General features: G+C 59.7%; 209 protein-coding genes and 3 pseudogenes (2 of these 212 cut by a window edge). 113 read left to right on the forward strand and 99 right to left on the reverse strand.

Features of this window, described 5'->3' with window-relative positions; genetic code table 11:
- Positions 1-765, reverse strand: partial view of a DEAD/DEAH box helicase gene (locus P5706_RS03565; RefSeq protein ID WP_285678564.1) — the beginning only. 3,483 nt of this gene lie to the left of the window's left edge; the window shows 765 of its 4,248 coding nt (coding positions 1-765); the start codon lies at positions 763-765; its stop codon lies beyond the left edge, outside the window.
- A 167-nt stretch (positions 766-932) separates the two neighbouring features.
- Here P5706_RS03565 and P5706_RS03570 point away from each other — a divergent pair, with 167 nt between their 5' ends.
- Entirely contained in the window at positions 933-1,817 is an 885-nt protein-coding gene (locus tag P5706_RS03570) for a sugar nucleotide-binding protein (RefSeq protein ID WP_017135982.1), read from the forward strand.
- A 157-nt stretch (positions 1,818-1,974) separates the two neighbouring features.
- Here P5706_RS03570 and P5706_RS03575 read toward each other — a convergent pair whose 3' ends face one another.
- The 5 genes from P5706_RS03575 to P5706_RS03595 form a co-directional block, all read right to left on the reverse strand.
- Positions 1,975-2,673: an OmpW/AlkL family protein gene (locus tag P5706_RS03575; RefSeq protein ID WP_017135983.1), complete on the reverse strand. Its 699-nt coding sequence runs from the start codon at positions 2,671-2,673 to the stop codon at positions 1,975-1,977.
- Between the two features lie 95 nt (positions 2,674-2,768).
- Complete coding sequence (locus tag P5706_RS03580) at positions 2,769-3,290, reverse strand: DUF3299 domain-containing protein (protein WP_056861907.1); 522 nt, start codon at positions 3,288-3,290, stop codon at positions 2,769-2,771.
- A gap of 11 nt (positions 3,291-3,301) precedes the next feature.
- Complete coding sequence (locus P5706_RS03585; RefSeq protein ID WP_285678565.1) at positions 3,302-4,567, reverse strand: ABC transporter permease; 1,266 nt, start codon at positions 4,565-4,567, stop codon at positions 3,302-3,304.
- A gap of 1 nt (position 4,568) precedes the next feature.
- Positions 4,569-5,279, reverse strand: coding sequence for an ABC transporter ATP-binding protein (locus P5706_RS03590; protein ID WP_200432058.1), 711 nt, complete (start codon positions 5,277-5,279; stop codon positions 4,569-4,571).
- A 208-nt stretch (positions 5,280-5,487) separates the two neighbouring features.
- Positions 5,488-6,099 carry a DUF2796 domain-containing protein gene (locus tag P5706_RS03595; RefSeq protein WP_285678566.1) on the reverse strand — a complete coding sequence of 204 codons (612 nt, stop codon included), beginning with the start codon at positions 6,097-6,099 and terminating at the stop codon, positions 5,488-5,490.
- A gap of 131 nt (positions 6,100-6,230) precedes the next feature.
- Between P5706_RS03595 and P5706_RS03600 the strand changes: the two genes are divergently transcribed.
- Positions 6,231-6,572: a hypothetical protein gene (locus P5706_RS03600; protein WP_285678567.1), complete on the forward strand. Its 342-nt coding sequence runs from the start codon at positions 6,231-6,233 to the stop codon at positions 6,570-6,572.
- Here P5706_RS03600 and trxA read toward each other — a convergent pair.
- From trxA to P5706_RS03620, 4 genes are all read right to left on the reverse strand, one after another.
- Complete coding sequence (gene trxA / locus P5706_RS03605) at positions 6,569-7,441, reverse strand: thioredoxin (protein ID WP_285678568.1); 873 nt, start codon at positions 7,439-7,441, stop codon at positions 6,569-6,571. The two genes, P5706_RS03600 and trxA, sit on opposite strands and share 4 nt — an antisense overlap.
- 73 nt (positions 7,442-7,514) lie before the next feature.
- Positions 7,515-8,516, reverse strand: a complete 1,002-nt coding sequence (locus P5706_RS03610; protein WP_285678570.1) for an Abi family protein — start codon at positions 8,514-8,516, stop codon at positions 7,515-7,517.
- Between the two features lie 263 nt (positions 8,517-8,779).
- Positions 8,780-9,433, reverse strand: coding sequence for a class I SAM-dependent methyltransferase (locus P5706_RS03615; RefSeq protein ID WP_200432063.1), 654 nt, complete (start codon positions 9,431-9,433; stop codon positions 8,780-8,782).
- Positions 9,430-9,885, reverse strand: a complete 456-nt coding sequence (locus tag P5706_RS03620; protein ID WP_285678571.1) for a YbaY family lipoprotein — start codon at positions 9,883-9,885, stop codon at positions 9,430-9,432. Before P5706_RS03620 ends, P5706_RS03615 begins: the two co-directional genes overlap by 4 nt.
- Positions 9,886-10,025: 140 nt before the next feature.
- On the opposite strand from P5706_RS03620, the gene nrdR reads away from it, so the two are divergent.
- The 12 genes from nrdR to P5706_RS03680 all read left to right on the forward strand — a co-directional run bounded on the left by nrdR (position 10,026) and on the right by P5706_RS03680 (position 18,743).
- Complete coding sequence (gene nrdR, locus P5706_RS03625) at positions 10,026-10,496, forward strand: transcriptional regulator NrdR (protein WP_015886108.1); 471 nt, start codon at positions 10,026-10,028, stop codon at positions 10,494-10,496.
- Positions 10,493-11,629, forward strand: coding sequence for a bifunctional diaminohydroxyphosphoribosylaminopyrimidine deaminase/5-amino-6-(5-phosphoribosylamino)uracil reductase RibD (gene ribD / locus P5706_RS03630; RefSeq protein ID WP_285678572.1), 1,137 nt, complete (start codon positions 10,493-10,495; stop codon positions 11,627-11,629). The genes nrdR and ribD overlap by 4 nt, the downstream gene beginning before the upstream one ends.
- Positions 11,630-11,676: 47 nt before the next feature.
- Positions 11,677-12,351 (forward strand): riboflavin synthase, encoded by a 675-nt coding sequence (locus P5706_RS03635; protein WP_285678573.1) that lies wholly within the window; start codon positions 11,677-11,679, stop codon positions 12,349-12,351.
- Between the two features lie 15 nt (positions 12,352-12,366).
- Entirely contained in the window at positions 12,367-13,458 is a 1,092-nt protein-coding gene (gene ribBA, locus P5706_RS03640) for a bifunctional 3,4-dihydroxy-2-butanone-4-phosphate synthase/GTP cyclohydrolase II (protein WP_200432067.1), read from the forward strand.
- A gap of 88 nt (positions 13,459-13,546) precedes the next feature.
- Positions 13,547-14,023 carry a 6,7-dimethyl-8-ribityllumazine synthase gene (ribH, locus tag P5706_RS03645; RefSeq protein ID WP_108574240.1) on the forward strand — a complete coding sequence of 159 codons (477 nt, stop codon included), beginning with the start codon at positions 13,547-13,549 and terminating at the stop codon, positions 14,021-14,023.
- On the forward strand, positions 14,020-14,520 hold the full coding sequence (nusB, locus tag P5706_RS03650) for a transcription antitermination factor NusB (RefSeq protein ID WP_053258233.1): 501 nt from the start codon (positions 14,020-14,022) through the stop codon (positions 14,518-14,520). Before ribH ends, nusB begins: the two co-directional genes overlap by 4 nt.
- Positions 14,521-14,536: 16 nt before the next feature.
- Positions 14,537-15,502 carry a thiamine-phosphate kinase gene (thiL, locus tag P5706_RS03655; protein ID WP_285678575.1) on the forward strand — a complete coding sequence of 322 codons (966 nt, stop codon included), beginning with the start codon at positions 14,537-14,539 and terminating at the stop codon, positions 15,500-15,502.
- A 55-nt stretch (positions 15,503-15,557) separates the two neighbouring features.
- Positions 15,558-16,283, forward strand: a complete 726-nt coding sequence (locus tag P5706_RS03660; RefSeq protein WP_200432069.1) for a substrate-binding periplasmic protein — start codon at positions 15,558-15,560, stop codon at positions 16,281-16,283.
- Between the two features lie 129 nt (positions 16,284-16,412).
- Complete coding sequence (gene ribA, locus P5706_RS03665) at positions 16,413-17,030, forward strand: GTP cyclohydrolase II (protein ID WP_017135999.1); 618 nt, start codon at positions 16,413-16,415, stop codon at positions 17,028-17,030.
- A complete protein-coding gene (locus P5706_RS03670; protein WP_285678576.1) occupies positions 17,027-17,446 on the forward strand; it encodes an MFS transporter in 420 nt (139 codons plus the stop codon). The genes ribA and P5706_RS03670 overlap by 4 nt, the downstream gene beginning before the upstream one ends.
- A complete protein-coding gene (locus P5706_RS03675; protein WP_285678577.1) occupies positions 17,443-18,243 on the forward strand; it encodes a cobalamin-binding protein in 801 nt (266 codons plus the stop codon). Before P5706_RS03670 ends, P5706_RS03675 begins: the two co-directional genes overlap by 4 nt.
- Before the next feature lie 128 nt (positions 18,244-18,371).
- On the forward strand, positions 18,372-18,743 hold the full coding sequence (locus tag P5706_RS03680; protein WP_200432072.1) for a hypothetical protein: 372 nt from the start codon (positions 18,372-18,374) through the stop codon (positions 18,741-18,743).
- Between the two features lie 22 nt (positions 18,744-18,765).
- Here P5706_RS03680 and P5706_RS03685 read toward each other — a convergent pair whose 3' ends face one another.
- The 7 genes from P5706_RS03685 to P5706_RS03715 all read right to left on the reverse strand — a co-directional run bounded on the left by P5706_RS03685 (position 18,766) and on the right by P5706_RS03715 (position 26,241).
- Positions 18,766-20,661 carry a TonB-dependent receptor domain-containing protein gene (locus tag P5706_RS03685; protein WP_285678578.1) on the reverse strand — a complete coding sequence of 632 codons (1,896 nt, stop codon included), beginning with the start codon at positions 20,659-20,661 and terminating at the stop codon, positions 18,766-18,768.
- A gap of 136 nt (positions 20,662-20,797) precedes the next feature.
- The gene (gene dxs / locus P5706_RS03690; RefSeq protein ID WP_200432074.1) at positions 20,798-22,696 is read right to left on the reverse strand and encodes a 1-deoxy-D-xylulose-5-phosphate synthase; all 1,899 of its coding nucleotides are present in this window, start codon (positions 22,694-22,696) and stop codon (positions 20,798-20,800) included.
- A gap of 110 nt (positions 22,697-22,806) precedes the next feature.
- Positions 22,807-23,694, reverse strand: a complete 888-nt coding sequence (gene ispA / locus P5706_RS03695) for a (2E,6E)-farnesyl diphosphate synthase (protein ID WP_285678579.1) — start codon at positions 23,692-23,694, stop codon at positions 22,807-22,809.
- Positions 23,691-23,933, reverse strand: a complete 243-nt coding sequence (locus tag P5706_RS03700; protein ID WP_003176346.1) for an exodeoxyribonuclease VII small subunit — start codon at positions 23,931-23,933, stop codon at positions 23,691-23,693. The genes ispA and P5706_RS03700 overlap by 4 nt, the downstream gene beginning before the upstream one ends.
- Before the next feature lie 76 nt (positions 23,934-24,009).
- On the reverse strand, positions 24,010-25,149 hold the full coding sequence (locus P5706_RS03705; RefSeq protein ID WP_285678580.1) for a Fic family protein: 1,140 nt from the start codon (positions 25,147-25,149) through the stop codon (positions 24,010-24,012).
- 137 nt (positions 25,150-25,286) lie between these two features.
- Entirely contained in the window at positions 25,287-25,658 is a 372-nt protein-coding gene (locus P5706_RS03710; protein ID WP_200432077.1) for a MerR family transcriptional regulator, read from the reverse strand.
- Entirely contained in the window at positions 25,597-26,241 is a 645-nt protein-coding gene (locus tag P5706_RS03715) for an NAD(P)H-dependent oxidoreductase (protein ID WP_200432078.1), read from the reverse strand. The genes P5706_RS03710 and P5706_RS03715 overlap by 62 nt, the downstream gene beginning before the upstream one ends.
- Before the next feature lie 207 nt (positions 26,242-26,448).
- On the opposite strand from P5706_RS03715, the gene P5706_RS03720 reads away from it, so the two are divergent.
- On the forward strand, positions 26,449-27,480 hold the full coding sequence (locus P5706_RS03720) for a PDDEXK nuclease domain-containing protein (protein WP_285678581.1): 1,032 nt from the start codon (positions 26,449-26,451) through the stop codon (positions 27,478-27,480).
- Positions 27,481-27,539: 59 nt separating this feature from the next.
- Here P5706_RS03720 and P5706_RS03725 read toward each other — a convergent pair whose 3' ends face one another.
- On the reverse strand, positions 27,540-30,710 hold the full coding sequence (locus P5706_RS03725; protein WP_285678582.1) for a type III effector HrpK domain-containing protein: 3,171 nt from the start codon (positions 30,708-30,710) through the stop codon (positions 27,540-27,542).
- Positions 30,711-31,328: 618 nt separating this feature from the next.
- On the opposite strand from P5706_RS03725, the gene P5706_RS03730 reads away from it, so the two are divergent.
- From P5706_RS03730 to P5706_RS03760, 7 genes are all read left to right on the forward strand, one after another.
- Positions 31,329-31,910, forward strand: coding sequence for a YjfI family protein (locus tag P5706_RS03730; protein ID WP_032865490.1), 582 nt, complete (start codon positions 31,329-31,331; stop codon positions 31,908-31,910).
- Between the two features lie 17 nt (positions 31,911-31,927).
- A complete protein-coding gene (locus tag P5706_RS03735) occupies positions 31,928-32,626 on the forward strand; it encodes a PspA/IM30 family protein (protein ID WP_200432081.1) in 699 nt (232 codons plus the stop codon).
- Positions 32,627-32,798: 172 nt separating this feature from the next.
- Complete coding sequence (locus tag P5706_RS03740) at positions 32,799-33,359, forward strand: rhomboid family intramembrane serine protease (RefSeq protein ID WP_285678583.1); 561 nt, start codon at positions 32,799-32,801, stop codon at positions 33,357-33,359.
- A 172-nt stretch (positions 33,360-33,531) separates the two neighbouring features.
- Complete coding sequence (locus tag P5706_RS03745) at positions 33,532-34,194, forward strand: DUF2491 family protein (protein ID WP_200432083.1); 663 nt, start codon at positions 33,532-33,534, stop codon at positions 34,192-34,194.
- Between the two features lie 15 nt (positions 34,195-34,209).
- Positions 34,210-34,638 carry a DUF350 domain-containing protein gene (locus tag P5706_RS03750; protein ID WP_056861936.1) on the forward strand — a complete coding sequence of 143 codons (429 nt, stop codon included), beginning with the start codon at positions 34,210-34,212 and terminating at the stop codon, positions 34,636-34,638.
- A gap of 18 nt (positions 34,639-34,656) precedes the next feature.
- Positions 34,657-35,370 (forward strand): DUF1190 domain-containing protein, encoded by a 714-nt coding sequence (locus P5706_RS03755; RefSeq protein ID WP_200432084.1) that lies wholly within the window; start codon positions 34,657-34,659, stop codon positions 35,368-35,370.
- Positions 35,371-35,382: 12 nt separating this feature from the next.
- On the forward strand, positions 35,383-36,540 hold the full coding sequence (locus P5706_RS03760; RefSeq protein ID WP_285678584.1) for a glutathionylspermidine synthase family protein: 1,158 nt from the start codon (positions 35,383-35,385) through the stop codon (positions 36,538-36,540).
- Between the two features lie 140 nt (positions 36,541-36,680).
- On the opposite strand, the gene ycaC is transcribed toward P5706_RS03760, so the two are convergent.
- From ycaC to P5706_RS03810, 10 genes are all read right to left on the reverse strand, one after another.
- Positions 36,681-37,313, reverse strand: coding sequence for an isochorismate family cysteine hydrolase YcaC (gene ycaC, locus P5706_RS03765; RefSeq protein WP_285678586.1), 633 nt, complete (start codon positions 37,311-37,313; stop codon positions 36,681-36,683).
- Positions 37,314-37,436: 123 nt separating this feature from the next.
- On the reverse strand, positions 37,437-37,817 hold the full coding sequence (locus tag P5706_RS03770; protein ID WP_285678588.1) for a Zn-ribbon domain-containing OB-fold protein: 381 nt from the start codon (positions 37,815-37,817) through the stop codon (positions 37,437-37,439).
- Position 37,818: 1 nt separating this feature from the next.
- Positions 37,819-38,997 (reverse strand): thiolase family protein, encoded by a 1,179-nt coding sequence (locus P5706_RS03775; RefSeq protein ID WP_285678589.1) that lies wholly within the window; start codon positions 38,995-38,997, stop codon positions 37,819-37,821.
- Complete coding sequence (locus P5706_RS03780) at positions 38,994-40,991, reverse strand: acetoacetate--CoA ligase (protein ID WP_285678590.1); 1,998 nt, start codon at positions 40,989-40,991, stop codon at positions 38,994-38,996. The genes P5706_RS03775 and P5706_RS03780 overlap by 4 nt, the downstream gene beginning before the upstream one ends.
- A 119-nt stretch (positions 40,992-41,110) precedes the next feature.
- Positions 41,111-41,839: a TetR family transcriptional regulator gene (locus tag P5706_RS03785; protein ID WP_170038048.1), complete on the reverse strand. Its 729-nt coding sequence runs from the start codon at positions 41,837-41,839 to the stop codon at positions 41,111-41,113.
- A gap of 74 nt (positions 41,840-41,913) precedes the next feature.
- Entirely contained in the window at positions 41,914-43,209 is a 1,296-nt protein-coding gene (locus P5706_RS03790) for an aspartate aminotransferase family protein (RefSeq protein WP_285678591.1), read from the reverse strand.
- The gene (locus tag P5706_RS03795) at positions 43,193-44,590 is read right to left on the reverse strand and encodes an amino acid permease (RefSeq protein ID WP_285678592.1); all 1,398 of its coding nucleotides are present in this window, start codon (positions 44,588-44,590) and stop codon (positions 43,193-43,195) included. The genes P5706_RS03790 and P5706_RS03795 overlap by 17 nt, the downstream gene beginning before the upstream one ends.
- Before the next feature lie 413 nt (positions 44,591-45,003).
- Complete coding sequence (gene darG, locus P5706_RS03800) at positions 45,004-46,092, reverse strand: type II toxin-antitoxin system antitoxin DNA ADP-ribosyl glycohydrolase DarG (RefSeq protein ID WP_200432092.1); 1,089 nt, start codon at positions 46,090-46,092, stop codon at positions 45,004-45,006.
- The gene (gene darT / locus P5706_RS03805; RefSeq protein ID WP_200432093.1) at positions 46,089-46,733 is read right to left on the reverse strand and encodes a type II toxin-antitoxin system toxin DNA ADP-ribosyl transferase DarT; all 645 of its coding nucleotides are present in this window, start codon (positions 46,731-46,733) and stop codon (positions 46,089-46,091) included. The genes darG and darT overlap by 4 nt, the downstream gene beginning before the upstream one ends.
- The gene (locus P5706_RS03810; protein ID WP_285678593.1) at positions 46,730-47,302 is read right to left on the reverse strand and encodes a DarT ssDNA thymidine ADP-ribosyltransferase family protein; all 573 of its coding nucleotides are present in this window, start codon (positions 47,300-47,302) and stop codon (positions 46,730-46,732) included. The genes darT and P5706_RS03810 overlap by 4 nt, the downstream gene beginning before the upstream one ends.
- Positions 47,303-47,835: 533 nt before the next feature.
- Between P5706_RS03810 and P5706_RS03815 the strand changes: the two genes are divergently transcribed.
- A complete protein-coding gene (locus P5706_RS03815) occupies positions 47,836-48,072 on the forward strand; it encodes a DUF6124 family protein (protein WP_017136023.1) in 237 nt (78 codons plus the stop codon).
- 283 nt (positions 48,073-48,355) lie between these two features.
- On the opposite strand, the gene P5706_RS03820 is transcribed toward P5706_RS03815, so the two are convergent.
- The 9 genes from P5706_RS03820 to exaC all read right to left on the reverse strand — a co-directional run bounded on the left by P5706_RS03820 (position 48,356) and on the right by exaC (position 57,767).
- The gene (locus P5706_RS03820; protein WP_200432095.1) at positions 48,356-49,126 is read right to left on the reverse strand and encodes a LexA family transcriptional regulator; all 771 of its coding nucleotides are present in this window, start codon (positions 49,124-49,126) and stop codon (positions 48,356-48,358) included.
- A gap of 214 nt (positions 49,127-49,340) precedes the next feature.
- Entirely contained in the window at positions 49,341-49,868 is a 528-nt protein-coding gene (ppa, locus tag P5706_RS03825; protein ID WP_003176323.1) for an inorganic diphosphatase, read from the reverse strand.
- A gap of 93 nt (positions 49,869-49,961) precedes the next feature.
- The gene (locus P5706_RS03830) at positions 49,962-50,792 is read right to left on the reverse strand and encodes a M90 family metallopeptidase (RefSeq protein ID WP_285678594.1); all 831 of its coding nucleotides are present in this window, start codon (positions 50,790-50,792) and stop codon (positions 49,962-49,964) included.
- A 6-nt stretch (positions 50,793-50,798) separates the two neighbouring features.
- Positions 50,799-51,452, reverse strand: coding sequence for a DedA family protein (locus tag P5706_RS03835; protein WP_056861943.1), 654 nt, complete (start codon positions 51,450-51,452; stop codon positions 50,799-50,801).
- 313 nt (positions 51,453-51,765) lie between these two features.
- Positions 51,766-52,224: a GNAT family N-acetyltransferase gene (locus P5706_RS03840; protein WP_138813679.1), complete on the reverse strand. Its 459-nt coding sequence runs from the start codon at positions 52,222-52,224 to the stop codon at positions 51,766-51,768.
- 92 nt (positions 52,225-52,316) lie between these two features.
- Complete coding sequence (gene eutC / locus P5706_RS03845; protein WP_285678595.1) at positions 52,317-53,150, reverse strand: ethanolamine ammonia-lyase subunit EutC; 834 nt, start codon at positions 53,148-53,150, stop codon at positions 52,317-52,319.
- On the reverse strand, positions 53,147-54,541 hold the full coding sequence (locus P5706_RS03850) for an ethanolamine ammonia-lyase subunit EutB (RefSeq protein ID WP_285678596.1): 1,395 nt from the start codon (positions 54,539-54,541) through the stop codon (positions 53,147-53,149). Before P5706_RS03850 ends, eutC begins: the two co-directional genes overlap by 4 nt.
- 64 nt (positions 54,542-54,605) lie before the next feature.
- Complete coding sequence (gene eat / locus P5706_RS03855; RefSeq protein WP_058420204.1) at positions 54,606-56,039, reverse strand: ethanolamine permease; 1,434 nt, start codon at positions 56,037-56,039, stop codon at positions 54,606-54,608.
- A 207-nt stretch (positions 56,040-56,246) separates the two neighbouring features.
- Positions 56,247-57,767, reverse strand: a complete 1,521-nt coding sequence (gene exaC, locus P5706_RS03860) for an acetaldehyde dehydrogenase ExaC (protein WP_056861948.1) — start codon at positions 57,765-57,767, stop codon at positions 56,247-56,249.
- A gap of 271 nt (positions 57,768-58,038) precedes the next feature.
- On the opposite strand from exaC, the gene P5706_RS03865 reads away from it, so the two are divergent.
- From P5706_RS03865 to P5706_RS03890, 6 genes are all read left to right on the forward strand, one after another.
- The gene (locus P5706_RS03865; RefSeq protein WP_285678597.1) at positions 58,039-59,946 is read left to right on the forward strand and encodes a sigma-54-dependent Fis family transcriptional regulator; all 1,908 of its coding nucleotides are present in this window, start codon (positions 58,039-58,041) and stop codon (positions 59,944-59,946) included.
- 192 nt (positions 59,947-60,138) lie between these two features.
- Entirely contained in the window at positions 60,139-61,455 is a 1,317-nt protein-coding gene (locus P5706_RS03870; RefSeq protein ID WP_285678598.1) for a hypothetical protein, read from the forward strand.
- 157 nt (positions 61,456-61,612) lie between these two features.
- Complete coding sequence (locus P5706_RS03875; protein WP_285678599.1) at positions 61,613-65,395, forward strand: hypothetical protein; 3,783 nt, start codon at positions 61,613-61,615, stop codon at positions 65,393-65,395.
- Between the two features lie 114 nt (positions 65,396-65,509).
- Positions 65,510-66,859 (forward strand): UDP-N-acetylmuramate:L-alanyl-gamma-D-glutamyl-meso-diaminopimelate ligase, encoded by a 1,350-nt coding sequence (gene mpl, locus P5706_RS03880; RefSeq protein ID WP_285678600.1) that lies wholly within the window; start codon positions 65,510-65,512, stop codon positions 66,857-66,859.
- Entirely contained in the window at positions 66,856-67,485 is a 630-nt protein-coding gene (gene ubiX, locus P5706_RS03885) for a flavin prenyltransferase UbiX (RefSeq protein ID WP_200432104.1), read from the forward strand. The genes mpl and ubiX overlap by 4 nt, the downstream gene beginning before the upstream one ends.
- Positions 67,478-67,762 carry a YceK/YidQ family lipoprotein gene (locus P5706_RS03890; RefSeq protein ID WP_200432105.1) on the forward strand — a complete coding sequence of 95 codons (285 nt, stop codon included), beginning with the start codon at positions 67,478-67,480 and terminating at the stop codon, positions 67,760-67,762. The genes ubiX and P5706_RS03890 overlap by 8 nt, the downstream gene beginning before the upstream one ends.
- A gap of 114 nt (positions 67,763-67,876) precedes the next feature.
- On the opposite strand, the gene P5706_RS03895 is transcribed toward P5706_RS03890, so the two are convergent.
- From P5706_RS03895 to P5706_RS03905, 3 genes are all read right to left on the reverse strand, one after another.
- Positions 67,877-68,518 (reverse strand): oxidoreductase, encoded by a 642-nt coding sequence (locus P5706_RS03895; protein ID WP_017136040.1) that lies wholly within the window; start codon positions 68,516-68,518, stop codon positions 67,877-67,879.
- A 29-nt stretch (positions 68,519-68,547) separates the two neighbouring features.
- Positions 68,548-70,266, reverse strand: a complete 1,719-nt coding sequence (locus P5706_RS03900; RefSeq protein ID WP_200432106.1) for a C13 family peptidase — start codon at positions 70,264-70,266, stop codon at positions 68,548-68,550.
- 105 nt (positions 70,267-70,371) lie between these two features.
- On the reverse strand, positions 70,372-70,827 hold the full coding sequence (locus tag P5706_RS03905) for a MaoC family dehydratase (protein ID WP_071485430.1): 456 nt from the start codon (positions 70,825-70,827) through the stop codon (positions 70,372-70,374).
- 164 nt (positions 70,828-70,991) lie between these two features.
- On the opposite strand from P5706_RS03905, the gene P5706_RS03910 reads away from it, so the two are divergent.
- From P5706_RS03910 to P5706_RS03920, 3 genes are read left to right on the forward strand one after another with little or no spacing between them, the layout of a single operon-like run.
- Entirely contained in the window at positions 70,992-71,345 is a 354-nt protein-coding gene (locus P5706_RS03910) for a CidA/LrgA family protein (protein WP_200432107.1), read from the forward strand.
- Positions 71,342-72,058, forward strand: coding sequence for an LrgB family protein (locus P5706_RS03915; protein WP_285678601.1), 717 nt, complete (start codon positions 71,342-71,344; stop codon positions 72,056-72,058). Before P5706_RS03910 ends, P5706_RS03915 begins: the two co-directional genes overlap by 4 nt.
- 21 nt (positions 72,059-72,079) lie before the next feature.
- Entirely contained in the window at positions 72,080-72,673 is a 594-nt protein-coding gene (locus P5706_RS03920) for an LON peptidase substrate-binding domain-containing protein (RefSeq protein WP_017136044.1), read from the forward strand.
- Here P5706_RS03920 and P5706_RS03925 read toward each other — a convergent pair.
- Complete coding sequence (locus tag P5706_RS03925) at positions 72,667-73,983, reverse strand: bifunctional DedA family/phosphatase PAP2 family protein (protein WP_285678602.1); 1,317 nt, start codon at positions 73,981-73,983, stop codon at positions 72,667-72,669. The genes P5706_RS03920 and P5706_RS03925 overlap by 7 nt on opposite strands.
- Before the next feature lie 155 nt (positions 73,984-74,138).
- The gene (locus tag P5706_RS03930; RefSeq protein WP_200432110.1) at positions 74,139-74,822 is read right to left on the reverse strand and encodes a DNA-3-methyladenine glycosylase; all 684 of its coding nucleotides are present in this window, start codon (positions 74,820-74,822) and stop codon (positions 74,139-74,141) included.
- Between the two features lie 174 nt (positions 74,823-74,996).
- Between P5706_RS03930 and P5706_RS03935 the strand changes: the two genes are divergently transcribed.
- The 13 genes from P5706_RS03935 to P5706_RS03995 all read left to right on the forward strand — a co-directional run bounded on the left by P5706_RS03935 (position 74,997) and on the right by P5706_RS03995 (position 87,450).
- A complete protein-coding gene (locus P5706_RS03935) occupies positions 74,997-76,262 on the forward strand; it encodes a glutamate-5-semialdehyde dehydrogenase (RefSeq protein WP_200432111.1) in 1,266 nt (421 codons plus the stop codon).
- Complete coding sequence (gene nadD, locus P5706_RS03940; RefSeq protein ID WP_017136048.1) at positions 76,262-76,906, forward strand: nicotinate-nucleotide adenylyltransferase; 645 nt, start codon at positions 76,262-76,264, stop codon at positions 76,904-76,906. Before P5706_RS03935 ends, nadD begins: the two co-directional genes overlap by 1 nt.
- A gap of 69 nt (positions 76,907-76,975) precedes the next feature.
- The gene (gene rsfS / locus P5706_RS03945) at positions 76,976-77,470 is read left to right on the forward strand and encodes a ribosome silencing factor (RefSeq protein ID WP_003215432.1); all 495 of its coding nucleotides are present in this window, start codon (positions 76,976-76,978) and stop codon (positions 77,468-77,470) included.
- Between the two features lie 9 nt (positions 77,471-77,479).
- Complete coding sequence (rlmH, locus tag P5706_RS03950; protein WP_003176297.1) at positions 77,480-77,947, forward strand: 23S rRNA (pseudouridine(1915)-N(3))-methyltransferase RlmH; 468 nt, start codon at positions 77,480-77,482, stop codon at positions 77,945-77,947.
- Positions 77,948-77,962: 15 nt separating this feature from the next.
- Positions 77,963-79,861, forward strand: coding sequence for a penicillin-binding protein 2 (mrdA, locus tag P5706_RS03955; RefSeq protein ID WP_200432112.1), 1,899 nt, complete (start codon positions 77,963-77,965; stop codon positions 79,859-79,861).
- Between the two features lie 31 nt (positions 79,862-79,892).
- Entirely contained in the window at positions 79,893-80,996 is a 1,104-nt protein-coding gene (rodA, locus tag P5706_RS03960) for a rod shape-determining protein RodA (RefSeq protein WP_200432117.1), read from the forward strand.
- A gap of 17 nt (positions 80,997-81,013) precedes the next feature.
- Positions 81,014-82,024 carry a lytic murein transglycosylase B gene (mltB, locus tag P5706_RS03965; protein WP_138813693.1) on the forward strand — a complete coding sequence of 337 codons (1,011 nt, stop codon included), beginning with the start codon at positions 81,014-81,016 and terminating at the stop codon, positions 82,022-82,024.
- On the forward strand, positions 82,024-83,025 hold the full coding sequence (locus P5706_RS03970) for a septal ring lytic transglycosylase RlpA family protein (RefSeq protein ID WP_200432114.1): 1,002 nt from the start codon (positions 82,024-82,026) through the stop codon (positions 83,023-83,025). Before mltB ends, P5706_RS03970 begins: the two co-directional genes overlap by 1 nt.
- 172 nt (positions 83,026-83,197) lie before the next feature.
- Positions 83,198-84,355: a D-alanyl-D-alanine carboxypeptidase family protein gene (locus tag P5706_RS03975; protein WP_200432115.1), complete on the forward strand. Its 1,158-nt coding sequence runs from the start codon at positions 83,198-83,200 to the stop codon at positions 84,353-84,355.
- Positions 84,356-84,440: 85 nt separating this feature from the next.
- A complete protein-coding gene (locus P5706_RS03980; RefSeq protein ID WP_017136054.1) occupies positions 84,441-84,722 on the forward strand; it encodes a DUF493 domain-containing protein in 282 nt (93 codons plus the stop codon).
- Positions 84,722-85,369: a lipoyl(octanoyl) transferase LipB gene (gene lipB, locus P5706_RS03985; protein WP_056861968.1), complete on the forward strand. Its 648-nt coding sequence runs from the start codon at positions 84,722-84,724 to the stop codon at positions 85,367-85,369. Before P5706_RS03980 ends, lipB begins: the two co-directional genes overlap by 1 nt.
- 26 nt (positions 85,370-85,395) lie before the next feature.
- A complete protein-coding gene (lipA, locus tag P5706_RS03990) occupies positions 85,396-86,397 on the forward strand; it encodes a lipoyl synthase (protein WP_057444888.1) in 1,002 nt (333 codons plus the stop codon).
- A gap of 120 nt (positions 86,398-86,517) precedes the next feature.
- Positions 86,518-87,450, forward strand: a complete 933-nt coding sequence (locus P5706_RS03995; RefSeq protein ID WP_200432116.1) for a S66 peptidase family protein — start codon at positions 86,518-86,520, stop codon at positions 87,448-87,450.
- 95 nt (positions 87,451-87,545) lie between these two features.
- Here P5706_RS03995 and P5706_RS04000 read toward each other — a convergent pair whose 3' ends face one another.
- From P5706_RS04000 to leuS, 5 genes are all read right to left on the reverse strand, one after another.
- A complete protein-coding gene (locus P5706_RS04000; protein WP_285678604.1) occupies positions 87,546-88,871 on the reverse strand; it encodes a lytic murein transglycosylase in 1,326 nt (441 codons plus the stop codon).
- Positions 88,872-88,932: 61 nt separating this feature from the next.
- A complete protein-coding gene (arfA, locus tag P5706_RS04005) occupies positions 88,933-89,097 on the reverse strand; it encodes an alternative ribosome rescue factor ArfA (RefSeq protein ID WP_003176285.1) in 165 nt (54 codons plus the stop codon).
- A gap of 216 nt (positions 89,098-89,313) precedes the next feature.
- A complete protein-coding gene (holA, locus tag P5706_RS04010) occupies positions 89,314-90,351 on the reverse strand; it encodes a DNA polymerase III subunit delta (RefSeq protein WP_017136058.1) in 1,038 nt (345 codons plus the stop codon).
- Positions 90,352-90,390: 39 nt separating this feature from the next.
- Positions 90,391-90,996, reverse strand: a complete 606-nt coding sequence (locus P5706_RS04015) for an LPS-assembly lipoprotein LptE (protein WP_285678605.1) — start codon at positions 90,994-90,996, stop codon at positions 90,391-90,393.
- An 88-nt stretch (positions 90,997-91,084) separates the two neighbouring features.
- A complete protein-coding gene (gene leuS, locus P5706_RS04020) occupies positions 91,085-93,691 on the reverse strand; it encodes a leucine--tRNA ligase (protein ID WP_285678606.1) in 2,607 nt (868 codons plus the stop codon).
- Positions 93,692-93,953: 262 nt separating this feature from the next.
- Here leuS and P5706_RS04025 point away from each other — a divergent pair, with 262 nt between their 5' ends.
- On the forward strand, positions 93,954-94,265 hold the full coding sequence (locus tag P5706_RS04025; protein ID WP_200431415.1) for a hypothetical protein: 312 nt from the start codon (positions 93,954-93,956) through the stop codon (positions 94,263-94,265).
- Positions 94,266-94,369: 104 nt separating this feature from the next.
- Positions 94,370-95,131 carry a YdcF family protein gene (locus P5706_RS04030; RefSeq protein WP_285678607.1) on the forward strand — a complete coding sequence of 254 codons (762 nt, stop codon included), beginning with the start codon at positions 94,370-94,372 and terminating at the stop codon, positions 95,129-95,131.
- Positions 95,132-95,259: 128 nt separating this feature from the next.
- On the opposite strand, the gene lnt is transcribed toward P5706_RS04030, so the two are convergent.
- From lnt to miaB, 5 genes are all read right to left on the reverse strand, one after another.
- Entirely contained in the window at positions 95,260-96,783 is a 1,524-nt protein-coding gene (gene lnt / locus P5706_RS04035; protein WP_200431417.1) for an apolipoprotein N-acyltransferase, read from the reverse strand.
- Positions 96,784-96,791: 8 nt separating this feature from the next.
- Positions 96,792-97,631: a CorC family transporter gene (locus P5706_RS04040; RefSeq protein ID WP_015373027.1), complete on the reverse strand. Its 840-nt coding sequence runs from the start codon at positions 97,629-97,631 to the stop codon at positions 96,792-96,794.
- A 27-nt stretch (positions 97,632-97,658) separates the two neighbouring features.
- The gene (gene ybeY / locus P5706_RS04045; protein ID WP_285678608.1) at positions 97,659-98,132 is read right to left on the reverse strand and encodes an rRNA maturation RNase YbeY; all 474 of its coding nucleotides are present in this window, start codon (positions 98,130-98,132) and stop codon (positions 97,659-97,661) included.
- Positions 98,125-99,129 (reverse strand): PhoH family protein, encoded by a 1,005-nt coding sequence (locus tag P5706_RS04050; protein ID WP_285678609.1) that lies wholly within the window; start codon positions 99,127-99,129, stop codon positions 98,125-98,127. Before P5706_RS04050 ends, ybeY begins: the two co-directional genes overlap by 8 nt.
- Positions 99,130-99,358: 229 nt before the next feature.
- The gene (gene miaB, locus P5706_RS04055; RefSeq protein ID WP_200431420.1) at positions 99,359-100,687 is read right to left on the reverse strand and encodes a tRNA (N6-isopentenyl adenosine(37)-C2)-methylthiotransferase MiaB; all 1,329 of its coding nucleotides are present in this window, start codon (positions 100,685-100,687) and stop codon (positions 99,359-99,361) included.
- Positions 100,688-100,818: 131 nt separating this feature from the next.
- Between miaB and P5706_RS04060 the strand changes: the two genes are divergently transcribed.
- The 7 genes from P5706_RS04060 (at position 100,819) to P5706_RS04090 (ending at position 107,633) form a co-directional block, all read left to right on the forward strand.
- Entirely contained in the window at positions 100,819-101,145 is a 327-nt protein-coding gene (locus P5706_RS04060) for a DUF1820 family protein (RefSeq protein WP_003194436.1), read from the forward strand.
- 105 nt (positions 101,146-101,250) lie between these two features.
- Positions 101,251-102,105 carry a MurR/RpiR family transcriptional regulator gene (locus P5706_RS04065; RefSeq protein WP_200431421.1) on the forward strand — a complete coding sequence of 285 codons (855 nt, stop codon included), beginning with the start codon at positions 101,251-101,253 and terminating at the stop codon, positions 102,103-102,105.
- A 74-nt stretch (positions 102,106-102,179) separates the two neighbouring features.
- Positions 102,180-104,237: an oxidoreductase gene (locus P5706_RS04070; protein ID WP_285678610.1), complete on the forward strand. Its 2,058-nt coding sequence runs from the start codon at positions 102,180-102,182 to the stop codon at positions 104,235-104,237.
- Between the two features lie 36 nt (positions 104,238-104,273).
- Complete coding sequence (locus P5706_RS04075; protein WP_200431423.1) at positions 104,274-105,056, forward strand: transporter substrate-binding domain-containing protein; 783 nt, start codon at positions 104,274-104,276, stop codon at positions 105,054-105,056.
- 31 nt (positions 105,057-105,087) lie between these two features.
- On the forward strand, positions 105,088-105,804 hold the full coding sequence (locus tag P5706_RS04080) for an ABC transporter permease (protein WP_285678611.1): 717 nt from the start codon (positions 105,088-105,090) through the stop codon (positions 105,802-105,804).
- Entirely contained in the window at positions 105,801-106,511 is a 711-nt protein-coding gene (locus tag P5706_RS04085) for an ABC transporter permease (RefSeq protein ID WP_285678612.1), read from the forward strand. Before P5706_RS04080 ends, P5706_RS04085 begins: the two co-directional genes overlap by 4 nt.
- A 9-nt stretch (positions 106,512-106,520) precedes the next feature.
- The gene (locus P5706_RS04090; RefSeq protein ID WP_285678613.1) at positions 106,521-107,633 is read left to right on the forward strand and encodes a succinylglutamate desuccinylase/aspartoacylase family protein; all 1,113 of its coding nucleotides are present in this window, start codon (positions 106,521-106,523) and stop codon (positions 107,631-107,633) included.
- On the opposite strand, the gene P5706_RS04095 is transcribed toward P5706_RS04090, so the two are convergent.
- From P5706_RS04095 to P5706_RS04110, 4 genes are all read right to left on the reverse strand, one after another.
- On the reverse strand, positions 107,615-108,199 hold the full coding sequence (locus P5706_RS04095; protein WP_200431427.1) for a tetratricopeptide repeat protein: 585 nt from the start codon (positions 108,197-108,199) through the stop codon (positions 107,615-107,617). The genes P5706_RS04090 and P5706_RS04095 overlap by 19 nt on opposite strands.
- 238 nt (positions 108,200-108,437) lie before the next feature.
- Positions 108,438-109,721 (reverse strand): glutamate-1-semialdehyde 2,1-aminomutase, encoded by a 1,284-nt coding sequence (gene hemL / locus P5706_RS04100; RefSeq protein WP_219269396.1) that lies wholly within the window; start codon positions 109,719-109,721, stop codon positions 108,438-108,440.
- A gap of 17 nt (positions 109,722-109,738) precedes the next feature.
- A complete protein-coding gene (thiE, locus tag P5706_RS04105; protein WP_285678614.1) occupies positions 109,739-110,362 on the reverse strand; it encodes a thiamine phosphate synthase in 624 nt (207 codons plus the stop codon).
- Positions 110,363-110,382: 20 nt separating this feature from the next.
- Entirely contained in the window at positions 110,383-111,180 is a 798-nt protein-coding gene (locus P5706_RS04110) for a hydroxymethylpyrimidine/phosphomethylpyrimidine kinase (protein ID WP_056861986.1), read from the reverse strand.
- Positions 111,181-111,456: 276 nt separating this feature from the next.
- On the opposite strand from P5706_RS04110, the gene P5706_RS04115 reads away from it, so the two are divergent.
- From P5706_RS04115 to P5706_RS04130, 4 genes are all read left to right on the forward strand, one after another.
- Positions 111,457-113,835 (forward strand): hybrid sensor histidine kinase/response regulator, encoded by a 2,379-nt coding sequence (locus tag P5706_RS04115; RefSeq protein WP_285678615.1) that lies wholly within the window; start codon positions 111,457-111,459, stop codon positions 113,833-113,835.
- Positions 113,836-113,925: 90 nt separating this feature from the next.
- Positions 113,926-115,578, forward strand: a complete 1,653-nt coding sequence (locus P5706_RS04120; RefSeq protein WP_285678616.1) for an acyl-CoA dehydrogenase family protein — start codon at positions 113,926-113,928, stop codon at positions 115,576-115,578.
- Between the two features lie 186 nt (positions 115,579-115,764).
- Complete coding sequence (amn, locus tag P5706_RS04125) at positions 115,765-117,237, forward strand: AMP nucleosidase (protein ID WP_162232034.1); 1,473 nt, start codon at positions 115,765-115,767, stop codon at positions 117,235-117,237.
- 71 nt (positions 117,238-117,308) lie between these two features.
- The gene (locus P5706_RS04130; RefSeq protein ID WP_244657784.1) at positions 117,309-117,944 is read left to right on the forward strand and encodes a pseudouridine synthase; all 636 of its coding nucleotides are present in this window, start codon (positions 117,309-117,311) and stop codon (positions 117,942-117,944) included.
- On the opposite strand, the gene P5706_RS04135 is transcribed toward P5706_RS04130, so the two are convergent.
- Positions 117,939-118,148, reverse strand: a complete 210-nt coding sequence (locus tag P5706_RS04135) for a DUF2788 domain-containing protein (RefSeq protein ID WP_025999909.1) — start codon at positions 118,146-118,148, stop codon at positions 117,939-117,941. The two genes, P5706_RS04130 and P5706_RS04135, sit on opposite strands and share 6 nt — an antisense overlap.
- Positions 118,149-118,350: 202 nt before the next feature.
- Positions 118,351-118,830, reverse strand: coding sequence for an Lrp/AsnC family transcriptional regulator (locus P5706_RS04140; protein WP_003194418.1), 480 nt, complete (start codon positions 118,828-118,830; stop codon positions 118,351-118,353).
- A gap of 443 nt (positions 118,831-119,273) precedes the next feature.
- Here P5706_RS04140 and P5706_RS04145 point away from each other — a divergent pair, with 443 nt between their 5' ends.
- On the forward strand, positions 119,274-120,332 hold the full coding sequence (locus P5706_RS04145; protein WP_285678617.1) for a DUF6515 family protein: 1,059 nt from the start codon (positions 119,274-119,276) through the stop codon (positions 120,330-120,332).
- Here the strand turns inward: P5706_RS04145 and P5706_RS04150 are convergent.
- Both P5706_RS04150 and pmcY read right to left on the reverse strand, forming a co-directional pair.
- On the reverse strand, positions 120,329-121,222 hold the full coding sequence (locus tag P5706_RS04150; protein ID WP_200431433.1) for a cation diffusion facilitator family transporter: 894 nt from the start codon (positions 121,220-121,222) through the stop codon (positions 120,329-120,331). The genes P5706_RS04145 and P5706_RS04150 overlap by 4 nt on opposite strands.
- A gap of 15 nt (positions 121,223-121,237) precedes the next feature.
- A complete protein-coding gene (gene pmcY, locus P5706_RS04155; protein ID WP_138813719.1) occupies positions 121,238-121,657 on the reverse strand; it encodes a periplasmic Zn2+ metallochaperone PmcY in 420 nt (139 codons plus the stop codon).
- 220 nt (positions 121,658-121,877) lie between these two features.
- On the opposite strand from pmcY, the gene hrpB reads away from it, so the two are divergent.
- Positions 121,878-124,385 (forward strand): ATP-dependent helicase HrpB, encoded by a 2,508-nt coding sequence (hrpB, locus tag P5706_RS04160; RefSeq protein WP_285678618.1) that lies wholly within the window; start codon positions 121,878-121,880, stop codon positions 124,383-124,385.
- Between the two features lie 139 nt (positions 124,386-124,524).
- Here hrpB and P5706_RS04165 read toward each other — a convergent pair whose 3' ends face one another.
- Positions 124,525-125,613: an endonuclease/exonuclease/phosphatase family protein gene (locus P5706_RS04165; RefSeq protein ID WP_285678619.1), complete on the reverse strand. Its 1,089-nt coding sequence runs from the start codon at positions 125,611-125,613 to the stop codon at positions 124,525-124,527.
- Between the two features lie 41 nt (positions 125,614-125,654).
- Positions 125,655-126,314: a YciC family protein gene (locus tag P5706_RS04170; RefSeq protein WP_138813722.1), complete on the reverse strand. Its 660-nt coding sequence runs from the start codon at positions 126,312-126,314 to the stop codon at positions 125,655-125,657.
- Positions 126,315-126,494: 180 nt separating this feature from the next.
- Here P5706_RS04170 and P5706_RS04175 point away from each other — a divergent pair, with 180 nt between their 5' ends.
- From P5706_RS04175 to P5706_RS04185, 3 genes are all read left to right on the forward strand, one after another.
- Positions 126,495-127,268: a DUF2076 domain-containing protein gene (locus P5706_RS04175; protein ID WP_285678620.1), complete on the forward strand. Its 774-nt coding sequence runs from the start codon at positions 126,495-126,497 to the stop codon at positions 127,266-127,268.
- A 118-nt stretch (positions 127,269-127,386) separates the two neighbouring features.
- Complete coding sequence (locus P5706_RS04180) at positions 127,387-127,863, forward strand: LabA-like NYN domain-containing protein (protein ID WP_017139349.1); 477 nt, start codon at positions 127,387-127,389, stop codon at positions 127,861-127,863.
- A gap of 42 nt (positions 127,864-127,905) precedes the next feature.
- Positions 127,906-128,517 (forward strand): 3'-5' exonuclease, encoded by a 612-nt coding sequence (locus P5706_RS04185; protein ID WP_200431437.1) that lies wholly within the window; start codon positions 127,906-127,908, stop codon positions 128,515-128,517.
- 122 nt (positions 128,518-128,639) lie between these two features.
- On the opposite strand, the gene P5706_RS04190 is transcribed toward P5706_RS04185, so the two are convergent.
- On the reverse strand, positions 128,640-128,948 hold the full coding sequence (locus P5706_RS04190) for a DUF3077 domain-containing protein (RefSeq protein WP_285678621.1): 309 nt from the start codon (positions 128,946-128,948) through the stop codon (positions 128,640-128,642).
- A gap of 334 nt (positions 128,949-129,282) precedes the next feature.
- Here P5706_RS04190 and P5706_RS04195 point away from each other — a divergent pair, with 334 nt between their 5' ends.
- Positions 129,283-129,531, forward strand: a complete 249-nt coding sequence (locus tag P5706_RS04195; RefSeq protein ID WP_285678622.1) for an acyl carrier protein — start codon at positions 129,283-129,285, stop codon at positions 129,529-129,531.
- Between the two features lie 130 nt (positions 129,532-129,661).
- On the opposite strand, the gene P5706_RS04200 is transcribed toward P5706_RS04195, so the two are convergent.
- On the reverse strand, positions 129,662-130,360 hold the full coding sequence (locus P5706_RS04200) for a cyclase family protein (protein WP_285678623.1): 699 nt from the start codon (positions 130,358-130,360) through the stop codon (positions 129,662-129,664).
- Positions 130,350-130,805: an Lrp/AsnC family transcriptional regulator gene (locus tag P5706_RS04205; RefSeq protein ID WP_200431439.1), complete on the reverse strand. Its 456-nt coding sequence runs from the start codon at positions 130,803-130,805 to the stop codon at positions 130,350-130,352. The genes P5706_RS04200 and P5706_RS04205 overlap by 11 nt, the downstream gene beginning before the upstream one ends.
- A gap of 160 nt (positions 130,806-130,965) precedes the next feature.
- Here P5706_RS04205 and yedA point away from each other — a divergent pair, with 160 nt between their 5' ends.
- The 3 genes from yedA to P5706_RS04220 all read left to right on the forward strand — a co-directional run bounded on the left by yedA (position 130,966) and on the right by P5706_RS04220 (position 133,972).
- The gene (yedA, locus tag P5706_RS04210; protein ID WP_285678624.1) at positions 130,966-131,862 is read left to right on the forward strand and encodes a drug/metabolite exporter YedA; all 897 of its coding nucleotides are present in this window, start codon (positions 130,966-130,968) and stop codon (positions 131,860-131,862) included.
- Between the two features lie 48 nt (positions 131,863-131,910).
- A complete protein-coding gene (rhlE1, locus tag P5706_RS04215) occupies positions 131,911-133,248 on the forward strand; it encodes an RNA helicase RhlE1 (protein WP_200431441.1) in 1,338 nt (445 codons plus the stop codon).
- A 238-nt stretch (positions 133,249-133,486) separates the two neighbouring features.
- On the forward strand, positions 133,487-133,972 hold the full coding sequence (locus tag P5706_RS04220) for a hypothetical protein (RefSeq protein ID WP_200431442.1): 486 nt from the start codon (positions 133,487-133,489) through the stop codon (positions 133,970-133,972).
- 513 nt (positions 133,973-134,485) lie between these two features.
- Here the strand turns inward: P5706_RS04220 and P5706_RS04225 are convergent.
- On the reverse strand, positions 134,486-135,736 hold the full coding sequence (locus tag P5706_RS04225; RefSeq protein WP_200431443.1) for a TIGR03862 family flavoprotein: 1,251 nt from the start codon (positions 135,734-135,736) through the stop codon (positions 134,486-134,488).
- A gap of 171 nt (positions 135,737-135,907) precedes the next feature.
- Positions 135,908-136,828, reverse strand: a complete 921-nt coding sequence (locus P5706_RS04230; RefSeq protein WP_200431444.1) for a histone deacetylase family protein — start codon at positions 136,826-136,828, stop codon at positions 135,908-135,910.
- A 76-nt stretch (positions 136,829-136,904) separates the two neighbouring features.
- On the opposite strand from P5706_RS04230, the gene P5706_RS04235 reads away from it, so the two are divergent.
- Genes P5706_RS04235 through P5706_RS04245 form a run of 3 tightly spaced genes read left to right on the forward strand, consistent with a single transcriptional unit; the run spans position 136,905 to position 138,966 of the window.
- Positions 136,905-137,474, forward strand: a complete 570-nt coding sequence (locus P5706_RS04235) for a GNAT family N-acetyltransferase (RefSeq protein WP_285678625.1) — start codon at positions 136,905-136,907, stop codon at positions 137,472-137,474.
- Positions 137,475-137,512: 38 nt separating this feature from the next.
- Complete coding sequence (gene tesB, locus P5706_RS04240; RefSeq protein ID WP_017139338.1) at positions 137,513-138,382, forward strand: acyl-CoA thioesterase II; 870 nt, start codon at positions 137,513-137,515, stop codon at positions 138,380-138,382.
- On the forward strand, positions 138,379-138,966 hold the full coding sequence (locus P5706_RS04245) for an HAD family hydrolase (protein ID WP_200431446.1): 588 nt from the start codon (positions 138,379-138,381) through the stop codon (positions 138,964-138,966). Before tesB ends, P5706_RS04245 begins: the two co-directional genes overlap by 4 nt.
- 271 nt (positions 138,967-139,237) lie before the next feature.
- Here the strand turns inward: P5706_RS04245 and P5706_RS04250 are convergent, their stop codons facing one another.
- The 3 genes from P5706_RS04250 to P5706_RS04260 form a co-directional block, all read right to left on the reverse strand.
- Entirely contained in the window at positions 139,238-140,224 is a 987-nt protein-coding gene (locus P5706_RS04250; RefSeq protein WP_285678626.1) for an alpha/beta hydrolase family protein, read from the reverse strand.
- Entirely contained in the window at positions 140,225-141,112 is an 888-nt protein-coding gene (ypfJ, locus tag P5706_RS04255) for a KPN_02809 family neutral zinc metallopeptidase (protein WP_200431448.1), read from the reverse strand.
- Positions 141,113-141,284: 172 nt separating this feature from the next.
- Complete coding sequence (locus P5706_RS04260; RefSeq protein WP_200431449.1) at positions 141,285-141,701, reverse strand: membrane lipoprotein lipid attachment site-containing protein; 417 nt, start codon at positions 141,699-141,701, stop codon at positions 141,285-141,287.
- A 185-nt stretch (positions 141,702-141,886) separates the two neighbouring features.
- Here P5706_RS04260 and P5706_RS04265 point away from each other — a divergent pair, with 185 nt between their 5' ends.
- Complete coding sequence (locus tag P5706_RS04265; RefSeq protein WP_285678628.1) at positions 141,887-142,765, forward strand: DMT family transporter; 879 nt, start codon at positions 141,887-141,889, stop codon at positions 142,763-142,765.
- A 1-nt stretch (position 142,766) separates the two neighbouring features.
- Here P5706_RS04265 and P5706_RS04270 read toward each other — a convergent pair whose 3' ends face one another.
- A complete protein-coding gene (locus tag P5706_RS04270; RefSeq protein ID WP_200431451.1) occupies positions 142,767-144,101 on the reverse strand; it encodes an MFS transporter in 1,335 nt (444 codons plus the stop codon).
- 210 nt (positions 144,102-144,311) lie between these two features.
- Here P5706_RS04270 and quiC point away from each other — a divergent pair, with 210 nt between their 5' ends.
- Positions 144,312-146,213 (forward strand): 3-dehydroshikimate dehydratase QuiC, encoded by a 1,902-nt coding sequence (gene quiC, locus P5706_RS04275; protein WP_285678629.1) that lies wholly within the window; start codon positions 144,312-144,314, stop codon positions 146,211-146,213.
- Positions 146,214-146,293: 80 nt separating this feature from the next.
- Entirely contained in the window at positions 146,294-146,959 is a 666-nt protein-coding gene (locus P5706_RS04280; RefSeq protein WP_200431453.1) for a TetR/AcrR family transcriptional regulator, read from the forward strand.
- Between the two features lie 181 nt (positions 146,960-147,140).
- Here the strand turns inward: P5706_RS04280 and P5706_RS04285 are convergent, their stop codons facing one another.
- Together P5706_RS04285 and aroQ are read right to left on the reverse strand one after the other, a co-directional pair.
- On the reverse strand, positions 147,141-147,989 hold the full coding sequence (locus P5706_RS04285; protein ID WP_200431454.1) for a shikimate dehydrogenase: 849 nt from the start codon (positions 147,987-147,989) through the stop codon (positions 147,141-147,143).
- Between the two features lie 5 nt (positions 147,990-147,994).
- The gene (gene aroQ, locus P5706_RS04290; protein ID WP_200431455.1) at positions 147,995-148,435 is read right to left on the reverse strand and encodes a type II 3-dehydroquinate dehydratase; all 441 of its coding nucleotides are present in this window, start codon (positions 148,433-148,435) and stop codon (positions 147,995-147,997) included.
- Between the two features lie 207 nt (positions 148,436-148,642).
- On the opposite strand from aroQ, the gene P5706_RS04295 reads away from it, so the two are divergent.
- The 9 genes from P5706_RS04295 to P5706_RS04335 all read left to right on the forward strand — a co-directional run bounded on the left by P5706_RS04295 (position 148,643) and on the right by P5706_RS04335 (position 159,429).
- Positions 148,643-149,164 (forward strand): RNA polymerase sigma factor, encoded by a 522-nt coding sequence (locus P5706_RS04295; protein WP_138813742.1) that lies wholly within the window; start codon positions 148,643-148,645, stop codon positions 149,162-149,164.
- Positions 149,165-149,227: 63 nt separating this feature from the next.
- The gene (locus tag P5706_RS04300) at positions 149,228-150,226 is read left to right on the forward strand and encodes a FecR family protein (RefSeq protein WP_285678630.1); all 999 of its coding nucleotides are present in this window, start codon (positions 149,228-149,230) and stop codon (positions 150,224-150,226) included.
- A 175-nt stretch (positions 150,227-150,401) separates the two neighbouring features.
- On the forward strand, positions 150,402-153,152 hold the full coding sequence (locus tag P5706_RS04305) for a TonB-dependent receptor (protein ID WP_285678631.1): 2,751 nt from the start codon (positions 150,402-150,404) through the stop codon (positions 153,150-153,152).
- Positions 153,153-153,255: 103 nt separating this feature from the next.
- Positions 153,256-153,873 (forward strand): heme acquisition protein HasA, encoded by a 618-nt coding sequence (locus P5706_RS04310; RefSeq protein ID WP_200431459.1) that lies wholly within the window; start codon positions 153,256-153,258, stop codon positions 153,871-153,873.
- Positions 153,874-154,044: 171 nt separating this feature from the next.
- The gene (locus P5706_RS04315; RefSeq protein ID WP_200431460.1) at positions 154,045-155,781 is read left to right on the forward strand and encodes a type I secretion system permease/ATPase; all 1,737 of its coding nucleotides are present in this window, start codon (positions 154,045-154,047) and stop codon (positions 155,779-155,781) included.
- Positions 155,778-157,088 carry an HlyD family type I secretion periplasmic adaptor subunit gene (locus tag P5706_RS04320; protein WP_285678632.1) on the forward strand — a complete coding sequence of 437 codons (1,311 nt, stop codon included), beginning with the start codon at positions 155,778-155,780 and terminating at the stop codon, positions 157,086-157,088. Before P5706_RS04315 ends, P5706_RS04320 begins: the two co-directional genes overlap by 4 nt.
- Positions 157,085-158,401, forward strand: coding sequence for a TolC family outer membrane protein (locus P5706_RS04325; protein ID WP_200431462.1), 1,317 nt, complete (start codon positions 157,085-157,087; stop codon positions 158,399-158,401). The genes P5706_RS04320 and P5706_RS04325 overlap by 4 nt, the downstream gene beginning before the upstream one ends.
- Before the next feature lie 135 nt (positions 158,402-158,536).
- Entirely contained in the window at positions 158,537-158,965 is a 429-nt protein-coding gene (locus tag P5706_RS04330; RefSeq protein ID WP_285678633.1) for a DUF4160 domain-containing protein, read from the forward strand.
- A complete protein-coding gene (locus tag P5706_RS04335; RefSeq protein ID WP_200431464.1) occupies positions 158,962-159,429 on the forward strand; it encodes a DUF2442 domain-containing protein in 468 nt (155 codons plus the stop codon). The genes P5706_RS04330 and P5706_RS04335 overlap by 4 nt, the downstream gene beginning before the upstream one ends.
- Positions 159,430-159,467: 38 nt before the next feature.
- Here P5706_RS04335 and trmA read toward each other — a convergent pair whose 3' ends face one another.
- On the reverse strand, positions 159,468-160,547 hold the full coding sequence (gene trmA / locus P5706_RS04340) for a tRNA (uridine(54)-C5)-methyltransferase TrmA (protein WP_285678634.1): 1,080 nt from the start codon (positions 160,545-160,547) through the stop codon (positions 159,468-159,470).
- A complete protein-coding gene (locus tag P5706_RS04345) occupies positions 160,544-161,839 on the reverse strand; it encodes an NCS2 family permease (RefSeq protein WP_065911126.1) in 1,296 nt (431 codons plus the stop codon). The genes trmA and P5706_RS04345 overlap by 4 nt, the downstream gene beginning before the upstream one ends.
- A 209-nt stretch (positions 161,840-162,048) precedes the next feature.
- On the opposite strand from P5706_RS04345, the gene P5706_RS04350 reads away from it, so the two are divergent.
- From P5706_RS04350 to P5706_RS04375, 6 genes and pseudogenes are all read left to right on the forward strand, one after another.
- Entirely contained in the window at positions 162,049-162,492 is a 444-nt protein-coding gene (locus tag P5706_RS04350; RefSeq protein ID WP_200431466.1) for a DUF4879 domain-containing protein, read from the forward strand.
- A 96-nt stretch (positions 162,493-162,588) separates the two neighbouring features.
- Positions 162,589-163,098 (forward strand): (2Fe-2S)-binding protein, encoded by a 510-nt coding sequence (locus P5706_RS04355; protein ID WP_200431467.1) that lies wholly within the window; start codon positions 162,589-162,591, stop codon positions 163,096-163,098.
- Positions 163,095-164,084, forward strand: a complete 990-nt coding sequence (locus tag P5706_RS04360; protein ID WP_200431468.1) for an FAD binding domain-containing protein — start codon at positions 163,095-163,097, stop codon at positions 164,082-164,084. Before P5706_RS04355 ends, P5706_RS04360 begins: the two co-directional genes overlap by 4 nt.
- Positions 164,081-166,264, forward strand: a complete 2,184-nt coding sequence (locus P5706_RS04365; protein WP_285678636.1) for a xanthine dehydrogenase family protein molybdopterin-binding subunit — start codon at positions 164,081-164,083, stop codon at positions 166,262-166,264. The genes P5706_RS04360 and P5706_RS04365 overlap by 4 nt, the downstream gene beginning before the upstream one ends.
- Before the next feature lie 176 nt (positions 166,265-166,440).
- Positions 166,441-166,557, forward strand: a pseudogene (locus tag P5706_RS04370) (hypothetical protein); the annotation flags it as partial.
- Positions 166,558-166,733: 176 nt separating this feature from the next.
- Positions 166,734-166,850: pseudogene (locus P5706_RS04375) on the forward strand (hypothetical protein); the annotation flags it as partial.
- A 431-nt stretch (positions 166,851-167,281) separates the two neighbouring features.
- Here P5706_RS04375 and P5706_RS04385 read toward each other — a convergent pair.
- Positions 167,282-168,520: an MFS transporter gene (locus tag P5706_RS04385; RefSeq protein ID WP_285678637.1), complete on the reverse strand. Its 1,239-nt coding sequence runs from the start codon at positions 168,518-168,520 to the stop codon at positions 167,282-167,284.
- 317 nt (positions 168,521-168,837) lie between these two features.
- Here P5706_RS04385 and P5706_RS04390 point away from each other — a divergent pair, with 317 nt between their 5' ends.
- From P5706_RS04390 to P5706_RS04400, 3 genes are read left to right on the forward strand one after another with little or no spacing between them, the layout of a single operon-like run.
- The gene (locus P5706_RS04390) at positions 168,838-170,277 is read left to right on the forward strand and encodes a cytochrome ubiquinol oxidase subunit I (protein WP_017139317.1); all 1,440 of its coding nucleotides are present in this window, start codon (positions 168,838-168,840) and stop codon (positions 170,275-170,277) included.
- Between the two features lies 1 nt (position 170,278).
- Positions 170,279-171,286, forward strand: a complete 1,008-nt coding sequence (cydB, locus tag P5706_RS04395; protein ID WP_200431471.1) for a cytochrome d ubiquinol oxidase subunit II — start codon at positions 170,279-170,281, stop codon at positions 171,284-171,286.
- A gap of 12 nt (positions 171,287-171,298) precedes the next feature.
- Positions 171,299-171,466 (forward strand): DUF2474 domain-containing protein, encoded by a 168-nt coding sequence (locus P5706_RS04400; RefSeq protein WP_285678638.1) that lies wholly within the window; start codon positions 171,299-171,301, stop codon positions 171,464-171,466.
- 55 nt (positions 171,467-171,521) lie between these two features.
- Here the strand turns inward: P5706_RS04400 and P5706_RS04405 are convergent, their stop codons facing one another.
- Together P5706_RS04405 and P5706_RS04410 are read right to left on the reverse strand one after the other, a co-directional pair.
- Positions 171,522-172,646, reverse strand: coding sequence for a methyltransferase (locus P5706_RS04405; RefSeq protein ID WP_200431472.1), 1,125 nt, complete (start codon positions 172,644-172,646; stop codon positions 171,522-171,524).
- A gap of 167 nt (positions 172,647-172,813) precedes the next feature.
- Positions 172,814-173,524: a helix-turn-helix transcriptional regulator gene (locus tag P5706_RS04410; RefSeq protein WP_285678639.1), complete on the reverse strand. Its 711-nt coding sequence runs from the start codon at positions 173,522-173,524 to the stop codon at positions 172,814-172,816.
- Positions 173,525-173,952: 428 nt separating this feature from the next.
- On the opposite strand from P5706_RS04410, the gene P5706_RS04415 reads away from it, so the two are divergent.
- Entirely contained in the window at positions 173,953-174,729 is a 777-nt protein-coding gene (locus P5706_RS04415; protein ID WP_285678640.1) for a ferredoxin--NADP reductase, read from the forward strand.
- A 45-nt stretch (positions 174,730-174,774) separates the two neighbouring features.
- Here P5706_RS04415 and mscL read toward each other — a convergent pair whose 3' ends face one another.
- On the reverse strand, positions 174,775-175,191 hold the full coding sequence (gene mscL, locus P5706_RS04420) for a large-conductance mechanosensitive channel protein MscL (RefSeq protein WP_017737414.1): 417 nt from the start codon (positions 175,189-175,191) through the stop codon (positions 174,775-174,777).
- A gap of 287 nt (positions 175,192-175,478) precedes the next feature.
- Between mscL and P5706_RS04425 the strand changes: the two genes are divergently transcribed.
- The 3 genes from P5706_RS04425 to radA are packed head-to-tail and all read left to right on the forward strand — an operon-like array spanning position 175,479 to position 179,020.
- A complete protein-coding gene (locus P5706_RS04425; RefSeq protein ID WP_200431475.1) occupies positions 175,479-177,020 on the forward strand; it encodes a catalase in 1,542 nt (513 codons plus the stop codon).
- Between the two features lie 57 nt (positions 177,021-177,077).
- A complete protein-coding gene (locus tag P5706_RS04430; protein WP_285678641.1) occupies positions 177,078-177,617 on the forward strand; it encodes an ankyrin repeat domain-containing protein in 540 nt (179 codons plus the stop codon).
- Positions 177,618-177,652: 35 nt separating this feature from the next.
- Positions 177,653-179,020: a DNA repair protein RadA gene (gene radA / locus P5706_RS04435; protein ID WP_056858224.1), complete on the forward strand. Its 1,368-nt coding sequence runs from the start codon at positions 177,653-177,655 to the stop codon at positions 179,018-179,020.
- A gap of 36 nt (positions 179,021-179,056) precedes the next feature.
- On the opposite strand, the gene P5706_RS04440 is transcribed toward radA, so the two are convergent.
- Complete coding sequence (locus tag P5706_RS04440) at positions 179,057-179,425, reverse strand: PilZ domain-containing protein (RefSeq protein ID WP_200431477.1); 369 nt, start codon at positions 179,423-179,425, stop codon at positions 179,057-179,059.
- A 174-nt stretch (positions 179,426-179,599) separates the two neighbouring features.
- Between P5706_RS04440 and P5706_RS04445 the strand changes: the two genes are divergently transcribed.
- From P5706_RS04445 to yjiA, 3 genes are all read left to right on the forward strand, one after another.
- Positions 179,600-181,666 carry a carbon starvation CstA family protein gene (locus P5706_RS04445; protein WP_056858228.1) on the forward strand — a complete coding sequence of 689 codons (2,067 nt, stop codon included), beginning with the start codon at positions 179,600-179,602 and terminating at the stop codon, positions 181,664-181,666.
- 15 nt (positions 181,667-181,681) lie between these two features.
- Positions 181,682-181,879: a YbdD/YjiX family protein gene (locus P5706_RS04450; protein ID WP_003176208.1), complete on the forward strand. Its 198-nt coding sequence runs from the start codon at positions 181,682-181,684 to the stop codon at positions 181,877-181,879.
- A gap of 72 nt (positions 181,880-181,951) precedes the next feature.
- On the forward strand, positions 181,952-182,959 hold the full coding sequence (gene yjiA, locus P5706_RS04455) for a GTPase (protein ID WP_200431479.1): 1,008 nt from the start codon (positions 181,952-181,954) through the stop codon (positions 182,957-182,959).
- 185 nt (positions 182,960-183,144) lie between these two features.
- Here yjiA and glyA read toward each other — a convergent pair whose 3' ends face one another.
- Positions 183,145-184,398 (reverse strand): serine hydroxymethyltransferase, encoded by a 1,254-nt coding sequence (gene glyA / locus P5706_RS04460; RefSeq protein WP_200431480.1) that lies wholly within the window; start codon positions 184,396-184,398, stop codon positions 183,145-183,147.
- Positions 184,399-184,628: 230 nt separating this feature from the next.
- Positions 184,629-188,480, reverse strand: a complete 3,852-nt coding sequence (locus P5706_RS04465) for a sensor domain-containing protein (RefSeq protein WP_285678642.1) — start codon at positions 188,478-188,480, stop codon at positions 184,629-184,631.
- Positions 188,481-188,764: 284 nt separating this feature from the next.
- Between P5706_RS04465 and ettA the strand changes: the two genes are divergently transcribed.
- Together ettA and gdhA are read left to right on the forward strand one after the other, a co-directional pair.
- On the forward strand, positions 188,765-190,429 hold the full coding sequence (gene ettA / locus P5706_RS04470; protein WP_285678643.1) for an energy-dependent translational throttle protein EttA: 1,665 nt from the start codon (positions 188,765-188,767) through the stop codon (positions 190,427-190,429).
- A gap of 349 nt (positions 190,430-190,778) precedes the next feature.
- Entirely contained in the window at positions 190,779-192,116 is a 1,338-nt protein-coding gene (gdhA, locus tag P5706_RS04475; protein ID WP_200431483.1) for an NADP-specific glutamate dehydrogenase, read from the forward strand.
- On the opposite strand, the gene P5706_RS04480 is transcribed toward gdhA, so the two are convergent.
- Together P5706_RS04480 and P5706_RS04485 are read right to left on the reverse strand one after the other, a co-directional pair.
- Positions 192,113-192,601 carry a GreA/GreB family elongation factor gene (locus P5706_RS04480; RefSeq protein ID WP_285678644.1) on the reverse strand — a complete coding sequence of 163 codons (489 nt, stop codon included), beginning with the start codon at positions 192,599-192,601 and terminating at the stop codon, positions 192,113-192,115. The two genes, gdhA and P5706_RS04480, sit on opposite strands and share 4 nt — an antisense overlap.
- A gap of 107 nt (positions 192,602-192,708) precedes the next feature.
- Entirely contained in the window at positions 192,709-193,062 is a 354-nt protein-coding gene (locus P5706_RS04485) for a hypothetical protein (protein WP_200431485.1), read from the reverse strand.
- 428 nt (positions 193,063-193,490) lie between these two features.
- Between P5706_RS04485 and P5706_RS04490 the strand changes: the two genes are divergently transcribed.
- Positions 193,491-193,781, forward strand: a complete 291-nt coding sequence (locus tag P5706_RS04490; protein WP_056858235.1) for a DUF3077 domain-containing protein — start codon at positions 193,491-193,493, stop codon at positions 193,779-193,781.
- Positions 193,782-193,986: 205 nt separating this feature from the next.
- Here the strand turns inward: P5706_RS04490 and P5706_RS04495 are convergent, their stop codons facing one another.
- From P5706_RS04495 to P5706_RS04510, 4 genes are all read right to left on the reverse strand, one after another.
- Positions 193,987-195,072, reverse strand: coding sequence for a type I restriction endonuclease (locus P5706_RS04495; protein ID WP_285678645.1), 1,086 nt, complete (start codon positions 195,070-195,072; stop codon positions 193,987-193,989).
- Between the two features lie 177 nt (positions 195,073-195,249).
- Positions 195,250-195,576, reverse strand: a complete 327-nt coding sequence (locus P5706_RS04500; RefSeq protein ID WP_285678646.1) for a chorismate mutase — start codon at positions 195,574-195,576, stop codon at positions 195,250-195,252.
- 204 nt (positions 195,577-195,780) lie between these two features.
- Positions 195,781-197,634, reverse strand: a complete 1,854-nt coding sequence (locus P5706_RS04505; protein WP_200431487.1) for an Lnb N-terminal periplasmic domain-containing protein — start codon at positions 197,632-197,634, stop codon at positions 195,781-195,783.
- Positions 197,635-197,762: 128 nt separating this feature from the next.
- Positions 197,763-198,251, reverse strand: a complete 489-nt coding sequence (locus P5706_RS04510) for a DUF3015 domain-containing protein (RefSeq protein ID WP_017139294.1) — start codon at positions 198,249-198,251, stop codon at positions 197,763-197,765.
- Positions 198,252-198,531: 280 nt separating this feature from the next.
- On the opposite strand from P5706_RS04510, the gene P5706_RS04515 reads away from it, so the two are divergent.
- Complete coding sequence (locus tag P5706_RS04515; RefSeq protein ID WP_200431488.1) at positions 198,532-200,970, forward strand: Lon protease family protein; 2,439 nt, start codon at positions 198,532-198,534, stop codon at positions 200,968-200,970.
- A 302-nt stretch (positions 200,971-201,272) separates the two neighbouring features.
- Positions 201,273-201,590: a PA4575 family protein gene (locus P5706_RS04520; RefSeq protein ID WP_285678648.1), complete on the forward strand. Its 318-nt coding sequence runs from the start codon at positions 201,273-201,275 to the stop codon at positions 201,588-201,590.
- A gap of 151 nt (positions 201,591-201,741) precedes the next feature.
- On the opposite strand, the gene P5706_RS04525 is transcribed toward P5706_RS04520, so the two are convergent.
- Positions 201,742-203,565: a hypothetical protein gene (locus tag P5706_RS04525; RefSeq protein ID WP_285678649.1), complete on the reverse strand. Its 1,824-nt coding sequence runs from the start codon at positions 203,563-203,565 to the stop codon at positions 201,742-201,744.
- A gap of 161 nt (positions 203,566-203,726) precedes the next feature.
- On the opposite strand from P5706_RS04525, the gene P5706_RS04530 reads away from it, so the two are divergent.
- The gene (locus tag P5706_RS04530; protein ID WP_064454204.1) at positions 203,727-204,215 is read left to right on the forward strand and encodes a TIGR00645 family protein; all 489 of its coding nucleotides are present in this window, start codon (positions 203,727-203,729) and stop codon (positions 204,213-204,215) included.
- A gap of 15 nt (positions 204,216-204,230) precedes the next feature.
- Here the strand turns inward: P5706_RS04530 and P5706_RS04535 are convergent, their stop codons facing one another.
- Both P5706_RS04535 and P5706_RS04540 read right to left on the reverse strand, forming a co-directional pair.
- Complete coding sequence (locus P5706_RS04535) at positions 204,231-205,667, reverse strand: ArnT family glycosyltransferase (RefSeq protein WP_200431491.1); 1,437 nt, start codon at positions 205,665-205,667, stop codon at positions 204,231-204,233.
- Between the two features lie 127 nt (positions 205,668-205,794).
- Positions 205,795-206,820: a hypothetical protein gene (locus P5706_RS04540; protein ID WP_285678650.1), complete on the reverse strand. Its 1,026-nt coding sequence runs from the start codon at positions 206,818-206,820 to the stop codon at positions 205,795-205,797.
- Between the two features lie 230 nt (positions 206,821-207,050).
- Here P5706_RS04540 and P5706_RS04545 point away from each other — a divergent pair, with 230 nt between their 5' ends.
- Positions 207,051-208,220, forward strand: a complete 1,170-nt coding sequence (locus tag P5706_RS04545; protein WP_285678651.1) for an MFS transporter — start codon at positions 207,051-207,053, stop codon at positions 208,218-208,220.
- 170 nt (positions 208,221-208,390) lie between these two features.
- Here P5706_RS04545 and P5706_RS04550 read toward each other — a convergent pair whose 3' ends face one another.
- The 4 genes from P5706_RS04550 to P5706_RS04565 form a co-directional block, all read right to left on the reverse strand.
- A complete protein-coding gene (locus P5706_RS04550; protein WP_285678652.1) occupies positions 208,391-208,651 on the reverse strand; it encodes a DUF6124 family protein in 261 nt (86 codons plus the stop codon).
- Between the two features lie 772 nt (positions 208,652-209,423).
- A complete protein-coding gene (locus P5706_RS04555; RefSeq protein WP_150658704.1) occupies positions 209,424-211,697 on the reverse strand; it encodes a DUF262 domain-containing protein in 2,274 nt (757 codons plus the stop codon).
- The gene (locus P5706_RS04560; RefSeq protein ID WP_150658705.1) at positions 211,694-213,496 is read right to left on the reverse strand and encodes a DUF262 domain-containing protein; all 1,803 of its coding nucleotides are present in this window, start codon (positions 213,494-213,496) and stop codon (positions 211,694-211,696) included. Before P5706_RS04560 ends, P5706_RS04555 begins: the two co-directional genes overlap by 4 nt.
- A 341-nt stretch (positions 213,497-213,837) precedes the next feature.
- Positions 213,838-214,929: a helix-turn-helix transcriptional regulator gene (locus P5706_RS04565; RefSeq protein WP_177078880.1), complete on the reverse strand. Its 1,092-nt coding sequence runs from the start codon at positions 214,927-214,929 to the stop codon at positions 213,838-213,840.
- A gap of 238 nt (positions 214,930-215,167) precedes the next feature.
- Between P5706_RS04565 and P5706_RS04570 the strand changes: the two genes are divergently transcribed.
- Positions 215,168-215,296, forward strand: a complete 129-nt coding sequence (locus P5706_RS04570; RefSeq protein ID WP_256352328.1) for a hypothetical protein — start codon at positions 215,168-215,170, stop codon at positions 215,294-215,296.
- A 42-nt stretch (positions 215,297-215,338) separates the two neighbouring features.
- Positions 215,339-216,088 carry an SIR2 family NAD-dependent protein deacylase gene (locus P5706_RS04575; protein ID WP_150658707.1) on the forward strand — a complete coding sequence of 250 codons (750 nt, stop codon included), beginning with the start codon at positions 215,339-215,341 and terminating at the stop codon, positions 216,086-216,088.
- Positions 216,089-216,102: 14 nt separating this feature from the next.
- Here the strand turns inward: P5706_RS04575 and P5706_RS04580 are convergent, their stop codons facing one another.
- Together P5706_RS04580 and P5706_RS04585 are read right to left on the reverse strand one after the other, a co-directional pair.
- A complete protein-coding gene (locus P5706_RS04580; protein WP_150658708.1) occupies positions 216,103-216,372 on the reverse strand; it encodes a hypothetical protein in 270 nt (89 codons plus the stop codon).
- Positions 216,373-216,412: 40 nt separating this feature from the next.
- Positions 216,413-218,506 (reverse strand): AAA family ATPase, encoded by a 2,094-nt coding sequence (locus tag P5706_RS04585; RefSeq protein ID WP_169917054.1) that lies wholly within the window; start codon positions 218,504-218,506, stop codon positions 216,413-216,415.
- A 495-nt stretch (positions 218,507-219,001) separates the two neighbouring features.
- Between P5706_RS04585 and P5706_RS04590 the strand changes: the two genes are divergently transcribed.
- The 4 genes from P5706_RS04590 to P5706_RS04605 all read left to right on the forward strand — a co-directional run bounded on the left by P5706_RS04590 (position 219,002) and on the right by P5706_RS04605 (position 225,221).
- Positions 219,002-220,465, forward strand: a complete 1,464-nt coding sequence (locus P5706_RS04590) for a DUF726 domain-containing protein (protein ID WP_169917055.1) — start codon at positions 219,002-219,004, stop codon at positions 220,463-220,465.
- A gap of 67 nt (positions 220,466-220,532) precedes the next feature.
- The gene (locus P5706_RS04595) at positions 220,533-222,734 is read left to right on the forward strand and encodes a hypothetical protein (protein WP_150658711.1); all 2,202 of its coding nucleotides are present in this window, start codon (positions 220,533-220,535) and stop codon (positions 222,732-222,734) included.
- Positions 222,734-224,437, forward strand: a complete 1,704-nt coding sequence (locus P5706_RS04600; protein ID WP_150640974.1) for a LeoA/HP0731 family dynamin-like GTPase — start codon at positions 222,734-222,736, stop codon at positions 224,435-224,437. The genes P5706_RS04595 and P5706_RS04600 overlap by 1 nt, the downstream gene beginning before the upstream one ends.
- A gap of 112 nt (positions 224,438-224,549) precedes the next feature.
- Entirely contained in the window at positions 224,550-225,221 is a 672-nt protein-coding gene (locus tag P5706_RS04605) for an ankyrin repeat domain-containing protein (RefSeq protein ID WP_150658712.1), read from the forward strand.
- 74 nt (positions 225,222-225,295) lie between these two features.
- Here P5706_RS04605 and P5706_RS04610 read toward each other — a convergent pair whose 3' ends face one another.
- A complete protein-coding gene (locus P5706_RS04610; RefSeq protein ID WP_087693416.1) occupies positions 225,296-226,168 on the reverse strand; it encodes a WYL domain-containing protein in 873 nt (290 codons plus the stop codon).
- A 423-nt stretch (positions 226,169-226,591) separates the two neighbouring features.
- Between P5706_RS04610 and P5706_RS04615 the strand changes: the two genes are divergently transcribed.
- Together P5706_RS04615 and P5706_RS04620 are read left to right on the forward strand one after the other, a co-directional pair.
- Positions 226,592-226,846 carry a hypothetical protein gene (locus tag P5706_RS04615; protein ID WP_087693415.1) on the forward strand — a complete coding sequence of 85 codons (255 nt, stop codon included), beginning with the start codon at positions 226,592-226,594 and terminating at the stop codon, positions 226,844-226,846.
- An 11-nt stretch (positions 226,847-226,857) separates the two neighbouring features.
- Positions 226,858-227,910 (forward strand): ADP-ribosylglycohydrolase family protein, encoded by a 1,053-nt coding sequence (locus P5706_RS04620; RefSeq protein WP_169917068.1) that lies wholly within the window; start codon positions 226,858-226,860, stop codon positions 227,908-227,910.
- 230 nt (positions 227,911-228,140) lie between these two features.
- Here the strand turns inward: P5706_RS04620 and P5706_RS04625 are convergent.
- Positions 228,141-228,173 (reverse strand): annotated as a pseudogene (locus P5706_RS04625) (IS3 family transposase); its annotated part runs 141 nt beyond the window's last position; the annotation flags it as partial.

Consider the following 228,173-nt stretch of genomic DNA (forward strand, 5'->3'; position numbering starts at 1 on the left):
CGAGAGCGGCACCGGGGGTACTTCGATATCCAGGTCGCGGGGGCGCGCGTGGCCGATATCGACGATGGCGCACTCACGCCCGCTGCCGACCAAAAAGCGTGACACCGCTTCGATAGGCTTTTGCGTGGCCGACAGGCCGACGCGGGTCAACGGCTCGCTGCATAACCCTTGCAGGCGCTCCAGGCTCAGAGCCAGGTGGCTGCCGCGCTTGCCGGCGGCGATGGCGTGGATTTCGTCGACGATCACCGTGCGCGTACTGGCCAGCATCTGCCGACCGGAGTCCGAGCCCAGCAGCACGTAGAGGGATTCCGGCGTGGTGACGAGGATATGCGGCGGCCGTTTGCGCATCAGTGCGCGGTCTTTTTGCGGCGTGTCGCCGGTGCGCACGGCGGTGCGGATAGTCAGCGGTGGCAAACCCAGCGCCTGCAATTGCGCGGTGATGCCGGCCAGCGGGTTTTGCAGGTTGATCTGGATGTCGTTGGACAGCGCCTTGAGCGGCGACACGTACACCACCAGCGTCTCGTCCGGCAGTTGCCCGCCATTGGCCAAGCCTTGATGCACCAGGTCATCGAGCACCGCCAGGAACGCGGTCAGGGTCTTACCGGAGCCTGTGGGCGCGGCGATCAAGGTTGAGCGGCGTTGGCGGATCAGCGGCCACGCCTGCGCCTGAGCGCCGGTCACCGAGGGGAAGGTGTTGCCAAACCAGGCGCTGACGGCGGGGTGGAAGCCGTCCAATACCGTGTCGGTTGATTCGGGAAGGTTCATCTATTGATTGATACTGCCCATGCCAACAAGTTGCAATCAGGTACTTTGTCCGTGACGGTTGCGCTACAAACCCGCAAAATGCAACGATTCTGGCAACAACCTACGGCAAGGCGCACACGCCTGCCGATAATAACCATCGTTCCAAACAGACCGGGCCTGCTCAATCTATGCGAATGCGCCTTATGTTACTGGGCGGCGGGAATGCCCTCGGGCAGGCGCTGATTCGCCTCGGTGCAGAGGAAGACATCGGTTTCCTCGCACCTAAACCGCCCCAAGACGGCTGGGATGCCGCGAGCCTCACCCAATTGCTCGACGACACCCGTCCCGATGCGCTGATCAACCTCGCCTACTATTTCGACTGGTTCCAGGCCGAAGCAGTCAGCGAAACACGCCTGGCCGCACAGGAGTTCGCCATCGAACGCCTGGCCGAACTGTGCCAGCACCACAACATCACCTTGCTGCAACCGTCCAGCTACCGCGTGTTCGATGGCTCCCGCGCCACCGCCTACAGCGAAAAAGACGAGCCGGTGCCCTTGGGCCTGCGCGGCCAGGCGTTATGGCGGATCGAGCAGAGCGTGCGCGCCACTTGCCCGCAACATGTGCTGCTGCGCTTTGGCTGGCTGCTGGATGACAGTGTCGATGGTACCCTCGGGCGCTTCCTGGCGCGTGCCGAGAAGCCGGATGAATTGCTGATGGCCGATGACCGGCGCGGCAACCCGACGCCGGTGGACGACGCGGCGCGGGTGATCATCTCCGTGCTCAAGCAACTGGATTGTGCGGCGCCGCTGTGGGGCACCTATCACTACGCTGGCCACGAAGCGACCACGCCGTTGGCGCTGGGCCAGGCGATCCTTACCGAAGCGCGCAATTTCCATCCGCTGGCGATCGAGTCGCCCACTGCCCAGGCCCACGCGGCCCGGCCGGATGCGGCGGACGAGCCGCAGCACGCGGTGCTGGCCTGCAAGAAAATCCTCCACACCTTCGGCATCAAGCCACGGGCGTGGCGGGCGGGGTTACCGGCGTTGCTGGATCGGTTCTACCGACATAGCTGAAGGCAACACAAAAAAATGTGGGAGCTGGGGTTGTGTGGGAGCTGGCTTGCCTGCGATAGCATCACCCCGGTATCACTGATACACCGAGGTGACTGCATCGCGGGCAAGCCCGACTCCCACACAAACCCAGCTCCCACATTGGGTTACGCAGTGTTGTTTAGAACTTGTAACCAATACCCACCATGTAAACCATCGGGTCAACATCCACATTGACCTTGGCACGTGTGCCTTGGCCCAGCGCATTGTTATCCACAGTCGCCTTGGTGCTGATGTCGATATAACGCGCCTGGGCGTTGATCATCCACTTGTCGTTGATCATGTAGTCGGCGCCGATCTGCGCGGCCCAGCCCCAGGAGTTTTCAGCCTTGAAGTTGCTGAAGCCGGCTTGTTCGGCGCGGCTGCCGACGTGCTCGTCGTAGATCCAGGTGTAATTGATACCGGCGCCTACATACGGCTGGAACGCGGACTTGTTGTCCAGCGGGTAGTACACGACGCTCAAGGTCGGCGGCAGGTGCTTGAGCGTACCGAGCTTGCCGTTGGCGGCGCCCAGGGCGGTGTTCTTGATCTTCACGTCATGCTCGAACGGCGTGGCGGCCAGCAGTTCGATACCGATGTGGTTGGTGATCATGTAGGCGAAGTTGAGGCCCAGTTGGGTGTCGCTGCTCATGGTCGCCTTGCCGCCCAGGTTGGTGCCGGCCAACGGCCCCTGGTCAACCTTCACGTGGCCGCTGTCTGCTTTCGGGTTCACGGTGATTGCACCGGCGCGAATCAGAATGTCACCCGCTTCGTGAGCGTGTGCGACAGGGGCGGCGAGGGCGAGCGCGAAGAGGGACGCGCCGAGCAGAGACTTGTTCATGGGAGCTCCAAAAGGACGTTTAAAAGTTGTACGTCCAATGGTAAAGATCGTTCCGTCCGATCTTTTGACTCAGCTCAATGAAAGCTCGATCAGCGTTACTCCTGCAGTTCGTAGACGTAAATCTTCTCGGCATCCATCTGGTAACCGGCGTCGGCCAGCTCACTGGAAGACGGCTTGACCTGCATCGCACCTTCGATCCAATACGGCTGATACAGCTCATCCAGCTTCACGCCGACTTCGCTTTTTACATGCACGATCTGGTTCGACGGCGGCGGCGGTACGTGGATGCACGCGCCGAAATATGGCACCAGCAAAAACTCGGTGGTGCGGCCTTCTTCGCTGACTTCCAGCGGCACGATATAGCCCGGCAAACGGATGTGCTTGCCGTTAAGGCTCTGCACCACCGGCGCGTTGGGCAGTTCCTGTTTGGCCGCAGGCGCGGCCTCGACCGAGAGCGCATCGGCCATGTTCGACAGGTCGTGCAGCGGTTTCATATTAGGGATTTCCGGCGGCGCGTCCGGTGGGATCATTTCCTGCCACGACAGGTCCTTGGGCTGCTCGTCGGCCCAGGCGGGCACCACCACCAGCAGCAACAGCGCAAACAGGGCACGGCGCATCGACAGCTTCCTCATAAACGTATGGACAGGCCATCGGCCAAAGATTGCCGATAGGCGCGCCACGCGGGCACGCTGCCCATCAACAGCGCTGCGGCGAGGATACCGGCGAGCAAGGTCCATTCATATTCACTCGGCCACGACATCGGCAGGTCCAGGCCGTAGTTGGCCTGCAAATACCCACGTGACGCTGCGATGCACAGGTACAGCAGGCCCACGCCCGCCACTACGCCAGACAACGCCAGCGCGAAGGCTTCGAAGATCAGCAGTGTCGCAATGTGCCACGGCCGTGCGCCCACCGAGCGCAGAATCGCCATCTCGCGGCGGCGTTCATTGAGGCTGGTGAGAATCGCCGTGAGCATGCCGATCAAGCCCGTCAGCACCACGAACAGCGAGATCACGAACAGCGCTTTTTCGGCGGTACCCATCATGCTCCACAGCTCTTGCAGCGCCACGCCGGGCAATATTGCCAGCATCGGCTCGCCACGAAACTCATTGATCTCGCGTTGCAACGCGAAGGTGGAAATCTTGTTGTTCAGGCCGAGCATAAACGCAGTGATCGCTTGCGGCGTCAGGTCCATATTGCGCGCCTGGTCGGCACTGATACGGCCTTTGCCCTGGGCCGGCACGCCGTTGTGCCAATCGATATGGATGGCCTCCATGCCGCCGAGGCTGATGTGCAGCGTGCGGTCCACCGGCGTGCCGGTGCGCTTGAGAATACCGACCACGGTAAACGGTTTGTCATCGTGCTTGACCAGGCTGACCACTGCTACACCGTGGGCCAGCACCAGCTTGTCGCCGAGCTTGTAGTGCAGCGCATCCGCCACTTCGGCGCCGAGCACCACTTCAAACGGGTCAGTGGCGAAAGCGCGGCCGCTGGCCAGTTCGAGGTTCTGCTTGCGGCCGTATTGGTAATGCTCGAAGTAGGACGCGTTGGTGCCCATCACGCGATAGCCACGGTGCGAGTCGCCGAGGGAAATCGGGATCGCCCATTTCACCTGCGGGCTGGCGGCGAAGTGCTCGAAGCTGTCCCAACGGATGTTATTGGTGGCGTTGCCGATGCGGAATACCGAGTACAGCAGCAAGTTGACCGAGCCGGAACGGGCGCCGACGATCAGGTCAGTGCCGCTGATGGTGCTGGCGAAACTGTTGCGCGCTTCCACACGCACGCGTTCCACGGCGAGCAACAGACACACCGAAAGCGCGATGGCGAAGGCGGTGAGGATCGCGGTAAAGCGGCGGTTAGCCAGGCTGGCCATGGCTAGACGGAACAAATACATCTCAAACCTCTGCGGGCGTGGCGGCGCGATTGAGTTCGGCCAGCGACAGGTGGCGGTCGAACAGCGGCGCGAGGCTCTGGTCATGGCTGACAAACAACAGGCTGGCGCCGGCTTCGCGGCATTCGGCAAACAACAGCCGTATAAACGCTTCGCGGGCGTCGTAGTCCAGGGCCGAGGTGGGTTCGTCGGCAATCACCAGTTCCGGTTGGCCGATCAGCGCGCGGGCGGCGGCCACGCGCTGTTGCTGGCCGATGGACAGCGAGTCGGCACGGCGCTCCAGCAGGTCTTGGTCCTTCAAGCCCAAATGCGCCAGCAACGTTGCGGCGGCCTGGTCGACACTGCCGTGACGCTGAGTCGCCCGTTGCGCACGCAGCTTGGAAAAGTGACACGGCAGCTCGACGTTCTCGCGCACGGAGAGAAACGGCAGCAGGTTGAATTGCTGAAAGATATAACCCGTGTGATCAACGCGGAAGCGGTCGCGGGCACCGGCCGAGAGTTCGGTCAGCTCCTGGCCGAGCAGGCGAATGCTGCCACGGCTGGGTTTCTGCACGCCGCCCAACAGCCCGAGCAAGGTGGTTTTGCCACTGCCGCTCGGGCCTTTGAGAAACAAGGTTTCCCCCGCTTCCAGGCGGAACGCGGGGATGTCCAGCAACTGCGGGTGGCCGGGCCAGTTAAAGCCCAGGTCAGACAGTTCGATCAGTGCTTGGGTCATAGGGAATCAGTGGTCTGGTTTGATTTGGATGATGGCACCAATGTCATGTGGGAGCTGGCTTTTGTGGCGAGGGAGCTTGCTCCCGCTGGGCTGCGTAGCAGCCCCAGAAAAAAGCAGGGACCGCCTCTCACTGGAGCGCCAGCCCGGTCCAGCGGGAGCAAGCTCCCTCGCCACAGCAAGCCAGTTCCCACATTGATCGTGTTTCAAATCAGAATTTAAGAGTGGCGGTCGTGGCCGTCGCTTCAACACCTTGCTGGCCGCTTGGGCCGATCAGTTGTACCTGAATCTTCTGGGTGGCAGGGAAGGTCTTGAACACTTGGGTCAGGTCGAGGTTGCTCAGAGCCGTCGGCGTGGCGCAGGTGAACTGGTAGTGGGCGTGGATTTCGCTGTGGTCGTGATGATGTTCGTGGGCGGCAGCGCCTTTGCCGTCGGTGGCGTGGTCGTCATCGTCTTCATCATGGTCGGCTTCAGGCTTATCGCCAAACAACGGGCTGTTGAGTTCCTGGGTGCTGATCACACAACCGGCAGATTTGGGCAGGTTGAACAGCGCCAGTGGGTTTTCCAGCTGCTTGCGCGCGGCGGCGACCTTGGCTTTGTCGGCAGGCGTGGTGGCCTTGTGTTCAAAGCCCACAAGGTTCATGGCCGGGCTGTCGAACTCCAACTCAAGCGCCTGGCCGTCGAGTACCGCATTGAGGCGGCCGACACCATGCTCGTGCGCACCGAGGCTGGCGTGTTCATGCTCATGATCGTGTTCATCGGCGGCGTGGGCGACGGCCAGGGGCAGCAGGGCAAACGGCAAGGCGAGCAGCAGACGGCGCATGAGAAGGCTCCATAAGATGAAAGTTTTGTTATGTGATCTTATAACAATATTGCCGCCAGTTTGAACGCCCGCTTGGCGTTGCGCAAGTCGCGTGGGAGCATGCATGTCGGAAAACTGCGGGAGTAAGAGCGATGTTGCGAATTCGTGGAACCGTCGGTGACTTGCCGGTGGATTTGACCCTGGAACTCGATGACGGCGATTGGGCGCGCCTGGGCGAGCACTTGCAGGCAACACCGGCGCCGAGTGCGCCCGCTGTTGCGCCGGTCAAACACAACGATGATTTATGGCAGCACGCCCAGGACCTGTTGCGCAAGGCCGGGCAACTCAATGGGCTTGAGTTGCTTGATCAGCTTGAAGGCTTGGCCGGTGATTCGGCCTCAGGCAAACGCCTGCTGGTAAGGCTGCGCCACAGTGCCAGTGTGAAAGTGGCCAGCGGCGGGGATACGCCGCTGTACAGCTGGATCGGCGATTAATACAGCGCGGCGAACAACTTGCGACGGTACACCGTGACCAGCGGGTGGTCATTGCCGAGCAGTTCGAACACTTGCAGCAAGGTCTTGTGCGGCAGGCCTTCGCTGTAGCTGCGGTTGCGAATAAACAGCTTGAGCAGGCCTTCCAGCGCGGCGTCGTATTGCTGGCGCGCCAGTTGCTGAATCGCCAGCTGATAGGCGGCTTCATCGTCCTGCGGGTCTTGCGCCAGGCGGCTTTTCAAGTCGGCGGCATCCGGCAGGTCGGCAGCCTGGCGCAGGAAGGTGATTTGCGCCTTGGCGCCGGCGAGGGCGGCTTTGTGGTCGTCGCTTTTTACCGCGTCGAGCACGCTTTGGGCTTCGCCCAGTTCGCCGCGTTCGGCCAGGCAGCGTGCGTACAAAATCAGCGCGGCGGCGTTAGTGTTATCTTCACCCAGCAGCACCACCAGCACCGCTTCGGCATCGCTGATACGGCCCTCGGTAAACAACGCCTGGGCCTGTTCCAACGGGTCAGCCGCTTTGGGTGGCGGCATCTTCACGTGCGGCTCCAGCATCGCTCGCACGGCCGACTCCGGCTGCGCCCCGGCAAACCCATCCACCGGTTGGCCGTCCTTGAACAGCACCACCGTGGGCAGGCTTTGAATGCCAAAACGCGCGACGATGTCCTGCTCGGCCTCGCAATCGACCTTGGCCAGCAGCAACTCGCCCTGATAACTCTCGGCGATTTTCGCCAGCATCGGCATCAATGCCTTGCACGGCGCGCACCACTCGGCCCAGAAATCCACCAGCACGGGTTTTTCGAATGAGTTCTGAATCACTGCCTGGTCGAACGTAGCAGTGGTGGCGTCGAAGATGTACGGCGTGGGCTCACTCATGGGGCGTCTCGAATAAAGCGGGAATGGGGCAACTATAAGGGCTGGCGAGGTTGACCGGAAGCTGCACGGGGAGTCAGGCGTGAGGCGTGTGCCAAAAAGGGTCCTGATGCCAGTCGTGAGGAAAACCCATCGCCTTTAAGCTGACGTCCGGAAATTCGCTGATCAGTTGATACAAATGTTGGCCCCAACGAGTGTGCGGGCTTACTTGACGCATCAGATGATTCAGAATGCAGAGTACCGAAAACATGCGGCTATGTTGCCCGGGTTGAAACAGATGTTCCGGCCACAAAAAATTGGCTTTCTTCGGTAACTCGGGACGAATTCCCAATTCCCGGTTCCACATTCTTGAATGATGGGCGCAAATGTTTCGGATGGTCGTCAGGGTGTGCAGCCACGACTGCATGAGGGGGGCCGGCAGCATCAGGCGTCTGGCAATGGCCTTCTTATCAGCATCCTTGGCCAGCCCTTTGTAAAGGTGGGAGAGGTCACCCAGTGTCAATTCCTCCAGCATCGCCCAGCCCGGCATCAGGGATGGATGGGCGTAGGTCACTGGATAATGACGGGCATAGCTTTCTTTCGCCCTTTGGCGTTTAAGAAGATCCTTTCTGTTGTTGCTGGCTTGGGATCTATCGATACGCTCGCATTCGCGTTGGTAGTCACGTGCCGCCGTGGTTTGCTTGTTGGACAGCGCTGTCAGCAGTCGTTGATGATCAAATGCCGAGTGAAATATCTGTGGATTGATATACCAATGGCTGCCATGGGTTGGCCCCATGTGGTTGCTGATGACTGAGCGTGATGCAATTTCGACTCGCTCGAGGGCATCCATGGTGAGTAAGCGCAGCCTCCGGTCGAAGTCGTAGAGCCGCGTCAGTTGGCCCAACTGGCTACCTTCACGAAAGTGATGATCACGGTCTTCCGGTCGTTGGAAAGGTCGCATGTAGGGGCTGAGCCGAAAAAAGCTCACTGATTGCAAGAAGCGTTCTGCACGGGCCTCATTGTGAATAATCAGTCCACGTAGCTTGAGCAGTTCCAACTGTGCAGGAACGTCGATGGCAGGTTTGCTGAACGCCCTCATGCTCAAAAAATACCGGGCATAAAAAACCCGCACAATTTGTGCTTGGTTGCTGACGCAACCAGAGGCATGGCGGGTGTATTGCGACGAAGGTTAGGCAGATACCTGGCTATTTGCAAGGCCTCAGCCCGCCAGCCGATAAGCAAAACTGTGTGCAAAGGCATATGGGTTGATTGTCCACGGCGTGTGTGAAGGGACAATATTCTCCATGGCCTTTCGCGCTCTGTCTTAGTCGATCTATTGCTGAAAATTTGTAACGCTGAGCCTTAACGCCGCGAGTGGTACAGGCTCACCTTGCGAAACTCCCAAGGCTCGGCCAGGTCCGGCAGCGTCAGCGCATCGAGGATGTCCAGGCGCTGATAAGCCGGGTGCTGGAAGTCGCGTACCCGTGAGTCGGCCACCAGCGCTTCGCGGCCGCGCGTCAGGAACTGGTCGAGCAGCGGCAGGTTGGCGCGGTCGTAGAGTACGTCGGCCACCAGGATCAGGTCGAAGCGGTCGGCCTCGGCAAAAAAGTCGGCTGAGTAACCCAGCGCCACACCATTGAGTTCGGCATTTGCCCGGCAAGCGGCCAGGGCCAGCGGGTCAAGATCGCAGGCCACCACTTCCAGGGCACCGGCTTTAACCGCAGCAATCGCGGCCACGCCGGAACCGGCGCCAAAATCCAGCACGCGTTTGCCCGCCACCCACTCGGGATTCGCCGCCAGGTATCGCGCCAGTGCCAATCCGCTGGCCCAGCAAAAACTCCAGTACGGCGGTTCATGCAGGATGCGCCGGGTCTCTTCCTGGCTGAAGGCACGGTCCATGTTGCCTGCGTCCAGCAGCCACAACGACAACTCAGTGCCCGGCAGCGGGCAGGGCACCAGTTGCGCGTCGCCGATCAGTTCGCTCAGGGCGCGTTGCAGGCCCAGCGGTGGCGTCATGGTGCCGGGACGAGTTGCAGCGGGCCGGTGGTCTGAGTGATCGCCTGGGTGATACGCACCGCAGGCAGGTGCAGGATCAACTGGCCGGACTGGCTGGCGCGACCGCGCAGTTCAACCCGTGCACCAGTTGGGAAAGCCTCTGGGTTAAAACGCAGGCGGAAGGCCAGTGGCTTGCCGTTGCCGGTGAGTACGCTGCTGGCGAGCAATTGTTGCGGGCGGTTACGCTCATCGATCACCAACAGGGCCAGTTCGACTTCAGCGTTGGCTGGCACGCCATTCAGGCTGCCGTTGATTTCCCGCTGGTAAGCCGGCAAAGGGCCCAAGTCTTCAATGCCGGGGACTTTTTTCTCTTGGGCAGGCGTGGGTTGAGGCGTCGATGGTTTTGGGGCTTCGCTGCTACAGGCGACCAGGAAACTGAACAGGGCGAGTAAAACAAGTGGTCGTAACTGCATGTACGGCTCCAGAAAGGGCAAAATCCGTGGCTTAAAAAATATGAAACATAATAGTCAGCCTATATACCGTAAAGGCTATGGCTTGTCTTGCCACGGGGATGCGCTACCATGGCCCTCCCATTTTTTGTTGCCTGCCAACCATGCACTGTCCCTTCTGCGGTGCCAACGACACCAAGGTCATTGACTCGCGTCTGGTCGCCGAGGGCGATCAAGTACGCCGCCGGCGCGAATGCCTGGCCTCTGGCTGCGGTGAACGTTTCACCACCTTCGAAACCGCCGAACTGGTGTTGCCACGTCTGATCAAATCCGACGGCAGCCGCCAGCCTTTCGACGAAGAAAAACTGCGCGCCGGTATGCAGCGCGCCCTGGAAAAACGCCCGGTGAGTGTCGAGCGGCTGGAGGCGGCGCTGGTGCATATCAAGCACAAGCTGCGCGCCACCGGCGAGCGCGAGGTCAAGAGCCTGGTGGTTGGAGAACTGGTGATGGGCGAGCTGCAAAAGCTCGACGAAGTCGCCTATATCCGTTTCGCCTCGGTGTATCGACGCTTTCAGGACCTCAATGAGTTCCGCGAAGAAATCGACCGCCTGGCCCGTGAGCCTGCCAAAGAATGAACCCTCCGTCTGCCGAACAAGCCGTCCTCGACGCCCATTACATGGCCCGCGCCCTCGAACTGGCGCGCAAAGGCCTGTACACCACCCATCCCAACCCACGGGTGGGCTGCGTGATTGTGCGGGATGGGCAGATTGTCGGCGAAGGCTGGCATGAACGCACCGGCGAGCCCCATGCCGAGCCGAACGCCCTGCGTGCCGCCGGTGACAAGGCCCGTGGCGCCACGGTGTACGTGACTCTCGAACCTTGCAGCCACCATGGGCGCACGCCGCCCTGCGCCGATGCGCTGGTGATCGCCGGTGTGGCACGCGTGGTGGCCGGGATGCAGGACCCGAACCCGGAGGTCGCCGGGCGCGGCCTGCAGCGCTTGGCTCAAGCCGGCATCGAAACCCACAGCGGCGTGCTGGAACACCAAGCGCGCGCGCTGAACCCCGGCTTCCTCAAGCGTATGGAACACGGCCTGCCATTTGTGCGGGTCAAGCTGGCCATGAGCCTAGACGGCCGTACCGCGATGGCTAGCGGCGAAAGCCAATGGATCACCGGGCCGGCTGCCCGCGCCGCCGTGCAGCGCCTGCGCGCCGAGGCCAGTGTGGTGCTGACCGGCGCCGACACGGTGCTGGCCGACGGTGCGCGCCTGACCGTGCGCGCCGCCGAGTTGGGCCTGGACGCAGAAACCACCGCACTGGCCATGTTGCGCCCGCCATTGCGCGTGCTGATCGACGGTCGCCTGCGGGTGCCGCTCAACGCACCGTTCTTCAAGGCTGGCCCGGCGCTGGTCATCACTTGCGTCACCCCGGAAAACCAGTTCCCTCGTGGCCCGGAATGCCTGGTGGTGCCGGGCGTTGAAGGGCAGGTCGACCTGCGTTCGGCGCTGGTGGCGCTGGCTGCCCGTGGTGTTAACGAGGTGTTGGTAGAGGCCGGCCCAAGCCTGGCGGGCGCGTTTGCCCAGCAAGGCCTGGTCGACGAGTACGTGATTTTCGTCGCCGGTAAGTTCTTGGGCTCCGCCGCCCGGCCTTTGCTGGACTGGCCGCTTGAGAAACTGGCCGATGCCCCCCAACTCAAGATCACTGAAATGCGCGCTGTAGGCGACGACTGGCGAGTCACTGCCATCCCGCTACCACCAGCGAGCGTATAATTCTGACCGGGCGCTCAAGCGCCCGCACCGTTTTCCAGGAGAAGGCCATGTTCACCGGCATTATCGAATCCATCGGCAGCATCCGCGCCATGACCCCCAAAGGCGGCGACGTGCGCCTGCTGGTTGAAACCGGCAAGCTCGATCTTGGCGACGTCAAGCTGGGCGACAGCATCGCCGTCAGCGGCGTGTGCCTGACCGTCATCGAGTTGCCGGGTAACGGCTTTGCCGCCGACGTCAGCCGGGAAACCCTGGACTGCACCGCGATGAACGATCTTGCGGCCGGCAGCCCGGTAAACCTGGAGAAAGCCCTGACCCCGACCACCCGTTTGGGCGGCCACCTGGTCAGCGGCCACGTCGACGGCGTCGGCGAAGTGGTTGCCCGCAGCGAAAACGCGCGCGCCGTGGAATTTCGTATCCGTGCGCCGAAAGAGCTGGCCAAGTACATCGCCCACAAAGGCTCGATCACCGTCGACGGCACCAGCCTGACCGTGAACGCCGTGAATGGCGCCGAATTCGAACTGACCATCATCCCGCACACCCTGAGCGAAACCATCATGGCGTCGTACCAGCCAGGTCGCCGGGTGAACCTGGAAGTCGACTTGCTTGCCCGTTACCTGGAGCGCCTGCTTATGGGCGATAAGGCAGCTGAGCCTGACTCTTTACAAGGGCGCGGGAACATCACTGAAAGCTTTCTGGCCGCTAACGGCTACCTGAAATCCTGACCAAGGGGGTGCCGCGTGGCGCTCAATAGCATCGAAGAACTGGTTGAAGACATCCGCCAAGGCAAGATGGTCATCCTGATGGATGACGAAGATCGCGAGAATGAAGGCGACATCATCATGGCCGCTGAGGCGTGCAAGCCCGAGCACATCAACTTTATGGCCAAGCACGCCCGTGGGCTGATCTGCATGCCCATGAGCCGCGAGCGCTGCGAGCTGCTCAAGCTGCCGTTGATGGCGCCGCGCAATGGCTCGGGTTTCGGCACCAAGTTCACCGTATCGATTGAAGCGACCACCGGCGTCACCACCGGTATTTCCGCCGCCGACCGCGCGCGCACGGTGCAAGCCGCTGCGGCCAAAGACGCCAAGGCCGAAGACATCGTCAGCCCGGGCCACATTTTCCCGCTGATGGCCCAGCCGGGCGGCACCCTCGCGCGTGCCGGCCACACCGAGGCCGCCTGCGACCTGGCGCGCATGGCCGGTTTCGAACCGAGCGGGGTGATCTGCGAAGTGATGAACGACGACGGCACCATGGCCCGTCGCGCCGAACTCGAGGCGTTTGCCGCTGAGCACGGCATCAAGATCGGTACCATTGCCGACCTGATTCACTACCGCATGATCCACGAACGTACCGTTCAGCGGATTGCCGAGCAGCCGCTGGACAGCGAACTGGGCCAGTTCAACCTGGTGACCTACCGTGATTCAGTCGAAGGCGACGTGCACATGGCCCTCACCTTGGGGAATATTTGCGCCGAAGAGCCGACCCTGGTGCGCGTGCACAACATGGACCCGCTGCGCGACCTGCTGATGGTCAAGCAGCCGGGCCGCTGGAGCCTGCGCGCCGCCATGGCCGCGGTTTCCGAGGCTGGCAGCGGTGTGGTGCTGTTGCTCGGCAACCCGGTGGATGGCGACGTATTGCTCGCGCATATTCGTGAAACTGCCGAGCACACCCAGGTCAAGACACCGACCACCTACAGCATCGTCGGTGCCGGTTCGCAGATCCTGCGTGACCTCGGTGTGCGCAAAATGCGCCTGATGAGCGCACCGATGAAATTTAATGCGATATCCGGATTCGATCTGGAAGTTGTAGAATACGTGCCCTCCGAATAAAGGCCGGCGTTTTCTGCCCCTTGTTCGCGGTTAAATCATCACTGAGGGACGCACTTTTCGCGTCCCGGCTCTTTAAGAGATTTGTCGAATGACCCTGAAGACCATCGAAGGTACCTTCATCGCCCCCAAAGGCCGCTATGCCCTGGTGGTTGGCCGCTTCAACAGCTTCGTGGTTGAAAGCCTGGTAAGCGGTGCCGTGGATGCCCTGGTTCGCCACGGTGTGAGCGAGAGCGACATCACTATCATCCGCGCCCCTGGCGCCTTCGAAATTCCACTGGTTGCGCAGAAAGTTGCACAGCAGGGTGAATACGCGGCGATCATCGCCCTGGGCGCGGTCATTCGTGGCGGTACTCCGCACTTCGAATACGTGGCTGGCGAATGCACCAAGGGCTTGGCCCAGGTGTCCATGGAGTTCGGCGTGCCAGTCGCTTTCGGCGTACTGACCGTAGATTCCATCGAGCAAGCCATCGAACGTTCCGGCACCAAGGCCGGTAACAAGGGCACAGAAGCTGCCTTGTCCGCACTGGAAATGGTCAGCCTGCTGTCGCAGTTGGAGGCCAAGTGATTTCCGACGAGAGCGATCAGTTCAACCCTCAGGATCCGCGTCCAGCCGATGCCGGCAAGCCATCCAAAAGCGAAAAGCGTCGTAAAGCGCGTCAACTCGCGACCCAGGCGCTGTACCAGCGTCTGCTGGCGGGCGCTTCGCTGAACGAAATCGAAGCGCAGTTTCGCGTCGATAACGACTTTACGTTCGCCGACCAGAGCTACTTCCACGACATCCTGCACGGTGTGCATGCCAACCTGACCGAGATCGACACGGCTCTGGCGCCATGCCTGGACCTGACCATCGAAGAACTCGACCCGGTTGAACTGTGCGTGATGCGCCTGTCCACCTGGGAGCTGCTCAAGCGCGTCGACGTGCCGTACCGCGTGGTGATCAACGAAGGTATCGAACTGGCGAAAGTCTACGGTTCGACCGACGGCCACAAGTTCGTCAACGGCGTGCTCGACAAGCTGGCCCCGCGCCTGCGTGAAGCCGAAGTGAAGGAACACAAGCGCTAAGTCGCTTGAGTGCCGAATGGGTGAGTTCGAGCTGATCCGCAACTACTTCGCCGCCGCGCCCTGTGCGCAGGGCGGCGAAGGCATTGCGCTGGGGATCGGCGACGACTGCGCCTTGCTCGCGCTCCCCGCCGGGGAGCAACTGGCAATTTCCACCGATACGTTGGTGGCCGGCGTGCACTTCGCTGAGCCCTGTGACCCGTTCCTGCTCGGCCAGCGCTCGTTGGCCGTGGCAGTCAGCGACTTGGCCGCCATGGGCGCCCATCCTCTGGCCTTCACCCTTGCACTCACTACGCCAACCGTCGATGCCGATTGGCTGCAACGCTATGCCCAGGGTTTGAACGCCATGGCGCAGAGCTGCGGCGTGGGCCTGGTGGGCGGCGACACCACACGTGGGCCGTTGAGCCTGACCCTGACCGTGTTTGGCCGTGTGCCGGCCGGGCAGGCGTTGGTTCGCAGCGGCGCGCAGCCGGGTGACTTACTGTGTGTGGGCGGGGAGTTGGGTAACGCTGCCGGTGCTTTGCCGCTGGTATTGGGGCAACGCACGGCGGACGCGGCTATCGCTGATCCGCTGCTCGCCCATTACTGGTCACCGCAACCGCAGTTGGCGCTGGGCCTCGCGCTTCGGGGTAAGGCCACGTCTGCGATGGATATCTCCGACGGCCTGCTGGCCGATTGTGGGCATATCGCCAAGGCATCGGCTGTCAGTCTGGTCATTGAGCGTGAGACGCTGCCGTTATCCCAGGCGTTGCTGGCGTTTGTTGGCGATGACGAGGCTCGCGTGGCGGCATTGAGCGGGGGCGACGACTATGTGTTGGTGTTCACCTTGCCACCGGCCGAGCGGGCGCCGTTGGTGGCGGGCGGCTGGCCGATCCACGTGATCGGTCGGGTTGCGGCGGGGCAGGGTGTGACGCTGCTGGACGCCGCCGGGCAAGACATCACGCCGGCCGTGCGCGGCTATCAGCATTTTCGCGACACGCCGTAAGCGACAGACCTGCGCTACCCTCTATACGGTTCCCCCAGTGCAGGAGGTTGTCACCATGGGTGTGCGCCGTTGGCTGCTGATAGTGTTGTGCGCCTTGGCATTCCAGGTTCTTGCGGATGAAGCCTCGGTGCCTGGCAAGATCATGCTGGCCAGTGAGCAATGGAACGACTACACCAACAAAGACGGCACGGGCCTGGCCTGGGATGTGTTACGTCAGATCTTCGAGCCGGTGGGCATTACCGTGCAAACCCGCAGCGTGCCGTATACCCGTTCGGTCGGCCTGGCCCAGCGTGGCGAGGTGGATGGCTGGGTCGGTTCCTATCGCGATGAGGCCACTGGCGTTCTGTACCCGCACTGGAATTTCGATTCCGACCACATCTACGCCCTCGGGATGGCAGCCACACCTGCGCCGAGCATCGCCACGCTGGGCAATTACCGCCTGGCCTGGGTGCGTGGTTACAAGTACGAGGAGTATTTGCCGAATGTGCGCCGCTTCAACCAGATCGAACGTCGGAGTGGCATCCTGCCAATGCTGCAACACGGCCGCGCCGACTTCTATATTGATGCCCTCACTGAAGCCAAATACGTGCTCAGCCAGTCGGATGACCCGGCGCAATTCAAGCTCACTCATATAGCCGAACTGCCGCTCTACATCGGCTTTGCCGACACCGACAGGGGCCGGGCGCTGATGGGCGTGTACGACCAACGCATGGCTGTACTGGTAAAGAGCGGCGAGCTGAAGCCGATTTTCGCGCACTGGAAGCAGCCATACCCGTTCTGACCTGCATAGAACCAGGACGAAGGCCAATCGAACCTATTGATCTTTATCAGCGATAATTCAGCTTAAGCGTCTGTAGGAACCTGCTGTTACAATGACGCCCTCTGTGAAATCTGAAATCAGGAGCACACGGTGCCCGTCGTTTTCGTCGCCGCTTCCAAGCTGCCTACCCCCTTTGCCACGTTCACCATGAACGGCTTTCTCGAAGAAGCCACCGGCCGCGAGCACGTTGTGCTTAGCCTGGGGGACATCGCCGACGGCGCGCCAGTGCTGGGCCGCGTGCATTCCGAGTGCCTGACCGGCGACGCTTTGTTCAGCCAGCGCTGTGACTGCGGTTCGCAACTGGAAGCAGCCATGCGCGCCATTGCCCGTGAAGGCCGTGGCGTGTTGCTGTACTTGCGTCAGGAAGGCCGTGGCATTGGCCTGATGAACAAGATCCGCGCCTACGAGCTGCAAGACGGCGGCGCTGATACGGTCGAAGCCAACGAACGCCTGGGCTTCGCCGCCGACCAGCGTGACTACGCGATCTGCCTGCCGATGCTGGAGCATTTGGGCGTCAAATCCCTGCGTTTGATGACTAACAACCCGCGCAAGGTCAAAGCCTTGACCGAGATGGGCATTACCGTGGCCGAGCGCGTGCCGCTGCACACCGGGCAAAACCCGCACAACAAACTCTACCTGGCGACCAAAGCCAGCAAGCTCGACCACATGATGGGCAACGAGCATCAGGGCGAGGTCGACCGCGCGTGACCCGTGGCCAGGTAAAACGGCGACTGTCCTTCAACTGGTGGCAGTACCTGGCCCTGGCATTGTTCCCGCTGTTCGTGCTTAACCTGGTGTTTGGGCAAGCCCAATCCCTGCTTCCCGTGTTGGCCATGCCGTTCTTTATTGCCGGCGTGGCCTCGATGTTTCTGAGCCTGCGTTATTTTCATGGCTATAAACACGCACTGATCGCCACTTCCAAAGCGCTCGATACGCCCGAAGAACCGGCTGCCTGGATCACCCTTGCGGCCCGTCGCCGCACGGCGTTGCTGGTGGCTGCACTACCGGCCTGGATCGGCGCGTTGGCGGTGTTCGTCGGCCTCGAAGCGGTGCCGCTGTTTCTGCTGGCGCTGTCGACACTGGTGCTGTTTTACCTCTACCGCATCCCGCGCCAACTGGGATGAGGCGCTATTGGCTGTCGCTTCTGGTGCTGGCATTCAGTGCCCAGGCGATTGCGGTTGAACGCGTCGTCAGCCTGGCGCCATCCCTGTCTGAAATCGTGGTCGAACTGGGCGCCGCCGACTTACTGGTGGGCGTGCTCGACGGTGGCGAACGCCCGGCGGCATTGGCGCAGGTGCCATCGGTTGGGCAGTACGGCCAGCTCAATATGGAGCGCCTGCTCAGCCTCAAGCCCGACCTTATTCTGCTCTGGCCCGGCAGTGTCGGCCCGGCCCAGCGCGAACAGTTGCAACGCCTGAATATCCCGGTCTATGTGGCCGAACCCCATAGCCTTGAACAGCTGACGGTTCAGGTCCAAGCCATCGCCGAGCAGTTGGGCCGTGCGGATGCTGGCCGGCAACTGGCCGCGCAGCTACGTCAACGCCTGGCCAAGCTGCGCCAACGTTATCGGCGCGCCGAACCGTTGCGCGTGTTTTACCAGGTGTGGAACCAGCCGCTGTACACCGTGGGCGGTGGGCAGATCATCAGTGATGCCTTGGAGGTATGCGGCGCCCGCAACGTGTTTGCCGATCTTAAGCTGCCCGCACCGCAGGTCAGCGTCGAGTCGGTGTTGCAGCGCAATCCCCAACTGATCCTGGCGGGTGATCAGGCGCAACTCGACGAGTGGAAGGCCTGGCCTCAGATGGCAGCGGTGGCTGAAGGTCGTTTGCAGGTCGTGCCCGACAAGGGGCTGGAGCGGCCCAGCGGGCAGATGGTCGAGGCCATCGCGAAGCTCTGTCAGGCAATGGCTGCCCGGCACTGAGAATCGCTGTGGTTTTGTCTGCTGCGGTGCGATTAGTCTGTCAAAATCATCGGATTTTGCCTGGCGATCTGCCCGCCTGTGAGTGCTAGTTTCGCGGCTCTCACATTCGAGCTGATCAAGGACACATCATGCGTTATCTATTGGCGATGGCCGGCGCGGCTTTCGCATTGGCGCTTATAAGCGGGTGCGATATTTCCCAAAGAATTTCCGAACTTCGGACATTTGGCAATCATCCTGTGGTGGACAGGGTCACCTCGGTGGAGGTGGACAGCACCCGGCAAGACCTCCTCAATATCCAGAAGCCTACGAAAATCACCTCGATCCGTGGCGGCACCTCCCAATGCTTTGATTACGCGTTGGAGCGCGATGGTAAAAGAGCCGATTATTTCGTCTCGTTCACCTCTCAAGGTTGGGCAAATGCCTGGGGCTACTCAACGTGCAGCAAGGAGGTGGCAGCAGGCAGCCTGACGTCTAACGAGCGAATCAAGAGGCAATACTGATCATTGATAGTGCGCGCTGGCGTTACAGTTCCGGTGTCCAGGTCACTCCAAACAACAGCGCCCGGCCTTCTTCCCGGTAGCCGTATTGCTGGCCTTGATACTGATACAACGCCCGGCTGTAGTCTTTGTTCAGCAGGTTATCGACCTTCATGTTCAGCGAGACTTCACGGTTCACCGCCCAACTGGCGCGTAGCCCCAGCAAAGCGTAACCGCCCAACCGTTGCTGATTGTTCGGGTCATCGTAGCTGCTGCTCACCGCTTGCCAACTGGCGCCGACGCCAAACTGATCGAATTGGCGATCCAGATCCAGGCTCACCGTGCGTCTGGCGCGGCGGGCCAATGTGTGGCCGGTGTCGCGGTCGCGTGGGTCAATCATCGCCAGCCCAAGGCTGCCCTGCCAACCGAACAGTTCTTGTTTGAGCGCGGCTTCAAAACCATTGATGCGGGCCGAACTGACGTTTTGCGGGCCGTCGCTGCCGAACACGATGGCGTCCTGGATATCGGTGCGGTACAGCGAGGCTTCCAGGCGGCTGGTCTCGCTAAGCTGGCTGCGCCATTGCAGTTCATAGCTTTTGGAGGTTTCGGGCTTCAGGTTCGGGTTGGCGTTTTTAAAGCCGTATTCGTCCGGGTAGTAAAGGTCGTTGAACGTCGGTGCGCGGAAGCCTTCGCTGTAACTGAACAACAGATCGTTATCCGGGTTCACTGGCAGGGTCAGGGTGCCGCTCCAGCTGTTGTGACCGCCGAATTGTTGGTTCTGGTCGCGGCGCAGGCCCAACTCGGTGGAAAAATACTGCGCTTCAAAGCGGTGCTGGATAAATGCGGCACGGTTCCAGCGGCTGTCTTCGGCGAGCACGGTGCTGCTGTTGACTCGGTCTTCGTACCAGTCGCCACCCAGGATCAGGCTGTTCTGATCATTGAGGGTCAAATCGTTCTGCCAGGTCAGCGAGTCGCGGTAGGTGTTGAACACGCTGCGGTCGTCGCTGAGTTTATCCAGGGTTTTTTCGCGGTTTTCACTGTGACCCAGCTCCAGGCGAGACTTCCACACATCGTTGATGCGCGCGTCGACATAACTGCTGACGCTGCTGACGGTGAAGTCTGTATAGGGTTGTTGCTGGAAGCTCTGGTAGGTGAGCGAATCATAGCGGCCAAAAGGGTTGTCGAATTCGCTTTTGCCACGGTTATCCAACAGGTTCACGCCAGCGTCGATGTCATCGGTGAAGGCATGGCTCAGGCTCAAACTGATGGCTTGGTTGCGATAAGCATCGTGGTCGCCATCGCTCGGGTACGACGTGTGCGTGCGGTTGATCCCTGCCGTGTCATCCAGGCTGGCGCCGAGGCTGAAGCGGGTTTGCTGGTCGCCGCCGGACAGTCCCAGGCTGCGTTCCCACGTCTGATTGCTGCCAAAGCCCACGTGCAGGCGAGGTTGCAGGCCAGAGTCGGTGTTGCGTCGGGTGAAGATCTGAATCACCCCGCCAACCGCATCGCTGCCGTAGATCGCCGAGCGCGAGCCGCGCAGCACTTCTACGCGTTCGATCTGGTCGATGTTGAGGTATTGCAGGTTGCTGGTGCCGGTGGTGGAACTGCTGATGCGCTGGCCATCCACCAGCACCAGGCTCTGGGCGGTAGAGGTGCCACGCACATACACGTTGGTCACGCTGCCACGGCCGCCGCTCTGTGCCACTTGCACGCCAGGTACACGGCTGAGCAAGTCGCTCACGCTGGTGGGTTGCAAACGGTCGATGTCATCGCGGGTGAACACGCTGTTGGCGGCGCTGCTGTCGTTACGCGCCTGCACCTGGCGGTTGGCGCTGATCACCACGTTGGGGAGTTTGAGGGCGTCGTCGCGCTCGAAGCTGTCGGCCAGCACGTCAGTGGCGGGCAGCAGCAGCAGGGGCAGGGCAAAGCGAAAGCGATTCATGGGCTGTCCATAGCATTGAGCAGCAATACAAAACCAATGTGGGAGCTGGCTTGCCTGCGATAGCACCACCTCGGTTTTTCAGTAAGACCGAGGTGGTGCTATCGCAGGCAAGCCAGCTCCCACATGTTATTGGCGTTTACAGGTTGAGCAGCGCCATGCGCGTGCGCACCGAAGCCTCGATCCCGGCCTCGTCCAAGCCACATTCGGCCAGCATCTGCGCCGGTTTGGCGTGTTCCACATACACATCCGGCAAGCCCAGGTGCAGTACCGACTTGAGGATGTTCTCTCGCGCCAGGAACTCACTGACTGCCGCACCGGCACCACCCATGATGGCGTTTTCTTCGACGGTCACCAGCAGTTCATGGCTGGCGGCGATTTCACGCACCAGGGCCTCATCCAGCGGTTTGACGAAGCGCATGTCGACTACGGTAGCGTCGATTTTCTCAGCGACCTTCAGGGCCTCGGCCAACTGCACGCCAAACACCATAAACGCGGTTTTGCTGCCCTGGCGACGTACGATGCCTTTGCCAATCTCGATCGGCTCCAGGTCTTTCTCGATCAGCGCATTCGGGCCGTTGCCGCGCGGGTAGCGCACGGCAGCCGGGCCGTTATACAGGTGGCCGGTGCTGAGCATCTTGCGCAGCTCGTTTTCGTCGCTCGGGGTCATCACCAGCATGCCGGGGATGCAGCGCAGGTAGGACAAATCGAAGCTGCCGGCGTGAGTCGGGCCGTCTTCGCCGACCAAACCTGCGCGGTCGATGGCGAACAACACGTCGAGGTTCTGCACCGCCACATCGTGAACAAGTTGGTCATAGCCGCGTTGCAGGAAGGTGGAGTAGATCGCCACCACCGGCTTGGCGCCTTCACAGGCCATGCCGGCGGCGAAGGTCACTGCGTGTTGCTCGGCAATTGCCACATCGAAGTAGCGCAGCGGGAAACGCTCGCTGAACGCCACCAGGTCGGAGCCTTCCTTCATCGCCGGGGTGATGCCCACCAGGCGCGGGTCAGCGGCGGCCATGTCGCACAGCCATTCGCCAAACACGCCGGAATACTTCGGCCCGCTGGCTTTTTTTGGCGCAGCGGCGGGCGCATCCACAGGTTCGAGCTTGGTGATGGCGTGGTAACCAATCGGGTCGACTTCCGCCGGAGCGAAGCCTTTGCCTTTTTTGGTGACGATATGCAGGAACTGCGGGCCTTTGAGGTCACGCATGTTGCGCAGCGTGGCGATCAGGGTCGGCAGGTCATGGCCGTCGATCGGGCCGATGTAATTCCAGCCCAGCTCTTCGAACAGGGTGCCGGGCACCAGCATGCCCTTGGCATATTCTTCGGTACGCCGGGCAATTTCCCACGCGCCGGGCAGGCGCGAGAGCACCTTCTTGCTGCCTTCGCGCATGCTGGCGTAGGTGCGGCTCGAAAGAATTTTTGCCAGGTAATTGGACAGGCCACCCACATTGCGCGAAATCGACATGTCGTTGTCGTTGAGGATCACCAACATGTTGGCGTCCACTTCCGGCGCGTGGTTCAGTGCTTCAAAGGCCATGCCGGCGGTCAGCGCGCCATCACCAATCACCGCAATCGCCTTGCGATCGCTGCCTTGCAGGCGGGCGGCAATCGCCATGCCCAGCGCGGCACTGATGGAGGTGCTGGAGTGGCCGACGCCAAAGGTGTCGTACTCGCTCTCGGAGCGGCGCGGGAAGGCGGCCAGGCCGTCCTTCTGGCGCAGGCTGCCCATGCGCTCGCGGCGGCCCGTGAGGATTTTATGCGGATACGCCTGATGGCCCACGTCCCACACCAGCCGATCGTCCGGGGTGTCGAACACGTAGTGCAAGGCGATGGTCAGCTCGATGACGCCCAGCCCGGCACCGAAATGCCCACCGGTCTGGCCGACCGTGTAGAGCAATTCCAGGCGCAACTCATCGGCCAGGGTTTCCAGCTCGGCTTCACCCAGTCGACGCAGGCCGACCGGCGTGACAGCACGGTCGAGCAGGGGCGTGGACGGGCGCTTGCGGGGAATCTCTTGAAACGTCGTGGGCATCAGGCGAATCGTTATAGGTATAGAAGAGGCGGCAGTTTACCTCAAGCGGTGCAAACTGCCCACGCAGGGCGCCGAACTTGGCCGATATGCGGCGCGAAAGGCCGCGGTTATCAGTGGCGGCGTTCGACGATATACCGCGCCAGGTCGCGCAGTGGCTCGGCCGCCGCGTCGAAAGGTCGCAGGGCGTCCAGGGCCTGGTCGCGCAGTTCCAGGGCGTAAGCCTTGGCGGCTTCAAGACCCAGCAACGCCGGATAAGTCGGTTTGTCTCGGGCGATATCCGCGCCTTGGCGTTTGCCCAGGGTGGCAGTGTCACTTTCCACGTCGAGAATGTCGTCCTGCACCTGAAACGCCAGGCCGATGGCCCGGGAGTAAGTCTGCAGGGCCGCCAATTGCGCAGCTTCGGCGCGGCCACTGGCCAGGGCGCCCAAGTGTACGGCGGCTTCGATCAGCGCGCCGGTCTTGTGACGGTGCATATGTTCGAGGGCTTTCTGGTCCAGCTTGAGGCTGACCGAGCCCATGTCGATCGCCTGCCCGCCGACCATACCGGCCGGGCCCGCGGCCAAGGCCAGGGCCGTAACCATGCGCAGGCTGATCTCGGCATTCACGCTGTTCAGGCGCGGGTCCAGCAAGGCGCTGAACGCCAGGCTCTGCAAGCCGTCACCGGCGAGGATCGCGTAGGCTTCGTCAAAGGCTTTGTGGGTGGTGGGCTGGCCGCGACGCAGATCGTCATCGTCCATGGCCGGCAGATCGTCATGCACCAGCGAATAGGCATGAATCAGCTCAACCGCACACGCTGCGCCATTGGCCTGCTCGGCCGGCGCGCCCAGCGCTTCACAGGCCGCATACGCCAGCAACGGGCGCACACGCTTGCCGCCATTCATCACGCTGTAGCGCATGGCTTCATACAAGCGCTGCATTTGCGGGCTTGGCGCCACGAACAAGGGTTCGAGCGCCGCGTTGACCCGGGCTTGGCTGCTGGCCTGATACGCATCGATCATTCGGGCTGTTCCGCATCGAAGGGTTCTTCGGCCAACTCCCCGTCGCGCTCCAGCAACACCTGCACCTTCTGCTCTGCCTGCGCCAACGCGCTCTGGCAGTCGCGAGTCAGGCCGATGCCTTGCTCAAACGCCGTCAACGAGTCTTCCAGCGACAACTCGCCGTTCTCCAGACGCTCAACCAGAGTTTGCAGGTCGGCGAGGGATTGTTCGAAATCGAGTGCAACTTTTTTGCGGGCCATGGCGGCTAATCCGGTAGACGGTAAACCGGCGCGACACTAGCAGACATGGGGATTCTGGGCAAATGAGCGGGGTGGTTCAGTTGCCCGTTTCAGGGATTTGATAGCGCGTACTGCGGCCTGCGCCGGGCAATCGTACCAGGCAGCCTTTTTCCAGCAGATAAGCCAGATGCCGCGTCGCCGTTGCCTTGGACACCTTCGCTACGGCCTGGTATTGCGCGGCACTAATGCCCTTTTCAAAACCTTTGTCACCACCGTCGAGCAAGCGGTTGAGTACCTTGACCTGTTCAACGGAAAAAGATAGGTCATGGTGCTGTTGCCAGAACCGTGTCTTGTCCAGTACCCGATCAATCCGCGCCATGGCTTGCTGCAGGCTGCGCAGCAGGGTTTTGAGGAACCATTGCAACCAGTCGGTGATGTCCAGCGTGGCTTTTTGGCTGGTCTCTAACGCGTGGTAGTACCCAGCGCGGTCCTCAAGAATGCTGGCCGACAGGGCATAAAAGCGAATGGCCTGGTGCTCGCCCTGGGCCAGCGCCAAGTCAGTAATTGCTCGGGTCAGGCGGCCATTACCGTCATCGAATGGGTGCAGCGTCACGAACCAGAAGTGCGCAACGCCTGCGCGTACCAGTGGGTCCAGTTCAGGCTGATCGCGGCTGGACTCAAACCATTCGAGGAAATCATCCACTGCCTGCTCCAGGCCCTGGCGTGGTGGGGCTTCGAAGTGCACGGTCGGCCGATCAAGTCGCCCTGACACCACCTGCATGGGCTCATCGCCCCTCAACCCCCCGATATTGAGCATGCGTGCAGTGATGCCGGCATCCGGCTCAGGGAAAAGCCATTGATGCCAATTCAATAAGCGAGCGAGGGTGAACGGCTGGGCGAATTGCGCGGTAGCATCCATCATCAATTCGGCAAGCCCTTCGCTGCGGCGGCTGACTTGGCCATCCGCCTTGGCCTCCAGGCCCAAGCGTCGTGCCAATGAGGAGCGCACAGAGCCAACATTCAGGTGCTCGCCCTCGATGGCCGAGGACGTCAGGATATTTTGCAGCAGTGCATCCAGTTCATTCTGCGCGCTCGTCGCTTGGCTGACGGAGCCGAGCATGCCTAGCAACTTGCCTTGGGCCTGCCCGCACTCACGCAAAAGGGCCGCAAGGTGCCCAGGCTGCCAGTGGAAGTGTGGCCAGTCGGCGTGTTGCCAGATCCAGTTCGGTTGGTCCATGGACGTGTGCCTGGGTGTGTGAGCCGAATAAGAAGGTTATTCGGCTCATGGGGTGAGCCGATTGTGCATTTTATTCGGCTCTTCGTCCACTTGCTCTGACTACCCATGGCCGGTTGGCGACGAGCTTGGTCGGCTGTTCATCGCAATGCTCTGCCTTGCAGGGTTTCGGTGCATTGAGTCATTGCCTCCAGTTCAAGCAACCCCGCTTGCATCTTTTGCAGCTCCGCGATTTGCGCAGTGAGTTCGTGCTGTTTGATGGCGATGGCCTGGGTCGCGCGCTCCCAAAGCCGAGCATCGTCTTGGCTGCCGTGCAAAATCCCCTGCAACTCCTTGAGCTTGAACCCCAGCTGTTGCGCGCATTTGATCAGCGTCAGCAACTCGACATTCTGCGCCGAGTAAACCCGATAACGTCCCGCGCGCTGTGGCGCTGGCAACAGGCCAATCGCTTCATAATGACGAATCGCCTTGATGGTCGTGCCCGACAACTGCGCGGCTTTGCCGATGTACATGAAAACTCCTTTTTTCCAATAGTGCGCCGACCTGTTTCAGCCACTTGTCGCGCTGCGTTGCGGTTGATCCCAGTACAGGTCCGAACATCAGCGTCTTGGTCGGCTTGATGCCGCAAAAATCCAGGGTAGTGCTGCGCAACTGATGAATGCCCGGCATGCGATAGACCCAGCGGTAATACCACGCTGGCGTGTCCAGGGTCACCAATAAATGGGCGGTGCGGCCCTGCAGCAGCTTATCCGGGAATGCCTTGCCCTTGCGGTATTTGAAGGCAAAACCGGGTAGGAAAATACGGTCGATAAAGCCTTTCATCAATGCCGGGATGCCGCCCCACCAGATCGGGAAAACCCACGCCAGATGAGTCGCCCAGAGAATATCGGCTTGGGCGCTGAGCAAATCGGGTTCCAAGGCTTGGGGCTGGGTGTAGCCGTTATGCAGGACCGGGTCGAAAGCCAGTTCGCCTAGCCGTAGGACGCGGACCTCGTGGCCGGCGATTGTAGCCGCGTGGATGTAGGTATCAGCGACGGCTGAGCAGAAACTGGTGCTGGAGGGGTGGCCGAGAATGAGCAGGATGCGCTGAATCATGGTGCCGAAACCTGAAAGTGGGCCTTTCAGGGTAGGGTGTGCTGTATAGGGGAGAGTCAAGGCACGGCCCAGCAATGCGTCGATTTGCAAAGGCCAGCAGGACGTTTCTGTGATCTGTGCAAGGCCCTTCCTGAAGCGCTCACGGCCCCTTGTGACGGTAAAAACCACTGACTAGCCTGTGCCTCTCCAGTCAAGAGTGAAACGGGCATGAGCGAAACCTCCATCGGCTTGATCACGCCTCCTGTGGGCTACAGCGACTGGTTGAGCGACCTTAAACTGCGCATCCATACGGCCCAGCAGCGAGCAGCGCTGGCGGTGAACCGCGAACTGGTGCTGCTTTACTGGCAGATCGGCCACGATATTCTGACCCGCCAGGCCGCGCAGGGTTGGGGCAGCAAGGTGGTTGATCGCCTTGCCCAAGATTTGCGCGCGGCCTTCCCCAAGATGAAGGGCTTTTCGCCGCGCAACCTCAAATATATGCGCGCGTTTGCCGAGGCGTGGCCGGACGCAGAGTTTGTGCAAGGGGTGCTTGCACAATTGCCTTGGTATCACCAACTGGCCCTTCTGGACAAACTGCCCGGCCCCGAAACGCGCCGTTGGTATGTCGCCCAGGCAATTGAACACAACTGGTCACGTAACACCCTCGTGATGCAAATCGAGCATCGCCTGCTGGAGCGCAGTGGCAAGGCCGTGAGCAATTTTGAAGACCATTTGCCCAAGCCCCAATCCGACCTGGCGCGCGAATCGCTCAAGGATCCTTATCGCTTCGATTTCCTCAGCCTGGCTTTGGATGCGCAGGAGCGCGATATAGAAAACGCGTTAATCAAGCACGTCACCGACTTCCTGCTTGAGCTGGGCGCCGGCTTCGCCTTTGTCGGGCAGCAGGTGTTGCTGGATGTTGGCGGTGATGAGTTTTTCGTCGACCTGTTGTTCTATCACCTGAAGCTGCGCTGCTACGTAGTCATCGAACTCAAGACAGGCAAATTCAAGCCTGAACACCTCGGCAAGTTGAGTTTTTACCTGTCGGCAGTGGATGCCCAGCTTAAACACCCGCAGGACGGGCCCACCATTGGCCTATTGTTGTGCAAGAGCAAAAATGAAGTGGTGGCTGAATACGCATTGCGCGACAACAACCGGCCGATCGGCGTGGCGGAGTATCAGTTGGTGGAGTCTTTACCGGCAGAGCTACAAACCAGTTTGCCAAGCATTGAGCAGATTGAGCGGGAGCTGGCGGGTTAGGTGCGTTTAACCGTTACAGCCTGCCGTTCAGGCAGGCTGCAAACGTTGAACGGATAAAATCAGGCCCTTTCCTGCTTGCCCGCATCCATGTCCGTGCTGCCCCAAGGCCGCCAGTCATCGGTATGCCGTTCACTGCCATGGGGTCCGCTGGTGCTGGTGCCGCCGGCCAGGAATTTTTCCCACAAGTTCTTGCTGTCGGGGTCGCTGTCCTTGTGCAGGTAGGGCGCCAGCCGCGTCAGGGAGCTGCCTTTTTTATCTTCGGTTTCCTTGAAGTGTTTCCATTCGTCCGACTGGTACTCGAACATCGATTTGTCGTCTGGCGTGTCGCGACCGCCGTACATATAGCTGGCATAACGCGCGTATTCGAGCTTGTCGCCCCAGTCGTCCTTGGTCACGCCGGCAGCGGCGAGGTCTTTGAAGAACTTGCCTTGGGAGTCGGTGAGCTTTTGCATTTTGGCATGCTCGACCGCCTCGGCGATCAAGGTGCCTGCCACCCCGAAGATCACACCGGCCACGGCGAAAACCGGGCCCGCAATACGGGCGCCGATGGCGAGCCCGCGTACCACGGTGGCGGCAACATCACCGGCCAATTTGCCGGCCAGGTGCGCGCCTTTTGGGGCGAACATCGCGATGGTATTGGCAATGGCCATACCGGTACCGGATGCACCCCCGCCCAGGGTGAAGGCCGCGTCGGTTTTTTCCAGTGCAGTCTTGGCGTTTTTGAGTTTGCGTGCGCCGGAAACGATATCCATCACGCCGCCGGTCAAATCCAGGCCGGCGCCGCCCATAAAGCGCAGGAATGAGCGCCCGGAGGCGATCGCAATCTCGGATTTTGACGCCGGGCTACCTTTGCCGGGAATGTCCTTGACGCCCATGTGTTCGCCAAGGGATTTGGCCGCGTTGTCGTACTCCTTGACCTCATCGGCCGACAGGTTGCCCACGTCGAGTTTCTTCAGGGTCTCGGAAGACTCCTTAACCTGGGTGCTGATGGAGGCAGCCAGTGCGTCGGATTTTTCGGTGGATTTCTTGCCCCAGATATCCGGCAGGTTCTCGTCGATCAGCCCCAGCCATTCAGTGGCTTTGATTTTTGCCGGGCCTTTGCCGTCTTTATCCACGTCAGGTTCATAGGGTTTAGTGCCTCCCAGGGTTTCCACAATGTTCGAACCGAACTTGAGGAAGTCGTTGGTAAAGCTCAAACCGGCGACCAAGTCTTTGGCGGCGGCAATTTTCTGGTCGTCGGTCATGTTGCCGCCGCCATTGGCGAGCTGCAGGGCGCCGCTGACCAGGTTCATGGTGCCCGCCATGGCACTCAGCCCGCCGGTGGAACTGGCGGTGTGCAACACCGTCTTCAGGGAGCCGGCGGCCGCCTCGCGATTGGCGCCCAAGCCCTTCAATTGGGTGTCGACCACCTTGTCGATGGCTTTCGGGTCGCCGCTGGCGGCAGCGAGACGTATCGCCGCAGCGATCTGTTTGTTTTCGGCCGGCGTCAGCCCTTTGATATGGCCGTCGAGGATGTCGATCTCATCCTTCATCTTTTTGTACATGTCGTAAGCTTTGTCGCCCTTGTCCAGGCCACCGAGGGCGGCGTTGATACCGCCCTTGATCATCGTGAACGAGGCTTTCAACCCACTTTCGGCATTTTCCGGTGAAACCTTGTCGGGGTTCTCCATGTAGGTGTTGAGCTGGTGCGTCATCATGTTCTGGTCGAAAGTCTGACGACGTGCGGTGTAGCTGTCCGGCTCAAGGATGCGCAGCGATTCGAAATAACGGTCCACATCGAGTTCGGCCGTTTCCGACTTTTTCGGATCGCCGGAGTCATTCATGGCGATTACATACTCTTCAAAGTTCAAGTTGGCATCACGCGTGCCGTCTTTGAAGAGTGCCGGGAACACTTGCTCGCGAACTTCATTCAAGCGATCTTCCGACAAACTGCCGACACTTTTCTTAAGTTCTGAATCGTAACGGTCTTTAATGCCTTCTTTGCCCATGAGTGTGGAGATTTCTTTGGCGAGTTTGTCCTCGTCGACCATCTCCTTGACGTCCTTGCCGTTCAACTTAGTCGGAGTCTTATCCGTTTCGCGGTAAGTGCCGCTGCCCAGGTTGATACTCTCGGCGTAGCCGTACAGGTCATAGCCACTGTCGAGTGCGGCCTGGGCGTCCATCAGCTTGACGATCTTGGCTTCATCCGAGTCCTCGGTCAGCTTGCCGCTCTTGATGTCATCGCGGATGCCCTGCACAAAGTTCTCGGCCGTCTGGCCGCCCACGGTTTTGTCGTTGGGCAGCTCCATGTCCATCAGCCCTTCGGCGCCGAAGGTGGGGATGTTGTATTTGTCGCGCAGGGCCTGCACGTCCTGTGGCTCATCGGGTGGCGCGGCCTTGTCGGTGTGCGTCGCGTCCTTGACGTGCATCAGGTCGCCCTTGAGGCTTGAGTAGCCGTACTTGCCGAAATCCTGCAAGCGGCCGGCCTCGGTGCCGTGCCGGGCTTCTTTGTCTTTGGTGAAGCCATCAATGCTGTCGTTGTCTTTGTTACGCGCGTCATAACCGGTCAGCAACTTGCCGTTTTCATCGATGCTCACTACATGTTCCAACACCTGGGTGGCGCGGTACGCGGCGTCGGCGTCGTTCTCGAAATCGCCCACTTGCTTCTTGAGGTTGTCCTTCACATCGCTCTGGTTGCCGAGGTTTTTCAGCAGGGGCGTGGCGTCGATAATCTCCTTCGCCGAACGCGTGTCACCGTCGGGGCGTTTCTGTTTGTCGCCCAGGTCCGACTTGACCACTTCGCCGCGCAGGCTCGAATACCCATACTTGCCAAAGTCCTGCAAACGGCCCGCCTCGGTGCCATGCCGGGCTTCGCCGTCCTTGGTGAAACCGTCGATGCTGTGGTTGCCGACCTCCTTGCCATCGGTGAGCTTGCCGTCTTCGTCGATGTATTCCACGTGCTCCAGCACCTTGGACGCGCGATAGGCGGCATCTGCGTCTTTCTCAAAATCACCGACCTGCTTTTTAAGGTTGTCCTTCACCCCGCTTTGATTGCCCAGTTGGGCGAGCAGGGGCGTGTCATCGATGATTTGCTGGGCCGAGCGGGTGTCACCGTCGGGGCGCTTCTGGCCTTTGCCCAACTCGTCTTTGGGCGCGGCGGCGGCTTTTTTTACGGACTTTTCCCAGGCAGCGACAGAGCTTTTGTTAGTGACCGCGGCGTCCTTTGGGGTCGTTTCTACTTTGGCTACCATGGTTATTCTCCTGATGTAAGTGTGGCCCCGCCGACTATTAAAGCGCGCAGGGGCGTACAACTTCCTGGTTAACTACCCGAGGCTGTTTATTTGATAACAAGAGGGCGGACTTAGTTGGGTGGCCGCTGTGCATGAATGCTGTGAACTGTAACGTTACGCAGCAATGTCACAGAACTTAGCACGGAGTTTTGGCTGATTCGCAACGCCTTCACAACAATTCACAAGGCCAAGGTAATTTCGGAACATTTATGCAGTAAGGCCAGCGCCTGAAAAAAAGCCCGATGTGCGCGGTACGCTTGCGCTAGAGCATGGTGAGCGATGTATGGGCGCGCCAACAACGGCCATTTAACCGTTCATCAGATTTGAAAAAGGAGCCTTAGCCTGAGCATGGGCGCTCCTGGGCCTTGCGGGAAAAGTGATACAAAAAATCTCACGCGTGAGCTATTGAGCCTGGCGAAAATAGCGCGTAGATTTTCTCACGCGTGAGATTTTCACAACGAGGCCAGTACCATGAAAAGCAGCTCTCCATCGAGCCCGTCCGCAGAGCCCGATACCGATTCGGCAAGCCGTAAGGGAGAGCGCTTGAAGCCGCCGGTTAAAAAGCCATCGAGCTTTTACATGAAGCAGATGCGCGCGGGGCTGGCGGCCGCCGGTTATGTGAAACACGAGACTTGGGTGCTTCCCGAAAACCGAAGCCTGCTCAAGCAAATGGAGAAACAGCTTCGCCAACCGATTCTGGCTGGCTCATTTATGTCGGAGAATTTCATGAGCGCAGGTACCAACTGGAACATCGACCGCCTTTTCAGCGCGCTTCAGGCCCTGGACGAAGTGGTCGCCAAAGACATTACGCTTTCTCTGGTTCAAGGCTCCGAGTCCAGCATCAAGCTGGAAATGAACGACTTCGGTGGCTTGCCGATTTACATCGCGGTGGTGGGCGAGCAGATCATCGTCGATACCGTGCTGGTCGACGTCGAGTCGATCAACGATGTAACGGCCTTCAATGACGCCGTGCTGCGCAGTCGGGAAATGTTCCCGTTGTCGTCTATCGGCATCGAATCCATGCCGAACGGCCAGGTTGTTTACAACATGTTTGGTGCGCTGAGTTCCGACTCCAGCCTGACCAACATCGTGACCGAGGTGAAAACCCTGGTCGATAACGTGCAGCGCGCCAGCGAAGCCTTCGAACGTTTCTTCAATTAAGTATTCGGGAGTATCCAATGAGTCAGTCCATCTGGAGCAAATTGTTCACCGCGTTGCGTGGCGGTGCCAGCGAAGTCGGCGAATCGATCGTCGACCAACAGGCCCTGCGCATCCTTGATCAAGAAATTCGCGACGCCGACACCGCACTGGCCAACGCCAAGCGTGAGCTGGTGAGCATCATGGCCAAGCACAAGCTGGCGGCGGATCGCGTGGGCGAGTACGACGCCAAGATCAAAGACCTTGAGTCCAAAGCGATGGCCGCTATCCAGGCCAACCGTGAAGACCTGGCCCTGGAAGTGGCCGAAGCCATTTCGACCCTGACCAACGAGCGCGACGCCGAGCAAAAGCAGACCGCCGAGTTCGGTGGCTACGCCGACAGCATGCGCAAGGACATCACCAAGGCCGAAAGCCGGATCAAAAGCCTGCGCCAGCAAGTGGACATGGCCAAGGCCCGCGAAAGCGTGCAAAAGGCCCAGGTCAGCGCGTCCGTCGCCAGCGGCGGCGCCAACGGCAAGCTGGAAACCGCCGTTGGCACACTCAACCGCCTGCAGGCCAAACAGCAGCAACGTGCCGCTGAACTGCAAGCCCAGGACGAACTGGCCGAGGCATCGACCGGTACCGACCTGGAACGCAAACTGCGCGAAGCCGGCATCACGCCGGACACTGGCAGCGCTAATGCGATTCTGGAGCGTCTGAAGCAAAAGTCGGCCGAGTAGCGCTTGCACTGCCGGACCCGTGGCGAGGGAGCTTGCTCCCGCTGGACTGCGTAGCAGTCCCATTTTTAGGGCCGCTGCGCAGCCCAGCGGGAGCAAGCTCCCTCGCCACAGTGACTGTATTCTTTCTTAACGGGCGGGCATTGATCGGTGCCCTTTTTACCTCGAGGTCAGGATGGACGCCCTGAAGGGTTTCAAGACAATCGCAGGCCTGGCCGTGTTCATGGTCGCGCTGCAACTGCTCAATGTCGCGACGGGCTACAGCCTCATGGCATTCGGGCTGATCCCGAGGACCGTGCAGGGCCTGTTGGGCATCCTCACCTCACCGTTTCTGCACGCCTCCTTTGCCCACCTAAGCGCAAACCTGATCGCCTTTGTAGTGCTGGGCACCCTGGTCATGGCCGAAGGGCTCAACCGGTTCGTCAGCGTGAGCGCGATCATTATCCTGCTGGGCGGTTCGCTGGTCTGGTTGTTCGGGTTTAGCGGCGTACACGTGGGTGCCAGCGGCTGGGTCTTTGGGCTATGGGCCTACCTGTTGTCACGCGCCTGGTTCCACAGGAGCTGGAGCAACCTGTTAATCGCCGGTGTCGTCGCGGTGTTTTATGGCGGGTTGATCATGGGGTTTGTGCCGCGTCAGGGTATTTCCTTCGAGGGGCACCTGTTTGGTGCGCTCGCCGGATTTATTGCTGCCAAGGTACTTCTCTCTGCACCGCGCAGCAGGTTTAATGCCGGGTGAACGCACTTGCGCCTACAGACGCTGAGGCGATGGCGTCAGGAATCAAGTACCCAGGGAGTCAGGGGCGACATGTCGAATTTTTTTGTGTGGCGCTCGGGCGTCATCTCCGGCTCTTATTGTTTCTCATCTATTCCCTTCTCTATCGCCTCCACCCACCTCAAGGAACTCTCCAATGGGATGGTTTAAACAGTTGATGGGGCTTGAGGCCCCACAAGCGAATGCCGAGTCGACATTGCCTCTGCCGACCACCGGCCCGCTAGGCCTGGCACCCGGCAAAGGCGTGATGTTCGACTCAAGCCTGAAATTGCTGCTCGATGAAAAAACCTCGGTGGTGATCCCTGGCTCCCAGGAAATCTGGGCCAACGGCACCGTTGATCTCGGGCAGTCGACCTGGCTGTCACGCTACTACATGAACGACGAAGATTACTGGCTGCAGGTGCATACCACTGGCGACATCGCCGGGCAAGTCGAGTCGGTGATCCTGTTCAACTACTTAAGCTACGTCACCATCAGCAGCGAGGCGGAACTGCGCCGCTTGGCAGGCCCACAAAGCTTGATCGGGCTGCCGACTTACACCCACAACGGCGTCGAGTACGCCCGTGTGTGGGGTGGCGAAGCGGGCCAGACCGAACTGGTGGCGATGAGCGAGCGCGTGGTAAACCCGGAAGACGCCTACAACGTCGAGCACCGTTCGATGCTGTACGCCCGCGACACCGGGCTGACCGATCGCCGCGAGTTCCTGCTGTTTTCCGTCGAAGAAGATGCCGAGGGTGGCATCAGCCTGAGCACGTCGCTGGGCATTTCGCTGTACACAACCGACCTGACTGCGCTCTAAAAAAGGAAGCCGTCCATGCTAGAAGCTCTCTCCATCTCCCTGAACAAAGCCGCTGTGCTCGGCTTTGTCATCTACATCCTGGGGGCTGCGGTGCTGTTCGCGCTGTTCCAGTTCATCTACACCCGGATCACCCCGCACAAGGAGTTCGAACTGATCCGCGCCGGCAACGTTTCGGCGGCGGTGGCCCTGGGCGGCGCGATCATTGGCTTCGCCATTCCGGCCAGCAACGTGATTGCCTACTCCATCAGCCTGCTGGATTTTGTGGTCTGGTCGGTGATCGCCGCCGTCGTCCAACTGCTGGCATTTCTGCTGACCAGCCTGGTGCTCAAAGGCACGTCCGAGCGCATCAAGAATGGCGAAGTTGCGGCCGGCATCTACGTGGCCGCCGTGGCTATCAGCGTCGGCATGCTGAACGCCGCGTGCATGACGCCCACCCAGTACTGATTGCGCACGGAGCTCTCGATGAAACGAAGCAAGTACGTCCAGCTGTCGCTGGCAGCGTCGGTCGCCATGGCGATATCCGGCTGTGGGCCGACCGAAAAAACCTACGATTTGCAGAAAAAGTACAACTTCCAGTCGGTCCAGCAATGCGCCGATGAAAAGCTGCCGGTCGACGTCTGCTCGGACGCCTACATGACCGCCATGGCCGAGCACCGCCGCATCGCGCCGGTGTACGACAGCCAGACCGATTGCGATGCCGACTTTGTCGCCGACTGGTGCCAGCAAGACTCCACCGGCAAGTTCATCCCAAGGCTCGGCGGTTTCGAACTGACCGCCGAAGGCCGGGTGACCCAATCCCAGGTCGACGCGGCCAATGCCCAAGTCGCCGGCGCGCAAGCCAACAGCGGTGGCTCAGGCTTCTCCACCAGCAGCCTGCTCACCGGCCTGTTGATCGGCAACATGCTCAGCAGCAATCGCAACAGCTACCGCTCCGAGCCGGTGTACCGCTACCGCGATGATCGCGGCAATTACGGCAACTCAACGCTCAACCAGCGTGTCTCCAACGGGGCGACCTTTGGCCGCTCCAACCAGGCCCGATACGGCAGCAGCAATTACTCCAACACGCTGCGCTCCTCCAGCAAGCCGGTGAACGTCGCGTCGTCCACCTCCCGTGGCGGTTTTGGCAGCAAAGCCAGCGCCCGCAGCGGCTGGGGCGGCGGCGGGTCGAGCAGTTAAGGAAGCCAGGCCATGAAGAAGATCCACTGCGCAGAACGTCATGACTGGAAACAGACCGCCGAAAGCCTCGGCTTCCTGTTCCACACCATCGACGGCGAACCCTACTGGGACGAAAGCGCGTACTACCAGTTCACGCTCGAACAAATCGAGCGCGACCTCGAAGACCCGACCACCGAGATCCATGACATGTGCATGGACCTCGTGGCGCGCGTGGTGCAAAACGAGGAATTGCTGGAACGCTTGAGCATTCCCGCGCCGTTCTTCGACATGATCCGCACCTCATGGCTCGAAGGCCACCCGCACCTGTATGGGCGCATGGACTTCTCCTACAACGGCAGCGGGCCAGCCAAACTGCTCGAACTTAACTACGACACACCCACCAGCCTCTACGAAGCGGCGGCGTTTCAATGGGGCTGGCTCGAGCAATGCATCGAGCGCGGCCTGCTACCCAAGCACGCCGACCAGTTCAACAGCATCGACACCAAGCTGCATCAAGCCTTCGCGCAACTGCAACTGAACCAGCCGTTCTACTTCGCCTCGATGAAAGACTCCATCGAAGACAAAGGCACCACCGACTACCTGCGCCTGGTCGCCGAAAAAGTCGGTATCGAATCCCGCCACATCGATATCGAAGACATCGGCCTCACCAGCGACGGCCGCTTCGTCGACCTTGAGGATCGCTGGATTCCCCACCTGTTCAAACTGCACGCCTGGGAATTCATCTTCCACGAACCCTTCGGCGCCGCGATTGCCCAGAGCGATACGCAGTTTTTCGAGCCCGCGTGGAAAGCCATCCTCTCCAACAAAGGCATCCTGCCGCTTCTGTGGGAGTTCAATAAAGGCCACCCGAACCTGCTCGCCTCCCACCTGGACACCGACCCCGGCAAAGCCGTGCCAAAGGGCTGGGTACGCAAGCCGTTCTTCTCCCGCGAAGGCGCCAACATCGAACTGCAAACCGCCGACGGCCTGATCGTAAAAGAAGACGGCCCCTACACGGACGCGCCGTTTATCCTTCAAGAATTTGCGCCGCTGCCGAGGTTTGGCGACAGCTACACACTGATCGGCTCCTGGGTCATCGCTGACCAAGCCGCAGGCATCGGCGTGCGCGAAGACAACAGCCTGATCACCAAGGACTCAAGCCGGTTTCTACCGCATCTGATTCTCGACTGAGCCACCCCAATTGCAACGCAGCAAAGCCCAAATGTGGGAGCGAGCTTGCCCGCGATGACGGTATGTCAGCCACCGAATGTAGTGACTGATTCACCGCCATCGCGGGCAAGCCCGCTCCCACAGGTTAAAGCCTATCAATCTCAACCCTGACGCGCCGCCAGCACCGAATAGCTGTTCATCAAGTTCCGATAGTTAGGAATCCGCTGCGACAACAAATTCCCCAGCCCCTCAATATCGTTGCGCCAGTCACCCTGCAACTCACACGCCACCGAAAACCAATTCATCATCTGCGCCCCCGCTTGCACCATCCGGCTCCACGCGGCCTGCTGCACCGTCGTATTAAACGTGCCCGACGCATCCGTCACCACAAACACCTCAAACCCCTCCGCCAGCGCCGACAACGTCGGGAATGTCACACACACATCCGTCACCACACCGGCAATGACAATCTGCTTACGCCCAGTCGCCTTGACCGCCTTGACGAAATCCTTGTTGTCCCACGCATTGATCTGACCAGGGCGAGCGATGTACGGCGCCTGCGGGAACATCTCCTTCAATTCCGGCACCAACGGGCCGTTGGGGCCTTGCTCGAAGCTGGTGGTCAGAATGGTCGGCAAGTTGAAGAACTTGGCGACGTCCGCCAGGGCCAGCACGTTGTTTTTGAACTCATTGGGGGAGAAGTCCTGCACCAGCGAGATCAGGCCGGTTTGGTGGTCGATCAGCAGAACAATGGCGTCGTCTTTGTTCAATCGGCTGAGGGTTGGAGCGCTCATGGTTGAAGTCCTTTTTTGTTTAGGTTGGTTTGGCGTTGCGTTCAACATGGGCACAGATTAGTAGGTGGGTTCTAAGTGATAAATCGGCTGGTACGTGTCTTACCGTCAACTCAAAAAGGACAATCAGGCTGATGGAACAAACACGGGGACTTTTTGGCCGCTCGGCGTGGGCGCAAACGCCACCTTGAGCCGTTGCCCGATGCACAAGCGGTGCGCAGCCTCACACTGGATGACCGACAACATCGTTGGCCCTTCGTCGAGCGTTACGTAGGCAATGCAATGCACGTCGTCTGCGCGCCCGCTATAGCTGAAGCTGTACAAGGTGGCGCCACCGCTGGCGACGATCCAATCGGTTGCGGTGCTGCCGGTGAACGGGCTGTGATCGCGGGGGTAGTAGTAGGCCTTGCCGGTGTCCAGGCAGCGGCGTAGCAACAGTTGGTCTTGATTGGCGGCGGCCCAGAACGGCGCACTTTCCGCGGTGATGTGCGGTGAGGTCAGCGGCATATCAGAGGCGCTCCAGTATGAGTGTGGCGCTGCCGTGGCGTGAACCCAGCAGGCCACCGGTGCCGTGGGCCAGAGCGAGTGCGCAATGGGGCCGTTGAACGGCCGGGTGTGCTTCGCCGCGCAACTGGCGCACAGCCTCGATCAGCCTGGCCATGCCGCCGCGATGGCCGGGGTGGTTATTGCACAGGCCGCCGCCGTCAGTGTTTACCGCCAAAGGGCCGACACCGCTGATCAACTTGCCGTCGGCGACAAAGGCGCCGCCTTGGCCAGGGGCGCAAAAACCGAGGTTTTCCAGCTGGATCAATACGGTGATGGTGAAGCTGTCGTACAGCGAGGCGTAGTCAATATCGCCAGGCGTGAGGCGCGCCTCACCAAATGCATCGGCGCCGGATTGCGCGCCACCCGAGGTCAGCAGGTCGAAGTAACCGCCGTTCAGATGGTTAATCGCATAGCCCGAACCGATAGGCGTAATCAGCGGCCGTTTGAGCGAGCGCGCAATGGCCGGATGGACCAGCACCAGGGCGCCGCCGCCGTCGCTGATCACGCAGCAGTCCAAGCGCCGCAAAGGGGCGGCGACCCAGGGTGAATTCAGTACGTCTTCCACCGTCACCACATTGCGCAACATGGCCTGCGGGTTGTGCTGGGCATGGTGTGACGCCGCGACTTTTATCCAGGCCAATTGCTCGGCCGTGGTGCCGTGTTCGTACTGATGGCGCATGGCGCACATCGCGTAGAGGTTGACCACGGCAGCGCCATAGGGCGTTTCAAACGGCGCTTCACAGGCGCTGTACGCTGGGTCTAATGCGCTGCTTTGCGGACGTTGGCGCTCGGCGCGCGGGCGCCCGGCCTGGGTGATCAAGGCGACGCGGCAGCGCCCATCGGCGATGGCGCGGGTAGCCTGGGCGACTTGATGCATGTAGGACGAGCCCCAACTTTCCGTCGTATCCAGGTGCCGTGGCTGGATACCCAGGTACTCGACCATGGAGAACGGCCCTACGCCTGGCGCCCCCCAGCCCGGCACATCACTGGCGCAGAAATAGCCGTCGACATCACTGAGGCTCAGCCCCGCATCCTCCAGGGCGCCGCGTGCCACATCGGCATGCAACTGCGCCAGCGAGCGGTCAGTGGCGTGACGTGTTGGGTGTTCATAGGCACCCACGATATAAGCTTTACCCCTCATGGCTGGCGGCTCCGGGCGGCGTATTCGATAAAGAACTCAAGCGCCTGCGGGTCACGCATGGCACTGGGGTTGGCGACTTTCTGCGGGTCGTGTCCCATCAGAATCCGGCGTACCGGCACTTCCATTTTTTTACCGGTGAGGGTGGTGGGAATCAGCGGTACAGCCAGGATGCAGTCCGGCACATGCCGAGGTGTGCATGCCAGGCGCAGGCAGTCATTCACGCGTTGCTGCAAAGGCTCATCCAGCACCGCGTCGGCACGCAGCTGTACAAACAGCGGCATAAAGAAACCGCCCTCGGGCAAATCAAGGTTAACGATCAGTGCATCCTCGATTTCTGCGATGTGTTCCAGCGCCCGGTAAATCTCCGCCGTGCCGATCCGCACGCCAAAGCGGTTCAGCGTCGCATCGGAACGCCCCAGCACCTGGCAGCCGCCGCGAGCATTGAGCAAAAAGAAATCCCCATGGCGCCACACGCCCGGCCACGGCTGAAAGTAGCTGTCGCGATAGCGCTCGCCCGTGGGGTCATTCCAGAAATACATCGGCATCGACGGCATGGGCGACCTCACCACCAGCTCGCCGACTTGATCGATCACCGGTTGGCCGTGCGCATCAAACGCATGGGCATCCACCCCCAGGGCGCGCGCCTGGATCTCGCCGGCATACACCGGCAAGGTCGGTACGCCACTGACCAAGCCGGTGCAGATATCCGTACCGCCGCTGCCTGTGTTGACCCACACCGCCGCGTTCAGGTTGCGATAAAACCATGCATTACACTGCGGTGAAACCGGCGACCCCACCGGCATTACCGTGCGCAGTGCGTGCAGGTCAAAACGCTCGCCAGGCACCACGCCCTCGCGCTGCATCAACTCAATGTAGGTGGGGCTGGTGCCGAAAAAACTCGCGCGGCTGTCTTGCAGGATTTGCCACAGCGCATCGGTGCCTGGCCAGGTGGGATGGCCGTCGTAAAGTACCGGGCGTACACCGCAGAGCAAGGCGCTGAACAAGGTGTTCCACATCATCCAGCCGGTGGTGGTGAAAATGAAGGCGGTGTCACCCGCACGGAAATCCAGGTGCAGATGCAGTGCTTTGAGCTGCTCCAGCAGAACCCCACCCTGGCTGTGAACGATGGCTTTGGGCACCCCTGTGGTGCCGGACGAAAACAGTACCCATAACGGATGATCGAAGGGGACTTGCTCGCACTGGAAATCGGCGGCGGGCACCCTGGGGCGCAGGCGCAAACTGTGCCAGTCGATGGCGTTGGGCAGCGTCAATGGCTCATCAGGAAACAGCGTCGGCAGCACAATGACCTGCTGGATACTGCCCAGCTCGGCGACGATCTGCCGGACCTGGCCACGCCGGTCAAACGCTTTGCCGCCATACCGGTAGCCGTCCACCGCCAACAGCACTTTCGGCGCTAATTGCCGCACCCGATCCAGCACACCTTCGCTGCCGAAATCCGGCGAGCAACTGGCCCAGATCGCGCCGATGGCTGCACAGGCACACAGCGCAATCATCGCCTCGGGGACATTTGGCAGGTAAGCCACCACGCGATCACCGGGTACTACGCCGAGCTCTCGCAGATAGCCGGCGAGCGTGCGTACCTGGTCGCAGAACTCGACCCAGGGCAAGCCCTGCAAAGCGGTGGATTCGCTCAGGTAGAGCAGCGCATCGCCTTGCCGTTCGTTGCGCAAAATGTGTTCGGCAAAATTCAGCTGCGCGCCGGGAAACCACTCTGCGCCTGGCATCGTACGTTCACCCAGCACCGCGTGGTATGGGCTACTGGTCTGCACCTTGAAGTGGTCCCAGATCGATTGCCAGAAAGCGTCCAGATCATCGACCGACCACTGCCATAGCCCGTGGTAATCGACAAAGCTCAGCCCGCGCTCGCGTTTGAGCCAAGCCAGGTAGTGCGTGAGGCGGGTATGTTGGATATGTTCAGGGGAGGGCTGCCAAAGCCGTTGGCCCTGGACCACTTCGTTGAATGCAGTCGCCACGATTTAAGACCTCTGACGTTTTTGTTTTTAGGGTCATGGGGTATTCATGCGTGACGGACTGTAGCGATAAATTGTACGACGTACAATTGATAGGCTTTCTGATTATGTTGTGCGATTTTTCAGCGACGCGCCGCCAGGGTTTCCAGGCCGCAGAGGAGGGTGTCGACATAAAACGCAAAGCTCTCATGCAGCGGCGCGTGCACACCATTTTGCCAGCGCAGGCTGAAACCTCGGTTGCTGAGCTGGCCCATGTTCTGCGCAAGGGTCGGGTGCTGCTCGGCGTCAACGGTCTGCAGGCTTTCCTGTACTTGCTGCTGCCAGGCTTCGGTGTTCTCCGGCAGCGGGGCGAACTCCAAGGTGGTGAAACCGGCAAGGGCGGCGATAAACGTGTTGTAGGCGCCAGCCAATGAAGGCCCACTGAAACCCGCTTGCTGCAACGCTGCCAATACGCCTTCTACCAACTTGAAGTCGGTGCGGGTGTTGGAGACCAGTTGCGCACCGAGCAACGGCGCCACATTCGGGTGCTGGTGCACAGCGTTATGGCAATTAACCAGGGTGGCGCGAAGGTAGTCCTGCCAGCGTTCCTGAGGGTGCGGTGCCACCCCTTCAAGGACTTTGGCCAGCACTTCACTCAACAGCAACTCACGTGATGAGACGTACCAGTAAATGGCTGTCGGGTACACGCCCAGGCTATTTGCCAAGTTGCGCAGGCTGCATTTTTCCAGGCCTTCGCGGTCGATCAACGCCAATGCGGCGGCGATAATCGTGTCTTTATTCAGCTGGTTTTGCGGGTCTTCGCCAACGGTTTTTTTACGCCTGCCTCGTGGGTTTGCGGTTTTGCTGGTCATGGACGTTGTTCCGGTTGAGCGACGGCGAAAGGATAGCCGGTCGTCGATTCGCTGTCGCTCTTCCAGGCGTGGCGTCAGTCTCTGGTCAACATGCCTCCATAGCGTTCTACAAAGGCCTGTGTAGCATTAACCAGCCGATTCATTTCGTGCTCGGTCAGCGGCAGGCTCAACGCAAACAGCCCACGCCGCGCACTGTAGATCCCACATTCAAGCAGGTGAAAAAAGAACAGGTCCCGTAGGCGGTTTCGGTCCGTTGGGATATCCGTGGGCCGAAGAATCGGCAAGCCTGTGGGATGCAGGTTCATCACTGAACCCTGCCCGGTAAACTGCATCGGCATAGAGGCGAGCACCTCGTTCAGTTGCTCGCGCAACCGGTCGCCCCTTGTATTCAACGCAATGGCTTGCTCACGGGTATACACCTGCTCCAATCCAGCGATACCCGCCGCCATGGTCAGTACGTTGTTGTTAAAGGTGCCTGCGTGAGAGAGGCTGCCATGGCGCGGATCGAACTGCGCCATGATGTCTCGTCGGCCACCCAACATTCCACAGGGCATCCCGCCGCCGAGGTATTTGCCCAGGGTCATCAGGTCAGGCGTTATACCGAGCTTTTCTTGTAAACCGCCTGGGCCAAGGCGTGAAGTCATCACCTCATCGAACACCAGCAGTACCCCATATGCACGGCTCAACTCGCGCAAACCCTCGAGAAAGCCCGGCGCGGCGCAGATACAGCCACCGGCGCCCAACATCGGCTCCACGAGGATCGCCGCACACTCGCCAGGGTGCTCAAACAGCAAACGCTCGACACTGCCTAGATCGTTGTAATCCGCCAGGTACACGCGGTGGGGCACATTCATCGGCGTGCCTGGCCCGGCAAAACTCAGCACGCCGCCGTGATAACCGCCGTTAAACGCGATGACGCCGTCGCGCCCGGTGTAGGCCCGTGCCGCCGCCAGCGCGAGCAGATTCGCCTCGGTACCGGAATTGGTAAAGCGCACCTGTTCGATACAACCAAAGCGCTCCACGATCAACGCTGCCAACCGCGCTTCCAGTTGCGTAGGGGCGCTGAGGTTCAGCCCGTTCGCCATCGCCGTCGTCAGCGCCTGGATGATTACCGGGTGAGAGTGCCCATACAGCGCTGCGGTGTATTCGGCGAGAAAGTCGACATAACGATGCCCGTCCAGGTCATCAAGAAAACAGCCCGCGCCGCCCGACATCACCAACGGAAACGGCGCATAAAACAGCACTGAGCGGGTATTGCCACCCGGCATTACCCGCGCGGCCAAGTCCATTTGCCGGGCGCTGTTGGGGTTGGCGTGGGTATAGCGTGTGATGCAGCCCTGCAACGCGGACCTATCAGGCGCTGTGAACATCGCTCACCTCCTTGGGTGCGTTGCGCTTTGGATATACCAGCAGCAACAACGCAAACCAGGCCGCCGCCACGTAAAACGCCGTGCGCGTCTCCGGGTCTCGAATCACCAGCACCGTCAACCCAGCCAAAAACAACAGTACCAACACGCTGCTGCCCCGAGCCCACGGCAAGCGATACGCCATCAGCGGCAACTCACCCCGCTGCACCTTGCACCGATACGCCATATGCGTGGTGATGATCACCGCCCACACCCAAATCAACAGGCCCAGAATGCCGGTGATCAATAGGTTGAAAATACTTTCCGGCATCAAATAGTTCAGCAATACCCCCACCAGCAAAATCGCGGTCGACACCATCAAGCAACGCGCCGGCACCTGGCGCGGGCTCAACACCTGCAATTGACGGGGTGCCTGCTGAATATGCGACAGCGCAAACAACATCCGGCTGGTGGCAAACAACCCGGTATTGCACGACGACGCCAGCGCACTGATCACTACAAAATTGATCAGCCCGGCCGCAATCCCCAGGCCAATGCTGTCGAACACCATCACAAACGGGCTTTGCGAAGTATCGATCTGGTTCCAGGGATAAAGGGCCATGATCACCGCGATCGACCCGATATAAAAAATAGCCATCCGCCAGATGATGCTATTGATCGCTCGCGGCAATGTGCGCTCCGGGTTGGCCGTTTCCGCCGCCACCAAGCCAATCACCTCAACCCCGGCAAAGGTAAACGCCGCCAACGGTATCGCGTACCAAAAGCCACTCCAGCCATTCGGGAAAAAACCACCGTGCCGCCACAGGTTGGTGATCGAAGGGGTGGTTTGCGACGATGTATCCAGCCCGAAAATCAGAATCGCCAAGCCTGCGGCAATCAACCCGACAATCGTCACCACCTTGATCAATGCCAGCCAGAACTCCACCTCGCCAAACGTCTTCACCGCAAACAAATTGATCACCATCAACACCACCGTGGTGACCAACGCCGGAATCCACTGCGCCAACTCCGGGAACCAATATTTCATCAACAAGCCGATCCCCGTAACCTCCAGCACCCCCACCAGAATCCAGATCAACCAATACGACCAACCCGTGATAAACGCCACCCGCGGCCCCAAAAACTCCTCCGCATACGTCGCAAACGACCCGCTACCGGGCCGATACAACGACAACTCCCCCAGCGCCCGCGCAATCAAATAAACCATCCCCCCACACAACGCATACGCCAGCAACAACGCCGGCCCCGCCGTGGCAATTGCCTTACCCGAACCCAGAAACAAACCGGCCCCAATAATGCCGCCGATAGCAATCAACATCACATGACGCTCCTTGAGCGACCGCGCCAAGCCATGGTTGGAAGAGTGAAGTGGTGGTGTAGACATCTGCATTCCCCAAGCTGTATTGCACAGCAGTAGTGAGGTGGCCCGGCTCAGACCGGATTTTATTGTACGGTGTGCAATAAGCAGTTTTTGGGCCAAATGCTAAACGCGTCGGCAAGCGGTTTTTAAATGGGCTGTTTAGATATGTTTGTAGGAAGGTTCGTTGGGGCGATGTTGATTGGGGGGAGGGTGAAAGCGTGTCACCTGGGGAAACAGATGGGTGGGGGGGACACGGTCGAGAATTAGCGGTGATTTCCAAGGGCCAGCAGGGCGGATCCCTTTCATTTGAAGGACGTTTCCTGGAGCGTTCCGTCGGTTTGCTTACAGCTATTTGGATGGCTCATAGGCAGCAGCAGATGATGAAAAGGACTTTCTAGGAACCATTGTTTGCCGTTGCACCAAGTTGCTGGACCACCCTAGCAGGTGGTCAGCTGAGGCCTGAGAATACTGGAGGTAAGCCGCTTCAGCGCAATGTCAAGCGCTTGATCGTCAAACAGCTTGTTTTTGCGAGTAGCCGCACCTGAACCGCCGTCCCAACGTTTCAATGCTTCACGCACAGCGGTAACCGTCGGGGGAACGTGTTCCTGGCTAAGCAACCAGTCGACTGTCGCTAACAGCTCCATGCCAAAGGGCGACTCAAAGCCATCAATCAATTCGGCGGTAAGCTCCAGGGCTTGTGAATACTCCTTGGCCTCCGTTTTTAGGTAGGTTTGGAGGAAGGCTTTACGGTCCTGGTCAAACCAGATTACATCGCTGATACCCGCATCGCTGATGCGTTTGTCGCAATGTAGATAGCTGCCATCCAGGTTATTGAGCAGATGTTCCAACCGATTGGCATACGGCCCGTATTTATGAGCAACGAACTTCAGGTCCAGTGGTTTTTTTGCGTCTGGCAGCGTCTCAATAGCGCGTTCTAAAAACCAGGCCAACTTCTGAATCTCAAGCAGGCTGCATTCCATACCTAAAACCCAGTAGCGTCGAACCAGCTCAGCAATGAGTGCACGGGCGGGCGTGAGCTTCTCCACACCACTTCGTTTGGCGACGTTCAGGTACTGATTGGAGGGCTCAAATACCAGCACATCGACATCCAGATCACCCAAAACATCAACAATCTGTTCACGAACTTCCGGCCATTTCAGGCCGCCATTACCCGCGCCCAACGGTGGAACCGCTACAGATTTCACATGGTTTTCGATCAAAAAACGACGTAGGTCGTGCAGACCTTCGGTTATCCAGGCCATCTGCGATGGCGATCGCCAGTGACGTTTGGTCGGGAAGTTAACGATCCATTTAGGACCTTCCAGTTCGTTGACCGCCGTTACGTGGACCTTGCCGGTTTCTACCTCGCCAGCCTTGCAGGCAGCTGCGTACAGGCGATAATTTTCCGCAAAGCGCTCTTTGAACATCAGCGCGATACCTTTGCCCATCACGCCCACGGTATTCACCGTGTTGACGAGAGCTTCAGTGTTGGCTTCCAAAAGGTTGCCTTGGGTGAATCTGATCATTGGAAATACCATCCCGGACGCGCATGCACAGATAACGTCAGGCCTCTAGCGGCGACGTCCTGTTGTATGCGTTCTTTCATCGCATCGGTGTAGCACATGATGCCTAGGAGTCCTGTAATCGGTAGGTGGTGGTAAATCAGCGCTTCGGCCTGATAACGCTCCATCTTGCGAGGGTCATCGGGGTCACGTTTAAAGTCGCGTCGTTGAAGGATAGACCAATCGATCTCATGAAGATTTTCCGGATCGCTGTAATAGTCTGTCCAATCCGGGTAAGCGTGTGCGTTTGTGAAGACGAACGGTAGACCCAGTTCAGCGACGCGGTGCAGGCTGGAGACCAGAATCACGATCTCGTCATTGTTGCGCTGCTGAACGCTCCACCCGGAGTGAATATTTTTCATCATCACAGAGAAAGGGGTGAAGTAGAAGGGCACGTAGTCGGCCAATACGCCAGCAGGCGCGATAGGAACACAGCGAGTGCGGCGTTTGTCGATTAAGTCAGCGTTGCCAATGTTCACGTACTGCGGTGCCTGCATCTCGGAGCTGGCGCAGTGCAGGCCGTTGTCCAGAATCCAGGGCAGATTATCGCGGTGAACTATCCGCCAAATCAGCGCTTTTTCTGGATTCAGACTGCTATAAATCATCTAAGAAACATTCCCCGATTCACTCCGATTTGTACGTTAACTCTGGCCTCGAGCATTTTAGCCCTGCATAGGGCCTCAACCTCAGCATTAGAAACAAAAATATTGAAAAAATCGTAAGAGGGAACGACCTCTGGCGATAGGCACTCCGCCATACAGATGCTTTTGCAGTGTGGATCGTGGTAATTCCTGGCGTTCATGACATCCCAATTTATCGCTTCGAAGCCTTCGGCATAATCGAGCAGTTGAATCGCATCATTCGCCAATGGATGACGAGGAATGACTTTCCATTGCTTTCTGATTGCAACGTTTCGATAAACTGTAATTACGACAAATTGGGTGCCAGGCCATCTGCGCTGGACGCTACCATCGAATGGATTAGCGGCAAACCAGTGGAAAGGTACGTACTGGTTTAATCCGAGGCCTTGTCTTTTTCTCAGAATCTCGGCGTCAGCTACGTCTTCAAATTCCCTGAGTTGCGCCCGCGGCTTTAGACCGCTTCGGAAAATACTGCCCAGGTTATCAAGCGAAGTGATGTGATAGAGGAGCTTTTGGTCCCTGATGTTCGGCATGTCGGTCTCCTTGACCTATGCGTGGGTTCAGCTGGCTTCATCCAGTCGCCAATAAGTTTTCGCAGGATGAGATGGGCGATTCTTTTGTGATATCACTTCGGCTCGCGAGCTTCAACCAATGAAGGGCATTTGGTTGAATGCTCACATACCTGTCACTGAGTGCAGCAGAAAGTTAAGCGAAATAAGAGGCCAGGTAGGTCGCTCGAATTCTATGTGCCAGCAGTACGGATCCCTTTCATTTGCAGGACGTTTCCTAGAGAATTCCAGTCGCTTGCGCCAGCTAAATTCGGCGACTAGGCTGCGTTCCGTCACTGTTTTTTCAGTGATCGGGTTTAGTCGCCCGGACTTCGCTAGGCGCACGCGCCATCCCAAAGCCAGGTGTTTCCTCACCTGCACTTTATGGTGGCTGTGCGCAGGGCACCTTCGGGTGCGCCGGTGCCTAGCGGCCGGTCGACTAACCTGCGTACAGCCGCCACCTCTGCTCGTTTAGTCGCGAAAGGACGGTGGTATTCACTTACCGCTAGAGGTTTTCTATGGATAACGTTATTTCGGATTTACCCTCATCGGCTGCGACTAAGCCATTTACTGTTAATGAAGAACTGAGCTTTGAAGATGCCTGGGTGCGCGTGGCCGAGCTGCTGCAGTGTGCGGTGGCTACATCGCAGGCGCTTGGTGAACCGCTGGGTGCGCCGCATCGGGCGGTAATGCATTTGGTGGAGATGGCGAAGATGGTGGCGGATCGGGCTGTGGAGTGTTTGCAGGCTGGATAACGCGCCAGAGAGGTCGGGCAATAAGCTGCTCCAGTAGTCCAACAATTGTTGGACTACTGGATTGTGATTCTTACAGGCATTAAAAAGCCGGCTTGTGGCCGGCTTCTCGGGGACTGCCTCAGCTTGTTTTTGACAAACCTCACCAGCCTTCAAATCGCTCAGCCCACATCACGTCGGCTGAATAGTAGGGGCATCTGCGGGAACTCCTCCGCATCGCCAGGCAGGATAGATAGCGCAAAGCCACCCCCTGCCAAATGTGGGCGGCATTCTACCCACATTCACCTCATATGCCTACCTCCGGGTCCGATTTAGAGCCTTCCCAGCCCAGCAGGTGTTCGTCCAGCGGCACCGGCCTGCGGTTGTTCAGGGTGGACCACCAGAACACCCAGCCGATGATCTCGAAGTTCTGTTCAAAGCGTTGTTCATGGGTGAGGTATTCGTCCGGGTGTTCGCCGGCGTTGTGGCTGCGCATGCGCAGGCCGCCGCCGGGGCGGTTGTAGAGGTATTTGATGCGGAGCATGCCGTCGTGTTCGACGGCGTAGATTTCGCCGTCGGTAATTTGGCTGCGGCCGCGGTCGATGGCGAGGGTGGCGCCTTGTTGGATGATGTCGATCATGCTGTTGTCGACCATGTAGGCGCCTACGGCGCGGTCGGGGTTCACGTTGAGGGCTTCGAGGGTGTACAGGGAGACGCGGATGCGTTCGCTTGAGGTGAAGGTGGGGTGGAGGGCGATCTCCACGTCGATTTTTTCTGGGAGACGGGCGGGTCCCGTGAGGTATTTGCCGCTGTCTTCGCGGGTGGCGATGCCTTTCCTTGGGTCCGGGCCTTCCAGCAGGAAGTTGGCCGGTGGGTGTTTGAGGCCTTCGCCGGTGCGCAGCCAACGGCTGGAGACGCAGAGCAGTTCTGCGATCTCGTTGAGTCGGCCCATGGGCACGCCGCGCTTGAACCAGTTGTTCACGTGTTGAGGCGTGACACCACGGTTCTTGGCGAAGTCGGAAGCGGAAAGATGAACTTCCCGCAGTAACGCTTTTAGTCGATCACCTGATGTATTCATAAACGCAGAGTTTACTGGCCGGAAAAATACATCAAATAAACTATGCGTTGAGTTTCGCGTGTAGGGATTTGCTTAGTTGTAGTCTGATATTGCAGTTATCTAATTTTATTAAACGTTGCGAATTAAACATTGAACTCGGCGTTTAATTTTTTCCACAAAAAAAGCCCCGAATCGTCGGGGCTTTTTTGATTGCCGGGCCAATGAGGAGCGGGTATCAGCCTTTGTAGGCAGCCACCGACTTCATGATCTCGGCGCGGGCGGCGTCTGCGTTGCCCCAACCGTCGATCTTCACCCATTTGCCTTTTTCGAGGTCTTTGTAGTTCTCGAAGAAGTGCTTGATCTGTTCCAGCAGCAGTGGCGGCAGGTCGGTGTATTCCTTTACGTCCACGTACAGCTGGGACAGCTTGTCGTGTGGCACCGCGATAACTTTGGCATCGCCGCCGCCGTCGTCGGTCATGTTCAGGATGCCGACTGGGCGCGCGCGGATTACCGAGCCTGGGGTAACCGGGTAAGGGGTTACTACCAGCACGTCGAGGGGGTCACCGTCGTCAGCCAGGGTGTTAGGGATAAAACCGTAGTTGGCCGGGTAGAACATCGGGGTGGCCATGAAACGGTCAACGAACAGGCAATCGCTGTCTTTGTCGATTTCGTATTTGATCGGCGCGTGGTTGGCCGGAATTTCGATGGCGACGTAGATGTCGTTCGGCAGGTCTTTGCCAGCCGGAATCTTGCTGTAGCTCATTGGGCGGTGCCCCCGTAGTTGGCCATGAAACATGGCCGGATTGGCCTAAAAGTGGCGGCGATTATAGGCATATTCTGACGCCGATGCCATGCGTCAGACGTCGTGTGGCGCCTGGCGTTCAGTCTGGTAGCGGGCATCGCCGGTTTGCAGTTGATGCAGGCGGGCCAGCGGGTCCTGGCGATAGAAGCGGCTCAGTTGCGCGTATACCTGGGGATAAGTGCCGACCAGTAAATCCGGGGCACTGAAAAAATATTCGCTGGTGACGGCAAAGAACTCCGCCGGGTTTTCGGCGGCGTAGGGGTCGATGTCCGTTTCGGCGTCCGGGTTGGCATCCAGCTGGCGGTTGAGGTCGTCAAAGGCGCTTTGCATCACGCTGGCCCATTCCTGCACGCGCATGTCGTGGTGCAGCGGCGGCAGGCCGTTGGCGTCGCCGTTGAGCATGTCCAGCTTGTGCGCCAGCTCATGGATCACCAGGTTGTAGCCTTCCCACTGGCCGCTGGCCAGTACGCCGGGCCAGGCGAGGATCACCGGGCCTTGCTGCCAGGCTTCGCCGCTGTGTTCACCGTCCCACTCGTGCTCGACGCCGCTGGCATCGCGATGGCGCTGGGGGCTGAGGAAGTCGTCGGGGTACAGCACGATTTCGTGAAAGCCCTGATACCAGTCGAGGTCGCCCAGGTTCATCAACGGCAATTGTGCCTGGGCAGCGAGCAGCAGGCGCTGTTCCTGATGCAGCTCGACGCCGGGCAGGGCGGTGAGGTGCTTTTCACTCAGGAACACCACGCAGGCTTCGCGCAGCCACTGGTCCTGCTCGGCGCTGATGCCGTCGAGGAAGGTCAGGTGGTGGCGCACCCGTTGCCAGGTGTCATCGGCAATCGGGTGCTTGGCCAGCAGGCGCCGGCGACGCCAGGCGCTGAGGGACCACATTGCCGGTTACTGCGGCTTGGCTTCGGAACTGCGGCCAAACCGGCTGCGGAACACGCCGATGATCATCGGCACCAGCGACAGCAGGATGATGAACACCACCAGCAGCGAGAGGTTCTTCTTGATAAATGGCACGTTGCCGAAGAAGTAACCCAAGGTGACCAGGCCGCCAACCCAGAGGATGGTGCCGAACACGCTGAAGCCAAAGAAGCGCGGGTAAGGCATTTTGGCGATACCGGCCACGAACGGCGCAAAGGTGCGCAGAATTGGCAGGAAGCGCGCCAGGGTCACGGTTTTGCCGCCGTGCTTGTCGTAGAAGTCGTGGGTTTTTTGCAGGTAGTCGCGGCGGAAGATTTTCGAGTTCGGGTTGCTGAACAAGCGTTCCCCGGCCGTTCGTCCGATCACGTAGTTGGTACTGTCGCCGAGAATGGCTGCCAGCATTAACAGGCCGCCCAGCAGTACCGGGTCCATGCCGCCGCCTGCGGCAATGGCGCCGGCGATAAACAGCAAGGAGTCACCGGGCAGGAAGGGCATGACCACCAGACCGGTTTCGCAAAAGATAACCAGGAACAGAATGGCGTAGATCCACACTCCGTAGTTTCTTACCAGCATGTCGAGGTACACGTCGAGATGCAGGATAAGGTCGAGCGGGTTGAAATCCATGGATGGCACCTGTGTGAATGGCCCGGCTCAGCAGGCCTGTGCGGAAGCTACGGGTAAGTTAGGCTACAAGCTTATGTCGCGATTCTTACAGCTCTGAGAGGTCCGCATTATACGGATTGAGAGGTGAAAAGCGTGTTGGTTTTGTAGCGGGGAGTGTCGCCGGAATCAAGGCTCTACACCGATCCAAATGTTGCTTAGATGTAAATGTGGGAGCTGGCTTGCCTGCGATAGCGGTGGGCCAGCAAATGATGCGTCCGCTGATACTCCGCTATCGCAGGCAAGCCAGCTCCCACAGTGGAGCGCTGGTGTTTTCTCAGTCCTCACTGATCGGCAGCACGTAGTTCTTGAACTCCGTATCTTCCCGAAACCCGATCGACTCATAGGTCTTCTGCGCCACCTCATTGTCACTGCTGGTCGACACGCGCAGCCGCACGGCCTGGGTCTCCTTGGCCATCTTCTTCGCGGTGCGCATCAAATTATCCGCCACCAACTGCCGGCGGGCATCTTCGGCGACGTAGATGTCGTTGAGGATCCACACGCGTTTAAGCGACAGCGACGAAAAGCTCGGGTACAGCTGGCAGAACCCCAGCAACTTCTTGTCGTCATCGTCCGCCAGGGCCAGGTAGATCACTGACTCTTTGCGGCGCAGGCGCTTTTCCAGAAAGGCCCGCGATGAATCCGGGAAGGGCAGTGCGCCATAAAACTCGCGGTATTTGACGAACAACGGGGTCAGCAGGTCCAGGTGTTCCAGGGTCGCTTGAGTAATCCGCATGCCAGGCCTCAACTTCCAAATGGGGTATGACCACACAAGCGGCCGTGACTCGATGCTGCCTAATGACGCAAAAAAGCGCAATCGTGCAGCTATCAGTCATTGGGTGGGCTGAGCAGGAAATTGCCTTTCATCAGGTCTGGATCATCTGATTCGATGGTCTGAACCTGCGCCTCGTCCTTGAGATTGACCCCCGACAGCTGCCGACGACACGCTTCTTTCATCAAGTAGAGCAGGCGATGGGCGGCCATGCCGTAGCTCAAGCCCTCCAGGCGCACATTGGAAATGCAGTTGCGGTAGGCATCGGTGAGGCCGACCTTAGGGTTGTAGGTGAAATACAGCCCCAGGCTGTCCGGCGAGCTGAGCCCCGGCCGTTCGCCGATCAGAATCACCACCATCTTGGCCCCGAGCAATTGGCCGACTTCATCGGCCACCGCCACGCGGCCCTGTTCCACCAGAATCACTGGCGATAAAGACCAGCCTTCAGCCTGGGTCTGTTCCTCCATGCGTGTAAGAAACGGCAGCGTATGTTTATGCACCGCCAGCGCCGACAGGCCATCGGCTACCACCACGGCCAAATCCACGCCACCTGGGTTGGCGGCGGCATAGTCGCGCAGGCTCTGGGCTGACTCATCACTTAAGCGTCGGCCCAAATCCGGGCGTTGCAGGTACATGTGCCGGTCCACCGCAGCGCTGTGCAGCAACAGGCTGTCACGCCCGCGCTCGGCCATTTGGCTGCTCAGGCCCGCATGGTCGAAGGGCAGGTGTACCGCATCGCGTGCCTGGGCGTGGGCGAATTGAAAATCCAGCTGCGCGTTGGTGGGGATGCTGGTGCCGGTGCGGCCCAAGGCAATGCGCGCAGGCGTGAGGCTGCGCAGCTCCAGCCATGGGTTGTCAGGCAGGTCGAGTTGCACAGGCGGCTCCTTCATCCTAATTGCTTCAAGGCGTGGCGAAACGCCGGTGGCAGGCTGTTGCCGAAATGCACCTTGCCGTCGGCTTGGGTGAAGATGCCCATTTTCGCCAGCCACTGTTCAAACTCCGGCGCCGGCTTTAAACCCAATGTTTGTCGGGCGTACAGGGCGTCGTGGAACGAGGTGGTCTGGTAGTTGAGCATGATGTCGTCGGAGCCGGGAATGCCCATGATGAAGTTGATCCCGGCCACACCCAACAGGGTCAGCAGGGTGTCCATGTCATCCTGGTCGGCTTCGGCGTGGTTGGTGTAGCAGATATCACAGCCCATCGGCACGCCAAGCAGCTTGCCGCAGAAGTGGTCTTCGAGGCCGGCGCGGATGATCTGTTTGCCGTTGTACAGGTACTCCGGGCCGATAAAGCCTACAACCGTGTTGACCAAAAACGGCTTGAAATGCCGCGCCACGGCGTAGGCGCGGGTTTCACAAGTTTGCTGGTCGACGCCAAAGTGCGCGTTGGCCGACAAGGCACTGCCCTGGCCGGTTTCGAAGTACATAAGATTCTGGCCCAAAGTGCCGCGATTCAGGCTCAAACCCGCCTCGTAGCCTTCCTGCAGCACGCTCAGGCTGATGCCGAAACTGGCGTTGGCCGCCTCGGTGCCGGCAATTGACTGAAACACCAGGTCCAGCGGCACGCCACGGTTGATGGCTTCGATGGAGGTGGTCACGTGGGTGAGCACGCAGGCTTGGGTGGGGATTTCGTAGCGCTGGATAATCGCGTCAAGCATCTCCAGCATGGCGCAGATCGAGGCGATGCTGTCGGTGGCCGGGTTGATTCCGATCATCGCGTCGCCGTTGCCGTAGAGCAGGCCGTCGAGAATGCTGGCGGCGATGCCCGCCGGTTCATCCGTCGGGTGGTTGGGTTGCAGGCGGGTCGACAGGCGCCCGCGCAGGCCCATGGTGCCGCGAAACTGGGTGACCACGCGGATCTTCTGCGCCACCAGCACCAAGTCCTGCACTCGCATGATCTTGGAAACGGCGGCGGCCATCTCTGGGGTCAGCCCGGGCGCCAGTGCACGCAGGGTATGTTCGTCGGCCGCATCACTGAGCAGCCAGTCGCGCAGGCCGCCGACGGTGAGGTGGCTGACTGCGCTAAACGCCTGCTTATCGTGGGTGTCGATGATTAGCCGGGTGACTTCGTCGCTTTCGTAGGGGATCAGCACTTCTTCGAGGAAGTGTTTCAACGGGATATTCGCCAGCGCCATTTGCGCCGCGACCCGCTCGCCGTCGTTTTGCGCCGCCACGCCCGCCAGGAAGTCGCCGGAACGCGCCGGGCTGGCCTTGGCCATCACGTCTTTGAGGCTGTCGAAGCGGTAGGTCTGTGTACCTACCGCGTGGGAAAAGCTTGCCATACAGTGTCTCCTTGGCGACGCGGGCTGCCCGTGAGTAAGGCGCCCGCATCGAGGTTTACGGCTATCAGTGCAAGGCGGCCTCTGCGGCCTGGATCGCCGCGAATTCCTCTTCGGGCGTGCCTGCTACCAAGTGATGCCGGCTGTAGAAAGCAAAGTAAGCAATTAATACTCCATAGATGATCGCAGCGCCAATCACCACCCGTGGATCCACCAGAAAGCCCGCCACTACGGCCACGCAGGCCAGTACCAGAGCGATGCCGGAAGTGAAAATGCCACCCGGTGTGCGGTACGGACGCTCCATTTTGGGGCGGCGGATGCGCAAGGTGATGTGCGCGGCCATCATCAGTACGTAGGAAATGGTCGCGCCGAACACCGCCACCAGAATCAGCAAATCACCCTGGCCGGTCAGCGACAGGCCGAAACCGATGATGCCGGGGATCACCAATGCCAGCACCGGCGCCTTGCTTTTGTTGGTCTGCGACAGCTTGCGCGGCAGGTAGCCGGCACGGGACAAAGCAAAGATCTGCCGCGAGTAGGCGTAGATAATCGAGAAAAAGCTCGCGATCAGCCCGGCCAGGCCAACCAGATTGACGAAGCTGCCCATCCAGGTCGAGCCGCCGTAAGACAAGGCCAGCGCCTCGACCAGCGGGTTACCGGATTTGATCAGCGCATAGGTGCCGGCGCCGCCTGGCGCAATCACCAGAATCAACAGGGCAAAACTGGTCAGCACCACAATGGCGCCAATCAGGCCACGCGGCAGGTCACGTTTGGGGTTCTTGGTTTCTTCGGCGGCCAGGGGCACGCCTTCAACGGCGAGGAAAAACCAGATCGCGTAGGGAATCGCCGCCCACACGCCGACGTAGCCAAACGGCAGGAAGGTGCTGGCGCCTTTGGCCTCGGTCACCGGGATATCGAGCAAGTTGGCGACGTTGAAGTGCGGCACCATCGACACCAGGAACACGCCCAAGGCAATCGCTGCGATGGCGGTGATCACAAACATCAGCTTCAGGGCTTCACCCACGCCGAAGATGTGGATGCCGATAAAGATGATGTAGAACGCCAGATAAATCATCCAGCCGCCGATGCCGAACAACGACTCGCAATAGGCGCCGATAAACACCGCAATGGCGGCGGGCGCGATGGCATATTCGATGAGGATGGCGGTGCCGGTGAGGAACCCGCCCCAAGGGCCGAAGGCGCTGCGGGCAAAGCCGTAGCCGCCGCCGGCGGTAGGAATCATGGAAGACAGCTCGGCCAGGGAGAAACACATGCACAGGTACATGGTGGCCATGAGCAAGGTGGCGAGAAACATGCCGCCCCAGCCGCCTTGGGCCAGGCCGAAGTTCCAACCGGCGTAGTCGCCGGAGATCACGTAGGCAACGCCAAGGCCGACCAGCAGCACCCAGCCGGCGGCGCCTTTTTTCAGTTCGCGCTGTTGGAAATAGTCGGTGCCGACTTTTTCGAAGTCGACGGAAGAGCCAGTGGGTTCGCTAGGCATGGGAAAGTACCGTCCATTGTTATTGTTCTAGCTCGACCTCTTTGTGTCGAACGTGAGTTGCGAGTACTTGCGAAGATCAAAATGTGGGAGCTGGCTTGCCTGCGATGACGATAGGGCAGTCACCACTTTTGCTGGTTGAACCACCGCTATCGCAGGCAAGCCAGCTCCCACACTTGATTGCATTTCAAATGGTGGAGCGGGTGTTAGTTAGAAAAAGCCCAACGGATTAATGTCGTAGCTCACCAGCAGGTTCTTGGTCTGCTGGTAGTGATCCAACATCATCTTGTGGGTCTCACGGCCCACGCCGGACTTCTTGTAGCCACCAAACGCGGCATGCGCCGGGTACAGGTGGTAGCAGTTGGTCCACACACGGCCCGCCTTGATCGCGCGGCCCATGCGGTAGGCGCGGTTGATGTCACGGGTCCACACGCCGGCGCCGAGGCCGAACTCGGTGTCGTTGGCAATCGCCAGGGCTTCGGCTTCGTCCTTGAAGGTGGTGATGCTCACCACTGGGCCGAAGATTTCTTCCTGGAACACGCGCATCTCATTGGTGCCCTTGAGCAGGGTCGGCTGGATGTAATAACCACCGGCCATGTCGCCCGTCAGTTGCTCAACCTTGCCGCCGGTGAGCAGTTGCGCGCCTTCGCCCTTGGCGATTTCCAGGTAGGACAGGATCTTGTCGAACTGCTGCTCGGACGCCTGGGCGCCGACCATGGTGTCGGTGTCCAGCGGGTCGCCGCGTTTGATCTGCTCGATCTTCTTCATCACCACTTTCATGAAGTCGTCGTAGATCGACTCTTCCACCAGTGCGCGGGAAGGGCAGGTGCACACTTCGCCTTGGTTGAAGAATGCCAGCACCAGGCCTTCAGCGGCTTTTTCGATAAACGAAGGTTCGGCTTTCATGATGTCGGCAAAGAAGATGTTCGGCGACTTGCCGCCCAGCTCGACGGTCGACGGAATAATGTTCTCCGCCGCCGCATGCATGATGTGCGAGCCCACTGGCGTGGAGCCGGTGAAGGCGATCTTGGCGATACGCTTGCTGGTGGCCAGGGCTTCGCCCGCTTCTTTACCGAAACCGTGCACCACGTTCAGCACGCCCGGCGGCAGCAGGTCGCCAATCAACTCCATCAGCACGTTGATGCCCAGCGGGGTTTGCTCGGCGGGTTTAAGTACCACGCAGTTACCGGCGGCCAGGGCCGGCGCGAGTTTCCAGGCAGCCATCAGCAGCGGGAAGTTCCACGGGATGATCTGGCCGACCACGCCCAGCGGCTCGTGGAAGTGGTAGGAGGCGGTGAGTTCGTTGATCTCGGCGCTGGTGCCTTCCTGGGCGCGGATGCAACCGGCGAAATAGCGGAAGTGGTCAGCGGCCAGCGGGATGTCGGCGTTGAGGGTTTCACGCACGGCCTTGCCGTTGTCCCAGGTCTCGGTGATGGCCAGCAGTTCGAGGTTCTGTTCGATGCGGTCGGCGATTTTCAGCAGCACCAGCGAACGGTCCTGGGCCGAGGTTTTGCCCCAGGCGTCAGCGGCAGCGTGGGCGGCATCCAGTGCCTTGTCGATGTCTTTGGCAGTGGAGCGCGGGAATTCGGCGATGGGCTTACCGTTGACCGGCGAGGTGTTGGTGAAGTAGTTGCCGTCCACCGGCGCAACGAACTCGCCGCCGATGAAGTTGCCGTACTTGGCTTTGAAGGAAACGATCGAGCCTTCAGTACCGGGATGTGCGTAACGCATGGTGGTTATCTCCTGCTTTTATGTTTATTGGAGTACAGCGATATTGCGCTTGATAAAGCGTAGAGCAAAGGACGGGCCACCGCTGGGCACGCCAGGTAAATCAAGGGCTTGGGCTTTGTTGCAAGGCGTTGCTGTGACATTCGCGGTACACGTGCAGTGACAGTTTGTGCCATAAACGTTACAGCCTGTGACCAGTGGGTCGGCGCGCGATTGCAATGGGCGGATAGCTGGGGGATGCTGGCCGTTCTCACGCAGGGAGAATAATAAGAACATGCATAACGATCATTTCAGTCGCCATGCCCAGCAAGTCCTGACCGTCACCCGAGGGCAAGACCCCGGCCACGGCCCCGGCAGCGACCCGTCCATCGCCCGCTCCTGGTTGCGCTGCCTGGAGGACTATCACCTCGACCCCGCGCTGACCATGGCCCCCACCGTGCTGGAGCACGGGCGCCTGCTGGAAAGCCGCGAGCGCATGCAGCAAGTGCTGCACATTGCCGGCAGTGAGATGAACAGCCTGCATCAACAGCTTTCCGGCGCCGGGCATGCGGTGCTGCTCACCGATGCGCGCGGGGTGATCCTCAACTGCGTCACGGCGCCTGCCGAGCGCCAGGTTTTCGAGCGCGCCGGGCTGTGGCTGGGCGCCGACTGGAGCGAGGCCTGTGAAGGCACCAACGGCATTGGCACCTGCCTGGTGGAGCGCCAGTCGCTGACCATTCACCGCGATGAGCATTTTCGCGGGCGTCACACCGGCCTTACCTGCTCGGCGAGCCCGGTGTTCGATCCCCACGGTGAATTGCTGGCTGTGCTGGACGTGTCATCGGCGCGTGAGGCGGTGTCGCGCCAAAGCCAGTTCCACACTATGGCGCTGGTGAACCTGTCGGCCAAGATGATCGAAAGTTGTTACTTCCTGCGTCATTTTGAACAGCACTGGCTGCTGCGCTTTCACTTGCAGGCGGAGTCCGTGGGGTTGTTCAGCGAAGGGCTGCTGGCGTTCGATGGTGAGGGGCGCATTTGTGCGGTCAACCAGAGCGCGCTGAACCTGCTCGGGCAAGCGCGCGGCGGTTTGCTGGGGCAGCCGGTGGAGGCGTTTTTCGAGTGTACCCTCGACCAGTTGCTCAGCCGCGCCAGCGCCACTGTGATCGCCAGTTGGCCGTTGTGTACCCGCGATGGCCGCACGCTATTTGCCGCGTTGCGCGGGCAGCCACGCAGTGTGCCGCCCCCAATGGCCAAGCCAGAGGTGCCACGGTTACCTGGCATCTGCTTGGGTGATCCAGCCCTGCAAAATGATTTTCGCAAGGCGCTGAAGGTGTTCGAGCGCGATGTGCCGTTGCTGATCCGCGGCGAAACCGGTTGCGGCAAAGAGGCCTTCGCCAAGGCCGTGCACCAGGCCAGCCTGCGCAACAGCAAGCCTTTCGTCGCCCTCAATTGTGCCGCCATACCCGAGAGCCTGATTGAGAGCGAATTGTTTGGCTATCGCGGCGGCAGTTTTACTGGAGCCCTTAAAGAAGGCATGCGCGGCAAGCTGCAACAGGCCGATGGCGGAACGTTGTTTCTCGATGAGATCGGCGATATGCCCTTCGCTTTGCAAACCCGCCTTTTAAGGGTGTTGGAAGATCGCATCGTGGTGCCTATCGGTGGGGCTGCGCAGGCGGTGGACGTACGAATCATCAGTGCCACCCATCGTGATTTGATCGAGCGGGTCCGGGCCGGCAGTTTCCGCGAGGACTTGTATTACCGACTCAATGGTTTGGAGGTCGCGCTGCCGGCACTGCGTGACCGCACCGACAAGGCTCAATTGCTGGATTTCATACTGGGCCAGGAGTCTGCAGGGCAGCCTGTCATCCTGGACATGGCGGCACGAGAGGCGTTGCTCGCCTACGCCTGGCCGGGCAATGTGCGGCAATTACGCATGGTGTTGCGCACGCTGGTGGCGTTGGCTGAAAACGGGCGTGTTGTAGAGGCTGATTTACCTGTGAACGTGCGCATGCCGAGCCCTGTGCCCTGTATGCCTGCGCATACGTCGCCTCTGGAGGAGGCTGAGCGAAAAACCCTATTGGGTGCTCTTGAACAGCACCGTTGGCATATTACCCGTACCGCTGAGCAGTTGGCCGTCAGCCGTAATACGCTATACCGAAAGTTGCGCAAGTATGGTGTGGTGGCGTCTAAACATAAGGAATAGCGGGCCTGTAGGCGTATTCAGAAAACGTCGTGCCGCTTTAATAGGTAATCTCTATGGGGGTGGTAGTTATATTCAATTGATGCTGTTTCCGTGCGGCTTGGTTTTATTGGAACTAACTGAGAGGTGAGGGCCACATAGTTTTTGAGACACAGGGAGTGTGTGGTATTAACTAACTTCTTGAGGGTGCCTCTTATGCCATTTAAATTTCCCCCGCCTACGACATTCAATTTTCATTCAAAGGTGAACCCGCCAGTGGTGAAGACGCCAGTGGTGAAACCACCAGTGGCGAAGCCGCCAACACCTCAGTTTCCTGTTTTCAAAAAAGGCCCGAATGGTCTTTTTTATAACCAGCAAGGTAAGTTGGTCAACAAGCAGAATCAGTTGGTCAATGATAAGGGCCAAAGAGTCAATGATGCGGGGCAACTTATCAATAATCACGGGCACGCAGTGAATGATAAAGGAAAACTGATTAATGCCCAGAATCATACGATCAATTCGCGAGGCGCACTTGTGAATGATGATGGGCACTTAGTGGATGGCAAAGACCGTCTGATCAATCCAGCAGGGCGTTTGATCAACACTAAGGGGGAATACGTTGATCAAGATCAGAGAGTCGTCAATAAGGAGGGCTATCTGATAGATGCGCAAAAACGCCCGCTTGATAAAGATGGCAAGGTTGCAAGGGATATGACCACCGCTGTAAAAGGCAATAACGAGCCGCATGAACATTTTTTAACGCCCGTGGCCAAGAAAAAGATTTATGGTTGGCAGGGTAAAGATCCTGCGTCGGAAACTCCGAAAAAGTCGACTGTTGCCGAAGTGGCTCAGCGTATGACTGACGCCGACAAACTGATCAAGTCCGGTGTGATTCCTAAATCGCCCAGTGCCGCCCAAGTCGCACGTGACGCGGGCATTAGTGCAGGGATTACGGGGGTTGTATCGGCGCCGATCAGCGTGGCCTCCTATTCAGGCTCTGTTTATGCGGGCGAGGCAATCAAAGCCGCCTATAACCCTGCGCCATTGACGCCACCACCGCCCACTGCGCCGCCGGTTGCTGGGACGCCCGCGGGCTCACCTGCAGACCCGTCAGCAGCCTCGCCAACAGCTCCGACAACAGCTCCGACAACAGCGCCGGAAACAGTAGAAGATGTCGCTTTACAGGTGCTCTACCCCCGGGTAAATGAGGCCCAGGAAAAGGTGTTCTTACTGGCTAATTCGTCGATAGCGTTGAGATTTGGAGATACCAGACATGGCTATATTCCAGCTGCAAATTGGCCGCCCACGACCCTTGGCCGGTTGGAGGAAATGGAGCGATTGTTGGATTTTGCAGAGGAGCACACCGGCGAAATCAGTAATCAATATTTGGTGCATTTTAAAGCTTACGTCCGTCCAGAAGCGCTCCCCGAAGGGGAGGCAAGGTTCGAAGTTTTGGTCAAGACCATCGAGCTAAGAATCAAGGCGATCGATAAGACGCAAAGTGACGCAAAGGAAAAACTTGAAAAAATGTAACATGAGCAGAAACAAGAACAGTCTCAAGTCGCCGACGTCACGGTGTGACGTTAGTTTTCCTCTGGTGCCGTAAATCCCTGCGATAAACCCACTGCCACCTCTATGAGGTGGCAGTGGGTGTTGTGTCAATAAGCACATTAATAAGTTAGGGGTCAGTATGACAGTGCCCGTTGCTGGTTCGTTGCGTGATGGCGTCACGTATAGTAGTCCACTTCAATCCTCTACGAATGTGGACGCCGGCTCACCCCGCAAGCTTACAACCCCTTTACCTGTTTCGGCTGATTTCGAAGATTCTAGAATCGCCGCCGATACGCGTTTGACGCACCAGTATGCCGCGAGTCTTTTAAGGGATAGGCCCTTACGCGTTGAACCAGAGTCAACCTTGGGGCGTTGGCTTGAGGCGTTGCTGTTCGCCGCCGACTCACCGTTACTCAAACGTCTGGCACACGCTATGGGGGGCAGTCTCAAAACGCTTAAAGTTAACCCAGATAAGGGTGTAATCGAATTTGAAGGTCGTATACGATTAACTATTGATTCACCCGAATTAACCGATATACCCGGCGTTAAAGATATCGTTGCCAGCCTGTTGGACGCCGCTAAAGCGCTTGCTCATTACGACATTATTTACTTGCCATCTGATTTTCCGCGCGATGAACTTGGAGGCTTCATCGTCAGTTCAAGTGCCGTACAGCGTTTTTACGGCGAGCCCGATTTTATTTCGCAGGAACAAAAAACCGCCCGCGCGAATGAGCTCAGCAATCGTCCGATTTTCAGTGGGTATGGCGCACTACCGGACGACGAGACACGTCTGAAAAATTTGCGTATGACCGGTGAAGCCCATGTGCTGAATACCATGCTCAGTGCTTTGAAAAAGCAGGGTGAGATGCCCGATGCGACATTCGATTTGGAAACTATCGAGGTGGCGGTCGCACCGCATTCTGCATTATGGAGCGCACAGCAGAAACAACCCGTGACCCTCAGCCTTAAACAATTAATCGTCAGCTATGGCCTGCGAGTGCCGGCCACTAAGGACGAACTCGCCAACTTGGAACGCGCGTTGTCCGCCCCGCCTTTGTCCGCACCGGTTGAGGAGGATTATGGCGGGCTGTTAAGGAAAGAGGTGCCGTTGGGCGAGGCCGATCAACAAAAAGTAAGGGAGGTCGTGAACGGCTGGAAAACGCTTCAAACAGAGGTTAAAACTGACGGGCAAGGGCGTGCGCCCAGCCTTCTTGAATATCTGCAACGTGCTCTCCCTGCATCGGTAAGGGCACTGGCCGGCGGGCACTCCGGGGTTTTTCTCAAGGCGTTGATCAGCACCCCTCAGGCGCGTGCATTGGGTAATCGATTGCAGGAGGCGATTGGCGCACTGCCCACTCAAACCAGTGCCCAGGAAGTGCTGCTCGCTGCATTAGTGGCGGATGCCGATCCTAACGCTGGCCAGCGACGCAATGATTTAGCCGGTTATAACCTGCGCCAGCAAAGCAATTGGGGGCATTCGCCGGCAGAGATCAGACAACGCTTTGAAAAACACTTGGAAGCCCGGTTCGGTCCGCAGTTGGCGAAAGTAGTGGCCTATCAATTGCTGGCTATGTCAGCGCCTGAGTTTCTGGTCCAAGACCCGCCTCCTTCAATGGTTTATGGCTCCCAGCAATGGGCATCGTTCAGCACGGCTGTTATGCGCCGCGAACTAGACACGCCAGGGGCGTCGGCCGGGCAGGCGTATGCTGACATTATGCAGCGTGACGCCTTGGCGCCCATTTCGGAGGAAGGGCAGAGCCAGTTGCAGGCAGCTGCAATCAGGTCGGTGATCGATTGGGGCATTGCTAACTGCGTTATTGACGAAAGCAGTGATGATGCCTACAGCGCCGAGACCATTGATCGCGCGGCATCTGCCCTGCAACAGCAGGTCGACAGATTGGTGGAAGCCGCCAAAGCGGTGGATGTGTCAATAATGACACGCAGGGAATTGACATTGATTGAATTAATGCGAGTCTACGGCCCTGAAAAGGAAGGCTTCTTTGAGGACAAAACGCTGCTCGGCGATCTTCCGCCAAGTTCGCGCAAGCGCGGGACTTATTCGCTGTTGGATATCTATATGTCCGGCGACTTATACAAACATGATTGGACCTCTTCGAATACTGACTTTACAACGGCCACTGTCCAAGCAGGTTTCTCCAAACTGCCGCCTATAAAGGACGTGTTCGATGCGCAGTTCGATGCCTACGCCGATGGATTGAAGAGCTCTCTGGAAACGAGCTTCCAGTATCAGCTATCGCTGCTGCCGGTTGAAGATCGACTGATGATTGAGCGCGGTAAAGTCACCACCTTTTGTCTCAACTCTCCTTCGAGCCATCAAGGGCCTGTGCGCTCGGACCATCCGATGTTTGGCTATTTGCACGGTGACGCTATTCTCATCAGGGCCGAACTGAACGGAAAGACTGGCCATTATCTGTATTCGCCGTCGAAAGGGAAAATTATCAGGGATGTCGATCCTTCGGGGCCTGGGCTGCGGTTTCCGGGGAGCCGCTTGTATTTTTCCATGGAGCGCCCCGGACGTCCCGATGAGCATGAAGATACGGTGACTATCCTCTGGCAGGCACTCGGTACGCCATGGCCTAAAACAGACAAAATTGACTTCGCCGCGCTCTCCATTTATCCATCGAAATCACTGGAGATGCCAGCGAAGGAGCCGTATCCCAAGTTAGAAGCGACGGCTGCGTCGGCGCGAGTCAAAGAGTTGTCCATGGTGGTCAGTGCTTATTTCAGCCAGGGTTTGGATGCGGCCAAAAAATCGGCTTTCGGCGAAACAACTCAGGAGCGCGATATAAGAAGGGACAAAGCCAGCATGGAGTTCTTGCGCAGCTTTATCCTCTTTTACGAGACATTTAAAAGCTTCAAGAACGGCCGACCGATCGAAGGGCTCTTTTATTTATTGCTTGATGTTGTCGGGTTGGTGCTGCCTGCTCTTAAAGGTGGGGCCTTAGGTGTCAAGGCTGGCGCCAAGGGGCTTGGTGCAACCCTGGGTTTTCTAAAGGGGTTCGTGAAAGCGGGCGCAAAAGCGGCTAACCCCCTGCGAGGCCTCTATGACACCGGACGTGGGCTATTTAATCTGGCCAAGCTGAGCAAGCGCGGTTTTAAGTCCTTGTCCGGCAAGACGCCTTCCTTATTTGATAAGTTGCGCCACGCCCATAGGCGTAGCGGCAGCTTTGACATTCCTCATGCAGGAAAAAAAGATGCCATCGCCGAAGGAGTTTACCGACCCCTTGGCGCAAATACCGAAGCGGTTCCAGCTATTGCGGTGCAAAGAAACGGCAAGTGGTACGCCTATGATGCTAAAACTATGCAGCCTTACGGCGCTCCGTTGAAAGGCTTCACGCCAAGTGCCGCATCGGTTTTTATTGAGCAAGCAGTAGAACTTGCTGTTGGAGCGGTTATCAATCAGGGGACCGACTTTGGTGTTGGTCTGGCGTTTCAGCTCATCCAGCCGCAACGTCTGGCAGCGCATCGATTTCAAATCCCATACGCCTTGGCACAAGCCGAGTCGGCGCAACAAGACAGCGCCGACAGCGTTGGCAGGATTGTCGATCAAACACAGGTCGCTCGCGCGCAGACGCTCCAGCGGGAGTTTCAGCGAGCCAAAGAGGAGCTTGCGCAGCTAACAGGAGAAGAGGTGCAAGGGGGAGATATCGCGCCCGAAGACGCGGCCACCGACATTATCGCGTGCTTGGAGCAAATGGAAATTGAACTGGTATCGTTTGAAGAGCTGGTCGCCGAAAAGGCGGAAGAATTCCGCGTATTTTCCAAGCGCTACCACCCGGCCCCTACCGACCTGTTAGATAAAGATGCGATTTTTTATCGATTAAACTCCATAGAGAAGCGATTGGCCGCTGTGAAAGAAACGCTATGCGATATGACTGCGAGGCGGGACAAGGCGGTATGAGTGGCGGCGCTTGGCGAAGAAGACTGGTTAATCCTTCGCGTAGGCGCCGGCCGCATAATAGGTGCGATTTCCTACTCCCTGCGCTAACCTGCCTCGATGTTTACGAGGTCAACTATGCACATTCATATTCTGGGTATCTGCGGCACCTTCATGGGCTCGATGGCGGTTCTGGCCAAAGAGTTGGGCCATCACGTCACCGGCTCCGACGCCAACGTTTACCCACCCATGAGCACGCAGCTTCAGGCCCAGGGGATTGAGCTGACCCAAGGCTACGACCCCGCGCAATTCGACCCGGTGCCGGACCTGGTAGTGATCGGCAACGCCATGTCCCGTGGCAACCCGGCGGTCGAATATGTACTCAACAAAGGGTTGCCGTATGTGTCCGGCCCGCAGTGGCTGGCCGACCATGTGCTGCAAGGTCGCTGGGTTCTTGCTGTGGCGGGCACCCATGGCAAGACAACCACCAGCAGCATGCTGGCCTGGGTGCTTGAGCATGCCGGCATGAGCCCGGGTTTCCTGATCGGCGGTGTGCCGCAAAACTTCTCGGTGTCGGCGCGTTTGGGCGATACGCCGTTTTTTGTGATTGAGGCCGATGAATACGACAGCGCCTTCTTCGACAAGCGCTCCAAGTTCGTCCACTACCGCCCGCGCACCGCGATCCTGAACAATCTTGAGTTCGATCACGCGGACATTTTCCCTGATCTGGCCGCCATCGAGCGCCAGTTCCACCATTTGGTGCGCACCATCCCCAGCGAAGGCCTGGTCATTCACCCGACTACCGAGCAGGCCTTGCAGCGCGTTATCGACATGGGCTGCTGGACGCCGGTGCAAACCACCGGCGCGGGCGGGCAGTGGCAGGTCAAGTTGCTCAGCGAAGACGGCTCGCGCTTTGAAGTGCTGTTCGAAGGCGAGGCCCAAGGCGTCGTCGAGTGGGACATGACCGGCCAACATAACGTCGCCAATGCCTTGGTCACCCTGGCGGCCGCACGGCATGTGGGCGTGGTGCCTTCCATGGGCATCGCCGCCTTGAGCGCGTTCAAGAGCGTGAAACGCCGGATGGAAAAAGTCGCTGACGTGAACGGAATTACTATCTACGACGACTTTGCCCACCACCCAACAGCCATTGCGACCACGCTGGATGGCCTGCGCAAGCGCGTCGGTGATGCCAATATCATTGCGATTATCGAGCCGCGCTCCAATTCCATGAAGCTTGGCGCGCACCGCGATGGTCTGCCGGAAAGCGTCAACGACGCCGACCAAGTGGTCTGGTATGCACCGACTAACCTCGGCTGGGACCTGCCGGCGATTGCGGCACTGTGCACGGTGCCATCCATCGTGTGCGACTCCATTGAAGCGATCATCGAACACGTCAAACACCAAGCCAAGCCCGGCACCCATGTGGTGGTCATGAGCAACGGCGGCTTCGGCGGCCTGCACGGCAAACTGGCCGAGGCGTTGAAGTGAGCGGCCCGGAGCGCGTTACCCTGGCGATGACCGGCGCGTCTGGTGCGCCTTACGGCCTGCGCCTGCTGGACTGCCTGGTGCGCGAAGACCGCGAGGTGCACTTCCTGATCTCCAAGGCCGCGCAACTGGTACTGGCCACCGAGACGGATGTGCAACTGCCGGCCAAGGTGCAGATGATGCAAGCCTTCCTCACCGAGTACACCGGTGCGGCGGCGGGGCAGATCAAGGTTTACGGTAAAGAAGACTGGATGTCGCCGGTGGCCTCTGGCTCGGGCGCGCCGGCGGCGATGGTGGTGGTGCCGTGCTCCACCGGCACCTTGTCGGCCATCGCCACGGGCGCCTGCAACAACCTGATCGAGCGGGCCGCGGACGTTACCCTGAAGGAGCGCCGCCAGTTGATCCTGGTGCCGCGCGAGGCGCCGTATTCGAGTATTCACCTGGAGCACATGCTCAAGCTGTCGAATATGGGCGTGACCATCTTGCCGGCCTCGCCGGGTTTCTATCACCAGCCGCAAACCATCGATGACCTGGTGGACTTTGTGGTGGCGCGCATTCTCAACCTGCTGAACATTCCCCAGGACATGCTGCCGCGTTGGGGCGAACACCATTTGAGCAGTGATGAATAAGGCGCTGCTGGTGGTGTTGGCGTTGCAACTGACAGGCTGCGCCACGGCGCGCACGCTGGATGCTGCGCAACCTGGGGCGCCGGTGGTGTATGCCGGCACGCGGCTGGATTTGTATGCGATCAACGGCGGCTGTTGTGCCAAGGACCGCTTTGGCGCTGAGGCGCCGAGCTATCCGCATGTGGACCTGCCGGCCAGTGCGTTGCTCGATACCTTGTTGTTGCCGTTGTCGGTATTGACGGTGTTGGGCGTGGGGTTTAACGCAACGGGCGGGCTTTAGTGTTGCGTTGAGTGTGCCGGCCCCATCGCGGGCAAGCCCGGCTCCCACAGGGGAATGCCTTCCAAAGGTGGGAGCTGGCTTGCCTGCGATGGGGCCCGCACAGGCGCTGCTAGATCATTTGCCGAGCTTACGCAACTCATCCGACTCCACCACCCGCACGCCATCTTGCTCTTCCAGCGCCAGGCGCCACATGGCGCGGGCCAGTTCGCAGACTTCGATACCGTGGTATTTGCCCGGAATCAACCGCGACAACGGCCCGGCGATTTTTTCGGCCAGGCGCGATTCCAAGCGTTCCCCCAGCAGCAACGAAGGCCGCACGATGGTCAATTGCGGCCAGTCCTGGGCCTTCAGCGCCTGTTCCATTTCGCCCTTGACGCGGTTGTAGAAAATCGAGGATTTCGGGTCGGCGCCAATTGCGCTGATCACGATCAAGTGGCGCGCGCCCATTTCCCGTGCGCGCTTGGCGAAGGCCACGACCATGTCCAGGTCGACCGCGCGGAAGGCTTCTTCTGAGCCAGCTTTTTTAATCGTGGTGCCCAGGCAGCAGAAGGCGATATCGACCTGGCCGCTCAGTTGCGGCAGGAACACCGCCGGGTCACCCACCGGGTTTTCCAGGTGCGGATGTTCGGCCAGTGGCTTGCGGCTAGGCGCCAGTACGCGGGTCACCGTGGGTTCGTTGAGCAGGCGGTCGAGCAGGTGTTCGCCGGTCAGGCCGGAGGCGCCGGCGAGCAAGATATGCTGAGGTGTCAGGTACATGGTGTTTCCCCCTTGTTACACATTACAGCTTAGTTGCCTTTGGCTTCCTTGCTATTCATTGAGACGCTTTCGAGCGCCTTTCGTGCCTGCTGTTTACGTAACAATTGCCAATGGGCAATCACGCCTTTGGGCGCCCAGATCTGCGGTTCAGAGGCTTCGAAGTTGTCCGCCTGTTCGCGCTCGGCCACGTGCAGCTGCGCCAGTTTGAAGGCTTGTTGCAAATCGTCGGTCTGGTTGAAAGCCTGGGCGAACAGGGCGTCGCCGAAGTAGGTGAAGTCCGCTTCCTCGGAGCAGCCGAAGGACACGCGATCAGCGCGCGAAGCGGTCATGATCAGCGTGTGCTCGTCCTTCAGCGCCGGGATAAAGCCGCCGGAATAACAGGCGGAAATCACGATGATCTTGTCTCGGTCCTTCAGTGGCGCGAGTACGGCGGCCAGCTCATCGGCGGGCAGGTCGGCCAGTTCCATGCGCGGCTGATCGAGCACCAGTTCATGTTCGTGGGTGCCGTGGCTGGTCATGTAGATAAACACCAGGTCTTGCGGCCCGGTGCGTTCGGCCAGGGTTTGCACAGCGCGGCGCAGGCTTTCGCGGGTGGCCAGCGGGCGGTCGGCGATGTGGTCGCGGTGGTTGACCAGGCGAATCTGCCCGCGGGCACCGAAGCGGGTGGCGAGCATGTTGCTGACATAGTCGGCTTCGCGCAGGAATACGCTTTGTTTGCCATCGCCGGCCAATACCAGGGTGTACAGCTCGACAGCGGGCGTGGAGGGCGGCACGGCGGCGAGCGCGGCATCGAGCAAGCGGCCTTGGGCCAGTATGCCGACCTCCAGCGGGTCGGGCAGCAACTTGCCGTCGGCGTCGCGCACGCGCATGCCATTGACCCAGGTGCCGGCCTGCACACTGCCGTCGGTGAGCACCAGGGTGCCTTTGCCTTGATAGCTGTCGCTGTCGAAGCCACCGACATAGAAACTGCCGTCGGTGAGGTTCAGGCGGCCTTCGCCGCTGAAGCGCCATTCGCTGAACTGGCCCACGTAGTGGCTGCCGTCCACACCGATCAACTCGCCTTTGCCGCTGAGTGCGCCTTCCTTGAACTGGCCGATCCACACGTCGCCGTCGGCGTTTTCATAACGGCCCTTGCCGTTGAGCTGGTTCTGTTTGAACTGGCCGATATAAATATCACCGTCGGCACTGTTGAAGGTGCCGTTGCCTTCAAGCTGACCATCGACAAAACGGCCGCTGAACTGGTTGCCGCTGTCGTCGTTGCGCTGGCCTTCGCCATTCGGTTTGCCGTGCTCGAACTGGCCCTGGTACTGGCTGCCGTCGGCCAACTCCAGGCGGCCAAGGCCGGAATATTGATCGTTTTTGAATTCGCCGCGATAGGTCATCTGCCCCTCTTTGAGGGTGCCTTCGCCGTTGCGTCGCCCGTTCTTGAAGCCGCCGACGTAGCTGCTGCCCGCCGTGGTCAGGCTGCCTTGGCCGTCGAACAGGCCTTGCTGGAACTGGCCTTTGTAGACCTCGCCGTTGCTGCCATGCCATTCGCCCTGGCCGTGCCACTGGCCTTTGTCGAACTGGCCGGCGTACCAACTGCCGTTGGGGTAGTCCACGCGGCCCTGGCCTTGCAGCAAACCGTTGACCACATCACCCCGGTAACGGCCGCCGTCGGGCAGGCGCGCATCGGGCGGCAACAGCGATTCGCCGTCTCCGCAAGCGGTGAGCAACAGGGCAAGGGCAAGGGGAGCGAGTGGGCGCATAGCGGGATCCGGATAATTAAGCGCCGAGTATGCCGCAGCTGCGAGATTCATACATAAATTTACATACACTGTGGCAAGGTTTATTGCCTCGCCACAGGCCCGGCCTTACACGAAGCAGAGTGACAGCGACTCGGCGATGTATGCAGGTTTTTCCTGGCCTTCGATTTCCAGGGTGGCGGTGGCCTTAAATAGCCATTGGCCAGGTTTTTTCTCGGTCACGTCGGTGAGGGTGACGTTCAGGCGGACTTTGGAATTAACCTTGACCGGCTGAATAAAACGCACGCTGTCCAGGCCATAGTTGACGGCCATCTTCAGGCCTTCGGGCATGATCAGGATGTCTTCCATCAGCTTGGGCATCAGCGACAGCGACAGGAAGCCGTGGGCGATGGTGCTGCCGAACGGGGTCTTGGCGGCCTTGACCGGGTCGACGTGGATGAACTGATGATCGCCGGTGGCTTCTGCGAACAGGTTGATACGCGCCTGGTCGATGGTGAGCCATTCGGAACGTCCCAGTTCCTTGCCGACATAATCTTTGAGCTGCGCTACAGGTACATAGGGCATTGCGACTCTCCTTGGTTCATCGATTCTGTTTTTTATGGGTTACAGAGAACCAATGTAGATCATCATGGGCAACCCACCCGGTCAACCCACCATGCTTTTGGCGAATGCCGAAGCATACGGCGGGCGTGCTTATAATGCGTCCCAGCTTTAGAGGGGAGAAAGCGATGCTGTTACGGGGCCTGACCTGGCTGGTGCTGTTTCAACTGATCGGCACCGCGATCAACCATTTGCTGTTGCCGGTACTGCCGGGGCCGATCATCGGCTTGCTGCTGATGCTGGGCTATTTGATCTGGCGCGGAGAAGTCGGCGAGCCCCTGAGCCTGGCCGCCAGCAGCTTGTTGCGGTACTTGCCTTTGTTGCTGGTGCCGCCGGCGGTGGGTGTGATGGTCTACGCCAAAGATATTGCCGCCGATTTCTGGGCCATCGTCGGCGCTCTGGTGTTGTCGTTGGTGATCGCCATGGGCTTTGTCGGCGTGCTGATGCAGCGCATGGTCAAGCGTAAGGAGCGCGATCAATGATCGGCGATTGGCATGGCGCGTGGGCTGCGGTTATTCATCATCCGTTGTTCGGCATCGGCATCACCCTGGGCGCCTACCAACTGGTGCTGGCGGCATTCGAGAAAACCCGTTGGATCTTCCTGCAGCCGGTGCTGGTGTCGATGCTGCTGGTGATCGGTGTGTTGCTCAGCTGCGGCCTGACCTACGTCGAATACCGCAAGAGCACCGAGATCATGGGCATCCTGCTCGGCCCGGCGACGGTGGCATTGGCGGTGCCGCTGTTCTTGAACCTGCGACGGATTCGTCAATTGTTCTGGCCGATTTTTACTACGCTTGTGGTAGGCGGCGTGGTGTCCACCGGCTTGTGTGTGTTGCTGGGCTGGTGGTTCGGCGCTGAACATATGATGCTGATGACCATGGCGCCCAAGTCGGTGACGTCGCCGATTGCCATGCTGGTGGCTGAGCAGATTGGTGGCGTGGCCGCGCTGGCGGCGGTGTTTGTGCTGATCACCGGGGTGATTGGCGCGATGATCGGCCCGGCGTACCTGTCGCGCCTCGGTGTACACAGCCCCGAGGCGCGCGGCATGGCATTGGGCATGACCGCCCACGCCGTCGGCACCTCGGTGGCGTTGCAGGAAAGTGAAGAGTGCGGCGCCTTTGCGGCGTTGGCCATGAGTCTGATGGGCGTGGGCACGGCGGTTTTCCTGCCGCTGGCCGTGTCGGTGATCGTTTAAACCAGGTTTAAGGAAACCTTTATGAGTCTGGCGCTGTTCCCGCTCAATACCGTGCTGTTCCCTGGTTGCACCCTCGACTTGCAACTGTTCGAGGCGCGCTACCTGGACATGATCAGCCGCTGCATGAAAAAGGGCGAAAGCTTTGGTGTGGTGTGCATCCTCGACGGCAAGGAAGTCGGCATGGCCCCGGACGGCTACGCGCTGATCGGCTGTGAAGCGCTGATCCGCGATTTCAAGCAGCAGGACAACGGCCTGCTGGGCATTCGTGTCGAAGGCGGAAGGCGCTTTCGCGTGCGCGACGCCGGCGTGCAGAAGGACCAGTTGCTGGTGGCCGAGGTGCAATGGCTCGAAGAACTGCCCGACCAACCCTTGGAAGAAGAAGACGCCGACCTGCTGGCGTTGCTTCAGGCCCTGGCCGAGCACCCGATGGTGGCCTCGCTGGACATGGACGCGCATGCCGAGGGCCAGCAAGCCTTGGGCAATCAGCTGGCGTATCTGCTGCCGTTCACCGAGGCCGACAAGATCGACCTGCTGCAACTCGACGACCCGCAGCAACGCCTGGATGCGATCCAGATGTTGCTCGACGAGTTGCAGGGCGAACTGTTCACTCAGTAGGCGTAGCGCAGCATTGCGTGGGGGGTGCCGGTGAAGGCGATAAAGCCCAGCACCGCGACGATGGCCGGCAATAACAGCCACCAGGTTTTTTGCGGCATGGCCGGCAGCGGGGTTCGGTACTGGCTGATGGCCAGGCTGAAAGCGCACACCGTCATTGCCAGCAATGTGCCGGCGAGAATGTCCGTCGGCCAATGCGCACCCAGATACACCCGCGACAAGGCAATGAACGCGGCGGGAATACAGCCCAGCAACATCCAGGTCAGGCGCAGGCGCGTGGGTTGCCCGCGCCCGGCCAGCACCGCCAGTGCGAGGAAGAAGGCAAAGGCGCCGGAGGCGTGGCCGCTGGGCATGCTGAAACTGGTCAGTGGGTCGGTGAGAATTTCCGGGCGGCCACGGGCGAAAAACAGCTTGGTGCCGGTGTTGATCACCGCCGCCCCCGCCAACGTAGCGCCGACGAACACGGCATGCCGCCATTGCCGCGCCACCAACAGCAGGCCAGTGAAAATCGCACTGGCGATAAACATCTTCCGGAATTCACCCAATTGGGTAATCCGCACCATCACCTCGTCCAGCCACGGGCTGCGATGCTCCTGCACCAGCGCACTAAGGCCCTGGTCGAAGTGATTGAGGTGGGGATAGCCGATAAACAGGGCGATCAACAAGGTCAGGCTGGCGCAGCCGACCCACACGGTGGCGCGACGATGGCCGCGCAGGCTGCTGTTCAAGCTCAGCCCCAGCAACACCGCGATACACCCGGCCACAATCCCGGCTTCCAGCCAGAAACCTTCCGGCAGCGGCAGGCGGAAGGCGGCGCCGGTGGCCCAGCCCGGCAGCAGGTAGGCCACCGACCAACCGGCCGCGGCCACCACGCTGACGGCGGCAAACCGTGGGAACGGCATGTCGCACATGCCCGCTACCATTGGCAGCATGGGGCGCAGCGGGCCGATGAAACGCCCGACCAGCAGGCTGGCGATGCCGTACTTGTGGAAGTAGGTTTCGGCGCCGTTCATCCATTCCGGGTGGTGGCGTAAACCGGGCAGGCGCCGGATGTTCTGATGGAAGTGTCGGCCCAGGTAGTAGGAAATCCCGTCGCCGAGCAAGCCGCCGAGAAAGCCCAGCAGCAAGGTTTCGCTTAGCGACAGCGCACCGCTGCCGGCCAGCGCCGCAATGGCAAACAGCAAGACGGTGCCTGGCACGATCAGACCGGCGATGGCCAGGCACTCAACGCACGCGACGATAAATACCGCCACCGCCAGCCATTCGGGGTTCAGTGTGAGCCAGCCGGTAATGCTATCGAGCCATTGGCCCATAAAACTTCACTCCATTTATGTCGGCAGTGGCGATCAACTGTGGGAGCTGGCTTGCCTGCGATGGCGGTGTGTCAGTCACCTCGACAGTGAATGTTCAACCGCTATCGCAGGCAAGCCAGCTCCCACATTCGATGTGCTGGGCTGCTTCTGTCTGTTCAAATCAAAAAATAATCACAGCCTTCGACCTGGCCCCGGCGCAGCGGGTTCCGGGTGCAATACGGCGCATAACCCGCATCCACGAAGCGGTACATCAGGTGTTCATCGCGCCCGCTGGGAATGCCCAGGCGGGTGGTCTGGATGATCTGCGTCGGGGTTTGGCCCACGTCTTCAACAAACAGCCGTTCCTGGTCGAAGCGCTTGGCGTCCCACATCGGCACTTTCAGGCCCAGGGCTTTGCACAGCAGCGTTTGGCCGGCGCAGAGCTTTTGCGATGGGCGTGGGTGGCCATTGGCGTCCGGGTTGTTGAGCAGCATCTGCGCCAGGCTCGCCGGGCCGGACACCGCATCGACCCACGGATAAGCCGATTTGATCAGCACCGCATTGCCGGGGCCGTGAGCGCTGAAGTTCAGCGAATCGCCGCCACGGGCGTAGTACATGTAGATGTGCCCACCATCCAGAAACAAAGCCTTACGCTTTTCTGTGTAACCGAGTGAGGCATGGCTGCCTTTTTCGGCCACGTAATAGGCTTCGGTTTCGATAATTCGCGCCGAAAGCCAAGTTTCACCGACGCGGTGGCGGATGACTTTGCCGAGCAATTCGCGCGCAAGTATTTGCGCGTCACGGTCGAAGAAGCTGTCGGGCAGGGCGCTGGCGGGCAGTTGGGGGGCAAAACTGGACATGGCGGTAAGGGTTAATACGGCTAAATGTGACCGAATAATAACAACTCCCACCTTAATTACCGCTGAACCCTAAGTTTTTACAGTTCATTTCGACCATCCGCCCCTCACCGCTGTCAGTCGGGCGGCGTCACAGCTATAATCTGCCGCTTTCCTCTTTGCCAAGACTCCCTGACCATGACTGAGTCCGTTCTTGACTACATGACCCGCCTGGGTCGCGCTGCCCGGCAGGCCTCGCGGTTGATCGCCCGTGCGAGCACTGCGCAGAAGAACCGTGCCTTGCTGGCTGCCGCCGATGCTCTGGATGCTTCGCGCTCCGAGTTGGCCGCCGCCAACGAACTGGACCTGGCCAACGGCCGCGCCAGTGGCCTGGAACCTGCGCTGCTGGACCGCCTGGCGCTGACTCCTGCACGTATCGACGACATGATCGAAGGCCTGCGTCAGGTGGCCAAGCTGCCTGACCCCATCGGTGAAATCCGCGATATGCGTTACCTGCCGTCCGGTATTCAGGTGGGCAAGATGCGCGTGCCCCTGGGCGTGATCGGCATCATCTATGAGTCGCGCCCGAACGTGACCATCGACGCCGCGAGCCTGTGCCTCAAGTCGGGCAACGCCACCATCCTGCGTGGCGGTTCCGAGGCAATCAATTCCAACCGCGCCATTGCCGTGTGCATCCAGCAAGGCCTGGCTGTGGCCGAGTTGCCGGCCGAAGTGGTGCAGGTGGTGGAAACCACCGACCGCGCCGCCGTGGGCGCCTTGATCACCATGCCGGAATTTGTCGACGTGATCGTGCCGCGCGGTGGCAAGAGCCTGATCGAACGCGTCAGCCGTGATGCCAAGGTGCCGGTCATCAAGCACCTGGACGGCGTGTGCCATGTGTACATCGACATCGCGGCCGACCTCGACAAGGCGATCCGCATCGCCGACAACGCCAAGACCCACCGTTACGCGCCGTGCAACACCATGGAAACCCTGCTGGTACACGCCGGCATTGCCGCGCGCGTGCTGCCGCCGCTGGCTGCCATCTACCGTGACAAGGGCGTGGAACTGCGTGGCTGCGAACGCACCCGTGCGCTGCTGGGCGCGGACGTGATCGAAGCGACTGAAGAAGACTGGTACACCGAGTACACGGCGCCGATCCTGTCGATCCGCATCGTCGACGACCTGGACCAGGCCATCGAACACATCAATAAATACGGCTCCAAGCACACCGACGCTATTGTTTCCGAGCATTTCAGCGATGCCCGGCGTTTCCTCACCGAAGTGGATTCCGCCTCGGTGATGATCAACGCCTCGACGCGTTTTGCCGACGGCTTCGAGTATGGCCTGGGCGCGGAGATTGGCATTTCCACCGACAAGCTCCACGCACGCGGCCCGGTTGGCCTGGAAGGCCTGACCAGCGAGAAGTACGTGGTGTTCGGCGACGGTCATGTGCGCACTTGATGGGTAAACGCATCGGGCTGCTCGGCGGCACCTTCGACCCCGTGCACATCGGCCATTTGCGCAGTGCCCTGGAAGTCGCGGATGCCCTCGCGCTGGATGAGTTGCGCGTGATGCCCAATGCGCGCCCGCCCCATCGCGATATGCCGCAGGTGTCTGCGCAGCAACGCTTGGAAATGGTGCGCCTGGCTGTAGAAGGTATACCGCCGCTGGTGGTGGACGACCGCGAACTCAAACGCGATAAACCGTCCTACACTGTCGACACCCTGGAACTGATGCGCGCCGAGTTGGCCGCAGATGACCAGTTGTTTCTGCTTTTGGGCTGGGACGCATTTTGCGGCCTGCCCTCTTGGCATCGCTGGGAGGAACTCCTCCAGCATTGCCACATCCTGGTTTTGCAACGCCCGGATGCCGACAGCGAACCGCCGGATGCCTTGCGCAACCTGCTGGCCGCGCGGTCGGTAAGTGACCCCTTGGCCCTGACCGGGCCGAACGGGAATATTGCATTCGTCTGGCAGACCCCGCTTGCGGTGTCCGCCACCCAGATCCGTCAACTGCTGGCCAGCGGGAAGTCGGTACGTTTCCTGGTGCCTGACGCGGTCCTGGCCTACATCGATGCGCACGGGCTTTACCGTGCGTCGAACTGAAAAGGCGCGCTTGATCGCACGAACATTCGTGCAGCGAGCGCCCGAACATACGAGCAAAACGAGTTTTATATGACGAACAAAGACGTAAGCAAAGTTAAGCGCAAAGGCACTTTCAAAAGCGCCCCGCTGCCAGTAGAAGCGCACACCGGCCCTGAGCTGGCTGGCGAAGAGCTGGTAAAAGTCGCCGTGGCGGCCCTGGAAGACGTTAAAGCCCAGGACATCCAGGTGCTGGACGTGCGCGATAAACAAAGCATCACCGACTTCATGATCATTGCTACCGGTACTTCCAACCGCCAGATCGGCGCGATGCTCGACAAGGTTCGCGAAGCCGTCAAAGCCCAGGGCGTCAAGCCACTGGGTGAAGAAGGCAAGGGCGACAGCGACTGGGTACTGCTGGACATGGACGACGTGATCGTTCACATGATGACCAGCAACGCCCGTCAGTTCTACGACCTGGAACGTCTGTGGAAAGGCGCCGAGCAGAGCCGCGCGGCCGATGGGAAGCACCACAGCCCGGAAGTGGGCCACGCGCACTTCGACAAGCTCAACAAAGACCAGGAATAAGGAACGGCTGTGCGCCTGCGTCTGATCGCTGTCGGTTCACGCATGCCCAAGTGGGTGGAAGAAGGCTGGCACGAGTATGCCAAGCGTCTGCCCGCTGAGCTGTCGCTGGAGCTGGTGGAAATACCGCTCAACACCCGGGGCAAGAATGCCGACGTGGCGCGCTTTATCCGTCAGGAAGGCGAAGCCATGCTGGCCAAGGTCGGCCCCAACGAGCGCATCGTCACCCTCGAGGTGCACGGCAAGCCCTGGAGCACCGAGCAGTTGGCGGTGGAACTGGACCGCTGGCGCCTGGACTCGCGTACCGTCAACTTCATGGTCGGCGGCCCCGAAGGGCTGGCGCCGGAAGTCTGCGCGCGGGCGGACCAGCGCTGGTCGCTGTCGGCACTCACGTTGCCGCACCCGTTGGTAAGGATTCTGATCGGTGAACAGCTGTATCGCGCCTGGACAGTTCTGTCCGGGCACCCTTACCACAAATAATCTGCGCCATTGCCGATGACCCAGCCAATCCGCATCAAGGACCACGAGAAAGACGCACGTCTGGTACGCGCACGCGTGGTGTTTGGCGCTTTTTTGGTGGTGGGTCTGATTGCGGTGCTGATTGCGCGCCTGTATTACCTGCAGGTGATCCAGTACGACTATCACTCCACCTTGTCGGAAAACAACCGGGTGCATGTGCAGCCGATTCCGCCGACCCGTGGGCTGATTTTCGACCGCAATGGCGTAGTGGTGGCGGACAACCGACCCAGCTTCAGCTTGAGCATGACCCGCGAGCGTTCCGGCGACTGGCAGCAGATCCTCGATGTGATCGTGGAGGTGCTGCAGCTGACACCGGAAGACCGGGTGATCTTCGAAAAACGCATGAAGCAGGGGCGTCGGCCGTTCGAGCCGGTGCCGATCCTGTTCGAGCTCAACGAAGAACAGATCGCGCGCATCGCGGTGAACCAGTTTCGCCTGCCGGGTGTAGAGGTGGTGGCGCAGTTGGTGCGGCATTACCCGCAAGGTGCGCACTTTGCGCACTCCGTGGGCTATATGGGGCGCATCAACGAGAAAGAGCTTAAAAGCCTCGATCCGGTGAATTACAGCGGCACCCACCATATTGGCAAAACCGGCATCGAGCGTTTCTACGAGCCGGAGCTGCACGGCCAGGTCGGTTACGAAGAAGTTGAGACCAACGCCCGTGGCCGCGTGCTGCGCGTGCTCAAGCGCACCGACCCGATCCCTGGCAAAGACATTGTGCTGAGCCTGGACATCAAGTTGCAGGAAGCGGCGGAGATGGCCCTGGGCGGACGTCGTGGCGCCGTCGTGGCGCTCAACCCGGCCACTGGCGAAGTGCTGGCGATGGTCAGCCAGCCGAGTTTCGACCCGAACCTGTTTGTGACCGGTATCAGCTTCAAGGCCTACGCCGAACTGCGTGATTCCATTGACCGGCCGTTGTTCAACCGTGTGCTGCGCGGGCTGTATCCGCCGGGCTCGACGATCAAACCGGCGGTGGCGATTGCCGGCCTGGATTCGGGTGTGGTCACGGCCTCGAGTCGGGTGTTCGACCCCGGCTACTACATGTTGCCCAACTACGATCACAAATACCGTAACTGGAACCGCACCGGTGACGGCTATGTCGACCTGGACACCGCGATCATGCGCTCCAACGACACCTATTTTTATGACCTGGCCCACAAGCTGGGGATTGATCGGCTGTCTGCCTATATGGGCAAGTTCGGCCTCGGTCAGAAAGTCTCCCTGGATATGTTCGAAGAATCCCCTGGCCTGATGCCATCGCGCGAGTGGAAGCGTGCGACCCGTCGCCAGGCGTGGTTCCCGGGCGAAACGCTGATCCTTGGCATCGGCCAGGGCTACATGCAGGCCACACCGCTGCAACTGGCCCAGGCCACCGCGCTGGTGGCCAACAAAGGCGTGTGGAACCGCCCGCACTTGGCCAAGACCATCGAAGGCCAGAAGCCTGTGGATGAAAACCCGATTCCCGACATCGTGCTGCGCGACCCGTCCGACTGGACCAAGGTCAACCACGGCATGCAGCAAGTGATGCACGGCGCCCGTGGCACCGCGCGCAAGGCCGCGGTCGGTGCGCAATACCGCATTGCCGGCAAAAGCGGTACGGCCCAGGTGGTGGCGATCAAGCAGGGCGAGAAATACGACCGCTCCAAGGTTCAGGAGCGTCACCGCGACCACGCCTTGTTTGTCGGCTTTGCGCCGGCCGACGACCCGAAAATCGTGGTGGCGGTGATGGTCGAGAACGGCGAGTCCGGCTCCGGCGTCGCAGCGCCTGTGGTGCGTCAGATCATGGACGCATGGCTGTTGGCCGACGACGGCAGGCTCAAATCCGAATATGGCGGCCCCCCTTCAAGCACCGAGGTTACGGCCCGTGAAGAGTAATTTTGACCGCATCCTCTCCAGTGAGGATGTGATGCGTCGCCGTGCGACGTTGCTGCAACGCATGCACATTGATGGCCCTTTGCTGATTCTGTTGCTGACCCTCGCGGCCGGTAGCCTGTTCGTGCTGTATTCGGCCAGCGGCAAGAACTGGGACCTGCTGATCAAGCAAGCGTCCTCGTTCGGCCTGGGCCTGCTGTCGATGGTGGTGATCGCCCAGCTGGAGCCGCGGTTCATGGCGCGCTGGGTGCCCTTGGGGTATGTCGTCGGCGTATTGCTGCTGGTGGTGGTGGATGTCATGGGCCACAACGCCATGGGCGCGACGCGCTGGATCAACATACCCGGGGTGATTCGCTTCCAGCCCTCGGAATTCCTCAAGATCCTGATGCCGGCGACCATCGCCTGGTACCTGTCCAAGCGCACCTTGCCGCCGCAACTCAAGCACGTGGGGGTGAGCCTGATCCTGATCGGCGTGCCGTTTATCCTGATCGTGCGCCAGCCCGACCTCGGCACCTCGCTGCTGATTCTCGCGGGCGGCGCGTTCGTGCTGTTTATGGGCGGCCTGCGCTGGCGCTGGATCCTCAGCGTGCTGGCCGCCGCCATCCCGGTCGCCGTGGCGATGTGGTTCTTCTTTATGCACGACTACCAGAAGCAGCGGATCCTGACCTTCCTTGACCCGGAAAGCGACCCGCTGGGCACCGGCTGGAACATCATCCAGTCCAAGGCGGCCATCGGTTCCGGTGGCGTATTTGGTAAGGGCTGGTTGCTGGGCACGCAGTCGCACTTGGACTTTTTGCCCGAGAGCCACACCGACTTCATTATTGCGGTATTGGGCGAAGAGTTCGGCCTGGTGGGCATTTGCGCCCTGTTGCTGATCTATGTGTTGTTGATCGGGCGCGGCCTGGTGATCACTGCCCAGGCGCAGACGCTGTTCGGCAAATTGCTCGCCGGCAGCCTGACCATGACTTTTTTTGTTTACGTTTTCGTCAACATCGGTATGGTCAGTGGCCTGTTGCCGGTGGTTGGGGTGCCGTTGCCGTTCATTAGCTACGGCGGAACTTCGCTGGTGACATTGCTGTCAGCGTTTGGGGTTTTGATGTCGATTCACACGCATCGCAAGTGGATCGCGCAGGTTTGAATAAGGTGAAGATGTCAATGCAAGTAATGCGCGGCTGGGCGACTCGGCACGCGTCCTGGATGGGCCTGATTGGGCTGCTGGGCGCGACGCAAGAGGTGCAGGCCGGTGACTACGATGGTTCACCCCAGGTCGCCGAATTTGTCGGTGAAATGACCCGCGACTACGGTTTCGCCGGTGAACAACTGATGGGCGTGTTCCGCGAAGCCCAGCGCAAGCAGGCGATCCTCGACGCGATCTCGCGTCCCGCCGAGCGCGTCAAACAGTGGAAAGACTATCGCCCGATGTTCCTCACCGACGCCCGTGTGGCGCGGGGCGTGGACTTCTGGCGCCAGCACGAAGCAGTGCTGGCGCGCGCCGAGCAGGAATACGGCGTGCCGGCCCAGGTGATCGTCGCCATCATCGGCATCGAAACCTTTTACGGGCGCAACACCGGCAGCTACCGGGTGATCGACGCCTTGTCGACCCTGGGCTTCGATTACCCGCCACGTGCCGAGTTTTTCCGCAAGGAGCTGCGTGAATTCCTGCTGCTGGCCCGTGAAGAACAGGTCGACCCGTTGACCCTCAAAGGCTCCTACGCCGGGGCGATGGGCCTGCCGCAGTTTATGCCGAGCAGTTTTCGGGCATACGCGGTGGATTTCGACGGCGATGGCCACATCAATATCTGGAGCAACCCGGACGATGCCATTGGCAGCGTGGCCAGCTACTTCAAGCGCCATGGCTGGGTGGCCGGCGAACCGGTGGTGATCCGCGCCGATGTCACGGGCGATCGCGCCGACGAAGGTTTGACCCAGGGAATCGAGCCGGTCAAGACCGTCGGGGAGTTGCGAGCGCTGGGCTGGTCGAGTCAGAATGCGCCACGCGATGATATGCCGGTGACGGCGTTCCGCCTGGAAGGCGCAAATGGCCCGGAATACTGGATGGGCCTGAAGAATTTTTACGCAATCACGCGTTATAACCGCAGTGTGATGTACGCCATGGCCGTGCATCAGCTGTCAGACATGCTGGTCCAAGCACGGGGCAACAAGTAATGCGGGTATCGCCGTTCCAAAAACCGCTCAAGCTGGTGGCGTTCGCCGCGTTGTCCTTGCTGGTTGTCAGTTGCTCCTCCACCACCAGCCGTGCCCCGGCGCAGAAGGGCGGGGCTATCGTCCGTGCCCAACCGGGTCTGGACATCAACCGCGCGCACAAAGACGGCGCGCCGTGGTGGGATGTCGACGTATCGAAGATCCCGGACGCCACGCCGACCCTGCACACCGGGCCTTACAAAGCCAACCCGTATACCGTGCTGGGCAAGAATTACTTTCCGCTGCAGGAATCCAAGACCTACTCGCAAACGGGCACGGCGTCCTGGTATGGCACCAAATTCCATGGCCAGAACACCGCCAACGGCGAAGTGTATGACCTGTACGGCATGAGCGCGGCTCACAAGACCTTGCCGCTGCCCAGCTATGTACGCGTGACCAACCTGGACAACAACCGCACGGTGATCCTGCGGGTCAACGACCGTGGGCCGTTCTATTCGGACCGGATCATCGACTTGTCCTATGCCGCCGCGAAGAAACTCGGTTATGCCGAAACCGGCACTGCGCGCGTGAAAGTCGAAGGTATCGACCCCGCGCAGTACTGGGCTCAGCGTGGCAAACCGGCACCTTTGATGCTCAACGAGCCGCAAACGCCGCAACCACAAGTGACCGCCTCGGCCGGCAAGATCGAGCAGTGGACGCCACCACCGGCGCAGCACGCACCGGATACGGTGGTGGTGCCGCATGCAGCGCCAGGGGCATCTACAGTCGGTGGCCAGTACCTGCAGGTCGGCGCTTTCGCCAACCCGGATGCGGCAGAACTGTTAAGGTCCAAGCTCAGCGGCATGGTCAGCGCGCCAGTATTTATCAGCTCCATCGTGCGTAACCAGCAAACCCTGCACCGTGTGCGCATGGGACCGATTGGTTCGCCAAGTGAAGTGGCGCAAGTACAGAACAGTGTGCGCCTGGCTAACCTGGGGCAACCCAGCGTCGTCACGGCTGAATAAGTAAAAGGATTGATGGTTCAGGTTCGCCTGAACCCAGGTTGTTGGCTCGTGAACAATAAAAACCCAGGGGCAAGGGGTGAGCGGGCAACCGAACACGCGACAGTCTGGCAGCGGGCTGTCTGAATAGTTTTGCCCGCGAGGGCAAGTTTCCATAAGCAATTTCGAGAGACGGATGAACATCACCACCTTAGCCAAACGCACGTGCCTGCTTCTTTCGCTGATCATCACCCCGGCCGCCTGGGCGGTTGAAATGGTGCCAGCTTCCCCGCAATTGGCCGCCAAGGCCTGGGTCCTCATGGATGCCGCCAGCGGCAACGTGCTGGTCGAGAACAACGGTGACCAGCGCCTGCCCCCGGCCAGCCTGACCAAACTGATGACGGCCTACATCGCGACCCTGGAAATCCGTCGCGGCCAGATCGGCGAAAATGACCCGGTTACCGTCAGCGAAAACGCGTGGCGCACCGGCGGTTCGCGGATGTTCATCAAGGTCGGTTCGCAAGTCACCGTCAGCGACCTGCTGCACGGCATCATCATCCAGTCCGGTAATGACGCCAGCGTGGCCCTGTCCGAGCACATCGCCGGCAGCGAAGACGCATTCGCCGACTTGATGAACAAGACTGCCGGCGACCTGGGCATGTCCAACAGCCACTTCATGAACCCGACCGGCCTGCCGAACCCAGAGCACTACTCGTCGGCCCACGACATGGCCCTGCTGGCTCGCGCGATCATCCGTGTCGACCCGGTGCACTACGCGATCTACTCCCAGAAGGAATTCTTCTGGAACAACATCAAGCAGCCTAACCGCAACCTGCTGCTGTGGCGTGACAAGACCGTCGACGGTCTGAAAACCGGCCACACCGAAGAAGCCGGCTACTGCATGGTGTCGTCCGCTGTACGTGACGGCCAGCGCCTGATCGCCGTGGTATTCGGCACTAACAGCGAGCAGGCCCGTGCGGCCGAGACGCAAAAGCTGCTGACTTACGGCTTCCGCTTCTTCGAAACCCAGACCTTCTACCAGAAGGGCGCTGAGCTGGCTCAAGCCCCGGTATGGAAAGGCGCGACCCATCAAGTCAAGGCCGGCCTGGCCGATGACCTGACCCTGACCATGCCTAAAGGCCAGCTGAAAAAGCTCGCTGCCAGCATGACCATGAACCCGCAATTGGTTGCTCCAATCGCCAAGGGTGACGTGATCGGTAAAGTCGAAGTGAAGCTCGATGACAAGGTGGTGCACAGCGCCGACCTGATCGCACTGGACGCCGTTGACGAAGGTGGTATCTTCCGCCGCGTGTGGGATAGCATCCGTCTATTCTTCTACGGCTTGTTCAACTGATTGTGCGCACCTGCAAAGCCCCGCGTTGATCCAGCGCGGGGCTTTGCCCGTCGCCACGGCTTAGCGCTTACGAGGCTGTTCTGCCATGACCGATAAAGAAGTAGAAGTAAAGGCGCCAAAGATCGAATTCCCCAACGTGGACTATCCCGTCAAGGTGATCAGCGATACCGGTGTAGGCAACAAAGACAAGATCCTCGAGATCGTGCGTAAACACGCGACGATCAACGACAACCGGGTAGACGAGCGTTTGAGCTCCAACGGTAAATACACCACGATCCAGTTGCACATCGTTGCGACCGGTCAAGACCAGCTCTACGACATCAACAGTGAACTGCGGGCCACGGGCTTCGTACACATGGTGTTGTGATGTCTCAGGTTTTGGGCTTTCGCGAGCTCGGCCAGATGGCCTACGAGCCGGTCTGGCATGCCATGCAGCGCTTCACCAACGAGCGCGGCACCTCGGCCCCGGATGAAATCTGGCTGGTGGAACACCCGCCGGTCTTCACCCAGGGCCAGGCCGGCAAGGCTGAGCATCTGCTGCTGCCGGGTGATATTCCGGTGGTGCAGGTCGACCGAGGTGGCCAAGTGACTTACCATGGCCCAGGTCAGCTGGTGGCTTATTTGCTGCTGGACGTACGCAAGCTGGGCTATGGCGTACGTGACTTGGTGAGCCGCATGGAGGCTTGCCTGATCGAGCTGTTGGCCAGTTACGGCGTGACTGCCGCGGCCAAGCCCGATGCACCCGGTGTATACGTGGACGGCGCGAAAATCGCCTCCCTCGGTTTGCGCATTCGCCACGGTTGTTCCTTTCATGGCCTGGCCCTGAATGTGGACATGGACCTGGCGCCGTTTCGGCGCATCAACCCGTGCGGTTACGCCGGGCTGGCGATGACGCAACTGAGCGACCACGCCACACCGATTAAATTTGCCGAGGTAAGTGCCCGGCTGCGTGCGCAGCTCGTCAAACACCTCGACTATGCTGAGCAGACGACCCTTACGGGCGGAATCGACTGATTATGACTACTGATGCAGTGCAAACCATGATCCCGACGCTGGACATCACCGAGCGTCCGGCCCCGGCCCCGCGTGCCAAGGTCGAAGCCGGCGTCAAGCTGCGCGGCGCCGAGAAGGTTGCACGCATCCCGGTGAAAATCATCCCGACCACCGAATTGCCGAAGAAGCCTGACTGGATCCGCGTGCGCATCCCGGTTTCGCCGGAAGTCGACCGCATCAAGGCGCTGCTGCGCAAACACAAACTGCACAGCGTGTGCGAAGAAGCCTCCTGCCCGAACCTGGGCGAATGCTTCTCCGGCGGCACCGCCACCTTCATGATCATGGGTGACATCTGCACCCGTCGTTGCCCGTTCTGCGACGTTGGCCACGGCCGGCCGAAGCCACTGGACGTCAACGAGCCGGAAAGCCTGGCGATTGCCATTGCCGACCTGAAACTCAAATACGTGGTGATCACCTCCGTAGACCGCGATGACCTGCGTGACGGCGGTGCCCAGCACTTTGCCGACTGCATCCGCGAGATCCGCAAGCTGTCGCCGAACGTGATGCTCGAAACCCTGGTGCCGGATTACCGTGGCCGCATGGACGTCGCGCTGGAAATCACCGCCGCCGAGCCACCGGATGTGTTCAACCACAACCTGGAAACCGTGCCACGCCTGTACAAGGCCGCGCGTCCGGGTTCGGACTACCAGTGGTCGCTGACCCTGCTGCAAAAATTCAAGCAGATGATGCCGCACATCCCGACCAAATCCGGCCTGATGCTGGGCTTGGGCGAGACCGACGAAGAAGTCATCGAAGTCATGAAGCGCATGCGCGAACACGACATCGACATGCTGACTCTCGGCCAGTACCTGCAACCGTCGCGCAGCCACTTGCCGGTGCAGCGTTTTGTACACCCGGACACCTTCGCCTGGTTCGCCGAGGAAGGTTACAAGATGGGCTTCAAAAACGTCGCCTCCGGCCCGCTGGTACGTTCCTCGTACCACGCTGATGAGCAAGCCAAGCTGGTCAAGGCGAGCCTGGTTTCGTAAACGCGTCCCCTCTGTAGGAGCAGCCGAACTGCTCCTACAGAGTTTCCCTCCTTTTCTCCCTTCTGTTTGCAACCATCACTGGCTAGAGTGCCTGGGTAATCCAACCACGGAGAACCATGGATGACGACTCAACTCTCGGCTGCCGTGCCTGCCCTGCGCCCCGAAGGCGTAATTGGCCTGATCGCCCCCGCCGGCCCTGCCGCACTGGATGTGGAAAAAGCCGGCCAGTGGATGCGCGCCCGTGGGCATGAGCTGCGCATATTCCCCGGTGTGTATGAGCGCGACGGCTACCTGGCCGGCAGCGACGAGGTGCGCCTGCGCGACCTGCATGCTGCGTTTGCCGATCCCGAGATCGATGCCATCTTCTGCCTGCGTGGCGGCTACGGCACACCGCGTCTGCTGGATCAGCTCGATTTCGACCTGATGGGTGCCAACCCAAAGCCGTTCGTGGGGTACAGCGACATCACCGCGTTGCACCTGGCCATCAACCGCTACGCGGGTTTTGTGACCTTTCACGGGCCGATGCTCAACGCTGACCTGCTCGGCGGCAAACAGCAGCCCACCGAGTCATCGTTGTTCAGCATGTTGCGTGGGCAACTGAGCGAGTGCAGCGTGCTGGCACACCCGGTTGCTTACCCACTGACCACGATTGAGCCGGGTGTCGCCTGTGGGCGTTTGCTCGGCGGCAACCTGTCGATGATTGCCGCGGTGATGGGCACGGCGTTTGAGATCGACGCCGAAGGCATCATTCTGTTTATAGAAGACGTCAACGAGCCACTCTATCGAATTGACCGGCTGCTGACGCACTTGCGGCTGGCGGGCAAACTGGCCCAGGTGGCCGGCGTGTTGGTCGGGGATGTATCGGGGGTGGATAAGGCGGCGTTGGAGCGGCTGCTCAAGCAGACCTTCGAGCCGCTGTGCATTCCTGTGTTGTCCGGCTGGCGCAGCGGGCACTGCGATCCGAACTTGACGCTGCCGATGGGCGCGCTGGTGCGCCTGGATGCGGGGGAGCAGCAGTTGGTGTTGGAGCAGGATGTAGTGTTCAAGCCCTGAGAGTGCTATCGCAGGCAAGCCAGCTCCCACAGGAAATTGCATTCCAAAGGTGGGAGCTGGCTTGCCTGCGATGACGGCAGTCGCCATAGGCCGACTTAACGGCTCAGCAACGACTCCAGCAGCTTCACTGTCGGAAACCCATCCGCCGGCCAGCCCAACGACTGCTGCGCCGCCCGGATCGCCTTGCGCGTGTTGGCGCCGATAATCCCGTCCGGGTTGCCCGCGTCATAGCCCTTGGCGCTTAGCACCGTCTGCAAATCAATACGCTGTGAGCGACTCAGCGGCAGTTCATCCTTGGGCCAGTCGCCACGAATCACGCCGCCGCCAGCAAACCGCTCCGAGAGCAAGCCCACGGCCAGCGCGTACGACGACGAGTTGTTGTACTTGAGGATCGCGCGGAAGTTATCCAGCACCAGGAAAGCCGGCCCACGGTAACCTGCCGGCAACAGCAGGGCGGCGGACAGGTGCTCGACGTTCGGCGGCATGCTTGCGCCAGGTGGCAGCTGGATGCCGAGGTTCATCCACTCGCCAACGGTCTTGCGTATGCCGCCGTCGGCCAGGGCGTAATCGAAGTTCGTCGGCAGTTGTTTCACCTCAAAGCCCCATGGCTGGCCGCGTTGCCAGCCGGAGCTTTGCAGGTAGTGCGCAGTGGAGGCCAGGGCGTCGCCCGGGCTGTTCCAGATATCGCGGCGACCGTCGCCATCGAAATCCACGGCGTGGGTGTTGTAGGTGGTCGGGATGAACTGGGTCTGGCCCATGGCCCCGGCCCACGAGCCTTTCATCTGGTCGGCAGAGATATCGCCATGCTGGATGATCTGCAGCGCCGCCAGCAGTTGCGCCTGGGCGAATGCCGGGCGGCGGCCTTCATAGGCCAGGGTTGCCAGGGAGCGGATCACCGAATTATTGCCCTGGAACTGGCCAAAGTTGCTTTCCATGCCCCACACCGAAACCAGTGCCTGGCGATCAACGCCATAACGCTCTTCGATGCGCTGCAGGATATCGGCGTATTTGATCAGCAACGCTTGGCCATTACGCACGCGTACCGGCGACAGGGCGCCGTCGAGGTATTCCCATACTGGGCGGGAAAACTCCGGCTGGCTGCGGTCAGCGCGAATCACTGCCATGTCGGGTGTCACGCCGGCAAAGGCGTTATCAAAGACGGCGGGCGTAATGCCTGCGTTTAAGGCTTGCGCACGAAAACCAGCCTGCCATTCGGCAAAAGTCTGGGTCGGTTGGATATCAAGATTGTCCACGGCCAACGGGGGAACCACGGCAGGCGCGACGGCCGGCACAGTCTGGAGTTTTGGCAAGGGTTGCGCGTCCGCGGCGGTGGGTTTCTCGGCGCAGGCGACAAGCAGAATGAGGCTGGAGGCAGCGATCAGTTGGCGAAGGTGCCAACGACGGGAAAGGCTAGAGGGCATGCACAGGTCCAGGGATTACAAATCAAGTACCGACCTTATCATGCCGGAGGGGCACTTGCCTTCAGGCAGCCAGAAAGTAAGAAGCCTCCCAGCTATTAGACTGGAAGGCTTCGCGGCGGTAGCTGCCTTTGCCCTTGCCGGCGCGTTCCTGACGGCTGCGGAACAGTGGCTGGGCGATGATGGATTTGGCCTTGTTGGGGCCATGCTTGGATGGCTTTTTGCTCATGGTCGGTACTCTCTATGAGGTGGGTTGAAGCGGTGCAAATCATCTGCCGAAGTGGCGCGGCTGTAAAGCCCGGCGATGTGTAGGCGGTTTCACTTTATCAAGTGGGCACGGTCAATGTGGGAGCTGGCTTGCCGGCGATAGCGGTCCATCAGCACAAATGTAGTGGCTGACACACCGCTATCGCAGGCAAGCCAGCTCCCACGGTGGACAGTGGGGTTATTCGGCGGGGAGTGTCAGGCGTTGGCCGGACATCAACAGTGACAAACGGCTCAGGCTCATCCACGGCGAACCGGCCGCCTGGCCTTTGATCTGCGCATCGATGCGTTGCGCTTCCAATAACAGCTGCGCCCAGCGTTGCGCCGAGTGGCGTTGCAGGGCTTTGCTCATCAGGGGTTTGCGCTTGTCCCACACCGGCGGCCTGGCCTGGCTGAAGCATTTGTCCAGCGGTGTGCCTTGGCTGTATTGCAGGGCAATATTGGCCAGCACCCGCAGTTCTCGAGCCAGTGCCCACAGAATCACCGGTGGTTCCACGCCTTCGCCGCGCAAGCCTTCGAGCATGCGCAGGGCGTGGGCGGGTTCGCCGTTGAGAATCGCGTCCACCAAGCCGAACACATCAAAGCGCGCGCTATCAGCGACTGCGCCCTGGACGGTTTCGACGGTGATCTGTCCGTCCTCGGCCATCAGCTTGAGCTTTTCGATTTCCTGGGCGGCGGCAAGCAGGTTGCCCTCGACCCGGGCGGCGATCAGCTCGACGGCATCTTGCGTTGCCGACAACCCTGATTGGGACAGGCGCTGACGTATCCACTGCGGCAGCTGGTTGCTGTCCACTGGCCAGATCTGGATGAACTGGGTTTGCGGGCCTTCTACCAGCGCCTTGCCCCACTTGGTTTTCTGCGCGCTGCCATCGAGCTTGGGCAAGCTGATCAGCAGCACCGTGTCCTCAGCCGGTCGCGAGCAGTATTCCATCAACGCCGCGGCGCCTTTGTCACCCGGCTTGCCCGAAGGCAGACGCAGTTCCAGCAGGCGTTTCTCGGCGAACAACGACATGCTCGCACCGGCTTGCAGCAGCGTGCCCCAGTCGAAACTGGCGTCGGCGCTGAACACCTGGCGTTCATCGAAACCTTGCTGGCGTGCGGCGGTGCGAATCGCGTCGGCTGCTTCCTGGCACAGCAGCGGGTCATCACCGCTGACAATGTAGACAGGCGCGAGGCCACCTTGCAGGTGTTTGGCGAGTTGGGCGGGGGCAAGTTTCATAGGCGGGGCAAACGGGGCGCCAGGGGCGCCCCGTCTGGCTTACTCGACAGGGACTTCGGCAGGCGATTGTTTCGGCGTGTTGTCTTCGTATTCCTGCGCAGCTTTCAGGGCGTCGGCGTCAGCCTTGGCCTTGTTGTCGGCGGTCAGTTGCAAGGCGGCCAGTTTCTCTGGCGTCAGCTGTTGCAGACGAATCATCAGGCGCTGGATCAGCTCACGACGCATTTCCTTGCGAACCTGGATGATCTCCGAGTCCGAGCCCACCAGGTTGTTACCGTCGTGGCTCACGACTTTCTGCACTTCAACCTTGTCACCCATCAATGGCAGGTGATCGCGGCCTTGCAGTTCATAGACGACCAGGGTGTTCAGCTCAATGTCCGACGCACGGCCAGCACTGGCGTAGCTGAGGTTACGCTGGGTTTCTTTCTCGTCCACCAGGTTCAGTTTGTAGGTTGCGCCGGAGCCGACGTGCACACCGCTGCTTTCCAGGGTCTGGCGCAGCTGGGTCACGGTCTCGCCGTAAGCGTTGCGCGCGTTGACGTCCAGTTCCTTGATGCTCAGTTCATTGGTGGTGGTGCCACGCAGCTGGAAGCCGCAAGCGCTCAGCAGCACAGCAAGGCCCATCACCAGCAAATTGCGTTTGATCATTTTGTTGCTCCCCTTGAAACCATGTGGGCCTTATCGAGGCCTTAAAGGTTTAGTTCGGCGCAGGGCTCAAGCCCTGCGCCCGATCCGATTAGCTGGCGACGATGTTAACCAGTTTGCCCGGCACTACGATCACTTTGCGGATCGTCAGGCCTTCGGTAAAGCGCAGCACGTTTTCGTTGATGCGCGCTGCGGCTTCCACGTCTTCACGGCTGGCACTGGCAGGCATGTCGATCTGGCCACGCAGTTTACCGTTAACCTGGATAACCAGTTGCAATGTGTCTTGTACCAGTGCGCTGTCATCCTGAACCGGCCAGCGCGCATCGATGACCGCATCGCTGTGGCCCAGGCGGCTCCACAGTTCATGGCTGATGTGCGGCGTGATTGGTGCCAGCAGCAACACCACGGCTTCCAGGCCTTCCTGTACCAGCGCGCGGTCCTGTTCGGTGGCTTGCGGGGCTTTTTCCAGCACGTTCATCAGCGTCATCACCTGGGCGATGGCGGTGTTGAACTTGTGGTTCTGGCCCACGTCCTGGCTGGCCTGGCGGATGGCCAGGTGGGTGCTGCGGCGAATGGCTTTTTGCTCATCGCTCAACGATGCCACGTCCAGCTTGCCGGGCAGGCCCTGGCTGACATGGGCGTGCGCCAGGCGCCATACGCGCTTGAGGAAGCGGTGCGAGCCTTCAACCCCGGAGTCGGACCATTCGGCGCTCATGTCGGGCGGCGAAGCGAACATCATGAACAGGCGGCAGGTGTCGGCACCGAACTGATCGATCATCGACTGTGGGTCGACGCCGTTGTTCTTGGACTTGGCCATTTTCTCGGTGCCACCGATTTCCACCGGCAGGCCGTCGGATTTCAGCTTGGCGCTGATCACCTTGGCTTTGCTGTCACGCTCAAGCTCGACGTCCGCCGGGTTGAACCAGGTGTAGGCGCCATTGGCTTCGCGGCGATAGTAAGTCTCGGCGATCACCATGCCTTGGGTCAGCAGGTTCTTGAACGGCTCATCGGAGCTCACCAGGCCTTCGTCGCGCATCAGCTTGTGGAAGAAGCGCGCATAAAGCAGGTGAAGAATCGCGTGTTCGATGCCGCCGATGTATTGGTCCACCGGCAACCAGTGGTCGGCTGCGGATTTTTCTACCAGGCCGCCTTCATAGTGTGGCGAGGCGTAGCGGGCGTAATACCACGAGGACTCCACGAAGGTGTCCATGGTGTCGGTTTCGCGCTTGGCAGGTGCGCCGCATTTAGGGCACGTGCACTCGTAGAACTCAGGCATGCGCGCCAATGGCGAACCGGCGCCATCCGGCACCACGTCTTCGGGCAGTAGCACCGGCAACTGGTCTTCCGGCACCGGCACGTCACCGCAGGTTTCGCAGTGGATGATCGGGATCGGGCAGCCCCAGTAGCGCTGGCGGCTGATGCCCCAGTCGCGCAGGCGGAACTGGGTACGCGAGGCACCGAGGTTCTTCTTGATCAGTGCGACTTCGATGGCGTCGAACGCACCCTGGAAGTCCAGGCCGTCGAATTCGCCGGAGTTGATCAGTTCGCCGTGCTCGCCGTAGGCGTCTTGCCACGGGGCCGGGTTGGTATCACCCGAGCTGGTACGCACGACCGACTTGATCGGCAGGCTGTACTTGGTGGCGAACTCGAAATCGCGCTCGTCATGAGCCGGCACAGCCATTACTGCACCATCGCCGTAGTGCATCAGCACGTAGTTGGCGACCCACACCGGCAGTTTTTCGCCGGTCAGTGGGTGCTCGACGAACAGACCGGTTGGCAGGCCTTTTTTCTCTTGTGTAGCAACGTCGGCTTCGGCCACGCTGCCGCCTTTGCATTCTGCGATGAACGCTTGCAGCTCAGGGTTGTTCTGTGCGGCCTGGGTAGCCAGCGGGTGCTCGGCGGCCACGGCGACGTAAGTCGCGCCCATCAAGGTATCCGCACGGGTGGTGAAGACTTTGAGTGCGCCGGCTTCGCCGATCGAGTCGACGTTGTACGGGAACTGCACTTCCATGCCTTTGGATTTGCCGATCCAGTTACGCTGCATGGTCTTGACCTGTTCAGGCCAGCCCGGCATGTCGTCCAGGCTCGACAAGAGTTCATCGGCGTAGGCCGTGATCTTGAAGTAGTACATCGGGATCTGGCGCTTTTCGATCACCGCGCCGGAACGCCAGCCGCGACCGTCGATCACCTGCTCGTTGGCCAGTACGGTCTGGTCGATCGGGTCCCAGTTCACGGTACCGTTTTTACGGTAGATCACGCCTTTTTCGAACAGGCGCGTGAACAGCCACTGTTCCCAGCGGTAGTAATCGGGCTTGCAGGTGGTCACTTCGCGGGACCAGTCCACCGCCAGGCCCAGGCTACGCAGCTGGGTTTTCATGTAGGCGATGTTTTCGTAGGTCCACTTGGCGGGCGCCACGTTGTTTTTCATCGCGGCGTTTTCCGCCGGCATGCCGAAGGCGTCCCAACCCATAGGTTGCAGGACATTTTTGCCGAGCATGCGCTGATAGCGGGAAATCACGTCGCCGATGGTGTAGTTACGCACGTGCCCCATGTGTAGCTTGCCGCTGGGGTAAGGGAACATCGATAGGCAGTAGTAAGTCTCCTTGCCTGGCTGTTCACTGACTTCAAAGGACTTTTGCTCGTCCCAGAAGGTTTGGGCGGCATTTTCTATTTCACGGGGCTGATATTGTTCGTGCATGGCTACTTTTGAACTGAATAGGGGTGGCCTAATCCTCTTCGGTACAACATTCAGGTTGATCGACACCAAAAAGCGGCGCGTCCGTGCCCAAACCCTGCGGGAAGTGGAGTTACAGGAAGCGCCGTAGCATACATGACCCCACTCTATCGAGGGAAACCCTGATTGCGCGGCGAGGGCCGTCTGTCGCGGCGCGAGGCAGGCGCAGCCACGGGGACTACGCTGTTTATTGGGGAGTGAGTCTTATCTTCAATGAGGTGAGGGGATGGTTGAATCGCAGCGAACTTTAAAGAAACCGCAATTATATGAAGGACTGATCGACCGTTTGGGTCGGGCATTGGATGCCGCAAGAACCGCAGGCCGATTGCGTGATGAACGGCCTCTGGAGCTGGAGTTGCGAGGCTTGAGCCAGGCTGAACTTGAACTGATCAAGTGCTACCTGGAATTGAATCACCACCGTGCCTCTCAGGAACGGGCTGCCCCGCCCGCCCAAGAGCCTTCGCGTTCGGCCAAGGTGATCTGGCTGAAAGATGTGTCTGCTGGTCGCGGTCCCGATAAGCGTCGGGCCGTACGGTAAACGTGGAGCACCGCGTTATCCGTTGAGTCGTCTCGAAACAGGTTGGTAAAGATTGTCGCTGAACCCCGTTGCATCTAGGCTTCGGGCATCTTTGGAGATGCCCGATGCCTTTTCGTTATTTCATTAAACAATTGCTCTTGCCGCCCGGCATTTTTTTGCTGTTGCTGGCGGTTGCCTGGTGGTTGCGTAAAAGTCGTCCGCGCCTGGCCGGGTGCTGCTTTGCTGTAGGGCTGGGAGGGCTATGGTTGATCAGCCTGCCGGTGATGGTGCAATGGGGCGCGCATGCGCTGGAGACCGAGCCACCGTTGGCCCGCGAAGACTGGGTGACGCTGGCCCAGCGCGCCGATGCGATTGTGGTGCTGGGTTCCGGGCGTGAACGCGGCGACCCTGCGTGGGGCTCCGATCAACCCACCGGCACAGGGCTTGAGCGCCAGCGTTATGCCGCGCGCCTGGCCAAGGCCTCTGGCTTGCCGGTGCTGACCAGCGGCGGCTTGCACTACGGCACGCCACCCAGTGAGGCCGAGCTGATGGCCGTGTCGATGCAGGATGACTTTGGCGTTACGGTGCGCTGGAAAGAAGAGCGCAGCCGCACCACCTGGGAAAACGCGCAGATGAGCGCCGAGATTCTGTTGCCGCAAGGCATCAAGCGCGTGGTGGTGGTGACACAGGCCTGGCATATGCCGCGTGCGGTATGGAGCTTCGAGAAGGCCGGTTTTACGGTAGTGCCAGGGCCGGTTGGCTTTTTGGGCGTAGACAACGCGCGGCCACTGGGCGGCTGGATGCCGGAGTTTGTATCGGTGTGGCGTAGCGGGCAGTTGATCAATGAGGCGGTGGGGCAGGTGGGGTATCGGGTGTTTTACCGATAAGTCCAAGCGCAGCCGATCCAGTGTGGGAGCTGGCTTGCCTGCGATGGCGTTGTGTCAGTTGGCCTGTGTTTAGCTGGCTGACCGCTATCGCAGGCAAGCCAGCTCCCACATTGGTTTTATGCCGTTCTTTAGACGGTTTTAGACATCCGGGCCGCCAGCAGCGCCCAGCCGAACAAGCCCAGGCACACGATGATCAGCGGCCACGAACGCCATTGCAGGTACGGCGTCAGGTTGTGCATCGGCACCACTTCGCCGTAGAGAATTCCGCGTTCAAACTGCGGGATCTGCGCGGTGATCTGCCCGAACGGGTTGATCAGGCCAGTCACGCCATTGTTGGTGGCGCGAATCATCCAGCGGCCCGCCTCCAGCGCACGCATCTGCGCCATTTGCAGGTGTTGCAGCGGGCCAATGGAGCGGCCGAACCAGGTGTCGTTGCTGATGGTCAGGAGCAAATCGCTCTGGGCCGACAGGCCTGCGGCGAATTCCGGGTACACCACTTCATAGCAAATGAACGGCGCAATCTGATAGCCCTTGGCCTGCAGCATCGCCTGATCGGACGGGCCGCGGGCGAAGTCCGACATCGGCAAATCGAAGAAGGCGATCAGCCCGCGCAGCATGTCTTGCAACGGCACGTACTCACCAAAAGGCACCAGTTTTTGCTTGAGGTAAGTGCCTTCGCCTTCGCCCACCACCGTGATGCCGTTGAAGTAGCGCTTCTGGTGATGCACTTCCTGGCGGATTGGTACGCCGGTGATCAGCGCGGTATGCCGGTCGGCGGCAAACTTGCCCATCATGCCCAGGTAGCCTTCGACGGATTCTTTGAGCACCGGCACCGCGGTTTCCGGCCATACCAGCAGGTCCACCGGCTTGGAGCTGAAGCTCATGTCGCGGTACAGCGCCAACTGCGCATCGATCTGCGCGGGGTCCCATTTCATGCTCTGTTCGACATTGCCCTGAATCGCCGCCACGGTCAGCGGTGCGCCGGAGGGCGAGGTCCAGGCGTGATGCTTGAGCGCCAGGCCGATGGCCCAGGGTGCAACCAGCAACACCAAGCCTGCGCCGATGAAGCCGTTGCGCTTGCTTGCCAACAGGCGTGGCAGGTTGCACAGCACGGCCGCCGTCAGCGCCAGGGCGAAGGAGATCAGCCACATGCCGCCCAGTGGCGCCAGGCCTGTGAGCGGGCCATCGAGTTGGCTGTAACCGGAGTACAACCAAGGGAAACCGGTCAGGAACCAACCACGAAACGCTTCCTGGCCAACCCACAGCGCCGCAAAGGTCAGCGCATCGGCCAGCGGCGCCTCATTACGACGCAGCCAGCGTGCCCACAGCCAGGCGGGCAGGGCGAAGAACCAGGCAATCGCGGCGGTAAACAGCAGCATCAAAAAGCCAGCCAGCAACACCGAAGCGCCGCCGAAGTGGTGGATGCTGTAGTAGATCCAACTGGTGCCGGCGCCAAACAGGCCAAAACCGAAACACCAGCCACGGCCCAGGGCCTGGCGTGGCGTCAGCTCGCGCAGCCCGATGTAGAACAGCCCTACCGCCAGCAGCGCGAACGGCCACAGATCGAAGGGCGCCAGCGCCAGGGTAGTGATAGCGCCAGCCACCACGGCCAGCAAGTTACCGGGCCAGCCGGGTGCGATCAAACGGCGCATGTCAGTCCTTAGCGGGCAATCGGAGTCAGGCGGATCAAGTGGATACGACGGCTATCCGCATTCAGAATGCGAAAGCGATAAGCGCCAATCTCAGTGGTTTCGTTACGTTTTGGCAGGTGCCCAAACGCACTCATCACCAAACCGCCCACTGTGTCGAACTCATCATCCGAGAATTCGCTGTCGAAGAACTCGTTGAAGTTCTCGATCGGCGTCAGCGCCTTCACCAGGAAATCACCGCTGGGCAGCGGCTTGATGTAGCTGTCTTCTTCGACGTCGTGCTCGTCTTCGATGTCGCCGACGATTTGCTCAAGCACGTCTTCGATGGTCACAAGACCCGCCACGCCGCCGTATTCGTCGATCACAATGGCCATGTGATTGTGGTTGGCGCGAAATTCGCGCAGCAGCACATTCAGGCGCTTGGATTCAGGCACGAAGGTGGCCGGGCGCAGCAGGTCCTTGATGTTGAAGTTGTCGCCGTTTTCCTTGAGGATCAGCGGCAACAGGTCCTTGGCCAGCAGGACGCCCATGACGTCGTCATGGCTTTCACCGATCACCGGGTAGCGCGAGTGCGCCGAGTCGATCACGGCCGGGAGGAACTCCCGTGGGGTCTGGGTCGCCTTGATGCTGATCATCTGCGAGCGCGGGACCATGATGTCGCGTACTTGCAGGTCAGCCACCTGGATGGCGCCCTCGACGATGGCCAGCGCTTCGCTGTCCAGCAACTTGTTCTGATGGGCCTCGCGCAGCAGCTCCAGCAGCTCCTGGCGATTTTTCGGCTCGTGGGCAAAAGCCTGGGTCAGTTTACCCAGCCATGACTTCTGCCCGTTGCTCGATCGGTCTTCGCTCATAGCGATTACTCTAAATCCTTTGTTGTTTCAGTTAGGTGTAGTTTCGATTTCGTCATCTGCATACGGATCAGGGTGACCCAGTTCAGCAAGCAACGTTTGTTCCAGTGTTTCCATTTCTTCTGCTTCGTCATCGTCTATATGGTCGTAACCCAAGAGATGCAAGCAGCCGTGGATGACTAGATGTGCCCAATGGGCCTCAAGTTCCTTGCCTTGTTCCTTCGCCTCGCGCTCGACCACTTCGACACAGATCACCAGGTCGCCCAGTAACGGGATATCCAGTAATTCATCCGGCACGTCGGCAGGGAAGGACAGCACGTTGGTCGCGTAGTCTTTTTGACGCCAGGTGTGATTCAGTTCACGGCCTTCGGGCTCGTCTACCAGGCGAATGGTCAGCTCCGAGTCGGCGGTGCGCTGGCGCAAGGCCAGCGCGCACCATTGGCGGAATTGTTCTTCAGTGGGGGCGGGCGCGTGAGTGGCCAGCTGCAGGTCTAGCTCAAGCATTGTGGCGGGCGTCCTTGGACAAACCGTCATCACGGTGTTCGAAGCGCTCGTAGGCTTCGACGATGCGCTGTACCAGCGGGTGGCGCACTACGTCCTTGGGTGAGAAGTGCGTGAAACTGATCCCCGGCACGTCCCTGAGCACTTCAATCACATGGCTCAACCCTGACTTGGTGCCCTTGGGCAGGTCAACCTGGGTAATGTCGCCGGTGATGATGGCCGTAGAGCCAAACCCGATGCGGGTCAGGAACATCTTCATTTGCTCGACCGTGGTGTTCTGGCTTTCGTCGAGGATGATGAAACTGTTGCTCAAGGTGCGGCCACGCATGTAGGCCAGCGGGGCGATCTCGATCACCTGACGTTCAATCAGCTTGGCCACGTATTCAAAGCCAAGCATCTCGTACAGCGCGTCGTAGAGCGGGCGCAGGTACGGGTCGATCTTCTGGGCCAGGTCGCCGGGCAGGAAGCCAAGCTTCTCGCCAGCCTCGACCGCCGGGCGCACCAGCAGGATGCGCCGCACTTGCTCGCGCTCAAGGGCGTCGACCGCACAGGCCACGGCCAGGTAGGTCTTGCCGGTACCGGCGGGGCCGATGCCGAAATTGATATCGTTACCGAGGATTGCCTTGACGTACTTCTGCTGATTCAAGCCCTTTGGGCGAATCATGCCTTTTTTGGTTCGCAGGGCCACGCTGGCTTCGGCTACCGGGTTGTTGGCCAGGTCTTCCACGGCCGATTCCTGTAAGTACAGGTGCACGGTTTCCGGCGACAACTCACTACCCTTGGTTTCGCGGTAGAGGCGGCGGAGCAGGTTTTCTGCAGACGTGGTGTGCTGGGGTTCACCAATTAGCTCGAACTGATTGCCGCGGTTGCGGATCTCGATGCTCAGGCGTTGTTCGATCAGGCGCAGGTGCTCGTCGAACTGTCCGCACAGGTTGGCGAAACGGCGAGCCTCAAACGGCTCGAGGATAAAACGATGGGGTTCTGCTATGGGTGCGTTCAAGGTTGCTTTTAGCCGCCCTTTGGCTGTTTAGGTGAAGGAGAGGATAACGCCAGCGCTCGGCGTGCGAAAGCACTTATATAGGCTGGCTCAATCTCAAGAACCATGAAAATCCACTGTGGGAGCTGGCTTGCCTGCGATTGCGGTGTATCAGTGCCAATTGTGTTAACTGGCCCACCGCTATCGCAGGCAAGCCAGCTCCCACATTTTGATCTTCATCAGGTCAGAGCAATCAGTTCACCAGCGACCCGCGCAGCGAGTGCGGTTGCGCCGCATCGATGTGCACATCGGCAAACTGGCCGATCAGGGTTGGGGTGTCGCAGCGGAAATTGACGATTCGGTTGTTCTCGGTGCGGCCTTGCAGCTCGCCCGGGTCCTTTTTCGAATAGTCGGTGACCAGAATGCGTTGGATCGACCCGACCATTTGTCGGCTGATCTCGAAACCCTGCTGGTTCAAGCGGTGCTGCAACGCATTGAGGCGTTCTTTTTTTAGCGCTTCCGGGGTTTCGTCGAGCAGGTCGGCCGCCGGGGTGCCCGGGCGCTGGCTGTAAACGAAGGAATAGGAGAAGTCGAAACCGACGTCTTCGATCAGCTTCATGGTCTGCTCGAAATCTTTCTCGGTCTCGCCAGGGAAACCGACGATGAAGTCCGAGCTGATGCAGATGCCCGGCACCGCGGCGCGCAATTTACGCAGCTTGGATTTGTACTCCAGGGCCGTGTGGTTACGCTTCATCGCCGCCAGAATACGGTCCGAACCCGACTGCACCGGCAAGTGCAGGTGCTTGACCAGCTCCGGCACCTCGGCGTGCGCCTGGATCAGGCTGTCGGAGAACTCCAGTGGGTGCGAGGTGGTGTAGCGAATACGCTCGATGCCATCCACCGCTGCCACCACGCGGATCAACTCCGCGAGGTCAGCCAGGCGCCCGTCGTGGGTCTGGCCGCGATAGCCATTGACGTTCTGGCCCAGCAAAGTCACTTCACGCACGCCGTTTTCGGCCAGGTGGATGATTTCCGCCAGGACGTCGTCAAACGGCCGGCTGACCTCTTCGCCACGGGTGTAGGGCACCACGCAGAAGGTGCAGTACTTGCTGCAGCCTTCCATCACCGACACATAGGCACTCGGCCCGTCGATGCGCGGTTCGGGCAAATGGTCGAATTTTTCGATTTCCGGGAACGACACGTCCACCTGCGGCAGCTTGGTGATGCGGGCGGCGTCGATCATTTCGGGCAGGCGGTGCAGGGTTTGCGGGCCGAAAACCACATCGACATAGGGCGCGCGGTCGCGGATCGCGGCGCCTTCCTGGCTGGCCACGCAGCCGCCGACGGCGATCACCATGTCCGGGTTGGCCAGTTTCAATTCACGCCAGCGGCCCAGCTGGGAGTACACACGGTCCTGGGCACGCTCGCGGATCGAGCAGGTATTGAGCAGGATGACGTCGGCATCTTCGGCGCGGGCAGTGACTTCCAGGGCCTGGTGTTCGCCCAGCAGGTCGACCATGCGCGAGCTGTCGTACTCGTTCATCTGGCAACCGTGGGTTTCGATGTAAAGTTTCTTGGCCATGGGAATCATCAACTGGTGGTAAAGAACCGCGCATTATAGGGGGCATGCCCATTGGTTCCTAGCGCTGTGCATCGGGTGCCATGCTATAGTTCGCGCCCTCTTTTATATCCCCGATGTGTTATCCGCCCACCATGACCAAACGTGAAGCTCCAATCTACAAGGTGATTTTCCTCAACCAGGGCCAGGTGTTCGAAATGTACGCCAAGCAGATCTATCAAAGTGATCTGTGGGGCTTCCTGGAAGTGGAAGAGTTCGTCTTTGGCGAGCGCACCCAGTTGGTCGTCGACCCGGGCGAAGAAAAACTCAAGGCGCAATTTGAAGGCGTGGTGCGCAGCTTTGTGCCGATGCATTCGATTGTGCGCATCGATGAAGTCGAGCGCCTGGGCACGCCGAAGATCAGCGAAGCGCGTGGCACCAGCAATGTGATGCCGTTTCCGATGCCGATGCCGGAAAAGTAACACTGCGCTGGTGGTGGGGTTTTGTAAGATACTTCTGAAACTTTTCAGTCGCGGTTGACGACTTGACAGAAAAATAGCAGTTTGTGCCCATGCAGAGAGGACGCCATGAGCACATCCATAAAAAAATCCCTCGAACAACAGTTGTCATCCAGGTCCCAGGCTTATCGAGCGCTGGCGGCCTATATCCTTGCGAACCTCAAAGACCTGCCGTTCGAGAATTCGGCGCAGGTGGCGCACAAGCTCCAGATCAGCGAGTCCACCGTCGGCCGATTCTGCCGGGCGTTGGGCTACAAGCATTTCAAAGACCTTAAACACGAACTCAAAGACGACCTGGGTGACAGCCCATGGCTGATCGGCGACCGGCTGCGCGCGTTCCAGGCAGAAGGCAAGGCCAACCCGCTGGCCAACAGCCTGCAACTGGAGATCGCGGCGTTGGTGCGCGTCTACGAGTACACCCGCACCGAGCCTTGGCGCGTGGTGACATCAAGGCTGGCGCAAAGCCCGCAGGTTTTTGTCGCCGGTTTCGGCACCGAGCGGGGCATCGCCTGCTCCATGGTTCACATGTTGCAATACCTGCGCACAGGCGTGCATCTGGTGGACGGTGCGTCAGGGCATTTCGGCGAGGTGTTGCTGGCGCCGCCTGCCGATTCAATGCTGATCGTCTATGAGGCGCGACGCCATTCCCGCCAGTCTTTGCTGCTGTGCCAAGCGGCACGTAAACGCGGCATTGCGGTTACGCTGATAACCGACAACTTTTGTGAGTGGGCTGAGCACAACGCTAACGAAGTATTTCGAGTGTCCACCGAGTTTGATTTGTTATGGGACTCGACGGCCACCATGTTATCGCTGACTCACTTGTTGATTAACGATATGTCCAAACAACTGGGCCCGGAAATGGAAGAGCACTTGAATGCGATCGCCCAGTTGCATCAGGCGTTTGTGGGTTACACCCAGACTTGACCGCTTAAGCGTTATTTAACTAACGCTTTTTATTTAACTGTCATTAGCGAACTTATTGGTTCGGGAGTAGCCCTGTGCGCGATCCTCGGTATGACATTCTTTTTGAGCCGGTACACATTGGGCCGGTTCGCACGCGTAATCGCTTTTACCAAGTGCCGCACTGTAATGGCATGGGCCATGTGCACCCCTCGGCCATGGCCGCCATGCGCGGGGTCAAAGCCGAGGGGGGTTGGGGGGTGGTGTGTACGGAGGAGTGCGAGATCAGCCCGCTGAGCGAGTTTTCGCCCTATATAGAAGCGCGCTTATGGGATGAGCGCGACATCCCGGCGTTGGCGAAAATGTGTGAGGCCGTCCATCTGCATGGCTCATTGGCCGGCGTCGAACTGGCGTTCAATGGCTATTCGGCGCCCAATCGCTATAGCCGCGAAATCCCCTGGGCGCCTTCCAATACACCGGTGCGTGGTTACGACCCGGTGCAAGCCCGGGCCATGAGCCGCGCCGATATCAAACAACTGCGCCAGATGCATCGCGCTGCCGCGTTACGGGCACGCCAGGCGGGTTTCGACATCATCTACGTGTATGCCGGCCACGACCTTGGCCTGCCGTTTCACTTTCTGACCCCGCGCAATAACCGGCGCACCGATGAGTACGGTGGGGTGTTGGAGAATCGTGTACGGCTGTTGCGTGAACTGATTGAAGATACCCGCGATGTGGTGGGTGATCGTTGCGCAGTCGCCGTGCGGCTGGCAGTGGATGAACAGGTCGCTGGTGGGCTGGCCTGCGAGGGCGAAGGCCGCGAGATTTTTTCGCTGTTGGCGGAGCTGCCGGACCTGTGGGATGTCAACGTTGCCGACTGGTCCAACGACAGCGTGACCTCACGGTTTGCCCCTGAAGGTTTTCAAGAGGCGTTCCTTCTTGGGCTCAAAGCGCTCACCACCAAACCGGTGGTGGGCGTGGGCCGGTTCACCTCACCGGACACCATGGTCTCATTGGTGCGTCGAGGCGTGTTGGACCTGATCGGCGCTGCCCGCCCCTCGATTGCCGATCCCTTCTTGCCAAAGAAGATAGAGCAAGGGCGTCTGGAGGAGATACGCGAATGCATCGGCTGCAACGTCTGTGTCAGTGGTGACCACACCAGCACCCCGCTGCGCTGCACGCAAAACCCCACCCTGGGTGAAGAATGGCGGCGTGGCTGGCACCCTGAGTCGGCACCCCGTGCGCATAACCCTGCGCGCGCGCTGGTGGTCGGGGCAGGGCCTGCCGGCCTGGAATGCGCGCGGATACTGGGCGCGCGGGGCATGGAGGTGGCACTGGTCGAAGGCACGCGCACGCTGGGCGGGCGCGTGTCTCTTGAAGCCAGGCTGCCGGGTTTGGCGAGTTGGTCACGGGTGCTCGACTACCGGCTGGACGCCCTCAGCCGATTGCCTTCAGTAGAGATATATCGAGAAAGTCAGCTACAAGCCCAGGACGTGTTGGACTTCGCCGCCGCCCACGTGTTTATCGCCACCGGTTCGCGCTGGCGCACCGATGGTCTGGGGCGTGCATTGCGCCAGGCCTTGCCGGGGTTGGAACATTTGCCGGTATTGACCCCGGATGATCTGCTGGCCGGGACAGTCCCGGCTTCACCGGTGCTGCTGTTCGATGATGACCACTACTACATGGGCAGTGTGTTGGCAGAGCAGTTGGTAGCGCAGGGCGTGGAGGTGATCTTTGTTACCCCGGCGCCGGATGTGGCGACCTGGACCCATAACACGCTTGAACAACACCGCATCCAGCGTCGCCTGTTGGAACTCAATGTCACGATCATCGCCTCCCACTCGCTGGCGGCGGTAACGCCTGAAGGTGCGGTTGCCAGCTGTATGTACACCGGCCGGCCAAGGTTCATTCCCGTGGCGTCCTTGTTGCTGGTGACCTCCCGTGAGCCTGAGCAAGGCCTGTACCAGGCTCTTAACGATGCAACCGAGCAACGCTTTGAGGCGGGTATTGAGTCGGTCGCATTGGTGGGGGACTGCCTGGCGCCTGGAACCATTGCGGCTGCCGTTTATTCAGGGCATCGGCTGGCGCGTGAGTTTGATGCGCCCGCCGGCTCGTTGGTCATGCGTCGCGAAATTGCGCATTTAGAGGTCTTGTAACGTCCTGCTGTGCAAACAATAACAAGGAATAAAATGATGAAAAAATTAGTCCTGATGTTATCGATGTTGGCTTTTGTAGTGGTCAGTAACTTGGTGTCCGCCAACAACTATGAGGTCATACGCTTCGGTGCTGACCCTAACTACGCGCCTTTTGCCTATAAAGACACTACTGCGGGCAATATTGGTACTTTGGTCGGTTTCGAGATTGATATCGGCAACGCCATCTGCGCGCATTTGAAAGTTCGCTGCCAATGGGTAGAAAGCGACTTTGACGGCCTGGTTCCCAGCCTCAGGGCCGGCAAGATCGACGCCATACTGGCGTCGGTAACCGTGACCGAAGCGCGGCGCAAGATCCTCGACTTCTCTTCGGAAGTTTTCTCCAGCCCCTCCGCCATGGTGTTCAAGGCCGGCACCGACCTTGGCGACGCCAAGGGCAAGTCCGTGGGGTATTTGCAAGGCAGTACTCAGGAAGCCTATGCCAAGCGCGTGTTGGCCCCTAAGGGCATGAAAGTGGTGGCCTATGCCGATCAGGAACAGGTTTACGCCGACCTCGTGTCGGGTCGGCTTAACGCTTCGTTGCAGGACGCCCAACAGGCGCAAAGTGGCTTTTTGCGTTCGCCTCAGGGGGCAGGGTTCGAATTGGGCAAGGTCATAGAAAGCGAGCTGATGCCTTCCATGAGCGCCATTGGCATCGCCAAGGGCAATCAGGCGCTGAAGATTCTGCTGGATCAAGGCCTGGCAGCGCTGCATGCCGATGGCACCTATGCTCGCCTGCAAGAACAGTATTTCCCTGGCGTCGACATGTTCAGCGGCAACTGACCGCCCGCCATCATCGTTGGAGGGCGTCGTCATGCTGGAGAACGTTACGCGCTTTGTCGCGACCCTGGAGGGTTTTGCGCCGTTACTGCTGCAAGGTGTATGGGTGACCCTGAAGCTGGCGCTGTTATCGCTGTTGTTGGGGCTGATCTTCGGCCTGCTCGGGGCGGGTGCCAAGCTGTCACGCGTCAGGGTTTGGCGTGTTTCAGCACAGGTCTACACCACCTTGATTCGTGGGGTGCCGGACCTTGTGTTGATGCTGCTGATCTTTTACGGCGTGCAAACCGCTGTGAGTCGGCTGACGGCTGTGATGGGCTGGGCCTACCTCGAAATTGACCCTTTGACTGCGGGCGTACTGACGCTGGGGTTTATCTACGGTGCTTATTTTACCGAGACCTTTCGTGGCGCATTGTTGGCGGTGCCACGCGGGCAGGCACAGGCGGCCAAAGCGCTGGGTATGAGGCCCAGCCAAAGCTTCATCTACATAACCTTTGCGCAAATGATGCGCTTCGCCCTGCCGGGGCTAGGCAATAACTGGATGGTCTTGCTCAAGGCTACCGCGTTGGTGTCGATTATCGGTTTGGCAGACTTGGTCAAGGTGGCCCAGGTGGCTGGCAAAAGCAGCCAGCAGTTATTGAGCTTTCTATTGCTGGCGGGCTTTATTTATTTGCTCCTCAGCAGTGCCTCCAATGCGGTGCTGCGCTGGCTTGAGCGTCGTTACGGCGGTGCAGAGCGTGAGGCGCAGCGATGATTGAACTGATACAGGAATATTGGCGGCCGTTTCTCTATTCCGACGGTCAGCAAATCACCGGCCTGGCCATGACGCTGTGGCTCACCAGTGCTTCGTTATGCCTTGGGCTGCTGGTGGCGTTGCCGTTATCCATTGCCCGGGTTTCAACCCGCTCGTGGGTACGTTGGCCGGTGCAGGGCTTTACTTATCTGTTTCGGGGAACGCCGCTCTATGTCCAGTTGCTGGTCTGTTACACCGGTATATACAGCCTGGTGGCTGTACGCGAACAGCCGCTTCTGGAGGCTTTTTTCCGTGATGCGTTGAACTGCACACTGCTGGCCTTTGCCCTTAACACGGGCGCCTACACCACAGAAGTCCTCGCCGGTGCCATTCGCTCCATGCCGCGCGGTGAAGTAGAGGCCGCCAGGGCGTTAGGGTTCGACGGCTGGAAGCTCTATACCTATCTGATCATGCCGTCGGCCCTGCGCCGCTCATTGCCGTACTACAGCAATGAGGTGATTTTCATGCTGCACTCCACCACGTTGGCGTTCACCGCCACGGTTCCCGATGTGCTGAAAGTGGCCAGGGATGCCAATGCCGCGACCTTTCTGACGTTCGAGTCCTTCGGCATCGCCGCGGCTATTTATCTATGCATCACCTTCGCTCTGGTCGGGCTTTTTCACCTGGCCGAGAAGCGTTGGCTGAGATTTCTTGACCCAAGCCGATAGGAGGTCGCCATGTACGAACGCGTGCATCAATTGCCAGCAACCGTGCCGGGTACGACGCGGCAGATCCATAGCTTTCACTACGGCCCGGCCAATGGCGTGGGCAAAGTCTATATCCAGTCTTCCCTGCATGCCGATGAACTGCCAGGGATGTTGGTGGTATGGCATCTCAAGCTAAGGTTGTTGCGATTGGAGGCCGCGGGCCTATTGCGCGGTCAGGTGGTGCTGGTGCCGGTGGCCAACCCCATGGGGCTGGAGCAAGTGTTGATGGATGTGCCTCAAGGCCGTTTCGATTACGACAGCCGGGAGAACTTCAATCGGCACTTCCTTGATGTGAGCCAGCAGGTGGGTGATGCCGTCGAGGCACGGCTGACCGATGACCCCGAGGAAAACTTGTGTTTGATTCGTTCGGTGCTGGTTCGCGTGCTCGCCAGCCAGGTGGCTGCCAACCAGGTACAGGCCATGCGCCTGACGCTTCAGCGCCTGGCCTGCGATGCCGATATCGTGCTCGATTTACATTGTGATTTCGAGGCGGTGCAGCATGTGTACCTGTCGCCGGTTTGCTGGCCACAAGTGGAACCTCTGGCCCGTTACCTGGGGGCACAAGCGTGCTTTATGGCGACAGACGCCGGTGGCCAGTCCTTCGATGAGTGCTTCAGCTTGTTCTGGCAGCAGATAGAGGCGCGCTTCCCGCAACGTGTGGCGCCGCCCGGTTTTGCCGTGACGCTGGAGCTGCGCGGTGTGGCCGACGTGAGCTATGAGCTGGCCGATCAGGATTGCCAGGCCTTGATTGACTACCTCACGCACGCGGGCGTCATCGCGGGCCAGGCACCTGAGCTGCCGCCATTATTGAACCCTCCCACGCCGCTGGCCGGCGTCGAGCCCATCGTCAGCCCGGTGGGCGGGTTGATCGTGTTTTGTGCGCAGGTCGGGGATTATTTGAGCGCAGGTCAAGTCGTGGCACACATTATTGACCCGATCAGCGACAGCGTGACGGCCGTTGCCTGTACTCGGGAAGGTTTGCTGTATGTGCGATCACTAAGGCGCATGGCCACTAGCGGTATGACGATTGCGCATGTTGCCGGTGCACAAGCTTTCCGGCAGGGCTACCTGTTGTCGCCCTGAGGCGCAATTGGGTCGGGCAGGGGCGAGAAGGGCGAACGCCCATCGGCACTCTGCAATTCCTGCAGGTAATTGCGGAAGATCTGGCCCAGTACCTGGGTGGCCACTTCCAGTTCATCGCGCTGCATGTGCTCGGCGACTTCGTCGGCCGTGTCCAGCGCGTCTTCGGCACCGTTGACCGCTGCCATTTTCAGTACGATGTAGGCCTGGACGTTATTGGCCGGTACGCCTTCACCGTGGAAGAACATGGTGCCCAGCTTGAATTGGGCTTCAGCGTGGCCCTGCAACGAAGCCTTCTCGAAATAGCTCAGGGCTTTGTTGAGGTCGCGGGCCGGGTTTTTGTCGTCGTGGAAGTACTCGCCCAACTCGTATTGCGCCTGCGCATCCCCACCGTCGGCCTGTTTCTGGCACGCGCTCAGGGCTTCGGCCTGGCTGTCTGGCTGGGTATTGAGGGTGCAACGACCCATCGCTGGGATTAACAACGAGTTGCCGCCTGCCTGGGCATGTGCCAGCAGCGGCTGAAGGAGCAACAGGCAGCCCAGAACCAGGGTGCGGCCGGTGCGTTTCATGGGAATCGACTTACCTCTGACGGGGCACGCGGACCCTCGGGGGAGTCCAATAAGCGCGCATTATGAAATAAGCAGGCCCCTGCTTACAAAGTCTTTACTCGTTTTTCTGCTGCATAGGCAAGTTATCTGCCGGATTGCAGGTGATTTCTCGAAAAATGCAGGAAATCTCTGTAGGCAAAGTAGCAAATCTGACGCTGCGAGTGGCAACGTCAGATGTGTGTGTCCCTTATATCAGGGCTTACTTCAGCGCGGCGAAAGCGCGCTCGGCAGCATCCAGGGTCAGTTTCAACTCTGCTTCGCCATGGGCGATCGAGGTGAACCCGGCTTCGAAAGCGCTCGGTGCCAGGTAAACGCCGCCTTCGAGCATCAGGTGGAAGAAGCGCTTGAACAGGTCGGCGTCGCTGCCCATCACGTCATCAAAGGTAACAATGTCGTCGGCGCCGCTGAAGTACAGGCCGAACATGCCACCCGCCTGCGTGGTCACGAACGGGATACCCGCCGCATCGGCGCGCTGCTGCAGGCCATCGAGCAGGCGCGTGGTGTAGTCGGTCAGCTCGGCGTGGAAACCCGGACGGCTGATCAGGCGCAGGGTGGTCAGGCCGGCGGCCATGGCCAATGGGTTACCCGACAAGGTGCCCGCCTGGTACACCGGGCCCAGCGGCGCGATGTGCTGCATGATTTCGCGTTTGCCGCCGAAGCAGCCCACGGGCATGCCGCCGCCGATGATCTTGCCGAAGGTGCTCAGGTCCGGCGTGACGCCGTAGTAAGCCTGGGCGCCGCCGAGGGCCACGCGAAAGCCGGTCATCACTTCGTCGAAAATCAGCACCACGCCGTGCTTGTCGCATTGCTCGCGCAAACCTTCCAGGAAACCCGGTGCCGGTGGCACGCAGTTCATGTTGCCGGCTACCGGCTCGACGATTATGCATGCCACGTCCTGGCCGACTTCGCTGAGCATCTGCGCAACGGCCGCAATGTCGTTGAACGGCAGGGTCAGGGTGTGTTTGGCAAACGCGGCCGGCACACCGGCCGAGCTTGGCACGCCTTGGGTCAGCAGGCCGGAACCGGCTTTTACCAGCAGGCTGTCGGAGTGGCCGTGGTAGCAGCCTTCGAACTTGATGATGCTGTCGCGACCGGTGAAACCACGGGCCAGGCGGATTGCGCTCATGGTGGCTTCGGTGCCGGAGCTGACCATGCGCACCATTTCCATCGAGGGCACGATTGAGCACACCAGGTCCGCCATCTCGGTTTCCATGGCGGTTGGCGCGCCATAGGACAGGCCGTGTTGCAGCTGCTGGCGCACGGCGTCGAGCACGTCCGGGTGGCTGTGGCCGAGGATCATCGGCCCCCAGGAACCTACGTAGTCAACGTAGCGCTTATCATCTTCGTCGGTGACGTAGGCGCCTTCGGCATGCTTGAAGAACAACGGTGTGCCGCCGACGCTCTTGAACGCACGCACGGGGGAATTCACACCGCCGGGAATGTGTTTCTGGGCATTGGCAAACAGAGTTTCGGAACGGGACATGATCGGGCTCTCTACACTTAAACTTTAAGAAGGTCGTTAAAGGCGCGGGCGCGGCGCGTGACTTCCTGGGTGCTGTCGGCACCGAACAGGCCGTGTACCACGGCGAGCAGGTCGGCACCGTGGGCCACCAGGGGTTCGGCGTTCTCCAGGGTGACGCCGCCGATCACGCAGATCGGCAGCTGCAAGCGCGTGCGAGCCTCGGCCAGCATGTCGAGCGTGGCGGCCGGCGCGCCGGGCTTGGTGTTGGAATTGAAGAAGCGACCAAAGGCGACGTAGCTCGCGCCTTCCTTGGCAGCCTGCTCGGCCAGTTCGATCTGGCTGTGGCAGGTGGCGCCGATGATGGCTTTGGAGCCGAGCAAGGCGCGGGCCGGGGTCAGTGGGCCGTCGGTTTGGCCCAGGTGTACGCCGACACCCAGGCGCGCGGCCAATTCGGCGTCATCGTTGATGATCAACTGGGTCTTGTAGCGTGAGCACAGCTCGCGCAGCTTCTCGGCTTCACGCAGGCGCCGGGCTTCGTCGCTGCTTTTGTCGCGGTACTGCAACAGGGTTAAACCACCGTCCAGCGCCGCTTCGACGTAGGCGAGGAATTTGCCGGCCAACAGTTGGCTGTCGGTAATGGCGTAAAGGCCACGTAGTTTCATCGGGCAGGCCTCTTGTGCGGTTAAGAGCAGAAATCCAGCGGCAAACGGCGCGGCACGAACTGGCCCTGGCCGAGTTGTTCGGCGTCACGCAGGGTGCGCCAAGTGTAGTTGAGCGCCGATTGCACCGCGCTGGCCAAGCCTTCGCCCTGGGCGATCCGGCCGGCCAAGGCGCTGGCCAGCGTGCAGCCCGAACCGTGATAACTGCCGGGCAGGCGCTGGCAGGTAAAGGTCTGGCGCGTGCCGTCGCGGCTGTACAGGCGGTTGTGCACTTCATGCTCGTCGCCGTGGCCGCCGGTGATCAGCAGGTGCTTTACAAACGGCAGCAGCTTTTCGGCGCATTCGTCCGCCGTGCCTTCGGGCAGTTCGGCGAGGATGCGCGCTTCCGGCAAGTTCGGTGTAGCGATCAGCGACAGCGGCAACAGCCGCTCACGCATGGCGTAACCAACTTCGTCCTTGCCCAGGCTGCCGCCGCCACCGGCACGCAGTACCGGGTCGCAGACCACCGGCAGGTGCGGGTGCGCTTGCAGCAGTTCGACCACGGTGTCGACCATCGCGGTGGAACCGAGCATGCCCAGCTTCACCGCCGCCACTTCGGAGTCGCTGAGCACGGCATTGGCCTGGGCCAGTACCCACTCGCGGTCGAGCACGCGAAAATCGCTGACATTGACGGTGTTCTGCACGGTCAAGGCGGTGACGGCCGGGGCCGCATGACAGCCTTGTGCAAGCAGGGCTTCGATATCTGCCTGCAAGCCGGCGCCACCACTGGGGTCGTGGCCGGAGAGACAGAGGACAACGGGGCGAGAGCTGTAGATATTCATGGTGCGCGAGCTTACCACCAAACGCTTTTGGCGTGGCTGTTGGGCGAGAGGGGAATTTCCAGCTTACGTTTAAGGGGTGGCGTAGCTGATTTTTTATTCAGGAATCGCGTGAAAGGCCCGTTCTAGAGCCTTTCAAAAAATTATTTCAATGGTGTCCAATGGCCTCTAGCGGCTATGCTAGAGTGGATCCAAACAACTTAATGTATCGCCGGTATACGTCTACTCAAAAGGAATGGGGGGCTTTTGACATAACCGGACAGGCCACGCTGGGGCTTTATGCGCTATTTGCTGATTTTTTTATTGTGCGGGCTGCCGATGCTCGCCAGCGCCATCGAGTTCAACCCGGACACTCGAAGCCTGCCGCTGGGCCGCGTCATGCAAGTGCTCGAAGACCCAACCGACGCCCTCACCATCGCCGATGTCAGTGCTCCGGCCTACGCCGCCCAATTCAAAACCCATGACAAAGCCACCCTCAACGCCGGCTATTCACGCTCGGTGTTCTGGCTAAAGATTGACCTGCATTACACCGCCACTGATCCTCGCGCCCCGCGCACCTGGTTTCTGGAGTTGGCGTACCCGCCGCTTAACCAACTGGACCTGTACCAGCGTGATAGCACCGGCAACTTCCGCCTGACCACCCGCACGGGCAGCAGCCTGGCGTTTTCCAGCCGTGAAGTGCGCCAGGCCAACTACCTGTTCAAGCTCAATTTTGTGCCCGACCAGCAGCAAACCGTGTACCTGCGCCTGCAAAGTCAAGGCTCGATCCAGGCACCGCTGACGCTCTGGTCTGCCACCGCGTACCTGGAGCAGCAGCCACTGCGCCTGTATGTGTTGGGGGCGATCTACGGCGTGTTACTCGGGATGCTGGTCTACAACCTGTTCATCTACTTGAGCGTGCGCGACACCAGCTACCTCTATTACATCCTTTATATCGCCTCGTTCGGCCTCTATCAGCTGTCGGTCAACGGCGTGGCGGTGGAATATTTCTGGCCGAACAACCCGTGGTGGGCGAATGCGGCGGTGCCATTCCTGATCGGTTCGGCGGCGTTGTTCGGTAGCTTGTTCGCGCGCAGTTTCCTGCACACCGCGCAGCACAGTCGCTGGCTGGATCGGATGTTGCTGGCACTCGCGGCCGCTGGTGCGGTAGTGATGGCGCTGGCGCTGCTGACCAGCTACGCCGTGGCCCTGCGTCTGGCCACCGGCCTTGCTCTGGTGTTTACCGTGACCATCTTTGTGGCCGCCATCAAGGCCTGGTATTGCGGCCAGCGTATGGCGCGTTACTTCATCATCGCCTGGTCGGCGTTCCTGCTCGGCGGCGTGGTCAACACCATGATGGTGTTGGGCTACCTGCCCAATATGTTCCTCACCATGTACGCCAGCCAGCTCGGCTCGGCCATCGAAGTGGCGCTGTTGTCCCTGGCCCTGGCGGACCGCATCAACGGCATGCGTGAGCAACAGGCGCAGATCCTGTTCGACGCCAGCCAGAAACTTGAAGTGCTCAACCAGCAATTGGCGCGCAGTAACCGCCTCAAAGATGAGTTCCTCGCCACGCTGACCCACGAACTGCGTACCCCAATGAACGGCGTGATCGGCTCGCTGGAGCTGATGCAAACCGTGCCGCTGGATGACGACCTTGCCCAGTACCAGCAAACCGCTGCCGGTTCTGCGCGGGACATGATGCGCATGGTCAACGGCATTCTCACCCTCACCGAATTGCAAGCCGGGCGCCTCACCGCCCAACCCCAGGTCTTCAGCCTGCGGGGCACGCTCGACACCTTGCGCCAGCAGTTCACCGCCAGCGCCCAGAGCAAAGGCCTGGAATTTTCCATCGACGTGGCCGATGAACTGCCGGACCGGGTGATTGGCGATGCCGGCAAACTCACTCAGTGCCTGGACTGCCTGCTCGACAATGCCTTCAAATTCACCCACGAAGGCGCAGTGCGCGTGCGCGTGGTGGGTGTGCCGCACAGTGACGGCGAGCTGCGCCTGAGCTTTATTGTGACCGACAGCGGCATCGGCTTCGCTTTCCTCGACGAGGCCACGTTGTATCAACGCTTCTTCCAGGTCGACGGTTCAATGACGCGCGAATACGGTGGCCTGGGCATCGGCCTGGCGATTTGCCGGCAACTGATCGAACTGCTTGGCGGGCGTTTGACCCATCATTCCGAACTCAGCAAGGGCAGCCGCTTCCAGTTGGACATGAACGTGAGCCCGGTGCCGCCCGAGCCAAAGCCCGCAACCTACAAACCCCATGCGCAACGAGCGCCCCAGGAATGTACGGTGCTGTTGGTGGACGACAACAGCGTCGGCCAATTGGCGGTACGCGGTATGTTGCTCAAACTGGGTTACCGGGTGAAAACCGTGGATAACGGCCCGGCCGCCTTGGCGCTGATGCAGGACCAAAGCTTTGATGCGGTGCTGCTGGATATACCCGAGGGCGGCTTCTCGTTGTGCTGTCAGATTCGTGCGCTACCCGGCTGCGGCGAGCTGCCGGTGATTGCCCTGAGCACCTCGCTGCACGCCCCGGATCGCGAACGCTGCCATGGGGTCGGCATCACCGATCGCCTCAGCAAACCCGTTCGTTTCGAGGCGTTGCAGACGGTGCTGGAGCGGCGCCTGTTATGCCCGTTAGAGGGCGAAAGCGCCGAGCAATAGGCGGGTATGCCACTTTTTTAAGCCCGATGACGGTGCTTAACTGAAATTAAGGCCTGAACTGCACGTGGCCTATTTTCCAGGAGGCCCGTCATGAACCTGCACCAATTTGCCGAAACCCACGACGTCACCAACCAGCCGTCGTCCCTGGACGGTACCAACCTCTATCGCATCGACCTGCCTTTGCAAGAGTGGTCGCGGCGCTTTGGCGCCGGCTGGGCGCAGGCTCGAATCGATGCGTATGGTGCGCTGGCGGGCGGGCCGCTGATGGAGGCCGGGTTTTTGGCGAATCAGAACAAGCCGGTGTTCAACAGCCATGACCGCTACGGCCATCGCATCGACCTGGTGGAGTTTCATCCGGCCTATCACGAGCTGATGCGCACCGCCATTGAGCATGGTCTGCCATCGCTGCCGTGGGCGCATCCGCAGCCCGGCGCGCATGTGGCCCGCGCCGCCATGACCTACCTGCACAGCCAGGCCGAAGCCGGCAGCGGGTGCCCGTTGACCATGACCTTCGCCTGCGTCCCGGCCCTGCGGTTGCAAGCGGACCTGGCGCAGACCTGGCTGCCGAAAATCCTCAACACCGAATACGACCCGCGCAATGTTGGCATCGCCCACAAAACCGGCGCCACCATCGGCATGGCCATGACCGAGAAACAGGGCGGCACCGACGTGCGTGCCAATACCACCCGTGCCTATCCCGTGGGCGCGGGCGGCCCTGGCCAAGCCTATGAGTTGGTAGGCCACAAGTGGTTCTGCTCGGCGCCGATGTGCGATGCGTTCCTCACCTTGGCGCAGACTGACAAAGGCCTGACATGTTTCCTGCTGCCAAGGCATCGCCCGGATGACACCCGCAACCAGTTCTACATCCAGCGCCTGAAAAACAAACTCGGCAACTGTTCCAACGCCTCCAGCGAAGTGGAGTTCCGTGGTGCCCTGGCCTGGATGATCGGCGAAGAAGGCCGGGGCGTGCCGACCATTATCGAAATGGTCGCCATGACCCGTTTCGACTGCATGGTCGGCTCCAGCGCCTTGATGCGTCAGGCGTTGACCCAGGCCAGCCATCATTGCGCCCATCGTTCGGTCGGCGGCCGCGTCCTCAGTGAACAGCCGTTGATGCAAAACGTGCTGGCCGACCTGGCGCTGGAGAGCGAAGCCTCGCTGGCCTTGAGCATGCGCATGGGCCGGGCGCTGGACCATCTGGATAACGAACAGGAAGCCAAATTCGCCCGGCTGGTGACGGCGGTGGGCAAGTATTGGATCTGCAAACGCGCACCGGCCATGATCAACGAAGCCGCCGAATGCATGGGCGGCGCCGGGTACGTGGAGGACAGCATCCTGCCACGCCTGTACCGTGAGGCGCCGGTGAATTCGACGTGGGAAGGTTCCGGCAATGTGCAGTGCCTGGATGTGCTGCGCGCATTGTCCAAAGAACCGGGCGTGTTGGAGGCGTTGTTTGTCGAACTGGGCGATGGGCATGGTGACAAGCAACTGGCGCGGCATATCGAGCAATTGAAGTCGGCGTTTATGGATACCCAGGATATCCAGTACCGCGCCCGGCAGTTGACCGAGGACATTGCCGTGGCATTGCAGGCCAAGCTGTTGCTGGAGGCGGGGAATTCGGTGGTCAGCGATGGGTTTATCGCCAGCCGCCTGGGAGAGTCGTCCGGCCGGGTGTACGGCACCTTGCCGCGTGGTGTGGATGTGGCGGCTATCGTCACGCGCTCCACTCCACAACCCCTCTGATTGAACACGGTCAAAATGTGGGAGCTGGCTTGCCTGCGATGGCGGTGTGTCAGTCCTACATTGGCTGGCTGATACACCGCCATCGCAGGCAAGCCAGCTCCCACCTTTAAAAGTAGCATTCCAACTCTGGTGTTTCAGTGAGGCCGGGATACAGGCAAGATAAAGGCCTGCAAGTCAGAACACAGGATGCTTACCGTGACCGAAGCTTTTGTTGTCGTTCAAACCGCCGAAGAAGCCGTGGACCGGCTGGCGGCTCTGCATGAGCGTGCCACCGGCGCGCTCAATCAAGCCCTCAAGCAATACCTCAAGGACCGCGTCGAACCTGACGCCGAACAACGTGCGCTGTTTCGCTACCCGGAACTGCGCCTGACCTACCACTGCCACGGCGAAGTCCCACAGACCACCCGCGCATACGCCAAGGTGCAATTGCCGGGAACCTACAGCGTGACCGTCACCCATCCGGCGGCGTTCCGTAAGTACCTGCTGGAACAACTGGTGCCGTTGATGCACGACTTCACCGTGACGGTGGAAGTTGGCGTCAGCCAGCAGAATATTCCCTACCCGTATGTGGTGGAGCAGGGCGATGAACTGGCCGGCTCCGGCGTTACTGCCGCGACCCTCGCCCGTGTGTTCCCCAGCACCGACTTGTCCGCCGCCACCGACGGGATTGCCGATGGCCTCTACGACTGGGAAAACACCGACCCGTTGCCGCTGGCGCTGTTCGATGCGGCGCGCGTGGACTTTTCCCTGCGCCGCCTGGTGCACTACACCGGCAGCGACTGGCGCCATGTGCAGCCGTGGATCCTGCTGACCAACTACCACCGCTACGTTGACCAGTTCATCCTGCATGGCCTGGAGCAACTGCGCAGCGACCCGCGGTTTATCCGCATGGTGCTGCCCGGCAACGTGATCATCGATAAGAGCATGGACCACGGCGAAGCCTCGGCCATTGCCGCAGGCGTGGTGTGGCATCGCTATCAGATGCCGGCCTACCACCTGCAGGCCACTGATGGCCACGGCGTGACCCTGGTGAACATCGGCGTCGGCCCGTCCAACGCCAAGAACATCACCGACCACCTGGCCGTGCTGCGCCCGCATTGCTGGCTGATGATCGGCCACTGTGGCGGCCTGCGCCAATCCCAGACCATTGGCGACTACGTATTGGCTCACGCCTACATGCGCCGCGACGGGATTCTCGACCGCGTCGTGCCACCGAACATCCCGATCCCGGCGCTGGCCGAAGTGCAGATGGCCTTGCAGCAAGCCGCTGCCAACGTCACCGGCGAAAAAGGCGAAGAGCTGAAAAAGCGCCTGCGCACTGGCACCGTGCTCACCTACGACGACCGCAACTGGGAACTGCGTTGGGCGCAAGAGCGGCCACTGATCAACCTGTCTCGCGCTGTGGCGGTGGACATGGAAAGCGGCACTATCGCCGCCCAAGGCTACCGTTTGCGGGTTCCGTATGGCACGTTGCTGTGCGTGTCGGACAAACCGCTGCACAGCGAGATCAAGCTGCCGGGTTCGGCCAACGCGTTTTATGAGCGTGCGGTCAGCCAGCACTTGAAGATCGGCATCGAGGCGGTGGATTTGTTGCGCACCGAACTCAACTCGCTGCACTCGCGCAAACTGCGCAGCTTCGACGAGCCGCCGTTCCGCTAAGCGGTTGGGATGGTCATTTAGCGGTCAGGCCACTAGCATTGTCGGTCCTGACCGTTAGATGTTCCTTTGCCATGTCCCGTCCTACCCGCCCCGATGCGCGCCGCCCTGGCGTGAAGCCTCCGTACTCCGCAACGCGGCGTGTCGCCAAGGCGCCACCGGCCGAGCCGAAGTTGATCCTGTTCAATAAACCCTTCGATGTGCTGACCCAATTCAGCGACGAAGGCGGGCGCGCGACCCTCAAGGATTTTATCGACATCCCCGGCATCTACCCGGCCGGGCGCCTGGACCGTGACAGCGAAGGCCTGCTGCTGCTGACCAACGACGGCCAGCTACAGGCGCGCATTGCCGACCCCAAGCACAAACTGGCGAAAACCTACTGGGTGCAAGTTGAAGGCGAGCCCACCGAAGAGCAATTGCAGCGCCTGCGTGACGGTGTAGAGCTTAATGACGGCATGACCTTGCCCGCCCAAGCGCGGCAGTTGGACGAGCCCGAACTGTGGCCGCGCAACCCGCCGGTGCGCTTTCGCAAAAGCGTGCCGACGCACTGGTTGGAGCTGGTCATCCGTGAGGGGCGTAACCGCCAGGTGCGGCGCATGACCGCTGCGGTGGGCTTGCCGACCTTGCGGCTGGTGCGTGTGCGTATCGGTGACTGGTCGATTGATGGCCTCGACCAAGGCCAATGGAAAGAAGTGCCGGCGCGTTTATAGGGCGCCGGACTCGATCAGGCCGATCACCACGCTTTTGATGATGAACGCGGCCACGCCCAGGCCCAGCACGAAAAACAGGATGAACGACCCAAAGCGCCCGGCCTTGGATTTTTTCGCCAGGTCCCAGACGATAAAGCCCATGAAGATGATCAGGATCGTGACCAGGCCGGTCATCATCCATTCTTCAAAGAGGGCGGGGTCGATGTTGTTCATGGGGATTTTTTCCGACAAGGCAGGCGGCAAGTATAAAGCAGGGCTTCAAGCACAACATTGACCTGAGTCGTGACGCGGTCAATGTGGGAGCTGGCTTGCCTGCGATAACGGTGTGTCAGCTAAGGATATGCCACTGATCCACCGCTATCGCAGGCAAGCCAGCTCCCACAAGGGATCACCAGTGTGCTTGAGGTCAGGTGCGCAGGTGCGTTAGCGGCAACTCGGTGCTGTTGAGCACCTGGTTGAGCACAAAGCTCGACCTTACGCTGGTCACGCCTTCAATCCGGGTCAAATGCCCCAGCAGCAATTTCTGGTAGTGGTCCATGTCCGGCACCACCACTTTCAACTGATAGTCCGCGTCCATCCCGGTGACCAAACTGCATTCCAGCACTTGCGGCAGGGTGCGGATTGCCGCTTCGAAATTCTCGAAACGCTCAGGCGTGTGACGATCCATGCCGATCAGCACATAGGCTGTAAGGCTCAAGCCCAGCATCTTGCGGTCGAGCAGGGCGACCTGACGTGCAATATAACCGTCGTCTTCCAACTGCTTGACCCGGCGTGAGCACGGCGACGGCGACAGGCCGATGCGTTCGGCCAACTCCTGGTTGGAGATCCTCGCATCGCGCTGCAATTCCGCCAAAATACTCAGGTCGTATCGGTCAAGCTTGCTCATTGGGTTGGCCTTTGTCGTAACTATTGCGGTGAATTATCTATGAAGGGTTAAAAATTGCGCAAGCACTGTTTATTGACGCAATCTTCGCAATCATCTGTCGGACGTTGGCCTGTATCTTTATCAACAGAATCACCGCCTGGACAACAGTCCACTGCAGCTCGCCCAATCAGGCCTGCTGCGGCCGCCGCCCCAGCAGGGTTGAGCCGGCCTCCAGGCTGCACACTGTCCACAAGACGGCGTGAGGTGAGCCAACGTCAAAAGCGTTGAGCCAGGACGAAATTCTCAAGGGGTGGCCGACGGGTCACCCCTTTTTCTTTGTCTGCGCTTTTACCGCAAAAAATACTTCTCGTGACTGATAACCTGTCTCAGAACCGGGTGAGGCTTTTCCAGTCTCATGCAGTAAGGCCGGACACTCCAGGCCCTAATCCGCAGTGAGGAATAGCATGAAGCGCATCTGGCGTATGGCAGGTGTAGGTTTGCTGATGGTGAGCGTCGGCACACAAGTGATGGCCGATGACCCGCGCTATGAAGGCGGTGGTCAGCATGAAAGAGGCCCGCAAGGCGGGCGGGGCAATGAACAGGCGCGCCCGCAAAATAACCAGCCGCGCCCGCAGAACACTCAACCGCGTCCGGAAAACAACCAGCCGCGTCCACAGACCCCGCATGTTGATCGCGCCGAGCAACAGCAGCACGGCGGTGGGCAGTGGCAAGGTCGCCCGCAAAATAACGAGCAACCGCGGCCGGCGCCGCAGCCAGCGAACAACCTGCCGATCCAGGGCCGCCCGGACACCGTGCGCCAAACCCAGGAACCTCGCCAGGGCTACTATCAGGACATCCCGCGCCGCAATGATGGCAACCAGCACTGGCAGGCCGGCAATGGCCCAGGCCCACGTCCGGGCGGCGGCTTTAATAATGCTCACCCCAATGACAACCGCTGGCCGGGCCGCCCTTCAGGGCACGGTAATGGCTGGGGGCCAGGTCCGCAGTATCGCCCCGGTTACATGGTCGACCGTTTCCCCGACCGCAACTACCGCGTGCCTTACCGTGGCCAGGATTACTTCTTCTCCGGCGGCTACTGGTATCGCCCGCAAGGCCCGCGCTATGTGGTGGTAACGCCGCCCTACGGTATCCGCGTGCAATACCTGCCGGACTACGCACGGGAAGTGTGGGTGGGCAGCGCGCTGTTCTTCCTCGCGGCGGGCTCTTACTACACCTATGAAAACGCCACCCAGCAATACGTGGTGGTGCAACCACCGACCGAAGTGCCGGCGCCACAACCCGCGCCGCAAGGTAACGGTTATGACGTGGTGGCCTATCCGGCCAACGGCCAGTCACCGGCCCAGGTACAGCAGGACGGCTACGACTGTTATCGCTGGGCGGTGCAGCAAAGCGGTTTCGACCCACGCACCGTTACCTACGCCCCGGACCCGGCGGTGGTGCAAACCTACCGCCAGGCCCAGGGCAACTGCCTGACCAGTCGCGGCTATCAGGTGCAGTACTAGGCCTTGTTGCCCGTGACCACTTCCCGCGGGTCGGCGTGCACCAGCACTTCGGCGCGCGGGTAAGCCTTGTGAATGGCATCGGCGGCCTGGTCGCTGATGCCGTGGGCCACTGACAGGGTCAATTCCCCCGGCAATTCCAGGTGCAACTGCACAAACCAGTGGCTGCCGGAAATGCGCGTGCGCAAATCATGCGCACCCAGCACGCCCGGTACATTGCGCGCCAGCTCCAGCATGTGCTGGCTGACATCCGGCGGCAGTTCCTCATCCATCAACACGGCAAAGCTCTCGCGGGCGATCTGGATCGCGCTCCACAGGATATACGCAGCAATGCCGAGGCCAAACCACGCATCCACCTGATGAAAGCCAAAACCTGCCAACACCAGCGCCACCAGAATGCTGCCGTTGAGCATCAAGTCGGAGCGGTAGTGCAGTGAGTCGGCGCGCACGGCATTGGAGCCGGTTTCGCGGATCACCCGGTGTTGCAGCATCAGCAGCGCCACGGTCATCAGCAGCGAAAACACGATGACGCCAATGCTCAGCCACGGCGCGCCAACCGGTTCCGGGTGCAGCAAGCGCTGGTACGCCTGGAATGCAATCAACACCGCACTGCCGGCGATAAACAACGCCTGCGCCATGCCCGACAGCGATTCGGCTTTGCCATGCCCGTAACGGTGATCGTCATCGGCTGGGCGCAGCGCGTAATGCACCGCCAACAAGTTCAGCAGCGAAGTTACGCCATCGAGCAGCGAGTCGGTCAACCCGGCGAGCATGCTCACCGAGCCACTGAACCACCAGGCGATAGCCTTGGTGATAATCAGCGCACAGGCCACGCCCACCGAGGCGCGGGTGGCCAGGCGCAGGAGCCTGGCGTGTTCGGGACTGGTGGTCATAAGCGGGTCCAGTCTTTAAGCGGCGGGTTGCAGGCCCAGGGACGCGAGCTGTTGCACGCTGCCCTTGAACTGGATCATGCGCGGGTCATCCAGCGGCAGGCGGCGGCCGGTTTCCTTTTCAATGATGGTTTGCAGCTTGGCGTTGTCGACCTTGCCGTCGGCGCCGATGGCTTCGTGCAGCTTCTCGGGTGCGACCTGGGCGGTCTTGCCCGGTTCGTAGTAGATGGCGCCGGTGGCGAAGTCCACGCCAAAGGCGATCAGGCCCGGGATTACATAAAACAACAGGCCTACGGCATCGAGCACGGCAATGGCCGGGTCGATCTTGCCGTCGATCTGGCCACGCCGGTCCGGGTAGAAAATCGAGCCGCAGGCCGTCAGTTGGCTGAGCAGGGTGACGGCGAGGACACCGCCGATGACACGGGAAGCGATACGCATGAAATGCTCCTGAACACGGTTGATACGGGACTATATGACAATTGTGTTGAACGATGCCGCTCTAATGTGGGAGCTGGCTTGCCTGCGATAGCGGTGTATCAGGGCTACATGGGCAGGCTGACCCACCGCTATCGCAGGCAAGCCAGCTCCCACATTTACCTGCATTCCAATTAAGGGCGAACGTTCGCCGTTATACTCGCCGCTCTGCTTTGGAGCCAGTATGAATTCGTTGCCGATTGATGATGTTTTACCCGCCCTGCGTGACGCCTTGGCGAGTCGCCATGAAGCCGTGCTGGAAGCGCCGCCCGGTGCCGGTAAAACCACCCGCGTGCCCTTGGCTTTATTGAATGAGCCTTGGCTGGCCGGGCAAACCATCCTGATGCTCGAACCTCGGCGCCTCGCCGCGCGCGCGGCGGCCGAACGCCTGGCCAGTGAGCTGGGTGAAAAAGTCGGTGAAACCGTCGGCTACCGTATTCGGCTGGACAGCAAAGTCGGCCCCAACACTCGCATCGAGGTAGTCACCGAAGGCATTCTCACTCGCCGCCTGCAGGACGACCCGGCGCTGGACGGCGTGGGCTTGCTGATTTTCGACGAGTTCCACGAACGCAGCCTCGACGCCGACCTGGCACTGGCCCTGAGCCTCAACGGCCGCGAGCTGTTCCGCGACGAGCAGCCGCTGAAAATCCTGCTGATGTCCGCCACCCTCGAAGGTGAGCGCCTGGCGGGTCTGCTGGACGACGCGCCGATCCTGCGCAGCGAAGGGCGCATGTTCCCGGTGCAGATGCGCTGGGGGCGGCCGTACCAGGCCGGTGAGTTTATCGAGCCGCGTGTGGTGCAGACCGTTCTCGACGCGGTGCAGGACCAAACGGGCAGCATTCTGGTGTTTCTGCCGGGGCAGGCCGAGATTCGCCGGGTCAATCAACAACTGGCCGACGCCTTGGGTGATCGCCCTGATGTGCTGCTGTGCCCGCTGCATGGCGAACTCGACCTCAACGCCCAGCGCGCCGCCATCGACCCGGCGCCGGCCGGCAAGCGCAAAGTGGTGCTGGCCACCAACATTGCCGAGACCAGCCTGACCATCAATGGCGTGCGTGTGGTGATCGATGCCGGGCTGGCGCGGGTGCCGCGTTTCGACCCCGGCAGCGGCATGACCCGCCTCGACACCCAGCGCATCTCCCGCGCTAGCGCCACCCAGCGAGCCGGTCGGGCAGGGCGGCTGGAGCCGGGCGTGTGTTATCGCCTGTGGTCCGAAGACCAGCACGAAGGTTTGGCCGCCTACGGCAGCGCGGAAATCCTCGCTGCCGACTTGGCGGGCCTTGCCTTGCAACTGTCGCGCTGGGGCGTTACGCCCACGCAACTGGTGTGGCTGGATGTGCCGCCGACCGCCGCGTATGCCCAGGCTCAGGATTTGCTGGTGCGCCTCGGCGCGTTGAACGACGACACACTTACCGCCCATGGCCAGAAAATGGCGGAGTTGCCGGCGCACCCGCGTATTGCCCACCTGTTGCTGCGCGGGCAGGACCTGGGGCTGGCCGCCACCGCCTGTGATGTAGCGGCCTTGTTGGGTGAGCGCGATATCTTGCGCGGCGCCGGTGCGGATTTGCACAGTCGCCTGGCATTGATGTCCGGCGAAGAACGCGCGCGTGGCACCCAGGGCGGCGTGCAGCGGGCCAAGCAACTGGCCCGTCAGTACCGTGGCTACTTGCGGGGCCAGCCGGCTCAAGCGGTGGCCGACCCCGACCACCCGCGCTGGCTCGGCGCCTTGTTGGCGCTGGCTTATCCGGACCGCGTCGCCCAGCAACGTCGCCCCGGTGGCGCCGAATATCGCCTGGCCAATGGCCGCGCCGCGCTGTTCGCCGAGGCCGACAGCCTGATGAAGCAACCGTGGCTGGTGATCGCCGACCTCGGCAGCCGCCAAGGCCAGCGCGAAGAGCGCATCTACCTGGCGGCGGATTTCGACCCGGCGCTGTTCGACGGTGTGCTGGCCGAGCAAGTGCGCACTGTCGACCAGCTTGATTGGGATGAGCGCGAAGGCGTGTTGCGCGCCGAACGCCAGCGTAAAGTCGGTGAACTGGTGCTCAGCCGTGAACCGCTGACCGGCCTGGATGAAACTGCGCGCAGCCAGGCACTGGTCAACCTGGTGCGCCGCAAAGGCCTGGAGCTGCTGCCGTGGACGCCCGAACTGCGCCAGTGGCAGGCCCGCGTCATGCTATTGCGCCAATTGGACGCGGGTAAAACCAGCGAATGGCCGGATATCAGCGACAAAGCCTTGCTGGCCGATTTGGAGCATTGGTTGATGCCTTACCTGGGCAAAGTCTCGCGCCTCAGCCACTTTTCTAATTTGGATATTTCCAGCTTCCTGCACAACCTGCTGCCCTGGCCGCTGCCCCAGCGCCTGGAGGACTTGGCGCCACAGCATGTGAAGGTGCCCTCGGGTTCGTCGGTGCGCTTGGACTACAGCGAACAGCCGCCGATTCTGGCGGTGCGCTTGCAGGAATTGTTCGGGCTGGCGGACACACCGCGCATTGCCGGCGGGCGCCAAGTAGTCAAGCTGCACCTGCTGTCGCCGGCACGCAGGCCGGTGCAGGTGACGCAGGACTTGGCGAACTTCTGGCGCAGTACCTACGCCGAAGTGAAGAAGGATTTGAAAGGAAGATACCCCAAGCATTACTGGCCGGATGACCCCTTGGTGGCCGAACCCACCGCCCGGATCAAACCCCGAAAGTAGGTGATGTGAAGATCCAATGTGGGAGCTGGCTTGCCTGCGATACAGACGACTCGGTCTGTCCCTTTCACCAAGGCGATGCTATCGCAGGCAAGCCAGCTCCCACAAAAGCCCGCTCCCACATGGGGTGTTGTGGTGTGGGTTATTGCGCGGCCGGCAGCAGGAACCGGGCGATCACGGGTAGGTGGTTGGAGATACGCAGTGTGTCTTCTTGCCGCACCTTGGCCTCCACCCGCTTGATCCGTGGGCTGTAGAACAAATAATCCAAGGTCCGATCCGGCCCCTCCACACTCGGGTCATTGGGGAAGTGCGTCAGCCACTTCGCCCGGTCAATCCCACTGGATTCACTGTTACTGGGGATCATCGGGTATTTATCCCACAGCAAATGCAATTCGCTGTCCGGCGAATACTGCCCACGCTTGCCTGCGTCCAGGCGCAGGAATTGCCCCAGCGGCAGCAAGTTGAAATCCCCACCAATCAACCACGGTGTGCCACGGCCTTCGAACTTATCCAGCAGCTTAACCGTGGCTTTTACCTGTTCCTGCACCGCTGAACGCCCAGGCTTATCGCCGTCCAGGCGCGTATTCAGCACGGCCAGTTGGCCACCATCACTCAGCGGCAGGTAGGTCAGCAGCAACGCAGGCTTGGGTTGGAACTGGCGGCTGATGAAGTTGGCCGGGGACACTGGCAGTTGCAGGCGTTCGGCGTGTTCGATCTGGTAGCGGCTCAGCGTGACGAGCTTGCGACCGACGCTGCCGAAGATATGCAGGTTGGGCACAAAGTCGGCTTTCCAGTCGAAGGCCTGGGCGCTGCACGGGTAGAGGTCGACCAAGCGTTCCTGGAGCAACGCTACCTGGTCCTGATAGTGAGAAGACTTGGCGCCTTCATCGAGTTCCTGCAGCAGCAGGATGTCGGGCTGTTCGTCGCGAATCACCCGCGCAACCTCGTCCAGGCTGAAGGCCATGTCTTCCACGGTGGGGCGTTCGTCCGGGCCTTTGCCGTCGGGGCTGTCGTACCAGAATACGTAGTTTTTGCCGGCCAGGTATTGCACGTTCCAGGTCATGACCTTGAGCGCCTGCCCCGGCAGCAACGTCGGCGCACGTGGTGCCACGCAGCTGACGGGCAGGGTCTGCTTGTCGACAGGGCGCCAGGTCAGGCTGTAGATCAGGGCTGTGAGCAGACCCACGATGATCAACAGGCTCAACAGGGTGATGCGCAATAAACGGGTCATTGGCTCGGCTTATAGCGTTATCAGAGGTGGCACGGAGCATATCACCGCGCGTCGGCATCGCCACCGATCAACATAAACAAACGGAAAAGTACCACGCTGGTAAACAGTTGCAGGAAGCTGTGGGCGCTGTCGATCAGCACACCCAGCAGCGGCGCAGGGTTCGGATAGGCCGCCACGCTCGCGCCTTTGAGCAGCCACAATGGCGTCATTACGCACAGCAGGCACACCAGGATTCGCCAGAAATGCCCACGGGTCAGGCGGAAACTTTCCTTCATCGCCTCCAACGCCGACATGCCACGCAACACCAGCAGGTACTCGGCAAACGCCAGCACCACCATCAGCCACAGGCCCGGCAGGAAGTACAGCGACAGCCCCAGCAGAATCAACAAGGTGCTGACCGCCGTCAGCAGGGCGAAACGCGGCCACATGGCCAGGGCCATGGCCCACACGTCTTTAGTGCTGGGCGACTCACCACGGGTGCGCGCATCCAGAAACAGGATCAAGGCGCCGGTGTACAGCGGGTACACCAACAACCCGACGACCACGCTATAACCGGGAAACGCATCCGGGCCAAGTGTGTGGTCGAGCACCTGTTGCAGCAGGGCTTCGAGGATCACCAACGGCAGGCACAGCTGGACGATGGCGCCCAGGTTGCGTTGGGTGAAACGGAGGGAGTCGCGCAATACGTCTAACGGATTCATCAGGTTCGTCACAGGCCTAAAAGCAAGGCCAACACTTTAACCGATCATGACGAGAGGTAAGCAAACGTAAACCTTGCGTAAAGACCATTGAAACGTCTGGTAACACCCCCATAACTAGGCTGTAGCTCGCCTGATCACAGGCGGGCCCATGATTTCTACCGGCAATCTAACGAGGTCGCCATGAACAGCGAAGAGCAAACCCTGATCGATGGACTGTTTTCACGGTTGCAACAAGCCGAAACGGACTCAGCCCCCCGCGACGCCCTGGCCGAAGCGCGGATCAAGGAGCACATGACTCGCCAACCGGCCGCCGGGTACTACATGACCCAGTCGATCCTGGTGCAAGAGCACGCGATCAAGAGCCTCGACGCGCAGAACAAGCAACAGGCGCAGCAGATCCAGCAATTGCAGGATGAACTGCAACAGGCGCGTGCCCGGGCCGCGCAACCGGCACCGAGCAGTGGCGGCTTCCTGTCGAGCATCTTTGGTGGCAGCAGTTCCCGCGACCCGCAACCCACACAAAGTGCTGCGCCTTCTTCGGGTGGCGGCTGGCGTGAACCGGCGCGGCCATCTTTCGGCCAGCCTGCACCGCAACAGCAAAATTACGCTGCGCCACAGCAGAATTATCAACAGCCCCAGCAAGCCCCCGCCGCGCCTATCGGCAGTGGTTTCCTCGGTGGCGCGCTGAAAACCGCCGCCGGTGTGGCCGGTGGTGTAATGTTGGCCGAAGGCATCAGCAGTCTGTTCAGCCACAACTCGCAGCAGCCACAGGTGGTGGAAGAAATCATCCGCGAAGAACCGGCACCGGCCAGCGACAACGGCAACTGGGGCAATGACGACCAGAAGTTTGCCGGCAATGACAGCTGGGGCAATGACAACTCATCCGACAGCTTCGCAGACAGCGACTACTCCGACGATTCCTCCTCCTTCGGCGACGACGACTCCTTCGTCTGACCCATCCTCAACCGGGGCGCTTCGTCGCCCCGGGCTGATTTTTCGCTGAAAATTTCCCATGGCTGGCATACTGGCAACCTTTCCGGGCCTTGGCGCCTGGCTGTCATGAGGAACTGCGGTGAAAAAAATAGCGGTGTTCGCCGATGTACAAAACCTCTACTACACCGTGCGCCAGGCGTATGGCTGCCACTTCAACTATGCGGCGCTGTGGGCGGACATCAGCTCGCGCGGGCAGATCGTCGAGGCGTATGCCTATGCCATCGACCGTGGCGACAGCAAGCAGCAGCAATTCCAGCAGATCCTGCGCAACCTGGGCTTTACGGTAAAACTCAAACCCTACATCCAGCGCGCCGACGGTTCGGCCAAAGGCGACTGGGACGTGGGCATCACCCTGGACATCATGGATGCCGCCGACCACGTCGACGAAGTGGTACTGGCTTCCGGCGACGGTGATTTCGACATGCTGCTCGAACGCATCATCCAAAAGCACGGCGTTGAAGCCGTGGCCTACGGCGTGCCGGGGCTGACGGCCAACTCGCTGATACGCGCCGCCAGCCGCTACGTGCCCATCGAAGGCGCGCTGCTGCTTAAATAAGCGCTCAGGCTCAATCAATAGTTAGACGGAGTTGGAACAGGTTTGGAACGTATAGCGGTCATCGACTTTGAAACCACTGGCATCACCCCGAGCAGTCACTGCCGGGCCACGGAAATCGCGGTGGTTATCCTCGAGCGCGGCCAGATCGTGGACCGCTACCAAAGCCTGATGAATGCAGGCGTGCGCGTGCCGGGCTTTATCGAGCGACTCACCGGCATCAGCAACGCCATGCTGAGCAGCGCGCCACCGGCTGAGCAGGTGATGAATGAAGTGAATGAGTTTGTCGGCGTCACGCCACTGCTGGCGCACAACGCCGCGTTCGACCAGAGGTTCTGGGACTTTGAGCTGAGCCTGATCCGTCGCACCCGCCTGCAAAAGTTCGCCTGCTCGCTGCTGCTGGCCCGCCGCCTGATGCCATCGGCACCCAACCACAAACTCGGCACGCTGAACGCGCTCGCCCAACTGCCCCACACCGGCAAGGCTCACCGGGCGATGGCGGATGCGGAAATGGCGGCTAACCTCACCGCGCACCTGGCCCAGGAACTGCGCGGCACCCACGGCTTGCGCGAACTGTCCCACGATTTGCTGTGCACCTTGCAGAAAGTGCCTGCGGCGAAGATCAACGAACACCTGAAAAAACACCGCGGGTTCTAACTCAAGCGCAGATCAAAATGTGGGAGCTGGCTTGCCTGCGATAGCGGTATATCAGCCAGGTGTTCAGTGACTGACCCACCGCTATCGCAGGCAAGCCAGCTCCCACAGGGGTTATGCGGCGTTCATCGAGGCTGCACACACTCCAACGCCCGATCCACCACACCTTTGGCCATCCCCACCAAATGCATCACCGCCCGCTGCTGGGTGCTGAGCGTCTCCCCCGACACATTCACCGTCTCCACCGCGCAATGCAGCAAGTCGGCCGCATGGGCGAGGGCGTCTTCGAAGCTCAGGTTGTCATTGAGTACAAAGTTGGGCGCGTCCGGGGCGGATGCTTTGAGGTAGTAGTCGATGGCTCGGCGGTTGAGGAGGGCGTCTTCGCTGAGGAAGTCCGTCGGGGTAGTAGTTGAGGCAGAGGTTGCTTTGACCATGTTGATTCTCCGGCACTTGTAACGCGCTCTCCCGTCAATTTCGGCTTGCACTTCCGGTCATCGAAGGGCCGATGACATGGGGAAGACTAGCGGCCGAACTCAGCCGGAACAAGGCATGAAATTGCGCTCGGAAACGTCCCGCAAATGAAAGGGATCGGTCCTGCTGGCCACTGAAATATCAGGTGTTGGAGGCGGCTTTTGCGATTTTTCGGAACTGTAAGTAGGTTGTGTCTTTTCGGCCTGTCAGACCCTTCTGGTTTCCCTTTCATCGAACGGCGACTTCCACCCAGCGATTAAGATCCGCCTCGTTATTGGCAATGAGAAATTTGATCTTATGAGCGCCGAGATCAGCGAAAAGGTGATTCAGCTGTTCATCGATATCATCGGCTTTATCGACCGAAGCCAGGTGACCGAGCAAACGGATTTCATCCATGACTTCAAGATCATTGATGAGGATTTGACCTGCTTTGTTATGCAGATCAAGTGGCAATTCAACCTGCAAGCGACTCAGGAAGACTGGGATCACATCACGACCTTCCAGCGGATTGTCGATCTGATTGTTCAGCGTTCAAGCCTTCGGTGAAGCAACTGACGCCATCGCAGGCAAGCCAGCTCCCACAGTAGATCGCATCCAGCCCTGGCGACTCGGTCAAATGTGGGAGCTGGCTTGCCTGCGATGGCGGTGTATCAGCCACCACTTTGCGATGGCGTTGTCAGGGAATAAACGCCATCACCGAGACCGGCGATCCCGAGCCGCCTTCCAGGCCCAGTACTCCAATCACAAGGGTCGTGCCCTTGGCCGGCAGCCGCTCCAGATGGGTCAGGCACTCCAATACGATGCCATTACCGGCCAGTACGGTATGGTTGGTGGCAAAGGCAGTGCTTTGCCCCGGATCAACCCCGTGGGTATCAATGCCCACGCCGGCGATCTGTCGGTGTTCCAGCAGCCAGCGTATCGCCGGCTCGCTAATGCCCGGGAAGTGCAGGCCTTGGGCATCTTCGCCAAAAAAACCGATGGGGTCGTTCCAGAGGTGCTGCCAGCCGGTGTACATCAGCACGACCGAGCCCGGCTCGATGCGCCCGTGTTGGTGCTCCCAGGCTTGAAGATCATGCAGGCCGATCTGGTAGTCGCGGTTACCTTGGGTTTGCGCGCGCACGTCAATCACCACGGCAGGCCGAACCAGGTCTTGGGGTTGATAGCCGTCAATCCCGATGCCATTGGCATAGAAGCTGTTCGGTGCATTCATGTGGGTGGCGCTGTGTTCGCCCAGGCTGAAGCGGCGCAGGAAATAGCCGTCTTTTTCCAGGCTCGCGACGTCTTCAAATACCACCGGCGGGTCCCCTGGCCATAACGGCATGCGCGCAGTGATCGGGTGGCTGAGGCTGACGATTTTGCTGTGCTTACCCAGCATTTTTTACCTCCAACTGCCCCAACGGCACCCGCCGTTCTATCGCGCTGGACAAAATAATCGAGGTCTTGCTGAACCCGAACTTCGCCACCCGGTTAATCAGGTTCTCAAGCTGCGGCATCGAACCCACCGCCGCCTGCATGATCACGCAAGGGTCGCCCGTAACCCGGTGGCATTCAGTCAGTTCAGGGATTTCAGCCAATGCGTCGTAGACCTTCTGGCTGCCATGGTTGGTCAACCTCAGTTCAATCACACACTGAATCGGCAAGCCGACCTTGGACATGTCCACCTTGGCCTGATACCCGGTGATCACGCCGCTGGCCTCAAGTTTGGCCACGCGCTCAGCCACGGCGGGCGCAGAAAGGTTAACCGTGCGGGCCAATTGTGCGTAGGACGCGCGGCCGTCTTCGAGCAGGGCGCTGAGGAGCATGCGGTCGTATTTGTCCATGATAAGGCTCCAGTAACGCTTGGCTTTCGAAAGCATGGTTTATAGCCTTCATAACCATGCTTTGAAAAGTGTATGGGCGCTTTAAACAGGTTTTGTAACTTATGTTTAGCCTGCTGCCTTTTTAGAATAAGCCTCCCATCTCCTGCCATAGAGCCGCCCAATGCCTGGCCCACGTCGCTTTCCATTACCGTTGATCGCCGCTTTTTTTGCGCTGTATGTGATTTGGGGTTCCACCTACCTGGTGATTCGAATCGGCGTTGAATACTGGCCACCGCTGATGCTTGGCGGGATTCGCTTTTTGGTGGCGGGCTTGGCGATGTATGGCTTTTTGCGCTGGCGCGGGGCACCTGCGCCGACGTGGGTGCAGTGGAAGGCTGCGGCCAAGATCGGCATTTTGCTGCTGACCTTCGGCAATGGCGCGGTGTCGGTGGCTGAGCACACGGGGGTCACTTCAGGTGTGGCTGCATTGGCGGTGGCGACGGTGCCATTGTTCACGTTGCTGTGCGGCTATTTCTGGGGCGCACGTAATACCCGCCTGGAGTGGGCCGGGGTAGTGCTGGGGATTATCGGCATTGCCATGCTCAATATGGGCTCCAACCTGCAATCGAGCCCAGCCGGTGCGATGTTGTTGCTGTTCGCCGCTGCCTCCTGGGCCTTCGGCTCGGTGTGGAGCAGGCATTTGCCGTTACCTGCCGGTGCGATGGCCAGTGCGGCGGAAATGATCGTCGCCGGTGCTTTGCTGTTGGTGGGCAGTGCGCTCTCCGGCGAACGCTTGCATTCTGTGCCGCCGATTGAAGGCTGGCTGGCCTTGGCGTACTTGGCCGTGTTCGGCTCGATCATCGCCTTCAATGCCTATATGTACCTGCTCAAGCACGTGCGCCCGGCGGCGGCGACGAGCTATGCCTATGTGAACCCGGCAGTCGCGGTGTTGCTGGGCATTGTGTTCGTTGGCGAAACCATCGGCAAAGAAGAAGCCCTGGCGATGCTGGTGATCATCAGCGCGGTGCTATTGATCAGCCTGCCCCAGTGGCGCAAGCCCAAGCCGGAAATAAGGTAAACTGCGGCGCATTACGCCCTTGCGCTGAATTTTTCCTACGGTAAACACATGACTTTCGCCACACTTGGCCTGATCGAACCCTTGCTGCGCGCCCTTGAGACGCTTGGCTACCAGACCCCGACGCCGGTGCAGGCGCAAGCCATTCCGGCGGTGTTGGCCGGTCGCGACCTGATGGCCGCGGCCCAGACCGGCACCGGCAAAACTGCTGGTTTCGCACTGCCGCTCCTGCAGTTGCTGACCATGGAAGGGCCGAAAGTCGCCGCCAACTCGGCGCGTGCGCTGATCCTGTGCCCGACCCGCGAGCTGGCCGAGCAGGTTCACGCCAGCGTTGCCGAGTACGCGCAACACCTGCCGTTGACCACTTACGCGGTGTACGGCGGCGTGAGCATCAACCCGCAGATGATGAAGCTGCGCAAGGGCGTCGACATTCTGGTCGCCACGCCGGGCCGACTGATCGACCTGTTCCGCCAGAACGCGCTGAAACTCAACCAGTTGCAAACCCTGGTATTGGATGAAGCCGACCGCATGCTCGACCTGGGCTTCTCCGAAGAGCTGGCGAACATCTACCGCATGCTGCCGAAAAAGCGCCAGACGCTGCTGTTCTCCGCGACCTTCTCCGATGAAATCCGCCAACTGGCCGGGCAGATGCTCAACGACCCGCTGAGCATCGAAGTGAGCCCGCGCAACGTCGCCGCCAGCACCGTGAAGCAGTGGGTGGTGCCGGTGGACAAGAAGCGCAAGCCGGAGCTGTTTGTGCATTTGATGCGCAAAGGCCGTTGGAAGCAGGTGCTGGTGTTTGCCAAGACCCGTAACGGCGTGGATGCGCTGGTGGACAAGTTGCAGGGCCTGGGCATCAATGCCGACGGCATCCATGGCGACAAACCCCAAGCCACCCGCCAACGCGCGCTGGACCGTTTCAAATCCAGCGATGTGCAGATTCTGGTGGCCACCGACGTGGCGGCCCGTGGCCTGGACATTGAAGACTTGCCGCTGGTGGTCAACTTTGACCTGCCGATCGTGGCTGAGGACTACATCCACCGTATCGGCCGTACTGGCCGGGCGGGCAACACCGGTGAGGCGATTTCGCTGGTGTGTGCCGATGAAGTGAACATGCTGTCGGCCATCGAGATGCTCACGCGTCAGACGCTGACCCGCAAGATGGAGCCGGATTTCGAACCTGAGCACCGTGTGCCGGACACCGATGCCAGTGGGCAGGTGGTGAAGAAGCCGAAAAAGCCGAAGAAACCTAAAACTTCGGGCGGCGGTGGCGGCAAGCGCAATTTGGGTAAGTGGGTGGACAGCGGTGAAGTGGCACCGTCGGAGCCTTCGATTAAACCGGTGCGTAAAGTGCCGGTGTTTAATACCGGGCCGCGTAAGAAGAAGTAACTTTCCATTCCAGCAACTACGGGCTGGCGAACTGAGTGAGCGGTGCAATGCCGCTCATTCGATGTGACGTGAAGTCTCGCTTCAATCGGTTGCTCACTCTTATGGGGTTGTTGATTTTTAGTGCGTAGAATTTTTTTGTCATTAAATGCCCTGTGATGATGGGGAACTGAGCGCTGTTGATGGCCACTGATCTCGTGAGTTAGATAACTTACGATGAAAAATTCAGGGGGATTTTTATATGGCGATAGTTCCTATAGCGATTGCGTTAGGTGGGTTATTAGTCTGGAAAAAAATTGACGCTGACGAAGGCGATCAAAAAATAAAAGATGAAAAGGCCTGGAAGCGATTCGAACCCCATTTGGATCGCACTTATAAAACGTTTAAGCGACATGAAGCTAAAGGCGAGTTTGCGCAAGCGATTAAAGCCTTAAAGGAGCATATTTCTTTGTTTGTTGAGCGCGGGTCGGTAGCGCCTTCGGACAAAAAATATTTAGGCAGAATGCTCGACAATTTGATTTTTAGGTCTCAACAAACCGCGACGGTACTTAGCCGCGAATTCAAGACCAACGCGCAGAGCCTGCAAGACGATCCTACAGCGCTTTCCGTTGCGCACTACGAGTACATCGAAAAACTAAAAGTTGTTCTGCCGCAAGACGATGCTTTCTTATGCAAGGAAGTGGAGCATTGGGAGCGCTTGAATCCAAGAATTTCATTGTGGGATTGATTCTTATGTTCAGTCATTAACTGCGTATAGGCAACTCAAAGCAGACTATGTAAAGAACGCCAGTGCCATTGAGATTGACGAAGAAGGTGAACACATTTATCAGGTACAGCAAGCTTTCCTCGTCGAGCTGCAAAAACTACTGGGGCCGGGGGCAGGGCAAATTAACGGTCCAGGTAAAAGGCTTCTTGGTACCGAGCCGAAGGGTATGTATGTCGACATTTGAGCGTGAGCTTAACAAGGCGTTGGATGAGTTAGAGTGCGGAGCGTTAGAGGTCACCTATCATCCGCCGCAGGAACGCTCTGCGCAGCGATTTCCAGTGGAGGGGCCAATGCTCATTGTTTTGCGGGAAATAAATGAAAAGGTGCGTGCGGTTGTCAGCGATAGCCATGCCTGCGAGCACTCAGCCCCGCGGTTTTTTCGTGGGGGACTGAGGCAGCCATTACGGTAGGGCTTGAGTGTAATGTCAGTGGTGCGGTTCAGACTGAACGGGCGGCGACAGGGGGGCTCGTTTATCAACCGCGCGTTTTTGGCTGAGTGGTTGCGGTCAACCACTCAAGAACGCCCCGTCCAGCCGCTCGCCCACTGGCAAAGCAACCGGTCAGCAGATACCCGCCGGTTGGCGCTTCCCAATCCAGCATCTCCCCGGCACAAAACACGCCTGGCAATTGCTTGAGCATCAGCCGCTCATCCAAGGCCTCAAACGGCACGCCGCCTGCGGTGCTGATCGCCTCATCCAGCGGCCGCGTTTTCACTAGCGTCAGCGGCAGCGCCTTGATATCCACCGCCAATTGCGCCGGGTCATTAAAGTGTTCAGCTGGCGCCAACTCACGCAACAGCGCCGCTTTGACCCCATCCAAACCCAACTGACTGTGCAAGTGCTTGCTCATCGACCGTGAGCCACGCGGTTTGGCCAAGGCGGCTTGCACCTTGTCCAGCGGCTTGCTTGGCAACAGGTCGATATGCACGGTAGCCGAGCCATCACGATTGATCGCTTCGCGAATCGGCGCCGACAGTGCGTAGATCAGGCTGCCCTCGATACCCAGGGCGGTGATCACGCATTCCCCCAACCGAGGTTTGTCATCTGCCATACCGATGGCGACGTTCTTCAACGGCGCACCGGCGAATTTGCTGACCATCAACTCGCTCCAGCCCGACACTTCGAAACCGCAATTGCTCGGTTGCAGTGCGGCGTAGGGCACGCCTTTATCTTCCAGCAATTTGAGCCAGGCACCGTCGGAGCCCAGGCGTGACCAACTGCCGCCGCCCAAGGCCAGCAATACCGCATCGCTGTGGACAGTTTTATCGCCGTCCGGGCTGTGGATAAGTAAACCGCCGTCGTCGGTCCAGCCCAGCCAGCGATGCCGGGTGTGGATAACCACGCCCTGGTCGCGCAGGCGCTTGAGCCAGGCGCGCAGCAGTGGGGCGGCTTTCATGTCGGTCGGAAACACGCGGCCGGAGCTGCCGACAAAGGTCTCAATGCCTAAGCCATGAATCCATTCGCACAAGGCGTCGCTACCAAACGCCCGCAACAGCGGCGCCATCTGCGGTGCGCGCTCGGCATAGCGTGCCAGGAATGCCGGGTACGCCTCGGAGTGGGTGATGTTCATGCCGCCCACGCCCGCCAGCAGGAACTTGCGCCCCACCGAAGGCATGCCGTCATACACGTCCACCCGCACGCCCGCCAGGCTCAAGACTTCAGCGGCCATCAGCCCGGCAGGGCCGCCGCCGATAATAGTGACGTGTTGGGAAGGGGTCTGAGGCATGGGCAGGGCTACGGTCGCTTGAATAGGCCGAGCATTCTACCCGACGACGGCGTAGCTGCCTGATCAAAAAACGTACACTTTCCTACAGGCCATACGGCTGCTGGCTTTCAGGCCCTTACGCTCAAGTTATCCACAGGCCGTTCCACAGGCATTGTGGGTAACGCCCACAACTCAATGACAACCTGATGACGCCCACACCCGTTGTGCGCTGTGGTGCAGGATGCCGTGGCGGCGGGCCAGGGCCGGGCGGTCTTTGCTGTAGCCGCCGCCGATCACGCCCATCACTGGGATGTCGCGGCCCAGGCAGTGGCGCATCACGCTTTCATCACGGGCGGCAACGCCTGCGTCGGTCAGCTTGAGGTAACCGAGGGCGTCGTCCTTGTGTACATCCACCCCGGCGTCGTATAGCACCAGGTCGGGCTGGTACAGCGGCAACAAATAGTTGAGCGCGTCGTCGACCACTTTGAGGTAGTCGGCATCGCCCATGCCCATGGGCAGCGGGATGTCCCAGTCGCTCTGGGCCTTGCGCGCCGGGAAGTTCTTTTCGCAGTGCAGCGACACCGTAATGGCATCCGGCGTGTCATGGAGGATGCGCGCGGTGCCGTCGCCCTGGTGTACGTCGCAATCGAAGATCAGCACGCGGTTGACCCGCCCGCTGGCCAGCAGGTAATGGCTTATCACCGCCAGGTCATTGAAGATGCAAAAGCCCGCTGGGTAGTCGTAATGGGCGTGGTGTGTGCCGCCCGCCAGGTGGCAGGCCAGGCCGTGCTCCAGGGCTTTTTCTGCTGCGAGAATTGAGCCACCGACCGCGCGCACGGTGCGCCGCGCGAGTGCTTCGTTCCAGGGCAGGCCGAGGCGGCGTTGGTCTTCGCGCGATAACTCGCCGCTCATGTAGCGCTGGATATACCCAGGTTCATGGGCCAGGGCCAGAATCTCGGCGGGGCAGACCTCTGGTCGCAGCAAGTGGCTGTCCTGGGTCAGGCCGCTGTCCACAAGGTGGTCACGCAACAGGCGAAACTTGTCCATGGGGAACCGGTGGTCCGCCGGGAACTCAGGGCTGTAGTCATCGTGGTAGATCAATGGCAAAGGCATGGGATTTTCTGACGGGAACCTGCGACGGATCTTACCAGCGCTGTACACTCACGCACATGGCAAGGGAGGGGGACCCATGGAGCCGATACTGGAATTGGAAAGCGCACGGCTGGTGCTGCGCCAATGGCGCGACAGCGACCTGACGGAATTCGCACGCATGTGCGCCGACCCGCAGGTGATGCGTTATTTCCCGGCCAAGTTGAGCCACCTGGAAAGCGCCGCGCTGATCGGCCGTATTCGCGGGCATTTTGCCGAATACGGCTTTGGCTTTTGGGCGTTGCAGCGCAAGGACACCGGCGAATTTATCGGCCTCACCGGGCTGCAAAACGTCCACTTCGAGGCCGACTTTACCCCAGCAGTAGAAATTGGCTGGCGCCTGGCCCGTGAGCATTGGGGCCTGGGTTACGCCAGTGAAGCGGCGTGGACCGCGCTGCGCTGTGGTTTCGACCGCCTGCAGTTGGATGAAATCCTCTCCTTCACCACCGAAACCAATCTGCCATCACAAAAAGTCATGCAGGCCATCGGTATGCATTACGATCCCCAGGCAGATTTTGAACACCCCAAGGTCGCAGCCGATGACCCGCTGCGCCATCATGTGTTGTACCGCATCACCCGCGCCCAATGGTTGGACACGCTGCACGGATAAGCAGCCCGGAATGCTCTATTGATTGTAGGAGTTGCTCTATGAGCCAAGTATTGGAAGATCTGGTGGACTTGCTGACCCTGGAGCCGATTGAGGAAAACCTCTTTCGCGGCCGCAGCCAGGACCTGGGTTTTCGCCAACTGTTCGGCGGCCAAGTGCTGGGCCAGTCGCTGTCGGCTGCCAGCCAGACCGTAGAGGAAGCGCGCCACGTGCATTCCCTGCATGGCTATTTCCTGCGCCCTGGTGATGCAGCGCTGCCCGTGGTGTATTCGGTGGACCGCGTGCGCGATGGCGGCAGTTTCAGCACGCGCCGCGTCACGGCGATCCAGAAGGGCAACCCGATTTTCACCTGCACCACTTCGTTCCAGTATGACGAAGAAGGTTTCGAGCACCAGACCACCATGCCTGTGGTGGTCGGCCCGGAAAACCTGCCGTCGGAGCTGGAACTGACCAAGCAACGCGCGCACCTGATCCCCGAACACATGCGCGACAAGCTGCTGTGCCCCAAGCCGATCGAAGTGCGCCCGGTGACCGAAAAGGACCCGTTCAACCCGCAGCCGTCCGACCCGGTCAAGTACGTGTGGTTTCGCGCTGACGGCGCGCTGGCCGATTCGCCGGCGCTGCACAAATACCTGCTGGCTTACGCTTCGGACTTTGGCCTGCTGACCACGTCGCTGCTGCCCCACGGCAAAACGGTTTGGCAGAAAGACATGCAAGTCGCCAGCCTTGACCACGCGTTGTGGTTCCACGCCGACCTGCGCGCCGATGACTGGCTGCTCTATGCCATGGACAGCCCGTGGGCCGGTAACTCACGGGGTTTCTCGCGTGGCAGTGTGTACAACCGCGCCGGGCAACTGGTGGCTTCGGTGACCCAGGAAGGGCTGATTCGCCATCGCAAGGATTGGGCATGAGCCTGTCGGACGTTAAACATTGGGTGTTTGATATGGACGGCACCCTCACGGTGGCCGTGCATGATTTTGCCGCGATTCGCGTGGCCCTCGATATTCCGCCTCAAGACGACATTCTCACGCACCTGGCAGCCTTGCCTGCGCAGGTGGCGGCGGCCAAGCATGCCTGGTTGCTTGAGCATGAGCGCGAGCTGGCCGTGGGTTCGGTGGCTGCTGTTGGCGCGGTGGAGTTGGTGCGTGAGCTGGCCGGGCGTGGTTATCGCTTGGGCATCCTGACGCGCAATGCGCAAGAGTTGGCGCATATCACCCTGCAAGCGATTGGCCTGGCGGACTGCTTTGCCGTCGAGGATGTACTGGGGCGTGATAATGCGCCGCCAAAACCCGACCCGGGTGGGTTGCTGAAGTTGGCGACTGCCTGGAATGTTGCGCCAAGCGAGATGGTGATGGTCGGGGATTACCGCTTTGACCTGGATTGCGGCCGAGCGGCGGGGACCAGGACCGTGTTGGTTAATCTGCCGGAGAACCCGTGGCCGGAACTCGCGGATTGGCATGCTGAGGATTGCGCGGCGTTGCGCCGAATGCTCTAACCCAGGCACCTCGGTCGGGCGTGTGTGGCAGCTGGCTTGCCAGTCAGTCAAGACATAGCCGGTAATTGTGGCGAGGGAGCTTGCTCCCGCTGGGCCGGGCTGGCGCTCCAGCGCGAAGCGGCCCCTGCTCTTTGCTTTAACAGCATGGGACTGCTACGCAGTCCAACGGGAGCAAGCTCCCTCGCCACAGGTTACTGGTTGTCAGTTCTAGCTCTTAACTGGCTGGCATGAGGGCAAGCCCAGCTCCCATATTTTTGATCCGGTTTGTCAGTTACTGACTAAACAGCACCTTTTCGCCTTCAGGCGACGTGAACATCTTATCGCCGTCGTGCCCAACCCCTGGCACTTCCACCAGCTTCTGCGTCAACTGCGGATGACGCTGCTTGAGGTAGTCGAAATAGTTGTGCCCACGAATCAGGCGATACGCGCCCTGGGTTTCGGCTTCGCAGCTTTTATCCAGCGCCGGGTGGTTCGGGTCGATGTCTTGCTGGCCCAGCAGGTAGGTGATGTTGCGTGACACGTAAACTTGCTCAAGCTGCTGTGCGCTCTGGCCTTTGGCGTAATCCGGCAGGTTCTGCATGCCGTACTTCCAGTCGTTAAAGCCTGGGCAACTGGCCACATCAAACTTCACCGGGCGTTGCGGGGTGAAGTAGGCGTAGGACGATGGGTTAGCCACCACGTAACGCAGGCTGATGCCCTCGGTTTGCAGCATCGGGTGGTCGTGGCCGGTGAGGGCGAAGCGCTGCACCACTTGGCCGCCACCGGAATGGCCGGCTACCACGATTTCTTTCAAGGCCGGGAACAACTTGCGGTTGCCCAGGTGTTTGATGATCTGGTCGAGGGCGCCGTAGGAGCTGACTTGGCCTGGGCCGGTCGACGGGTCGCCGGCCATCCAGTCGTTGTGGTTCCAGCGCAGCACCTGGCTGTCAAGATGGTTGCGCTGGGTGTCCAGCTCATTCAAAAACTGCGGCGCGATCACCAGGGTATTGGCCGCAACGCCCGCGTGCTGGGCGGCATCTTCGCCGCTTTGCAGGTAGGTCTGCGCATTGCGCAGGCGACCGTGCACGATGATCAGCGCGCGGGTGACGTTGGGCAGCGGCTGGCTCCAGTCCTGGCTCAACCCCAGGCTCAAGGCGCCGGCATCCAGTTGGAAACGATCGGGGCTGACCACCTTGACGCCATGTTCTTTCTCGGCGGCCCAGGTGGCGGTGGAACACATCGCTAATGCGCTAAGCAGCAATCCCAATCGTTTATTCATTTAAAGACTCTTGGCTGTAAAGGTGTCGCATTGAGTGATCTGGCCCTCTGCGAAGCCGGTCTTGAACCAGCGAACCCGCTGTGCGGAGGTGCCGTGGGTAAACGAGTCCGGCACTACGCGCCCTTGACCCTGTTGCTGCAAACGGTCATCGCCAATGGCGTTGGCCGCATTCAGTGCTGCTTCAATGTCGCCGGGCTCCAGCCAGTTCAGGCGTTTTTGCGCGCGGTTGGCCCACACGCCGGCGAAACAGTCGGCTTGCAGTTCCTGGCGTACCAGCAAACCGCCGTCGCCTTGCATCTGCCGGCCTTGCTGGCGCGCGGCCTGGATCTTGGCCGAAATGCCCAGCAGCGTTTGCACGTGGTGCCCGACTTCATGGGCAATCACATACGCCTGGGCGAACTCGCCCGAAGCCTTGAAGCGTTGCGACATCTCCCGGAAAAAATCCAGGTCCAGATACACTTGCTGGTCAGCCGGGCAATAGAACGGGCCGCTGGCCGAGGTGGCGCCACCGCAGGCGGAATTGACCCGACCACGGAACAGAATCAGTTTCGGGTTCTTGTAGACCAGCCCGTTTTCCTTGAACACCTGGCCCCAAGTGTCTTCCGTGTCGCCCAGCACGGCCCGCACGAAATCGGCCTGCTGATCATTGGCCGGTGGCGCCTGGCGCGCCTGCGTACTTGCCGGGGGCGCTTGCTCCAGTTGGCCGCTTAACTGGCCGAGGATCTGCATCGGGTCCTGGCCGGTCAGCCAGCCGATGCCGACGATCAGCACAATCGCCGTGAGGCTCAGGCCCTTGCCGCCACCAAAGCGCATGCCGCCACCGCCGCCGCCACCGTCATCGCGTGCGTCCACCACGTTGTCGCTGCGTCGGCCTTTTTTCCATAGCATTGGTGCAGTCCTCTCGTTTAGCCTGCGCTCTTTATTTATAAGAGCAGTGTTGTTGGTGCAGGGGCAAGGCGCCAGCCCGGCTGTCTGACAAGCAACGAGAGCTGCCTAGTATCGCTGCTGTCCGGCCGTGTCGGCAGGGGCGCCAGATGAAAGTTATGTCAGGTTTGCCGCCTCAGTCGCGGCAGTATCCTTCGCCGGTGTCGACGATCAGGCAGTCCTTTTTATCCGCCAGCCATTTAAGGCCAGTGGCTTCGCCGTCGCCGGCGCTCAGCTGTTGTGGGCCGTCCGGGCGGGTGAAGCTGATACCGTCTTCATTGGCTTCGCCTTTGAAGGTGCCGGAGTCGTCGGCATCAAGGCCGTATTGCATGGTCAGGAGGTAGTGGCCACGGCCAATGCTGTCGTCCTTGGCGATGGTCAGGTTCAGGCCTTCGACGCCGATCCATTTGCCGACCCATTTATCGGTCGGTGGGGTTGCCGGCACCAGCGTGGCTTGCACGGAAGCCGGTGCGGGTTTAGGCGCTTCCTTGGGTTCCTTGTTGCACGCGGTGAGCAGGGCAAGGGCAGAAAGAACAAAGAGTGTTTTTTTCATAGCGACATGGCCTTGGTTAAAAAGGGTGCAACGCGACGGTGAGCGTGCAGCATTGGACTCGAAACCCATGATTTAGTGCGCTGTTCGCACGGTGTTTGGTTATGCTCTTGGGGCAGACGCAAGCCCGGCTGCTAGATTACCGGGTTGAGTACAAAAGCGTTCAGCCCGCCATGCAAGAGAATTCAATGACTGTCAGCACACCCCTTTCCGGCGTCAACCATCCTTTCAAAGGCATCCTGCTGATTGTGCTGGCGACGTTTCTGTTCTCCAGCCACGACGCTTTGTCCAAATACCTGGCCGGGTTCTACCCGATTGTGATGGTGGTGTGGGCGCGTTACCTGGTGCACACCCTGCTGATGGCCGGGATATTCCTGCCGCAATCCGGCTTGCGGGTGCTGCGCAGCAAGCGGCCGGGCATGCAGGTGGTGCGTGCTTTGTGCCTGTTGGGCACCAGTCTGTTTTTTACCGCGGCGCTGCATTACATCCCGTTGGCGGAAGCCACGGCGGTGAACTTCCTGGCGCCGATCCTGGTGACGGCGCTGTCGGTGCCCTTGCTTGGCGAGCACGTCACGCGTGGCCAATGGCTGGCGGTAATCTGCGGGTTTGTCGGTGTGCTGATCATCATCCACCCCGGCGGCGAGTTGTTCACGCCTGCGGTGTTGCTGCCGTTGTGTTCGGCGCTGTTTTTCTGCTTCTACCAATTGCTCACGCGCATCCTCAGCCAATATGACACACCGACCACCAGCAACTTCTTCGCCGGGCTGTGCAATACCTTGGTGATGAGTGCCTTGGTGCCGTTCTTCTGGCAGATCCCGACGTTGTGGCATGCCTGCCTGATGCTGGCGCTAGGTACCTGCGGCATGACGGCACACTTGATGCTGACCCAGGCATTCCGCTTCGCAGCGCCGGCCTTGCTGGCGCCGTTCGGCTATTGCCAGATCGTGTTTGCGGGGTTGTTGGGTTGGCTGGTGTTCAGCCATACCCCCGATGTGACCACGGTGGTCGGCATCGGGGTGATCTGCATGAGCGGGCTGGCCGCTGCCTGGCAGCAGCGGCGGCGGTGAGTTACACCTCGACCTTGGGGATCTTGCGCGGCGCCATGAAGTACATCCAGGTCAGCGCAATGAAATACATCGCCGGGATCAGGGTGAACAACACGGTGTAGTTGTTGTTGGTCACGGTGAGGATGTGCCCGACGATCTGGGTCATGAACATGCCGCCGATGGCCGCACACATGCCGCCGAAACCGAACACCGTGCTCATCATGTGCTTGGGCGTGTAGTCCATTACCAGGCTCCAGATATTGGCGGTCCAGGCCTGGTGCGCGCCGATCGCCAGGGAAATGGCGAACACTGCAACCCACAGCTGGCTGGAGCCGGCGGCCATGATCACGCCGACGATGCAGCAGGCAAACAGTAGCATCGACAACAGCCGTGCCTTGATCGCATTCATCCCCCGGCCGATCAGGAATGACGACAGGATCCCGCCACCCACGCTACCGAAGTCGGCGGTGAGGTAAATGATGATCAGCGGAATGCCCATCTGGGTCACGTTGATGCCCAGGTTGTATTGCTGGTTCAAAAACGGCGGCAGCCAATACAGGTAGAACCAGAACACCGGCGCGGTCAGTGCATAGGCAATGGCGAAGGCCCAGGTGCCGCGCATGCGCAGGATGCGGCTGAACGGCACGCTCGGCTGCTCGGGTTCGGCTTCCTGTTGCACGTAGTCCAATTCGGATTGTTTGGCCGTCGGATGGTCTTCGGGGTTGTAGTATTTCAAACCCCAGAACACCAGCCAGATTCCGCCCAAGGACGCCATGCACAGGAACGCTGCCTGCCAGCCCCACACGTGCAGGATCAGTGGCAGCAGCATTGGGGTCATCATCGCACCCACGTTGGTACCGGCGTTGAAGATGCCGGTGGCCACTGCGCGCTCACCCGCCGGGAACCACAACCGCGTGGTCTTGACGCAGGCCGGGTAGTTGGCGGCCTCGGTCAGCCCGAGGATAAAGCGGCAGACCATAAAGCCCACCGCCGAGGTGGCCAGGCCGTGGGCGCCGGTGGCCAGGCTCCACAACAGCACGGCGCAGAAGAACACGCGCTTCACGCCCACGCGGTCGATCAGACGGCCTTGCAGCACAAAACCGATGGCATAACCCACCTGGAACCAAAAGTTGATGTTGGCGTAGTCCATCGCCGTCCAGCTCATCTCTTTGGCCAGGATCGGTTGCATCACGCCCAGCGCGGCGCGGTCGATGTAGTTCAGGGTGGTGGCGAAGAACACCAGGGCCAGCATGCCCCAGCGCGTTTTACCCACGGCCATGGCGCCACGGATTTTGTCGCCGATGCCGGCGTTTGGGTTGCCCGGGCGCGCGGCCAGAGCGGAGTTTTGCGAAGGCATGAGGTCGTACCCGTTTTTGAAATTTTTATGGTGTGTTCTGGGTCTTGGTGCAGGTTCGATGGTGCGCAGTGGTTAAAAAGTCGTCAATTCGCCAACAGGGCATAGTGTTCGGTAATCGCACGAAAAACTAACCGGTTCGTACATTTTAATTGCTGCGTGTAGGCTAGGGGCCAATAATTTGCTGCAAATAACAACTGCCGGGAGTCGTCCATGCAACGTTCCATTGCCACTGTTTCCTTGAGCGGCACCCTGCCGGAGAAGCTCGAGGCCATCGCCGCTGCCGGGTTCGACGGGGTTGAGATCTTCGAGAACGACCTGTTGTATTACGACGGCAGCCCGCGGGAAGTTAGGCAGATGTGCGCCGACCTGGGCATTGCCATCACCTTGTTCCAGCCGTTTCGCGACTTTGAAGGATGCCGTCGCGATCGCCTGGCGCGCAACCTGGAGCGCGCCGAGCGCAAGTTCGATTTGATGCAGGAGCTGGGCACCGACCTGGTGCTGGTGTGCAGTAATGCCTCGGCGGATTCGGTGGGCGATGAACGCATTTTGCTCGATGACCTCAGCTTGCTGGCCGAGCACGCCGGCCGCCGTGGCCTGCGTATCGGCTATGAAGCGCTGGCCTGGGGCAAGCATGTGAACACCTGGCAGCAGGTGTGGAACCTGGTGCGCCAGGTCGATCACCCAAGCCTGGGCGTGTTGCTCGACAGTTTTCACACGTTGTCGCTCAAGGGTGATCCGAGCGGTATCGCCGACATTCCCGGCGACAAAATCTTTTTTGTGCAAATGGCCGACGCGCCGGTTTTGGCCATGGATGTGCTCGAGTGGAGCCGGCATTTCCGGTGTTTCCCGGGGCAGGGCGAATTTGACCTGGCAGGTTTTCTCGCGCCGATCATCAAAAGTGGCTACACCGGGCCGTTGTCCCTGGAGATTTTCAACGATGGTTTTCGCGCTGCGCCCACCCGTGCGAATGCGGCGGATGGCTTGCGTTCGCTGCTGTACCTGGAAGAGAAAACCCGTGAACGCCTCAAGCAGCAAGCGCCGGCCCAGCCCGTCGAGATTCTGTTTGATACCCCGGCAGCCAGCGAATACAACGGTATCGAGTTCCTTGAGTTTGCCGTGGATGAAAGCCTCGGCGCCAAGCTGACCCACTGGCTGGAGCGCTTGGGGTTCGTCAAGGCGGGCCAGCACCGCTCCAAGAGTGTGAGCCTGCTGCGCCAAGGTGATATCAACCTGATCCTCAACTGTGAGCCCTATTCCTTTGCCCACAACTTTTTCGAAGCCCACGGCCCGTCGTTGTGCGCCACTGCGATTCGGGTCAAGGACAGCGCCAAGGCGCTGGAGCGGGCAGTGGCCTACAAAGGCCAGCCGTATCGCGGGCTGGTCGGGCCTAACGAGCTGGAGCTGGCGGCAGTACGTGCGCCAGATGGCAGCCTGATTTATCTGGTGGACCCTGCCGAGGGCGCGCTATACGACACCGACTTCAACTTGCAACCGGCAACGGCGTCCAGCGGCGGCCTGCTGCGCATCGACCATATGGCCATGGCCTTGCCGGCCGACAGCCTCGACAGCTGGGTGCTGTTCTATAAGAGCCTGCTGGATTTCGAAGCCGATGACGAAGTGGTGCTGCCCGACCCTTATGGCCTGGTGAAAAGCCGAGCGTTGCGCAGCCGTTGCAGCTCAATCCGCTTGCCGCTGAATATTTCCGAGAACCGCAACACGGCGATTTCCCACGCGCTGTCGAGCTATCGTGGTTCGGGCGTGCACCACATTGCTTTTGACTGCGCGGATATTTTCGCGGAGGTCAGCCGCGCCAAAGCAGCCGGCGTGCCGTTACTGGATATCCCGCTCAATTACTACGACGACCTGGCCGCACGGTTTGATTTCGACGATGAGTTCCTCAGCGAACTGGCGTACTACAACGTGTTGTACGACCGTGACGCCCAGGGCGGTGAGTTGTTTCATGTGTACACCGAGGCGTTTGAAGGGCGGTTTTTCTTCGAGATCATCCAGCGCAAAAACGGCTATGCCGGTTATGGCGCGGCCAACGTGGCGGTGCGCCTGGCGGCGATGGCCAAATCGCGCAGCGGCGCAGCACGTCAGGCGCGTTTATAACGGCCGGTCAGGTGCTTCCTTCGGGAGGCGCCTCGGCCCATAATCGCCGCCTGCACAACAAAAATGGCCGTGAGCGCACCATGACCCTGACCCCCGACCTCTCCGCTGTGTCAGACACACCGCGCAAGAGTCGCAAGAACAACCCGGAAAAGACCCGCGAAAACATCCTGCAGGAAGCCATCGTCGAGTTTGTTCAGCAGGGCCTGTCCGGCGCGCGCGTGGATGCGATCGCCGAGCGTATCCACACCTCCAAACGCATGATCTATTACTACTTCGGCAGCAAGGAGCAGTTGTACGTCGAGGTGCTGGAAAAACTATACGGCGACATCCGCAACACCGAAACGCGCATGAACCTCACGGCCCTGGAACCGCGTGAAGCGATCCGCCGGCTGGTGGAATTCACCTTTGACCACCACGACCAGAACGTGGATTTCGTGCGCATCGTCAGCATCGAAAATATCCACAACGCGGAATACGTGAAGCGCTCGGATTCGATCAAGGCGATGAACAGCAATATCCTCGAAGCGCTGGGCGCCACATTGCGGCGGGGTGCCGAGATGGGGGTGTTTCGCGAAGGGCTGGAGCCGCTGGATGTGCACCTGCTGATCAACTCATTCAGCTTTTACCGGGTGTCCAACCGCCATACATTCAGTGAGATTTTTCAGATCGAACTGTCGGATGAAGCGGTTAAACAGCGGCATCGGGAGATGATTTGTGAGTCGGTGATGCGGTACTTGCAGGCCTGAATCCACCCGACTCCCAGCTTGGAATGCAACCCATGTGGGAGCCGGCTTGTTGTGGCGAGCAAGCTTGCTTGCGCTGGGGTGCGAAGCGCCCCCAAAACGCGTGAGACCGTTGCGCAGTCAGCGGGAGCAAGCTCCCTCCTCACAACAAGCCCGCTCCCTCAGTTGGTTTCGGTTTCAACAGTCAGGTATTCATATTCTGAAAGTGCGCCAGCATTCGCTGCGCATCCGGCGCTTCGCCACTGAACAACTCAAACGCCTTCACTGCCTGAAACACCGCCATATTGCCGCCGTCCAGCGTGCGGCAACCCAAGGCGCGGGCGTTGCGCAGCAGTTCGGTTTCCAGCGGGAAATACACGATTTCCGCGACCCACAATTCAGCCCGCAACAGCGCAGGCGGCACCGGCGTGCCGGGCAGCTTGGCCATGCCCATGGGCGTGGTGTTCACCAAGCCGTCTGCCTCGGCCATGGCGTTTTGCAGGTGGTTGCCGACTTGGGCACGACCGGCACCAAAGCGCTGCGCCAGGTTATCCACCAGGTCGCGGGCGCGGGCCGTGTCCACGTCAAAAATACTCAAGTGCTGCACGCCTTCGGCCAACAAGGCATGGGCCACTGCTGCGCCCGCACCGCCGGCGCCCATCTGTACCACGCGTTCTCGCGCGACGTCATGCAAGTTGCGCCGGAAACCTTCGGCAAACCCCAGGCAATCCGTGTTGTGGCCAATGCGCTTGCCATCCTTGAACACCACGGTGTTGACGGCGCCAATGCCTCGCGCCTCGTCAGACAATTCATCGAGCAGCGCCAGCACCGCCTGCTTGCAGGGGTAGGTAATGTTCAGACCGGTGAAGTGCATCAACTCGGCGGCGTCCAGCAGGTCGGGTAGGGCGTTGATGTTCAGTTGCAGCGCTTCCAGGTCGATCAACTGATACAGGTAGCGCAAGCCTTGGGCGTCGCCTTCCTGTTCATGCAGGGCGGGCGTGCGGGAGGCTTGGATGCCGGCGCCGATAAGGCCGGCGAGGATGCGCGGTTTCATCGGGCTCATCCTTTGAGGCTGTGGCTGAAGTGTTCCAGCGCCAGGTGATAACCATGGCTGCCGAAGCCTGCAAGCACCGCCTTGGCAATGGGCGATACAAACGAGTGATGCCTGAACGCCTCGCGCGCATGCACGTTGGATAAATGCACTTCGATCACCGGCACTTCACTGGCCACCAGTGCGTCGCGAATCGCTACGGAGGTGTGGGTCCAGGCCGCCGGGTTGATCACGATACCGGCGCAGCGCGCGCGGGCGCCGTGGATCCAGTCGAGCAGTTCGCCTTCGTGGTTGGTCTGGCGAAATTCGATTTTCAACCCGAGTTTTTCCGCACTGCGACCGCACAGTGCGGCGATGTCGGCCAGGGTTTCATGCCCGTAGGTAGCAGGCTCGCGGGTGCCGAGCAGGTTGAGGTTGGGGCCGTTGAGCACCAGCACGATGGGCGGCATAAAAGGTATCTCCAGACTTATTATTGGTTGTGCGGATAAAATGTACTGGATGGTTAATTTGGTCAATTGATGGCAGCGGATGTGTTCGATTATCGAACTCTTATTCCGAGACACCCGGACACCCAATCAGATTAGATATCAATTGAAAATCATTCTCGACAACGCTTAAGATGCCCGCCTGTTTCCTTAACATTCCAGGGAGTCGGTTTGTCGGACGTGGATCTCAAGGGCCTGTTTCTCAAGCACGCCGATACCCTGCGTGGGTATCTGGCGCGCAAGGTGCGGGACCCGCAGTTGGCCGCGGACCTGGTGCAGGAGAGCTTTCTGCGCCTGGCGGAAAAACCGGCCGGCGAGCGCATCGACAATTCCCAGGGCTATCTCTATCGAACGGCAAGCAATCTGCTGATCGACCATATTCGCCAGGAAGCGCGGCGCAAAACAGACTCCGTGCCCCATGAGGCGTTGGCCGAGATTGAAGATGACGTGGCCGGGTTGGAGGCTCAGGCAATGGCGCAGCAACAGCGACAGGCATTGAAGCAGGCACTGGCGGAGTTGCCGGAGCGCACCCAGCAGGTTTTCCGTCTGAACCGCATCGAGGGCATGACCCACGCCCAGGTTGCCCGCCACCTGGACATCTCCGACAGCTCCGTGCAAAAGCATCTGGCCAAGGCCTTGGCCTATGTGATGCAGCGCTTGCAGGACGGTGAGGTGAAGCCATCCGACGAATGAATTACCGAAACAGCCTGCGTCAGACGTCACAGCGTTTACATAACGAAAATTCGAGATTCACACGTGAATAGCCAGGGTCCGCAACAGCACAGCATTACCGAGGCGGCTGCCGACTGGGCGGTGCGCCTGCACGCGGGTGCCCTGACCGAACAGGAGCAGGCCGAGCTGCGGCAGTGGATCGCCTCCGACAGCCGCCATGAAGCGGCGCTGCGGTTCGCCGAGCAGACCTGGGCAGCCTTGGGCGACGTGCATAAGGATGAACCTGTGCAGCGTCAGCGCCCGCCTTCGGTAGCATTGCCGGTGCGTCGGCCCACGCGGCGCAGGGCGTGGCAACGTGTGGCCGCCGTCGCACTGGTGGTAGTGGCAGCGGGTGTGGGTTGGCTGCGCGGGCCGGATGCGTTGCTGCGTTTGCAGGCTGACTATGTGACCCAAAAGGGCGAAATCCGCACCGTACACCTGGCCGACGGCAGCACAGTGGAGCTGGATTCCGCCAGTGCAATTCGGCTGGACTACGACGGCGTGCAGCGGCGCATCAGCCTGATCCAGGGTTCAGCGATTTTTGATGTGGCGCCCATGAAAGGCGAGGAAAGCCGACCGTTCGTGGTGCAAAGCGCCGGGGCGCAGACCCGTGCACTGGGCACGCGGTTCGTGGTCGAGCGCGAGGGTGAGCGCCAGGCCTGGGTGGGCGTGTTGCAGCACAGCGTCGAGGTTGCGCTACAAACCGTACCGAACCAAGGTGCGGGCGAGCGCGTGCTCAAGGAAGGCCAGGCGGCGCGTTATAGCGCGCAGGACGGCGTGGTGCCTCTGGATCAATTCGATGTGGAGCGTGCCACCAGTTGGCGGCGTGGCGTGCTGATCTTCGACCGGCTGCCCTTGGCCAAAGTCATCGAGCAACTCAACCGCTATCGCCCTGGCCGCGTGGTGTTGACCAACGCTGCCTTGGGCGATCGCGAAGTCAGCGGCGTGTTCCGCCTCGACATGCTCGACACCGCCCTGGCTACCTTGACCCAGGAACTCCAAGTGCAACGCTTGGACCTGGCAGGCCTCAGCCTGATCTATTGATGACTCGGCGGGAGGCCCCTCCCGCCGCTCGCCAAAGCACCTTTAGAAAGCCCCCTAAAAAGCCCCTGTCTGAAAAACTTTCAAAAAGTCTTACTGACTTCCAGCGCCTCGCTCGTCTTGCTAGGTGAGAAGCATTCGCATAAACAAAAATACGCTTAGCGCAGGGAAATCAAACATGTCAGCACTCACCAAGGGGCGCATCACCGGCAGCCGGTTAGCCCTGGCCATCCACTTGGGCCTGTTCGCCGTAGCGGTGCCCGTGTACGCAGCGCAGCCTCAAGCCGGCGCGGCCCAACCAGTGGTGTTGATGTTTGATATTCCTGCGCAATCCCTGGGCAGTGCGGTGCTGGCGTTCGCCGATCAGGCCGGCCTGCAGGTGTTGTTCGACAGCCAGCGCCTGCAGGGCTTGAGCAGCACCGCGCTCAAAGGCAGCTTCAGCGTGCAGGAAGGCCTTGGCCGTTTGCTCGGCGGAGCGCCGGTGGAGTACCGCTTTACCGGCGAGCGCCAGGTCACCCTCAACCGCGTGGCGGCCGAACATGACGGCGCCATGACCGTCGGCACCACCACCATCACCGGCAACACCAACGGCCAGCCCGGCGACTGGGTGTACCAGAGCCCAAAGTCGGTGGCCGTCATCAGCCGTGACATGATCGACAAACGCCCGCCCCGTCACGCCGCCGACATGCTCGAAGAAACCGCTGGCGTGTACACCGCCGTCAACCAGCGTGACCCCGGCCTGTCGGTGAACATTCGCGGCGTGCAGGACTACGGCCGCGTAAACATGAACATCGACGGCATGCGCCAGAACTTCAACGTCAACGGCCACCAGCAACGCAACGGCACGATGTTGATCGACCCGGAGTTCATCTCCAGCATCCAGATCGACAAGGGCAGCCAGTCGGGGCAGGGCGGTGCTGCGGTGTTGGGCGGGATCGCCTCGTTCAAGACGCTGGAGGCCAGTGAGTTTCTCAAGGACGGCAAAGAGATCGGCGGACGTTTTCGCGCCGGCAGCGGCATTGGCGAATTGGGCAATGGCACCTACTTCAATGGCAGCGGCGTGTTTGCCTTCGGTGACGAGCGCGGTGATGTGTTGCTGGGCTACAGCGAGCGGCATTTCGGCAATTACCGCGCCGGTACCCAAAACGATCACAAGCTGGGCACCAACCTGCGCGCGCGCAAATACGCGCCGGCAGCCTTTGATGATTGGTTGAACAGCGAAGTCGGGGACATGGGCAGCGTCACCCGTTCGCAGATCGCCAAGTTCGGTCTCAACTTGCCCAACGACCAGCGCGTGCAACTGAGCTACCTGGAAAGCGACAGCGACAGCAACGATTCCTGGGCCTACATCACCGATGACCTGCAGAGCGTCTACTACCGTCGCGTCAGCAAAAACAACCTGAATGCCAAGAACTTCGCGCTGGACTACAGCTACACGCCGGATAACCCGTTGATCGATCTGAAAGCCAAGGTCTATTACGTCACCACCCAGCTGGACCGTGCCAACACGCCCAACATGTCGACGCCGGGCACGGGTAACTACGTGGGGGCCTACACCGATCATTTCGAGACGGACACTTGGGGGCTGCAGGGCGACAACACCTCGCGTTTTGACTTCGGCGAGCGCGGGCATCTGAGCTGGAACTACGGCCTGGAGATGTATCAGGACGAGTTCAAGCCACGCACCAACAAGGTCGAAGCCGTCAACAACCTCGGCCTGCTGCCCTATGCCGAAGGCAGTACGCCGAGTGGCAAGCGCACCATCGCCAGCCTGTTCAACAACCTGCAATACGAATACGGCGACTGGCTGACCCTGGATGCAGGCTTGCGTTACGACCGTTATCGGCTGGAAGGCCAGACCGGCCTGACCCTGTATCGGCGTGATCGCTTTTTCAGCAGCCTGGTGGGCGCCAAGCGTGTGTCGGAAGTGTTCGATGTGGACCGTGAAGAAGGGCAGTTTTCGCCGACCTTCGGCATCGCGGTCAAGCCCGGAGTGGACTGGCTGCAACTCTATACCCGTTGGGGCAAAGGCTGGCGCCCGCCGGCCGTCACCGAAACCTTCATGACGGGCCGCCCGCACGGTGGCGGTTCCGGGGAGCGCGTGTTTCCCAACCCGTACCTCAAGCCTGAAGAGTCGCGGGATTGGGAAGTGGGCATGAACGTCTTCAAGGAGGAGCTGCTGTTCAGTGATGACCGCCTGGGCATGAAGGTGGCTTACTTCGATACCCGCATTGAAAACTTCTCCTTCCTCAACACCAGCGTCAGCCTGCCGGAAACCCAGTCCGGCGGGTTTCTGGGGACCATGGCTTACGTCAACAACACCAACCCGACGCGCTTTCGCGGGGTGGAATACCAACTCAATTACGACATGGGCCGGGCGTACGCCAACCTCAGTTACACCCACATGATCGGCAGCAATGAGTTCTGCTCCAAGAACTATTACATGGGCGGCGCCAAGACCACCGGGCCGCGCACCACGCGGCTGGAGCGTTTCACGCTGCCGAACGGGCGCATCGGCATTCGCCCGGTCACCACCTATGAAGTGCTGGACGACAACGTCGCCAACAACCAGGAAAGCTGCGGGCGAATCATGGGCAACGCCACGTATATGCCCGCTGATCGTGGCTCGCTGACGCTGGGTGCGCGTTTCCTCGACAAGCGCCTGGATACCGGTGTGCGTGTGCGCTACAGCTCGGGCAATGGCGAAAACCTCAACCAGCAGGGCTACGAGCTGATGGACCAGGCGATGTGGCCTCAGTACACGCTCTATGACCTGTACGCCAGTTACTGGATGACCGATCACCTGAACATTGCGTTGGCATTGGAAAACGCCACCGATGAAGCCTATTTCGTCGCCATGGGCGACGCCAACAACCTCAGCCTGGCACGTGGGCGCACCCTGAGCGGGATGCTGGAATACAAATTCTGATCGGTGTGCTGATGCCCCTGATCAATGGTTTTGCCCAAGCGTGGGCAAAAAAGTGCGCCACACCGGCGTGCTCATCTAAAACGTTGTTTAACGAGGTTTAGTGATGACTATTTCTGTTAGCTACGATTCGGGCCTGGGTTCACTGTCGGTATCCGACTACTTGAGCTCTTGGGCTGTGGGCTTCAATACGGCCGGTCATGGCACCGGCAACACCGGTGGCTTCAGCAACGGCTCCCTCAGTGGTGACCAGTATTCGACCCACGGCGCCAGCAACTCCGAATACGCCTTTATCGCCGACAGCAACACCAGCAACGGCCTGCACTATGTGTTCAACCCGTCGCTGCCTGCCGGCAACAACCTGAACCACTACCTGTGGGGCAACCTCGATAACGTGCAACTGGGCACCGGCCTGGGCGGCGGCGGTGGCAGCGACTTCACCCTCAATGACTTCAAGGTTGCATTCAACGGCCTCGACCTGAGCGCTGCCGAAGGCGCCGGTCGCGTGGGTAACGAAGTTCAGAGCGTGATCTACGGCCTGATGCAGGGCAACACCGGCGCTCTGGAAAGCGTGCTCAACAACCTGCTCGACGATTTCGGCCTGTCCACGGCCTCGACCTTCGACCAACTGGCCGCTGCCGGGCTGGGCCACGCCGCACCGTCGGCCGACGTCGCCCTGGTCGGCGTGCAAGACGTGGCGCAGGACTGGGCACTCGCTGCCTGACGCTGCTGCATAAAAAAAGCGAAGGGGAGATCGCTCTGCCCTTCGCCGCATGACACACCGCCGTCGCCAAGCCTTCTAACTCTTCAGCGACAGCGGTGCCAAATTCTGCGCAGCGCCGGATCGCCTGTCAACGCGGCGGCGCTGCCCGCTTAACCCCACGAGAATCCCCCGATGCGCCACGCCGGCAACGAAACCCTGGCTGCCCTCACGGCCTATAAAAGTGGCTTCTTCAACATTGGCCTGTTCTCGGCGGTGATCAACCTGCTGATGCTCGCCCCGGCGCTCTACATGCTGCAGGTGTACGACCGGGTGTTGGCCTCAGGTAATCAGATGACCCTGTTGATGCTGACGCTGATGATCCTCGGTCTGTTCGGCCTGATGGGCGCGTTGGAGTGGGTGCGTAGCCAGGTGGTGATCCGCCTCGGCACGCAAATGGACATGCGCTTGAACCAGCGTGTCTACGATGCCGCCTTCGAAGCGCAACTCAAGGGCGGCACCCAGGCGGCGGGCCAGGCGTTGAACGACCTGACCACGCTGCGCCAGTTCGCCACTGGCCAGGCATTGTTCGCGTTTTTTGATGCGCCTTGGTTTCCGGTGTACCTGCTGGTGATCTTCCTTTTTCACCCGTGGCTCGGCCTGCTGGCGTTGGGCGGTGCGCTGATCCTGATCGCACTGGCGTGGGTCAACCACCATGTCAGCCAGGCACCGATGGCCCAGGCCAGCCAACTGTCCATCAGCGCCAGCCAGCAGGCCACGGCCAATTTGCGCAATGCGGAAACCATCGAAGCCATGGGCATGCTCGCCACCTTGCGCAACCGTTGGTTCACCCAGCACCAGGCGTTTCTGGCGCAGCAGAACCTGGCCAGTGAAAAGACCGCCGCCGTTACCGCCTGGTCCAAGGGCGTGCGTCTGGCCTTGCAGTCGTTGGTGTTGGGGTTGGGCGCCTTGCTGGCGGTGCAGGGTGACATCACGCCGGGAATGATGATCGCCGGCTCCATCTTGATGGGCAGGGTGCTCAGCCCTATCGACCAGTTGATTGGTGTGTGGAAACAATGGGGTTCGGCGCGCCTGGCATTCGAACGCTTGTCGCAGATGCTGGCGGACAACCCGGCCCGGCCAGCACGCATGAGCTTGCCGGTGCCCAAGGGCCAACTGAGCGTCGAGCAGGTCAGCGCCTGCGCGCCCGGCAACCGTCGCCCGGCCATTAGTAACCTGGGCTTCAGCTTGCCGGCGGGTGAGGTGTTGGGCGTGATAGGCCCGTCGGGTTGCGGCAAGTCCACCCTGGCCCGGGTGTTGGTGGGGGCCTGGGCTCCGTTGGCCGGCAAGGTGCGCCTGGACGGCGCCGACCTGACCCAGTGGGACAAACAGCAACTCGGCCCGCATATCGGTTACTTGCCCCAGGATATCCAGCTGTTCGCCGGCAGCATCGCGCAAAACATCGCGCGCTTTGCCGACGTGGACGCCGACAAGGTACTCGCCGCCGCGCAAATGGCCGGCGTACATGACTTGATCCTGCAACTGCCTCAGGGCTACGACACGCAACTGGGCGAGGGCGGTGCCGGTTTGTCCGGTGGCCAGAAGCAGCGCGTGGCCCTGGCGCGCGCGTTGTACGGCCTGCCCGCGCTGATCGTGCTGGATGAACCCAACGCCAACCTTGATGAAGTCGGTGAGCAGGCCTTGCTCCAGGCCATCGCCCAGCTCAAGCAGCAGCGCCGTACGGTCATTCTGATCACCCACAAAGCCAATGTGCTGTCCCTGACCGACCAGTTGCTGATTCTCAAGGACGGCCAGTTGCAAGCGTTCGGCCCCACGGCGCGCGTGTTGGAAGCCCGCCAGAAACCCGCGCCGGCCAAGCCGGTGTCGACCCTGAGCATGAGTTACCGCCTCGGTGAAGGAAAACAGGCATGAGCCAAGTCAAACCCGTACCGAATAATGTGCTGGCGCTGGACGATAAGAAGTACTCGCGCCTGGGTTGGCTGTTGGTGCTCGGCGGCTTTGCCGGGTTTCTTGGCTGGGCGGCATGGGCGCCGTTGGACAAGGGCGTAGCGGTGTCCGGCAAAGTGATGGTCTCGGGCCATCGCAAGACGGTGCAGCACCCTAGCGGCGGTATCGTCGAGCGCATCGAGGTGCGCGACGGTGATGTGGTCAAGGCCGGCCAGGTGCTGTTGCGCTTGAAAGAAACGCCACTGCGCGGGCAGATGCAATCGCTGCGCAGCCAGTATTGGGCGTCGCTGGCCAGTGAGGCGCGCTTGAGTGCCGAAAGCGAGGGGCTGGCAACCATCGACTTTGGCGCCCAATTGCTCAACGAGCCCGACGCCGCCAGCCTGCTGAATTTACAGCGGCAGTTGTTCAGCAGCCGCGCTCAGGCGCTGGCCACCGAGCAGCAAGGTTTGCGCGAAACCATCGCCGGGGCCGAGGCGCAGTTGCGCGGCACCCGCGATTCCCAGGCCAGCAAAGTCCAGCAACGGGCGGCGCTCAACGAGCAATTGCAAGGCCTGCGCGAATTGGCGCGCGACGGTTACATCCCGCGCAATCGCCTGCTCGACAGCGAGCGTCTGTACGCGCAGATCGACGGCACCATTGCCGAGGATTTCGGCCGCATCGGCCAACTGCAACGCCAGGTGCTCGAATTGCGTTTGCGCATTCGCCAACTGAGCGAAGATTTCCAGAAAGACCTGCGCGGCCAGTTGGCCGACACCCGCACCCGCAGTGATGACCTGCGCAACCGCCTGGCTTCGGCCGAGTTCGAACTGGCCAACAGCCTGGTGCGCGCGCCCGCTGCCGGTGTGGTGGTGGGGCTCGATGTGTACACCGAAGGCGGCGTGATCAAGCCCGGCCAGGCGCTGATGGACATCGTGCCCCAAGGCGAGCCGTTACTGGTGGAGGCGCGCGTGCCGGTGCAGATGGTCGACAAGGTACACCCAGGCTTGCCGGTGGAACTGTTGTTCTCGGCGTTCAACCAGGCGACCACGCCTCGTGTGGCCGGCGAGGTGACGCTGGTGTCGGCCGACCGTCAGGTGGATGAACGTACCGATGAGCCGTATTACACCTTGCGCGCCCAGGTCAGCGCGGCCGGTATGCAGCAATTGGACGGCGTGCAGATCCGTCCGGGCATGCCGGTGGAAACCTTCGTCAAAACCGGTGAGCGTTCGATGCTCAACTACCTGTTCAAACCGCTGCTCGATCGCACGCACATGGCGCTGGTGGAAGAATGAAGGCGCTGCTGTTTGCCCTGTGTTTGAGTTGTGTGCCGGTAGCCCATGCCTTGGGTTTGTTGGAGACTTACGATTTGGCCCTGCGTAATGATCCGACCTTTCAGGCCGCGATCCAGGAGCGCGAAGCCGGTGAGGAGAACCGCGTGATCGGCCGGGCGGCGTTGCTGCCGAACCTGTCCTGGAGTTACAACAATTCGCGCAATGAGTCCGAAGTCACCCAGAACCGCACCACCAGCGACCGCGACTATCGCAGCTATGCCTCCACGTTGACCCTGCAACAACCGCTGCTCGATTACGAAGCCTATGCACGGTTTCGCCAGGGCACCGCCCAGGCGTTGATGGCCGATGAACGCTTTCGCAGCAAAAGCCAGGCATTGGCCGTGCGGGTACTGGGCGCCTATAGCCAGGCGCTGCTGGCCCAGGAGCGCATCGAGCTGAGTCGCGCGCAGAAACGCGCGTTTGCCGAACGCCTGCAACTTAATGACCGCCTGCTTAAAGGCGGCGAGGGCACGCGTACCGATGTGCTGGAAACCCAGGCGCGGCTGAGCCTGGCCCAGGCCGAAGAGATTGAGTCGCAGGATGCCCAGGATAGCGCCTTGCGTGAATTGGAGGCCATTGTGGGGCAGCCGTTGCAGATCCAAGAGCTGGCACCGCTGGCTCGCCAGTTCGAGATTGCGCCCTTGGAACCGAACCGTTTTGAGACGTGGCGTGAAATGGCCATGGCCAACAATCCTGAGCTGAAGTCTGCGCATCACGCGCTGGACGTGGCGTCTTACGAAGTCGAGCGTAAGCGCGCCGGGCACTTGCCCAAGGTCAGCCTGTACGCCAGCAGCCGCAAGACCAGCTCCGATTCGGAAAGCAGCTACAACCAGAAGTACGACACCAACAGTGTCGGCATCCAGGTCAGCTTGCCGTTGTTTGCCGGTGGCTCGGTCTCGGCCTCCACGCGCCAGGCGGCGAACCAATTGTCCCAGGCTCAATATGAGCTGGACGCGCAAACCGCTGACACGTTGGTGGAGCTGCGCAAGCAGTTCAACCTCAACACCAGCGGCGCGGCGAAAGTGCGTGCTTATGAGATGGCCGTCAGCTCGGCTACGGCCTTGGTCAGCGCGACCCAAAAGAGTGTGGCTGGCGGTGAGCGGGTCAACCTCGACGTGCTCGATGCCGAACAACAACTGTTTACCGCCCGCCGCGACCTGGCGAACGCACGGCATGCGTATTTGCTGGCGCGGATTCAGTTGAAGTATTACGCGGGGTTGCTGAGCGAGCAGGACTTGCGGGCTTTGGCAGGGTATTTCCAGCCGTCGGCATGAGTGGTTACAACCCCGCATTCGCGGGGTTGTTCGTCGTTACTAATCTGTGAAAAAGCTTCGCAAGGATGGAGCCGGTTGTCGGGTGCCACGGAAAAATTGTTACCTGGCGGAAAATAACCTAACGGATGGGTTACGATGAAAGTAGGTGCTTACAAGGGATATGTGATTTCAGTACTTCTGCGGGATGAGCACTGCCCGCCCCACGTTCATGTCAGGGGCATGGGATGGGATGCGCGTTTTCGTTTCAGCTTCCTGAATGGGGACGTGGAGTTGTGGGATGTGGAGCCGGATCGCAGGCGGCCACCCACAGCACTCCTGAAGGAACTACGCGAGGCGATCATGCAGCGGCACTATCTGGCGCGGGCACGCCGGATCTGGTGGGAGAAACTGCAAACGATTTGCCTGGAGAACCATTCCTGGGATTGGGAAGCCGATGAGGTATTGCCGGGGCTGATCATTCAGCGCGGTATTTATGTGATTGCACGTGCCCGGCACGATGTCGTGGGGCAGAAGACAATTTTGAATCTGGTCAGGGCGCCGGGTTTTGTGGAGATTGATTTATGAAAAAAATCGTAAAAGCCAAAGTCGTACCCTATAAGCCGCTCACGGATGCCGATGTCGACAAGGCAATTGCCCGTGGTCGCAAGCTCAAGCGTCTTTACGCCAACGCCAGCAACGTGCGCTATGAACACGAGTGCATTTCCATCGGCTTCAGCGATGGTAGCCGCGTCATGTTGCCTGTGGCCGGGCTGCCGGAGTTTGAAGGGTTTTCCCTGAAGGACTTTCAGCAACTGGAGGTCGGCTTTGGCGGCAAGGCGCTGTGCTGTGAGGCGCAGGATCTGGACGTGTCGATCACCGGCCTGATCGCCACCAGCCAGCCCTTGATGGACCTGGCAACAAGCCTGGTGGCATCGCGCAACGGTCGCAAGAGCAGCGCCGCCAAAACCGCCGCCGCCCGAGCCAATGGCAAGAAGGGCGGTCGGCCACGCAAGGAGCCGTTGGATAACGGTGATTCAACAGATGCATGAAAACCCAGTGTGGGAGCAGGCAAGCCAGCTCCCACAGTTTACCGCCGGGTCAATAACACCCCGGACTCCATATGGTGCGTCCACGGGAACTGGTCAAACATCGCACACTGGGTAATCCGGTGCGTGTCATGCAGTTGCGCAATGTTCGCCGCCAACGTCTCCGGGTTGCAGGAGATGTACAGGATGTTGTCAAAACGTCGGGTCAGTTCGCAGGTGTCCGGGTCCATGCCGGCGCGCGGTGGGTCGACGAAGACGCTACCGAATTCGTAGCTTTTCAGGTCGATGCCGTGCAGGCGGCGGAACGGGCGAACTTCGTTAAGTGCCTCGGTGAGCTCTTCGGCAGACAGGCGCACCAGCGTGACGTTAGCCACTGCGTTTTCATCGAGGTTGCTTAAGGCTGCATTCACCGAGGTCTTGCTGATTTCGGTGGCCAGCACCTTACGCACGCGGGTCGCCAGTGGCAGGGTGAAGTTGCCGTTGCCGCAGTACAACTCCAGCAAATCATCCGGGCGATCGCCCAAGGCTTCATAGGCCCAGTTGAGCATCTTCTGGTTCACGGTGCCGTTGGGCTGGGTGAACGCGCCCTCGGGTTGGCGGTAGCTGAACGTGCGGCCACCGACCTCGAGTTTTTCCACCACGTAGTCGTGGCCGATCACATCACGCTTGCCCTTGGAGCGGCCGATGATGCTGACATTCAAGTCGGCCGCCAGCTTGTTCGCAGCAGTGTGCCAATGCTCGTCCAGCGGGCGGTGATAGCAAAGGGTAATCATCGCGTCGCCGGCCAGTGTGGTCAGGAACTCCACCTGGAACAGCTTGTGGCTCAAGGCTGCGCTGGCTTGCCAGGCGGCCTTGAGTTGCGGCATCAGCTGGTTGATGCGTTGGCTTGCGATCGGGAAATCTTCGATCAGGATCGGCGTGCGTTTGTCGTCCTGGGAGAACATCGCGTAGTGGCGCTCGCCGCCTTCGCGCCACAGGCGAAATTCTGCGCGCAGGCGGAAGTTCTGCAGCGGCGAATCGAAGACCTGCGGTTCGGGGGCGTCGAACGGTGCCAACAGGTCACGCAGGCGCGTGACCTTGTCTTGCAGTTGAACGGTGTAGCTTGCGGCGTCAAAAGTCATGCGTTGAACCAGCCCAGCTTGATCACAAACAGAATCGACAGGATCACCAGTGCCGGGTTCAGCTCACGGTAGCGGCCCGAAAGCAGCTTGATGGCGGTCCAGGCGATGAAACCGAAGGCAATGCCGTTGGCGATGGAGTAAGTGAAAGGCATCGCCAGGGCGGTGACCACCACGGGCGCTGCAACGGTAATGTCATCCCAGTCGATTTCGGCCAGGCCCTGGGTCATCAGCACGGCCACGAACAGCAGCGCCGGCGCGGTGGCAAACGCTGGAACACTGGCGGCCAGCGGCGAGAAGAACAGCGCCAGCAGGAACAGGATGGCAACCACAATGGCGGTCAAGCCGGTACGGCCACCGGCACTTACGCCTGCTGCCGACTCGATGTAGCTGGTGGTGGTCGACGTACCCAGCAGCGAACCGGCCATGGCGGCGGTACTGTCGGCGATCAGTGCACGGCCCATTTTCGGCATGTGGCCGTCCTTGCCCATCAGGCCGGCGCGCTTGGCCACGCCGATCAGGGTGCCGGAGTTGTCGAACAGGTCAACGAACAGGAAGGCGAAGATCACGCTGACCAGGCCGATATCCAGCGCACCTTTGATATCCAGTTGCAGGAAGGTCGGGGCCAGGGACGGTGGCATCGACGTCACGCCGCCGAACGGGGTGAAGCCCATCACGATAGACACGATGGTCACCGCCAGGATGCCGATCAGCACCGCGCCGCGTACTGCCAGGGCCTCTAGCGCAACAATCAGCGCGAAACCCAAGGTGGCGAGAATCGGCGCCGGTTGTTTCAGGTCGCCCAGGCCGACCATGGTGGCCGGGTTGCTGACCACGATGCCGGCGTTGTGCAGGGCGATCAGCGCCAGGAACAGGCCGATACCGGCGGCAATCGCCGAACGCAGCGGCAGCGGGATGCTGTTGATGATCCACTCACGGATGCGGAAGATCGACAGCAGGAAGAACAACACCGCCGAAATGAATACCGCGCCCAACGCGACTTGCCAGGTGTGGCCCATGTGCAGGACCACGGTGTAGGTGAAGAAGGCGTTGAGGCCCATGCCCGGTGCCAGCGCGATCGGGTAGTTGGCGATCAGGCCCATCACGGTCGAACCGATGGCGGCGGCCAGGCAGGTGGCGACAAACACCGCGCCCTTGTCCATACCGGTCTCGCCGAGAATGCTCGGGTTCACGAACAGAATGTAGGCCATGGCCAGAAAGGTCGTGATACCCGCGAGAATTTCGGTGCGCACGTTGGTGTTGTGTGCTTTGAGTTGAAACAGCTTTTCCAGCATGCCGGCTCCCTGTGACGCTATTTTGCGTCGTTATTTGTTGACCTCTAAGTCAAAGCACAAACTGCGCCAAGCGCCTGTGGTTTCAGAGAGGATCGGAAAAAGCGGCGCATGATACCAGCAGCCGACGCGATGTGGCGGATAGGCTGCGTATTCTCGAATCTGGCCTTGAGGCATACTGCGCCGACGTTAAATACAGGGTCGTTATCAGCATGAAAAAAGCCAACGCCAGCAGTCTAGCTCTGTTCGCCGCAATCGGCCTGGGGCTTGTGGCACCGGCGTGGGGCGCGGCTGCACCGCCCTTGAGCGAAGTGCGGGTGTTCAAGGTCGAGTCGGCGCGCTGCACGGAAACCATCCCCACGGGAGTGACGACCACCCAAATGTGTACCCATCGTGGCCCGACCAAGGTCTCGGTGATGGAAGTCGGCCTGGGCAAAAGCCCGATGGGACGCTTCAATGGTGCCGAATTGAATGGGCAACGCACGCCGGTGTGTCAGGTGGGCAACATCAGCGAAGTCTGTAACGGCGCAGGCACTGTGATGGGCTACATCTATGTGTTTGACCTGAATGTCCAGGCCCAAGGCTGGTTCGAATTCAGCAATATCTCGATCAATGGTCCGCAAAACACCTTGAAACTCGAGTTCAACATCCTCTGATCAATCCCCTTGAACGCTCACTACCCCGGGAAGTCGTAGCCCTAAGACGGCGACTTTCCTGAACGCCGCGGAAGTGCACCAACCCGTGAGGTGTTTATGAGCGCGACCCCCAATGGCGCGACGACCAAACCGTTCGTCAGCCACCCGATACGCCTGACCCTGAATGGCCAAGACCGCCAGTTGCAGGTGTTGCCCTGGACCACCTTGCTGGACCTGCTGCGTGAACAGCTGGATCTGGTGGGTAGCAAAAAAGGCTGCGACCACGGCCAGTGCGGCGCCTGCACGGTGTTGCGCGATGGCAAACGTATCAACGCCTGCCTGACCCTGGCGGTGATGTGCGACGGTGCCGAATTGACCACCATCGAGGGCCTGGCCGACGGCGACCAGTTACACCCGATGCAGCAGGCCTTTATCCAGCGTGACGCGTTCCAGTGCGGCTACTGCACGCCGGGGCAGATTTGCTCCGCCGTCGGCCTGGCCAATGAAGGCCGTGCCCACAACACCGCGCAAATTCAGGAACTGATGAGCGGCAACCTGTGCCGCTGCGGGGCCTACAGCAATATTCGCGATGCCATTGAAGACGTCGTGCTGGGAGGTGACCAATGAACCCCTTCCAGTACAGCAAGCCGGCCGATGTGCAGGAAGCCGTGCAGTTGAGCAGCGCGACGTCGCGGTTTATCGCCGGTGGCACCAACCTGCTGGACCTGATGAAAGAAAACATCAGCCGCCCCGAACACCTGATCGACATCACCGGCTTGGCGCTCAAAGGCGTAGAAGCGACCGCCGACGGCGGGGTGATGATCGGCGCGTTGGTCAGCAATGCCGACCTGGCCTGGCACCCGCTGATCGAGGCGCGCTACCCATTGCTGTCCCAGGCCATCCTGGCGGGCGCCTCGCCGCAACTGCGCAATATGGCCAGTACCGGCGGCAACCTGTTGCAACGTACCCGTTGCTACTATTTCTATGATGCCAGCGTGCCGTGCAATAAGCGTGAACCTGGCAGCGGCTGCCCGGCGCGCACCGGGTTGAACCGCATTCATGCGATCCTCGGCGCCAGCGAACACTGTGTGGCCACCCATCCCTCAGACATGTGCGTTGCCCTCGCAGCGCTGCAGGCACGGGTACATGTAGAAGGGCGTGGCGGCGCACGGGTGATCGAGTTTGCTGATTTTCATCGCTTGCCGGGCGATACGCCTGAGCGCGACAACCTGCTGGCCGACGATGAGCTGATCACCGCCATCGAACTGCCGCCTGACCGTCTCGCCAACCATAGCCACTACCTGAAAATCCGCGACCGTGCGTCCTACGCCTTCGCCCTGGTCTCCGTTGCCGCCGCGCTGGAACTGGAAGGCGACACCATCGTCGATGCGCGCCTGGCCCTTGGTGGTGTGGCCCACAAACCTTGGCGCGATCGCGCCGTGGAAGCCGCACTGATCGGGCAAACGGTCAGCCGTGAAACCTTCAGCCAGGCCGCTGACGCCCTGTTGCAAGACGCAGAGCCCTTGGAACACAACAGCTTCAAGATCAAGCTGGCACGCCGCGCAATCATTCGTGCCTTGAGTGACGCCGCTGTCGCAGGAGAACGCTCATGACCGCTGTCGGCAAACCCCTGGACCGTGTTGACGGTCTGCTCAAGGTCACCGGCCAGGCGCGTTATGCCGGTGAGTTTCCAGGCAACGACTTGCTGCATGGCAGTGTCGTCTCAAGCACGATTGCCAAGGGCCGGGTCCTCCGGATCGACGCGTCCAAAGCCCTGGCGCTGCCGGGCGTGATCAAGGTGCTTGATCATCTGAACCGCCCTAAACTCGCCAGCTACGATGAGGCCTTCGCCGATGCCGATGCGGCCGACGGCTCGCCGTTTCGCCCGCTGTATAACGACCGCGTGCTGTATAGCGGCCAACCTCTGGCCCTGGTGATCGCCGACAACCTTGAACTGGCGCGGCACGCTGCCTCGCTGGTCGAGATCGAATACGCGAGCGAGGCGTTTGCAACCGACTTGGTTGCCGAGCAGGAGCAGGCGCATCCCTCGCCGCAAACGCCGCCCAAACCACGGGGTAACTTCCAGGCCGAATGGGCCGCTGCCGCCGTCAGCCTGGATATGCACTACAGCACGCCCATCGAGCACCACAACCCGATGGAGCCCCACGCCAGCACCGTGCTGTATCAGCCGGACGGCACCCTGCATATCCACGACAAGACCCAAGGCCCGCAGAACTGCCAGGCGTATGTGCAAAAAGTCTTCGGCCTGGATAAAAGCCAGGTAAGGATTTTTGCCGCATTCGTCGGCGGTGCCTTTGGCTCGGGCCTTCGCCCGCAGTATCAATTACCGCTGGCGGTGATGGCAGCGCTGGCACTCAAGCGTTCGGTGCGCGTCACCTTGACCCGTCAACAGATGTTCACCTTTGGCTACCGCCCGCGCACTCTGCAACGTTTGCAACTGGGCGCTGCTGCCAATGGTCGCCTATTGGCGTTGGGCCACACTGCGATTGGCCAGACCTCGCGCTTCGAAGATTTCAGCGAACATGTGGTGGAATGGAGCGGCATGCTCTACCACTGCGACAATGTGCAACTGACCTACAAACTGGTGCCTCTGGACGTCTATACGCCGATGGACATGCGTGCGCCGGGCGCTGCGCTGGGTGTGATCGGTCTGGAATGTGCGATGGACGAACTGGCCTGCGCCCTGGGGATGGACCCAGTGCAACTGCGGCTGATCAACTACGCCGAGCGCAACCAGAACGAAGACAAGCCCTGGTCGAGCAAAGCCCTGCGTGAGTGTTACCGCGAAGGCGCCGAGCGTTTCGGCTGGAGCCAGCGCAACCCCGAGCCGCGCAGCATGCGTGATGGCAACCAGTTGATCGGCTGGGGTATGGCCGGTGGTGTGTGGGAGGCCCTGCAGATGAAGGCCAGCGCCAAGGCGCAGCTGGATGCCCAAGGCCAATTGACGGTCAGCAGCGCCACCACTGATATCGGCACCGGCACCTATACGGTGATGACCCAGATTGCCGCGCAAACCAGTGGTGTGGCGATGGCCGATGTGCGTTTTCTGCTGGGTGACTCGTCGTTACCCACGGCGCCGTTACAGGGCGGCTCGTTTACCGTGTCGTCCGTCGGCACTGCGGTGCAGCAAGCCTGCGAGGCGCTGAACGCCAAGCTGTTGGCGGTTGCCCGGCAGACTTACCCGGTGTTCAAAGAGGCTGAATCGGTGCGCTTTGAAGACGGCCAGTTGCACACCGGTGACGTGAGTGTGTCCTTGGCACAACTGGTCAAGGACAGTGGCGAAGAAGTGCTGGCTGTTCAGGTTGACAGCCAACCGGACAAAAAGCGTGAAGGCTATGCGACGGCGACCCATTCGGCAGTGTTTGTCGAGGTTCAGGTCGACGAAGACCTGGGCACGATCAAGGTGCGTCGGGTGGTCAGCGCCATTGCGGCCGGGCGGGTGGTCAACCCGAAGATGGCCCGCAGCCAGATCCTCGGCGGCGTGGTCTGGGGCATCGGCATGGCCCTGCATGAAGAAACCCAGGTCGACCATCAACTGGGGCGCTACATGAACCACAGCCTGGCCGAGTACCACATCCCGGTGAATGCCGACATCGGCGAGATTGACGTGGTATTTGTCGAAGAACACGACGAAATCGTCAACGCCCTGGGTTCCAAGGGCGTCGGTGAAATCGGCATTGTCGGGGTGGCGGCGGCGGTGGCGAATGCGATCTACCATGCCACCGGCAAGCGCGTGCGGGAGTTTCCTATCACCCTGGATAAGGTGCTGTAGCGCAGGTCTTCAAACCTCCGCAGATCCAATTGTGGGAGCTGGCTTGCCTGCGATTGCGGTATGTCAGCTAAAAATCAGTGACTGACACTCCGCCATCGCAGGCAAGCCAGCTCCCACATTGACTACTTTTCAACCAGGTTATAGCTTAGTTTCTTCCACCGGCACATGCATCCGATCGCGGTTGCGGTGAAATCGGTATTGTCGGGGTGGCGGCCGCCGTGGCGAATGCGATCTACCATGCCACCGGCAAGCGCGTGCGGGAGTTTCCTATCACCCTGGATAAGGTGTTGTAGCGCAGGTCTTCAAACCTCCGCAGATCCAATTGTGGGAGCTGGCTTGCCTGCGATTGCGGTATGTCAGCTAAAAATCAGTGACTGACACTCCGCCATCGCAGGCAAGCCAGCTCCCACATTGACTACTTTTGAACCAGGTTATAGCTTGGTTTCTTCCACCGGCACATGCATCCGATCGCGGTTGCGGTGAAATCGGTATTGTCGGGGTGGCGGCCGCCGTGGCGAATGCGATCTACCATGCCACCGGCAAGCGCGTGCGGGAGTTTCCTATCACCCTGGATAAGGTGCTGTAGCGCAGGTCTTCAAACCTCCGCAGATCCAATTGTGGGAGCTGGCTTGCCTGCGATTGCAGTATGTCAGCTAAAAATCAGTCACTGACACTCCGCCATCGCAGGCAAGCCAGCTCCCACATTGACTACTTTTCAACCAGGTTATAGCTTGGTTTCTTCCACCGGCACATGCATCCGATCGCGGTTGCGGTGAAATCGGTATTGTCGGGGTGGCGGCCGCCGTGGCGAATGCGATCTACCATGCCACCGGCAAGCGCGTGCGGGAGTTTCCTATCACCCTGGATAAGGTGTTGTAGCGCAGGTCTTCAAACCTCCGCAGATCTAATTGTGGGAGCTGGCTTGCCTGCGATTGCGGTATGTCAGCTAAAAATCAGTGACTGACACTCCGCCATCGCAGGCAAGCCAGCTCCCACATTGACTACTTTTGAACCAGGTTATAGCTTGGTTTCTTCCACCGGCACATGCATCCGATCGCGGCTGGCCAGGGTCGGAAACAGCTTTATCCACACCCCCGTCACCAACAGCGTGCCAATCCCGCCCATCACCACGGCAGGCACGGTGCCGAACCAGTGGGCGGTAATCCCCGATTCAAACTCACCCAGTTGGTTGGATGCGCCGATAAAAAGGCCGTTGACCGCACTGACCCTCCCGCGCATTTCATCCGGTGTTTCCAGCTGCACGAACGATGCGCGGATCACCATACTGATCATGTCCGCCGCGCCCAACACCACCAGCACGGCCAGCGAGAACCAGAACGACGTCGACAGGCCGAACGCAATGGTTGCCACGCCAAACACGCCGACGGCGGTGAACATCACACGGCCGACCTTGCGGTCTACCGAGAACCTCGCCAGCCATAGCGACATCAACAGCGCACCCACCGCCGGCGCCGAACGCAGCAGACCCAGGCCCCAGGCGCCGGTCAGCAGGATGTCCTTGGCGAACACCGGCAGCAATGCGGTTGCACCGCCCAGCAGCACGGCGAACAAGTCCAGAGAAATGGCGCCGAGAATGTCCGGGCGGCTGCGAATAAAGCGAATCCCGGCCAGCAGCGAGTCCATGGTTGCCTTGGCCTTGTTCAACGGCGTCTGGCGTGCGGGCAGGTTAAGAGTCAATACGCAGGCAATCAGGTACAGCGCCACGGTTGGGCCATATACCCACACGCTGCCGAACGCATAGAGCAAGCCGCCCAAGGCCGGCGCGACGATGGTCGCCAGTTGCTGGGCCGACTGCGATGAGGCCACGGCCCGTGGGAACAGCGCGCTGGGTACGATACTGGGCAACAGCGCCTGGGTGGTGGGCATTTCAAACGAGCGTGCAGCGCCAAGCAGGAAGGCGAGGATAAAGATCATCTCGCGGGTCACGTTGCCGGTCAGACCGCCGATGGCCAGGGACAAGGCAATCAATGCCTGCACGGTCTGGCAGATGGCAGCGACCTTGCGCCGCTCATAGCGATCAGCCACATGCCCGGTGTGCAACATGAACAGCACGCGCGGGATGAACTCCACCAGGCCGACCAGGCCCAGGTCCAGCACGTTGCCGGTCAGTTGGTAGAGGTTCCAGCCGATGGCCACGGTAAGCATCTGGAAACCGCTGGCGGTGAAGATGCGCGCCAGCCAGAACGCGATAAAAGGACGGTGGTGGCGCAACAGCAAGGCGGGTTCACTGGGCATCGGGGATACGGGTTCGGAACGGAGTGAATGGCGAGATTAGCATCAAGCTGTAACAAATAGTTGCAAGAACTGAGCTGAGGCAAGCTGTCACGCGGCAAAAGACCACGCCGTCCTACAGCCAAAATGGGACTACTCTTTGAGCAATGCTTGATCCAGATCAAAACCGGCCCCGGGATTGTTCTGGCGGCCGAAAGGCCAGAATCCCTACGTGATGGGTAAAAAAAGAAACGAATTGAAATTCGCCACACTCCATATCCGTGGGGGCAGTGGGTGCAGGCTCCCGCCAGCAGCCGGTATTACCTGACAGAGGAAGACTTATGTTCGGTTTGGAGGCGCTAGATCTCGCCCGAATTCAATTCGCGTTCACCATCTCGTTTCACATCCTGTTCCCGGCGATCACCATCGGCCTGGCCAGTTACCTTGCGGTGCTGGAAGGCTTGTGGCTCAAGACCCACAACGATACCTACCGTGACCTCTACCATTTCTGGTCGAAGATCTTTGCCGTCAACTTCGGCATGGGGGTGGTTTCGGGCTTGGTCATGGCTTACCAGTTTGGTACCAACTGGAGCCGTTTCTCGGACTTCGCCGGCGCCGTCACCGGACCGCTTCTGACCTACGAAGTGCTCACGGCCTTCTTCCTTGAGGCGGGTTTCCTCGGGGTGATGCTGTTCGGCTGGAACAAAGTGGGGCGCAAGCTGCACTTCTTTGCCACGGTGATGGTGGCCGTCGGTACGCTGATTTCGACCTTCTGGATTCTGGCTTCCAACAGCTGGATGCAGACGCCGCAAGGCTTTGAAATTATCGATGGCCGGGTGATACCTACCGACTGGCTGGCGGTGATCTTCAACCCGTCGTTCCCCTATCGCCTGATGCACATGGCTACAGCAGCCTTTGTCGCCACGGCGTTCTTCGTCGGTTCTTCGGCGGCCTGGCACCTGCTGCGCGGCAAGGACAACCCGGCAATCCGCACCATGCTGTCGATGGCGATGTGGATGGCCTTGATTGTGGCGCCTATCCAGGCGGTGATCGGTGACTTCCATGGCCTCAACACCTTGAAGCACCAACCGGCGAAAATCGCCGCGATTGAAGGCCACTGGGAAAATATCGGCAACGAACCGACGCCGCTGATCCTGTTCGGCTGGCCCGACATGAAGGCTGAAAAAACCAAATACGCGGTGGAAATTCCGTACCTTGGCAGCCTGATCCTGACCCACTCCCTGGACAAGCAAGTGCCGGCGCTCAAGGAGTTCCCGCCTGAAGATCGCCCCAATTCGACCATTGTGTTCTGGTCGTTCCGGGTCATGGTCGGCCTGGGCTTCCTGATGATCTTCACCGGTCTGTTCAGCCTGTGGCTGCGCCGGGGCGACAAGATGTACACGTCCAAACCGTTCCTGTACCTGGCTTTGTGGATGGGGCCATCCGGCCTGATCGCGATTCTTGCCGGTTGGTTTACCACCGAAATCGGCCGCCAGCCGTGGGTGGTGTACGGGCTGATGCGCACTGCGGACGCCTCCTCCGGGCATAGCCTGGCGCAGATGACCATCACCCTGGTGTTGTTCGTGGTGGTGTACTTCGCGCTGTTCGGCGCCGGTTTGGGCTACATGATGCGCCTGGTGCGCAAAGGTCCGCAGACCCACGAAGGCAGCGAGCCAACCCATGGTGGCCCGGGCCAGAAACGTACACCGGCCCGTCCGTTGTCCGCCGCCGATGACGGCAGCGATGACGACCACACCCACATCCAGCACAAGGGGAATTGAGATGGGTATTGATCTTCCGCTGATCTGGGCCGTGATCATCATCTTCGGCATCATGATGTACGTGGTGATGGACGGCTTCGACCTGGGTATCGGCATCCTCTTTCCGTTTATCCCCGGCAAAGTCGACCGCGATGTGATGATGAACACCGTCGCGCCGGTATGGGACGGCAACGAAACCTGGCTGGTACTCGGCGGCGCGGCGCTGTTCGGCGCGTTCCCGCTGGCCTATTCGGTGGTGTTGTCGGCGTTGTACCTGCCGCTGATCCTGATGCTGATCGGGCTGATCTTCCGGGGCGTGGCCTTTGAGTTCCGCTTCAAAGCCAAGGACGACAAGCGTCACCTGTGGGACAAGGCGTTTATCGGTGGCTCCATCGCCGCGACGTTCTTCCAGGGCGTGGCGCTGGGGGCGTTTATCGATGGCATTCCGGTGGTGGATCGCCAGTTTGCCGGCGGCTCCCTGGACTGGCTCACGCCGTTCACCCTGTTCTGTGGTGTTGCACTGGTGGTCGCCTATGCCTTGCTCGGCTGCACTTGGCTGATCATGAAAACCGAAGGCAAGTTGCAGGAGCAGATGCACAACCTGGCGCGGCCATTGGCCTTTGTGGTGCTGGCAGTGATTGGTATCGTCAGCCTGTGGACGCCGCTGGCGCACCCGGAAATCGCCTCACGCTGGTTCACCCTGCCGAACCTGTTCTGGTTCCTGCCGGTGCCGATCCTGGTGCTGGTGACCATGTACGGGTTGATCCGCGCCGTGGCGCGTAATGCGCACTACACGCCGTTCCTGCTGACGCTGGTGCTGATTTTCCTCGGCTACAGTGGCCTGGGGATCAGCCTGTGGCCGAACATCATTCCGCCTTCCGTGTCGATCTGGGACGCTGCCGCACCGCCGCAGAGCCAGGGCTTTATGCTGGTGGGCACGTTGTTCATTATCCCGTTTATCCTGGGCTACACCTTCTGGAGCTACTACGTGTTCCGCGGCAAGGTCACCCACGAAGACGGCTACCACTAGGAGGGTCGTTGTATGTCCGGCAAACCTTCGTTACACGAGATTGAACAGGCCGAGAAACAGCCGTTTTGGCGGCGCCTGGGGTGGCTGGCGATGATCTGGACCGGCAGCGTGCTGGCCCTTTTCGTCGTGGCCAGCCTGATGCGCATGTTTATGAATGCGGCTGGCCTGACCACTCACTGACCTCCCGATCCGGGCTTTGCGGCCCGGTTTTCAAGCCCTCGCTTCGAGGGCTTTTTTATTTACGGGCTTTGAGGATGACGAACTTCGGCGTGGCGGCTACTTGTTCAACGCCCCGGAACAATCGCGCCAATTTGCTGTGATAACCCAGGTGGCGGTTGCCGACGATATAAAGGGCACCGCCCACTACCAGCGCTTCGCGCGCCTGCTGGAACATGCGCCAGGCGAGGAAGTCGCCGACCACCTGTTGCTGGTGGAACGGCGGGTTGCACAGCACCACGTCCAAGGATTGCGCTTCCTGGCCGGCGAGGCCGTCGGCGGCGCGCACGATAACCTCGCGCGCACCGAAGGCGGCCTGCCAGTTTTCGGCTGCCGACTGCACGGCCATGTAGGACTCATCCACCAGGGTGTACTGTGCGTCGGGGTTTTGCAGGGCACTGGCAATCGCCAATACGCCGTTGCCGCAGCCCAGGTCTGCTACGCGCGCGCTGCCGAGATTGTTTGGCAGGTGCGGGAGGAAGGCGCGGGTGCCGATGTCGAGGCCTTCGCGGCAGAACACGTTGGCGTGGTTCAACAGCTCGATGGCCGGTGCGTCCAAGGTGTAGCGGGTAGGGTAGGGCGAGACGGCGGCCGGGCGAGCTTCAACTGTGGCGATCAGCAACCGGGCCTTTTTGACCGCGAGGGAGGCGTGCATCGGGCCGATATAGCGCTCCAGCAACTCGCCCGCCGCCCGTGGCAGGTGCTTGACCATCGCCCCGGCAATCACTTGGGCGCCGGGCGCCAGTTGGCCGTGCAGGCGGATCAACTGCTCTTCCAACAGGGCCAAGGTCTTTGGCACGCGGATCAGCACGCGGTCGAACGGCCCGGCCGGCACTTGGCTGGCCGGCACGAATGCCACCGCATCAAAGGTCTTGCCGTTGCGCATCAGGTTTTTTTCCAGGCCCTGGGCCGCCAGGAACGAATCGCCGCTGGACGTGACCTGCACCTGGCCCTCCAGGCTGGCCGCCAACGCGCCGAAGCTGTCATTGAGCACCAGCACACGGGTCGCAGCGCCTGGCTGCTGCTCGGCCAGGTAGCTGAGCAGGTACTCGTCGGCGGCATCAAAGGCCTGCAACGGGTCATTGTGTTGCTCTGGCTGGCGAATCAGGTCGAGCTGGGCGAAGGGGCTGTCAAGCAGGGGCATGGCGGAGGGAGCTCTGGGTCATCGATGGGGCGGCAGCGGGTACGGGCAACCGGCGCAACCATCCGAGTGAACAACGAAGCGGCATCAAGACGCCGTATCAACACTCAGAATTGGCCGTAAATGTTACTTTTTTTTCGATGGGATTACATGCGGTGTTTCTTCAGCGGTTAAAACAGACCGGCTTTGGAGGCCCTGAGCACAGCGGCAATCTTGTTATTAACTCCCAGTTTTCTCAAGCAACTGCTGATATGAAAACCCACCGTACGCTCAGACAGGCACAGGATCGTGGCAATGTCCGACGCCGTCTTGCCCAGGGCCGACCACCTGAGGATTTCTGTTTCTCTTGGGGTCAACTTGCAAGGCGCTACGACGCTCTGTTTTTCGGCATATGTTTGCGCCACCGCAGCGTGCATCACGTGGCAGAGCCAGAGGACCTGGCCGGCTTTCTCGTAAAGCTCTTCCGGGCTGACTTCGCCGTTGCTTCTGCCCAGGGTCAGCATGCTGAACACGCCTTTAAAGTCGTGTACGGCTTGGGACCATCCAAAGTGCACACCAAACGACTGGGCCAACGACCAGAGGTGCGGTGCGTCGCTGAAAGTTTTTTGATCCCACACGATGGGCATCACACTGGCTTTGCAGTGAGCGACCACCGGATCAATGTCAAAGAAGTGCGCTTGTTTGTAAACGTTGTTCCATTCGGTTGGGTAGTTGTTGAAGTGAACGGGTTTTGCTTGAGTGGCTGGTTGTTGTGAGCTCATCGTGAATGAGCAGTATTGAAACCCAAGCTCATAGGTGTGATTGACGACCATCTCATAAATAGTGGTGATCTTGTTCTCACCTTCCAGTTTGGGGAGTCGTGTATTACGCCAGTTGACCATTGGTAACTCTCCATGCGTGTTGTTGCCCGGGCACGTCCTATCTCCCAGTGAGGTACGGAAATCAGTGTAGGACAAAGCCTACACATCGTAATGTGAAAAAATTTTACTGAATGTCCGCATTTTGTTTGTTTAAACCTTGTGCAGCGAGTCATTGTTTGTACATGTAGTCCAAAAGCTTATATAACTTCAATAAGTTCAATGGGTTGGCAGTGATGTTAAGTTGGCATTTGTTTAGGTGCACTGCGACATTTAATGGCCGGTTGAAGGGTTGGAAATAGCTAAATGATTAGTTGGAACTGGGTAGTCCCGATCCGATCACTGGTTGTGTAACCGAGCGGTCGCTCGCATTGGCAATGCCAGTACAAACCAGCGGTGTTTCCCGCAGCGGCTTTGGGGGACACTAGGGCACCTGTTCAACGGAGCCCCCCATGACGGCCAGTGCTGAGAAATTTACCCGCCAGACCCTGCTCGAGGTGCAATCGCTGACGCCCAGCCTCTTTACTCTGCGCACCACCCGTGACCCGGGCTTTCGGTTTACCGCCGGACAGTTTGTGCGCTTGGGCGTGACCAAGGCGGATGGCAGCACGGTGTGGCGCGCTTATTCCATTGTGTCCTCACCGTTCGACGAGCACCTGGACTTCTTCTCTATCGTCGTTCCGGGTGGCGAGTTCACCAGTGAATTAAGCCGCCTGAAGGTCGGCGATACCTTGATGGTGGAGCGCCAGGCCACAGGCTATCTGACCTTGAACCGCTTTGTGGATGGGCGTGATCTGTGGCTGCTGGGCACCGGCACGGGGGTGGCGCCGTTTCTGTCGATCCTGCAGGATTTCGAGGTCTGGGAAAAATTCGAGCGCATCGTGCTGGTCTACAGCGCCCGTGAGGCCAAGGAGTTGGCGTATCAGTCGCTGATTAACACGCTGGGCGAGCGCGAATACCTGGCCGAATACGCGCACAAACTCACCTACATTCCCATCGTCACCCGTGAGCAACATTCCGGGGCGTTGAACGGACGCATCACCACGCTGATCGAGAATGGCGAGTTAGAGCGCGCTGCCGGCGTAGAACTGACGCCGGAGCACTCCCGCGTGCTGATTTGCGGCAACCCGCAGATGGTCGATGACACACGCCAGTTGCTCAAGCAGCGCGACCTGCAACTGAGCCTCAGCCGGCGCCCAGGGCAAGTCGCGGTAGAAAATTACTGGTAATAAAAAAGGCGCCTGAAACAGGCGCCTTTTCCAAGCAAACTCGGGTTAAAGCGGCTTGTCGTTTTGTGCTTTAAGCAGATCACGGATCTCGCCCAGCAGCACCTCTTCCTTGGTCGGCGTCGGTGGCAGACTTGGCGCAACAGCTTCTTCGCGCTTCAGGCGGTTGATGGCTTTCACGCCCATGAAGATGGCGAAGGCGACGATCACGAAGTCGATCACGCTCTGGATAAACTTGCCATACGCCAGTACCACGGCGGGCACATCACCCTGCGCGGCCTTGAGAGTTATCGCCAGGTCCCCGAAGTCCACACCACCGATCAGCAGACCAATGGGTGGCATCACCACGTCGCCTACAAACGAGGAAACGATTTTACCGAAGGCGGCGCCGATGATGATACCGACGGCCATATCGACCACATTACCTTTGACCGCGAAGGCCTTGAACTCACTGATCACGCCCATAGGTTATTCCTTGTTACAGATGAGAAGGGTGGAGGTCAGTGTAAGTCAGTCGTAGCCCGCTTGCTCGACACAACCGTTAACACTGTCAATTTTTATCGACCGATTAAATCGCAAATAGTTTGCAAAGTGCCACCAATCGCGCGCGAAATACTCGCTACTTCAGGGGCTTACCACACTTTTTTCTTAATCAGCCCGGTGGTGTTTTTCTATTTATCTTCTGACTCGCAGGTCACTAGCCTCTGGCAAGCACAACTGAATGTGCACTAAAAAAGCCAGAGGAAACCCCGATGAACACGTCAATGAGCCGCAGGCCTGTTTCAGCGCGATACGCGCTGGGATTGGTCACTGCCAGCCTGCTATCGCTTTCTGTACAAGCCGCCAACCTGACCCGTGATAACGGCGCCGCCGTGGGTGACAACCAGAATTCACAAACCGCCGGTGCCAATGGCCCAGTGCTGCTGCAAGACGTGCAGCTCATTCAAAAACTGCAGCGCTTTGACCGTGAGCGCATCCCGGAGCGTGTGGTTCACGCCCGTGGCACCGGCGCCCACGGTACCTTTACCGTCACCGATAACCTCAGCGATCTGACCAAAGCCAAAGTCTTCGCGGCCGGTGAAGCCACCCCGGTGTTCGTGCGCTTCTCGGCGGTGGTGCACGGCAACCATTCCCCGGAAACCCTGCGTGACCCACGCGGTTTCGCCACCAAGTTCTATACCAGCGAAGGTAACTGGGACCTGGTGGGCAATAACTTCCCGACGTTTTTTATCCGCGACGCCATCAAGTTCCCGGACATGGTCCATGCGTTCAAACCGGACCCGCGCACTAACCTCGACGACGACTCACGTCGTTTTGACTTCTTCTCCCATGTGCCAGAGTCCACCCGCACACTCACCGAGTTGTATTCCGACTCCGGCACGCCAGCCAGTTATCGTGAAATGGACGGTAACGGTGTACATGCCTACAAGTTGATCAACGCCAAGGGCGAAGTGCATTACGTCAAGTTTCACTGGAAGAGCCTGCAGGGCATCAAGAACCTTGACCCCAAGCAAGTGACTGAAGTGCAGGGGCGTGACTACAGCCATATGACCAATGACTTGGTTACCCATATCAATAAAGGGGATTTCCCCAAGTGGGACCTGTATGTCCAAGTATTAAAACCTGAGGACTTGGCCAAGTTTGATTTCGACCCGCTGGACGCCACTAAAATCTGGCCGAACGTACCCGAGCGCAAAGTCGGGCAAATGGTGTTGAACCGCAACCCGGCCAACGTCTTCCAGGAAACCGAGCAAGTGGCCATGGCCCCGGCCAACCTGGTGCCGGGCATCGAGCCGTCGGAAGACCGCCTGCTGCAAGGCCGGGTGTTCTCCTACGCCGACACGCAGATGTACCGCCTGGGGCCGAACGCCCTGCAACTGCCGATCAACGCACCCCGTGTCACCGTCAACAACGGTAACCAGGATGGCGCAATGAACACCGGCAAGACCACCACGGGCGTGAACTACCAGCCAAGCCGTCTGTTGCCGCGTGAAGAGCCGCAAGCCGCGCGTTACAGCCAGTCGGCGCTGTCGGGCAGCACCCAGCAGGCGAAGATCCAGCGCGAGCAGAACTTCAAGCAGGCCGGTGACTTGTACCGCTCCTATAGCAAGAAAGAGCGTCAGGACTTGATTGAAAACTTCGGCGGCTCCCTGGCCACCACCGATGACGAGAGCAAGCACATCATCCTGTCGTTCCTCTACAAGGCTGACCCTGAGTACGGCACTGGCGTGACCAAGGTGGCCAAAGGTGACTTGGCGCGCGTCAAGGCGCTGGCAGAAAAACTGACTGACTGACGTTGGTGACGGTCGGCGCCCGCTGATGGGCGTCGACCCCTGGCAGGAGAAAAAACCATGCGAATTTCTATCGGTTTACTGATGGCCATGCTGGCCTTTGTCGCGCATGCCGAGTCGCCCGACCCGGTCGCGCTCAAGGCACAGTTACAAGACTATTATTTTGACGCCGCCCGCCGTGGCGACATTGCCATGCTCAACACCTTTATCGAATCCGGCTACAGCCTCAACACCCAGGACGACAAGGGTTACACCGCGCTGATCCTCGCCGCCTACCACGGCCAGGCGCCGTTCGTGGAGCGCCTGCTCAACGCCGGCGCCGACGCCTGTGTACAGGACAAGCGCGGCAACACTGCATTAATGGGCGCGATCTTCAAAGGCGAGCTGAAAATCGCCCAGCGCCTGCTCGCCACCGACTGCAACCCCGACCAGCGTAACGGCGCCGGGCAGACCGCCGCCATGTACGCCGGGCTGTTCAAGCGTGTTGAGTTGCTGGATGAGTTAAAGGCCAAAGGTGCCGACCTTAACGCCGAAGACCCGATTGGCAACAGCGCTTCACGTTTGGCCAGTGGTGAAATCCGGACCCCGGCGCCGCGCTGAGCTATCATCGCGGTTTTTCGGTTGGAGGTTCTCAAATGGCAAAGGCCAAGCGCATGTACGGCTGCACGGAGTGCGGCGCGACCTTTCCCAAGTGGGCCGGCCAATGCACCGAGTGCGGCGCATGGAACACCCTGACGGAAACCATGATCGAAAGCGGCGGCGCTGCTGCTCCCACCGGCCGTGCCGGCTGGACTGGGCAGCAGGCGCAGATCAAGACGTTGGCCGAAGTCAGCGTTGAAGAAATTCCGCGTTTTTCCACCGCGTCCGGCGAGCTGGACCGCGTACTGGGCGGCGGGCTGGTGGACGGCTCGGTGGTGCTGATCGGCGGCGACCCCGGCATCGGCAAATCGACCATCCTCCTGCAAACCCTGTGCAGCATCGCCAGCCGCATGCCGGCGTTGTACGTCACCGGTGAAGAATCCCAGCAGCAAGTGGCCATGCGCGCCCGTCGCCTGGGCTTGCCCCAGGATCAACTGCGGGTCATGACCGAAACCTGCATCGAAAGCATCATCGCCACGGCCCGCATCGAAAAGCCCAAGGTCATGGTGATCGACTCGATCCAGACGATTTTCACCGAGCAACTGCAATCGGCACCCGGCGGCGTGTCCCAGGTGCGCGAAAGTGCGGCGCTGTTGGTGCGCTATGCCAAGCAGAGCGGCACGGCGATCTTCCTGGTCGGCCACGTGACCAAGGAAGGCGCGCTGGCCGGGCCGCGGGTACTTGAGCATATGGTCGACACCGTGCTGTATTTTGAAGGCGAATCCGATGGCCGCCTGCGTTTGCTGCGGGCGGTGAAGAACCGCTTTGGTGCGGTTAACGAATTGGGCGTGTTCGCCATGACTGACCGAGGCTTGAAAGAAGTCTCCAACCCTTCGGCGATTTTTCTGACCCGCGCCCAGGAAGAAGTCCCCGGCAGTGTGGTGATGGCGACGTGGGAAGGCACCCGCCCGATGCTGGTGGAAGTTCAGGCACTGGTGGATGACAGCCACTTGGCCAACCCGCGGCGGGTCACGCTCGGCCTGGATCAGAACCGATTGGCGATGCTACTGGCGGTGCTGCACCGTCACGGCGGCATTCCTACCCACGACCAGGACGTGTTCCTCAACGTGGTCGGCGGGGTCAAGGTGCTGGAAACCGCTTCCGACTTGGCGCTGATGGCGGCGGTGATGTCCAGCCTGCGCAATAAGCCGTTGCCCCATGATTTGCTGGTGTTTGGTGAGGTTGGCCTGTCGGGTGAAGTGCGCCCGGTGCCGAGCGGCCAGGAGCGTTTGAAGGAAGCAGCCAAGCACGGCTTCAAGCGTGCGATCGTGCCCAAGGGCAATATGCCGAAGGAATCGCCGCCGGGAATCAAGATTATTGGCGTCACGCGCCTGGAACAGGCGCTGGATGCCTTGTTCGAGTAATCAGTACCACTGCAAAACCAATGTGGGAGCTGGCTGTTAGATTTCCAGCAGCGCCGCTAACTCACGGTGCAGCTCTTCCTCATCTCCGAGGTTCAGCTCGATCAGCCGCCGCAAATGGCTGATCGACTCCAGGTCAATGTGCTCACACACAAACCCCAACTGCCCATGATCATCATGGGCCAGTTTTACCTGCATCTTTATATGCGCCTGCGGATCCAGACGGATATCCACATCAAACGGCTGAGCGCGATTGCCCTGCCAATCATCAGGGCGCTGCACCAACAAACCTTTTAGCGACAGGTCCACCAATTGCACCGGCGAATTCCAGCCGTTTTGCGCAATGGTCGTTCGGGCATCAAAGGCAATACGCCGGAAACGGCGCCGATCTGACGGGTGTACGCTCATGGTCAAACCCTCTGGAGATAAGGGGATTGTAGCCCCGCGCCATTACCGGGCTTTTATTTCTGCTTTTTTTGCTGTCGCAAGGCTCTAGACCAACGTAGGGGGGTGGCCTTTAAGGCCAACAGCGCTAAACTCGGGCTGGCTGTCCTTTCTGTCCACCCTGGCTGGAATATAAAAATGAAAAATAATAATAGCCTGCTACGCCACCTACCCTGGCTGGTGCTGGCAATTGTAGGAGCGTGCGCCCTGGGCGTAGTGGCCTTGCGCCGCGGCGAGGCGATCAACGCCTTGTGGATTGTGGTTGCTGCTGTGGCCATCTACCTGGTTGCGTACCGTTACTACAGTCTGTTCATCGCTAACAATGTGATGCAGCTCGACCCACGGCGGGCCACCCCCGCAGTGCTCAACAATGACGGTCTGGACTATGTGCCGACCAACAAACACATTCTTTTTGGTCACCACTTTGCGGCGATTGCCGGTGCAGGTCCGCTGGTCGGCCCGGTGCTGGCGGCGCAAATGGGCTACCTGCCCGGCACGCTTTGGCTGATTGCCGGCGTGGTGCTGGCCGGTGCGGTGCAGGACTTCATGGTGCTGTTCCTGTCCACTCGTCGCAATGGCCGCTCCCTGGGGGACATGGTTCGCGAAGAAATGGGCCGCATTCCGGGGACCATCGCGCTGTTTGGTTGCTTCCTGATCATGATCATCATCCTCGCGGTGCTGGCGCTGATCGTGGTCAAGGCCTTGGCCGAGAGCCCGTGGGGCATCTTCACGGTGATGGCGACCATCCCGATTGCGATGTTCATGGGCGTGTACATGCGTTACATCCGCCCGGGCCGGATTGGGGAAATCTCGGTCATCGGTGTGCTGTTGCTGCTGGGTTCTATCTGGCTGGGCGGGCAAATCGCCGCTGACCCGGTGTGGGCCAAGGCCTTCTCGTTTACCGGGATCCAGATCACCTGGATGCTGGTGGGCTATGGTTTCGTCGCAGCGGTACTGCCGGTGTGGCTGATCCTGGCACCGCGTGACTACCTCTCTACGTTCTTGAAAATCGGCACCATCATTGCCCTGGCGATCGGCATCCTGGTCACCATGCCAGAGCTGAAAATGCCGGCCCTCACCCAATTCATCGACGGCACCGGCCCGGTCTGGAAGGGCGGCCTGTTCCCGTTCCTGTTCATTACCATTGCCTGCGGTGCGGTTTCCGGTTTCCACGCGCTTATCTCTTCGGGCACCACGCCCAAGCTGCTGGATAACGAAGTCAACTCGCGCTACATCGGTTACGGCGCAATGTTGATGGAATCGTTCGTGGCGATCATGGCCATGGTTGCCGCTTCGGTGATCGAACCTGGCGTGTACTTCGCCATGAACAGCCCGGCTGCGGTTGTCGGCGCGGACGTGGTAACTGTGGCGCAAACCGTCAGCAGCTGGGGTTTTGCAATTACCCCGGAAGCCTTGACGGCGGTGGCCCATGACATCGGTGAAACCACTATCCTGGCGCGAGCCGGTGGTGCGCCGACCCTGGCCGTTGGTATCGCGCAGATCCTGCACAGTGTGCTGCCGGGTGAAAACACCATGGCGTTCTGGTACCACTTTGCGATCCTGTTCGAAGCCCTGTTCATCCTGACCGCAGTTGACGCCGGCACCCGTGCCGGACGCTTTATGCTCCAGGATCTGCTCGGCTCCTTCGTGCCGTCGCTCAAGCGTACCGAGTCCTGGACCGCCAACCTGATTGCTACCGCAGGTTGCGTGGCGATGTGGGGTTACTTGCTGTACCAAGGCGTGATCGACCCGCTGGGCGGCATCAACACCTTGTGGCCGCTGTTCGGTATCTCCAACCAGATGCTCGCCGGTATCGCGCTGATGCTCGCGACCGTTGTGCTGATCAAAATGAAGCGCCAGCGCTACATTTGGGTGACGATGCTGCCAGCGGTCTGGCTGCTGATCTGCACCGTGACCGCAGGCTTCATCAAGCTGTTCGACGCTAACCCGGCGATCGGCTTCCTGTCGCTGGCCAAGAAGTACAGCGATGCCCTGGCCAACGGCCAGATCCTCGCGCCGGCCAAGAATATCGACCAGATGCAACACGTGATCTGGAACGCCTACACCAACGCAACGCTGACGGCGCTGTTCCTGTTCGTGGTCTTCAGCATCCTGTTCTATGCGCTCAAGGTCGGCGTCGCCGCCTGGGGCAACAAAGAACGCACGGACAAAGAAGCCCCGTTCCAGGCTGTACCGGACGCGTAAACGAGGATTGCAACCATGTTCAATGACATCAGTCGCCTCGGTAAATACCTCGGTCAGGCCGCGCGCCTGATGGTCGGCATGCCCGACTACGACACCTACGTCGAGCATATGCAAACCAAACACCCGGACAAACCGATGATGGACTACAAGGCGTTCTTCCGCGAACGCCAGGAAGCCCGTTACGGTGGCAAGGGTGGGCCCAAGTGCTGCTAGCCCGGTAATCGGGTTAGCGCTTCCCCCTGTGGGAGCAAGGCTTTATGTGGGAGCTGGCTTGCCTGCTCCCACATGGGTCTGCTCCCACATTTGTTTCTGTGTTCCTTCAAGGAGAATTTTTTGTCCTCTCCCATCCCCGTCACCATCCTCAGCGGCTTCCTCGGCGCCGGCAAAACCACCTTGCTGCGCCACCTGCTCAAAGCCGAGCACGGCCTTAAAATCGCCGTGATCGAAAACGAATTCAGTGATGCCGGCATCGACACCCAGCTGTTGGGCGCCGAACCGGTGCAAGTCATGACCCTGTCCAACGGTTGCGTGTGCTGCACCATCCACACCGACCTGACCAAAGCCCTGTACCTGCTGCTCGAACGCCTGGACAGCGGCGAAATCGCCTTCGACCGCCTGGTGATCGAGTGTACCGGCCTGGCCGACCCTGCGCCCGTGGCCCAGACCTTTTTCATCGACGAGGAGCTGCGCGAGCGCTACATCCTCGACGGCATCATCACCTTGGTGGACGCGGCTCACGCCGAGCATCACCTGACCCAGACCATTGCTCAGGCCCAGATCGGTTTCGCCGACCGCCTGCTGGTGAGCAAGCGCGACTTAGTGGACGAAGCGACTTTCGACGCCCTCAGCGAGCGCCTGACCCGCATCAACCGCCGCGCGCCGATTCGGGTGGTTGACCATGGCGCTATCGACCTGGCCGAGCTGCTCGACGTACGCGGCTTCAACCTCAATGCAGGCATGAGCCTGCGCCCGGTCAGTGCCGCGCCGTCCATCGACCGCATTTCCAGCCTGGTGCTGCGCACCGACCAGCCGCTGGATATTGATCGGCTCAGCGAGTTTATGAACGAACTGCTGGAAGACCACGGCAAACAACTGCTGCGCTACAAAGGCGTGCTGAATATTGCCGGGGAAGACCGGCGCATGGTGTTCCAGGGCGTGCTCAAGCTTTACGGTTTCGATTGGGACACCGAGTGGGCCGAGGGCGAGGCGCGCGAAAGTGTGATTGTGTTTATTGCCGATGAGTTGCCGGAAGGCAAAATCCGCGAAGGCTTCGCCCGGGTCTACCAACCCTGACTTGAAATGCATTCAAAATGTGGGAGCTGGCTTGCCTGCGATGGCGGTGGGTCAGCTAATGATGTGCCAACTGACAGGCCGCTATCGCAGGCAAGCCAGCTCCCACATTGAACCGTATTTCAATTTGAGAACGGCCATAAAAAAGCCCGGCTCAAGAGCCGGGCTTTTTATTCAAGCAACTGCAATCAAGCGCCGTACACCGGCAGCTTTTTGCAGATGGCCTTGACCTTCTCACGGACCGCGTCGATCACGGCTTCGTTGGAAAGGTCAGCCAGGATGTCGCAGATCCAGCCGGCCAGCTCTTTGCACTCTGCTTCTTTAAAGCCACGAGTGGTCACAGCCGGGGTGCCGAAGCGCAGGCCGGAGGTGACGAACGGCGAACGTGGGTCGTTCGGCACGGAGTTTTTATTCACGGTGATGAAGGCTTTGCCCAGGGCGGCGTCAGCATCTTTACCGGAAATGTCCTGCTTGATCAGCGACAGCAGGAACAGGTGGTTTTCAGTACCGCCGGACACTACGTCAAAGCCGCGCTCGATAAACACGCTGGCCATGGTCTGGGCGTTCTTCACCACTTGTTGCTGGTAAGTCTTGAACTCAGGCTGCAGGGCTTCTTTGAAGCAGATCGCTTTGGCGGCGATGACGTGCTCCAGTGGGCCGCCTTGGGCGCCTGGGAATACCGCGGAGTTGAGCTTCTTCTCGATCTCGGCGTTGGCGCGCGCCAGGATCAGGCCGCCACGTGGACCGCGCAGGGTCTTGTGGGTAGTGGTGGTCACTACGTCAGCGAATGGCACCGGGTTCGGGTAGACGCCAGCGGCGACCAGACCGGCTACGTGAGCCATGTCCACGAACAGGTACGCGCCAACCTTGTCGGCGATTGCGCGGAAGCGCGGGAAGTCGAGGATCTGCGAGTAGGCAGAGAAACCGGCCACGATCATTTTTGGCTTGTGCTCAACGGCCAGGCGCTCGACTTCGTCGTAGTCGATCAGGCCATTGGCATCGATACCGTACTGAACGGCGTTGTACAGCTTGCCGGAGGAGGAAACGCTGGCGCCGTGGGTCAGGTGACCGCCGTGGGCCAGGCTCATGCCCAGAATGGTGTCGCCGCCTTGCAGCAGGGCCAGGTACACGGCGCTGTTGGCTTGGGAGCCGGCGTGTGGCTGGACGTTGGCGTAATCGGCGCCGAACAGTTCCTTGGCACGGTCGATGGCCAACTGTTCAACCACGTCGACGTACTCGCAACCACCGTAGTAGCGCTTGCCTGGGTAGCCTTCGGCGTACTTGTTGGTCAGAACCGAACCTTGAGCCTCCATCACCGCAGGGCTGGTGTAGTTTTCCGAAGCGATCAGTTCAATGTGCTCTTCCTGGCGCACGGCTTCTTGCTGCATGGCAGCGAAGAGATCGGCGTCGTACTTGGCAATAGTCAAATCACGGCTGAACATGGCGGTCCTCAAGGATCGGGGGCAGAAAAGGAAGGCATTCTAACTCAATGGGTTTTAGATGGCATATGAAAGGACATCATGTCGCGGACAAGTGGGGCTCATCCAGGGATGGGCGGTGCCTGTACTGGCCCTATCGCAGGCAAGCCAGCTCCCACACCTGAAGGTGTTCACAATTCAAAATGTGGGAGCTGGCTTGCCTGCGATGCGGCCATCAGCCCCACCACTGGGCTTCAGTCGAACATGAACAGCGCGTCGTTACTGAACTGCGCCTCAAACCGATTCGCCGGCATCGGCCGCCCAAACAGATAACCCTGCACCTCGTCGCAACCATGCTCACGCAGGAAATCCAGTTGCTCATGGGTTTTCACACCCTCGGCGATCACCGCCAGGTTAAGGCTGTGGGCCATGGCGATAATCGCGCGGGCAATTTGCGCGTCCTGCTCGCCGGACGGCAAACCGTCGACAAAGGTGCGGTCGATCTTCAACACATCAATGGGGAATTGCTTGAGGTAGTTGAGCGATGAATAACCGGTGCCGAAGTCGTCCACTGCAATGCTCAGGCCCAGGTTTTTCAGGCTGGCGAGGATCTGCATGGCCTCGTTGACTTCGCGCATCAGGATACTTTCGGTCAGCTCCAGCTCCAGGCACGCCGGCGGCAGGCCGGTGTCCTTGAGAATGGTTGCGATGCGTTCGCCCAACTGCCCATCCGAAAATTGGCGCGCCGAGATGTTCACCGAGACTTTCGGCACGCGCACCTTGTTCTGGTGCCAGGTCTTGAGCTGGCGGCAGGCTTCCGCGATCACCCAGTCGCCCACGTCCACCACCAGCCCCAATTCCTCCAGCACCGGAATGAAATCCCCCGGCGGCACCAGACCACGGCGTGGGTGACGCCAGCGCAGCAAGGCTTCGGCGCCGGTCAGGCGCTTGCCGTCGCCGCTGAACTGCGGTTGGTAATACAGCACGAATTCGTTCTGGTCCAAGGCATGGCGCAGGTCGCTTTCCAGCTCCAGACGCTCCAGGGCGCTGGCGTTCATGTCGGCTTGATAGAACTGGAAGTTGTTCTTGCCGCGCTCCTTGGCGTGGTACATCGCCGTGTCGGCGTTTTTCATCAGTTGGCTCAGCTCGTTGCCGTCCTGCGGGCTCAAGGCGATGCCGATACTGGCGGTCACAAAGAACTCGCGGCCCTCCAGCACAAACGGCTTCACCAGGCTCGCCAGGATCTGCTCGGCCACGGTAATTGCGCGGTTCAACGCCATTTCGCGGCTGACCCGCGGTTGCAGCAGCAATGTGAACTCGTCACCGCCCATGCGTGCCACGGTGTCGTCTTCGGCCACGCAGCCCAGCAGGCGGGTGGCCATTTCCTTGAGCATGCGGTCGCCGGCGGCGTGGCCCAGGGAATCGTTGATCGGCTTGAAGCGGTCGAGGTCGAGGAACATCAGCACCACCCACGACTTCTGCCGCTCGGCCGACTGCAACGCGGTGTGCAGGCGGTCCTGGAACAGCGTGCGGTTGGGCAGGTGGGTCAGGGCGTCGTAATACGCCAGGCGGTGGATGCGCTGTTCGCTGGCCTTGCGCTCGCTGATGTCGCTGAAGAAACACACGTAGCTGGCCAGGTCGCCTTCATCGTCGAACACGGCGGTAATGCCGACCCAGGCCGGGTAATGCTCGCCATTGCGGCGCTTGAGCCACACTTCGCCTTCCCAGGTGCTGTGCTGATGCAGCTGCTTGAGCACGTAACGCAGGTGGGCTTCCTGCTGTTCGTCCACCGTGAGCATGTTGGGCAACTGGTCGAGCACATCCGCCACGGCATAGCCGCTGACCCGGCTGAACGCCTCGTTGGCCTGCACGATATAACCGGCCGGGTCGGTGATCAGGATCGCCGAGGTTGAGTGCTCGAATACCGTGGCCGCCATTCGCAAGTCTTTTTCGGCGCGGCGTTGCTGGCTGATATCACGGCCCACGCCAAGGATGCCTTCGAACGCGCCGTGTTCGTCCCACACCAGCACCAGGCGCAGCTCGATTGGCACTTTGCGGCCATCGGCGCGCAGGCAGTCGAACAGGAACAGTTGCGTGTGCACGTCATCGCGCAGCGTATTAAGCGCGACGGGGTCGCCCAAGGCACGGCTGACCTGTTCCACCAGGCTGTAAATGCCGGCCAATTGCTGTGGGTTGGCGATGATCGACTGCCAGCCGTTCTTGAACACCCAATCGACGTCATAACCCAGCACGGCATTCACCGACGGGCTGATGTAGTTGAGCGCCAACTGGCTGTCGGTGGAGCAGATCACGTCGCTGATGCTTTCGGCCAGCATGCGGTAGCGCTGTTCGCTGTCACGCAGCGACTCGCTGGCTTCGATCTGGTCGGTGATGTCTTTGGCTACACCGATGATGCGCGTGACCACCGCGGTTTTGTCCCGCGCCAGCGCTTGCTCGCGGATATCAAAGCGCCGCCACTGGTTATTGCGATGGCGAAAGCGCAGCTGGCATTGCAGTTGGGTGGTGTAGCCGACCTCGCGCTGTTGCAGGCGTAAGTCGTGGTAATACTCGGCATCCTCGGGGTGTAGCAGGATTTCCCAGAAGTACTCGCCCATTTGCTGCAGTTCGGCCTTGTTGTAGCCGAGGGTGTGGCCCAAATGGTGGTTGCTGAAGATCATGCGCTGGCTGATCACGTCCTGCACATACAGGTGGTCAGGCACGGTGCGCACCACGTCCGACCAGAAACTTTCGCGCTCCACCAGCGACAGCTCGATCAGCTTGCGGCTGGTGATATCGCTGATGCTGAGGATCACGGCCTTGAAGTCGTCCTGCTGCTCCGGCAGGCGCATCACCAGCCATAGGTACTGATCGTTGCCGGCGACGTCATTGAGCTGGATTTCCAGCTCCAGCTGTTTTTGCTGGGTCAGCACCGCCTCAAGCACTTGATAGCCGATGGCAGTGGCGTTGCGTGGGCAATCATCGATCAGGCGTTCCCAGGCTTCCTCGCATGAGCCTACATTCAATAGGCGCACGGCCACCTGGTTGACTTCGGTAATGCGCAACTCCTTAAGCAGTTGCTGGCGTTCTGCGGCATTGTTGTGCAACCAGGCCTTTAGTTGCTCGCGGGTTTGCACGTGGGACTTGTCAAAAAACGCCTTGAGCCCAGACAGGTCCAGCACGCACAGGGCCACGCCGGTGCCTTCGAAAATGTCCTGATAACGCCGGCGGCCTTCATGCACCTGGCGCTGGCGGCGGCGCATGTTCAGCAAAACGATCAGCGGGATCAGCGAGAACGCCAGGCCCAGCAGGCATTTACCGATAAACGCCGGCAGCAGTTGTTCCAGCACTGCGCTGCGGTCGAACAGCCCACGCAATTGCCAGTCGCTTTTGCTCAGGGGCGTAACCAGTACGCTTTTGTTCAACTCATCCGGCGTCAATGCCGTGGCCCACTGTGCTGGCATGCCATTGTCACGGCTGATCACACGGTGGTTCAGGCGGTTTTCGATGGCCCACATCGGCCGCTGGCCCTGGCCGTCCTGGCGGGTGAGGTTGCTCAGGTAGTTGGGCGCCAGGCGCAAGGCCCAGTACATTTTCGAGCCGCCACTGGGCTGCTGCAGCAACAAATAGATCAGGGTGCCGTCGGGGTTGTTGCTCAGGTAATAAGGTTGCGAGTGGCTGCGCTGCACTAGTTCTTCGAGCCAGGCGCGGTCCTGGCTGTCTTTGGCGCTGTCACTGATCAGCGCGCCGCTGGGGGCGAGCAGGGCAAAACTGCGCAGCTCCGGCAGCGAACGTTGCAAGGTGCGCATCAAGGCTTGTTGCTGTTCCTCGTTGCGCGGCGGCTCGACCATCGGCAGCAGGTTCAGGGCGATTTTGGCGCTCAGGGCCATGTTCAGGCTGATTTGTTCAGCCAGGTCGGCGCTGTAGTCGATGGTGTATTGCTGTTGGTTTTTCTGGTTTTGCTGCAGTTGGTCCAGCAGTTGCCAGAACAATAACGCCAGCAGCACCAGCACCAGCATCGCCAACGCGCCTTTAAAAGTGCCGTGCAGGGGCGCGCCCGGCGCTATATGAGCGGCGCGCAGGGGCGTTGGCGGCGTGACTTTGGACAAGCTGTGATCCTGCGGTTTGGCTGGACTGGCGCGCGACGTGCACTATAAGCCGGACGCCCGGAGGGCGGCTAGCATGCCTTGCCTTGTGGCAAAGTGCCAGCCCCGGTTGGCTGGACTGCCCAAGCGCATTCAGGTAGCTTTGCCGGTTACGCGGGGGCGTTCCAGCCCCAGACATTCAGGCTTTTCCCGCTCGCAGGCATTGATGATAGTCAACGGCCCGCGCGGCGCATGGCCTGCACGGGCTTCGCCCGCTTAATTCATCAGTCACTGACGCTAGGTTCACCATGGCTCAATACGTCTTCACCATGCATCGGCTGGGAAAAGTTGTTCCGCCGAAGCGGGAAATCCTGAAAAACATTTCGCTGTCCTTCTTCCCCGGCGCCAAGATCGGCGTGCTCGGCCTCAACGGTTCGGGTAAGTCCACGCTGCTGAAAATCATGGCCGGCGTCGACACCGAGTTCGAAGGCGAAGCCCGCCCGATGCCCGAACTGAACATCGGCTACCTGCCGCAAGAGCCGATCCTGGACCCGACCAAGACCGTGCGTGAAGTGGTCGAAGAAGCGGTGGCCGTGATCAAGAACGCCCAGGCCCGCCTGGACGAGGTCTACGCCGCCTACGCCGATGAAGATGCCGACTTCGACAAACTGGCCGCCGAACAGGCCAAGCTCGAAGCCATCCTGCAGGCTGGCGACGGCCACAACCTGGAGCGCCAGCTGGAAGTCGCCGCCGACGCGCTGCGTCTACCTGCGTGGGATGCCAAGGTCGAATTCCTTTCCGGCGGTGAAAAACGCCGTGTGGCCCTGTGCCGCCTGCTGCTGTCGGCTCCCGACATGCTGCTGCTCGACGAACCGACCAACCACTTGGACGCCGATTCCGTCGCCTGGCTGGAGCACTTCCTGCACGATTTCCCGGGCACCGTGGTAGCGATCACGCACGACCGCTACTTCCTGGACAACGTCGCCGGCTGGATCCTCGAGCTCGACCGTGGCGCCGGTATCCCTTACGAGGGCAACTACTCCGGTTGGCTGGAAGCCAAGTCCGACCGTCTGGCCGCCGAATCCAAGCAGCAATCGGCCCACGAAAAAGCCATGAAGGAAGAACTGGAGTGGGTGCGCAAAGGCGCCAAGGCCCGCCAGTCCAAATCCAAGGCACGTCTGCAACGCTTTGAAGAAATGCAATCGCAGGAATTCCAGAAGCGCAGTGAAACCAACGAGATCTACATCCCGGCCGGCCCGCGCCTGGGTGACAAGGTCATCGAATTCAAGAACGTCTGCAAAGGCTATGGCGACCGCGTGTTGATCGACAACCTGTCGTTCTCCATGCCAAAAGGCGCGATCGTCGGCGTTATCGGGGGTAACGGTGCGGGTAAATCCACACTGTTCCGCATGCTGATGGGCAAGGAAAGCCCGGACTCGGGCACCATCGAGATCGGTGAAACCGTGCAGTTGGCCTGTGTGGACCAGAGCCGTGAAGACCTCGACGGCAGCAAAACGGTATTCCAGCAAGTCTCCGAGGGTTCGGACCAGATCCGCATCGGCAACTATGAGATCCCGTCGCGCACCTACGTCGGCCGTTTCAACTTCAAGGGCGGCGACCAGCAGAAGTTCGTCAAGGACCTGTCCGGTGGTGAGCGCGGTCGCTTGCACCTGGCCCTGACCTTGAAAGAAGGCGGCAACGTGTTGCTGCTCGACGAACCGTCCAACGACCTCGACGTTGAAACCCTGCGTTCCCTGGAAGAAGCCCTGCTGGACTTCCCGGGCGCCGCCATTGTGATCTCTCACGATCGGTGGTTCCTTGACCGCGTCGCGACGCACATCCTGGCCTACGAAGACGACTCCCAAGCGGTGTTCTTCGAAGGTAACTACACCGAGTACGAAGCGGACCGTAAGAAGCGTTTGGGCGATGCTGCTGCCCAGCCGCACCGTGTACGGCACAAAAAACTGGCCTGAGTTGGGCTGGTTTGAAAAAGCGGAGCCTTCGGGCTCCGCTTTTTTTTTGCGTGTGTTTCAGGAAGACCGAGGTGGATTCATCGCAGGCAAGCCAGCTCCCACCTTCGACCGCCTTTCGAATTGGCAACCCGATCAAATGTGGGAGCTGGCTTGGCTGCGATAGCGGTTTCACGGTTGGTGCATTTACTGATTTGAAATCCCCTTATTGGTGCAAAAAACCACAGTAATTTATATATAAAGCACCATTTAAATTCACAAAGGCGACATTTTGCGCTTTTCAGGTGCAACATGAATTGCTAAGGTCCGGCTCAATCTCATTTAAAAACAATCAATTTGCCGAGACTTCTCCATGATCGAATCTGTCGAATCCTTCCTTTCGCGCCTCAAGAAACGCGACCCCGACCAGCCGGAGTTCCACCAGGCCGTAGAAGAAGTCCTGCGCAGCCTGTGGCCGTTTCTCGAAGCCAACCCCCACTACCTGACCTCGGGCATTCTGGAGCGCATCTGCGAGCCGGAACGCGCGATCACCTTTCGGGTGTCGTGGGTGGATGATCACGGCAAGGTTCAGGTCAATCGCGGGTTTCGCATCCAGATGAACAGCGCCATCGGCCCTTATAAAGGCGGCCTGCGTTTTCACCCTTCGGTGAATTTGGGCGTGTTGAAATTTCTCGCCTTCGAACAGACCTTCAAAAACTCCCTGACCTCGCTGCCCATGGGCGGCGGCAAAGGCGGCTCGGACTTCGACCCCAAGGGCAAGAGCGACGCCGAAGTGATGCGCTTCTGCCAGGCGTTCATGAGTGAACTGTACCGCCACATCGGCGCCGACGTGGACGTGCCGGCCGGCGATATTGGCGTGGGCGCGCGTGAAATCGGTTTTCTGTTTGGCCAGTACAAACGTCTGAGCAACCAGTTCACCTCAGTGCTGACCGGCAAAGGTATGACCTACGGCGGCAGCCTGATCCGCCCTGAAGCCACCGGTTTCGGCTGTGTGTACTTCGCCGAAGAAATGCTCAAGCGCAACGGCCAGCGGGTGGAAGGCAAGCGCGTAGCCGTTTCGGGTTCCGGCAACGTCGCGCAATACGCCGCGCGCAAAGTCATGGACCTGGGCGGCAAGGTGGTTTCCCTGTCCGACTCCGAAGGCACCTTGTACGCCGAAAGTGGTTTGACCGAGGCGCAATGGTCGGCGCTGCTGGAGCTGAAAAACGTGCAACGCGGGCGCATCAGTGAACTGGCCGAGCGTTTTGGCCTGGAGTTCCGCAAAGGCCAAACCCCTTGGACGTTGGCCTGCGATATCGCGCTGCCCTGCGCCACCCAGAACGAACTCGATGCCGAAGCCGCCCGCACGTTGCTGCGCAACGGCTGTCTCTGCGTGGCCGAAGGCGCCAACATGCCGACCACCTTGGAGGCTGTGGATATCTTTATCGAGGCGGGCATTCTGTTCGCGCCGGGCAAAGCTTCCAACGCCGGTGGCGTGGCCGTGAGTGGCCTGGAAATGTCGCAGAACGCCATGCGCTTGCTGTGGACCGCTGGCGAAGTCGACAGCAAGCTGCACAACATCATGCAGTCGATCCACCACGCCTGCGTGCACTACGGCGAAGAAAACGGCCGGGTGAATTACGTGAAGGGCGCGAACATCGCGGGCTTTGTGAAAGTCGCCGATGCGATGCTCGCTCAAGGCATCGTCTAAACCTCAGGCTCGACGCGCAGCACTTCGATCAACTGATCGCCGACGGGGCGCTTCCACAGCACCTCGTCGCCCACTTGGGCGCCCAGCAATGCGCGGCCCAGCGGTGAGCCCCAGTTGATCAGGTTGGCGTGGGCATCGGCCTGGTCTTCGCCCACCAACTGGATGCGTTGCTGCTCGTCCTGGTCGTTGGCAAAGGTCACCCAGCTGCCGATCTGTACCTTATCGGTGGAGGTGGCCGGTGCCATCACTTGGGCGCTTTGCACGCGCTGGTTGAAGTAGCGCAAATCCCGCTCAAGGTCCGCCAAGCGCTGCTTATTGTCGTTGGCGGATTCGAGGCTGTATTCCTGCTGCAACTGCGCAACCTTGGCCTGCAACTGCGCCAACCCTTGCGCGGTGAGACGATTGGGTTGCTCACTCACCAGGCGCTCCACCGGCTGATCGGCCTGGGCGGCGGCGTTGTCCTCATTTACAAAAGCTCGGCTCATGGCGTTCTCCTTCTATGAAGGTTGGGCCATGCTCCCCCCGCGATCGTTCCCACGCGTGGGCATGCAGCCTTGGACGCTCTGCGTCCACTTTTCAGAAAAACCACCTACTACGGGCGATAGACGCGGGCCGCGTCACGGTCCTTCTCCTGCTGCCAGGCGCGTTCACGGTCATCCCAGTGGTTGTCTTTGTAGTCGCGCAGCTCCTCGTTCTCGCGCATGGCCTTGCATTGGCGAAAGCCGTCTTCCCAGCCTTCGGCGTATTCACGGTCTTTGAGATAACGCGGTACGTTCTTGCGAAATTCCCCGCTGATCACCCCCGCGGCCTGGCGACCGCTGCTGCAACCGTCGTCAAAGCCATCGGCGAAGGCCGGAGGATAACCCTTGGCGATTAAATCCTGATGGGTGGACTGGCAACCCGACAACCACACTAGCGCACACAGCATTACCGCAGACCGCCACATGGCGTACTCCCTGGCCGCTTTACGGCTGATAGGGGAAGTCTAGTCAGGGATTTGTCGGGGAGGCGTGAAAGGGCGGTGAGAAAAGTGTTGAGTTAAAGGGCCATTAACGACGATTCCCTTTAACTTGCAGGACGTTTCCTAGAGAATCGTTGGCCTATTGCGTCATAGGATTTGAGTGTCTAGCCTCCTCGGGTCGCTGTAAAACAGCGATTGGGTTTAGCGACCCGAGAAACGTAGATACGACCTCCTCAACAATTTTGGTCGGCATGTTTGCCTGCCTTATCGTGTTATGGCGGCTGTGCGCGGGAGACCTTCGGGTCTACCGGGTTTCTAGGTTACCGGTTCGCTAACCCGCGTACAGCTGCCACCTCTCCATGTTTAGCGACATGGCGCGGCAGTTTCTACTTACTTAACCTAAGAGAAACACCATGTCTAAAGTCGTCCCCGATCCACCTCTGTCCTCAATCACCACCCTCGGCGTCGTCACCTTTGGCGACTATGGCGAAAACCAAAAACCACTGTTCCGCATCAATGCCGGCATGCCCATCGAGCAAGCCCTGGAACACGCCTCCACCCTGCTGTTTTACTCAAAAAAACTCGCCATGGAAGCCGCCATGGACGTGCGCGGCGAGCAATACGCCTGGGCCGCGCATTACCTGTGTGAGATGGGCAAAGCCGTCGTCGACGACCTCACCCAAGCGATGACGCCCACAACTTAAAGCCTGACACTATCGTTGTGGCGATCACGCTTGTCGTGGCGAGCGGGCTTGCCCTGCGTTGGGCTGCGAAGCGGCCCCAATAAGGAGGAGTGCGGTGTATCTGGCACTCCTCGGTTGACTATTTTGGGGCTGCTGCGCAGCCCAACGCAGGGCAAGCCTGCTCGCCACAGGGTTGTCGATGGTTTCAGTTAGAGCTGTGCAGCCTTCAATCGTAATAGCCCACTGTTTTTTTCAGTTGATCTGCATACTCGTAAATCTCGTCGATTGATGAAATCGCGTGTCGGGTCTCATTTTTATCTTCGTCAAATATCCCGATGTACTTCTGGCTGCGATTAAAGTGAAGGCGGCAAATAGGTTTGCGATTGTTGTCGTCCAGCAGTATCCCAAAATAGCTTTGGGTATCTCGTTGAACAATGCGCTTTGCATCGACTACGGATCGGACCAGTGCGCGAACGATGTGATAGCCCTCCAGCTCTTCAAGCGTCGTCAGAATCTTGTCTTCTGACTCGTCCCTATCCTGCGTATCTGCATTCGCGCTGTTTGCGACGGGGAGTGATGCCATTGTCGGTTGGATCGCGCCACTCATTGCAGACTTCAGCCGATCGTTGATCTGATCGTTCAAATATTGGGCTAACGCTTTTCGTGTCAGTTCGAAAAATTGTTCGCGCACTTTCTGTGTGATTACACCTTCGTAGACACGGGATGCGAAGAATTTCACGAAATCATCTTCTGGCTTGCTAACTTGAGCTCCGATGAGTTTTTTGAGTTGGCTGACGTATTTCAACTCCCCGGCTGCGTTGATGATCGAGTCAACATCGAAAGCCGACTTGGTGAGCTTGATCAACTCAGGTACGGCGTACTCATCAATGTCCAGTAGGTCGAGCTCTAGAAATGGCTTTTCGTCCATTTTATTAGGGGCGTCCAAGTCAGTAAAAAACCTGTAGACCTGGCCGTTGGTGAGAATTGAAATTCTTGCGCTTGTAACGTGAAAATACCGAAAAAGCTGTGAGGCATGGTTGATGCTCAATGACTCACCGATTTTTTTGCATTCGATGAGTATTTGGACTTCACCTCCTTTCATGATTGCGTAGTCGATTTTTTCGCCTTTCTTCGTCCCTACATCACAGACAAATTCTGGCGTCACTTCCTGTGGATCAAATACGTCGTAGCCCAATACGGTGTTGATGAAAGGCATTACGAAAGCATTTTTTGTCGCTTCTTCTGTTTGAATGGCAGGGCCTTGTAACCGAACTTTCGCTGCCAAACTGGTTAGCTTTTCAAAGAAATCCATGGTGAGCCTCTTACCTATTCAGATCCGTGTATAGATGGGATGGCAATTTGATTGCCATCCGATACTAGTCACAAAACCCCACAAAGAGAATGAAGTAAGAGCCTGTTTTGCTCGACTGAAAAAAGCTAAAAAACTGTCTGAAATTTCCTGTCTATTTATCAATAGGTTAGAAGCAGACTACGAGTTTGTGTGTGCTGATGATGGTTTTCCTGGGCTAGTTAGGACTGCATGTTCAGCCAATTCCTGCTGAATAAACGCCGCAATCATTGCGCGATACATCTGCTCAGTCACCTCAGGGTTGGCGCCCACCGCCTCGGATAACCCCCGCACTTTGGCGATCACCTGTTCAACCCGCTGCGGCGCCTTGACGCCATCGGCGTCTTTCTTAAAGCGCGCCGCCTGGGAAACGTAGTGGCCGCGCTCGGCCAGCAGGGTGACGATTTGCTGGTCAAGGCGGTCGATGTTTTCGCGGACTTGTTCAAGGGTGGTGCAGTTAACAGCCATGTTGATGGAGCTCCTGATTGCGCTGTATTGGGATATGCACGGGCCAAATGTGGGAGCGGGCTTGCTCGCGAAAGCGGTGGGTCAGTCAATGCATCCTTACCTGAACGAGCGCTATCGCGGGCAAGCCCGGCTCCCACATTTGAGCTGCGGCAGGCGCAGAACTCAAGCCAGCTCCCACATTGGATCTTCGCCGGGTCTCAAAGATCAGTAGTGATACCACTTCACTTCAAGCATCACTTCATTCACCGGCGTGGACAGGTGGCTGTACTCACGCTGGGCACTCAAGCGCAGGCCCAGGTTGCGCGACAATTCCCACTGCTGGTTCAGGCTGATGCTGCGCCGCACTTCGCCATTGGTGAAGAAATCACCCTTGGCCTCAAGGCTCAGATTCCCCAGCGGATTTTTCCACAGCACGCCGGTGTTAAACCCGGCAGCCGGTGAGATGGCTTCGCTGAAGTCGTTGTTATGCTCCACACGTACAGTGCCGAGGGCAAAACCCAGCATGTCGTCGGTGAGTTGCCAGGTGCCACCGGCGCCGCCGTTGACGTGGGCAACCAGGGTTTCGTCGTCGTGTTTGCCCGGCACGCGCTCCAGGCCGCCGGTCACTTGCCAGGACCACGGCTGCAACAGCGCGTTGCGCGGGGTCAGGGAGCGGATGGTGGCCAGGTCCAGTTGCTGCAGTTGCCAGTGGTTGCCTTCGTACTGGCGCAGTTTCATCTGCAAAATTTCAATCTGAGCGCCCAGCGGGAAGCCTTCGGCGTTGTCGTTGAGGTCGTGGTAGGCCATGCGCAGGCCGTATTCGCCGAAGGTTCTGCTGCCGCGGGTGCCGATGCCGGCTTGCCAGGTGCGCGACTCGTGGCCGTCTTCGGGCAGGCCGGGGCGTTCGATTTTAAGGTCGGGCGCCGGGTTCTGGTTGATCGCGCGCAGCAGTTCGAAGCTGCGTTGCGAGCGTTCGGTGTCGCGCTCCAGGCCATTGGCGCGGTAGCGGCCGAGGCGATAGGCGGCGTCGATAATCAACGCCTGACGCTCGCGGGGCAGGGCCTTGAAGGCCGGTTCCTGCAACTGCTTCTGGTCGTCGCTGATTTTCAGCACCCATTGCTGCTCATCGCTATCCAGTGGCTTGGCGCGTTCGAGCAGTTCACGCTCGCGGGATGGGCGGTAGTCGATCTTCTCCACCAAACCCGCTTCTTTCACGGCTTTGACGGTGTCGGTCGGGATCGCCGTGAGCGGGAATTGCTCGGTCAGGCGCAGGCTCGGGCGCGCCACTTGCAGCAGCTCCAGCAGGCGATAGGAGCAGTTTTCATCGAAGAAGAAGTAGTCGAACTGGATCTGCTTGAGCTCCCACACGTGCTCGACCATGCGCTTGGTCTCGACTTCGGTGAGGTTCAGGCGGTATTCCCACAGGTCGCGGTTCTCGAGGCTGCGGTACTCCGAAAGTTTTTCCTGGTACGGCACCAGCGCGAACAGGCCGGGGTAGCCGCCCATCAGGCCTTTCCAGGCGTAGAGGATGCTGTTGTCGGAGCCTTCGATATAGGCGCCGAAGTTGATCGCGTAGCTCAGCAGCGCGGTGTTGTTGCTCTGCACGTCAGCCTGGTCGATACGCAGCAGCGTGTGGCCGAACATCGACGAAGGGCTGTTGAGGTAGGCCGCCGGGAAGATCATCACCGCGCTGTGGGGCGCGACGTCCTTGAACCATTGGGTGAATTCCTTGCACTCCAGCGCGGGCAAATCGGTCAGGTTCAACTGACTCTTGAGCCAACGGGTACGTGCGGGGTAAACGCATTGGGCGTGTTTTTCGCCGAGGCTGGCCGGGGCGTACAGCGCCTCCACGGTGGCTTGCAGTTCCTGGTCCGGGTGGTGGGCGCCATCGGGTGCGAGGAAGAACTTTTTGTCGCTGACATAGCTGCGCCAGCCTTTGAGCTTGCCGGCTTCGTAATGGCCCAAAGACAGCCAGAACGGATCATTCGCCAGTTGCTGCAAACGTTGGTCATCAATATGCGGCGCCGCGTATAGCGGGGCGCAGGCGAAGAGTGCCAGCCAGGCAAAGCGTTTGAGCATAAGGGCAACTTAAGTCGGAAGTAGTGAGACCCAAAGGGGAGGCGGGCCCAAAAATAGAACCAAAAATAGAACCAAAAATAAAGCCAGAAAATAAAACCCGCGCCTCGAAAGGCGCGGGCAAGTCGAGCTTAAGCCTGGGTGGCGTATTTGGCCAGGCGGGTATCGCTTTTCAGTACAGCCAGGGTGTTGTTGTGCACGTCGTCGGCGGTCACGTCAGCTTTGCTGAAGATCTGCTGGAAGTGCTCGTGGGTCACGGCCGCGAAGTGCTCGCGATCTTCCGGTGCAACGCCCAGTACCACCGCGTAGGTGGTCAGCGCTTCGCCGTTGCCTTTGGCCATGTCTTCGGACAGCTCGTTCATCATGCCATTCATGGCAATCCAGGACTTGCCGCCGTAGGTCAGGGCGCTGTTGGTGCTGCAACCGTTGGTGCCCGAGGTCATGCCGAAGGTGGCGTTACCCGACGTGCCGTTGGTGGTGGAAGCAAGGAAGTGAGCTGGAGTACCGCGCTGGCCTTCGAACAGCATGTTGCCCCAACCGCAGTTCGGGCCACCTGGCGATTCAGCCATTGCATTGAGGGAGACAACGGTGAAGAGAGTACCAAGAAGGATCCGTTTCATAGCTTTGTTCTCTTTGTGTGCAAACCAATGGACAAGGGTTCAGGCGCGTCGCAGCGCCCTAGGGGCCAGTTATTAGTCCAACCCGCGCAGTTTGGAGTTTAGGCACGTTCCTAGGGTTCCGTTATTTTTTATAAAACAATCGGTGTGGTTGTCGAGCGTGGCAGCGATTTTTTTGTAAGACGCATCCCGTGTCTATGCTTTCCCACAGGCTCGCCTTGCCAGAGCGCGCAAGCGAGAGCCAGAATGCCGTCATCTGCCCCGCCTGATGTAAGGAAGCCCGATGCCTGATCCTGTTGCTGCCAGCTTGCGTCTAGCGCCCGAAGCGCTGACTCGCCCTTTCTCCGCTGAACAGTTCAGCTTCTCGACCACCAATGATTTGGAGCCCTTTCGCGGTGTGCTTGGCCAGGAACGCGCAGTAGAAGCGTTGCAGTTCGGTGTGGCGATGCCACGCCCCGGTTACAACGTGTTTGTCATGGGCGAACCCGGTACTGGCCGCTTTTCGTTCGTCAAACGCTACCTGAAGGCCGAAGGCAAACGCCTGCAGACCCCGTCGGACTGGGTCTACGTCAACAATTTTGATGAGCCGCGCGAACCGCGTGCGCTGGAATTACCCGGCGGCGCTGCGGCGGCGTTTATTGCCGATATCAACGGCTTGGTCGACAACCTTGTCGCCACGTTCCCGGCCGTGTTCGAGCACCCCACCTATCAACAGCGCAAAAGCGCCATCGACCGCGCCTTCAACCAGCGTTACGACAAGGCCTTGGACGTGATCGAGCGTCTGGCACTGGAAAAAGACGTGGCGCTGTACCGCGACAGCTCCAACGTCGCCTTCACGCCGATGCTCGACGGCAAGGCGCTGGACGAGGCCGAGTTCTCGCAACTGCCGGAAGTCGATCGTGAGCGTTTCCACACGGATATTTCCGAGTTGGAAGAGCGCCTTAACGAAGAACTGGCCAGCCTGCCGCAGTGGAAGCGTGAGTCCAACAACCAACTGCGCCAGTTCAACGAAGAAACCATCACCCTGGCCCTGCAGCCTTTGCTGGCGCCTTTGTCGGAAAAGTACGCAGAGAACGCAGCCGTTTGCGGTTACCTGCAAGCCATGCAGGTGTACCTGCTCAAAACCGTGGTCGAGCAATTGGTCGATGACGCCAAGACCGACGCCCAGGCCCGCAAGCTGCTCGAAGAGCAATACTGCCCAAGCCTGGTGGCCGGCCACCCGGTCAACGGCGGGGCGCCGGTGGTGTTTGAACCGCACCCGACCTACGACAACCTGTTTGGCCGTATCGAATACAGCACCGATCAAGGCGCGCTCTACACCACCTATCGCCAGTTGCGTCCGGGCGCGTTGCACCGTGCCAATGGCGGTTTCCTGATCCTGGAAGCCGAAAAAATGCTCGGCGAGCCGTTTGTATGGGATGCGCTCAAGCGTTCCTTGCAGTCGCGCAAGCTGAAGATGGAATCGCCGCTGGGCGAGCTGGGCCGCTTGGCCACCGTGACCCTCAACCCGCAGATGATCCCGTTGCAGGTCAAGGTCATCATCATTGGCTCGCGCCAGCTGTACTACGCGTTGCAGGACGCCGACCCGGACTTCCAGGAGATGTTCCGCGTACTGGTGGACTTCGACGAAGACATCCCGATGGTCGACGAGAGCCTGGAACAGTTCGCCCAGTTGCTCAAAACCCGCACCTCGGAAGAAGGCATGGCACCGTTGACCTCGGACGCGGTGGCGCGGCTGGCGACTTACAGTGCACGGCTGGCGGAACACCAAGGGCGCTTGTCGGCGCGCATTGGCGACTTGTTCCAACTGGTCAGCGAGGCGGACTTTATCCGCCACCTGGCGGGCGACGAGATGACCGATGCGGGCCACATCGAACGTGCGCTCAAGGCCAAGGCCACGCGCACCGGGCGTGTATCGGCGCGGATTCTCGACGACATGCTCGCCGGGGTCATCCTGATCGACACCGCCGGTGCGGCGGTGGGCAAGTGCAACGGGCTGACGGTGCTGGAAGTCGGCGATTCGGCCTTCGGCGTGCCGGCGCGGATTTCCGCCACGGTGTACCCGGGCGGCAGCGGCATTGTCGACATCGAGCGCGAAGTTAATCTTGGCCAGCCGATCCACTCCAAGGGTGTGATGATCCTCACCGGTTACCTGGGCAGCCGTTATGCCCAGGAATTCCCGCTGGCGATCTCGGCGAGTATCGCCCTGGAGCAGTCCTACGGTTACGTGGACGGCGACAGCGCGTCGCTCGGCGAGGCGTGCACCTTGATTTCGGCGCTGTCGAAGATACCGCTCAAGCAGTGCTTTGCTATCACCGGCTCGATCAACCAGTTTGGTGAAGTGCAGGCAGTGGGCGGGGTCAACGAGAAGATCGAAGGCTTCTTCCGCCTCTGCGAAGCGCGCGGTTTGACCGGTGAGCAGGGCGCGATCATTCCGCAGGCCAACGTGGCCACGCTGATGCTCGATGAGAAGGTGCTGCAAGCCGTGCGCGACGGGCAGTTCCATATCTATGCCGTGCGCCAGGCCGACGAGGCGCTGAGCCTGTTGGTGGGCGAGCCTGCCGGTGAACCGGACGAAGAAGGGCAATTCCCCGAAGGCACGGTGAATGCGCGCGTGGTTGAGCGGTTGCGTGCGATCGCCGAGATGATCAGCGAGGATGATTTGAAGGAGGCGGAGAAGGAGCTGGCGCAGCAGGCGCTGGCCGAAGCCAAGCCAACCTGATCTGCTGTTCGGAACGCGGTCAATGTGGGAGCTGGCTTGCCTGCGATAGCGGTGGGTCAGCCAGCAAAAGTGCCGGCTATGCGTCAGCCATCGCAGGCAAGCCAGCTCCCACATGGAATCGGCTGTGTTTCGTCACAAATTTGACTCCCATTTCAGGGACCGACGCCCGTTGGTCCCTACAACCTTGGTTTGTACTGGTTTTCTTCTATTCTGACTTTTAGGGATATCCACAGGAGTCGCAGGACAGAGACAGCCTCGCCGCGTGATTGGGGCTGAACACCGATCTACCGAGGGTCGCCGCCATGCCGCGCAACCTTTGCCTTACCCGCCAATGCCTGGGCCTGGTCACCCGTATCGAATGCTCCATTCGCCCTCTCGCGGGGGATAACGGGATGTGGACGTTGTTGTTTGCTGCCGGCATGACCGGCGAGCAGCCGTCCACCGTCAAGTCCCAAGGCCCGTTTCATGGGCCTTTTGTGGCAGAAACCATTCTGGGCTCCATCGTCGATAGCCTGACGTTGCATGGCTATACGCTGGCCGATGACCCGCAGATCTGGTGCCTGCACCTGCAGGCCCATCTGCGACAACTCAACGGCGGGCGAGAGCGATTGGCGCTGTGATGATCGTTCCCACGCTCTGCGTGGGAATGCCGCCCCGGACGCTCTGCGTCCCGCTGTCAGCGCATGGTCAAGCCGTGTGCAGGTGACGCGCAGCGTCACGGGATGCATTCCCACGCGGAGCGTGGGAACGATCGTCGCCCACCATTGAGCGTTACTTGCCTTCGGGCTTATCCAACTTGACCTCAAAACCGTATTGCACGGTGTCCAGGTCGGTGCGCTGGTAGCTTTCCAGGCTGGTCGGCTGGCCGTAGAAGTAATGCACATCAAACAGCGCCGTGCCGTATTCCTCGGCGCGGTGGCTCACGCCGAGGATTTCCTTGAGGTACTTGCCTGTGGCGTCCTTGGCGTAGAAGCGCCAGCTGTCGGACGGGAATTCCTTTTGGTCGACGATCAGCGCGTTGTCCTTGAGCGACAGGCCTTTAGGCAGCTTGCTCGCATCCAGGGTTTTTTTCTCGATGGTGGCCAAAAACAGCGGCACCGAGCCCACCACGAAGGCCGGGGTTTCCGGGAACAGGTTGAGGTCGTAGGTGAGGGTGCCGCTGCCGGCGTTCAACTCGAAAGCCTCGGTGGGCAGTTCGATCGGCTCGCCGCGCTCGCCTTTTTCATCCGCCGTGAAGAAGGTGATGGGCGCGTCGCTGTTGTTGCGATCAGCACCGACCAGGTCGTCATTGAACGTGAACGGGTGGTCAAACACGATCTTCGCCGCGCTGGCGTCTTCGGTCGACTGGGTGATGGTCACGCTTTTTTTCAGCTGGTCCTCGGTCATGGCGGCGTCTTTAAGCCAACTGGCGGCGCTGTCGTCGTACACGGTGACCGGCATCGGCAGCGCTTGCACGCTGCTTTGCAGGCTGTTCTTGTCGAAGCGCTGCACCGGCAGGTCCAGGTCTTTGCGGGTGAGGGTGGCGGTGGAGAAGTCCAGGACATCGACCTGCAGCGTATCGATCAGGCCATTGAAATACACCTTGGCATAGTGGCTGCTCTGTTTGTGCTCGAAGGCTTTTTGCTCGTCGGTGAGTTGCTTTTCAAAGGTGTCCGACCAAGCCTTCTGCTTCTGCATCTCGGCCAGTTGTTTTTCGTAGAACGCCACCTGCGCGGCATTTTCGTTGATCGAACCCGAGCGGGTCAGGTACTGCCCGGTGCTGTCGCGGGCCTGCACCAGCAAGGGGTTGGGCGATTCATCGCCGACTTCCGGCGCCAGCGGCTGGCTGTTGGTCAGCTCAATCTCGGCGTAGTTCTTCTCCAGCAACAGCAGGTTGAGGGTGATATTGCCTTCGGTGCGCTTGTGGCCCACGTCTTTTTTCGACAGGTCGAAGGTCAGCACCTTGCCCGGCGCGACCACTTCAACCGAGCCTTTGAGGCTGACGGGCTGCGGCTGGCTCTTGTTGTCGGTCTCGACGCCTTCGATAAACGGGTAGGTCACGGTCAAGTCATCGGGGTTGGTCAGGTTGGAGCTGCTGGGGCTCAACTGGATACCCGGGTCGGTTTCCGACCATTCCGGCTGGAAGGGGATGACTTTTTTGTTGCTCAAGGTCACCGACTGCCATTCCAGGCCGTGGGGGAAGGGGAATTGGTCGGGGCTGTTGAAGCTGAACGGGAACACCGGCTGCAAATCAGTCAGGTAGTCGGAGTGCGAGGCTTTGCGCAGCACGAACAGGCCATTGATGTAGGTGTCGACCAAGGCCTGGGGCGTGGGGTAGTGCGTGAGCAGGGCCAAGGTGTCTTCGCCGTATTCGGCTTCGATAGGCTTGTTGGCGAGCTTGACGCGCGCGCGTTCCAGCAACAGCAGGGAGCCGCCGAGGTCGGCGATGGCGTCTCTGAGTTTGGGGTCTTGAATGCTGTCCAGCGATTGTTCGAACTTTGCGGTTTTCTCTTCGAGGGTGGCCTGCTTCTGCTCTTCTTTCGGGGAGCAGCCGCCAGCCATCAGCAACACCGCACACAGGCCAAGGGTGGCCAAAGGGGATCGCACATCCGTCATCTGAATCTTCCTGTCCGACATCATCGAGCCGAGTGAGAGGCTCGACACTAGCAGAAAAATTCTCTTACAGATGCCGTACAGATCAGTTTTCTCGTGGTTCCAGCTGTTTGGAGGCGGCTGGTATACTCGCGGCCATTTTTAGCCTGGCTGTGTGAGATCTGATGGAACGCTTTATCGAAAATGCTATGTACGCCTCCCGCTGGCTGCTGGCGCCGATTTATTTCGGCTTGTCCCTTGGGTTGCTGGCGCTGGCGCTTAAATTCTTCCAGGAAGTGATTCACTTGCTGCCGAGCGTGTTCTCGATGGCGGAGTCGGAACTGATCCTGGTGCTGCTGTCGTTGATCGACATGGCCCTGGTTGGCGGCCTGCTGGTGATGGTGATGATTTCCGGCTACGAGAACTTCGTCTCGCAGCTGGATATCGATGAAGACAAAGAAAAGCTCAACTGGCTGGGCACCATGGACTCTTCGTCGCTGAAGATGAAAGTGGCAGCCTCCATCGTGGCGATTTCCTCCATCCACCTGCTGCGGATTTTCATGGACGCCAAGAACGTCGATCCGCAGCATTTGATGTGGTACGTGATCATCCACATGACCTTTGTGATCTCGGCCTTTGCCATGGGTTACCTGGATAAGGTCACCAAGCACTGATGCCCAGCGCCGGCCTTACTGCTCGACGAAGTAGTAAGGCTGGCGGTTGATCGACATCTCTTTGATGATCGTGACTTTCTCGCTCAGTTGCTCAGTGCGGTCCAGCAGTGCCACGTTGCCAGGTTTTGCCGTGAGGTAACTGCGCAGCTCGGCTTCGGTTTGCAGGATCGGCAAGTAGGCTTGCAGGTAGAACACGCTGGCCCCGGCGATACGCTCGTTGGGCTGGAACAGCACCACGTCTTTGCCTTGTGCCTGGTAGGCCTGAACCTGGCTGATCACCGGCACAAACGACTGGCGCACGTCGGCTTTCGGAGCAAACCAGAAGGCAGCCGTCAGGTAGCAGGCAATCGCCAAGGTGAAAATGCCGCCGATCACCTTGCGGTGGTAGCGGTAAATCGCCGGTTTATTGGCTTTAAGCCACTCCAGTAACACCCCGGCATATTCGGCTGCCAGTACGGCGGCAGCGGGCGTGAGTGCCATCAGGTAAACCACACGCTTGCTCGACGCCAGGGTCAGCAGCGTGAACTGCGCCACCAGCCATACGCTGAAAAACAGACGGTAACGGTTACGCACCAGACTTTTGCGAAAGTGCCACAGGCCCAGGTACACCAGGATGTTCCACGGTAAAAAGGCTTCGGGCAGCTTGGCGATGTAGTAGTAGATCGGCTCGTAATGCCCGGCCTCAACGAAGGAACCGCTGAAGCGCCCGACGCTGTTGGTCCACAGCACTTCCGCCACCGACTGCATACCACCGCGCTGGAACAGGAAGCCCAGCCATATCACCAGTGGCACCAGCGCCAGCAACGTGAACAGCGCCGGCTTGAGCCAGTCGCCAAGGCGCAGGCGTTTATCCATCACGCTGGTGCTGAGCAAATACACAAAAATCACAATGCCCGGCATCGCCAGGCCGAGCACGCCTTTGCTCAGCGTGGCGATGACCATGCCGACGGTAAACATCGCCCAGGCCCAACCGCTTGAGCCTTCTCGATCAGTGCGCACGGCCTGGTAGAACCCCAGCAGCGCGGTGGTCACGCCAAGGCTGAGCAACGAGTCTTCGCCCACGCCGCGCACATTGCCCCAGTAACTGGCCATGGTCGCCAGGATCAACGCCGCGCAGAACGCCAGGGTTTGCGGCCGCCCGAACTTGCGCAGCATGGTGTAAAACAGCATCACGCTGAACAACCCGGCAAACGCCGACGCCAGGCGCACGGCCCAGGTGGTGCCACCAAACAGGCGAATGGCGCCAGCGTCCAGCCACAGGCTCAGGGGTGGTTTTTCCAGGAAGGGCTCGCGAAACAGCCGTGGGATCACCCAGTCATTGTCCAAGTGCATGGCCATGGCGATCCCGGCGACGCGGGCTTCGGTGGAGCCTTGCAGCTCATGGCCGCCCAGGGCGAAAAAGAACAACAGACCAGCGAGAAGAAGGAGCAGCAGAGGAGCGGGACGCGTCATGGTTCTGGCTACCGAAGCAGGGGACCGCTCGGGGGAACGGCCATGTTAATCGGTCAGTATATGTATCCGTTTCTTAACATTTCGTGAACGAGTGTGGGGTTTTTGTAAGGCGCGTTCAGCCGCGTATTCAGGGCAGTTTCAAGCGCGGCAATGCCGCTTTGCCTGACGCGGTGAGTACCGGCTCCAATTGCGCCCAGGTAAAGCTCAACTCATTGTCGCAACCGTCGCCCGTGGCGCGTGTGGACAGTTGTAGGCCTTGGGTGTTGAAGCTCAGGTCGAAGCTGTCGTAACTGGTGATTGCCGGGCAGCCTTCGTCGGTGGTGGTTTGTTTGGCTAGCCAGGCGCTGAACTTGGCAGGCAACTTCACGTGCCCGGCGTAGACGTCATACCATTGTTGTTGCCCACCGAGCCACGTCCACGGGTCCACACGTTCGCCGGTTTGCAGGTTCCAGGAATGCAAGCCCCAACTGATGCCCCGCGCGCCAGTGCCCGCCGCCCAGCGATAGAACTTCACGGTGATGAATTGCGACGACCAATAGGTTGGCTCAACGTCGATTTCGCTGGTGTAGCCCGAGCCGTTGCGCCCGAGGTACTCACGGCGCTCCTGAAAGTAGTCCGCCTGCGCCTCATCGCTGACAGCCAGGGCAGCGAGTTGCTGGTTGATCTTCTGAATCGCCTGGCTGTCGCCTGCGAGCTTGATCGTGACCTGCGCGCCTTGGGCCTTGAGCAGGTACGCGTGGTTTTCGAAGCTTTTCTTCTCGGTCTTCACCGGCAGCGGCGCGGCTTCCATGGGCGCGTTGTAGGCATCGCTGCCACAGCCGTCGGTGCTGATGCGTTTCAAGGCCAGTGGCAGCGAATTGGCGTCTTTGGTTTTGCTCCATGTGCCCGCAAGCGTATCGCCCTGGGGTTTGCCCAGCGTCCACAACCCGGTATTTCCGGCTTCCACCCACGGCGCGTTGTCTTGGGCCTGAGTCAATTGGATCGGCGTGAGAATGCGTTGGTAGTAGTAACTGCCCTGCTCGCCGTCGGTGCCGTTGAAACAGGCGGTGATGGCGGATTTACCCAGCGTGCCCTGCCACACGCCCGCGAGGTCGGCGGCGTTGGCGAGTAAAGGCATGAAGGCGAGGGCGATGACAGCGAGGGGCTTGAGCACGGGTATCTGACTTCCGGTTGTCTGATAAAGGCCGTCAGGGTAATGGGAATGAGGCGTCTACGAAACCTGGGGCGATTCAAACAGCTTCTTTTTGGATAAGGAAACTCTCGATTTTTATATCCTTAGTCATTAAGAATATTGGTGCCTGGCAGGTTGGCAGGGTACTAATCACCACGTTGCCCCATGGCAGTTCGGGCGTTCTACCGCTGCCTAACCCAGGCCTGTCACCCATGGAAAGCCCGAGCATCGAATACACCGACAAACAGCGCTGGTTTGCCCTCACCAAGATCAACACCCTCTCGGCACTCTCGCAGATCGTGCAGATCGGCACCGTCACGCCGCTGCTCTCGCTGTCGCTGGAACAGCAAGGCGTGGAGTCGGCCAAGATCGGCGTGATCGTCAGCGCCTCGTGGCTGGCGATCCTGCTGCTGTACAAATGGGTGCCGCGCCTGCTCGCCCACCTGGGGCTGGTCAAAACCAACATCCTCAGTGCGCTGCTCACCATTGGCGCACTGATCGGCATGACCCTGACCCACCACCTGGTGCTGATTTTTGCGCTGAATTTTGTCCTCGGCATCGGCCTGATCCTGCGCTGGATCGCCTGCGACACCTGGATCGTCGCCGTCGCCTCCAAAGGCCAACGCGGCCGCGCGATCGGCGTACACGAAACCCTCATGGGCCTGGGCATCGCCGTCGGCCCGCTGCTGCTGGTGGTCTTCGGCGTCGGCAGCGCCGCGCCTTACTACGCCTGCGCCGTCATCGTCCTGCTCTGCGGCCTACTGGCACTCACCCTCAGACCCTACGACACCCAACCACAAACCCCAGCAGAAAAACGCCACGGCAAATTATTCAGCCTCATCCCCACCGCCCTCTGCGGCGCGTTCATCGCAGGCTTTGCCGAAACCTCATCCGTATCATTCCTGGCCGGCTACAGCCTCTCGGCCGGCTACCTGCTCACCGCCGCAACCCTGCTGATCTCCGTCTTCGGCATCGGCGGCACCCTCCTGCAACTGCCCATCGGCTGGATGGCCGACCGCAGCTCCTACAAAATCGGCCAATTGGTCTGCGGGTTAGTCTTGCTGCTGGGCACATTCGCCATTCCGTTCAGCCAGCCGCTTCCCTGGCTGGCGACGGTTATCGTGTTTCTGTGGGGTGGGGCGATTGGCGGGATGAACACCCTGGCTGTAATCGAGGCGGGAGATCGGGTGGGGGAGCATCAGGTGTCTACGGCGATGACGGCGATTGCGATGTTTTATACGTTGGGGAGTGTGTTGGGGCCGATTGTGACGGGGGTGGTGGTTTCTTATGTGAGTGGGGATGGGTTGATGATAGCGGTGGGGGTGGTGGGGGTGGTTTTTGTGGGGGTGTTGGTGTTGCGTAGAGATCCGGCGCGCGGGTGATTGGCTGCGAACTTCAGGTACAAAAAAGGCGTCCGTGGACGTCTTTTTTTGTTGCGGTGGTGGGGCGGGGTAATCTTTGGGCGTTGGGTTCAGACCGGGTTTATTTCGAGTGAAGCCTGAAGATTCTTAAGGCCGAGTTGCTGCATAGCGACTCGGCCTTTTGATTTTTGCTACTGCGGGGACGGTGACGTGTCGTTTGTGGGGTGCAGTACGGACAACGCCCGCTCGATCAGTAACTCACCCAGCACGATTAATTGTTGGCTACCCAAGAGCTTCTGACGGTTTTCGCCTTCGAGTTCGAAGGCCAGGTCAGTGGTGATAGCGTTCAGCGAGGCAAGGGTTTCGCTGGCTTGAATCAGTAGGGTTTCGGGGTCGATGTCTTGAGCGACCGTGAAAAGGCTCGCTGGGGGATTTGGGGTGATTTTTTTCATGGCGCAAACTCCTTGATTGGTGGAGTCGCCAGGCATCGCTGCTAAACGAAGAGGGTGGCGACTGTACGCGGGTTAGCAGACCAGGAATCAAGGAACCCAGCGCACCCGAAAGTGCCCCACGCACAGCCGCCATAACGCAGTCCAGCTAATGCTGAACGGATGGTGGCGTTGCAGGCCTTGATATTAACCGAGCTGCTAAACCCGGTCGCTGATTTTGCAGCGACGGGAGGAGGTTAGCCGTGTAGGTGGGGCGGGAACAGTTCACCAATGGCGCGATATCTTGAAGGAAAAGTCCGAAGGGCCACCGGCTGGGCTTTCCAGCCTCCAGAAACAACAAAACCCGCACTGGGCGGGTTTTGTCGATGCTTCGAATTGGTGGGCCGGGGTAATCTGAATTGGTATTTTATATTATTGATTTAAAAGGAAAATATAGCATTAATTTTTATACTGGAATACTGTTTGGAATGCCATTGGCTGAGGGCTGCAACGGCGAGCTCTGCAATGACGTTACCTACATTTCAACCCTTGATTGAGTCAGGGCTGCTCTACAGCGGAGGGTACGTTGCTTCGTGGGCCAAGTCATCAATCTATCCTCATTAGTAATAGGTCTGGAACCCCTGGCAACATTGCTGCGTTATAGCACCGACTTGACCAATGAATCTCTGGTGCGGAAAGTCCGCTTGGTCTGTCTGCTTTTGGCAAGCGGACATCTGGATAACATCCAACAATCTTGCTAATCAGAAACCGGCGAACCCCTGAGCCGATCCTGCCGCTAGAGACCGAGCTCATCCAGTGCATGGAGCAACTTGGCACCCAGCATGATCCGGTCAGTGGCATCTATGCCGTTTTCCTGTGGCACTCGATATATCTGGTCACTGCCGATGTCGAAGCTTGCACGTAAGTCCTCCATATTCCGTACGAGTTCAGGGTCGTCAGGTAAGTTTTCGAGTCTCCAGCCTTCGTCGACACTTTCGATGGTGACAGTACCACCCGTTCGTTCCAGCCCGCGACGCAGGGTTTCGTATCCATAAAACCAGAGGTTGTTGTCTGGAACCTTCAAGCCGCTCGTGGTCGCCACCGCCGAGAGATAGGGGTCGCGGTAGTAACTGCGCATGACTGTCTTGTCCAGCATGCAAATACTGTAGCCACGTTGGCTGATGGCATAGCGGCCCGAGTTACCTTCACGCATGCGCGGGTACTTGACCAGGTAATAACGCCAGTCCAGCACGTGGTCGCGTTCGCACGCGGTGAGGAACGCCTGCTGAATCTCTTTTAGTACGGCGAGATCGTTACCGCTTTGCGCGACCTGATCGAGTAGTTGGGTAAGGGGTTGTACCAACTCGGGACTCTTTCTGCTCGCAAGCAGATCCCGCCAGACTGCTTCACTGCGCGGCGAGCCGAAATCGAAAAATCGGTAGCCGCCATAACGATCCTGCTTGCGCGAATAATCGCCCAGCGAGAGCAGTGCGCCGGTCAACTGTGGCCAACAGTGAGCATCTTCGAACAAGGTAAGAAACGCTAAGGCACGTTGGGCAAAAATTGCAGGGTCCTGGGCTGGGTCGAGGTCGAACACGGCCAGTGCGCCGTGCAGCACGCTGTTGTCTTCCAGTTGGTAGACCACTTCTCGCAGCGACGGGTGGGCGGCAAGTAGGTTGATCTTGTCCTTTTCGTTCGCGATCTGCTTCTGATTGAAGGTCGATACGCCGTCCAGGGTTCCGTCGACTATGACACGGCGTACATCTTCCAATAAGGCGGGCATGTTCTGGGCGCGCATCTCACCGCCACCGGACGCTTCGATCAGGTTGCGCACGATACGTAACTGTTCAGGGAAATCAGCGGTGTTGTGCACGCGATGCAGCAGCACTGCGTAGAGCAGAAGGCTATGAGCCTGACTCCACTCGGAATCCCCGTAATGCCGGCAGCAACCACCGAAGAGGTCGATGCGGCTCTGGCCGGGCTGGGTGCGCAGAGGATTGAACAGCAGCAGGGCCGATGGGGATCGAGCGTCGGCTGCACGCAGCCAGGTGTTGAAGGCATCACTCGTGTCCAGGTCGACCCAGATATCGAAGGCTGCGAACAGGTAGTTCAGGTGCTCGACCGCCTTCGCTTGGTCGCTGGCAAACAGGCTTTGTGCCAACTGATCGAGGCTGGCCTTGCTGTCGGCGCGATTACCCTCGCGCCAGGCGCAAAGGTCAAACACAAAACGGAAGTAGCGCATGAATTGATCATCAATAAGCTGATCAGCGTCCTTGTAAGCCCAGATGACGTCTGTCCACACGGTATCAACCCTGTGTGCGAAATCGTCGGCTTGTGCAGGACAGGCGCTTTTGAGCAACGTCTCGAAATGCGCTTTGAAGTTTTCGAACGGCGTCAGCGGCTTGCCGCGAGAGTTCATCTTGATATAGAGGTCGTCATTGAGCTTGTTCTTCACCACCGGCAGCAGGTGGAAGCTGATTGCCGGATGGTCGGTCGCGGCAAGACGTTCCCAGGCAGCAGCGAATGCTTCGCTGCTGGCGCTGGCAAAACGCTGTTCCAGCGCCTGCAGCATGACCAGCATGGCACGGATACTGGAGTCATGTTGCCACCCGTGAAAGTACCAGGGCTGATCGACAATCCAACCCTTCAGATCGGTCTCGCCGGCGGGTGGTCGATAGTTGGCCAATGCCTCGCAGAACTGTCGGGCACTGGCGCGGGTGGCGTAGGTGAAGTTGCGCCATGCTTGCCCTTCGATGGGCTCGCCGGCCTGCCAGCTCAGGTACCAGTGCAGCAGGAACAGCGTGGTCAGGCGTTGTTGGCCATCCAGGGGATAGAGGGTGCCGTCCACGACATCGCCATAGATGAAATCCAGGCTGATGGGACGGTCGTCATGCATGACGGCATCATGCAAGGCGTCGACGAAGTCCTTGCGGATTCGCTCCACCGATGCGCCATGACGGCCTTGTGCATAGTCGCGCTGGATCAGCGGGATTTCGATTCTTTGGATTCGATGAGTCGCCTGCAAGTTTTTGTCGAAGAGTGAAATGTACGACGTGAGTGTGTGGTTCATGCCATTTTCTCTTCGTTCAGGAAATAGGGCTTGGCGATCTCGAGGATAGTATCGAGGTAATGATTGCGATCCTGAGGGCCCCAGAAATGGTTCTGGTGCGCGTTCGCCGGGGTGTAGTACTTGAGGAATACATTGCGCGTGCACACCGGTATGTAGCCTCCCTTTCGGTCTACATCCAGAAGCATTTGCCGCTTGGCCTCGAACACTGCGTTGCTCAGCAGGCTGTTGTCCGACCTCGACAGCAGGGCTAGGTTGGCGATGGAGTGCAGGCCATGAGCGGAGGCAGTCTGCTCGTCGGGCGCATTGAAAGCGGCGACGACACGACTGGCCAGGTCTTGAAAGGTGTTGCCAAAGTTCTGCGCCGTGCCGACTTGCTCAAGCGCTGTCTTCAGTTCCTCAAGCAGCTGCGACTGTTGCGGGACGGTATCGGGCGCCAGCTCACTGAGCGCGGTCAAATGCAGCCTTAACCAGGTTTGCCATTGTTCGGCCTTGGTCAGGTTCTCGGCATCCTGCGCATGGATGTGCTCCAGCGACCATGCCGTATCGGTGTGCATGTGGAAGGGGAAGCGTTGGTTGGCGTGTGGCACCCGGCGCATGGTTTCGACATTCACCAGCAACAGCAGGTTCAGCAACTTGTCATAGTGCTTTCGATCGTCATAGCTGAGCGCTTCCACGTCCGAAGCCTTGAGGCTCAGTGACTCTTGGATGCGGTGATCCAGGTCCTGTTCGAATTGACGTTTGCTCTGGTTTGCGGACAAACGAGCCAGTTCTCCGAAGTCCGTCCCTGTGAGTACCAGATAACCCACCTTATGAAACAGGTTGCGGTTGTTGAACCAGCCAAGCATCAGGTCATGCAGGTTGAGAACCTTCAGCCAGAATGCCAGTGGGTCTGTTTCGATATCCGGCCGCAGAGACTCGAAGGTATGGTAGCGGGTTGACTTGCGTGCCTGGCTGCCGGATACCAGCGAATCGAGCAAAAGGCTGATCCTGGTCGGGTAGCGGTCGGTAACCTTCGGCGAATTGCCACAGATGAAACCCCACAGCTCGGGGGCATGGAGATCGCGCTCGATGATGTCCCATTGGCTGGCGACCTCGGCGGCTCGATCGGCATGCTCGACCTTGATCCTGGACAGCAGCAACGCTTTGACCAACTCCGCATCCGTCAGCGGTATCCGGCCGACGTTCAATCGAGTGAACAGGGCCGTGGCATCCATGTCTTCGGGGGCCTGATACCAGATCACCGCGACTTTCTCGAACAGCGCTTCGTAGAATTTGTTGGCCGCGAATTGAGTGCGAGCACCGTGTTTATCGAACCACTGGCCAATACAGCGATAAGCCCTGTGCAAATGGAAGTAATCGATGTTGCTGTCGTAGTCGTCCAGCTCCTCATCGCCGAGCCTTGCGAGGAATTCTGCGCTCCCCGGACGGGTTTCGTAGTGCAATGAATAGGGCAGAGGAGCCCTGTTCAATCCCGACTTATGCATGTAGAGCAGTATCAGGTAGATCGTGGTCAAGCGCTGCTGCCCGTCGACCAGTTCCCATTGATGCGTCTGCGCCGTAGAACCTCGTGAGTGCTGTTTGACCACAACAGGTTGCAGGTTGTAGGGCTGGTCCGGATCTGCGGTTTGCAAGGCCTGCCAGATGTCGTCCAGCAGGCGCTTCACATCCGTTGTGTCCCAACGGTAGCCACGCTGGTACCCGGGCACGCTGAAAACACCGGCGATATCGCCTACGAATTTGTGAGCCAGCGTTGCAGTTTTCAAATCGGCGCTAGGTGAGTCCAAGCAAAATTCCTCCATGATTGACGATCTCTAAGACAGCGAATATTTGAGGGTCTGATCTGATTCGGGCCAGCGACTCATCTTGTCGCACCTCCCTGTAGTCTGTAGCCACTTCCCGCAGATTGAGGCGTTTTCATGGTCAGGCCAGTGCGTCCTTTCACCATGCGTTGCAAAGATTGTGGCTGGAGCCAAACGGTTATCCCGCTCAGTGATGTTTTGCAGTTCGACGATTGTCCTGAGGTTTGCCCGCGTTGTAGAGGCCAGGATGTACAGATGGAACAAGCCACGGCCCTGGAAGTGGCCGTGGCGAAATTGAAGCGGTTTTGCGGTGGGCGAAAATAGTGGTCAGTGACGCGACACTACACACTTGATGCGACGGTTTGTGTCGTGCCTGCCAGGTGTTGTCGCGAAACCCGTGTTGCTGTTGTATCTGCCACTGCATCCATTGGCGGGTAGGCCGCCGCCGCACGGTGGAGTGTTTCGCCAATCTGAGCGCGCAACTCGGGCGGCTGCTCCACCACCATTGCGTCGCCCTGAGACAAAATCCACCAGTGCAACTGCCACGTGTTACTGAGGGTCGAACGTACTCGAAAGCCATCGTCCAACGGCTCCAGCGTCATATCCGCGCTCAATGGCGTCTCACGAATCAGCCGCGCCTGATGCTCGCTGACCCAAGCTTGAAACCGAATCTTTTCCGGAGTGCCGAACTGCAGGGCGTCACTGGCCAGGTACGCACTCAAATCAAAGGCCTGTAATCCGTCAGCGGGTTTATCGAGCTGATCGACGCTGCGAAAACGATGCACCGCAAACTGGCGCACGTCGGTATACGGATGCGCGGTGGCGATCAGATAGGTCACCAACCCGCGCTGCACCATGGCCAGTGGATTGAGTGTCAACTCACTCAGTTTGTCCGCGTGCGCCGAGTAATACTGACACTGCACTTGACGCTCATTGATCAGCGCTTTCTGTAATGCTTCCAGCAAGAGCGGGTCGATATCCGGCGCCTGCAAGTTCAGATCCGGTCGCACGCTGGCGACCTTGTCCAGCCAACGGGCTGCCGGGTTATCGTCCTCTAATCCCTTGAGTTTCTGCCGCGCATGCACAAAGCGCGGTTCCAGCACGCTCAGCATGCTGGCGGGTAACAACGGGCGGATCGTGTCGGCGACCAGGGTCAGGCTCAAGGCTTCGGTTAGCGTAATACCTTGCAGCTCCACATTCACGCCAGGTGTCCAATACCAGGCTTGCGGGGTAATGCCTTCGCTGCACTGCAACGGGAACACCAGCGACAGATCATTCAAGTCACGTTCGACGGTGCGCCGGCTGATGTTGAAACCGGAGGACTCAAGTCGCGCCAGCAACTCGGTCACGGTGATACCGGACTCACGTTTTGGCAGGTGCTTGAGCAACTCCCATTGGCGGCTGACAGTGGAATGCGATTTGGCGGACGGCATGGGCTTTTCCTTAAGCAAGCGGGAGGCGAGTGACGACTTGAGCACCGGGTAACAGGCATCGGCTCACAGTGTTTCCAGCAGGTTTGAGCAGTCGCGTAGTGGCGTGCGATCGTTGCTGTGTTGTGGCGATAGGCTATCACTTTATTAAAATGTTGGATCTATAGAAGCGTACGAGGGCGACGCAATTTGTCGCGGGGCATGAGCATGCTCCAACCATCCAACAATGGGAGTAAGGACTGTGCTGAAAAATATCCTGGCCACCGTCGGCGCCTTTGTCATCGTCAAGAAAGGGTACGAGGTGTATCGGCATTACAAGGCGATGGAGATGGAAAATGAGCTGTTGCGCAAGGGCCAGGGACCGACTTAGTGTCAGTAGGTATCCGGTCGGCGCAGAGCGCGGGAGGTCAGTATGGAGTTCCAGGCTCAACAGTTGCGCGATGCATCTCGTGTCGTTGTTTTCTCTGGGGCCGGTTTATCCGCAGAGAGTGGTATCCCCACGTTCCGCGATGCCTTGTCCGGGCTATGGGAGCGCTTTGATCCTGCTGCCTTGGCGACTGCGCAAGCTTTTCGCAATGACCCCGCCCTGGTGTGGGGATGGTATGAATGGCGGCGTGCCAAGGCATTGGCGGCACAACCGAATGCCGCCCACCTGGCGATAGCTAAACTGGCTACGCGAGTCCCTACGCTTACGGTAGTCACCCAGAACGTTGACGACTTGCTCGAACGCGCCGGATGCCCTGAGGTATTGCATTTGCACGGCAGCCTGGGCTCGCCGCGCTGCTTTGCCTGCGCACGAGCCTATGCGATCAAAGACGATCAACCTGATGAGTCGGAGCAGGGGCGCAGCATCGAGCCGCCACGCTGCCTGCATTGCAATGGCAAGGTGCGGCCGGGCGTCGTCTGGTTTGGTGAATCGCTGCCCGATGACGTTTGGCGCAAAGCGCTGGCGGCAGTAAAAAAATGTGATGTGCTGCTGTCGGTGGGCACTTCGGGGCTGGTGCAGCCAGCAGCCGAGTTACCACGTATCGCACTGAAGCACGGCGCGCAGGTGGTTCACATCAATGTGCAGCCAGAGCTGGTGGTGGAAAACCGGGAGTTCAGTCTCGTCGGCAGGGCAGCAGAGGTTCTGCCCAGGCTGGTAGAACAAGCTTTTGGGTAATGAGTTTTTATCAGCTAGTCGCTACTCGAGATCCGAAGTGTGGACGCGTGTTGAAATTCCTCATCGGTAGCGCTGATCGCTTGCGTATCGGGCATATTGCGCAGGGTCCATGCGTAGTTGATGTGATGCTGGACTTGCTCCAGGTGGCTGCGAAAATGCGCATGGCGATATCGCATCGGCTTACGAGTACCGAACGTGTGGCCTGTCTCCAGGCAGATCACGATGCGTTGCAGCGCCCGGATCGATTCATTCAGATGGGTGATGATCAACTCTTGGTTTTTCATGGTGCGCTCATCGATGGGGGGCAATGGGTTCTCGGTACGTTCAATGGATGAACCCGATCGGCTTTTGCAGCCCCGCAGATTTCAACCGACATTCCGCCAGCAACGCCGTGGCCAACTCGTCGGCACTCGCGAACGGCTTGAAACGAGCGCGTCGCGCCACTGCCGCAAAATCTCCCGGAGTCAGACGCTCTTCACCGCGCAGCCGCTGCCCGGCGACGTGTTTCGAATCATCGAGGCCCAAGGCGTTCAAGTGCGCAGCAAACAACGCGAGCTTCTGGGGCTGCGTCAGATAGCCAAAATGCACTTTCAAATCGAAGCGCCGCAGCGAAGCTTCATCCAGGTCGCCGATCAAGTTGGTGGAGGCAATGAATAGCCCGTTGTGGCTCTCCATCTGCGTGAGCATTTCGTTCACGGTGGTCACCTCCCAACTCTGCCGCGCCTTGCGGCGGTCCTGCAGAAAACTGTCTACTTCATCGAACAGCAACACCGCGTCTTCCTGCCGGGCCTGCTCAAAGACGCTGGCCAGGTTCTGTTCGGTCATGCCTACATAAGGTGAGACCAGGTCCGATACTCGTTTGACCATCAGAGGCTTGTTCAGCTCTTGGGCAAGCCAGCGCCCGAACGCGGTTTTTCCGGTGCCGGGTGGGCCATAGAAACAAAGCCGAGCCTGGGGATGGGCGCGCAGACCCTCGACCAGACCGGCGAGTGGCAGATCGGCGTTGATCCAGTCCGGTGAATAAAACCCTGGCAAACCGTTGGCGTCGTTGAGTGGCAGTTTGGCGAAGCCTTGGGCCTTGAGTGTGTTGTCGACGATGCAACGGATGGTGCTGTCCAAGGTCTTGCCCGCGCGCGCAGAGACATTACGGCCTACTCGCACAGCACGCTCGAGCACTGCAGGAGTGACTTGCCCGTGAGCGCAAAGATGCTCGACCAACTCATTGCCCAGCTTGCCCGCGCCACAATCGCGCAATAGTTTTTCGCGCTGCGCCAACGGCGGATTGGGCATCTCGATCACCAGATCGAAGCGGCGTATATGTGCAGCGTCGATCGCCTCGATGCTGTTACTCAGCCAGAAGCAAGGCAGCGCGTTTTCCTCGAGCATGCGATTGATCCAGGCTTTCTGGGAGCGGCTACCGACATCGAAGATGGACGTTTGAAAGATATCTTCGATCTCGTCCATTACCAGCAAGGCTCGCTGTACATGCAACACGCTGTTAGCCGCACGCAGTGAACATAATCGCTGGTGAGCGTAAAGCGGGTCGCCATGGCGATCGGTGCATGCCACCTCGTACAGCGCACTGTTCAGACGCTTGGCGAGTAAGCGGCTTAACTGAGTCTTGCCGGTGCCCGGTGGCCCGTAGAGCAAAATGTTCACCCCGGCCCGGCCCTGTTCCAATGCCTTGGCCAGGTAGCGTTCGGCAATATCCAGCGGTTGCTTCACATGAACGAAATGCTCACGACTCAGCTTTCCCGGTGGGCTCAAGCGGAATGCATAGACAAACAACTCAAGCGGCGAGCCTTGGCTGAAGCGCAACAGGCCGGGCAGGTCCTGGTTGCTTACATACAGCAGTGAACTCAGGGTCATCGAGGATGCGCTGTGGCTGGTGCCCAGGTCCAGCAACCCCGTGCGTACCAGTTGGCTGTCACGACTCAGGCACGTTCGGACCTCCGTCAGCGGTAGCCCCAACAATACTGACAACGACTTGAGCGCCCGGTTGTAGCCCAGTACACCCAACTGGTCGGTGGCATCGCTGAGCACCGGATCGTTATGCATCAGCACGCAAAAGCCCAGCACGCGCAGCTCTGCGTCGCTCAACTGCAGCAAGGCTGCCAGCGATTGAATGTTGCTTGCCAATCGGTCGGGGTAAGACGGGTGCGGATAATCAACCTTGAATGCACGCGCATTCTGGCGCAATGCCTTGAGTGCCTGCGCCGCGTTGTATTCCTGGTCATCGACCCACTCTGCCAGCCCTAACTCGCGGGCTAATTCGTCATCATTGAAACTGTGGCGCCCCATGAAAGTGCGGTGGCCGCCAAGCTCCAGCATCAGTTGGAAACTCCACTTCAGCGAGAGCGCACAGGTGTCGGCAGCACGCAGGCTATCGTGGGCGAATGGAGTGGGGCTGGTTGGCATGCGAGATGTCCTGACGCTTGGGAGAGGACAGGATGGGGCGATCGGTGGTCAGAATGCGTCGTGTAACGAAGCCCGGGCGTTGGCTTGGGTATTAGACCTTCGGTTCTGGATGGGTGATGGCAATTCGGCATCGTGCTGGGCATAATCGATGCGCCGTCGCAGTAGCAGATTTGACGTGATCCAGGCACAGGGAAGCGCTTGCGGCGCCCCCTCGCACACCAGATTCAAGTTCGTATGATTTTGAATTGGCCACTTGATAACTGACGAACTCTTGCAATCGGCCTTACATGCGCGGTCTGCGCATTTCATGAGATGACTCGGATGAACTGTGCCTATGCAATGGCCTTTTTCCGAATTGCTGCCAGGTGAAGTATGGGGTTAATGGTCGGTGATGTTGCGTTTTTGATTGTCCTCGGTGGCGCCATCAGTCCCGCTGAAAAAGGGGCGAAAGGGGCAAGCACCCAGATGTTGCGCTCCAGTGTCGGACGTTGACCCATGAACCCACATTTCAAGTTCAGGACTTTGCCGAAGGCTTGCGGGGCCGTGGCGAATATCTTTATTCATGGATATTCGGCGGGGCATGATCTTCAAGATCGCCGGTTATTGGTAAGCAGCATCCCGGCATCGCTGCAGAACTGCGTGAATATCTTTGCTTTCTGGCCCTCGGGTCACTTTGCCCGTGTCGGCAGCAGCTCACGCAGCCTGTTCGCTGCTGGCGCGCGCGTGCATGTCGCCGTGGGAGCGGCGGTGTTTGTGGGTGATCGCGCTGTTCATTTCGCTCGGATTCGCTCAAGAGCCGAAGAGATGGGCAAGGTGCTGATGGAACAGTTGCAGGAGTATCTGTTCAAAAAGCACCCCCATGTCACGACCGTCAATTTGATTGGTCACTCGTTAGGCGGCAGGTTGGTTGTCAGTGCGCTCAAGAGCCGCACTGATCCGCTTGGCCACGGACTGGCCATCGATGATGTTCTGCTAATGGCTGCCGCCGTCGAAGTAACTCCATCCGATGCCGCCCAGATGGAGTCGCGTATTAATGGACGCCTGATCAATGCCTATTCCAGGGACGATTGGACGCTTTTCATGAATTTTGGAGAGGCGAGTCTGGGCCGTAACGAGGTGGAAAACTTCGACAATATCTCGATGCCGGAATTTGGGCACGGCGATTACTGGAAGAAACTGCCTGCGGTCATGGTCCAGACAAAATTCAAGGGTTACCAGGGGCAGCAACTCGCAGAAGGACTTGGAACGGTCACGGCTGTTGATGACTTCGTGCGCAATGATTCCATTGTCTATCGAGTCCTCGAACGATCCCCGGTCGAGTTGACCGAAGAAGCCATCAAACATCTGAAGACCAGCAGTTGGACAGACATCAAAGATGCTGAAGAGGATCGTGCCTTCTCATTCACACGAGAGTTTCAGCTGGTCGGCGGACATTGTCTGGTCAACGCAGCCAGGCGCCGCGGCCTGACCTATGTGGACGCACTGCAAATGCTTGCCGAGCATTATGAGTTGGGTTCAAAAGTTCATCGCTGCGCCAGCGTTTTGGAGACCGAAAAGCTGTTGATCAAGACATTCTTCCAGCACGCTTTTCCTGACGGGCATCCGTTGGCCAACGCTCCACTGACCGCTGCGAAGGTCATGTCCCGTGAAGTCTATTTCAAGCACATTGACGCTCTGGCCGAGCGCCTCACCGTAGCCTCGTACTTCAAGCCCTCGACGGTTGACGTTGACATGACCGACCCATCCGCAGGCACGGCGATGGCCTCAACCACGACAATAGCTTTGGCTGGTTATGCCAATGCCGTCGCCGGCTTGCTGGGTACGCTTGCAAAGAAGCCCGTGAGTCGATTGTTGACCAACTTCAAGACTGCGCTCAAGCCGGGATACTCGGCCCTGATACCTGCGGTTGCGATTGTGTTTTATGCACGGGTGGAACTCGACGATGAAGGGCTGATGTAACACGCAGCCCTCTGTCTGGCAGACCCCCTCGGTCACTTATTTCAACCTGGATGAAAGAGTCCGCCCCATGATTATCGAGTCGCAATCCCCCAAGGAAATCTATCTGAAAGTTGGCCGAGAGGTCGCGGTCATCCTGCAGGCGTTGGAAACCAGGTCCCAGGACCAGAAACTGGCCAAGCAGCAGGACAGCGCCCGCGGCATTCTCCAGGGCGTGCAGCAAGAGTTGAACAACGCAATGGCCGATCTGCAAAGTCACGCAGAGTGGGACACGTTCACCCTGGCCTTTTATGGTGAGACCGGTGCCGGTAAATCGACACTGATCGAGACACTGCGGATCTTGCTGGATGAAACCTCCAAGGTCGAACAACGCCAGCGTTTCCGGCAGTTGCAAGCGAGTCTGGGGTTGAGCGAGGAGGCACTGCAGCAGCTCGAAGAGAGCATCGTGGCTCTGGATGAACAATTGACAGCTTTGCAGAGCAACCTAGAGGCGGTGGCGCGGGATTTCGATCAGCAGGATGCGGCCATGGCGGCGGAGCTGGACGTATTGACTCGAACCATCGCCGACAAGAAAAACAACGCCAGTCTGTTCCAGCGTCTGCTCAATGCGCTGCGCAAACTGCCGGAAGAAAAGCTGCTCGTTGAGCGTCAGGCTTGCATCGAGCCATTGACGGCACAACGGCGAGCAGCAATGGCAGTCGTAGAACAGCAGAAAGTACAACTTCAGGCGCAAAAAACGGAGCAACAAACTCGCCAGCACGCTGCATTGGAAGGGCTGGCCGAACTGAACCGTGATGCCGATGGCTCCATCATCGGTGATGGTCGCCCGGACTTCACTCGCCAGACTCACCGTTATGACTTTTGCGCCGAAGGTCAACGTTTCGCGTTGCTGGACGTGCCCGGAATCGAAGGCGATGAGAAGCAGGTCAAAGATGAGATCGACAGCGCGGTCAAAAAGGCTCACGCGGTGTTCTATGTGACCAGCAAGCCCACGGCTCCGCAAAAAGGCGACGAGGCGCGTCAAGGGACACTGGAAAAGATCAAGGCCCACCTGGGGGCCCAGACGGAAGTCTGGTCACTGTTCAACAAACGCGTCACCAACCCAATGCTCCTGGAAAAGCCGCAACTTGTCAGCGAGGACGAACAGGTCAGCCTTCAGGACCTGGACATCAAGATGCGCGAGCAGTTGGGGGAGCATTATCAGCACGCGATATCACTGAGTGCCTGGCCTGCGTTCCTGGCGGTGGCCGATTGCCTGGTACCAAGATCGTCAGCGGCCAACAATCAGGCCAAGTTCCTGAGCAAACTGCCGGCCGGGCAGATGCTTGATAAATCAGGTCTGACGTCGTTCTGCGAGCACTTGAGTGGCAATCTGGTCAAGGATCATCGGGCGAAGATCAAACGCTCCAATCTGCATAAGGTCAGGCGTGAGGTCAGCAAGATCATCCACCAGCTATCAACGCTACGCCGCCTCGAGTTCCGACCGCTGGAAGAGGAACTGCGTCTGGAAACCAACAGCTCCCAAGCACAACTTGGCATTGCACTGCAGGCCTTGGAAACGCGTTTGACCGCCAAGGGCGAAGAGGCCATCCGCAAGTTCAAGACGGCGGTCAGGAAAGAAGTCTACGCACGCATCGAGAATGATATTGGCAATGACGACTTCCGCAGCGCTTTGGAGCGCAGTATCACTGGGCAGCAAGAGGTGCTTGAGCGCGAATTGCCCTCAATCATGCAGGCTGAAGTCGACAGCTTCGCCAAGCAGATTGCCGCTGTGGTGGCTCGGTTCGAAGCGCATGCAAAGGATTTGCTCTCCACGTACAGCAAGCTGCGTATCGGCGGCCTGAGTGTGCCTTTCAAGGTCGATATCAAGATCGACAACGGCATCAATCTGACTAGCCTGCTTGGCACCTTGGCTGGTGGTGCACTGATGTTCTGGAACCCTGCAGGCTGGGCGATCATGGCGCTGGGTGGCATCACGCTGTTGGTGAGTCTTGGGAAGGCCCTCTACGGCGCTTTCAACACCAAGTACAAGCAAGGGCAACAGCGCAAGTCGGTCGATGAAAACCTCGAAAAAATCGCCGAGCAGTTGCAAGAGGCATTTCACAAGAGCTTGGCCAGTGCTTTGCCAGAACTGAAGAAAAAAGTTGCTGAAGTCCAGGCTGACTTGAACGAGCCGGTGGCGCAAATCGCGGCCATCAATCAGATCCTGGGAAGCTCCCTTTCTCAGCTGACTCAGCTTTCCAATGAAATTCAGGCAGAAGGTAATCGTTGATGGAAACAACACTTGATGTATTTCAGTCTCAGCAGACCAGCGCGCTGGATATTCTCGATCGGCTGGAGACTTTTCTTCGCCAGGGAGAACACCTGGGTGTAACGATTGATCCAACGCTGCTGGCCAAGCTCGCCACATCCCGTAATCAAGTCGCGGGGGATAAACTGAAAATCGCCTTGGTGGGCGGATTTTCCGAAGGCAAGACTTCCATAGCGGCGGCCTGGATGGAGCGGCTGGATAAATCCAGCATGAACATCAGCCAGCAGGAGTCTTCCAACGAAGTAAAAGTGTATGAGGTGGGTGACGATTTTGTGTTGATCGACACCCCCGGGCTTTTTGGCTTCAAAGAGCAGTACAACGCCGATACCCAGACTATCGAAAAGTATAAGGACATCACTCGCAAGTACGTCAGCGAGGCACATCTGATCCTGTATGTGATGAACTCCACCAACCCGATCAAGGAAAGCCACGCGGACGAGCTGAACTGGTTGTTCCGTACGCTCGACTTGCTGCCGCGTACGGTATTCGTCCTCAGCCGTTTCGACGAAGTTGCCGACGTTGAGGATGAGCAGGATTACCAGGAAAACCTGAAGATCAAGCGTGACAATGTCAAAAGCCGTCTACGCGACTCCATCGACGCCACCGAAGCGCAATTGGCTGCGCTGTCGATCGTGGCGGTAGCCGCCAACCCCTTCGATATGGGCACCGAATACTGGCTGGCAAATCTGGACAAGTTCAAGACACTGTCCCACATCGCCAACCTGCAAGGCGCTACCGTAGAAAAAATCAGAACCAGCGGTGGTGCGGTGGCCATCGTCGACCAGGCGCGTAACAGCGTTATCCTCGACGTGCTGCACAAGGAAGTACCGGTGGCCGTGGAGAACGACGAAAAGATCGGTGATGAGGTCAGTCGCCTGGAGCGCATGGGCAAGACCCTGCAAGAGCAGTTACAAGCTGCCAATAGCCGCATCAGTGACGTACGCATCAGCCTGCGCAGCTTTGTCCTCGACTACTTCACGGATCTCATCCTTCAGGCCAAGGGCCTCACGCTCGAAACGTGCGGTGAATTCTTCGAGCGTGAAATCGGCAATGAAGGCTTCGTTATGGCGACAACGCTGCAGAACGAGTTCGACCGACAGCTCAACGGTGTGAGCCAAGAGATCAGCAGTATGCGCTTGAGTTTTGCCTCGGAAATCGAGCACTTCAACAGCTCGGTGACCAAACTTGGCAAACAGGGTGTCAACTACGTCGTCAAGAGCAACCTGATCAACAATACCTCGGTTCTTGCAACACGTGACGGCATCGTCGCCGTCGCCAAAACCTTGGGAATGGACTTGGGTAAGATGCTCAAATTCAAGCCTTGGGGCGCGGTCAATCTGGCCAAAAATATCAATGGCGCTTTAGCGGTCTTAGGTTTCGCCCTGGAGGCTTGGGACACCTATCAACAAGTTCAGCGCGAAGAAGCCTTCCGCAAGTCCCAGCAGCAAATGGTGGAGAACTTCGACAAACAACGTAAAGAGATGATTGAGCTTCTCGACAGTGAGCATTTCATCCTGCGCTTCTTCCCTGCGTATCAGGAATTGCTTGGCACAGTGCAAGAGATGCAGGACAACATCGCTCAACGTCAAGAGCAACGCCAGCGCTTTCATGCCTGGCGCAAGACCGGTGAAACCATCGAAGCAGAGTTCGTTCGTCTGGAGTAATGGCTTGCACTCTCCGGGCCGTTCTCGGCTCGTGACGCATTGCGTCACGAGTTCGAGTGGCTCTCTTAAGCTGTCCATTTTTTTGACATATATCCAATCAGGGAAGGATGCCATGTCTTACACACCCGCACTACTCACGCTGCTTGAGAAAACTCTGGCCCCGACAGGCTATTGCGTTGGTGACATGCTTGATCACGGTATGGGCGACTGGCACGCCTCAGTGCTTCTTGATAACACGGACCATCTGTCGTCGCTCGAGCCGCTAGCGTTAAATGACAGGGATTTTGCAGGGCACACCCCACTGGACATCGCCTATCGATTGAACCGAACTTTCCTGATCGAGCGACTTGAGGTGATCGGTGCGGTGGGGGACAAGTCCATCCTCGAATCGAGAGGCGTTGGCATTTTCATAGAAAATGAAAAGTACGTCCATCTGCCCGGTAAGCAGGGGAAGCTAAAGACGCTGGAAAAGCGATACCGGGAAGGCGGAAGTCTCAACGACCGTGATGTGGGAGGAAACACACCTATCCACTGGTTGGCCGCAAACGGCCACTTCAAGGCAGCTAAGCACTTCTCTGAAAAACACTTCATGTTCAACGTTGATATTGATGCGAAGAACAACGAAGGGAACACTCCGCGCAACCTTGCCATCCTCGCGGATCACCAAGACATAGCGCAGCAGCTTTTGATCTGGGAGATCGACAATTACATAACCGCGGTGCGAATCAGGCACAAAATGAGCGCCGGATTGAAGGAAATGTTACCCAGACGCAAAGATCGTTAAGTCGTTGTAGCGCTATTGGCAGGGAGGATAGGTTGATTACATGCGGTCAGGTAATCAACCGACTTGCCAACTAATCACTCATACAGCCACGGTCTCAATTCCCTGAGGTTAGTCACCACGATTTGCTGCGCCTCAGGATTAGGGTCCAGGTTTCTGTGGTCGATCTGATAACGCTGCAATACATACTTGACCAAGGCCTTGCGGCTGGGCACCACTAGTTGGCCGTCAACCATGCCGAAGTCGGTTTCAATGATCGCTTTCTGCGCAGGGTTCAATCGCCCATCGGGCGCGATGACGATCGGAATTTCGTTGCTCCAGTCTTCATCTAGCTCACGGGTATTTTCCGAAGCGTCGAGCAAGTCCGGCTCGCCGCGCAGGCGGCTGAGCACAAAGTCCCGGTATTGGCCGTTCTTCTCGCAGTATGCCCGCACATGCCAGCGCATGCCGGTATAGACCAGTGTGTGAGGCGCTATGAGGCGAATTTCCACGTTCGGCGTATTGAGTGACACGTACTCGGTTTCCAGGCGCAGGCCGTCGCGGCAGGCCTTGAGCAGTGGGCGCAAAATCTCTGGGTGAATCGGCCTGTCCGGTACTTCCAGTACCTTGGTGTGGGCATAGGCCAAGGCGAGCCCGTCGATGTGTGGGGCGCGTTCGTTGTTTTGGTAGAGCAGGTGCAGGTAAGCGCTGGCGCTGTCGTCGATGAACTTTGGCTTGAAATGCTTGCTGGGGACATAGCCTTTGAGCTGCTTGTCATAGGCCAGGTTTTTCGGCGCATGCTCAGTGATGTAGGTATTGATGTCCTTGGACGCCTGCTGGCGGCTGATGCCAAAGCTCTGAATCAAATGCCCCGTGGTCAGACGGCCTTCCCACCATGCAACAGTCTCGATCAACCTGTAGCGAAGTGCCAGGTCCCAGCGTACCTGCTCGATGGTTTGCTTGCGTTTCACTTCCCCTCCTTGTGTGCGGTTACTTGAATCACATCACTCTACAATAAAGACCTGTCGTTGAAGGCGACATATCCTCAAATTTTCACTCGACTTTCGAGTTGGCGCCTTCCATTGCAACCTCCATGTGTAAAGTTTAAGGACACATGTTGCTGGATGCGTTGTTCAAACCTTTGCCCGGTGCCGCCGGTGCCTGGGATGTGATTCCGCTTCGGAGGGGCTTCCCTGCCTAGCTCTGGCCCCCTCTAAAGCGACGGAAAAAAGCCATTTTTTTTCCTAAACCTGTTGGCTCCCGCTAGATGTTTCATGCACTTCAATGTGTGTGATTTATTTACCTGTATAAGTCTACATTCTAGACCTGTCGTTAAATGCTACATATCGTGTGGATGTCTTCGAGGTGCCTCGATCTCACGGAAGGAATTGGATATGACGACGTTGGACGCGGTTTCGACAGGTGCATTGCTGTTGATGGGGATCATCCTGTTGGTGCTGTTGCTGCAGTACCTGCGGTTGCGTGAAATCTGGCAATTGCTGTTAGGCGAACGGGATCTCACCCGCTGGGCACGCATCTGGGAAACGGAAAACCGCGAACTGCGCTCAGCCCTGCGGGCAGAAAAAGCCCAAGTCGAAGAGTTGGAGGTAAAACTGACGATGCTGCAGGCCTCGGTACCCACCGCGTGAAAGGAATAGACATGGACAGACTTGAACGGATCAAGGGTTGCCTGCTCGGTGGTGCCGTAGGTGATGCGCTTGGCGCACCGGTGGAGTTCCTTGAATGGCCGGTGATCGAAGCCAAGTACGGCTGCCAAGGCATCGTCGACTTCGCCCCCGCATTCGGCCTTACCGGCGCCATCACCGATGACACCCAGATGATGCTCTTCACCGCCGAAGGCTTGCTGCGGGCCTTCGTGCGTGGAAGCGCGGGTGGGGATTGTCATGTGCCCAGCATCATTCACCATGCCCAGTTGCGCTGGCTGCTGACCCAGGATTACCCCGCACCGGTAGTGGTCAGCCAAGATGGCTGGCTGATCGAACAACAGGCCCTATGGTCCCGCCGAGCCCCGGGCACCACCTGCCTCACGGCGCTGAAGGCCAGCCAGCGGATGGGCGCTGTCGCCGAGAACAACAGCAAGGGCTGTGGCGCCTTGGTCCGCGCTGCGCCGTGTGCATTCTTCGCTAACGCCTTTGACTACGCCACCCAGTCCGGCCGCCTGACCCATGGGCACCCGACGGGCTACCTGGCCGGTGGCCTTTTCGCGGACATTCTCCAGCGCATGGTCGACCGGCAGGACAGCCTCGAACACTCCATCGGCGAAAGCTTGGCCAAACACGGGCAAAAGCCCAGCATGGAACAACCCCGCAGTTTCATCGAGCGCGTGCTGTTCTTCTTTTACGAAGGCTACCGGCCCACGCCACAACGCATTGCTGAATTGGGTGGTGGCTGGGTCGCCGAAGAAGCGCTGGCCATCGGGCTGTGGTGCGCGTTATTTGCGGACTCATTGGAAAGCGGCATCATCACAGCCGTAAACCACGGCGGCAACAGCGGCAGCACTGGCCTGATCACCGGCCACCTGCTTGGCGTGCAATACGGCGCCGCGACCATTCCGGCGCGCTGGTTCGCGCAGCTGGAACTGCGCGAGGTGATCGAGCAAATCGCCGAGGATATTGAACGTATTCCCCGTGAGTACTGCGGGGTGGGCGGGGAGTTTGATGAGCAGATTGAGCAGGCATATCCCGGTAATTGAGACGAGAACAGGAGAAGTGCGATGCCGATTGTTGCCGCTGCCCGAAAACTGACTCGGGTGTTCAACTGCCCCTGTTCAATTTTAAACCCATAGACCCTCGGCATTTAGTCGGTGCCGAGGGGACCTAGTTGCCATGCGGCTATCGCCGCTGATTGGCTTTTGGTCGATCTCTGCGCGCGCGAAATCACCCCGTACGGGCTATTCGGACCGATAGTAGTGCCGTAAATGCTCTCCGAGGTCAGCGGCACGTTTACTATCGGCTC

The organism is Pseudomonas sp. ChxA (genome assembly GCF_030263855.1).
Classification (GTDB): Bacteria; Pseudomonadota; Gammaproteobacteria; order Pseudomonadales; family Pseudomonadaceae; genus Aquipseudomonas; species Aquipseudomonas fluorescens_CB.

Excerpts from the sequence above, each read along its gene's own strand:
- P5706_RS03750 (WP_056861936.1), top strand. The coding sequence starts at position 34,210 with ATGCTAGAAGCTCTCTCCATCTCCCTGAACAAAGCCGCTGTGCTCGGC.
- P5706_RS04195 (WP_285678622.1), top strand. The coding sequence starts at position 129,283 with ATGAGCGCCGAGATCAGCGAAAAGGTGATTCAGCTGTTCATCGATATC.
- yjiA (WP_200431479.1), top strand. The coding sequence starts at position 181,952 with ATGGGTCTGCTCCCACATTTGTTTCTGTGTTCCTTCAAGGAGAATTTT.
- mscL (WP_017737414.1), bottom strand. The coding sequence starts at position 175,191 with ATGGGCGTGATCAGTGAGTTCAAGGCCTTCGCGGTCAAAGGTAATGTG.
- P5706_RS04140 (WP_003194418.1), bottom strand. The coding sequence starts at position 118,830 with ATGAGCAAGCTTGACCGATACGACCTGAGTATTTTGGCGGAATTGCAG.
- P5706_RS03865 (WP_285678597.1), top strand. The coding sequence starts at position 58,039 with ATGCATAACGATCATTTCAGTCGCCATGCCCAGCAAGTCCTGACCGTC.
- P5706_RS04575 (WP_150658707.1), top strand. The coding sequence starts at position 215,339 with ATGGAGTTCCAGGCTCAACAGTTGCGCGATGCATCTCGTGTCGTTGTT.
- P5706_RS04025 (WP_200431415.1), top strand. The coding sequence starts at position 93,954 with ATGGTTGAATCGCAGCGAACTTTAAAGAAACCGCAATTATATGAAGGA.
- P5706_RS04345 (WP_065911126.1), bottom strand. The coding sequence starts at position 161,839 with ATGCTGGAAAAGCTGTTTCAACTCAAAGCACACAACACCAACGTGCGC.
- thiE (WP_285678614.1), bottom strand. The coding sequence starts at position 110,362 with ATGAAACTACGTGGCCTTTACGCCATTACCGACAGCCAACTGTTGGCC.
- P5706_RS04230 (WP_200431444.1), bottom strand. The coding sequence starts at position 136,828 with ATGCCTTTGCCATTGATCTACCACGATGACTACAGCCCTGAGTTCCCG.
- P5706_RS03850 (WP_285678596.1), bottom strand. The coding sequence starts at position 54,541 with ATGGCAAGCTTTTCCCACGCGGTAGGTACACAGACCTACCGCTTCGAC.
- P5706_RS04430 (WP_285678641.1), top strand. The coding sequence starts at position 177,078 with ATGCGAATTTCTATCGGTTTACTGATGGCCATGCTGGCCTTTGTCGCG.
- P5706_RS03635 (WP_285678573.1), top strand. The coding sequence starts at position 11,677 with ATGTTCACCGGCATTATCGAATCCATCGGCAGCATCCGCGCCATGACC.
- aroQ (WP_200431455.1), bottom strand. The coding sequence starts at position 148,435 with ATGCCGCCCATCGTGCTGGTGCTCAACGGCCCCAACCTCAACCTGCTC.
- ribH (WP_108574240.1), top strand. The coding sequence starts at position 13,547 with ATGACCCTGAAGACCATCGAAGGTACCTTCATCGCCCCCAAAGGCCGC.
- nrdR (WP_015886108.1), top strand. The coding sequence starts at position 10,026 with ATGCACTGTCCCTTCTGCGGTGCCAACGACACCAAGGTCATTGACTCG.
- P5706_RS04505 (WP_200431487.1), bottom strand. The coding sequence starts at position 197,634 with ATGCTCAAACGCTTTGCCTGGCTGGCACTCTTCGCCTGCGCCCCGCTA.
- P5706_RS04085 (WP_285678612.1), top strand. The coding sequence starts at position 105,801 with ATGATTGAACTGATACAGGAATATTGGCGGCCGTTTCTCTATTCCGAC.
- rsfS (WP_003215432.1), top strand. The coding sequence starts at position 76,976 with ATGACGAACAAAGACGTAAGCAAAGTTAAGCGCAAAGGCACTTTCAAA.
- leuS (WP_285678606.1), bottom strand. The coding sequence starts at position 93,691 with ATGCACGAACAATATCAGCCCCGTGAAATAGAAAATGCCGCCCAAACC.
- P5706_RS03685 (WP_285678578.1), bottom strand. The coding sequence starts at position 20,661 with ATGAATCGCTTTCGCTTTGCCCTGCCCCTGCTGCTGCTGCCCGCCACT.
- exaC (WP_056861948.1), bottom strand. The coding sequence starts at position 57,767 with ATGCGTTACGCACATCCCGGTACTGAAGGCTCGATCGTTTCCTTCAAA.
- P5706_RS03740 (WP_285678583.1), top strand. The coding sequence starts at position 32,799 with ATGGACGCCCTGAAGGGTTTCAAGACAATCGCAGGCCTGGCCGTGTTC.
- P5706_RS04360 (WP_200431468.1), top strand. The coding sequence starts at position 163,095 with ATGAACCCCTTCCAGTACAGCAAGCCGGCCGATGTGCAGGAAGCCGTG.
- P5706_RS04620 (WP_169917068.1), top strand. The coding sequence starts at position 226,858 with ATGGACAGACTTGAACGGATCAAGGGTTGCCTGCTCGGTGGTGCCGTA.
- P5706_RS03790 (WP_285678591.1), bottom strand. The coding sequence starts at position 43,209 with ATGTTCACAGCGCCTGATAGGTCCGCGTTGCAGGGCTGCATCACACGC.
- P5706_RS03725 (WP_285678582.1), bottom strand. The coding sequence starts at position 30,710 with ATGGTAGCCAAAGTAGAAACGACCCCAAAGGACGCCGCGGTCACTAAC.
- P5706_RS03870 (WP_285678598.1), top strand. The coding sequence starts at position 60,139 with ATGCCATTTAAATTTCCCCCGCCTACGACATTCAATTTTCATTCAAAG.
- P5706_RS04555 (WP_150658704.1), bottom strand. The coding sequence starts at position 211,697 with ATGAACCACACACTCACGTCGTACATTTCACTCTTCGACAAAAACTTG.
- P5706_RS03735 (WP_200432081.1), top strand. The coding sequence starts at position 31,928 with ATGAGTCAGTCCATCTGGAGCAAATTGTTCACCGCGTTGCGTGGCGGT.
- P5706_RS04250 (WP_285678626.1), bottom strand. The coding sequence starts at position 140,224 with ATGAATAAACGATTGGGATTGCTGCTTAGCGCATTAGCGATGTGTTCC.
- P5706_RS04335 (WP_200431464.1), top strand. The coding sequence starts at position 158,962 with ATGAAAAAAATCGTAAAAGCCAAAGTCGTACCCTATAAGCCGCTCACG.
- P5706_RS04325 (WP_200431462.1), top strand. The coding sequence starts at position 157,085 with ATGAAGGCGCTGCTGTTTGCCCTGTGTTTGAGTTGTGTGCCGGTAGCC.
- mrdA (WP_200432112.1), top strand. The coding sequence starts at position 77,963 with ATGACCCAGCCAATCCGCATCAAGGACCACGAGAAAGACGCACGTCTG.
- P5706_RS03720 (WP_285678581.1), top strand. The coding sequence starts at position 26,449 with ATGAGCGAAACCTCCATCGGCTTGATCACGCCTCCTGTGGGCTACAGC.
- P5706_RS03745 (WP_200432083.1), top strand. The coding sequence starts at position 33,532 with ATGGGATGGTTTAAACAGTTGATGGGGCTTGAGGCCCCACAAGCGAAT.
- P5706_RS04065 (WP_200431421.1), top strand. The coding sequence starts at position 101,251 with ATGAGCACATCCATAAAAAAATCCCTCGAACAACAGTTGTCATCCAGG.
- P5706_RS03580 (WP_056861907.1), bottom strand. The coding sequence starts at position 3,290 with ATGCGCCGTGCCCTGTTTGCGCTGTTGCTGCTGGTGGTGGTGCCCGCC.
- P5706_RS04500 (WP_285678646.1), bottom strand. The coding sequence starts at position 195,576 with ATGGCTGTTAACTGCACCACCCTTGAACAAGTCCGCGAAAACATCGAC.
- P5706_RS04030 (WP_285678607.1), top strand. The coding sequence starts at position 94,370 with ATGCCTTTTCGTTATTTCATTAAACAATTGCTCTTGCCGCCCGGCATT.
- P5706_RS04525 (WP_285678649.1), bottom strand. The coding sequence starts at position 203,565 with ATGACGGATGTGCGATCCCCTTTGGCCACCCTTGGCCTGTGTGCGGTG.
- P5706_RS04170 (WP_138813722.1), bottom strand. The coding sequence starts at position 126,314 with ATGAATCCGTTAGACGTATTGCGCGACTCCCTCCGTTTCACCCAACGC.
- eutC (WP_285678595.1), bottom strand. The coding sequence starts at position 53,150 with ATGAAGGAGCCGCCTGTGCAACTCGACCTGCCTGACAACCCATGGCTG.
- P5706_RS04595 (WP_150658711.1), top strand. The coding sequence starts at position 220,533 with ATGATTATCGAGTCGCAATCCCCCAAGGAAATCTATCTGAAAGTTGGC.
- thiL (WP_285678575.1), top strand. The coding sequence starts at position 14,537 with ATGGGTGAGTTCGAGCTGATCCGCAACTACTTCGCCGCCGCGCCCTGT.
- miaB (WP_200431420.1), bottom strand. The coding sequence starts at position 100,687 with ATGGCCAAGAAACTTTACATCGAAACCCACGGTTGCCAGATGAACGAG.
- P5706_RS03930 (WP_200432110.1), bottom strand. The coding sequence starts at position 74,822 with ATGTCCAGTTTTGCCCCCCAACTGCCCGCCAGCGCCCTGCCCGACAGC.
- P5706_RS03915 (WP_285678601.1), top strand. The coding sequence starts at position 71,342 with ATGATCGGCGATTGGCATGGCGCGTGGGCTGCGGTTATTCATCATCCG.
- P5706_RS04490 (WP_056858235.1), top strand. The coding sequence starts at position 193,491 with ATGTCTAAAGTCGTCCCCGATCCACCTCTGTCCTCAATCACCACCCTC.
- P5706_RS03770 (WP_285678588.1), bottom strand. The coding sequence starts at position 37,817 with ATGCCGCTGACCTCACCGCACATCACCGCGGAAAGTGCGCCGTTCTGG.
- ypfJ (WP_200431448.1), bottom strand. The coding sequence starts at position 141,112 with ATGCTATGGAAAAAAGGCCGACGCAGCGACAACGTGGTGGACGCACGC.
- P5706_RS03615 (WP_200432063.1), bottom strand. The coding sequence starts at position 9,433 with ATGACGCCACCGCTGGGCCTGCAACGCGCCCTGAGCGAACTGATCGGC.
- P5706_RS03900 (WP_200432106.1), bottom strand. The coding sequence starts at position 70,266 with ATGCGCCCACTCGCTCCCCTTGCCCTTGCCCTGTTGCTCACCGCTTGC.
- trmA (WP_285678634.1), bottom strand. The coding sequence starts at position 160,547 with ATGACTTTTGACGCCGCAAGCTACACCGTTCAACTGCAAGACAAGGTC.
- cydB (WP_200431471.1), top strand. The coding sequence starts at position 170,279 with ATGGGTATTGATCTTCCGCTGATCTGGGCCGTGATCATCATCTTCGGC.
- P5706_RS04485 (WP_200431485.1), bottom strand. The coding sequence starts at position 193,062 with ATGTGGCGGTCTGCGGTAATGCTGTGTGCGCTAGTGTGGTTGTCGGGT.
- P5706_RS04190 (WP_285678621.1), bottom strand. The coding sequence starts at position 128,948 with ATGGTCAAAGCAACCTCTGCCTCAACTACTACCCCGACGGACTTCCTC.
- P5706_RS04440 (WP_200431477.1), bottom strand. The coding sequence starts at position 179,425 with ATGAGCGTACACCCGTCAGATCGGCGCCGTTTCCGGCGTATTGCCTTT.
- P5706_RS04350 (WP_200431466.1), top strand. The coding sequence starts at position 162,049 with ATGAAAAAAGCCAACGCCAGCAGTCTAGCTCTGTTCGCCGCAATCGGC.
- P5706_RS04385 (WP_285678637.1), bottom strand. The coding sequence starts at position 168,520 with ATGCCCAGTGAACCCGCCTTGCTGTTGCGCCACCACCGTCCTTTTATC.
- P5706_RS04225 (WP_200431443.1), bottom strand. The coding sequence starts at position 135,736 with ATGCCTCAGACCCCTTCCCAACACGTCACTATTATCGGCGGCGGCCCT.
- P5706_RS03730 (WP_032865490.1), top strand. The coding sequence starts at position 31,329 with ATGAAGCAGATGCGCGCGGGGCTGGCGGCCGCCGGTTATGTGAAACAC.
- P5706_RS04305 (WP_285678631.1), top strand. The coding sequence starts at position 150,402 with ATGTCAGCACTCACCAAGGGGCGCATCACCGGCAGCCGGTTAGCCCTG.
- lnt (WP_200431417.1), bottom strand. The coding sequence starts at position 96,783 with ATGCGCCGTTTGATCGCACCCGGCTGGCCCGGTAACTTGCTGGCCGTG.
- P5706_RS04425 (WP_200431475.1), top strand. The coding sequence starts at position 175,479 with ATGAACACGTCAATGAGCCGCAGGCCTGTTTCAGCGCGATACGCGCTG.
- P5706_RS04220 (WP_200431442.1), top strand. The coding sequence starts at position 133,487 with ATGGCGATAGTTCCTATAGCGATTGCGTTAGGTGGGTTATTAGTCTGG.
- mltB (WP_138813693.1), top strand. The coding sequence starts at position 81,014 with ATGCAAGTAATGCGCGGCTGGGCGACTCGGCACGCGTCCTGGATGGGC.
- P5706_RS04245 (WP_200431446.1), top strand. The coding sequence starts at position 138,379 with ATGAGCCTGTCGGACGTTAAACATTGGGTGTTTGATATGGACGGCACC.
- P5706_RS03715 (WP_200432078.1), bottom strand. The coding sequence starts at position 26,241 with ATGATTCAGCGCATCCTGCTCATTCTCGGCCACCCCTCCAGCACCAGT.
- ppa (WP_003176323.1), bottom strand. The coding sequence starts at position 49,868 with ATGAGCTACAGCAAGATTCCGGCTGGCAAAGACCTGCCGAACGACATC.
- P5706_RS03835 (WP_056861943.1), bottom strand. The coding sequence starts at position 51,452 with ATGGATTTCAACCCGCTCGACCTTATCCTGCATCTCGACGTGTACCTC.
- gdhA (WP_200431483.1), top strand. The coding sequence starts at position 190,779 with ATGATCGAATCTGTCGAATCCTTCCTTTCGCGCCTCAAGAAACGCGAC.
- darT (WP_200432093.1), bottom strand. The coding sequence starts at position 46,733 with ATGATTTATAGCAGTCTGAATCCAGAAAAAGCGCTGATTTGGCGGATA.
- P5706_RS04495 (WP_285678645.1), bottom strand. The coding sequence starts at position 195,072 with ATGGATTTCTTTGAAAAGCTAACCAGTTTGGCAGCGAAAGTTCGGTTA.
- rhlE1 (WP_200431441.1), top strand. The coding sequence starts at position 131,911 with ATGACTTTCGCCACACTTGGCCTGATCGAACCCTTGCTGCGCGCCCTT.
- P5706_RS03785 (WP_170038048.1), bottom strand. The coding sequence starts at position 41,839 with ATGACCAGCAAAACCGCAAACCCACGAGGCAGGCGTAAAAAAACCGTT.
- P5706_RS03925 (WP_285678602.1), bottom strand. The coding sequence starts at position 73,983 with ATGGGCCAATGGCTCGATAGCATTACCGGCTGGCTCACACTGAACCCC.
- P5706_RS03890 (WP_200432105.1), top strand. The coding sequence starts at position 67,478 with ATGAATAAGGCGCTGCTGGTGGTGTTGGCGTTGCAACTGACAGGCTGC.
- P5706_RS04510 (WP_017139294.1), bottom strand. The coding sequence starts at position 198,251 with ATGAAACGGATCCTTCTTGGTACTCTCTTCACCGTTGTCTCCCTCAAT.
- P5706_RS03595 (WP_285678566.1), bottom strand. The coding sequence starts at position 6,099 with ATGCGCCGTCTGCTGCTCGCCTTGCCGTTTGCCCTGCTGCCCCTGGCC.
- P5706_RS04355 (WP_200431467.1), top strand. The coding sequence starts at position 162,589 with ATGAGCGCGACCCCCAATGGCGCGACGACCAAACCGTTCGTCAGCCAC.
- P5706_RS03980 (WP_017136054.1), top strand. The coding sequence starts at position 84,441 with ATGACCGATAAAGAAGTAGAAGTAAAGGCGCCAAAGATCGAATTCCCC.
- P5706_RS04535 (WP_200431491.1), bottom strand. The coding sequence starts at position 205,667 with ATGACGCGTCCCGCTCCTCTGCTGCTCCTTCTTCTCGCTGGTCTGTTG.
- P5706_RS04280 (WP_200431453.1), top strand. The coding sequence starts at position 146,294 with ATGACCCTGACCCCCGACCTCTCCGCTGTGTCAGACACACCGCGCAAG.
- P5706_RS04550 (WP_285678652.1), bottom strand. The coding sequence starts at position 208,651 with ATGAAAAAAATCACCCCAAATCCCCCAGCGAGCCTTTTCACGGTCGCT.
- P5706_RS03795 (WP_285678592.1), bottom strand. The coding sequence starts at position 44,590 with ATGTCTACACCACCACTTCACTCTTCCAACCATGGCTTGGCGCGGTCG.
- P5706_RS04330 (WP_285678633.1), top strand. The coding sequence starts at position 158,537 with ATGAAAGTAGGTGCTTACAAGGGATATGTGATTTCAGTACTTCTGCGG.
- P5706_RS03840 (WP_138813679.1), bottom strand. The coding sequence starts at position 52,224 with ATGCGGATTACTCAAGCGACCCTGGAACACCTGGACCTGCTGACCCCG.
- P5706_RS03760 (WP_285678584.1), top strand. The coding sequence starts at position 35,383 with ATGAAGAAGATCCACTGCGCAGAACGTCATGACTGGAAACAGACCGCC.
- P5706_RS03680 (WP_200432072.1), top strand. The coding sequence starts at position 18,372 with ATGCGTTATCTATTGGCGATGGCCGGCGCGGCTTTCGCATTGGCGCTT.
- P5706_RS04235 (WP_285678625.1), top strand. The coding sequence starts at position 136,905 with ATGGAGCCGATACTGGAATTGGAAAGCGCACGGCTGGTGCTGCGCCAA.
- P5706_RS03570 (WP_017135982.1), top strand. The coding sequence starts at position 933 with ATGCGAATGCGCCTTATGTTACTGGGCGGCGGGAATGCCCTCGGGCAG.
- quiC (WP_285678629.1), top strand. The coding sequence starts at position 144,312 with ATGCAACGTTCCATTGCCACTGTTTCCTTGAGCGGCACCCTGCCGGAG.
- yedA (WP_285678624.1), top strand. The coding sequence starts at position 130,966 with ATGCCTGGCCCACGTCGCTTTCCATTACCGTTGATCGCCGCTTTTTTT.
- P5706_RS04600 (WP_150640974.1), top strand. The coding sequence starts at position 222,734 with ATGGAAACAACACTTGATGTATTTCAGTCTCAGCAGACCAGCGCGCTG.
- P5706_RS04205 (WP_200431439.1), bottom strand. The coding sequence starts at position 130,805 with ATGGACAAATACGACCGCATGCTCCTCAGCGCCCTGCTCGAAGACGGC.
- P5706_RS04165 (WP_285678619.1), bottom strand. The coding sequence starts at position 125,613 with ATGACCCGTTTATTGCGCATCACCCTGTTGAGCCTGTTGATCATCGTG.
- P5706_RS04515 (WP_200431488.1), top strand. The coding sequence starts at position 198,532 with ATGCCTGATCCTGTTGCTGCCAGCTTGCGTCTAGCGCCCGAAGCGCTG.
- P5706_RS04285 (WP_200431454.1), bottom strand. The coding sequence starts at position 147,989 with ATGAAACCGCGCATCCTCGCCGGCCTTATCGGCGCCGGCATCCAAGCC.
- P5706_RS04315 (WP_200431460.1), top strand. The coding sequence starts at position 154,045 with ATGCGCCACGCCGGCAACGAAACCCTGGCTGCCCTCACGGCCTATAAA.
- eat (WP_058420204.1), bottom strand. The coding sequence starts at position 56,039 with ATGCCTAGCGAACCCACTGGCTCTTCCGTCGACTTCGAAAAAGTCGGC.
- ybeY (WP_285678608.1), bottom strand. The coding sequence starts at position 98,132 with ATGCTTGAGCTAGACCTGCAGCTGGCCACTCACGCGCCCGCCCCCACT.
- P5706_RS04605 (WP_150658712.1), top strand. The coding sequence starts at position 224,550 with ATGTCTTACACACCCGCACTACTCACGCTGCTTGAGAAAACTCTGGCC.
- P5706_RS04200 (WP_285678623.1), bottom strand. The coding sequence starts at position 130,360 with ATGCTGGGTAAGCACAGCAAAATCGTCAGCCTCAGCCACCCGATCACT.
- P5706_RS03660 (WP_200432069.1), top strand. The coding sequence starts at position 15,558 with ATGGGTGTGCGCCGTTGGCTGCTGATAGTGTTGTGCGCCTTGGCATTC.
- P5706_RS03705 (WP_285678580.1), bottom strand. The coding sequence starts at position 25,149 with ATGGACCAACCGAACTGGATCTGGCAACACGCCGACTGGCCACACTTC.
- P5706_RS04450 (WP_003176208.1), top strand. The coding sequence starts at position 181,682 with ATGTTCAATGACATCAGTCGCCTCGGTAAATACCTCGGTCAGGCCGCG.
- P5706_RS03575 (WP_017135983.1), bottom strand. The coding sequence starts at position 2,673 with ATGAACAAGTCTCTGCTCGGCGCGTCCCTCTTCGCGCTCGCCCTCGCC.
- P5706_RS04260 (WP_200431449.1), bottom strand. The coding sequence starts at position 141,701 with ATGAAAAAAACACTCTTTGTTCTTTCTGCCCTTGCCCTGCTCACCGCG.
- P5706_RS03995 (WP_200432116.1), top strand. The coding sequence starts at position 86,518 with ATGACGACTCAACTCTCGGCTGCCGTGCCTGCCCTGCGCCCCGAAGGC.
- P5706_RS04265 (WP_285678628.1), top strand. The coding sequence starts at position 141,887 with ATGACTGTCAGCACACCCCTTTCCGGCGTCAACCATCCTTTCAAAGGC.
- P5706_RS04000 (WP_285678604.1), bottom strand. The coding sequence starts at position 88,871 with ATGCCCTCTAGCCTTTCCCGTCGTTGGCACCTTCGCCAACTGATCGCT.
- P5706_RS03710 (WP_200432077.1), bottom strand. The coding sequence starts at position 25,658 with ATGTACATCGGCAAAGCCGCGCAGTTGTCGGGCACGACCATCAAGGCG.
- P5706_RS04090 (WP_285678613.1), top strand. The coding sequence starts at position 106,521 with ATGTACGAACGCGTGCATCAATTGCCAGCAACCGTGCCGGGTACGACG.
- P5706_RS04400 (WP_285678638.1), top strand. The coding sequence starts at position 171,299 with ATGTCCGGCAAACCTTCGTTACACGAGATTGAACAGGCCGAGAAACAG.
- rodA (WP_200432117.1), top strand. The coding sequence starts at position 79,893 with ATGCGTCGCCGTGCGACGTTGCTGCAACGCATGCACATTGATGGCCCT.
- P5706_RS04095 (WP_200431427.1), bottom strand. The coding sequence starts at position 108,199 with ATGAAACGCACCGGCCGCACCCTGGTTCTGGGCTGCCTGTTGCTCCTT.
- glyA (WP_200431480.1), bottom strand. The coding sequence starts at position 184,398 with ATGTTCAGCCGTGATTTGACTATTGCCAAGTACGACGCCGATCTCTTC.
- ribD (WP_285678572.1), top strand. The coding sequence starts at position 10,493 with ATGAACCCTCCGTCTGCCGAACAAGCCGTCCTCGACGCCCATTACATG.
- P5706_RS04585 (WP_169917054.1), bottom strand. The coding sequence starts at position 218,506 with ATGCCAACCAGCCCCACTCCATTCGCCCACGATAGCCTGCGTGCTGCC.
- P5706_RS03935 (WP_200432111.1), top strand. The coding sequence starts at position 74,997 with ATGACTGAGTCCGTTCTTGACTACATGACCCGCCTGGGTCGCGCTGCC.
- P5706_RS04565 (WP_177078880.1), bottom strand. The coding sequence starts at position 214,929 with ATGCCGTCCGCCAAATCGCATTCCACTGTCAGCCGCCAATGGGAGTTG.
- P5706_RS04150 (WP_200431433.1), bottom strand. The coding sequence starts at position 121,222 with ATGACCACCAGTCCCGAACACGCCAGGCTCCTGCGCCTGGCCACCCGC.
- P5706_RS04060 (WP_003194436.1), top strand. The coding sequence starts at position 100,819 with ATGACCAAACGTGAAGCTCCAATCTACAAGGTGATTTTCCTCAACCAG.
- P5706_RS04075 (WP_200431423.1), top strand. The coding sequence starts at position 104,274 with ATGAAAAAATTAGTCCTGATGTTATCGATGTTGGCTTTTGTAGTGGTC.
- P5706_RS04560 (WP_150658705.1), bottom strand. The coding sequence starts at position 213,496 with ATGGAGGAATTTTGCTTGGACTCACCTAGCGCCGATTTGAAAACTGCA.
- P5706_RS03755 (WP_200432084.1), top strand. The coding sequence starts at position 34,657 with ATGAAACGAAGCAAGTACGTCCAGCTGTCGCTGGCAGCGTCGGTCGCC.
- P5706_RS03620 (WP_285678571.1), bottom strand. The coding sequence starts at position 9,885 with ATGCAGTTACGACCACTTGTTTTACTCGCCCTGTTCAGTTTCCTGGTC.
- P5706_RS04545 (WP_285678651.1), top strand. The coding sequence starts at position 207,051 with ATGGAAAGCCCGAGCATCGAATACACCGACAAACAGCGCTGGTTTGCC.
- dxs (WP_200432074.1), bottom strand. The coding sequence starts at position 22,696 with ATGCCCACGACGTTTCAAGAGATTCCCCGCAAGCGCCCGTCCACGCCC.
- P5706_RS04520 (WP_285678648.1), top strand. The coding sequence starts at position 201,273 with ATGCCGCGCAACCTTTGCCTTACCCGCCAATGCCTGGGCCTGGTCACC.
- pmcY (WP_138813719.1), bottom strand. The coding sequence starts at position 121,657 with ATGCGTATCGCTTCCCGTGTCATCGGCGGTGTCCTCGCCGTCACCCTG.
- darG (WP_200432092.1), bottom strand. The coding sequence starts at position 46,092 with ATGATCAGATTCACCCAAGGCAACCTTTTGGAAGCCAACACTGAAGCT.
- hemL (WP_219269396.1), bottom strand. The coding sequence starts at position 109,721 with ATGTCCCGTTCCGAAACTCTGTTTGCCAATGCCCAGAAACACATTCCC.
- P5706_RS03600 (WP_285678567.1), top strand. The coding sequence starts at position 6,231 with ATGTTGCGAATTCGTGGAACCGTCGGTGACTTGCCGGTGGATTTGACC.
- P5706_RS03905 (WP_071485430.1), bottom strand. The coding sequence starts at position 70,827 with ATGCCCTATGTACCTGTAGCGCAGCTCAAAGATTATGTCGGCAAGGAA.
- tesB (WP_017139338.1), top strand. The coding sequence starts at position 137,513 with ATGAGCCAAGTATTGGAAGATCTGGTGGACTTGCTGACCCTGGAGCCG.
- P5706_RS04120 (WP_285678616.1), top strand. The coding sequence starts at position 113,926 with ATGAACCTGCACCAATTTGCCGAAACCCACGACGTCACCAACCAGCCG.
- P5706_RS03585 (WP_285678565.1), bottom strand. The coding sequence starts at position 4,567 with ATGTATTTGTTCCGTCTAGCCATGGCCAGCCTGGCTAACCGCCGCTTT.
- radA (WP_056858224.1), top strand. The coding sequence starts at position 177,653 with ATGGCAAAGGCCAAGCGCATGTACGGCTGCACGGAGTGCGGCGCGACC.
- P5706_RS04320 (WP_285678632.1), top strand. The coding sequence starts at position 155,778 with ATGAGCCAAGTCAAACCCGTACCGAATAATGTGCTGGCGCTGGACGAT.
- P5706_RS04110 (WP_056861986.1), bottom strand. The coding sequence starts at position 111,180 with ATGAATATCTACAGCTCTCGCCCCGTTGTCCTCTGTCTCTCCGGCCAC.
- P5706_RS04175 (WP_285678620.1), top strand. The coding sequence starts at position 126,495 with ATGAACAGCGAAGAGCAAACCCTGATCGATGGACTGTTTTCACGGTTG.
- P5706_RS03830 (WP_285678594.1), bottom strand. The coding sequence starts at position 50,792 with ATGTGGTCCCTCAGCGCCTGGCGTCGCCGGCGCCTGCTGGCCAAGCAC.
- ispA (WP_285678579.1), bottom strand. The coding sequence starts at position 23,694 with ATGATCGATGCGTATCAGGCCAGCAGCCAAGCCCGGGTCAACGCGGCG.
- P5706_RS03700 (WP_003176346.1), bottom strand. The coding sequence starts at position 23,933 with ATGGCCCGCAAAAAAGTTGCACTCGATTTCGAACAATCCCTCGCCGAC.
- P5706_RS04390 (WP_017139317.1), top strand. The coding sequence starts at position 168,838 with ATGTTCGGTTTGGAGGCGCTAGATCTCGCCCGAATTCAATTCGCGTTC.
- hrpB (WP_285678618.1), top strand. The coding sequence starts at position 121,878 with ATGAATTCGTTGCCGATTGATGATGTTTTACCCGCCCTGCGTGACGCC.
- lipA (WP_057444888.1), top strand. The coding sequence starts at position 85,396 with ATGATCCCGACGCTGGACATCACCGAGCGTCCGGCCCCGGCCCCGCGT.
- P5706_RS04130 (WP_244657784.1), top strand. The coding sequence starts at position 117,309 with ATGTCCCGTCCTACCCGCCCCGATGCGCGCCGCCCTGGCGTGAAGCCT.
- P5706_RS03675 (WP_285678577.1), top strand. The coding sequence starts at position 17,443 with ATGAGGCGCTATTGGCTGTCGCTTCTGGTGCTGGCATTCAGTGCCCAG.
- P5706_RS03920 (WP_017136044.1), top strand. The coding sequence starts at position 72,080 with ATGAGTCTGGCGCTGTTCCCGCTCAATACCGTGCTGTTCCCTGGTTGC.
- amn (WP_162232034.1), top strand. The coding sequence starts at position 115,765 with ATGCTTACCGTGACCGAAGCTTTTGTTGTCGTTCAAACCGCCGAAGAA.
- P5706_RS04405 (WP_200431472.1), bottom strand. The coding sequence starts at position 172,646 with ATGCCCCTGCTTGACAGCCCCTTCGCCCAGCTCGACCTGATTCGCCAG.
- P5706_RS03910 (WP_200432107.1), top strand. The coding sequence starts at position 70,992 with ATGCTGTTACGGGGCCTGACCTGGCTGGTGCTGTTTCAACTGATCGGC.
- P5706_RS04615 (WP_087693415.1), top strand. The coding sequence starts at position 226,592 with ATGACGACGTTGGACGCGGTTTCGACAGGTGCATTGCTGTTGATGGGG.
- P5706_RS04115 (WP_285678615.1), top strand. The coding sequence starts at position 111,457 with ATGCGCTATTTGCTGATTTTTTTATTGTGCGGGCTGCCGATGCTCGCC.
- P5706_RS04415 (WP_285678640.1), top strand. The coding sequence starts at position 173,953 with ATGACGGCCAGTGCTGAGAAATTTACCCGCCAGACCCTGCTCGAGGTG.
- P5706_RS04080 (WP_285678611.1), top strand. The coding sequence starts at position 105,088 with ATGCTGGAGAACGTTACGCGCTTTGTCGCGACCCTGGAGGGTTTTGCG.
- mpl (WP_285678600.1), top strand. The coding sequence starts at position 65,510 with ATGCACATTCATATTCTGGGTATCTGCGGCACCTTCATGGGCTCGATG.
- P5706_RS03970 (WP_200432114.1), top strand. The coding sequence starts at position 82,024 with ATGCGGGTATCGCCGTTCCAAAAACCGCTCAAGCTGGTGGCGTTCGCC.
- ettA (WP_285678643.1), top strand. The coding sequence starts at position 188,765 with ATGGCTCAATACGTCTTCACCATGCATCGGCTGGGAAAAGTTGTTCCG.
- P5706_RS04040 (WP_015373027.1), bottom strand. The coding sequence starts at position 97,631 with ATGAGCGAAGACCGATCGAGCAACGGGCAGAAGTCATGGCTGGGTAAA.
- P5706_RS04480 (WP_285678644.1), bottom strand. The coding sequence starts at position 192,601 with ATGAGCCGAGCTTTTGTAAATGAGGACAACGCCGCCGCCCAGGCCGAT.
- P5706_RS04145 (WP_285678617.1), top strand. The coding sequence starts at position 119,274 with ATGAAGCGCATCTGGCGTATGGCAGGTGTAGGTTTGCTGATGGTGAGC.
- P5706_RS03775 (WP_285678589.1), bottom strand. The coding sequence starts at position 38,997 with ATGAGGGGTAAAGCTTATATCGTGGGTGCCTATGAACACCCAACACGT.
- P5706_RS03975 (WP_200432115.1), top strand. The coding sequence starts at position 83,198 with ATGAACATCACCACCTTAGCCAAACGCACGTGCCTGCTTCTTTCGCTG.
- P5706_RS04270 (WP_200431451.1), bottom strand. The coding sequence starts at position 144,101 with ATGCCTTCGCAAAACTCCGCTCTGGCCGCGCGCCCGGGCAACCCAAAC.
- P5706_RS03590 (WP_200432058.1), bottom strand. The coding sequence starts at position 5,279 with ATGACCCAAGCACTGATCGAACTGTCTGACCTGGGCTTTAACTGGCCC.
- P5706_RS04445 (WP_056858228.1), top strand. The coding sequence starts at position 179,600 with ATGAAAAATAATAATAGCCTGCTACGCCACCTACCCTGGCTGGTGCTG.
- P5706_RS03875 (WP_285678599.1), top strand. The coding sequence starts at position 61,613 with ATGACAGTGCCCGTTGCTGGTTCGTTGCGTGATGGCGTCACGTATAGT.
- P5706_RS04410 (WP_285678639.1), bottom strand. The coding sequence starts at position 173,524 with ATGGTCAACTGGCGTAATACACGACTCCCCAAACTGGAAGGTGAGAAC.
- P5706_RS03815 (WP_017136023.1), top strand. The coding sequence starts at position 47,836 with ATGGATAACGTTATTTCGGATTTACCCTCATCGGCTGCGACTAAGCCA.
- P5706_RS03810 (WP_285678593.1), bottom strand. The coding sequence starts at position 47,302 with ATGCCGAACATCAGGGACCAAAAGCTCCTCTATCACATCACTTCGCTT.
- ycaC (WP_285678586.1), bottom strand. The coding sequence starts at position 37,313 with ATGAGCGCTCCAACCCTCAGCCGATTGAACAAAGACGACGCCATTGTT.
- lipB (WP_056861968.1), top strand. The coding sequence starts at position 84,722 with ATGTCTCAGGTTTTGGGCTTTCGCGAGCTCGGCCAGATGGCCTACGAG.
- P5706_RS03895 (WP_017136040.1), bottom strand. The coding sequence starts at position 68,518 with ATGTACCTGACACCTCAGCATATCTTGCTCGCCGGCGCCTCCGGCCTG.
- arfA (WP_003176285.1), bottom strand. The coding sequence starts at position 89,097 with ATGAGCAAAAAGCCATCCAAGCATGGCCCCAACAAGGCCAAATCCATC.
- nadD (WP_017136048.1), top strand. The coding sequence starts at position 76,262 with ATGGGTAAACGCATCGGGCTGCTCGGCGGCACCTTCGACCCCGTGCAC.
- P5706_RS03610 (WP_285678570.1), bottom strand. The coding sequence starts at position 8,516 with ATGAGGGCGTTCAGCAAACCTGCCATCGACGTTCCTGCACAGTTGGAA.
- trxA (WP_285678568.1), bottom strand. The coding sequence starts at position 7,441 with ATGAGTGAGCCCACGCCGTACATCTTCGACGCCACCACTGCTACGTTC.
- holA (WP_017136058.1), bottom strand. The coding sequence starts at position 90,351 with ATGAAACTTGCCCCCGCCCAACTCGCCAAACACCTGCAAGGTGGCCTC.
- P5706_RS04530 (WP_064454204.1), top strand. The coding sequence starts at position 203,727 with ATGGAACGCTTTATCGAAAATGCTATGTACGCCTCCCGCTGGCTGCTG.
- P5706_RS04580 (WP_150658708.1), bottom strand. The coding sequence starts at position 216,372 with ATGAAAAACCAAGAGTTGATCATCACCCATCTGAATGAATCGATCCGG.
- P5706_RS03820 (WP_200432095.1), bottom strand. The coding sequence starts at position 49,126 with ATGAATACATCAGGTGATCGACTAAAAGCGTTACTGCGGGAAGTTCAT.
- P5706_RS04015 (WP_285678605.1), bottom strand. The coding sequence starts at position 90,996 with ATGATCAAACGCAATTTGCTGGTGATGGGCCTTGCTGTGCTGCTGAGC.
- P5706_RS04590 (WP_169917055.1), top strand. The coding sequence starts at position 219,002 with ATGAACCCACATTTCAAGTTCAGGACTTTGCCGAAGGCTTGCGGGGCC.
- P5706_RS04365 (WP_285678636.1), top strand. The coding sequence starts at position 164,081 with ATGACCGCTGTCGGCAAACCCCTGGACCGTGTTGACGGTCTGCTCAAG.
- P5706_RS04310 (WP_200431459.1), top strand. The coding sequence starts at position 153,256 with ATGACTATTTCTGTTAGCTACGATTCGGGCCTGGGTTCACTGTCGGTA.